This window comes from Paraburkholderia caledonica (genome assembly GCF_000383275.1).
Lineage (GTDB): Bacteria > Pseudomonadota > Gammaproteobacteria > Burkholderiales > Burkholderiaceae > Paraburkholderia > Paraburkholderia caledonica.
Genome location: NZ_KB911037.1, coordinates 1 through 230686, shown reverse-complemented (window position 1 = coordinate 230686; position 230686 = coordinate 1). Strand labels below are relative to the sequence as shown.

Below are 230686 nucleotides of genomic sequence, written 5' to 3'. Positions count from 1 at the left end.
CACGATGCAAGCGATGCAGCTGCGGGACGAAAACTCGCCTGTCCTGTCCTTGTACTGTGGAGCGAGAGCGAACAGAAGGCCCGAAGCATATTGCCTCTCGACACGTGGTCCCGATGGGCCGCGAATGTGACGGGCAAGGGGCTGCCCGGCGGCCATCTGCTTCCTGAGGATGCGCCAGGTGAGGTCTTGACGTCGCTTCAGGATTTTTTGGTCGGACAGGTCTAACGTTGGCTCCCGTGAAGACCTTGGCGGTCCTGAGATCGATGGACAGCCAGGCGACCCATACCGTGGTTCCGCGCCGGTTCCCGGCCGCCCGCGTAGCGCGTCAGGGCTTAATGACCGAAACGATGGGAACTTCGCTTTCGGAGACCGACTGCCGCTCGGCAATGTCCATAGCTTCGACCACCCGATTGCGACCGCGTGCCTTCGCCCGATACAGGGCCGTGTCTGCCAGCCCCAAAAGGGCGGGCGCCGATTCGGGCGGATCTGGGAAAGTGCTGGCCATGCCGACCGAGACGGTGACGGGGGCCCCGGCCGGTGACGCCGATCTGATCGCAAGTTTCTCGACAGCGGCTCTTAGCGATTGCGCGACGCGTAGTCCCGCCGCCGGTTCGCATGACGGGAGAACCACCACGAACTCTTCGCCACCGTAGCGCGCGACAAAATCGCCCTGCCGCCGCAAGGTGCCTGATAGCGCCCCTGCGACTTTCTTCAGGCAGTCATCGCCGGCCATATGTCCATACGTGTCGTTGTACTGCTTGAAATGGTCGACGTCGAGCAGCAGGACGCATAACGGCTGTTTGCTGACCGAAGCTAACGAAAATTCACGCGCGAACCGGTCGTCGAAATAAGCACGGTTGAAAACGCCGGTGAGGCCGTCGCGTGCCGAGGTCTCAACGAGTTTCCGGTGCGTCTCGGACAGTCGCCGATACAGACCCGTAGTCTCGTAGATCAGCATGCCGAGCACTGCGCTTGACGACACCATCGAAGCGACACGCGCTGCGTACCATCCGACGCTGTATCGCGCGCCCGCCGAAAGGGTGAGTGTCACGTCAATGAGCGCACCGACTAGCGCGACGGCGAGCCACAAGTCCATCAACGAGCGCACGCGGGTTGTCGACACATGAAGCCCCAGCGCCGCGAGGCAAAGCGCTTCGACAATGATCCCTGCGGGGCTGTCCGACAACTGGGTGTACGAACCGGATTTCGCGACCAAGGGCGGGAGGTGAGATTGTCCCGCGGTGGCGAGGATGCACAGTCCGACCGCCACAGCGACGGCGCCAACTGCGACGACTCTAGCAAGAGTGCGGTGCGTCAAGCTCGCGGGAACCGACCGGGCGAACAGGGATGCCGTCACCAACGCGGGAAAGCCGCCGTGCCAGAAAACCCAGATCCATACCGCCGTCTGCGGTCCTGCACCTAACAGGCCGGTAGGGGAGAACACGCCCGGAAAGACGAGCAGCTGGATAGCGGCGACGACACTGGTGAACGAATAGGCGCCGCTGAGCGCCGCGAACAGCAGCCGGCCTGAGACCGCGTATTGTGTCCACAGCAGCAGGGCCGTCAGGGCCTCGGTCAAGGTAACCCAGGTCGAGAACACCGGGAGAAATGGCGGAACTACCGGGCCCGGATCTTTGGCATGTGGCCAGACCAGAACGGCGGCGGCAATCGCCAGCACGGCGACAACCGCGGCCATGACTTTATGTCGGGGCGTGGACGGCAGGTGGACAAGCGTCGTTTGCATTGGAAGAAGAGTCACGAGTGCGGCGGGCGCCACTATAACCCGGCCGCGGCTGGGAACCCTTCGTTTTGACGGCAGCATGCGGGATTTCTTGAGCCCGGGACGCCTTCGAGGCGGTCGCCTTGCCCGGTTTATTCCGAGGCGGTGTTTGTCATTCTTGCCGCGAGGCAGGTCCAACCGGACCTGTCACGCACTCGAGAAAGAGGTCGCGCATACACATGGCGGAACCGTTTCGGTTCTGTCGAACCGCGCGGCGGGAACGACCTCCATGGTGTTTCTACACCTGCGCATAGAAAGTCGCCGAATAAGAGTCTGTCTATCGGCCACCCTCCATCGCAAGTTCTTCGGGCTTGATGCTGGCGATCGGTTGAAGGATCGAACTATCGAATGTCCGGGGTTCGCGCTGCTTTGCCAGCAGTTTCGGCAGATCGGGATTGGCGAGCGCGCCGCGTCCGACCGTCACCAGATCTGCCCCGGCGGCCAGTGCGTTTTCGATTCGCTCAGCCGTGTGCAAGCCACCGTTTGCAGTGATTGTGACCTTGGGCGCATAACGGCGTGCCAGCGTCACGAGGCTGTCGTGCGTGCCTTCGAAGGCTGGTTGCCATGCCTCGTGCTCGGTCACGTGAAGGAAGTCGATGCCCGCATCTGCAAGTGCGCCGAAGATCACTTCTGCATCCGCCTCGCCTCCCGACCACTTCGAACCAAAGTCATTGACCTTGCCTTGCGAAATCCGGATGCCCACGGGCACAGCATCCCCAATGCTGTGCCTGACAGCGTTCACGACATCGACGAGCAGTTGCGTCCGGGCCTTCGTGTCGCCGCCCCAACGGTCGGTCCGACGATTGGTACCCGCAGTCAGGAACTGATCGAGGAGGTATCCATTGGCGCCGTGAATTTCCACGCCGTTGAACCCGGCGATATTCACGGCACGTCGTGCCGCGTCGGCGAAGCCCTGGATAGCCTCATCGATCTCGGCGTCCGTCATCTGTTTCGGCTCGGGATAGAGCCCCTCGCCCCAGTAAAACGTCATCTGTTCACCCTTGGGGCGAACGGCCGATGGTCCGACTGTATGGTTTCGGTAAACGTTGCCTTGACTCAGCGCGCCGGCATGCATGAGTTGCGCGAACACAAGGGTTCCATGCTCGTGCATCTCCCGATTGAACGCCGACCACGCCTTCGCCTGTTCGTCGTCGGCCAGGCCCGGCTGAAACCGGTATCCTTGCGAGAACGCCTTGTCGGTATAAATGCCTTCAGTCGTTACCAGCCCGAAGCCACCTTTCGCGAATCGCTTGTAGTAGTCGAACATGGTTTGGGTCGGCTGCCCGTGTTCCGTGGCCGTGATACGCGTCATGGGCGCGACGGCGATGCGGTTGCGTACTGCGATGCCGTTGCGGTTATACGGGGAAAGGATAGGGGAGGTTGAGTCGTTCATCTGGCCGCTCGTCTCGTGAAGGAAGGTGATTGCATGGTAGGCGGCGAGAGCAGCGGGAAACAGAGCTTTGACCGTGAAGCCGCCCTAACATTTTTGGATATAACCGATGCTCCTTCCAGACGTTCAGACATTCCTCGCCGTAGCGTCAGCAGGAAGCCTGTCAGCGGCGGCGCGTCAACTGAACGTGGTGCCTATGCAGGTCTCGCGGCGCATTGCCGCGCTCGAAGAAGACCTCGGCGTGCGCCTCTTTCATCGGACCACTCGGTCGCTTACCCTGACAGCGGAAGGCGAGGCTTTTGTTCCGTACGCCAAGGCAATGGTCGATGCGGAAGCGGGCGCGCGAGCGGAACTGAGTCCGTCACCGGGCACCGCGTCGGGCGTGTTGCGCATGACCGCACCGAGTGGTTTCGGACAATCCGTCGTTTTGCCGATGCTGCCTGGCTTGCTGGAAAGCAACCCTGACCTTCGTATCGACCTCGATCTGTCGGATCGGCAAGTCGATATAGTGGGGCAGGGACTGGATCTCGCGTTGCGCATTGCGCCACTGGAAGATTCAGAACTGGTGGCCAGAAAGATTGCCCCGAACCCACGCCTTATTTGCGTGTCGCCCGGGTATGTCAAGCGGTATGGGCGGCCTGACACGGTCGCGGACCTCGACCAGCATCGTTGTATCAAACTCGATGCCGTCGGGCGATGGCCGCTCGTCGTCGACGGCAAGTTGATACGCAAGCGTATTGAAGGCTACGTCACCACCACGAGTGTTGAGGCGGCGCGTACGGCTGCTGTGCAGGGACTGGGCATTGCTATGCTGACCCACTGGGATGTATTCAGGCAGCTAGCTGACAATTCGCTTGTGGAAGTGCGTCTGCAGGACGCCTCCATGGAGGACCTGTCGGTGTGGGCCGTCATTCCGAGCCGGCGATATGTGCCCAACCGCGTGAATGTATTTCTCGCTGCGCTTCAGAAGGAACTCTCGGATCTGGCGGGAAGGCGCGGTTTACAGCCGCTCTGAACGTTAGGTGAACCTGGAGCGAGGCCCGCAGGCCTAAAGGCGTCGTCAAGTGTTGCCGATATAACATAGTGTGGCCGCGTCAGGGACGCTGGCTATCCTTTCAATCGATACCTCGCCAGGTATCAAGGTATGGTTATGTCCGCTTTGCCCAGTACATCGCACAAGTTCATTGACGGCATGACGATAGGTATCGCTGTCGTGACGCGCGATTCGCGCGGTGAACCGGTCGTCAGCGCGTGCAACGACGTCTTCCTGGCAATGATGGACGACGCTCGCACACATCCGCGATCTTTTCCTGTGCCACTCGAGACATCGATGCTGGACAAGGCAGGGTGTGGATTGCGCGAAAAGCTCGATGCGTGCTTCGACTCGGGCAAAGCCCAAGGACCGGAACCGGCCTGCGTGTCCCTCGATGGCGCACGGACATGGCGAGTCGCACTGGAGCCGATGGTCGGCGCGCACACGCCTACTGTCTGCATGACGGTCATTGGCCAGGCCCCGGCGCGGCAGGTGTCGCGTGAACTGGAAGCTAGCGCATCGCGGTTTCAGGCCGTGATCGACTCAGCTTACGACGCGATCGTCACCATTGACGAGGAGCACCGCATCCGACTGTTCAACCGCGCGGCCGAGAATCTGTTCGGTTATCGGGCGGACGAAGTGATCGGACAGCGGATCGAAATGCTGTTGCCGGAGAAGTTTCGCGGGAACCATGCGCGTAATGTGCGGCAGTTCGCAAACTCGGCGCAGAAAAGCCTGCGCGCGGTGACGCCGCCGCGCATGGACGAAAGCAACAGCGTGTACGGGCGGCATCGGGACGGCACGATTATTCCGGTCGAGATTGCAATTTCGAAGATTGAACTCGAGGGCGAAGTGGAGTTCACTGCTGTCGTTCGCGACATCTCCGATCGTGCCCGGCTTATCCAGCTACTCAAGAAACAGGCGGTCACCGATGCGCTGACTGGCTTGCCGAATCGCCGCGAGTTTATCGATTCCGTCGAAAAAATGCTCGCCGCCGATGGTGTGCTGTCCGTTTTCATTCTAGACATCGACTACTTCAAGAAGATCAACGACAGCTACGGCCACGATATTGGCGATGAAGTCTTGCGTGTGCTGGCAGATGTGGGCATGACGATCCCGTTTGAGTCGAAGCTATTCGCGCGCTGGGGTGGCGAGGAGTTTGTCGGAGCGCTGCCGGGCGCGGACGCGTCCGTCGCGTTCCGCATCGCCGATGCATTGCGCAAGCGCTGTGAGCAGCAGGAATCGGAACACGTGTGGCGGACGAAGCCGATCGCATTCACGGTGAGCATTGGCGTGGTGACGCGTGAGGCGGGCGAACGCGACGTCGACGCGCTGATGCGGCGCGCGGACCGCGCGCTTTATCGCGCGAAAGAGACTGGAAGGAATCGTGTAGCGGTAGGGTGAGTGAGCGCGAGTCGTACGTTCGGTCGACATTGGTCATGTCCGGCTGGAAGATACTGGACGCGGTTGCGTAGCCGAGAGCCGCGCGCACATGGCGGAAGGCGGTCGAATCTGCGATGATTGTTTTCCGTCATCGTGGCTCGTGGCTCGTGGCCGCGCTGGCCCATTGTGGCCCATTGGTGCGCAAAGCCGGCACAGGCGCGTCGGCAGGCGGATCCTGCAAGCGGTCCAGCAAGCGAAGAGAGCTCGATTATGGCCACACTTCGAAATCTTGCCGCAGCCGTTCTGATTGTCATGCTGGCCGCGTGCGCCAGTCTGCCCCCACAAGTCGGACGCACGCCGACCTATGCGGCGCAAGATACACAAGCGACGCCGCTTGCCGAGCACTTCGCGGCTGGCGAGCACGGACATCCTGGCGAGAGCGCGTTCCACCTGCTACCCGATTCCGTCGACGCGCTCCTCGCGCGGGTGATCCTTACCGAAAAGGCTGAGAAAACACTCGACCTCGAGTACTACATCTGGCACAGCGACCTGACGGGGCGCGCTCTTGCGTTGGCCGTGCTGAAGGCGGCGGACCGCGGCGTCAGGGTACGGGTACTGCTCGACGATCTCGGCACGAACGCCGACGACCAGGCGTTGCTCGCATTGAGCGCCCACCCCAGCATTTCTATTCGGCTCTTCAACCCCGTGGCGAGCCGCCGGTTCAAGAAGATCTCGGCTGCACTCGACTTCTCGCGCGTGAACCGCCGCATGCACAACAAGGCACTGATCGCCGATAACCGGGCCACGATTCTGGGCGGGCGAAATGTCGGCGACGAATATTTCGGTGCGTCGAGTGCAGTGTCATTCGGGGATCTCGACGTGTTGATGCATGGGCCGATCGTCCAGGATGTCTCGAACTCCTTCGACACGTTCTGGAATTCCGATGCGGCCTATCCGATCGACCGGCTGATGGGCACCCCGGCAGACCCCGAAAAACTCGCGGCGTATCGAGACGAGCTGGACCGCTACGTCGCTTCGGAACAGGCCTCGCCCTATGTCGTGCACGCGAGACAGCGGCTGGCTCAAGTCATCGAGAAGGGCGCCGCCGAGTATAGCTGGGGCAAAGCCACGCTGCTCTACGATGACCCGTCGAAAGTCACGCGCGCCCCTGAAGAGTCGCAAGGTCGCTTGCTCACCGCTCTCAGAGCGAGGGACCTTCATCCGAGTCGTGAACTGCTGATCATCTCCCCGTACTTTGTACCTGGAAAAAATGGCGTGGCCTGGCTGCGTGAGCTGACTGAAAATGGCGTGCGCGTGACGGTGCTGACCAACTCGCTGGCGGCGACCGATGTCGCCGCCGTTCATGCGGGATATCGGCGCTACCGCGAAGACCTGCTCGCCGCGGGCGTGCAGCTCTATGAATTCAAGCCCGTTGCAGCAGGCGTAGACGCGGCGAACAAGAAGCAGTTCTTCGGTTCGTCGAAAGCATCGCTGCATGCGAAGACGTTCGTATTCGACCGTGAACGGGTGTTCATCGGCTCGATGAATCTGGACCCGCGCTCGGTCCACCTCAACACTGAAATCGGCGTGTTGTGCGACAGCGCGGCGATCGCGAACCAGGTGATCGGCTACGTCGAACCGCGGCTGAATCAGATCGCGTGGCAGCTCGGACTGCGCACCGACGCAAACGGCAGTCGCAAAATCGTCTGGATCGATACCGCGGGGGACGGGACGGTGAGGGAACTGGACACAGAGCCGGACACCACCGTCCTGCGCCGCACCGGTGTGTGGTTCATGGGTCTGCTGCCCATCGAATCGCAGCTTTGAGCTGACGGAGGCATGCTCACGTCGCTGCTGGTCTGCAGCCGCATGCCGCTGACGTCGGAATGCTCGCGCCAGTCGCGCCAGTCGCGCTACTCGGGGTACTCGCCGGTCTCACGCCTGCGAAAACAAGTTCCGAACTGCCGTCTCTTTCATATACTGCTCATATCAGCATCGCATGTTGGCAGCTACGAAACGTCACGTTGACTATCTCCGGTCGAGGCCATATGAGTACTATCGTGCCGGACGGACATGCCGAACCCGAACGGCGTGAACCGATTCTTAATACCGTTGATCGTGTCTGTGAAATATGTTTTGGCCTGTTCATGGCCCTGACATTCGTCGGCGCCGTCAAGGCAGTGACTGCACGCGAAGATGAAGGGTACAGGATGTTCTTTGCCGCGCTCGGATGCAATCTGGCGTGGGGCCTCGCCGACGCTGTGATGTACCTCGTACGCACGCTCGCCGAACGAGGGCAGCGCCTGAAACTCGCGCAGACCGTACAGCGGGAGCAGGACCCGGCGGTAGCCTTGCGGTTGTTGCGCGAAGCATTGCCCGAGAAGCTGGGGCGGCTCGTCGAAGATGCCGACCTCGAGCCGATCCGCGCGCGCCTCGCGACCGCATCGACGCTGCCACCCCGGGCCAGTTTTGTGCGTGGTGACTTCGTCGGCGCGCTAGGCATTTTTCTGCTTGTGGTCCTGGGGACGTTTCCGGTCGCGGTGCCGTTTCTTGTCGTGAGGGATGTCACAACGGCACTGATCGCCTCGCGCGTGCTGACTCTCGGGATGCTTTTCATCGCCGGCTTTGCGCTGGGGCGCGATACGGGTGCAGGGCCAATGAAGGCAGGCATTGCCATGATCGCGGTTGGCATTCTCCTTACGATGGCAATCATTACGCTCGGCGGCTAACGGACTCCGAGCCGTTCTAAGCCTCTGGCTTGCATTGTTTATGACTCCGGCGGGCATGTCCCAATGAACAATAGAGAAAGCGAGGTTGGCGATTGAGCCAATTGCAGCAAGTTCAAAGACGTCGTAGCCGACTTCACCTTTGGTCTTGGCCCACACCCACAACCTGCTCCTTGACGACTTTCGCCATCAGGTACGCGCGTTCTGTTTCCAGCAAAGATTTCGCGTCGATTCGCCCGAATATGTCTAAAAGCGGCGCGATCAATCCTGTCCAGCCCGTCTGATGACTAGCCCCCAGACCAGCTCCGTTGTCGCCGTGGAAGTACTCGTAAAACAGAATCAGATCGCGCCAGTGCGGATCGCTCTGGAATTTTTCCGTTCCGCCGTAGACGGGCCGTCTGCCATCTTCGCCGCGCAGGAAGGTGCCCGACAATCGACGGACAATTTCCTCGGCCACTTCGAACAGCGACATCTGCTGGCCAGAACCGGTAGGACATTCGACCTTGAATTCGTCGCCGTAGAAACTGTACAGATTAATGAGCGCCCGCACGATAAGGAGATTGACCGGCATCCAGACCGGCCCGCGCCAATTGGAATTTCCGCCGAACATGCCGGTATTCGACTCGGCCGGCAGGTACTGAACCGTGTAATCGATGCCACCAGTACGAAATACGAACGGGTGGTCCTGGTGATAGCGCGAAAGCGACCGGATGCCGTGAGGTCCAAGGAATTCGTTTTCGTCGAGGAGATAGCCGAGCACGCGCTCGAGTTTCTTCCTGTTCAGAATGGCAAGCAGGCGTCTTTGCTTGTAACCGATAAAACCTGCTTCTGTTGGTGCGACCTGCGCAATCAACTCTGGATGGCGTTCGCGAAACTGGGCAATCAACTCCATCAACTTCGGATACCGGTGGACCGCATCTCCTTCGAATACCGTCGACGCGCACAACGGCAACAGCCCTACCATCGATCGCACCTTCAGCCGTGTTGCCTGGCCGTCCGGAAGGCGCAGCAGATCATAGAAGAAGCCGTCTTCCTCGTCCCACATTTCGTCGTGATGTACGCCACGGCGGTCCATCGCATACGAAATCCACATGAAGTGCTGGACGAACTTGAAGGCAACCTCTTCATAGAGCGGATCGTATTCCGTCAGCAGGGTGGCCATCTCCAACATGCACTGGCAATAGAACGCCATCCACGCGGTTCCGTCCGCCTGCTCCAGTGTGCCTCCCGTCGGGAGTTGTGCGCTCCGATCGAACACGCCGATGTTATCCAGCCCAAGGAAGCCGCCCGCAAAGACGTTCCGGCCGGAAGGATCTTTGCGATTGACCCACCAGTTGAAATTGAGCATCAATGCCTGGAACGACCGCTCGAGGAAGCGGGGGTCTGCACGGCCCAACTGTTTTTCATACTTGTAGAGCCAGAGCGTGGCAGCGGCATGCACCGGCGGATTTACGTCGCTGAAATTCCACTCGTAAGCAGGAATCTGTCCGCTAGGGTGGAAGTACAGATTCCGCAGCATCAACAGCAGCTGTTCTTTGGCGAAGTCGAAATCCACCAGCGCAAGCGAGACCGTGTGAAACGCCAGATCCCAAGCCGCGTACCACGGATACTCCCACTTGTCGGGCATGGAGATCACGTCCGCGTTGAGCATGTGGAACCAGTCAGTGTTGCGCACGTCGCGTCGAGCCGAGTCCAGCAACGGATGGCTCTTGTGCTCACGTAACCACTTTTCCAGGTCGAAGTAGTAATACTGCTTGCTCCATAACATCCCCGCCAGCGCCTGCCGATGAACACGGCGCTGATCCTCCGTCAGCGTCTTTGGCGCAATGCGCTCGTAGAACTCGTCGGCCTCGGCGATGCGGCTGTCGAACACCTTCTCGAAGCCGTCGAACGCATTCTCCATTTGCGCTGCTCTCAACCGCAGCCGGAACGTCTTGCTGCCTCCGGCCGGCACCTCCACAGCATAGTGAGCCGCTGCCTTCGTGCCGCTTTTCGCGGGATTGACCGCGTCCGCTCGGGAGACGACGTAGTCGTGAAACGCGTCCTTCACGTAAGGAGACGAATTCGCTACGCCCCACAGACGCTGAGCATTGCTTTCATTATCGGTGAATAGAGCCTCGCAATCTCCATCGCAATATAGCCAGTACTGCCCTAGCTCATGATGGGTGGCGCGGATAATGCCGGACCCCGCTTCGGTCAACGAGGGTTTGCGGTCGTCGCCGCCCCACGACCAGGTGTTGCGGAACCAGAGTGTCGGCAAGATCCGGATTTGTGCCGCATCCGGTCCGCGGTTGTGCACGGAAATCCGCACGAGTATGTCTTCCGGATCCGCCTTCGCGTACTCCACGAACACGTCGAAATAGCGGTCTTCGTCGAAGATGCCAGTGTCGAGCAGTTCGTATTCCATCTCCGCTCGCGATCTGTTGCGGTTGGTCTCGACAAGGTCGCGGTACGGATATTCCTTCTGCGGATATTTGTAGAGATACTTCATGTACGAGTGCGTGGGCGTACTGTCGATGTAGAAGTAATACTCCTTCACGTCCTCGCCATGATTGCCTTCGCTATTGGTGAGACCGAACAGACGCTCCTTCAGGATCGGGTCGTGCCCGTTCCAAAGCGCGAGCGCAAAGCAGAGCCGCTGCTGATCGTCACACAGTCCGCCGAGTCCGTCCTCGCCCCATCTGTACGTGCGTGAACGCGCCTGGTCGTGCGAAAAATAGTCCCATGCGTTGCCGTCGTCGCTGTAATCCTCCCTGACGGTCCCCCATTGCCGTTCGCTCAGGTAAGGTCCCCACTTTTTCCACGGGACCTGAGCTTCACGCTGTTCGTTCAAACGCTTCTGCTCCGTGACATCCACAATTGCGTCAGCCATGGTTTCAGCTCCGATACTGGGGTGAATCGATTCCGCTCGACCGTCGTGACATACCCGGCTTGACGTCGTCCTGATGGCACGCTTTTCGCCTGACTAAGATGGCCGTACCGACCAGTGGAAACTCAGGCACCGTTCCGAGACTACGTCTCGACTCAAATTCCTCCTGAACGATCAACCATACGGTGAATGCAGCCAATAGGACTTTGGTCTCACGGGCGATAGCACTACGCAAATTGAGAAATGCGGATTTGATCGAGCCAATCGACAATCGCGATCTGGCTCGTCCAGAGGAGGCTCCAGCGCGCTGGCAAGCAACATCGTCATGATCCTGGCGGGCTGCTTTGACTTCGGTCAATGGCGCTTAGACCTGCGGCGCGATGATGTCTAGTAGGCGTGGGGCAAGGCGGGGCGGTTCGGCGCACCGCACCCGGAGCGTCATGATCGTGTCGCCTATGCGGTCCCTGGCAGCGGACTGGAGACGAGAACGGCAGCCGAGACGAGCACAGCTGCGAGCACAATCGATTCGACGTGCAAGACAGCGGCAAACCGCTTCAACGGTCGTGCACTGAACTCCGTAGACGTTTCTCTCAGCGAAGTGAGCAGCTGGGGCATCTCGAAGAACCGGTTATGTCCGCCAAGCGCTGCGGCAATACCCACGAGAGCAAGCTTAACCATCAGGACGCGTCCATACGTCGATGTCGAGAGGTATTCGGCTGCATTGACTCCGCGCCAGCCACTGTAGGCGCCAGTGATGAAGATAGTGACGAGCGCCAACGTCGCGGCGTCGGAAAGCGATTGAATGAACGCCGCAGTGTCCGCCCGCTCAGCGGCGGGCGCACGACATATACGGGGCATCACGATGTAAGTTGCGACAAGCACGAGCCCCACCCACACGCTGACAGCAAGCAGGTGCACCCAGTCTACCCATATCGGAATACTGAATGCGCCTGCATCGATGGGGTGTCCTCCGTGGCTGCGCGCCAGCGCAACTCCTGCGAGAGCGAGCCAGATAGCGGGCTTGAAACGAATCGGACGTCGAGCCTGCACGAGCGACAGAATCACCACCAGTAGCATGAACCCCGCGCCTGCCAGCCAGGCATGGCCGAAGTCGGTTTCCACAAGCATTGCACGAGCGGCTGGACCCGCCTCTTCGAGGGTCGACTCACTCATTAGCGCACAATGAATCCAGAACGCGAACGCACTGGACACCAGCGCGGTAAAAGAAGCGATGCGCAAGGTGAGAAGCAGATGGACACTGACGCTCGTCTGCCATCGTGAAGTGCTGCGGGAAAGCCACCTGTCACTGAGCAGAACACCTAGAAGAATAGCGAAGCTGATGTTCTGCAGTGCCACAGATGCCAGCCGCAAAATGCCGAGGAAACCGTCATTCATTACTTCACCGCGAATGTATAAGAGCCTTTGGTTTTGTGAGCATCATGCGTCATGACTGCCCACTGCACCGTGTACGAGCCGGAGGCGAGCTTGGGGACCTCGACCATGAGTACGCGCGGGTTCGACGAATCTACCTTTGCTTTGTCCTTACTCGCCGTTGTGCCCGCCGCGTCAACGACCTTGATCGAGCTAAACGCGGATTCGAGGTCTTCATTGAAAGTCAGACGCAGCATGTCAGGCGACGAGTCGACCGCGCTGCCGGCCGCCGGGATGGCGCTCTCCAGCTTGCCGTGCGCGAACGTAATAACAGGTGAAAGCGCGGCAGCGGCGGTCGCCGCTGCTGTAACGAGTAATCTGGATATCTTGATGTTCACGAGTGTGTCCTCCCTTAACTCCATCGCGGCGCAGTGTGTACTGCACCGCTGGAGCGCTATTAAAAGCTCACTGCTTCTGCAGTTTCGTCACAGTGAGCGCGCCGTCAATTTCTTCGGCAACGAAGTCAATCTTGTCGCCCACTTTTACCTGTGAAAGCATGGCTGGGTCTTTGACCTTGAACACCATCGTCATGGCCTCCATATCCAGATTTTTGAGCGGCCCGTGCTTGATGGTCAGCTTCCCGGCGGCGTTATCCACCTTCTTCACTTCGCCGTGCGACATGTCGTTCTTCGCGTCTGCGTCCTGTTGTGCGCCGCCCGCCGTATTCATGTTGTCCGTGTCGCCCGCGGCATATGCGGTCGCGGATACGGCCACAGTGCAACCCAACACGATGGAAACAATTGCGTTCTTCATCAAGACCTCTCCCATAGTTGAATTAAAAAATATCGGCCGGAGCCATGTCCGGCGTGTCACGAAATCAGCTATCCGGCAGCTCACCGGTGTATTCGTACGCGACCGTTCCCTTCGGATGTTTGAACCAGCCCGGGTCACGGTAGTCGTTGCGGCCCAGTCCCTCGCGCACCTTCACGACGCTGAACATGCCGCCCATTTCCAGCGCACCGAACGGCCCGGTACCTGTCATCATCGGTAGCGTGTTGTCCGGTAGCGGCATTTCCATCTCGCCCATCGAACCGCCCGCGCTGCCCATTGCCATGTAGTCCGGGACGAGCTTGTTGATGCGTTTGGCGAGGTCCTTCTGCGGCACGCCAATCAGGTTCGGGACTTGATGCCCCATCGCGTTCATCGTGTGATGCGACTTGTGGCAGTGAAACGCCCAGTCGCCAGGCCGGTCCGCGGTGAACTCGATGGCACGCATCTGACCGACGGCAACGTCGGCGGTCACTTCAGGCCAGCGTGCGGCGGGAGGAATCCATCCACCGTCTGTTCCTGCGACCTCGAAGCTGTACCCATGCAGATGGATGGGATGATTGGTCATCGTCAGGTTGCCGAAGCGGATGCGGACGCGGTCTCCTGCCCGCACGGGCAGCGAGTCGATGCCCGGAAAGACCCGTGCATTCCATGTCCACATGTTGAAGTCCGTCATCTCGTTGACGCGCGGCGTGAAGCTGCCCGGGTCGATGTCGTAGGCGGACATCAGGAACACGAAGTCGCGGTCCACCCGCATGACGCCGCGGTCTTTCGGATGGACGATGAACGTGCCCATCATGCCCATCGCCATCTGCACCATCTCGTCGGCATGCGGGTGATACATGAACGTGCCGTGCTTCTCGAGCTGGAACTCATAGACGAACGTTTTGCCCGGCGGAATGTGGGGTTGCGTGAGACCGCCCACACCGTCCATGCCGGACGGCACTAGCATTCCGTGCCAGTGAACCGTCGTGTGTTCCGGCAGCTTGTTGGTCACGAAGATTCGAACCTTGTCGCCTTCCACCGCCTCGATGGTCGGACCTGGCGCCTGGCCGTTGTAGCCCCACAGGTTCGCCTTCATGCCGGGCGCCATCTCGCGCACCACCGGCTCGGCAATCAGATGGAATTCCTTCCAGCCGTTCTTCATGCGCCATGGCAGCGTCCAGCCATTCAGTGTGGCCACGGGCGTATAGGGTCGGCCGTTGGGCGGCACCAGCGGCGGTTGCGTGGCGGTCTTGTCCATAGTTGGCGCTTCTGGAAGTGACGCTGCGCCAGCCTTGCTGACCAATGCTGCGCCGAGTAGCGCCGCGCCGGAGCCGCCGAGAAATGTTCGACGTGAGACCATGATCATTTACCTTCTGAATTCGTCGGCGATGCCGGGTGGGTCCCGGAAGCAGGCAACGGCGAGTCCTGCACCGGGGCCGGTGGTGTCGGCGGCGCGTCGCTCTGCGGTGCGCCAGGCGTCGGTGCCATTGCGAGCGGCGGAAGGCGGCCGCCAAGCGACTGTTGCAGGTCTGTCTCTGCAAGCCAGTAGTCTTTCAGCGCGTCGATGTATCCGTTGACGGCAGCCACCTGGTCGCGCGAATCGGCAAGCAGTTCGAACACGCTTGCGAGCATGCCGTTGTAGCGCAACAGCATTTCGTCCGAGATAGTCTTGCGTACGGGCACGACCTCATCGCGGTAATGCTTCGCAACGTCGTAGCTCGTCACATAGCCGGAGTACGACTCGCGTACTTCGGAGCGGGCGTCGGTCGCCGTCTGGGCGAGCCGGTTCGCCGACTGCATATAGATGGCTTCGGCGCGTGCGACCTTCGCGCTGCCCCAATCGAAAATGGGAATCTCGACACTGATTTCGTATCCGTGCTCGTGTCCTTTATCGGTCTCGAAGTTGTCGAGATAGCCGACATCGAGCGCATTGATGAATCGGGTCGCCTTGCTGAGCCCCAGCGAGGTTGCAACGCCTTGTGTCCGCAGCTTCGCCGCCTGTATGTCGAGGCGGTTCTGCATCGCAAAGCTTTCGAGGTCGGTTAGTTGCGGCCTGTCCTTCGGCAGGTCAGGCAGACGGTCCGGCAGCTTGTATTGGGTTCCGGAGCCCCACAGGCCCATCGTGCGCGTGAGCTTTTCGCGGGCCATGACTGACTGCTGCCGTACCTTGGCCAGCTGCGCAACCGACTCGGCGTAAAAGGCCTGTTCGCGCGCATAGTCGAGCTTGCTGAAGTTGCCCGCCTGCCGCATGCGCAAGGCAAGTTCTGCCCCGGCCTCGGCGGAATCCTTGACCTGAGCGGCGTATTGGGCTGCCTGCTCCGCGGCCACGGCATTCACATAGGCCTTTCGGGCGTCGGCGGCGACGATGAGCATGGCATTGGCCGTCTCGAGCTTTGTCTGTTCGAACCGCCGGCTCTCGATGCGCGTCGCCACAGGCAGCGTGAGCACACCCAATACGCCCATGGAGAACGCTCGGCTGATACCGAAGCCATCGCTCCAGTGCGTCCGGCTGAACGTAAAACCGGGATTGGGCAGGCGGCCTGCCTGGACGAGGTCGGCTTCGGAAATACCGAGCTCGGCGTACGACGCCTGAAGTCCCCGGTTGTTCAGCAGCGCGACCTGAACGGCGTCATCCATGCCGAGTGGCTTCGACAGCAGTTCCTGCGTCCGCTTGAAAGCAGCGACGCGGTCTTCGTCGTTTTTCAGGTAGACGGCGTCCTTACCAAGTCGCTCGGACGCAGTCGTCGATACGGTGTTGAATCCGCCGTCCTTTGAGAACGTCGTGCAGCCGGCCAGAAGCATCGTCGCGAGGGCAATGCATCCCACGCGGTTCGGGGCGAAGTATCGAATCATTTCGACTCGCCTCCGTGCCCGTGGCCGCCTTTTTCACCCGCTGTCGCAACTGGTTGCTGACTGTGGTTGATCTTGGCCGTGCTTCGGGTTGGCGCAACGGCACGGTTTAGCTGCTGCCAGCTCGGCGCGTCGCCGTCTTGCCACGACTTGTAGCCGTCGAAGGCAGACTCAACGGTGACGACCGGAACCGATGCCGCTGCATCAGTTGGGTCGGGAACTGCAGTCGTAGCGTGCGCGAGCGACGACAACGCTGCGCCCGCGCCCAGGAGCGCCGCAGAAATTGTTCGCATGAATTTTTCTCGTCGTGAACCATCCAGCGTCCGTTACGGACACCGGAAAACTTGCAGGCGCAGCCAACGGATGCGCTTGCGCGGACTAGACGAGATTGAAGCGGGGAGGACGTTCGATGCCGTCAGTCAGAAACGACACGACAGCGGCAGCAGGGGGCAGTGGAACGGGGAAGTGGGCCCCGTCAGCCGAAGCGGAAACTGCAGGCACGGGCGGTAGCGCAGCACCGACGCAACAGGAGGCGCAGGTCAAACACGCATGAGTGTGATGGGCACCGCTGTGGTCGTGGCCACGATGGTCGTCATGGTCGGCTACGAGCACATGTCCATCAGATGATGCGTCCAGATGGAGATGGTCAGCGGTTGCTTCATCGACCGCTTCCGGGGCGGCACAAATCATCGAGACGGCCGCAAACGACTGAACCGGAAGGCTCAGTGCAAGCAGCATGACGAGGAAGAGTTTGCGCCAGTAGGACATGGATGCAGAGTCTAGCATGCGCTTAAGACTTCTGTAATCGTCCGAAGGTGTCAGTCTGTAACGTTAAAGCGGGTGCGTCGTGGCAGCGGCCTTCGGCACCCAGTTTCATTCGACGTCGCGCGAGGAAGGATTAGGAGCCAGAATCACTTCGTACTCGGGCTCCCACGTCACGCTGTCCAGTTCGGCGATCTGCTCGCCGCTGTCCGGACGCGGATCATGACGTGCAGAGAGATAGACAGGCGCATCGGCGCGCAGCGGCAGAATCGTTAGCATGAGCGGTGCGTCCGGATCGATCGCTACATTGCGCACGCCGATGCGCCACGGCAAGCCGTTATAGAAGTGATCGTCGATCAGTTCCGTGCCGCTGAAAAGGCGCGCCACGTCGCCCCGATAGCGGATCGTCAGGTAAGCGTTGCCGAGACCACGCGCGTCGAGCGCATCGAGCGCGTCGCGAGTCACATCGATGCGCCAGGCGCCCGTCTTGCCGAACGTTTCCGGCAACGGCGCGACAGCGGCATTGGCCGTGCCGCCGCGCATGACCGGCGGTACGGCTTGCGGCGCGCGAAGCGGCGTGACGCGCACGTCGAATGCCTGCTGCGGAACGTGCACACGCAAACGCTGGAACATGCCGTGGCTCGATGCGTCGATGTTTGCGTGATCCGCCTGCCATGCGGACGGCAACTGAAGCAGCGGCGGATAGACATCGACATCGAACGCCGAAGCACCGTTCGAGCGCAGCACGAGATGGCCGTCGCGTTCGAAGGCGAACGCGTCGCTCAATATGAGCCTGCGCCGGCCGTCGAACGGCAACACGCTCAGTCTCTCCGCGTCCTTCCGCAAAAGCGTGACGAAGACGAGGCGCGCGCCGCCGCGATCCGTGACGACGAACGCCGCGCCGTTGCGCGGCCGCACGACGAGCACGCCGTCGGCTTCATGCTGGCTCAACGCCGGCTCACCGCCAGGCGCGGGCGTCATACTGCTTTCCAGCGCGGCGATCGTCGCCACGCTGCGGGAGTCGAATGCGAACTCGGGCGCGACGCCGTCGGTGGCCGCGAACACCTGAACATCGCCATCGTCGCCCGATATCCTCGTCACCGGCTGCGCGGTTGCGTAACGCAACTGCACGCTGCCGAATCGCAAGCCGACCGGCCAGATGAACGATGTGCCCGGCGCAATGTCGACGGGCTCCGCTGGCAGCGCGACGCTGCCGCTCGCAAGCTTCACCGAGAAACGCATGCCTCGATGCGCTGGCATCGCATGTTCGCGGACGTGATTGTTGAAGAACAGGAACCCCTGGTCGCCGTTCGCGCGTACGGCAAAGCGCGGCGTCGCGAGGTCGGCGGGACCGTGCGATACGGTGTCGGGTGCATACACATCACATGGCGCAAGCACTGCGCCCCACTGCCTGAGGAAGTAGTGAATCGGCCGCAGCTTGCCGAGCACTTCGCGCGCCTCGCCATTCGCGCCGAACGGAGCCTGGAAGTCGTAATTGACGATCGGCACGTCGTTGTAGCCGCCGCTCGCGGTCGACTCCTGGCCGTCCATGTCGCCGGGCGGATTGCGTCCGCCGTGCAGCATGTAGTAGCCGTACAGGTTGACGCCCGAGCCGAGTTGCACGGGCAGCATCGCGGCGATGTCGTCGGCGTCGAGGACCGGCCGCCGCCGGTACATTGCGGGCACGCCGCCGCCGAACTCCGCGCCGAGAAAGGGCGTTTCGTGTGCGACGGCGTCGGCATCGCCCGGCGCGTCGCTGTGAGTCTGAGCGCCGAGATCGCCACCCACCCGGCTGGCGAAGCGGAATCCATAGACCTCGTTCGGCGGCGACATGTGCGGCGACACGCCCCACGGCAGATCGGGATAACCGCCGAACACAGGCGCGACTTCGCCGCGCGGAAAGACCGCGTTGTCCCAACCCGTCACCGTGTACAGCGGCACGTCGAGCCCCGCATCGCGCGCGAGGCGCTTGAGCGTCGCGATGTGCGCGGCACCTTGCTGCGGACCGCTCAGGTTGTATTCGTTCTCGAGCTGGATGCCGATAACAGGTCCGCCGTCCTTCCATAACAGGCCGTACAACTGCGCGGCGATCTGCGAGAAAAGTCTTGCCACGTAGTGCAGATAAAGCGGGTTGTCGCCGCGCGTGGGCATCTGATCGACGACCCAGCCAGGCAGCCCGCCATAGCGAACCTCCGCATGCACCCAAGGCCCGACGCGAATCAACGCGAGCAGTTCACGCTTCGCGCATGTTTCGACGAAGCGTCGCAAGTCGAGGCGTTCGCTCCAGTCGAATGTGCCTGCGCGCGGCTCGTGATGGCGCCACACGACATACGACGCGACGATATCGACGCCGGCTGCCTTCGCCTTAAGGAGCGTGTCGTCCCATTGACTGGCCGGCAGGCGCGCGTAGTGAATCTCGCCCATCACCGGCAGCCACGGCTCGCCGTCGCGCGTCAGATAGCGACTGTTGATGCCGATGGTGCTGCCGTCGGGCGAGGTCGACGTACCGACGCGCAGCGTGTCGTGCAACGGGGCGGTGGCGGGCGCGCTGGCGTCGATGCTCAGCGTGAGCGTTGCATGGCCGCCGGCCGTGCTGCCGGTGTTTGCGTCGGCGTCGGCGTCGGCGTGGCCGGTCAAGCTCGTCATGCCTGAGTCCACACGCACACGTCCGCGGTGCCGAGCGTACGGCTGCCCAGCACGAAGCGGGCGTTTGCCGGTGCAGGCGCTTCGACGGCTTGCGCGCCGAAGTTGAACGCGAAAGTCAGCGGGCCGCGCCTGCGAATGCGCACGCCTTCGGGCAGGTGAACGGGATTCAGCGACGCATCGCGTGCCGCCGCTTCGAGCAACGCGCGATGCAACGGCGGATCGAACCATGCGCTCGCGTAGCGGACGCGATCGCGCGCGACGACAGCAGGCCAGCCGTCGTCGAAGCGCGCCAGCACTTCGACACCGTCGCGCGTTTCCAGATGCTCGCGCCAATGCAGTGCGATCCCGGACACGCCGCCGAGCGTGGTGGACGGTTGCAGGCTCGGGCGCAACGAGTCGACCTCCAGCACCTTGAACGGCAGCAGCGTCTGCAACGGCCCCGGCGGCAGTTCGGAAGGAATCGCGAAGTCGAGTGTCTTCGAGCCGGTACGAGGCCCGATCACCCACTGCGCGCTAGAGCGGCGAATCGTGTCGACGAAGCCGGGCGGCAAGACTGCGAGCCCCGGCACGACGATCAGCGCGTAGCCGTCCAGGTCCGCGTGCGCCGATACGATATCGACGTCCAGCGACATCTCGCGCAAGGTCCGGTAGTACTCGAACGCGAGCGTCTGATAGTCAAAGTCTTTGGCGTGGCGCTGGATTTCGAACATCCATTGCGTCTCGTAATCGAACACGAGAGCGACGGGTGCGCGGCCCGCCGGCCCGCTTTGCGCGAGCGCCGACAGTTCTGCAGACTTCGCGATTTCCTGCGCCGCACGCGCCACCTCGCGACCGCCGGGCGACGGCGTGTTGTCGGGCAGGTGCAGGCCCGAATGCATCTGCTCCTGCGCGAACGGCGCCTGACGCCAGCGGAAATACGACACCAGTTCCGCGCCGTGCGCGAACGCTTCGTAGGCCCACAGCCGCACCATGCCGGGCGCGGGCACGGGATTCCACGGCGCCCAGTTCACCGGTCCGGCCTCCTGCTCCATCACCCAGAAACGGCCCTGGCCGATGCCGCGATAGCGGTCGTGATCGAACGCGGACACGTCGGGATGTCCGGTGCGCGCATAGCGGGCCTTGTCGGTTTCCGCGAGCGCAATGACTTCGGTGCGGGCAATCGGGTAACTGTCCCACGTCGCCACGTCGATGCTGCCGTTCGAGGCAAAGCGGTAGTGATCGAAGGTGGTGAAGAAGCCCATGAAGTTGTGCAGCACGTCTGCATGCGGCGCGTGCCGCCGCACTACCTCGGCCTGTTCCCGATGGAAGCTCGTCACCTCGTCGGACATGAAGCGGCGGAAGTCGAGCAGATGAATCGGGTTTGCGTCCGTCGGCGTGACGTTCGGCAATTCAATCGAGTCGAACGACGGATACTCCATGCTCCAGAACACGTTGCCCCAGCGCGTGTTCAGTTCGCCGACAGTCTCGTAGCGGCGCGCGAGCCATCCACGAAACCGCTGGCGAGCCGCGTTCGAATAGCTCGGCACGGTCTCGTGACAGCCGAGTTCGTTATCCGTCTGCCACGCGACGACGGCCGGATGCGCGCCGTAGCGCGCGGCCATTGCTTCGGTGATGCGCACGCATTCGCGCCGGTACGGCTCGCTGCAAATGTCGTAATGACGGCGCGAACCGTAGTTCCATGTCGTGCCGTCGGCGCGTACCGGCAGCATGTCGGGAATCGCCTCGACGAGCCACCTTGGCGGCGACGCCGTCGGCGTGCCGAGCACGATTTTCAGGCCCGCGCCGGCCAGCGTGTCGATCGCCCGGTCGAGCCATGCCCATTCATAGACACCCGCGCGCGGCTCCATGCGGCTCCATGCGAATTCGGCGATACGCACGTGCGTGATGCCCATGTCGACCATGCGTCGCGCGTCGTCGGCCCACATCGTGTCGGGCCATTGTTCGGGGTAGTAGCAGACACCCAGTTGCATTGTCGTGATCTCCAGAGATCGGTGTTGTGCCGCGCTGCGCTCGCACGCGCGGTCTACGTTGAGCGACCGCTCAGCCCTTGCTGGCGCCGAAAGTGAGTCCGGCAACGAAGTGCTTCTGCATCGCGAAGAACATCAGCACCGACGGCAGCGCGGCCAGCACCGAGCCCGCCGCGACCAGGTTCCAGGCGGTCGTCCATTGGCCTTTGAGCGCGGCGACGCCGACGGTGATCGGCGCGGCGTCGTCGCCTTGGGTGAGGCACAGCGCCCAGAAATAGTCGTTCCAGACGAAGGTGAAGACGAGGATGCCGAGTGCCGCGAGGGCAGGGCGGATCAGCGGCAAGACGATGCGCGCGTAGATGGTCCATTCGCTCGCGCCTTCGACGCGCGCGGCCTCGATCAGCTCGAAAGGCAACTGCTTGATGAAGTTGCGCAGAAACAGCGTGCAGAAGCCCGTCTGAAATGCGACATGAAAAATGATGAGCGCCCAGACGGTATTGAACAGGCCCACTTTGAGCGCCATGTCTCGCACGGGAATCATCAGGATCTGCACCGGCACGAAGTTGCCGGCGACGAACGTGAACAGCACCACGATGTTGCCGCGAAAGCGATACGTGGCGAGCGCGAAGCCAGCCATCGACGCAAGCAGGATCGCGCCGAGCACGGACGGCACCGTGATCAGCATGCTGTTGGCGAAGTAGTGCAGCATCGGCGTTTGCGTGAGCGCCGCGCCGTAGTTGTCGATGAGCGCGAAGTGCTTCGGCCAGGCCCAGTAGTCGCCTTGCGACAACTCGTCGGACGAACGGATCGACGTGATGAGCACGGCGAGCATCGGCAGCAGCCACACGAACAGCGCGACGGGCAGCGACGCTTTGTACAGCGTGCGGCTCCACGGTTTCCAGTGTTCGACGGGAAGCGGGTACATGTGAGTCTCCTTTTTCGCTCTATCGGGAAGCGCGCGGCTTAGCGTTCCTCGCGCAGCATGCGGCGCAGATGGAACACGATGTAGACGAGCATGATCGCGAACAGCACGACGGCAATCGACGCCGAATAGCCTTCGCGGTAGTACTTGATGGCCTGGTCGTACATGTAGTACGCGAGCACGGTGGAGCTGTCGAACGGACCGCCGCCGCTCATCACCGAAATCAGATCGAAGCTGCGCAATGCGCCGATTACCGTCAGCACGACCGCCATGAAGGTGGCCGGGCGCAGTTGCGGAAGAATCACATGCCAGAGCAGGCTCCAGCCTTTCGCGCCTTCCATGCGGGCGGCCTCGACGACTTCCGGATTGATGGAGGTCAGGCCTGTCAGATACAGCACCATGCAGTAGGGCGTTTGCGGCCACAGCGCGGCGAAGACGATGCCGAAGGTCACGGTGCGCGGGTCCCCGAGCACGGGAATGCCGTGTCCGACGATCAGCTTGAGCAGACCGAAAGCGGGATCGTAGAACCAGCTGAACACGAGTCCCACCACCACGCCGGACAGCACGAACGGCGCGAAGAACAGCGACTTCACCACGCGCATGCCCTTGATCTGCTGGTTCAGATACAACGCGAAAAGCAGGCCGAGCGGCGGAGCGAGCAGGAAGAACACGAGCCAGATCAGGTTGTTCTTCAGCGCGAGATAGAACGTGTCGGCATGGAACAGCTCGACGTAATTCGCAAGACCGATGAAGGTCCTGGGCGTCATGCCGTCCCAGTTGTAGAAGCTGAGCGCGATGCTGGAGAAGATCGGATAAATCACGCAGAGCGCGAACAGCGCACAGCCTGGCAGCAGGAAAAAGAACGCGGCGCGATGGCGGGCGCGGCCCGAGGCGGACGCGCGTCGGCCGCGCGCCGTCGGCAGACGGGCAATGGACGTGGACATGACGAATCCCTCTTTCGATGCAGAAGCGGATCAGTGTGGCGGGGCGGGGCGGGGCGAACGACTGCCTGCGAGCCGCCCCGGTGTGAAGTCCTGTGACGGCGTGGACGTCTGCACGACGACCACGCCCGACACGCCTGCCGCCAGTAGACTCAGTTGTGGTAAATGCGCTTGCGCGTCGCTTCGAGACGAGCAAGCAGCGAGTCGAGTTGCGATGGGTCGTTGTAGAACTGCTGCATCGCCTTCATGCCTTCGTCCGCCATTTCTTTCGTCATGTCGCGGTCGTAGAACTGCGCGATGCCGCCGGTCGTGCTGGCGAGCGTCTGGAACCCGACGCGGGAAATCGGATCGGCGGGTTCCGTTGCCTTGCTGTTCGACGGCAACTGGCCCCAGCCGCGCGCGAGGTCCGCGTTGATCTCGGGCGTCTCCATGAAGGCGAGCAGACGGCGCGCGTCAGTCTTGTTCTTCGCTTTCGCGGGGATCAGCAGCACGTTCACAGGACCGTCTTCCGCCACCGGCACTTTGGGATCGATCACGGGGAAGCGCATGAAGCCGATCTGTCCTTTCACACTCGACGGAAGGCCCGCCGAGAAGAACGTGCCCATCAGCATCATCGCGGCTTTGCCGTTCACGAGGAAAGGGCCGATCGAATCGAGGTCGTACGAGAGCGCGTTGTCGATGTAGTAATGGTCGTCCATCAGCGTCTTCCAGGTCGTGTAGACCTTCTTCACGCGCGGATCGGTGTAGGGCACTTCACCTGCCATGAGCTTCTGATGGAACGCGTTGCCGTTGATGCGCAAGTCCAGATAGTCGAACCACGCGGCGAGCGTCCAGCTATCGCGCGCGGCCACGGCAATCGGCGCGACGCCGCTCGCCTTCAGTTTTTTGCAGGCGTCGAGCAGTTCGTCCCAAGTCTTCGGTTCGCTCGAAATGCCCGCTTTCTCGAACAGATCCTTGCGGTAGAAAAAGCCATATGCGTCGTAGCCGAGCGGCGCGGAATACTGCTTGCCGGCGTATGTCGATGCCTGTTTGACCGACGCATACTGCTGGTCCCAGCCGTTCTTCTTCCAGTCGCCCGAGAGATCTTCCAGCAAGCCGCGCTTCGCGTAGTACGCCATGCGCTCGCCGTTATGCCAGGAGACGACATCGGGAGGATCGGTCGCGAGCCAGCCGCCCATTTGCACCTTGTACGCTTCCTCGGTGATGTACGTGACTTTCAGGTCGACGTCAGGATTCGCTTTCTTGAACTTGTCGAATGCGTCCTGCCACGTCGAGCGCTGATTGCCGCGCGCCGACACGTTGATGTTCAACTGACCGGCGTCGGCTTGCGTCGCGAAACCGCTCAGCACCGTTGCCGAGAGCGCGAGCGCGACCGTGACGGCGCGCGGACTGAATGAGGCAAGCCGTGCAAAGCGGCTCGTGTGCGTAAAGGCCATCGTGTTGTCTCCTGTGACTGCGTTGTCGGCCGCCCGCGTCCGCGAACGGCGGTTGCTGCGAGCCGCGACGGCTCTATGACCGGCTGCGGCGTTTCGCGCGCGACAAGGCCTGTTGCGAGCCTTGCGCGCCGCATTCTCATGCCGTCTGTAGCGCGACGGCTTGCGCGTTGCCGACGATGGTCCGGTGCAGTGCAATGCCGTCTTCGTCGAACAGGTGACACGCATCGGCCGGCAGATGCAGTGCGAGCCGCTCGCCGTTGCGCACATGCAGGTCGCCGGGCGCTTTCGCGATCAGCGTGCCGCCCGCATGGTCGGCGTGAAGATAGCTGTGCTCGCCGAGTTGTTCGGTCAGCAATGCGTTGACGGCGAGCGTCTGCGTGCCACCGTCGAACCGCACGTGTTCGGGACGAATGCCGAGGGTGACGCGCTGTCCTGGTTTGAGGCGTCTGCCGTCGACCAGCACGCGCAACGCGGTGCCGGGCATGCTGACTTCCACGCTGTCGTCGGCGATGCGCTCCACGACGCCGTCGATAAAATTCATGCGCGGCGAACCAATGAAGCCCGCAACGAACTTCGAGCGCGGCCGGTGATAAAGCTCCAGCGGCGCACCGATCTGCGCGATGCTGCCTAAGCGCTGTGTTTCCGCACCTGCGTGCAGCAGGACGATCTTGTCGGCGAGGGTCATCGCTTCAATCTGGTCGTGCGTCACATAGACGACGCTCGCCTGTGCGTAACGCTGATGCAGCCGCGCAATTTCGATACGCGTCTGACCGCGCAGCGCGGCGTCAAGATTCGACAGCGGTTCGTCAAACAGGAACACGCCCGGCTCGCGGACGATCGCGCGGCCGATCGCCACGCGCTGGCGTTGCCCGCCCGACAGTTCACGCGGCTTGCGCGCGAGGAGGGCATCAAGTTGCAGCACGTGCGCCGCTTCGCGCACCTTGCGGTCGATCTCCGCTTTCGGCGTTCTCGCCAGCTTCAGACCGAAGGCCATGTTCTCGTAGACCGTCATGTGCGGGAACAGCGCGTAACTCTGGAACACCATCGCGACGCCGCGCTCGGCAGCCGGCACGCTGTTCATCGTACGGCCGCCGATGCTCACGTCGCCGTCGGTCTGATCTTCGAGTCCGGCGACGATGCGCAGCAAGGTCGACTTGCCGCAACCCGAAGGGCCTAGGAACACGCAGAACTCGTGTTCGCCGATCTCGAGGTTCAGGTCGCGAAGGACCGGCGCGTTGCCGTCGAAAGTTTTCTGAATGCCGCGCAGGGAAATGGCCGCCATGGTTCGTCCTCCGTTTAAGCGCTTAAAAAGCGGTTGACGAAAAACGCCGAAACGCTTGCGGTGCGGGCATTTAAGCGGTTAAATTCGGGGATGCGCGGCAGGGTGCTCATGACTGTCTCCTGATCGTTTCGAGAAAAGGTAGCGCAAGCCGGATGCGTCGCGCAACATCTGATTGGCACTCCCTGAATATGGGAAAATTCTTAATCTTCTGCTTATGGCCACATTGAGTGATGTCGCGCGTCGCGCGAATGTGACGGCGGCGACCGTTTCGAACGTGCTGCGCAATCCCGACAAAGTGCGGCCCGAAACGTCCGAGCGGGTGATGCGCGCAATCCGCGAACTGGGATATCGGCCGAATCTCAATGCCCGAGCGCTCGCGGAGGGCCGTTCGCCAACCCTCGCGTTAATGCTCTCCAGCATCGCCAATCCGTTCTATCCAGAGTTCGTGCTGGCGGCTGAACGCGCCGCGCGTCGCGCCGGCTATTTCCTGATGGTGTGCAACACCGACGACGACGCCGAGACCGGGCGCGCGTACCTCACGCAGATCGCCGGCACGCTTGCCGAAGGTGTGCTCGTGCTGAACACGGACATCGCGATCAACGAGCTGTGCGCGTCCGCGGCGGTCGGCGCGCCAATCGTGTTGAGCCTATGGGAGCATCCCGAGGAGTTGCCCGCCTTGCCGTGTGTCGCCGTCGACTTCGCGCACGCGGGCGCGCTGGCGGCGCGTCATCTGCTGGAACTGGGACACCGTGACATCGGCATGCTGGTGGGAGACGGTTGCGGCGGCTTGCAGGACGCGCGCGCGAACGGTTTCAGATCGGTGATGCGCGATGCGGGCCTCGAACCCGACGACGCCGCCGTGCTGCAGATTCCCGACACGATCGACGCAGGCTTCACCGCCTGCATCGAATTGATGGAGCGCGAGCCGCATCTGAGCGCACTGTTTGCGACCAACGATCTGCTGGCCATTGGCGCGTTGCAGGCGCTTGCGACGCTCGGACGCAAGGTGCCCGACGACGTGTCGGTGATCGGCATCACCGATATCCAGCTGGCGCACCAGGTGCGGCCCTCGCTGACAACGGTGGCGATCAACACGCAAGCCATCGCGGAGGCGTCGATCGAGTTGCTGATCCGGCTGATTCATGCGCCGGATGCCGCTGCGCCGCCGGCTTCCGTCGTCGCGCCGTTGCCGACGCTGGTGCGCCGGCAGTCGACGTGAGCGGAAGGCGATGAATCCGACAGTTGAACGATGGGGCACGCCGTCTTCTTATTTGGCAATTTGGTGGGCGAGGTCGTCTTGCGGGAGAGCCTCGTTAGCTATTTGACATAAGATAAATTATCAACGGAATGGATGTGAGTCCCAAGTTCAGATGTCGCGTTCCGCTAAATAGAAATGTCCGGTTTCCTGCTTCGGGCTGCCTGCTGTGGCGCATGCTGCCGTGAGATAGCCAGCCCGGAGCCAGACCATGACGGACGTGGATTCATCACGATCAGCATGCACGAGCTTGAGCGCGTGAAGATCATTGAGGCGGTCCTCCAGCATCGCCTGACGGTCGTGCTGGCGGCGGAACGTCCGTGGCTTCCCCGTCACGCGCAGCCAGTGCTGACCGCGGGCATCCTTGTCGATGTGGCCAAGCATTGCCCCGACCAGTTCACTGGCCCGCAAGCCGGTTGCAAAACCGAAATCGAGCAGAAAACGGAGCCTTTGGGCGACGGGTGCTGACCAGCCACACGACCATTCGAGTCCGTCGGCGATCGACCAAACCAGCAGCCATTCGCCTTCCGTGAATGCGCGTGACGCATCGAGATCCCCTGTCCTGGCGCCGCCCCTGACCTCCACGCCAGCGAACGGGTCGGCGAGCACATAGCGCTGTTCGATCAGCCAGCGGAACAGCGCGCCGAGGATCGACAGCGCGTGCGCGGCTGAACGCGCCGACAGGTTGGCTGCCCTGCCCGCCCTGATGTCCGTCCCGCAGGTAGCGGGCGACGGCTTCGCGGGTCGACAGGCCGGCATACCAGGCGCGCAGCGCGGCCAGCGCGTCGGCGTGCGGAAAGTCGTCGGGTCCGTTGTGGTCGGCGGAACTGAGCCTATTCCACGCAGTTTGCATGCAGGAAGCACAGCGGACGCTCTCCTGCCCGTCTCAATCAAGCGGTTGAACTGGCGCGTGAGTGAACGGACGTCGCCGCCTTCCAGGTAACAACACTTCTTACACTCCCAACGAGGCCAAGCAGCGCCGCCAGCGTTTGATCGAAGTGACAACCCATGCCAGTCAGCGCGATCACGGAACCATGGGTAAATACATATGTAGCTGTATTTTGTTTTATGGCAACATATGTATCATACACATCAGACGGGTAATCTATGAAAACAAAGCCGCTGCTCACATCAGCTTTCGCGCTTGCCACGCTCTCGCTTGTCACAGGGACGAGCTACGGCCAAGGAAGCCAGCCGACGCTTGCCAAGATTGAAAGCACCAATCTGATCGCGGTCGGCCATCGGGAAACATCCGTGCCGTTTTCGTATGTCGATACCAACAACAACGTGGTTGGCTTTTCGCAGGACTTGTGCAACAAGGTGATCGACGCGGTGAAGTTGAAGACGAAGCACCCGGACCTGCGCGTACGCTTTATTCCGGTGACATCGCAGAACCGCATTCCACTTGTACAGAACGGCACGATCGATCTTGAATGCGGCGTGACGACGAATCTCACGGCTCGCCAGAATCAGGTCGCGTTTTCGGACACCTTCTTTGTCGCGACGACGCGTCTGCTCACGAGGAAGGACTCCGGCATCAAGGACTTTCCCGATCTTGCGGGCAAAACCGTAGTGACGAATCAGGGCACGACGTCCGAGCGCATTCTTCGCAAGATGAACGAAGAAAAGAAAATGAACATGAGTATTATCAGCGCGAAGGACTACGGCGAGGGACGCGCGACGCTTGAAACCGGCCGCGCAGTCGCTTACATGATGGATGATGTTCTGCTGGCCGGCACGCGCTCCCTGACGGCAAAGCCCTCGGATTGGGCGCTGGTCGGAACGCCGCAGTCATCGGAGGCTTACGGCTTCATGATGCGCAAGGACGACCCGGAGTTTAAAAAGCTCGTTGACGATGCAATGAGCCAGGTGATGAGAAGCCCCGAGATCAAGACGCTGTATGACAAGTGGTTCACGAAACCGGTGCCGCCGAAGAACATCAATTTCGAATTCCCGATGAGCGGGACGATGCAGAAGCTCTTTGCCGAGCCAAACGACAAGGCATTCGAGTAACACGTCGGCGAACCGGCTTCACTCCGCGAAGGGCAGCTCGGTCTGCCCCTCAGCGCGCATCCCGAATGTGTTGAGCGTCATTGCCACGAGCGCGTAGTAGCCCAGCAACCCGACAAGATTCACGACGACCGTTAGACCGAAGCGCGCGACAGCGGCGTCGTATGTAGCATCGCTTACGCGCTTCGTGTCGTAGAGCTCGGTGGCGAAATCGAAGATGATCTTGTCGTCGGCATCGGCGAAGCTCGGCGTTTTCCCTGTGCGCAGCCCTTCAGCCACATCGGTGGGCAGGCCGGCTTCGAGCGCGATTGGATGATGGATGTGCCACTCCGCCTGCGATCGCCAGCGCGCCGCAGTCACGAGAATCGCGAGTTCGGAAAGACGCAGCGGGAGGCCGGTATTGTAGCGGCAGAACGCGCCGAGCTTCTGCGCGTTCTGCGCAAGTTCCGGGCTGAAGATCCAGCCGAGGAACGGCCCGTTCAGGTTGCCGCGCGGGCCACTCAGGATGTCCTCCAGAACGGCCTTCTGTTCGTCGGACGCGGTGGCGATCTGGAAGTCGGGAAGTCGTTTATTCATGATTCGATTGATGTCCGTGAGGTGTGCGTGAGGCCTTGCTCGATGCGTCGTGCCGCCGCAAAGCACGCGGCCTCGTCAAACGGTGCGCCGATGATCTGTACGCCGAACGGCATATGACCGTCGCGCAAAACGGGAGCGGTAACGACAGGCAGTCCGGCGAAGGAAACCGGCTGGGTCAACATGCCAAGATGCTTCGCGAGTTCAAGTTCGTGATTGCGGACCGCGATAGTCGCGTCGGAGAATCGCGGCGCGGCTAAGGGCGTGCACGGCGCGAGGAGGACGTCGAAGTCGGCGAAGAGCCGCACCATGCTCGCGCGAAAGCGCCGCTGATAGTCTAGCGCACGGGCATACCACGCTGCCGGAGTCAACGCGCCGGCGAGAAGGCGCGTGCGCAGGCGGGGCGAGACAGTGTCTTCTGCCGCGTCGAGAAGACCCGCGTGCGCGGTCGCTACCTCCACGTTTGAGACGATCGTCGCCGCGCCGCACCCGAGCCGCATATCGTCCTCCGACATGTCGATCAATTCGTGCGGCCCGATGAGCGATGCTGTTTCCAGCACCGCGTCCCACGCCTGTTGCGATGCGTACGTTTCAAAGTACCCGCTCAATATGCCGACTCTCAGGCACGAATCCCGCTCGTCCGATGCCTTGCCATCGAGTACAGAATAAAGCGCCGCGAGATCCTGGACATCGTTCGCAAAGCCGCCGATGCAATCCAGCGAACTGGCGTAAGCGAGCACGCCTTGCCGTGGCAGCTTGCCGAAAGTCGGCTTGATGCTCCATACGCCGCACAGCGCGGCCGGGGCGCGAATCGAGCCATTGGTGTCGCTGCCGAGCGCGAGCGGTACGCATCGCGCAGCGACAGCGGCAGCGGATCCGCCCGACGAACCGCCCGTCATGCGATCGACATCGTGTGGATTACGCGCCGGACCGAAGTGCGGGTTCTCGCCGGTCGCACCGCACGCGAGCTCGTCCATGTGCGTCGTGCCGACGAGCACCGCGCCGGCCCGCTTCAGCCGTGCGATCGCATCGGCGTCGCGGATCGCCGCCGGTATGCCGAGCCGCGCGCGCGAGCCGGCGATCGTCGTGTGGCCTCCGATAGCGAAGTTACTTTTAGCCGCGAACGGCACGCCGGCAAGCGGCCCCGGATCGAGCCCCTGCGCGACGAGCGCGTCGATACGCGTTCCCTGTTTGAGCGCCTCGTCGACGAAAACGTGATGAAAAGCGTTGAGCGAGGCGTTCGCGCGTTCGATGCCAATGAGCGCTTCGCGCGTCACGTCGACGGCTGAACGCTTTCGTGCGCGCACATCCGCGGCGATTTCAAGCGCTCTCTGCGTCATCGCCGGGTTCCGCTTCGTCGAGAGCGACGGCAAGTGCACGCGCGCTAGCATGCATCGAGTCGAGCAGCGATGCAACGCCGGGCAGTAACGCGTCGGGCAACGCGATGTCGAGCGTCGCCGCCCATCCTTTCATGGCAGCGTCGTTCATGCCACCTTCACGCCGATGAGCCCGAGCGCGCCGTCGATCGCATCTGCAAGGCGCTCGACGATCGTGTCGATCTGCGCGCTGGTCGTGATGAACGGCGGCGCAATGAGCACGTGATCGCCGATGCGGCCGTCCACAGTGCCGCCCATCGGATACACCATAAGGCCGCGCTTCATCGCCTCGCTCTTGATGATCGCGTGCAGTTTGTGCTTCGGATCGAACGCGGTTTTGCTCGCGCGATCCTGCACCAGTTCAACACCGGTGAAGAGGCCGCGCCCACGCACGTCGCCGATGAACGGATGATTTGCCTGCCACTCGCGCAGCCGCGCGCGCAGTTGTTCGCCGCGCGCCTTCACGTTGTCGAGCAACTGTTCTTCGGCGATGACTTTCTGCACTTCGAGCGCCGCCGCGCACGCCGTCGCGTGGCCGATATACGTGTGACCGTGCTGAAAGAACCCGGATCCGCCGACGATGGTGTTGAAAATCTCGTTGCTGACGAGCGTCGCGCCGATTGGCTGATAACCCGCGCCGAGACCCTTCGCGATCGCGAGAATATCGGGCGAAACGCCGTCTTCCTCGCAAGCGAACAGGTGGCCCGTGCGGCCCATCCCGGACATCACTTCGTCGAGAATCAGCAGCACGCCGTATTTGTCGCAGACTGCGCGAATCTTACGGAAGTATTCGCGCACAGGCGGCACCGCGCCCGCCGTCGCGCCGACGACCGTCTCTGCGACAAATGCCGCCACCGATTGCGCGCCGAGTTCAAGAATCTTCGCTTCAAGTTCGTCGGCCAGACGTTGCGCGAAAGCTTCGTCGGTTTCGCCCGCTTGCTGCTCGCGATAGGCGAAGCAGGGTGTTACGTGATGCGCTTCGATCAGAATCGGTAGGAACGGCTCGCGGCGCCATGCGTTGCCGCCGATGGCGAGCGCTCCGAGCGTGTTGCCGTGATAGCTCTGCCGGCGCGCGATGAAGTGCCGCCGCTCGGGCTGACCCTTCTCGACGAAATATTGACGCGCGAGCTTTAGCGCGGCTTCCATCGCTTCTGAGCCGCCAGACACGAAGTAGACGTGGCCGAGATTTCGCGGCGCGGCTTCGATGAGCAGATCGGCGAGTGCTTCGGCAGGCTCGGTTGTGAAGAACGATGTGTGTGCGTAGGGCAACTGCTGCACTTGTCGCTGAATGGCTTCGATCACCCTCGGATGACTGTGCCCAAGACACGAAACGGCCGCGCCCCCGCACGCGTCGATGTAGCGCGTGCCGGTTGAATCGACGATTTCTATGCCGTCGCCGCGCACGGCGATGGGCAGACTAGCGCGCGGCGCGCGATGAAATACCGTGGTCATGTGATTTTGCCTTTGGTGCGAATCTGGATGCGAAGGACGTGCGCAACACGCGATTTACAATTCTAACCGCAATACAACATATGTTGTCAATAGCCGTACGTGGAGACTCAATGCGCCGCCTTGATGTAACGCCCCGGGATCGTAAGGATCAACAGCGCCGCGAGAAAGAGCGTGATTGCGAGGATCGCGACGCCGGAGGTCGTGCTCCCGGTCACCTGCTTGAGAAAACCCATGATCGTCGGTCCGACGAAGCCCGCGACAGCCGCGCCGACGTTCACGAGACCCGCGCCTCCCGCAGCCGCCGTGCCTGCGAGGATGCGCGACGGTAGGCTCCAGAACATCGCGAGGGTGCTCATGATGCCCGCAACGGCGACCGTGAGGCATGCGACGGCAGCGACCGGCGCGTTCGATACCGCCACGCTGCCGATCAGCGCGACGCCGCCGATGAACACGGGCACGGCCGTGTGCCAGCGCCGCTCCCGCGTCTTCACAGAGTGCTGGGCATTGACAACCATCGCGGCGGCGGCAACGAGATACGGGATCGCGCTCACCACGCCAATCTGGAAGTTGGTGAGATGCCCGAGCGCCTTGACCATCGTCGGCATCCAGAAAACGAGACCGTAGTTGCCGACGTTATAGAGAAACGAGATCGCGCAGAGCAGCCACAGCGTCGGCTCTCTGAGCGCGGGCAGAAGTGCCTGCTTCTTGTCCGACGATTCGCGTGCCAGTTCGCCCTTCACTGTCGCGAGTTCATCGGGCGAAAGCCACTTCGCATCGTCGATGCGATCGACGACCATCGCGAACAGCGTGAAGCCGAGGAGGACAGCGGGCAGCCCTTCAATCAGGAACATCCACTGCCAGCCGTTCATTCCCCATCCGCCGTGTGTCGCGTCCATGATCCACCCCGACAGCGGCCCGCCGATGATCACGCCGAGTGGCATCGCGAGAAACAGCAGGGACATCACCTTGCTTAAACGATATGACGGAAACCACAGACTGAAGTACGCAATGACCGCCGGAAAAAAGCTCGCTTCAGTCAGACCGAGCAGGAAGCGCAGCGCGTAGAACGCTGTCTGGTTGCCCGTCGTCAATGTGGCGATGGAGACGATTCCCCACGCAATCAGCGAGCCACCGAGACACGCACGCACGCCAATGCGCTTTACCAGGTAACCGGCGGGCACCTGAAGCAACAAATATCCGATGAAGAAGAGTCCCGCGCCGACGCCGTATGCCGCTTCAGTCAGACTCAGGTCGCTCATCATCTGCAGCTTGGCGAAGCCGACGTTCACACGATCCAGATAACCGAAGAAGTAGCACAGCAGAATGATTGGAATGACGCGTAGCGTCACCTTGCGGTAAACAGCGTCGGCCGGCGGCACGGCGTGCACGGCGGACTGCGGCGTTGTTTGATGAGAAGTGGACATGTCGGTCTCTGATCGGCTGGGGATTATGGGCGACTGCGGCGCAGCGGGCGCCCCGGTCGCGCGCCGGTCGGCTGGGCGTGCATAAGCACGGGCACGCCGTTCACGATCACGTGTTCGATACCCTTGGGCGCGAGCTTCGGTTCATCAAACGTCGCGCGGTCGATGACTTCGTCCGGATCGAACACGACGAGGTCCGCGTAGCTACCCTCGGCGACGTGTCCGCGCCCGGCAATCCCGAATTGCTCGGCGGTAAGCCCCGTCATCTTGCGCACAGCGGTTTCGAGCGGGAACAGCTTGAGGTCACGTGAGTAATGGCCGAGCACCCGCGGGAACGTGCCCCAGAGGCGCGGATGCGGCGCGGTGTCGTTGGGCAACCCGTCGGAACCGACCATCGTTCTCTCGTGACTGAAAATGCGGCGCACATCTCCTTCGTCCATCACGAAATAGATGGCACCGGCGGGCTTCAAATCCTCGATGGCGGCTTCGATCGAACCGTCGTAGAGCGGCAGGACGTCCGCGAAGTCCTTGCCCGCGAGCTCTGGACGCTTCGTCGACCACGCGAGGATGACGCGCGACGACTGGCGAATGCGGTCCGCGCGTAGCATCGTCGAAGTTGCGTGATACGGATGGCAATCGAGACAAAGCGGCTGGCGCTCGCTTTGGGCGTCGATGAGCGCGAGCGTTTCGGTCGAGCGACCGTGGTTTTCCTTGCCCGCGACCTTGTGATGCGAGAGCACGAGATTAGCGCCGACCGCTCCGCCGATAGCGAAAGCTTCTTGCATCGACGGGACGATGTCCGCGGTTTCGTCGCGCAAGTGCGTGGCGAAGACGCCGGGATGCCGCCTGAGCGGCTCGCAGACGTCGATCAGTTCCTGCGTGCTCGCCGATGCGGCCGGCGGATAAAACGTGCCTGACGACACGCCGAACGCGCCCGCCTGCATCGCCTCTTCGACGTCGGCGGCCATGCGCCTGCGTTCGTCTGCCGTCGCTTCGCGCGCGAGATCGCTCATGTGCCGCACGCGCAGCGTCGAGTGGCCGACCAGCGCCGCGATGTTCACGGCTGCGGGCGCCCGCTCGAGCGCGGCGAGATAGGCCCCGAAGCTGTCGTAGGCGAAGCACTCCGGCGCGCCGAGCAGATCGAGCGGCTGCGGAACGGCATCGGCGGAAAGCGGCGCGAGGCTGATACCGCAGTTGCCCGCGATCACCGTCGTCACGCCCTGCACGACTTTCGGCGTGACGTCGGGGTTAGTGAGCACGAAGGCGTCGTCGTGCGTATGGCTGTCGATGAACCCGGGCGCGACGATCTTGCCCGCCGCGTCGATGGTCGTGTCCGCGCTCGCCGCCGACAAATCGCCAATCGCCGCGATGCGATCGTCGTTCACGCCGACATCGGCCGCGAAGCGCGCGTCGCCCGTGCCGTCGATGACGTCGCCGTTGCGGATGATCAATTGAAAGTGCACGAGCTTCGCCCTCCTCGCTGATGATTTTTTGTTTCAGTCACAATGCTCGACGCACAAAATAGGCGTGTCCAATGCGGGTCTTTTAAGGATTCATGCGGAACAGTCATGAAAATAGAGAACTCCGAACTCGAAGCATTCGTCGCGGTAGCGGAGCTCGGCAGCTTTCAGAAAGCCGCTGACAAGCTGCATCTCACACAGCCTGGGCTATCGCGTCGCATCCAGAAACTCGAGCAGGCGCTGGGCGTCGAGCTATTCCACCGGACGACACGCAGCGTTGTGTTAACCGGCGTCGGCCGCCAGTTTCTGCCGATGGCGCGCCAGCAGATGTCGCAGCTGGGCACGATGTTGTCGTCGATTCGGGAGATCGCCGAGAAACGCTTTGGTAAGGTGCGGCTCGCGAGCATTCCGACGGTGGTCAATCGCGTGCTGCCAGCCGTGTTGCGGCGTTACGCGGACAAATACCCGCAAGTCGGCGTGCAAATCTTCGACGGCAATCATGACTTCGTGCTCGGGCAGGTACGCGCGGGACTTGCGGAATTCGGTATCAGCCTCGACCCTGGCGACGACGAGGATTTGATTTTCGAGCCCTTGCTGGCCGATCGATACGTGCTCGCGATGCATCGCGAGCACGAGTGGGCGTCGCGCGAGAGCGTGTCTTTGCGGGATTTGTGTAACGCGCGCCTCGTCATCGGCGGGCGCGACAGTGGCAATCGGCTGCTGCTCGAACTGCTGCTGGGTCAGGAGTCGATCAGTCTGCGATGGTTCTACGAAGTCGAACACATCTCATGCGTCGTCGCGCTAGTCGATGCGGGTCTCGGCTGCGCGATCGTGCCGTCGCTTGCCGTGTCGGCACACTTCGCGCCGAACATTCGGACAGTTCCTATCGCAGACCCAGAAGTGCAACGCTCGATCGGCATCGTGAAGCATCGGCAAGTGTCGATGTCCTCGATCGCCGCCGATCTCTGCGAACTACTGCGGGGCTCGATCGACTAGCTCGCCGCGTAGGCGCCCTGCGAGTGCAGCGCGGTTTCGGCCTGTTGCAGATTCGCGATCGCGTCCTTGCCTTCGAGCGCGAGTAGATGCGCGACCAGCATCTCCGCAAGCGCCGATGCCGCCACGAGCGATGGAAAGAAAGACGGCGATTCGTGCGAGAAGATGAGCGTGTGATCGGCGTTCAGCGCGATGGGAGATACGGCGCTATCGGTCAGCGCGATCAGTTTCGCACCGCGCTCAACCGCCGCCTGCGCGACGCGCAGCGCTTCGACGGAATACGGCGCGAAGCTGACGACGACCACTGCGTGCTTTCTCTCGATGCCGCGCAACTGCATTTCGAGCGTGCCGGCTTCGCCGCTGACGAGACTCACCGATGGACGGAACAGGCGATATCCATAAAGCAGGCTGAATGCGACCGGATAACACGAGCGAAAACCCGCGACGTGGATATGCGGCGCCTTCTTCAACGTCTTCGCCGTTTCGACGACGCTCCCGGCGTTCTGGGCCAGCGTGAGTTCGAGGTTGTGTGATTGCGCCTGCGCAAGCTCCCGGCTGAGCTGGTTGCCGGAGCCGCCTTTAACCAGCGAGCGTGCACGCGTCGTCAGTGGCTCCGGGCGCGTGCGCACGCGGCTCACGAAGATTTCGCGCAGCTCGTTCCAGCCCGGGAAACCGAGTAGCTGCGAGAGACGGACCATCGCAGCGGGCTGGACCTTCGCGCGTTCGGCGACCTTGCGCATCGACAGGACGGCGACTTCGTCGGGGTTGTCCAGGAGAAAGGCGGCGCCTGCCTGGAACTGCGGGCTCAGATCGGGAAAGCGGTCGCGGATGATGGCGACAAGTTCGTTGAAGGTGTGCACGGACAGGCTCGGGCTCGGCGGATTGAATTCGGTATTTAAACACGGCGCGTCGCGACAGGAGTGCCCTTATGAGCGCGCTAACCGACTTGTTCAGAGCCAGCGCCTTCACGACAGCTGAAGGTTGCGTATTACGCCAACCGATGAATATGAAGGATGCGGGCGTGTCATTCCCATGCCCTGCTCCGCGCATATGGCTGCGACCCTGGGAGGTCGCCACTCATGTTCCTTTCCCCGTCTACGCCGCGCTGGCGGTGCCGTCACAGGCGCACTAGGTGTAAACCCCTAGTTGCAACCGTATTTTGATCGATGAGACTTCGCAACTAAATTTGCGTATAACTTCAACACGCAAATATCATTGCGTCATAGCTAACCATTTCGACAAGGAGTCGATCATGAAACTCGCCGCAAAACTCGCCGTGGCCGCCGTCGCCGCGTTTTCTTTCGCCAGCGGTGCGGCTTACGCCGAAACGCTGCTTGTGGCGTGCGACACCGCGTTTGTGCCGTTCGAGTTCAAACAGGGCAACGAATACGTCGGCTTCGACATCGACTTGTGGAAGGAAATCGCCAAGGACCTGAGGATCGACTACAAGCTGCAGCCAATGGACTTCAGCGGCATCTTGCCCGCGCTGCAGACGCATAACGTCGATGTCGCGCTCGCGGGCATCACGATCAAGGACGAGCGCAAGAAAGTAATTGACTTCTCCGACGGCTACTACGCCAGCGGCTTCACGCTCATGGTGCCGGCGGACAGCACGATCAAGGGACCGGACGACCTGAAGGGCAAGACGCTTGCGGTCAAGACCGGCACGTCCTCTTTCGATTATGCGAAAGCGAACTTCAAGAACACCGATTTGCGCGCCTTCCCAAACATTGACAACGCCTATCTCGAACTCGCTACCGGCCGCGTGGATGCCGCGATGCACGACACTCCGAACGTGCTTTACTACATCCACACCGCTGGCAAATCGCGGGTGAAGGCGGTCGGCCCGCAGATGATGGCGCAGCAGTACGGCATCGCGTTCCCGAAAGGCAGCCCGCTCGTCGCGCAGGTCAACGCCGAACTCGTGAAGATCAAAGCCGACGGGCGCTATGCGGCGATCTACAAGAAGTGGTTTGGCGTCGAGCCGGCGAAGTCCTGACACCCCGCGCTACGGAGAATAATCATGCAGTTCGATCTTTCGGTCATCGTCGACGCCGTGCCCGCACTCATGCACGGCGCGCGTCTCACGGTGCTGATCACCATCGCGGGGCTCGCGGGCGGCATGTTCGTCGGCCTGGTGTTCGGCCTGATGCGCGCATACGGCAACACGCTATGCCAGAAGATCGCGTTCACGTATATCGAGTTCGTGCGCGGCACACCGATCGTCGTGCAGGTGATGTTCATCTATTTCGCGTTGCCTTTGCTGATGCACGTGCGCGTCGATGCAATGACCGCGGCCATCGTGTCGATCATTATCAACTCGGGCGCGTATATCGCGGAGATCGTGCGCGGCGCGTTTCTCTCAGTGCCGCGCGGTCTTAAAGAAGCCGGCCTCGCGCTTGGCATGCCGGGCTGGCGCGTACTCGCGTTCGTGGTCGGCCCGGTCGCGCTACGGCGCATGACGCCCGCGCTCGGCAATCAGTTCATCGTGAGCCTGAAGGACACGTCGCTCTTCATCGTGATAGGCGTGGGCGAACTGACGCGTCAGGGTCAGGAGATCATGGCGTCGAACTTTCGCGCGGTGGAAATCTGGACTGCCGTCGCGCTCATCTATCTCTGCATGATCGGCGCGCTCAGCTTTGGCCTGCGCACGATGGAACGGCGGATGCGCATCCTATGAATACGATGAACCACAACGGCCACATGGTGCAATTCAAGGGCGTGACAAAGCGCTTCGGCAAGACGGTCGTGCTCGATAGAGTCGATCTGAACATCGGCGCGGGCGAAGTAGTCGTGCTGATCGGGCCATCCGGCTCGGGCAAATCGACGCTTCTACGCTGCATCAACGCGCTGGAGCAGATCGATGGCGGCGACCTCGTCGTCGATGGCATCAGCGTGCTCGGCGGCGCGAAGAAAATGCGCGAGATTCGTCAGGAAGCGGGCATGGTGTTTCAGCAGTTCAATCTGTTCCCGCAGATGACGGCGCTCGAGAACGTCGCCTTCGGCCCGCGCCAGGTGCGCGGGATGAGCAAGTCCGAAGCCGAGTCGCTTGCGCGCGAACTGCTGACGAAGGTCGGGCTGGGCTCGCGCGTCGGGCACTATGCGTGTGAGTTGTCGGGCGGACAGCAGCAGCGCGTCGCGATTGCGCGGGCGCTCGCGGTGAAACCCAAGCTCATGCTCTTCGACGAACCCACCTCCGCGCTCGATCCCGAGTTGCGTCAGGAAGTGCTGCGCGTGATGCAGGCTCTCGCTGAAGAAGGCATGTCGATGGTCGTGGTCACGCACGAGATGGCGTTCGCGCGCAAGGTCGGCACGCGGCTCATCTTCATGGAGCACGGGCATATTACCGTCGATGGCCCGCCTGCGGAACTGCTCGATAATCCGCCTAATCAGCGCCTGCGCGATTTTCTGCAACATGTTGGATAACTTTCACGAAACACCTCGAATATGGCAGCACTCGGCTTTATAGAAATCTCCGGTTCCCCGCGCGAAGCGGGCGAAGCACTCGGCCGGTCCGGCGCGCACGCGACGCATGCGTACTTATTGAAGACCCGTGCATGGCAAACGGTCATGCAATGGCGCGGCAGCGACACGGCGAAGACTATGGCGGCGCTCGTGCACGAGCGCTTTCCGCGCGTATGGGACGAGCTCGAGGGTCTGGCCATTGGTCTCGGCCTGCCGTTCGAGGACGTCTTTCTCTGGAACTGCCGGGGCGATCTCTGGGCGATGTCGCCCGATGGCTGCACAACTGTGCAGCTTCCTGGCACGGATGCGCGGCGCATCAGCCATAACGAAGACGGTCTTCCCGGCTTTGCTGGACATTGCGCGATTGCCGAATGCAGGGTCCAAGGCAACGCGGGCTTCGCGGCCTTCGTTTATCCGGCCTCGCTGCCGGGACATACGTTCGCCGTCACGAACAGCGGTCTTGCGGTGACCGTGAACAATCTGCGCCAGCGCGAAGTCGTCGCGGGCGTGCCGCGCATGGTGCTCACACGCGCGATTCTCGACGCGGTCGATCTGGATGAAGCCGTGTCCATCGTGCGTGACAATCCGCGCGCGGGCGGCTTTCATCTGACGCTCGGCGCTTGCAGCAGTCCCGCGCTGCTCAGCGTCGAATTCAGCGCGCACGATTGCTCTGTCGTCGAAGTGAAAGCGCCGTCCCTGCATGCGAACCACGCGATTCATCCTTCGATGCACGGCTTCTCGCAGATCGTCACGGATTCGTCGCGCCATCGGCAGGCACGGGGCGAGGCGATGCTCGCATCGGACGAAGCAATCGATTGCCTCGTGATCCTCGCGGATCGTGAAGATCACGCACTGCCGATTCATCGTACGCATCCGGACGACCCTGACGATGAAAACACCCTCGCTACCGCCGACATTGCCATTCGTCCATCTCACATAGAATGGCAGGTTCACGAACATCCCGGGCAGCCCGCCCGGTACTGGATGATCAATGGACACAGGCAAACAGAAGGGGCGTCACGCGAGCAAAGCTGAAGCCGGCGCGCAAGTGCCGCCGCGCAGCGTCGACGGCCTGCGCGAACTCGCGATACGCATCGGCCGCGACGAAGCCCAGGTCTCGCTCGGCGGCAAGGCGCACACGGTGCTCGCGAAGCTGCTCGAACGCCCTGAAGAAGTGGCGGTGCGCACGATCACTGACCTCGCCGCATCGCTCGATGTCAATGCGTCTACGCTCACGCGCCTGTCCACGAAGCTCGGCTACGCGGGCTTCGCGGATTTTCAGAGCGTGTTTCGCGACAGCCTCGCCGAGCGTCATCGGCATTTTTATAGCCAGCAGGCGGAGCGGCTCGTGGCGAGCAGCAGGACGCACGCCCACGATGCCGCGCCCGAAGTCGACATGGTCGTGAAGCTCGCGCGTGAATCGATCGGCAATGTGGAAGGCTTCATCGCGCAACTATCGCCCGTCGACTTGCGCGACGCCGCGCGCCTCATCGCCGATGCAAAGCGCGTACGCGTTCATGGCCTGCGCCAGTTCAGCGCACTCGCGAGCTTCGTCTGCTATGGCCTTGGCATGATCCGCACGGACGTCGGCCTGCTCGATTCACAGGGGCTCGGCGTCGCAGAAGGACTCGCGCAGCTGGAGCCGGGCGACGTCGTTCTCGTCACGAGCGTCGCTCCCTATACGCGCAGCGTCGCCGATGCTGCGATCGCCGCCAAGGACGCCGGGCTTGATGTCATCGCGATCACCGATACCATCGCCTCGCCGCTCGTGCCGCCCGCGCGTCATGCGTTCCTGGTTCCGCACGATAGCAGCTTCTTCAGCAACAGCATGGGCGCATATCTGGTGTTTTGTGAGGGCCTGATGAATGTCGTCGCGGCCCATCTCGGAAAGCGCTCGCTGGAGGCGCTCGAACGGCGCGAGCGTCTAATCACGACGCTTGGCATCGAAATGTCCTGACAAGAACACCGGGAATGCCTGAGAGCGCGCGTCAGCAGATTACGTTCGTGGGTCTATAGGGGAGCTCGGCCGCGCGAAGACCGCCCCCCCGAGCCAGCGAATGACGCTTCATGGCCGAACCCGGAAATCCAATGGCTGACTACTTCCGACATTGGCCGTACCGCCGTGTCTACGCTTGATTGGTTGCGTTGCGGCGGCGTCAACCGACCGCTTACCCCAACGCGTGATTCGGAGCAAGCCGGAATACGCGGACAGTCGCCCTCAAACGCGCAGCCTGTTCGTCGAGCGACGCCGCCGCCGCGGTCGCCTGCTCGACCAGCGCCGCGTTCTGCTGCGTGACTTCGTCCATCTGCGAGACCGCGCGATTGACCTGCTCGATCCCGGTGCTCTGCTCGACCGACGCGGCGGCGATCTCGGCCATAATGTCGCTCACGCGCTTGATCGACTGCACGATGTCGCGCATCCGTTCGCCGGCCGTCGCGACCTGCGCGGTGCCGCCCTCGACGCGCGCCACCGACGAGCCGATCAGCGCCTTGATGTCCTTGGCCGCTGTCGCGCTGCGTTGCGCGAGCGAGCGCACCTCACCGGCGACCACCGCGAAGCCGCGCCCCTCTTCGCCGGCGCGCGCGGCTTCGACCGCCGCGTTCAACGCGAGGATGTTGGTCTGAAATGCGATCCCTTCAATCACGCTGATGATCTGCCCGATCTTGTGCGACTCGTCGGCGATCTCCTGCATCGTGCCGATCACCTGATCGACCGCCGCGCCGCCGCGCGCGGTCGCGTCCGACGCGAGCACCGCGAGCTCACTCGCCTGGCCAGCGTTGTCGGCGTTCTGCTTCACGGTTGCGGTCAGTTGCTCCATGCTCGCCGCGGTTTCCTGCAGCGATGCTGCCTGCTCTTCGGTGCGTTGCGACAGATCGGTATTGCCTTGCGCGATTTCGCCGCTGCCGCTAGCAATCGTTTCGCTCGCGTTCTGAATGTCGCGCACGAGATCGCGCAGCTTCACGCGCATTTCGTTCAGCGCATAGAGCATGCTTGATCGGTCGCCGGGCGCGAGCGCGATTTGCGCGGCGAGATTGCCCGAGGCGATCTGCGCGGCGAACTCGCTCGCGTCGGCCGGCTCGCCGCCAAGCGTGCGACGGATGCTGCGCGTCATGAACCACGCCATCGTGGCGACCACCGCGAAGATCACTATGCCGATCGCGATCAGCGTGCGCGCGAGCCGCCAGAACACCGCGTTGATGTCGTCGTAAAAGAAGCCGGTGCCGATCCACCATTGCCATTGCGGAATCGCTACCACCCCTTGCAGTTTGGGGACCAGCGGCGCGTCCTGCGCTCGCTTGATCAGCACGTCGACCAATGCGATGTGCCGCTCCTGAAGGCCCTTCGCGTACGCTTGCGTGTCGGTCAGATCGCCCTCGAGCGTGCGGTTGCCGCCGGTCTTCGTGCCGATCAATGCGGCATTCGGATGGACCAGGTTGATGCTGTCGGTGCTGGTAATCCAGTAATAACTGCTGGCGTTTGCATTCAGTTGCGCGATCGCTGTCTTCGCGGCAGCCTGTGCATCGGTGCGGCTCAGCTTGCCACTCGCCTCCAGCGATTGGTAGTGCAGCGCGAGATGTTCGGCCTTATTGAGCATCTCGGTGATCTGCGCCCTTCTGCCCTCAATCAGCGCGCGGTCGAGTTGGGTCAGCGCAATCGCGCCGATGCAGATGACACCGGCGAGGGCCGCACCTACCAAAGAAATGAGTTTTGTGGAGACTTTCATGTTTGTGCGCGTTGTGAGGCCATTGGCAACTGAATGGCTTGCCTTTTTATCGGCGCCACGCCGGCGAACTTGAGCGACAGTTGCGCGAAAGCTTCCGCGCCAGTCCCTTGAAAACCCGAACAGTCAGGCGGCCCGAGCCTGCGCGAATTCATTACCGAGTCCGCGCCCGGCGTGATTACTCCGTCGATGCCGATTAACTTCGTCAGGCGCCGCGCAGCCCTGTCAAAGCCACGCTAAGCCCCGGCCGGTGGTTGTTGTTCTTCAGGCAAAGCGTGGCGTTATGCCGATCGGCAATGCGCGCCGCAATTGCCAGTCCCAGACCGCTGCCTTGCTCCTTTGTCCCTGCGCTGCGATAGAAGCGGTCGCAAACCCGATCCAGTTCGTGCTCGCAAATTCCGGGACCGCTATCGACAACCGTTACGCTGACCTCAGTTCCCGCCCGGGCAAGTATCACGTCAACTTTTCCATGTTCCGGCGTGTAACGGATAGCGTTGTCAATTACGTTATTCAGCAGGACGTCGATACCGGCGGCTTCTGCGTGGATGTCATACGGATCGTCAGTCATTGAAGGGTCGGCGAAGTCCAGGCCCAGATCGATTTTCCTGGCTTCGGCAAGAAACGAAGCGTCCGCTACGGCACGCTCCGCGAGTCCACGCAAACTGACGACTTCAAACTGATCAGCGCGGGGCGCATCTTCGCGTGCAAGAATCAGCAACTGGTGCACGAGGTGAATCATCCGGTCGAGTCGTCCCTTGATGCGCTCGAACGTGCCTGGACTAGTCAGCGAGCCATCACGCTCGGCCGCCTGGATCTGAAGCTTCAGCGCAGCCAGCGGCGAGCGAAGTTCATGCGCGGCATCTGCAACGAAGGTGCGTTGTGCACGTGATGCAATGTCGAGCCGGTTCAGCAGATCATTCAACGCATTGACGAGCGGCTCCAGTTCGACCGGGCTACGCCTGTCCAGACGCAACGGAGCAAGTGAATTCAATGAGCGCGCCGCGAGCGCGTGAGAAATTCGTTCAAGCGGTGACAGAGCCCGGCCCACGACGACGAGCACGATCACAATAATCGCCGGAAAGAATACCCCCAATGGCCACAACGTACGCAGCGCGAGACGCAACGCGAGATCGTTGCGTACCGATACGGGTTGCGCAACCTGCACGAAACGATCGCCCTGCTGTGCACCGAACACACGCCAGTGAACCTCCTGGTGTTCGATTGTCCGAATGCCGGCGGGAAACCGGGGAAGATCGACACCGCCCAGCGACGCGTAAACCGGCGTCTCGGTGTTGCCCCAGATTTCGATGAAAAGCCGGTCTTCTGCGAGACCCTCGAAGTTGGGGCCGCGATGCTCTAACGACTTGCCGTCGGTAAGGGTGGACGGTAGAGAAAGGGCGACCGTGCGTAGTTCGTAGTCGAACAGTTCGCTCGCCTCTAATCGCGCGGTATGAAAAATGCCATAACCTGCAGTCAATACCGCGGCACCGAGCCCTGCGATCAACCACCCGAGCAGCCAGCGGCGGATCGACGTCATTCGCACCTCTTGAGCCGATAGCCGACGCCGCGCACGGTCACGATGTGCTCAGCCCCCAGCTTGCGCCGCAAATAAGACACGTGAACTTCGATCGTGTTGCTGCCGACCTCCTCGCCCCAGCCATACAGTTTCTCCTCGAGTTCGGAACGGGTGAAGACTCGCCTGGGCTCTTCGATAAGTGCCTGTAACAGGCTGAATTCCCGTGGAAGCAGTGACAGTGGCTCGCCGCGCAACGTCACCTCGTGGCTGACGGGGTCGAGCGTCAGGTCACCGTGCGTGTACAGCGGGCTGGTTTGTCCAGTGCGACGGCGCAGCAGCGCGCGCACCCGCGCCGCCAGTTCGTCGAGATCGAAGGGCTTGACGAGATAGTCATCGGCGCCGGCATCGAGACCCGCGATGCGGTCTTCGACTGCATCGCGCGCGGTCAGGATAAGCACCGGGGCACTTCCGCCACGCCGACGATAGCGGTTGAGAACGTCTACGCCGTCCGCCTTCGGCAGCCCAAGATCGAGCAACACGAGATCATAGACATCGTGATCGAGTGAGAGCTCGGCCTCACGACCATCGCGGGCCCAATCAATCGCATAGCCCGCGCGCCGCATGGTCTCCATGATCGGCTCGCCGATCATCTCATCGTCTTCCACTAACAACATTCGCATGGTGGTGCATCTCCTGACTCGTCCGTCACTGCCGATTGGCGAAGCTTAGCGCGGATGCGAGCGGCGCAACGGTATTCGAGAGTGCGGCACATCGCTCAATGATGTGCGAAAAGTCCGCTCGCCGCGCCGGACGAGACGGCATTCAGCGAGGGCACCGTCCGCGATTCCGACGATCCCCCGGGCTGCTTACCGTAGCCTGTATCGGCGGCCCCGGTCAGATTCGCCGACTGCTCTGTCGCCGGATAGTGCACCTTCGACTGCGTGCGATGGTCTTGCGCCGCCTGAGCCCTTTGCGCGCGCACGTCCGCGCGGGTCAGCGGACCGTTTTCGGGTTGCTGCGCAAAACTTGCAACCGGCATGGCGGCGGCGATAACGACGAGGCTGATCGACAGTAGGTTTTTCATGGTGGACTCCATTTGAGTAAGTCTGCGGTGGATTGCGCACGCCGGTGTCTTTACGTGTCCGTCGTGGACTGCAACGTTAGGACATGTTGCGACGCACTGCCTCAGATTACGCACGCAACCTTAGCGGACGCTTATGCGCCTTTCTCGTCCCTCGCGAACACTGAACTCAAAGCCGTCGGTACGGTTCCGCGTCGAATCAGCCGACAATCAAGCCGCGAACGGAGGCGCAGGTGCGCAGATATCAAGCAGAAGAAATGTGCCGGGAAGCCCCCGTGCTAAAGCACAACACGGCGAGTTAAGGGTTTCTTAAGCAGCAATATGGAGAATAGCCCGCTCTTTCAAAGCATCCAATTGCGGCTGGCGCACATATTGTTTTGGGAGCCGATTTTGAGCGTACGCAGAATGGTAGCGGCCAGTGCCTGGGCGGCGAAGGCAGCACGTCGGTCTGCAGCGACACCGCCGGAAAGATTGCCGGATGGGGCGACCGCCGCACACGCTCACGGCGTCTCACACTGATCTGCTGGATTTTTAGGGTTCTTAAGTATTTCTTAAGACTTCGTGAAAAACGCTTTAAAGAAGTCTGCGAAACGTCGAACGCGATCTCATCGGCAACTACGTGCGCGCCAAGAATATCGATGCGATCGCGCCGAGCGACGCCGCCTTCGCTCCCACTCGCCCTCACGCCGGCAAGTGACTTTCCGCCATTTGTCCTCCACAGTACGCCCTATCGAGGAGCGTCATCGATGCATGCACAGTCCACCCGTTAGCATGATTTCTGCAACCGCTAATAGGCGCCTGCCCATTCCATCAATTCGGGCACTCGCATCCGCGTTGCTGACGTTGATTCTCGAAGGAGGTAGCTTTGTTCGATTCCAACGGGATTGTAAGCACTGCGAGACGACTCAAAAAAATTATGGAATGGCCTATTCATAAGTTCATGCCGGTTGCAATCAATGCGTGGATTATGCAGCCGAACAACGCCTCGATCTCGAATACGACATGGAATGACGAGTACGATTCCGGAGCTTGGGATTATCTTTCCAGTACAAAGGAAGTCGGCCGGTACAGCGTGATCGTGGGATATTGCCTGCACTTCAAACCGGCGGCGCGCATTCTGGACGTTGGGTGCGGCACGGGCATCCTTGCGCGCTGGCTGTCGAATGCCGCAATATCCAGTTACCTGGGTATCGACCTGTCGGAAGCCGCCATCGAGAAGGCACGCCAGGCGAACATCCAAAGAGCAGAGTTCGCCGTAGCGGACGTCACCACGTTCCAGACTTCGCAACTGTTCGACGTCATCATCTTTAACGAAGTGCTCTATTACCTTAGGAATCCGGACGACTATCTCGGGCGATTCGCACGTTATCTTGCCCCCGGTGGAATACTTGTCGTCAGCATGTGGCATCACGCCGACGGCATAAACACATGGAAACGGTTGAGGGCCGGGTTTGAGGAACTTGATCGTGTCCGTATTGTGCACGTCCAGTCTGGACTGAGATGGAATGTGGCCGTGCTGATACCGCGATAAATGTATCAACCGGTCCACTTGTAAATGCATAGGGCTCGCCCAGCAGTCAAGCGGCCGACCGGATCCAAGCCACTGCGGGAGCCTTCGAAAATCCAACGATAACGGCCAGGGTTTCCACTGTTTCGATTGCGCGCGCGTGAAAACATGGGCTCCATTTTCCACTCTTTCGCCGCCGGTCAACGCGGCAGGCATTCGACCTCGTCGGCGTCGATCCAATCTTCTTCCGAAAGTCGCCGTAACCGGCCGTCCTCCTGCAATCACGGGTATGGCGGCGGGCGACACATGCCAGTTTGAACTACTAGCCAAGGAACGTATCTATGCCAGCCTTTTCGATCATCGTGCCGGCCTACAACGTGCAGGACTACATCGAGGAAGCGCTGCAAAGCATTGCCGGACAGTCGTTCACCGACTTGGAGGCGATTATCATAGACGACGGATCGACAGACGCCACAGGCGCGATTGCGAAAAAGCTGTGTGCCCGCGATCCCCGTTTCCGATATATCCGTCAGCAAAACCGCGGCCAGTCCGCTGCGCGCAACTTAGGCACATCAGTCGCAGTTGGCTCCTACCTGTATTACATGGATAGCGATGACATCATCGACAACGATACCTTGAGTGTCTGCCATAAGGAATTCGAGGACCGGGAAGTTGACGTCGTCGTCTTCGAGGCAGTCGTCTTCCCGCCTGGCTCACCGGAGTACAGGCTCGAAGAACACTACTACCAGCGGCCGCTGGGCGACTCACCGATATGGTCTGGAGATTTCGTCGTTCAATCGCTGCGACAAGGGCGGTATTGCGTGTCGCCATGCTGCCTTATCGCACGACGGACTGCTATAGGCGACCTGCGCTTCATGGATGGCACCGTATATGAAGACAATTGTTTTTTTGTGTCGTTGATGCTGAATCAGAGGCTTAAAGTCGCCGTGCTGAACCAAAGGCTATACAAAAGACGGTTGCGGGCGGATTCAACGATGGTCGCAGCAAAAACACTCCACCATTACAACAGCATGCATCGAATACTTCGAGAAATGTCAGGGCTCTCGTTTGATGCACTCGATCCACCGGAACGGGCCGTGATAAGAGAAAAAATAATCGGCAATGCGCTTGGGGATCTGCACTTTGTCAGCGCGCTCGTCGGTCCCGACATGAGGCTCCGCAAAATGAACGTTGCTGCCACGTGGCATGTCGCGACACACCTCTCGGCGCGGTTATTCACGCCCAAACGTATCCTGCTTGCGCTGGTGCCAGAACTGTATAAATTCAAGGCCGGAGGCCGGCGCTACCGCTAAAGACCATCTCCGCCGCATTGAAAATCTATGCGCATCACTTTCCTTGATCTGGCGCAGCGATGTGTGAGTCGACGCTGCGAGACAAGGGCCTGTCTGGGCGTGCCGCGCATGGGCAAAGACTCGGCTCCTGTCCCAGCCTCTTCTACCCGACGAGATTCGCACCGTCTCGGCGTCGAGTACAGCGTCGTCTCGAACTGGCTGATGCGCTTCCGGCAACTGATTGCGCTGCACGATCCAGACGGCCCTTGGGCGCCACTTGTCAGTGGTAGCCTGCAATACTGGCCGCACGCCAAGTGTCCTCAATGCGGCCTCAATGAGTAACTCGACAACGGGGATTCAGCGCCGACGACCGGTGACGGGCGACGGGCGACCGGCGACGTGTCCATCGTGCGCTTACGTGCGCTTACGTGCACTTACGTGCGTCTTGCAGGTCTTGTGCCTCGGCGTTCCGAAAAGCGTGGGATGCGACGCGCTGAGCGGGCCGTGAACGGACCTGGACCGCCGGCGCCATATCCGTTTCCGGACGATGTTGTGCATCGCACCTGATCTTCGCCGTGGGCGCCGGACGGCGCGGAGCAGCCAGCCCTAGCCTGCGCTCGAGCAAATGATGGTCGGCGCGGTGTAAGGCGACGGATAGCCGGATTCGGGGCCGCTGAGGACTCGCAAGCGTTGGGTCGCGAGGACGTCGGCTTGCGTTTGCTCGCGGCGGGTGAGAGCAGCGGGAACGTCGCCGTTCGGCAGAGGTTCATTGACGCCGCATGTCAGCGTCTTGCCGCCGGCGAGCTGTACCGTCGTTCGATAGGCGTAATCGGGATGCGCGGCCAGGCAGTCGGTCGACCAGATAGTGACGACGCCGAGCAGTGCACAGGTGAAGTGTCGAATCCTCATGATGTTTTCCTTTTACTCGTCCTCGTTATTTGACAGCGGCCGTCGGTTTTGAAACAGGGCATATCCTGGAACTCTCTTTTTCCGGAAAAGCGCTTTGTTGTATGGAGAGGCTGGCCAAGGTATCTCCCTTTCGTAACGTGACACCTATCGCCGTCAGCCGCGTCAAGCCGCATCTAGTGGACGGTGAAGCTGGTTCCTGTTCCGTCTGAGCGCCGCGCCATCAACCGGCCTATCCCGTTGGCGCGCAGCCTATCGATCGCACTGGTCAGATCACTCGCCGCAATCCGCTCGAAATGATGAATTGCCCGATCAATGGGCAGCACGATCAACGCCGTCAACGCGAAACGTGCCTTTTGCTGGTCTGCCCGATAATCCTCCAGCGCGAGCTTGGGCGCTCCGGTAGTCACTGAAAAACGTGTTGGGCGCCTGCTTCGTCAGTTGTTCGCGCGTCGCCTCCCCGGTCTATTTTTTTCGAGCGCCGTACCGGCCGCTTTCAGCCACGCTAGTCGACATGGTGATCACGAGCAACGGCGCTGCGGTGTAAACGGCGACGGTGTTGGTCAGCGCTCAGCGGACAGTAGTATTTCTGGACATGGTGGTCGTCCTCGACCCGCGGAACAGAAAAAAGCGGCGAACGGATTGAACCGTCGCCGCAGGCTGGAGCAGATTTCGTCGATGAATCGGCCAGAAACAGAGGCCCGGAAGGATCAGAAGCGGGTGCGCACGCCCGTCGTGAGTTCGAGCTGGTTGGTCGCACCGAACGTCGAGCCCACGGTGTAGCCGCCATGCAGCCTCATGTAATCGCCGGCCAAATACACTTCGGTGCGCTTGGACAGGTGATAGAACACCGAACCATACAGCGTTTCCTTGAAGCCGTTATGCAAGCCCGAGGTCGGATCGAACGCGCCAATGTTTGCGTTCGGGATATCGCCATCGCCGTTGTACGCGGCGTTCTTCACGCGCATCTGCTGATAGCCGAGCTGGTAGTCGAGCGGACCCTTCGGCGACAGCTTGAGCGACACGGTCCACGCATTATCCTGACGCTGACCGAGCGAACCCTGATTGCCGAGGTACCGGAAGTAGCCTGCATTGGCGCGCAGAATGCCGAAGTTATAGTTGCCCCCCACCGACCACGTCTGGTTTGTAAAGCCAACGCGATTTACGTGACTATAGAAGCCCGACACGTCGAAGACGCCACCGTTATACCCGAGTGCTGCCTGATAATTGGCGTTGGAGCCGAAACTCGTTGAGTTGCCGAACGCATAGCCCGCGCTGGCGAAGATGCCGTTGCTGAACAGCTTTTTCCACGCTACGCCATTGTTATAGCGCGTGCCGGTCGCGCTGGCCGCGTAAAAAATCATCTGCTTGAAGTTGTTCGAGTTCGTCCAGCCACCCTCTTCCGTCGTCAATCGAGCATTGCCATACGGGTCGCCATAGATAGCGGCTGCGTCGCGGGCAATAGTATTCTGAAAGCCAGCGGTGATCTTGCCGAACGTGTCGTTCTCGACGCCGACCCATGCGTCGCGGTCGAAAATCTGGCCTGGATCTTCCATCTCCCCGTTGGTGACGACGAATTCGCTCTCCAGTCGGAAAATGATTTTCGTGCCGCCACCGATGTCCTCGGCGCCTTTCAGACCCCAGCGACTGCCGCTAAACCACGGTTCGCCGTCATTACCCATGCCGATGACGTGGTTGCCGTTGGCGTCCGCGTGGGTCCGGTACGTCGGAAAGCTCAGGTCCATCAGTCCGTAAAGCTGGACACTCGACTGTGCGTGCGCACCGGTCGCCTGGCAAACACCGGCCGCGACTGCCAGCGTAAGGTATCTCTTCTTCAAGTTTGTCTCCTCGAGTTGTTGCGTTGAAAATCTGCTGGTTCTGCTTCTGCATTGGCGGCGTTGGTGATCGCGCTTTATCGCGTTTGGCCTTGCTCTGCCTGATCTTGCATAGACACCCGTCACGCCATCGTCGAATCGTAGATATCTGAATCCTTCACGCACCTTTCCTGTACCATCTGTACAACTAAGTAGATCTACCGATTCGCCCCACGTTGACGCTGTTTGGATTGAAGTTACTCGATAGCTTGTGGCCGCAGAATGTAGCCGAGGCCACGCAACGTTGTGATTTGCGCGCTGCAGTTGGCGAGATGCTTGCGCAAGCGGTGAATATAGATGTCTATCGCGTCCGCACTCGGTTCGTCATCGAGACAAAAAACGCTTTCCATCAGGGCGGATTTGGACACCGTTTTACCCTTTCGCAACATCAGTGTTTCAAGGACGGTATGTTCACGGCGCCGCAGCGCGAGCCGAGCGTCGTTGTGGAAGAACTCACGGGTGTCGCAGATGTAGCGCAGATCGCCACACGCGAGACATGACGTCATATCGCCCGATTGTCGGCGAATGAGCGCTTTTATGCGTGCGACCAGTTCGCGCGCATCGAAGGGCTTGACCACGTAATCGTCGGCACCGGTACTGAAACAGTCCACCTTGTCGTCTGTGGATCCATGCGCCGTCAGCATGATGACCGGCACTCTGTCGCCGCGGCGTCGCAGTCGCGCGAGCACCTCCTTGCCGTCCATCCGCGGCAGCCGAAGGTCGAGCACCACGACGTCGTAGCGTTGCGTTGTCAGCACCATGTCCGCGCACTCGCCGTCCGGCACGCTGTCCACCGCGAAGTTTTCGAGGCGCAGCAGATGCGCGATCCAATGTGCGAGCTCAGTGTTGTCTTCGACCAGTAAAAGCTTCATCGGCCTCCCCTCAATCACGCCACTTCGGCAGACGAACGATCACCCTGAGACCCGTGTGCCCGTCAACCGCTTTCAATTCGACACTGCCACCATGCGAGTGCGCGACTTCGCGCACGATCGGCAGTCCAAGGCCCGTTCCTTCCGCGTCAGTCGTCCCGCGATAGAAGCGCTCGAATACATGGACACGCGACTCCGGCGCAATGCCAGGTCCGTTGTCGACGACCTGCAGCAGGACGTCGTTCGCCTGTTCCTCGCAGGTTGCAGTTACTCGACCGCCCGGCTGGGTATACCGGATCGCGTTATCGACGAGATTGGTCACTAGAGCGATAAGCAGCATCGTGCTGCCGGCAACGAACGCTGTTCCGTTCAACTCCGCGCCAATATCGATTCCCCGCCGCTGCGCTGCGTCCACGAGCTCCTCCAATACGCATGAAACGACAGCGGCGAGGTCGACCTTGGCAGGCGTGCGCTCGCGCGACGAAGACTCGGCCTGTGCAAGCAACAGCAGCTGATTGGTCATTTCAGTCATCTTCACCGTGCTGCGACGTATGCCCGCGAGGGCATCACTCAGCATTGGTCCGCAGTTCTCGCATGGACGCGCGCATTGAACCTGCGCCCCGAGTAACGCGAGTGGCGTGCGTAACTGATGCGCGGCGTCGGCGATGAACTTGCGCTGCGTCGTAGCGTGCACCTTGAGCCGCGCAATGCATTGATTGATCGCGTCGGCGACCGGGCAGAGCTCCGATGGCAGGCGCTCGATATTCACAGGTTCGAGCTGCAGAGCATCGCGGTCAGCGACGTCATCCTTCAGCCTGACGAGCGGACGCAACTCGAAAGTCAGCCCGATCAGCACAAGCGCAATCACGAGCGCGAGCATGCATCCCTCGCGCAGCAACTGGGGACGCCAGAGGTTGGCCAGCATCGCCCGGTACGAGGCCTGAGTTTTGCCCACGACGATCGTGACCGGCTCGATTGCACCCGAGTCGTATAGCTCACGCTCATAAGCCACGGCACGAACACGGTTACCGTCCAGAACGGTGTCGTAGAACACGGGCCCCTGCGTTCCCGAAGCAGGCAGCGCAAGATCGGGGTTACCGCCCAACAATCGGTCCCGTCCCTTCACGACCCGGTAGAACACCTGGTCCTGATAGGGCGACTCGAATATCTCCAGCGCCGCCGGCGGAATCCTCGCGATCAGTGCTCCCTCCTCCCAATCGACGTCTTCGCCGATGATCCGCGCGGACGCAAATAATGCGTTGTCCTGTAGAAGTCCGGCGGTCTCGCAAGCCGCGTCATACGACATCATGCCGGTCACTAACATAAACGCCGCGACCGGAACCAGCAGCCAGGCAAGCAGCCGTGCGCGCAGGCTTCGCATCATGGTCGACTACCCTCCGCAAAAGCCGCGTGTGAAACAACTTCAATCAAGGTTTTTAATTCCCAGATGCAGTTCGTCAAACGCCCTCGGTACAGCGCGGTGCTTCTTTTGATGAGAACGCATTCGCGCGCGGCGAGAGCATTTTCGCAAGCACGATTCCTGTAGGCACGACTACTAGCTCCATCGCGCACACGCCGCCGGGCATTTTTTGCCCCACTGCCATGACAATAAAGATGAAAGTAAAAGAGAAGACAACGGAATGCAAAACGTTGGTTAATCGACAGCTTTACCTTTTCTTTTAACAAGGCCGCTTGCCAATCTTCAGTTGCACTGGCCGCGTGGACTAACGGCGCGATTATGGGACGACAAATCCTTCTCCCCGCTTTCACGGCAATTGATTTTCTTAGGGGAAATCCATGATCGTGGTCCCGCAACTCGGGCGAAGCTTGTGTGACGGGTCGAATATAGATGGCGGCGTTCGTGCGATTCGCGGGCTCCATTCGCGCTTCCACGAAAGAGCTATAGGCGTCGCGGCAAGAAGCTCTTGCCTTCCATTCGCGTTAGAAGAACCGTGCGTCACGTCGAGGCGCGCGCGCTCTCCAGATCAAAGCGAGCCCTTCGAGCAGACTTCGTCGGATCCGCCTGGTGCGCAGGCCTTGTCAATCTTGCGGCGTGGCGGCGGTGAACTGAAGATGGATCTTACGTGGCATCGCGTGTGTGCGCACAGGAGTGTGCGTCCGAACACGGCGCTCGATGCCGCTCATTAACTCACTTTGTCGTCGTCGCCTCGAAAAGAGTAGCGCAACCTGGCCTCGATGCCTGACATCGGAGCAGGAGACCGTACCAGTGGCGCCCTAAGCTTTTCATAAGGTTCGGCGGCTAAGATCAGCTAATTTTCACTGCGATCTAGACCGATGAATGCACTCGAAGCGCTGAACCGCGCGCTCTTTCTGTCGATCAACGCGACACCATCGGCGCCCGTGTGGCTCATCGACATAGCCCGCTTTATCGCTGATGACGTGATCTATCTCGTGCCGCTCTTACTCGTCGCATTGTGGCTCGCAGGCGGCGAGGATCGACGCGCCGCCGCAGTGCGAGTGTGCTGCGCGGTCCTGGCGGCGCTCGGTATCAATCAGCTGATCGGTCTTGGGTGGATGCATCCGCGGCCGTTCATGATCGGCTTGGGCCATACCTTTATCGAGCACGCGCCGGATTCATCGTTTCCGAGCGACCACGTTACCGTGTTGGCAAGCGGCGCCTTGACCTTGCTGCTCGCCGGCGAGCGCCGCTACGGGCTGTCGATGTTGCTGGCGGGTCTTGCCGTGGCATGGGCGCGCGTCTTTGTCGGAGTGCATTTTCCGCTGGACATGGCAGGCGCTGTCGCCGTTGCGTGCGTAGCCTATGCGTTGGTTGCTCCGCTATGGAGAATGTCTGGCGCTTCACTGACTCGCGGTCTCATAGCTGTGTATAGAAAGCTGCTGGCATGGCCTATCGGGCGTGGCTGGCTTTCATCGTGATGGCGAGGCGACGGGCTGTATTGCGGATTGGCGATCGAGATGAATTGCTCACCATTATGGGCAAGTGCGTCCGCAACTTGCGGCCAGCGGCAGTTCGCATCGCCGCTGACCCGGCGTATTGGCGCTGCTTCCCGAGACTGGGGTATCGCGATCATCTGCAGTAACCGGCCGATGCTGTTGTAAAAGTCGAGCTGCGCAGTGATTGCACCCCAAGCTTGAAACTTGGCCTCTCAGATTGACCCGCGAATCCGCTCCCGAGCACCCCGGATACTTGCAATGACGACGCGACACGCGGCGCGCATGAATGCCTGGGCAAGCGGCATCCTGGCCTCCGCCGACTCCTCGTTACTGCGCAGATCGGCTGTGCCGGGCGCGAGGCTTTATCAGCTTTGCCGCCACGCTTAGGCGCACTACCGTCCAACTAAGTTAGCCCCAGATTGTGGGTAACGTCAGAGACGTGTCTGGCACAATCACCGGCTTATCGGAATACGTCACGTCGCCATATAAAACGAATGAAAGTCAAAAACTCTCGACGGTGGGCATCGCGAGGCCGCAAACGCTGGATCATCGCGGCGGCTGCACTTTTTACCGCCGCCACCATCCGATCGATACTTCACCCGTTGCTCGGCCCGATCATGCCAGGCACCGCCTTTCTTATCGCCGCCGTGCTCGTAGAGTATTACTGCGGCCTCGCGCCCGCACTCTGCGTGATGCTGGCGGGACTCTGTCTCGCGGACTACCTGTTCGTCCCGCCCTACGGACGCATCGACATCATCGATGCGTCGGATATCCGCCTGCTGCTCTCGTACACGATCATTACGATTGTTGTCATCACGCTGGTCGAGCGCTTGAGACGCGCGCAGTATCGCGCGGAACTGCTCGCGTCGGTAGCGCACTCGCGCTATGAAATGCTGCTGCGTGGCGATAACGAACGCCTGCTCGCGCGTCGCGCCACGGATGAAATGCATCGCATGCTGCATCACATCGCGCAGCACAACCGATCGCTCATTCTCATCAAGGCGCTGGATCCGGCAACGAGCGCGCCGCCCGGCAGCTTCGTCGCGGCGGAGGGAACCTCAGCGGCTGCGGGCGTCATCGACGACGAATCGTTTATTACGGGTATCGCCTACGGCGCCAGGCATTCGCAAGTGCATCAGGATGATCTCGCGCGTCTGAACAACCGCCTGGTGCCCGGTCACCACCGCATGCGTTTTCTATCGAGCGGACACGGTTGGCACGCAGTCGAATGTGTGTGCGAACGCTTCATTACCCCGTCCGGCGAATTTCTGATCCTTCGGGCGGAAGACTGACCATGAACCCCTCTCAATTTCCGGCTGCTCCGGGCAACGATCATGTTGTTCTCATTTTGCACGGCCTTTCAAGTTCTCCAGCGGAATTGCGGTTCCTCTCTCGCGCACTCGTCGAGGAAGGCTTCGCAACTCACACGCCAGAACTTCGTGGCTACAGCGCCGGCACCGGACATGTACCGATGGAGCAGTGGATCAGCGCAGCCGTCGCCGAATTCGACGCGCTTGCCGCGCGACACCGGCATGTTTCGGTGTGCGGCCTCTCCATGGGCGCTACGCTGGCCGCCGCCGTCGCTCAAGAGCGCCCGAGCGCGCGCGCGTTGATACTGTTGTCGATCACACTCAGCTATGACGGCTGGGCGATCCCCTGGTACCGGTTTCTGCTCGACTACGCCTATTACACACCATTGCGCTCGCGCTACCGTTATCGCGAGCACGCACCATATGGCCTGCGCAACGAGGCGTTGCGTTCGAAGATTGCACGCGTGATGCAGAGGGACGGAATCAGTGAAGTGGGGCCCGCGTCCATTGCTATGCCAGCGCTTCACGAAGCGAGCCGGCTTGCAAAGTCGGTACGCAGGACACTGAAGAGCATAAGCACCGACTGCCTCATCATTCACGCGATCGACGATGAGACGTCCAGCCCGCATAACGCGCGCTACGTCGTGGCGAACGTCGGGGCGTCGTTTCTTCGCACTATCTGGCTCGACGACTCGTACCACATGATCACATCGGACAACGAACGCGAGGTCGTCGCGCGGGAATGCGCAGTTTTCCTGCGCGAAAGTGCTGCGGCTTCGGCGTCCTGCAACAATCCAGCGCCAGTCATATCAAGGGCGCTCGCGCGGCGCCTGAGACAGTTGGCCGCCGTGGCGAGGAAAGCATGAGGCTCGACATCACCTCTTCTGGACGTCGATGGTTAGCGCTCGCAGCGGTAAGCGCGTGTTGCACAACGGGCGTCGCATACGCCGATGAACCGCAGGCCGACAGCAACTGGAAAATCTCGGTCGGGCCGGGCATGTATGTATTCCCGAAGTACCCTGGCTCCTCGCAGCTTCAGGTGCTTCCGTTCCCCGTGCAGGACATTTCATGGAAGGACTGTGTTTTCTCACAAGGTCCAGATGTGCTCGGCGTCAACGTGTTGCATGGAGAGAACTATCACCTCGGAATGTCGGTCAGTTTCGACTTCCAGTCGCGATCGTCGTCCGACGATGCGCGACTAAAAGGCTTGCCCGATGTGCACTTCGGACCGAAGCTGCGACTCTTCGGCGATTACACGGTGTGGGCGTTCACCGGCGCGGTGGCGGCCTATCAGGACATCGCGGGAACAGGACAAGGTCTGACGGCGACGGCCGATATATTCATGTCGGCGCCAATCGGTAACTGGCTCATTTCGATGGGCCCAGGCCTCACCTGGGCCAACGCGACCTATACGAAGACCCTGTTCGGCATTACGCCGCAGGAAAGCGCGGCATCGGGATTGCCGCACTACGATACCGGTTCCGGCATGCGCGATATTCACTTCAACGTGAATGCAACCTACAAAATCAGTCCGCACTGGTCGGCGAGCGTCGAGGCCGTTGTGGGACGCCTCGAGCATTACGCCGCAGGCAGTCCAATTACCGAGCGGAGGCTCGACCTCAACGGCGTGGCGTCCGTGCTGTACCGCTTCTAGCAACGAAAATCGTTCGCGCGATCCTGGCGGCCCGAGTAAACCCAGCGCTCATACTTCACTGTGGTCAGAGAGGAAACAGTCGGCAAGCAGTCGAGCCATCATCAAGGCATCGTTCGCTGTGTCCCGCAGAGCCGACCCCTGAACGTCCGACCGACGGCGCACGTGAACGGCGGGTTGCGGCCGAACCCGGAAGTCCCCAGCCTTCCGCAGGTGCCGCACTCACATCAACGACGCCATGCAAGCGAGCCTCTGCTGGCTTCAGCGCCTTTATGTTCGAAAGCGACTCGCCGCCGACCGGAGTGTCTGCGCCTGGTCGGCAAGTGACAGTGCTGCCGCAGTAGTCTCTTCCACCAGCGCCGCGTTCTGCTGGGTCGTTTCATCCAGTTGTGAGACAGCGCGGTTGACCTGTTCGATGCCATCCCGTTGCTCTTTCGCCGCCGCCGCTACTTCCTGCATCACGTTGCTCACTTTTTCGATCGACTGCACGATCTCCATCATCGTGCGGCCTGCCTGATCGATGAGCCCCGATCCTTCAGTCACGCCCGTCACGGCTTCGTCGATCAATGCCTTGATTTCCTTTGCCGCGCTGGCGGAGCGCTGTGCGAGCGTACGCACTTCAGCGGCAACCACAGCAAAGCCACGACCCTGCTCGCCCGCCCGGGCCGCTTCGACGGCGGCATTCAATGCCAGGATGTTCGTCTGAAAAGCGATCCCTTCGATCGTGCCGATGATGGACGCGATCTTTGTCGACTGATCCGATATGCCGGCCATGGTTCGCACAGCGCGATCCATCACGACACCGCCCGTCTTCGCGATGCCCGATGCGTTGCTGGCATATTCGGTAGCGAATCCGACACGCTCGCTATTTTGCGCAACGGTTGCTGTCAGTTCTTCCATGCTTGCCGCCGTTTGTTCCAGCGCGGCCGCCTGCGCCTCGGTACGCCGGGACAGGTCCGAGTTACCCGATGCGATTTCGCTCGTGGCGCTCGCCATCGACTCGCTGCTCGATAGGACGGTTGTGACCGTCGATCTCAGGCCCTCCTGCATCGCTGAAAGGCCTTGCATCAGCGCACTCATCTCGTGACGGCCTTCCACTTGAACCTTGTTTGAGAGGTCTCCGTTTGACATCGCCGAACAGACCTCCAGCGCTCGGGTCAAAGGACGGCCAATCGCGCGATGCAGGCCGATCGCGCACACTAGTGACAGAAGGATGGCGACGCAGAGTGCTCCTACCGATGCGCCGCCCACCGTGCTGAGTGTCGACTGGAAATTCTCGTAGCTCGACTCGCCGCTCGTCATCAGGTAGTCGTTGAGCGCGTCGGTGCTCCTGGTGAATGCGAGCGCCAGCGGCGGCATCACGTCCATCGTGATCCGGTTAGCGGCAACCGCATCGCCCGTTTCGAGCGACTGCAGCGTGGGCTCGATCGCACCTTTGATCAACCGGTCGAATGTCAGCGAGACGGCCTCTGCCAGCTTTTGCTGCTCAGCGGATTTCGGCAGCGCGAGATAGCGTTCGTAGGCCTTCTTCGACGTCGTCAGATAGGCGCGTGCTTTTTGCAGAAGCACTTTTACGTCCGGCGATTCCGGGTGCAGGAGCGCCCGGTCCATCGAAACGCGCGCGATCGCCATGTTGTACCTGGTGTCGCCAAGCGCGACCGCTGACGATAATTGCACCGCATAGATTTCGTGGAGCGCCGACTTCCCCTCTTGCGTTCCCCACTGACCGAACGCGGCAACGACCAACATCAGGGCGACGAGCAGGCCGAAGGCGAGCGAGATCCGCGCCCTGATTGAGACTTTCGAAAACATGTGTAAATGTCCGCTGGATGACGTGAGCCCCGCAGGGGATTAAACCGGATATGTCCGTACATATTGGATATCGGTCGCATCACCCAAACATGGATCGGTGTAAACCCTCACGCTCCTGAGCGCTTCAGCCTCATCGATACGGCGAACCGGTCGGCGGGATGCACACTCACCGACACTTCGAAGGCCACGCCCGTCGAATCGATATAGCGGCGCACAATTTCCAGCGCCGCCGAACCGATTGGCATCTGAAGTCGCTCAGCCATCTCTTTCGTGACGTTCACAGCCTGCACGTTTTGCTGGATTTCAACGACACAGCGGCCGTAACGCGCCTCGATCAGCGAACTGATCAGCGTGTCGGGCGCTGCCTTCGCTTCCTCGGCGATCTCCGTGTAGGTCGGATCGATGTAGACATCCGTCCAGCCGAGAGGCGGACGCGAACGGTCGCGTTCGATACGCAGGCTCGACACACGCAGCCAGTGCGCACCTTCTTCGCATTGCAGAACCTCAGCGAGTCTGCCGGTCACGGTAACCTCTTTTACCGACTGGATGACCCGCAGATGTTCCGAGCCGAACTGCACCAGATCCTCGACTGAACCCAGCGAAGGACGGAAATCATTCTTCGGCTGCGCCGACTCGACGCGCGTACCGGCGTTCTTGCGCCGAGACACGAATCCAAGCTGCTGAAGCTCGTTTAGCGCCGCGCGAATCGTGTGCCGGCTGGTGTTGTACCGATCGCGCAACTCCAGTTCGGTCGGCAGATAGGAGCCGACAGGAAAGCGTCCGCTGGCGATGCCCTCGGTCAGATCGCGAGCGATGTCGGCGTAATGAGGTCTGTTCATGCTTTGCAAAGTGAGGAGAAACGTAGGGGATCGATGCGCATCCAGGGTTAATCATAACTTGAACGATATGTTCGAACATATTATCTTCCATATGTCCGGACATATTAGCAACCTGTCCGCGCTTCGCACACTCCCGCTTGCTCGACTCAAGGCATCGTCATGACTACCCGCACCACCCCGCTTTCCAGCACCGTCTTCGATTCGATCCTGTTTCGTGACGCCTTCGGCACCGCCAAAATGCGCGCCCTGTTTTCTGATTACGCGCTGGTGCAGCGCTATATCGACGTCGAGGTCGCGCTCGCGAAGGCGGAAGCGCGCGTCGGCGTGATCCCCACCGACGCTGCGGATGTGATCGCGCGCGAGTCGCAGATCGAGCGCATCGACTTCGACCACATGCGCGAGGAGACGGACATCGTCGGCTATCCGATTCTTCCGCTCGTGCATCAACTGGTCGGCATGTGCGGCGAGGCAGGCCGCTATGTGCACTGGGGCGCGACGACGCAGGACATCATGGATACGGCCGTCGCGCTCCAGGTCCGCGACGCGCTCGATTCGATCGATGCCGATATCCGCGAACTGCGCGGCATCCTCGTGGATCTATCGAAGAAGCACCGCGACACGCCGATGGCGGGCCGCACGCATCTGCAGCAGGCGTTGCCCGTCACCTTCGGTTACAAGACCGCGATCTGGCTGGCGATGTTCGACCGCCATCAACAGCGCATTGCGCAACTGCGACCGCGCGTGGCCGTGGTCGAGTTCGCGGGTGCGGCCGGCACGCTTGCATCGCTGGGCGACAAGGGCTTCGACGTGCAGAAGGCGCTCGCCGCCGAACTGCAACTCGGCGTGCCCGCGACGACCTGGCACGTCGCACGCGATGGCTTCGCCGAGGCCGTCAATCTGCTTGCGCTCGTCACCGGGTCGCTCGGCAAGATTGCAACCGACATCATGATCATGGCGTCCAACGAATTCGGCGAAGTGTACGAGCCATTCGTCAAGGGTCGTGGCGCGAGCAGCACGATGCCGCAAAAGCGCAACCCCATTTCAAGCGAGCTGATGCTCGCAGCCGCGAAAGCCGTGCGACAGCAGGCCGGCCTGATGGTCGACGCGATGATCCAGGACTTCGAGCGCGCAACGGGACCGTGGCACGCGGAATGGATTGCGATTCCCGAAAGCTTCATCCTCGCTTCGGGTGCGCTCCATCAGGCGAAGTTCGCGCTCGGCGGCCTCATCGTCGACACGGATCGCATGAAGCATAACCTCGGCATCAGCAAGGGGCTGATCGTCGCCGAAGCCGTGATGATGCAGATGGCACCCTACACCGGCCGCCAGCAGGCGCACGACATCGTCTACGATGCGTGCCGTACCGTGAACGAAAGCGGCGGCACACTCGCCGAAGCGCTGGCGGCACTGCCAGAGGTCACCCGGCATTTCGATCGCGACGCGATCAACGCGATGACCGATCCCGCCAACTATCTGGGCCTCGCGCCGCAAATGGTCGATCGCGCCATCGCGCTGTCGAGCGAGATCTGACGAACGCTGCGGAGGAGCTACACCATGACGAACGACAACACATCGGGTAACGGGTCAGTCACGCCACCGGCAAAGCGGCCGTGGTATCGCAAGCTTGGGATGCAAGTGCTGATCTCACTCGTGCTTGGTATTGCTGTTGGCCTGATCTTTCCGAAGTTCGGCGCGCAGCTGAAGATCCTCGGCGATATTTTTCTCGCGCTGATCAAGGCAGGCGTTGCACCGCTCGTGTTTCTCACTATCGTGCATGGCATCGCATCGGCGGGCGACGTAAAGAGCGCGGGGCGCGTCGGCTGGCGCTCGATTGTCTACTTCGAGATCGTGTCGACCATCGCACTGGCCGTCGGACTGCTGGCGGGCAACCTGCTGCAGACAGGCAAAGGCATGACGGCCGTCACACCTGGCACGGCGCCTGTCATCGCGGCAAAGGCAGCGCCGCAAGGCTTCACCGAGTTCGTGATGCATCTGGTGCCCGACAACTTCATCGGCGCGTTCGCGAAGGGTGAATTACTTCAGGTCGTGGTGCTGGCCGTGATGGTCGGGATCGGTATTCTGGCGATTCCCGAAAGCCGCCGCGTGCGCATCAACGAAGGGCTCGATCTTATTTCGCAGGTGCTGTTCTCGTTCATCAATCTGGTGATGAAGCTCGCGCCGCTCGGCACCTTCGGCGCAGTAGCGTTCGCGGTCGGCAGCAACGGCACGGCCGTGCTGGTCGCGCTCGCGCAACTCGTGCTGAGTTTTTATGCGGTCATCGTTCTGTTCATCGTCGTCGTGATGGGCGTCATCGCGAAGCTCGCGGGCTTCAGCATGTGGCGCTTCATGCGCTACATCAAAGATGAAATCCTGATCGTGCTCGGCACGGCATCGTCGGAAAGCGCGTTGCCTCGCCTGCTCATCAAGCTCGAACGCCTCGGCTGCACGAAACAGACGGTGGGCCTCGTCCTGCCGACGGGTTATGCATTCAACCTGGACGGCACGTCGATCTTCATGTCGATGGGCGTCATGTTCATTGCTCACGCGTACAACGTACCCATTACGATCGAACATCAGATCGGAATCCTGCTGCTCATGCTGCTGACGTCGAAAGGCGCGGCGACTGTTTCAGGCGGATCGTTCGTTGTGTTCGCGGCGACGGTCACGTCCACGGGCATTCTTCCCGTGGAAGGACTGGCTGTCATTTTCGGCGTGTACCGCTTCATGTCGATGGCAATCGCCACGTGCAACACGATCGGCAACAGCCTTGCTACCGTGGTGGTCGCGCGCTGGTCGGGCACATTAGACGCGAAAGTCGCGAAGCGTCATCTCTATCCCGAGCTTTTTCCTGAAGTCGCGGAAGCGGATGAGCGCGTGACCGACGGCGAACTTTCGCCCGAAAACCTCAATCAGGTGAACCCTCGTCCGGCCACGCTTCGATAACCTGCGTTAATCGAACACTGGCATCGACGCATGACGAAGGCGGCTGGCATCAGTGTGATCCAGCCGCTTTCCGCTTTCGAATGCGGAGCCGCTCGTTGACGCGTGATGAGCTCCGCCCGTTCATATTCGACCTGGAAACGCCCACCATGAATACGCGCACTGAATCGGATGCGTTCGGACCCGTGGATATTCCCGCGCATCGCTATTGGGGCGCGCAAACTCAGCGTGCGCTGGACGTGTTCGGCGCGGCAGAAGAGCGCTTTCCCGCCGCGCTGACTCACTCGTTCGGTTTGCAGAAACGTGCGGCTGCACGCGCTAACCGCGGGTGCGGCGTCATTGATCCGCATCTCGCCGATGCAATCGAGGCAGCCGCCACGGAACTGAGTGACGGGAAATGGGACGATCACTTTCCGCTGAGCATCTGGCAGACCGGCTCAGGGACACAAACCAACATGAACGCGAACGAGGTCATCGCCAACCGCGCCAATGAACTGCTCGGCCAGCCGTTGGGGACAAAGTCGCCGGTCCATCCGAACGATCACGTCAATGCGTCACAGTCATCCAACGACAGCTTTCCGACCGTCATGCATGTGAGCGCCGCGCTCGAACTGACCGGGCGTCTCCGACCTGCGCTCGTATCGATGCAGGCGTCGCTTGACGAACGCGCACGCGCATTCGCCGATGTGGTGAAGATCGCGCGCACCCATCTCATGGATGCCGTGCCGACGACGATGGGCCGCACTTTCGCAGCGTACGCTCATCAGATGGCAGCGGCGATTTCGCGCATCGACGCAGCGCTGCCACAGCTCATGGTGCTTGCCCAGGGCGGCACGGCCGCAGGCACAGGACTGAATGCACCGGCGCAGTTCCCGGAGCGCTTCTGCGCGGAACTGGCTGCCAGCACGAGCCTGCCCTTTCGAACGCATCCACACAAGCTGGAGGGCATGGCGTCGCACGATGCGTTGGTCGATGTCTCGGGCGTACTCAATACGATTGCGACATCGCTTTTGAAGCTTGCCAATGACATTCGACTGCTTGGTTCGGGACCGCGCTGCGGGCTCGGCGAACTGATTGTCCCCGATGACGGCCTCACTTCCTCGATCATGCCGGGAAAGCGCAATCCGACGATCGCCGAAGTGCTGGTGCAGGCGTGCTTCCAGGCGATGGGCAATCACCAGACGGTGACGCTTGCGGGGGGTTCCGGTCTGTTCGAGTTGAACGTCGCGAAGCCGGTGCTCATCTACAACGTCCTGCAGTCGATACGCGTCCTGACCGATGCATGTCGAAACTTCGACGAACGCGTCGTAAAGGGTCTTCAGGTCGACACGACGCAACTTGCAACGAACGTGGAGAACGCACTGTTGTCGGTGACAGCGCTCAATCCGGTGCTTGGCTATGATGCCGTCGCGCGGATCACTGCGCTCGCGTTGCGCGAAGGCATTACGCCGCGGGCTGCGGCGCTGTCGCTCGACCTAATCGACGCGAACCAGTACGACAGGATCGTCGATCCCGCGCGGCTGGCGAATGGTGAATAGCATCCTCGAACGCCTCAAATCGACCCACCGCGGACCTTGGACTTCGAGTGGCCTTGACGGCGGCTTGAGAATTACACGGCCACTCGCCATCAGTCCAGAAAGACGATCGATTTCCGCCTCAGCGCGAGGCGCGACGTGGCTGCATCAAAGGCGGGCCGTCGCCCCGCAAGCACTTACATGCGGTCGAGAAACACGAACGCAGCCCCGAGCGGGTTGATGATGCTGATCAATACGGTGAAGCCGACCGGCATGTTCGAAATGAGGCCGCCTGTCACGAGGCTCTTTGCTATATGCTGGTACAACGGTGCTTCCGATCAATAGGCCATGGGCGACGGTTTGGGCACGCGCCGTACATGCGCGAAAAGATCATAGGAGGTTCCCGTCGTTACCCGCAAACGGCATCAACAAGGAGGCAGGCATGGTCAAGACAGCGTTGTTCGTCCGGCTCGAAGCAAAGCCGGGCAAGGAACAGGAAGTCGAAAGCTTCTTGATGGGCGGACTGCCGCTCGTCGAGCAGGAACCCGCGACCATCGCGTGGTTCGGGCTGAAAATTGCGCCGTCGGTGTATGGCATCTTCGATGCGTTCCCCGACGACGCCGGCCGCCGCGCGCACCTCTCGGGCAAAGTAGCCGAGGCGCTGATGGCGAAGGCGCCGGATCTCTTTGCCAAACCGCCGGAAATCATGAACATCGATGTACTTGCGGCGAAGCTGCCGTCGTAGCCGCGTCGGGTTCGGGTGCTGACTTCCTCGTGTCGCAACGCATGAACACCCTGCCCGTCGAAAAACTGCATAAAGCCTGCGCGGCTTCGTGCGCGTACGATGCGCGCCGGAACACAACCTCAAAAACGTGAATGTCGATATCCCGCGCGGCGCGCTCGTCTGATTTGCCGGCGTGTCCGGCGCGGGGAAGCCGTCGCTCGCATCGGCACGCCCTACGCGGAGACGCAGCGGCGCTATTCGAGTCGTCGCGCCTTACGCTTGGCGGCTGATCGAACAGATCGGCGTGCCCGAGGTCGATTCGATCGAAGGCCTGCACCCGCAGTCGCACTTCGCGGCAGCGCGGCGCGCCGAGCACGCGCTCCTCGGTCGGCAGCGTAACGACGTTTTCGAGCCTCGCGCGCATGCTCTCTTCGCGCACCGGCCACTGTCTGCAGAGGCCGCCGATGCTCTGCGCGATGTGCAGTCGATGCTTTCGGAAGGGAGCCTCCCGCTGATCGATATCGCGGCACGCGTGGGCTTTCAGACGCAGCAGCATTTCACCGCGCCCCGCGCTTTCCGCCTTGCGCATCACCGCCTACGATCCGGCGGTGCGCTTTCGACTGGATCGGTGAGCGACCAACAAACGCAGGAATTCGACACTTTTGGGCAGGGACTCGAAAGAAGAGCGCGCCTCGCGGGCGTAGGCTTAACTGGAATTGGCGCAGCGCCGTCTTTCGCGACAAGCAAAACACACCCTTGCACTCATGGGCGCATCCAGGGTCCGGCGTCCACGTACCCCGTTGCGCATTTTGGAGAACGCCATGAAGACTAACCTCGCATCGGCCGCAAGGCTGTCGACATTCATCCTTGCGCTATCCGCTGGCGGCTTTGCGGCCAGCGGCGCGACCGCGCAGGACGCGCCCATCGCCGGCAAGGCGACGCTCGGCGTGACCGTCACCGAAGCACAGCTGGTCGCAAGAGGCTGGCGCGCATCGAAGATTATTCATACTGATGTCTACAACGAAAAGAACGAAAAGATCGGCCGCGTCGACGACCTGATTGTCGCGCCCGATGGCTCGCTCTCGGCCGCGATTATCGACGTCGGCGGCTTTCTGGGGATGGCGGCGCACCGCGTCGCCATCCCCATTCAGCAGTTCAAGCAGATAGCGCCAAAGGCAATCGTGGTCGGCGCAAACAAGGATGCGCTGAAAAAACTGCCGGAGTTCGAATATGCCAAGGGCTGACATCGGCCGCGAACGCGGTCGACGGCGGCGCGCTTCGCATCGTGTCAACACCCGTTTCTGCGTACTTTCACAGGACAGTTTCGGTGCGACGATCGGCGGAAGCCTCACCTGATCCTCGAACTGACCCATCAATAGCGACTGGCGTCGCATGGACACGGCACAGTGACGACATTACTTCGGTCTACGACATCGTAGCGCGGTCGCGTCTTCCATTCGATGCTTGCTGCCGTGGCACGCCGGTAGTCAAATCGCAATAGCGCACAGTTTTTGCTCCACAGAGTACTTATCGGGAGAGCGACGCGCGATAAGGCGCGATGGTGGCCGCAGCTCCGCGAGTCGTTAAGGAGACGTGGCGATGCGAGGAATAAATGACAAGGTACGTGCAGCAATTTTTGCCGTGGCGATCTCACTGCTATCGGCATGCGGCGGGAACGGAGACAGTTCGAGTAATGGCAGCGCGGCCACACCTGCAGGCGGCATCAATCTGCAGATTGTCTCGTTCGGCGACAGTCTTTCGGACGTTGGGACCTATGCACCGATCGCAAGCGCGGTTGGCGGGGGGCGTTTCACGACCAATCCCGGACAAGTGTGGACTCAGGATGTTGCGCAATACTACGGAGATACGCTAAGCGCTGCGTACACGATCGACTTCACGCATAAGCTCAGTGCGCAGAGCGGCCTCGGCTACGCGGAAGGTGGTGCCACGGTGGCAACGCCGGCAAACCAGTCCGACTTTCTAACCGAAGTGATCGGCAACGTCGAAATGCCCGTCACTCAGCAGGTGTCGCGCTATCTGGCCGCTCACCGGAGCTTTAACGCCAATCAACTGGTGCTCGTCTGGGCCGGCGCGAACGATGTGCTTCGCGCCGGGGCGCTGCCGGCCGCTGCGCAGACCGTGGAGACGGCGGCGACTACTTTGGCTGAGGTTGTAGCGCAGATTGCACAGAACGGCGCCACGCATATCGTGGTGGTCAATGTTCCAAACATCGGTCTGTCGCCCAAAGGGCTTGCCTCGGCCGACGGTGGAGCCAACCTTGCCCAGTTGTCGCAACTCTTCAACGGTAGCCTGAACGCGGCCTTGCAAAGCAATGGCCTGCAAGGCAAGGTCATCCAGATCGATTCTTACAGCTGGATGAACCAGATCGTCGCGAACTTCAAGGCCAATGGCTTCGCCGTGTCGAACACCAGCGTCGCCTGCGACCCTACGAAAACGCCCCATGCCACTGCATTGCTGTGCTCGCCGCCAACCTACGTGACCGCCAACGCGGACCAGACATACATGTTCGCCGACGACCTTCATCCGACGACGCATCTGCACACGCTGTTCGCCCAGTACGTGGAGCAGCAGATCGCCAGCCGCGGTCTGGGTCACTGAGCCGGGAGCATGATGACTCACCGACAGCATCGTCGAGTGCTCTCGCATTCTGTCCGATCGCGTCTAAGCTATTGCGTCGCGCAGCGAATGATCGCGTGGAGACGGTGTCCGGCGAGGCAAGCGCGCGCGCTACCGACGCTTCGCCGCAGCTGACATAATCCGCTCACCGGTGCCGAATGAACTGATGGCGTCGGCGATTTTCACTGCCGACGTCGCCGGCGGCACCAATGAACGGAGAACAGATGTCGAAACGCGTGTTGTTTGCGGTATTGCTACTGACGCTTGGCGTCATCGGGCATTGTGCAGCCGCGCAACCCATGATCGAACTTACGATAGGCGGCAGTACCCGGTCGTTTAGCGGTGCGGCATTGCTGGCGCGCCCCGATGCCGCGGAGATTCATGTTCCGCGAGATGTCGCCTACGGTACGTCGACGACATACCGCGCAGTGCCGCTGGCCGACCTGCTCGACAGTACCAGGTTACCTGCGGACAGCGTGCTCGAGGCACGTGCAACCGACGGCTTCGCCGCACAATTACCGATGGACCTTGTGAGTAACCGCGATCCAGCGACAGCCGTCGCATGGCTCGCGGTCGAGGACCCGGTGAAGCCATGGCCAAACCTGCCGGGCAAGGCGGTCAGTGCGGGACCGTTCTACCTGGTCTGGGTCGGCAGGGAAGCGGCGTCCGTGCGCAGCGAGCAGTGGCCTTATCAGATCGCGAAACTTGCTACGCAACCGTCTCCATCCACGCGTTGGCCGGTGCTCGCCGTCGATTCAGCGCTACCGGCAACCGATCCGGTTCGCGCGGGCCAAGGCCTGTTCATCACTCAGTGTCTCGCCTGTCATCGGCTCAATCACGCGGGGAGCGCGGACACCGGCCCCGACCTCAACGTGCCGATGAATCCAGTCGAGTACTTCCAGCCCGCTGCATTGCGCCGCTACATTCGCAATCCGGCATCGGTTCGAGACTGGCCCGGCCGGGCCATGCCCGCTTTCCCGCGGGACCAGCTGAGCGATCGCGAGATCGATCTGATCGTCGCTTACCTTGCGTATATGGCGCAGCGGAAGGTTGGCGAGTAAGGCATACGAGTTTAGGTTTGGGCGCGGTGCGAAGTAGTACTTCACCTGCATGGACATGATGTTGCCGGGCATTTCGCTGCATCACGAGGATTGTTGCGAGGGTCTAGTCGAAAGAGCTCGCGCATCATTAGAAGATCTTTCCGGGATTGAGGATCGAGCGCGGATCCAGCGCCGTCTTAATGAGCCGCATTGCAGTAATCTCCGCGTCGCTGCGCGTATGGCCGAGGTAAGCCTTCTTCTTGACGCCGATGCCGTGCTCGGCGGACACCGAGCCGTGAAATTCGCGCGTTACGTCGTAGATCACACGGTCGATCTCGTCGTGCAATCGCCCTTCCGAACCGGGGATATCGACAACAATATGGAGGTTGCCGTCGCCAAGGTGGCCATAGATCATGACTAGCGCGTCAGGCCACCGTTCCTGCAGACGTTGCTCGCAATGCGCGGCCACCTGGCCGACGTCACTGATTGAGAAGCTCACGTCATACGCGCTGTGGTGCGGAATAAACTTCGGATACTCGCCGGGCGCATCGCGAATCGTCCAGAAAGCCTGCGCATCCGCTTCGGACTGTGCAAGCGCCGCATCGCTGACCACGCCCGCTTCGAGCATGTCGCCGAGAAACGCCTCGAAAGCCTCGGCATGCCGGTCGGGATCGCTGCCCACACTTTCGAGCAGCACGTAGTAAGGATAGTGTTTGTCCAGCGGCGCGCGTAACGGGAGATTCGCCAGCACCGCGTCGTAATAGCCCGCCCACATCACCTCGAAAGCGGACACGCCAGCGGACAGCTGCGCCTGAGAGCAGGCCAGCAGTTTCGTTACTGCGTCGTAGTCGGGCAATGCGCACCATGCGGTGGCGACGGCCGTCGGCCGTGGGCGCAGGCGCAGCACTGCCCGCGTGATCACCGCGAGCGTGCCCTCGCTGCCGATCAGCAGATGCCGCAGATCGTAGCCGCTATTGTTCTTGATCATCTTGTGCATGCCGCTCGTCACTTCGCCGTTGGCGAGCACGGCTTCGATACCGAGCACCTGGTCGCGCATCATGCCGTACTTGATCACACGATTGCCGCCCGCATTGGTCGCGAGGTTGCCGCCGATGGTGCAGCTGCCACGCGCGCCGAGGTCGAGCGGAAAATAGAAGCCCGCATCGAGCGCCGCCTCCTGAACGACCTGCAGAGGCACGCCCGCCTCGACCGTCATCGTCGCCGAGGTGCGATCCACTTCGACAATCCGGTTCATCCGCTCGAGGCTCAGCGCCACCTCGCCGCCGAGTGCGTTCGCTCCGCCGACAAGACCGGTCAGGCCGCCCTGCGTCACGACGGGCTGAGAGAACGCATGGCACACGCGCAATGCCCTGGCGACGTCTTCCGTACTGCGCGGCCGGATCAGGGCAGTCGGCACCGCGCCGGGCAACCCACTCCAGTCCTGTAGTTTCCGGCTGCCGAACTCGGCCGGCAACTGCACGACATCAGCGCCGAGCTCGGCGAGCAGCGCATCGATTACTGTCGATTTCGACATGTCAGGTTTCCATTCCAGATGTATGTTTCCGATAGCATGCGCTCACGACCGTTCACCAGATGGTGTAGCCCGCCGTCTATCATCAGGTCCGAGCCCGTCATGAACGCGCTCGCTTGATCTGGATCGCCGCGCCGGTGGCGGGATTGCGTCCAGTCCTGGCGGCACGTTGGCCCGTTGAAAACGAGCCGAACCCGTTCATTGCAGTACCGTCCTCCGTCACTGCCGTCGTGACGATGCCGATCAGCGCATCCAGTGTTCCAGCAGTCTGTGCCTTCTTGGAGCCCGTCTTCGCGGCGACCGCATCGATCAGTTCCTGCCTGTTCATTGTTTGGCCTGCAAGGGCATGAAGTTAAGTTGACACCCTACCCGATCCGCGGGCGTGCGCGCAATTGGTGGCCCCCGCAAGCCGCGCTGGTTGCGCTCCGTTGATCCACGTCCCGTTCATCGGGGTGACCGCTTCCGTCAGTTGGTTCTTGGGGAGCTACGCAACGCCGCAATCACAGGATCGGAGCGTTAGCATGCGCATTTGTGACGGCTTTCTCCCCCCCACGACCATGCTTTCATAACAATACTGATTTTGATAGGCACGAGGAAACGGCGGTGCGCTCGTCTATTTTTGCGTCTCCGAGTTCAACGATGAGCCCGTGTCCAAAAACATTGACTGAAATCGGACCCGAAGCTGTCATTGCGCGTAGCGACCGGGCAAGACAGCTTCCGAAGCAAGAAGCGCCATTCGCTAATTTTGAGCGAGTGGACCGAACCAGTAGGACGCCGTAGCGGACGTGGCCGACTTCGCCGACCTTAACCGCCTGTCCTCAAATCAAAGCCGCCCGTCGGCTGACGCGAACCGCGGCACACGGAGAGCGCCGTCAAACAGGAACATTGGACGCGGTTTTCTTCCTGCGAGTGTCCGTACGCAGGCTGTCGTATTCCTCCTGACTGATCGGCGATGCATCTCGTTGCCCGAGCGCGTTGACGGGCAGTCGATATGTTTCGCGCGCCGTCCATGCGCCTAGCGCGCCGATGCCGCAGACGGTCAGCGTGATCGTCCCCACGATTAACGGAATGTGCTGGGTGCCGGGCGGCACGGCGGCTGCGATGAACGCCGGCAGGATGGCGGTTATGGCCGTGCCGATGTTCTGGCCGATCGCCATGGCGGTAACCCGGATACGCGTCGGGAACAGTTCGGGCATGAAGCTCGGATAGACCGCGTTGAAGCATTGATACACCACGCCCCACATCACGATCGCGATGACGATCGCCAGCATGGCATTGTGCAGACTGATCGCATAGAGATACGCATAAGACAGCAAGCCCGAGGCAAGCGCACCGAATATGATGAGTGGCCGGCGTCCCCATCGATCGGACAGACTACCTGCGAAGGGAATGAAGAACATTGCAGTCAGATTGGCGAGCAGCGGAATCCAGAGAAAGAAGCCTTTTGAAAGACCGATACCGTAAGCGGGCTGCACCGCATACGCCGCGCCAAAGATCGAAGTCACCGCCAGGATGATCGCAATCAATGCGATTGCCGCGATGCGGACGATGTCCCGCCAGCCATCGCGTAACGCTTCCTTGACGGGCGACGCGGGAATCTGCCGATGTTGCGCTTCATCGACGAAAGCCGGCGTCTCAGACACTTTCCGCCGGATCACATAACCGGCCACCAGCACGAGCACGCTCAGCAGGAACGGTACGCGCCAACCCCACGCCAGGAACTGCTTCTCGGGCAGATAGTAAGCGAGCGGCATGAAGATGGCCGCAGCAAACACCTGGCCGGCGGTCACGCCCTGCATCGCATAACTTGCAAAATAGCCGCGACGGCCGAGCGGCGCATGCTCGAGCACGAGCGAACTCGAACCCGATATCTCCCCGGCGACTGCGAAGCCCTGGATGAGGCGCAAGATCACAAGCAGGATCGGCGCTGCGAAGCCCACTTGTGCAAATGTCGGCAGAAGACCAACGGCGAGCGTCGACAACCCCATCATGAACATGCAGGTGAGAAGCAGATTCTTGCGGCCATGCGTATCACCGCGACGGCCGAGCACAAATGCGCCGACTGGTCGTGCGAGATAGCCGACGCCATAGGTCGCAAGCGACGCAGCGATCGCAACGCGACCGTCCTGGGAAGGAAAGAAAAGTTGCGGAAAAACCAGTGCGGCGGCTTGCGCGTAGATGAAGTAGTCGTAGTACTCCAGCGCAGAGCCGATCCACGCGCTCGCGGTGGCGGTTCGTGCCTGATTGTTGCTCTGCAGATGCGTAGATGCCATTTCGTCTCCTGCGTGTGTCTTGTCGATGATCGCGAACAGAACTCGCGTAGCGTTGCGCGCTCAATATGTCGCGCGGCCGCCTGACAGGTCGAAGATGAAGCCGGTCGTGAAACTGCATTCGTCGCTTGCGATCCACGCCACCATCGCGGCGATTTCCGGAACGGTCAAAAACCGCCCCATCGGAATACGCGCTTTGCTGGCCTCGATGTGCTCCTCCGTCATCTCGCGGAAAAGATCAGTTTCGGTGATCGCAGGCGCGATGCCATTGACCGTGACGCCCGTCCCGGCCAGCTCGCGCGCGATCGATTTCGTCAGACCGATGACACCCGCCTTCGCTGCGGAATAAGCGCAAATGTTCGGATGCCCTTCCTTGCCTACGATCGACGCCACGTTGACGATGCGTCCCGCGCCGCGTGCGCGCATGTGCGGCACGGCGAGGCGGCAGGTGTGGAACACGCTATTCAGATCTACGGCGAGGAGGCGGTTCCATGCGTCGACCGGATAGTCTTCGATCGGAACGACCGGCCCGTTAATGCCGGCGTTGTTCACGACTATGTCGACATGACCGAACGACTCGAGCGTGGCGGCGAACGCCGCCTCGACGGCACGCGCGTCTGCAAGATCGACATCCTGGACAAGCGCCGCGAACGAGCCGTCGCCTGATTCGAGCGATGAAACATCGTTATCCCAGCAGGCGATCCGGCAGCCTTCCTCTGCGAGACGCTGTGCGATGCCGCGCCCGATGCCGCGCGCGGCGCCCGTCACGATCGCCGTGCGTGCCTCGAATCTTCGTTGCTTTAGCGGTTGCATTTCCATGTTCGTCTGTTCCTCCATATAACCTGGTTCCCATACTAGAAACGAGATTTCGACTCGTCAACGGTGATGCCGCCGTTCATTCACATACGGGAACAAACCAGGGAATGTCCCGGTTCGCGACAAAAACCGCTTGACCACGCAGTGTTATGAGTACCACCATAGAAACTAATTTCTATACATGAACATTGAGGACCGACAGATGGAACAGGCGATGATTGAACGATTGACGATTCGTGAGACGATCGAAAACTGGGCGGTATGGCGAGATGCGGGTGACTGGGAGCGTTTCGCGACGCTCTGGCATCCGGACGGCCGCATGATGGCGACGTGGTTTCAGGGAAGCGGCCGCGAGTTTATTGAAGTGACGAAGGCCGGTTGGGCGAACGGCGTGAGCATTCTGCATTTTCTGGGCGGCACGTCGATCGAAGTGAACGGCTCGCGTGCCGTCGCGCAGACCAAGATGACCATTTCGCAGCGTGGAGAAGTCGAAGGCACGTTATGCGACGTCGTGTGTACCGGCCGCTTCTACGACTTCTTCGAGAAGGTCGACGACCGATGGCTGCTGCTGCTTCGTCAGCCCATCTACGAGAAGGATCGTCTGGATCCGGTCAGGCCGGACGCCCGTCCCGTTCTCGATGCGGCGCTGCTGGACGAGTTTCCCGCTGGTTACCGCCATCTCGCGTATATGCAGACCCGAATCGGCTACAAGGTCAAACGCGATATGCCGACGCTGACGGGCACGGAAGTCGAAGCGCTCTATGCGCGCGGCCGCCATTATCTGCAAAGCGGAGCACTGTGATGGAGGACGTCCTACCGGTGCGCTTCGATTACCACGCGTTGCCTTCGCGCGTGCTGTTCGGCGCGGGCAGGCGTCGGGAAACGCCTGAAGTGGCGCGGCAACTGGGCTGCGCACGTCCGTTGATCGTCTCCACGCCGGAGCAGAAGGATTTGGCTGGCGCCATCGCGTCGTTGTTCTCCGGTTCGTCGGCTCATATCTTTCCCGAGGCCGCGATGCACACGCCATGGGATGTGACATCGCGCGCACTTGCGGTCGTGCAGGAGAGCGGCATCGACTCCTTGATAGCCGTGGGCGGCGGCTCGGCGATAGGCCTCGCGAAAGCGCTTGCACTGCGCACCGGCCTGCCGCAAATCGCCCTGCCCACCACCTACGCCGGCTCTGAAGTCACACCGATCATCGGCGAGACGCAGGACGGCCAGAAACGTACACGTCGCACGCTCGACGTGCTGCCGGAAGTCGTGATCTACGATGTCGACCTCACCCTGACGCTGCCCGCGCGCTTGTCGGCGACCAGCGGTCTCAACGCGATAGCGCACGCGGTGGAAGCGCTCTATTCCGTCGACGCCAATCCGGTCACGTCGATCCAGGCTGAACAGGGTATCGCGGCCCTCGCCGCCGCGTTGCCCGAGATTCTCGCCAATCCCGCGGGTCGTGATGCGCGCAGCCGCGCGCAATACGGCGCGTGGTTGTGCGGGACCTGCCTCGGCTCTGTCGGCATGGCACTGCATCATAAGGTCTGTCATGTGCTCGGTGGCACCTTTGATCTGCCGCATGCCGACACGCATGCGGTCATGCTTGCGCACGTCGTCGCTTATCAGGCTGGCGCGGTACCGCATGCAATGCGCCGCATTGCACGCGCGCTTGACGCCGATAATGCATGGACTGGACTGCACGCGCTCGCGGCCACGCTGCATGTTCCCCGGTCTCTTGCTGAAATCGGCATGCCGCACGAAGACCTCGGTCGTGCGGCCAAACTGGTGCTGCAGGAGACTTATGCAAACCCGCGCACGCCGGACTATGAGTCGATCAGGGCGATGCTCGAAAGGGCATGGCGCGGCGCAGCACCACAACCCGATTCGCTGTGAGGAGTACGCGATGCGCAATTTCAGCGAAGACAACATCACGGCAGCGGTCATCGAGCGTCTTGCGGGAAGCACGAGCAAACGTGTGCACCAGATCAGCGATGCGCTCGTTCGTCATCTGCATGCGTTCGTGAAGGAGATAGAACCCACCGAGGACGAATGGGCCGCTGCGATCCGCTTTCTCACGCAGACGGGGCAGATGTGCACCGACACCCGGCAGGAGTTCATTCTGCTATCCGACACGCTCGGTGTATCGATGCTGGTCGACGCGATCAATCATCGCTATCCGGGCGACGCGACGCAAACCACTGTGCTCGGTCCGTTCTATGTCGAGGAAGCCGCTGAGCTTCCGCTCGGCGCTTCGATCGCAGATGGCGAGCCGGGCGAGCCTCTGCTGGTGGAAGGCACCGTACGCGATCTGAACGGAAAGCCGATCGCGGGCGCACTGGTCGAGACGTGGCACGCGGACAGCCATGGCTTCTATGACGTGCAAAAGGCGGCGGGCAAAACGGAGCTGCACATGCGCGCGCGCTTCCTGACCGATGCAGACGGGGCGTTCTGGTATCGCTCGATTGTGCCCGCGGCCTATCCGATTCCGAACGACGGCCCGGTTGGCCGCATGCTCGATGCACAGGGACGCCATCCTTACCGCCCGGCTCACGTGCACTTTCGCGTCAGTGCACCCGGCTTCGAGACGCTCGTTACGCACGTGTTCGTGAGCGGCGACGTCTACCTGGATTCGGACGTCGTGTTCGGCGTGAAGGACGCACTGATCGAGCCGCTGGTGCCGCTCGCACCGGGGCTGAGTCCGGCAGGACATCGCGTCGATGTTCCGGGTGCCCTGCTTGCCTATGATTTCGTGCTACCGCCGCAAAACTGATTTCTATGCGCCACGAGCCATCTTTTACGTTATGGACGCGTTCCCATGCATGAACTGTCGTTGCATCATCTGACTATCCTTGATGCGCATCCGCTGCAACTCGTCGATGCAGCCGCCGCTGCGGGATTTGAATATTGCGGCTTGCGGCTGGTCGCGCCTACCGCTGCGGATACGATCGTGGACGTCGCGAACAATCCCGCTCTAATCCGCGAGCTACGCGCGCGCCTCGACGCAACCGGCGTCAGGCTTCTGGATATCGAAGCCATCTGGCTGAGTCCGCAGACGGATGTCGAGTCACTATTGCCTGCACTCGAAGCGGGTCATATGCTCGGCGCGCAGCACGTACTCTGCGTCGGAAACGACACCGAACGCGGTCGCCTGCGGGAGAACTTCGGCCGTCTTTGCGAAGCGGCAGACGGTTTCGGCCTTTCGGTCGGACTCGAGGCCATCACGTACTGCGCGGTGGGCACGCCCGCCGAGGCACTAGAGGTCGTGCAAGCAAGCGGACAGGCAAACGCGCGGATACTCATCGACGCGTTGCAATTCTTCCGCTCGGGCGCGACATGCGAGCGGATCGGTGCAATCGACCCGGCGCTGATCGAATACATCCAGATTTGCGATGGACCGAGCGCCGCACCGCAGTCTCTCGAAGCACGGAGACAGGAAGCGAGGACGTCCCGGCTGCTGCCTGGCGATGGCGAATTACCGCTGCGCGAGTTGCTGTCGAAACTGCGGTCCGATCTTCCGCTCGCCGTCGAGGCGCCGACGCTCGCGCTGCGTGGCCTGCCGTTCAACGAGCAGGCGAGACGCATCCACGCGCGTATGCAAACGTTCCTCGCTGGTCCAGTATCCTGGTGCTAGTATGTTTCCATACGTAAACTGGAGCCGGATATGTTGTTGGAAGACGAAACGAATGGAGTGGTGAAGTCGGCAGATCGCGTGCTCGACGTGATCGAGTTGCTCGCGAGATGGGGACGCGAGATGTCCCACACGGAAATCGCAGAAGCGCTGGACATACCGAAGAGTTCGCTGACCAAACTACTCAAGAATCTTACGGCTCGTGGCTTTGTCGAATTCGTCCCTGTGAGCAAGGGTTATCGCCTCGGCGAAGCGCTGATCCGGCTTTCTCAACAGTCCACACATAGCCGCTCGCTCGTCAGTTGCGCGCAGCCGGTGCTGGCAGAGATCACGCAGCAGACTCTGGAGTCGTGCGCGCTCAATCAACTCAAGGGCGATCAGGTGGAAGTCGTTGCGACGGTGACCAGCCCGCAACGGTTGGTATCGCATCTGCGACTCGGCGATCTTGCGCCGCTTTATGCAGTGTCGGGTGGAAAGGTGATTCTCGCGTTTCTTCCGGATCAGATGCGCACCGAGTACATCAAGACCGTGAAAATGCAAGCCATCACACCCAAGACGATCACGGCGAAGAAGGCGCTGCTCGCACAGATTGAAACGATTCGACAGACCGGAGCCGCCTATTCGATGGACGAATACACGCCGGGCATCGTCGGCGTGGGCGTGCCGGTGTTGTCGTCGTCCGGATTTCCGCTCGGATCGCTGAACGTCGCGATTCCGTCGGTGCGTTATTCGGAACGTGTCGGTGCACGAGCCGTCGCTGTTCTCCAGGCCGCCGCGGAACGCGTGCGGCGCGATTACATCGCCGCAAACGAACATACCAGCTAAGTCCGCTGACACATTTTCGGCGGTCGAAGTCCTCGTGGCCGCCACAAAATTGCTTGCGATTCTTTGAACTATTTATCAAGGATAACGAATTTAATGAACGCACGAATTGCAAAGCTGAACGGAGCCGTTCTGCTTCCTCGGGTGGGAGTCGGAGCTGGCAGCCTCGCGAACGCCGCGGGTGAGCAGGCGTTCTTCAATATGATTCATGCAGCGTGGGCGAGCGGTGTTCGATATTTCGATACCTCAGCGGCTTATCTTGGCGGTGAAAGCGAGCAACGCCTTGGTGCGGCGCTGGCAGCGTGTCCGCGAGAAGAGCTTTATGTATCGACGAAGCTCGGCAGGTATTTGAGCCAGCCTGGCGCAAGTTCGCTGCCAGGCGGTAGCAACTTCTATCTGGATTACACGTACGATACGACGCTCCGATCGGTCGAGCGCAGTCTGTCGCGACTTAAGGTCGATCGTCTTGATGCGGTTTTTATTCACGACCTCGATCCCGGCTTTGCCCAGGCGGCGTATCGCGAAGAACTCAAGACGGCCGTCGAAGGTGCGTTTCCCGCGTTGCAGCGCCTGAAGGACGAAAAAGTGGTCGGCGCGATAGGTGTCGCGAGCATGGACTGGCAAGCCTGTCTGGACTTCGCCGAGATGGCCGACGTCGATGTCGTCATGCCCGCCGGAGAATACTCGTTGCTTCGCACGCGCAGCACCGCATTGCTGGAGCACTGCGTCGAGAAAGGCATTGCGTGGATCGCCGCGTCGCCATTCAACTCGGGCATTCTCGCGACCGGTTCGCGTCCAGACGCCTTCTACAACATGCGCCCCGCGACACGGCAAGTCCTATCGCAAACGGAAGGACTCGAATGTATTTGCCGGCGCCACGACGTGCCGTTGGCTACCGCTGCCCTGCTTTTTCCGCTGCGGCATCCGGCTGTAAGCACAATCGTTTTCGGTGCAAAGACTTCGGATGAATTCAACGAGTCATTCGCACGACTCTCTGGGAACCTTCCCGATCAGTTCTGGCATGAAATGGACGCATTCCTGACTAAGACGAAGGACTGGGAAAAGCACGATTAAGCGGGTGCTGGCGCAAGCAATCACAAAGGACTTCGCCAGAGAGACATTTGAAGGAGGCTGAAATGACCCGTAGTAGTCAATTAAACATCCAGGATGTGTCTGGACTCCGGGCCTTTCAGTTCGTTTCACTGGATCCTGCTGCTGGGACCGCACCATAGGTGACAACATGCCACTGAAGGTATGTGTGATTCAGCGGCTGGTCTTATGCAATAGCGTCCATCAGCCGATACCACGCCACACCCGCCGTGATGTAAAAACGCTGCAGGCCATGAAACGGAATCGATCTGACGGGCGTCACTGCAAACGGGAACGCTGCAGCCGATCCGCTGCACATGCGCTCGGCCAGATGCTTGCCGACCGTCGTGGCCATCGCGATACCGCGTCCGTTGTAGCCAAGCGCAATGCTCAGCCCGGGCGCCGGCTCATGCACGTGCGGCAGAAAATCCGCGGTGATCGCTACACGCCCGGCCCATCGATATTCATAGCCGATCCCCTTCAGTTGCGGATACATCAGCTCGACCGCGCGTTCCAGATGCGCCCAGTCGCCGTTGGCGCTCGGCTCGGAGAACGGTCCCCGTCCGCCCATCAGCAAACGCCCCGCCGCATCGCGCCGGAAGTACAGCAGTAGACGCCGCGAATCCGACGCGACTTCGCCGCCGCGCAGAATGTCATCGCCGATACCGGTCGGCAGCGGCCGCGTCGCAACGATAAAGCTGTTCGCCGCGATCACCGATTGCCGCAAACCCGGCCACAACGCGCCCGTATAACCGTTGGTGGCGACCACGACCCGCTGCGCTTCGACGCTGGCTCCGCCCTGCGTCTCGACGCGCCAGCCGCGCTCATTACGCATCAGGCGGGACACAGCCGTTCGCCCGTGTACAGCGACGCCGAGCGATTGCGCGGCGCGCGCAAGGCCGCGCACATAGCTTAGCGGCTGAATACTTCCCGCGCGATGATCGATCCATCCGCCGATATAGCTCTTCGTGCCGAGCCGCCGCGACACTTCCGCGCCATCGAGCAGACTGACCTTCGCGCCGCGCGCTTCCCATTGACGCGCGCGCCGCGTCACGGCTTCGAGCATCGCGCGCGACGGCGCCGGTTGAATCCAGCCGCTCCGCACCGCCGAGCATTCGATGCCGTACCTGTCGATCAAATCGAAAACGTTATCCGCGGCGCCGCCGACCACCTCGACGAGACGATTGCCCGCGGTTTCGCCAAAGCGCTGCACGAGTTCGTCAGGATCGTATTTGAGCCCGGGAATCACCTGCCCGCCGTTGCGGCCCGACGCGCCCCAACCCGGCTCGGCGGCGTCGAGCACGCACACTTTCACACCGCGCTCGGCCAGATGCAAAGCCGTCGACAAACCAGTAAAACCCGCGCCGACAATCGCCACATCGAACGACGCCGATTCGCGCAGCGGCGGCGTGTCCGGCGCAGGCTGCGCCGTCGCGGCCCATAACGAGTCGGGCAGCGCGGCTCCTTCTTTCACTTCGATCATGTTCAGTTCGGGTTGGCAGTGGCGTGAGCGTCGCTGGACGAAAGCAGGCGCCGAAGGAATTCCTGTGTGCGCGGATGCTGTGGCTCGGTCAGCACACCGCGCGCAGGCCCGGTCTCGCAGATCGTGCCGCCATGCAGGAAACACACGCGGTCGGCGACCTCGCGCGCAAAGGCCATCTCGTGCGTGACGACGACCATCGTCATGCCGTCGCGCGCGAGCGAACGCATCACGTTGAGCACTTCGCCGACGAGTTCGGGATCGAGCGCCGACGTCGGTTCGTCGAACAGCAAGGCCTCGGGCTCCATCGCAAGCGCACGCGCAATCGCGACGCGCTGCTGCTGACCGCCCGACAGCTCCGACGGATACGCATTCATCCGATGCGAGAGCCCGACCTTGTCGAGCAGTTGGCGCGCTTGCTCGCGCGCCTGCGCAACCGGCGTGCGTCGCACGTACACGGGTCCTTCCATCACGTTTTCGAGTGCGGTCCGATGCGCAAACAGATTGAAGCGCTGAAACACCATGCCCACGCGCATGCGCAACTCGTGGATGTTCTTCGCGTTCGCATCGACACGCACGCCGTCGATCGTGATCGAGCCCGCGTCATACGTCTCGAAGCCGTTGATACAGCGCAGCACCGTCGACTTGCCCGAGCCCGACGGGCCGATCAGGCACACCACTTCGCCCGCCTTCACGCTCAGGCTCACGCCCTTGAGCACTTCCTGGTTGTAAAAGCGCTTATGTATCGCATTGATCTCGATCATCGGCTTTTCCTCAGCGCGAGGTGCTTGCCCAACTGGTTGACGCCGAACATCAGCGGCAGGCTGAGCGCGAGGTAAAGCAGCGCGACGAGCGTGTAGACCGTCATGTTCTGGAACGTCGACGATGCAATCAGTTGACCGGCACGCGTGATTTCCGCGACAGTGATCGTCGACGCCACCGACGAATCCTTCAGCAGCATCACGAGCGTATTGCCATACGGCGGCAGCGCGATCCTGAACGCCTGCGGCAACACCACGCGTCGCATGATCAACGGGCCACGCATGCCGATTGCGTGGGCTGCTTCGATCTGTCCGTGATCGATCGCTTCGATGCCCGCGCGGAAGTTCTCCGCCTGATACGCCGAGTACGCGATGCCAAGGCCGATCACACCCGCCTGAAACGCGGACAGTTGTATGCCCATGTCGGGCAACACGAAATAGATATAAAACAGCTGGACGATGATGGGCAGTCCGCGGATCAGATTGATCACGGTGCTGCCGAACGTCGAAAGCGCACGATTGCGCGACACCTTCATCAGCGCGAGCACGAGGCCGAGAACGGAACTGAGCACGAACGCACAAGCCGTGATCTCGATGGTGATGACCGCGCCTTTCAGCAGGATTGGCAGAAAGTCGATCGCGTTCTGCAAAAACATCGCGCCTCCTGATACGCCTGGCAGATCGCCCGCGCCTTCATGTAGCGCGGACAGGTTATAACGCTGCGATACGGCGTGCCGTTCAGCTCATGTGCCACTTCTGCAGAATCTGCTGCAGCGTGCCGTCGGCCTTCATCTTTCTGATCGCGCTGTTGAGCTGTTCGAGCGTCGCGGTGTCGCCCTTACGCACGATGAAGCACACCTGCCCCTTCACGGCCGACTGATACTCGGGCACGAGCCGAACCTGAGTGTTGGCGCCCTGCTGCAGCTGATACGCCACGATCGGCTGATCCGCGAAGCCCGCCTTGATGCGGCCGAGCGCGACGTCGCGCATGATGTCCGCGACGGAATCGTAGGTGCGCACTTCCTTGAAGATGCCTTTCTTGTTGAGCGCATCGACGAACGCGGTGCCGACCTGCGCGCCGACCACTTCGCCCTTGAAGTCGTCCATCGATGTGTAATGGCCCTTGTCGTCCGCCTTCACGACGAGGCCCTCGCCGTACGAATAGACGGTGTCGGAGAAATCGACGATCTGCTGGCGGGCCGGCGTCTTCAGCATCGCGGCCGAAATGATGTCGATCTTCTGCGTGGTCAGCGACGGAATCAGCGCCGAGAACACGCTCTGCTGCACATCGACCTTGAAGCCGGACTCGCGGCCGGCGGCGGAGATGGCGTCGACCATCATTCCCTGGATCGAGTTCGTCTTGACGTCGAGGAACGTGAACGGCACGCCCGTGGCCGTTGCGCCGATCCGGTAGGTCGGTTCGGCGGCATGCGCGGCACCCGACGCAATCGCGAAAGAAGCGGCAAGACCAGCTGAAAACAGGGTGAAGCGTTTGGCGAACGTAACCATGCATATCTCCAGACAGGGCCAGCGTGTCAGCGACGAGCACTGGCCATTTCGTTATGTGACCGCCAAACGATGATAATCGAATCAAAAAAATCGCAAACAGATTTTTGCGTATCGATATTCGATACGCTATGATGAGATATCTCGTTCAACGTTGAGACGGCAATGGACATTTCGCCTGCAGACGACGGTGCCAGGAACGGCCCCGACCTGCTCTTCAACCAGTCGCTGGAAAAGGGTTTGAGCGTGCTGCGCGCGTTCAGCGCGAAGCGTCGCACGATGACGCTGGCTGAAGTCGCGGACGCGGCGTCGATGTCGAAGAGTTCGGCGCAGCGAATGGTCTACACACTCGAAAAGCTCGGCTATATCCGCAAGCATCCGTTGACGCGCCGCTATCAGCTCACGCCGCGCGTGATGCAGATCGGCTTCAACTATCTCGCCGCCGATACGCTGATCGATGTCGCGAATCCTTTCCTGTCGGAACTGACGAACAACACGGGCGAGACGACGAACCTGACCGAGCCGGACGACGACGAGATGGTCTACGTGTCGCGTTTCGTGTCGACGAAGTTCGTGCCGATCCATATGCCCATTGGCAGCCGCATTCCCATGTATTGCACAGGCAGCGGACGCGCGTTTCTGAGCGCATTGCCCGCCGACGAGGCGCTCGCGCGCCTCGAGCAGATGAAGCGGGTGGCGTTCACGCCGAACACCGTGACGGAACTCGCCGCGCTCGGCGAAAGACTCGCCGAGGCTCGTCAGCAAGGCTATGCGACCAACCGCGAGGAGCTGTTCATCGGCGACATGTCGATCGCGGCGCCCGTAGTGGGCAGTCAGGGGCGGCCCGTGGCTGCCGTGCATGTCGTTGCACCCACAAGCAGATGGACGTTTGAAGACGCCCGACAGAAACTCGCACCTGCCGTTATCGACTGCGCAAGAGGGATCAGCAATTCGATACGGACCCTGGAGTAACGGTCATCGGGACTCGCGATCGCAACAGTCCAGAGAGCGGCTACACAAACTCCTTCGAATAGGTCTCCCGTTCGTTATCGAGTATCTGCACGCCTAGCTGGGTTTGCACGCCCGCCAGCGGCTCGAAGCAGTCTCGCAGCGCGGTCAGCATCCGCGCGGACAGGCCAGCTTTTGTCGCTATATCGCGGCCCGACAATATGATGATCTGCAAGTGGACGAACGCGTGGTCTTCGGCGGATCGTCCGATCAGAAAGCGCTCGCAACGAATAATGCGGCTTTTGATGTCGACCTCGTTGAACAGACCTGAATCGATCAGTGCTTCGTTCAGCCGCAGCAGCGTTCGTTCAGGATTGAACTGACTATCGAGGTTCGAAGAATATTCGAGTCTGACTTGTGGCATGGCAGTTTAAAAAAGATCGCCCGTCTGGCCGATAGACAGATTGTTTTGCTTTCAAGGTACGAGCTTGACCGCACGCAGAACAATCACCCCACTTCCTTCGCGGCCGCGCGCACTCGAATCGCCGCGAACGCCAGCGCGATGGAGGTGAGGCAATCGAACACGAACAGGCCCGCGGGCGTCAGGACCGTCATTGCAAACGAGGCGATCGGCGGTCCGCTTACGCCGCCGATCGAAAATAGTATCGTTACCGACGATCAATACCGCATAGCTCGTGAGCAAGCCGACGAGCGCCGTATAGTCGTACGTCGACGGCACGGAACTGGCCTCGCCTGACGTCATGCCGTTCGCCGCCCCGCTTCGGCGCCTGAAGTCCGACACCAGTCCTGATCAGAAGAGTCGCGGCTTTAGGGGTTTCCGTCAGCAGTAGCTTGTAGCCCAAACGAGCGTCCGGACATGTCAACCCACCCTCAAAGCCGTCGTTGTGCTCGCCTCCCTGGCAGGATCACCGGCGCGCCCGATCGACACACCATCCTTAAACGGCGGATGGTGTGGGCGACTCCCTTCACCGCCCCGCGCGCTTGCGCACGATCACGCCGTACCACCCCATCCCTTCGTATGTTTCGTAGCCCGGCGTGAGGGCGTAGGCCACCAATGTGTCCGCGTCCGGTCTATACGCGCCCGCCTTCGGATCGCTCACTTTGAGCGGCAGCACTTCCTGCAGCACGCCTTTGTCGTCTGAACTGGCAATCACGCGCTTGCGTGCATCGACGAGCAGGCAGCGCGTACGCGTCCACTCCTCCACCGACAAACGCACGCCCTTGACTACCGTCGAAGCTTGCGGGGTCCAATTGAAGAATACCGCCAGTACGCCGAGCGGACGCCCCCGGTTAGCGCCGCCTTCGCGAATCGCCGCCGCGTACGTCGCCACGGCGGCGCCATTGAGCGCCGCCATCGACGCGAGTTCGGCCGCCGCATACTCGGCGCCCGACGCCGACTTCGCCGCCGCTTTGAACCACGGCTCGTCCGCCACGTTCGCTTGCCCTGCCGTGGCGAACTGGCCAGGCCGGCCGGTGGCCACGACGTTGCCCTCCATGTCGATCACCCACAGATCGAGGTACACGGTGTAGCTGTCGAGAATCACGCCTAGCCGCTCTGACGCGAACGCGCGCTGTTCGGGGGTGCCGTGCGCAACGCAATCGACGATCGCGGAGTCGGTCGCCCACCAGCGCACATCGCAGGAGCGTTCGTAGAGGTTGCGATCGACGATCTCGATCATGTTGAGCGCGAGATCCGTGAGGCGCTGCGCTTCCTGCTGCTCGAGCTGCGTGATCATCCGGTCGCCTAGGGCCGTGAGTTCGCGGCCCAGTTCGGTGGTCAACTGTCCGATGCGTTGCGACACTACCTTGACCTGATTTGCGACCACGGCAAAACCGCGCCCCGCGTCGCCGGCACGGGCCGATTCGATCAGCGCGTTGATGGCGAGAAAGGTGGTTTCACGATTGATGTCGTTGATATCCGATACGTTGCCCTTGGCTATACGGTGAACTTCTCGCGTCAAATCGACAATCTCATTGGCGTCCGCCATGACTTTTCCCCGGGCTACGGTTTAGATTCATCTGCCTTGTGCGACCGACCGCACCAAAGTGATGCTGGCGAGCGCCGTTGTGGTGCTGTCGCATTCCTATTCCTTCTTGTTGGGCGGTTCTTGTTGCCAACTGAATACTTCGACGTGCAAACAACTCATGAACGGCATCACAAGGGAAATACTTTAGAACTCAATTTACGGTCGGTCGCAAGAAGCTTGTGTTCGGTCAACGAGCATGGACTCAGATATGCGCGCCCCGCCTCAACGCCGCCATCTGCTCACCTACGAGTTCGAGAAACTCGCCGACCAACGGATTGCCTCGCGGCGTCTGCGGATACAGCGTGAAGCCGCGAAACCAGATCGCCGGAGCGAACGGCCGGAACACGATGCGCGTCGGATCGGCATCCACGGTCGCGAGCGGATTGACGATGCCCACGCCCGCGCCGCGCGTCACGAGCGCGCAGATGGTCGCGCCATACGGCGTCTCGATCGCAGGTACCTGATCCGCGCCCGCCGGACGCAGCGCGCGATCGAGCGCGGCACGCGTATCGTCCGCATAGGAAGGCAGGATGAGCCGTTCGCCACGCAAGTCGGCCGCGCGAATCCGCGTGCGCGCCGCTAGCGCATGACGCGCTGGCAACGCGCATAGGCCCGCCAGTTCATAGAGTTCCTCGCTCATCACGCCGAACGCATCCGGCGTGGTGGTCGCGAAGCCTACGTCGCAGTGTCCCGACGACACCCAGCGCTGGATCGTGCTCTCGCTGCGCATTTCGAGCGACACCGCGACGCGCGGATGGGCGTCAGCGAAGCGCGCGATCACGGCAGGCAGAAACGACAGCGCGAGGACCGGCGCTGCCACGATCCGCAGCCGTCCGCTGCCGAGTTCAAGAATCTCTCGCGCCGAATGCTGCAGCTTCTCCAGACCGACGAAGCTGCGATCCACCTCGCGATAGAACGCGCTGCCAGCATCGGTGGCATGAATGCGTCCGCCATTGCGCACGAACAGCGTCAGTCCCGTGGCGGCTTCCAGTTCCGCGATTAACCGGCTGATGCTCGGTTGCGATGTGCCGAGTTCTTCGGCGGCGGCCGTCATCGAACCGCGCAGCATCACCAGCCGAAACGCCTCGACCTGCCTGAGATTCATCGTTTTCTCCGGACGTGGGCCGCGCAAAACATCGGCCGAAGTCTCAGCTTGCCATATCAGAAATGAATGGAAGCCGTTTTTGGCGCTATTTGACCGGATGATTTGCGAGCGCGACACTGGACTCGATCAAACGAACAGGGCCAAGTCCATGCGTCCCGATGCGTTGCTGTTTCACGAAACCTTCCGCTGCACCCCGTACTGGTGGGATGCCGCACCGCCCGAGGTCGCGCCGGAACCTTTGCCGGCGAACGTGGACCTGGCTATCGTCGGCAGCGGGTATTGCGGGCTGTCGGCCGCGGCGGAGGCCGCGAAGCATGGCGCACGCGTCGCGGTGCTGGATGGCGCCGAGATCGGCGCTGGCGGCAGCACGCGCAGCGGGGGCATGGTGTCGAGCGGTCAGAAGCTTGCGCTGACCAACGCCATTCGCGGCGTGTCCGCTGAACGTCTCACGCGCCTGATGCAGGAGTCGATGGCAAGCTTCGACTATCTCAAGGGAATCATCGCAGACGAATCACTCGACGCAGACCTGCGTATCACCGGCCGCTTCTTCGGCGCCTATACGCCCACGCATTTCAACGTGCTGCGTCGCCAAGGCCAGTTGTTGCGCGACAAGACCGGCGTCACGGTGCACGTGATCGAGCGCGATGCGCAGCGCGGCATCATCGGCTCCGACTATTACTACGGCGGCATTCTCGTCGACGAATACGGCGGACTGCATACCGCGAAATATCATCGTGCGCTGCGCGACCTCGCGCGCCGGCGCGGCGCGACGCTGCATTCGCACGCAGCAGTGCAGCGGATCGAACGAATGGGAAATACGCGGTTTCGCGTGCACACCGCGCGCGGCGTGTTCGATGCGCGGCAGGTGCTGCTGGCTACCAACGGCTATACAGGTCCACTGCTGCCGTTCTTTTCGCGCCGCGTGTTGCCGGTTGCGAGTTATCAGATTGCTACCGAGCCGCTGCCCGAAGGCCTCATGGACGTCCTCAATCCGGGCCGCCGCATGATCAGCGATTCGAAGCGCAATCTCTTCTACACGCGGCCCTCGCCGGACGGCACGCGAATGATCTTCGGGTCGCGGCCCGCCATCCGCGAGATCGATGAACGCGAGGCCGCGCGGCGGTTGTACGCGAAGCTCGTGCAATTGTGGCCCGCCCTTCGGGACGTGCGCGTCACGCATTCCTGGAAAGGCTTCGTCGCAATGACCGGGGACAGGCTCGCGCACATCGGCCAGCACGACGGCGTGCACTATGCGCTCGGCTGCAACGGCAACGGCGTTGCGCTGATGAGCTATCTCGGGCATCGCATCGGCAAACATATGGCGGGTGTCGAGCAGGATGTCGGTGCATTCGGCGAAGGCGCGTTTCCCCTCTCAGGTGCGGGAATGGCCAGCACGCTTGCGGTACCCGTCGGCAGTGCACTGTACCGCATCGGCGATATGTGGCACGGCCGCGTGCGAGCAGCGCTCTCTTGAAGCGATGACGAGCTGATTCAATATGGAAGCCGAAGCATCTAAAGGAGCCACAATGATCGATCTGAACAACGTTTCGAAGTGGTACGGCGGCATTCGCGTATTGAACCACTGCACGGCGAGCATCGCGCGCGGTGAAGTGGCCGTGATCTGCGGGCCGTCCGGGTCCGGCAAGTCCACGCTCATCAAATCCGTCAACGGGCTGGAAGCGGTACAGAGCGGGCAGATCGTCGTGGACGGCATCGACGTGACGGCGAAGCGCGCGAATCTTTCGCGGCTGCGGACGCGGGTCGGCATGGTGTTTCAGCATTTCGAACTCTTTCCTCATCTCTCGGTGCAGCGCAACCTGATGCTCGCGCAGATGAACGTGCTCGGCCGCGCGCGCGACGAAGCCGGCGAGCGCGCACGCTCGCTATTGCGCCGCGTGGGCTTGAGCGGTCACGAGGACAAGTATCCGGCGCAACTGTCGGGCGGTCAGCAGCAACGCGTGGCGATTGCGCGGGCGCTTTCGATGGACCCGGTCGCCATGCTGTTCGATGAGCCGACGTCCGCGCTCGATCCCGAGATGGTCAACGAAGTGCTCGACGTGATGACCACGCTCGCGCAGGACGGGATGACCATGCTGTGCGTCACGCACGAGATGGGCTTTGCAAAGCGCGTCGCCGACCGCGTGTTGTTCATGGACCGCGGCGTGATCGTGGAAGACGAAACGCGCGAAGCCTTTTTCGAGCGGCCGCGCTCCGAACGCGCGCGAGACTTTCTTTCGCGCATCCTGCATTGATCCAACCGCTGTCCATTTCAAGGGAGCCTCACCATGCGATTATTTCGTCTCGCACGCCATCTCGCCATGGCCGCATCGTTCCTGGTCGGCGCGACGACCGCCGCCCACGCCGCCGATGACGTCGGCACATTGACGCCGGGCAAGATCGTCGCCGGCGTCGATGCGAACAACAAGCCGTACTCGTACATCGACAACGGCAAGATGACGGGCTTCGACGTCGAGCTGGTGCGCGCTATCGCCGCGAAACTCGGGCTCACGGCCGACTTCCGCGCGCAGGACTTCGCGGGTCTGCTGCCGAGCGTGGCGAATCAGCAGGTCGATCTTGCCGCAGGCTCGATCTCGATCACCAGGGAACGCCTCAAGATGGTCGATTTCTCGGAAGGCTATCTGACGGGTCTCCTGAGCGTCGGTACGCTGCCGGACAGCACGATCGGCGCGGACGTGGCATCGGTGAAGGACAGGCGCATCGGAGTCGTGCAGGGAACCATCGAGGACACGTATTCGCAGAGTTATCTGCCGGGTGCGCAGATCGTCCGCTTTCCGAATATCAACGCGGGCTTTCTCGCGCTGCGCAACAAGTACATCGACGGCTACTTCATCGACAAGACCTTGCTCGAAGCGCTGCAAGGTAAGTATCCGGACCTGAAGCTCGCCGACAGGCTCGACATCTCAGCTTCGAATCTTCCCGCCGGTTTCGCGATACGCAAGGGCAATGCGAAGCTCGAAGTGGCGGTCAACAAGGCGATCGGCGAACTGGTGGCGGACGGGACGTGGCTCAAGCTCTATCAGCACTTCAATCCCGGCTATCCGAAGCCTGATCCAATGCCGCCGTACGCGATGAAGTAACCGCCCGCCATTGTTGCTTTGTCACGCCTCGTCAAGCGCAAGGAGAGAGTCTCCATGAATGCATTCCTGCAGAACTTCCTGGATTGGCCGCTGCTCGTCGAGTCGCTGCCGACGCTGATCGGCACGGGTCTCGTGAACACGCTGATCCTGTCGGTGGTCTCGACTGCGCTCGGCATCGTGGCAGGAATGGCGCTGGCGCTCTGCGCCGTATCGCACACGCGCTGGCTGACCTGGCCCGTGCGCGTTTTCGTGGATGTCTTCCGCGGCCTGCCCGCCGCGCTCGTCATCCTTGTGGTCGGCCAGGGGCTGGCGCCGGTGGGACTCTCGCTGTTCGGGCCGAATCCGTATCCGCTTGCGATCGTCGCGCTGGCGCTGGTGTCGTCGGCGTATATTGCCGAGATATTCCGGTCGGGAATCCAGAGCGTCGGACGCGGGCAGATGTCCGCGTGCCAGGCGCTCGGCATGACGTACTGGAGCGGCATGCGTCATGTGATCGTGCCGCAGGGCGTGCGGCGCATTCTGCCCGCGCTTGCCAATCAGTTCATCTCGATCGTCAAGGATTCGAGCCTCGTGTACTTCCTCGGGCTGCTCACTTCGCAACGCGATCTCTTTACCATCGGGCAGAACGCGGCGGTCAATACGGCCAACCTGTCGCCGCTCGTCGCGGCAGGCGCCGTGTATCTGCTCATCACCGTGCCCCTCACGCACACGATCAATCATCTGGACCGCTGGACCAATCGCTTCATCAACCCAGCCGCGCGCCAGCAGAAGACATCGCGCGCCGGGCGCAACGTGCGCGCTGAAGAAGCGCTGCAGTCGCAGACAGCGGCCGTGGCCGAGCGTCGTCCGTAACTCTCACTTCGTTGAAATAAACCATGGGTCCTAAAGTCGACACCGTCGCCGACGATATCAAGCTGCCCGAACGCGCCGATGTGGTCGTGATCGGCGGCGGCATCATCGGCGTATCAACGGCGCTTGCGCTACACGAAAAAGGGCTGTCCGTCGCGCTGTGCGAGAAGGGGCACATCGCGGGCGAGCAGTCGAGCCGCAACTGGGGCTGGGTCCGCGTGACAAGGCGCGATCCCCGCGAATTTCTGCTGAGCATCGAAAGCCTCAAAATCTGGCGCACGCTCGACAGAACGCTCGACATCGACTCCGGCTTCAACCAGTGCGGCATCCTGTACGTATCGAACGATGACGCCGTGCTCGAACGTCACCGTGACTGGCTGAAGCGCGCTCGTCAGATAGCAGGCGACGATGCCTTCGACACGCGCGAAGTGGACACGCATGAAGTCTCACGCCTGCTGCCCGGCGCGACGCAGACGTTCAAGGGCGGCATCTTCACGCCGGGCGATGCCCGCGCGGAACCGCAAAAGGCCGCGCCCGCCATCGCCAACGCGCTGCGACGCAAGGGCGTCAGTATTCTGACGCCGTGCGCGGTGCGCGGCATCGAGACGAGCGGCGGGCGTGCGAGCGCGGTCGTCACCGAACATGGGACGATTCGCTGCGATGCGGTCGTCGTAGCAGGCGGCGCATGGACGCGCTATTTCTGCGGCAATCTCGGCGTGGAGCTGCCGCAACTGCTCACGCGTGCGTCCGTGCTGCGTACCGAACCCCTCGAAGGCGGTCCCACGTGCAGCGCCAATAACGAGGAATTCGCGTTTCGCAAGCGTGCGGACGGCGGCTACACGGTCGCGTACGGCCTGCGTACGCACGCCGATCTGACGCCCGATTCGTTCCGCCTCTTCTTCAAATACATTGAAGCATTGAAGAGTCAGATGGGCGCACTACAGATCCAGATCGGCAAGCGCTTTTTCGACGAACTCAAGCGGCCGCGCCGCTGGGCGCTCAACGAATCGACGGTTTTCGAACATGTTCGTACGCTCGATCCTGACCCCGTGGTGCCATACGTCGACAAGGGTCTCAAGGCGTTCACCGAAGCGTTTCCGCAGTTGTCGGGCGCGCGCATCGCGCAGCGGTGGGCCGGCTACATCGACGTGACGCCGGACGCGATCCCCGTCATCTCCGAAGTCGCACGCGTGCCGGGCATGTTCATCGGCACCGGTTTCTCGGGACACGGTTTCGGAATCGGGCCGGGCGCGGGCCGGCTGATGGCCGACCTCGTCAACGGCGACGCACCGCTCGTCGACCCGCACGCGTTCCGTCTTGGGCGCTTCAGCGACGGCTCGAAGATCACGATCGACGCGGGATTCTGATAAGCGAGGACCAATAGCACATGGAATTGCACCTGGACAAAGTGGCGATGGTGTCGGGCGCGAGCCGCGGCATCGGACGCGAGATTGCGCTGGAACTGGCGCGGCGCGGTTATAGGCTGTCGCTCGGTCTGCGCGATATGCACGCTTACGATGGCGTGCCCGATGCGTTCCTGCATCCCTACGAGGCGCGCGATCCCGAAGCCGCCCGCACCTGGGTGGATGCGACGATCGCGCGCTTCGGGCGCATTGACGTGCTGGTGAGCAACGCGGGCATCTGCCGCATGATCGACTTCGATACCGGCACCGATGCGCTCCTGACCGAAACCTTCGAGATCAACGTGAACGCGCCTTTCCGGCTCGTGCAGGCGGCGCTGCCGCATTTGCGCCGTGCGGGAGCCGGACGCTTCGTGCAGCTTGCGTCGCTTTCCGGTAAACGCGTGAAGAACCTGAACGTCGGCTATCAGATGTCGAAGCACGCGATGGTGGCGCTCACCCATGCGGTGCGCCGTGCAGGTTGGGACGACGGCGTGCGGGCGACCGCGGTATGCCCCGGCTTCGTCAACACGGACATGGCCGCAGGCATCGCCGATATTGAACCGATGGCGATGACGCAGCCGCAAGACCTGGCGCTTCTGGTGGTGAATACTATCGAGTTGCCAAATACGACGAGCCTGGCGGAACTGCTCGTTAATTGCCGCTATGAGGAGACGCTTTAGCGGGCGCCTAAGCTTTATCGAGCTAAAGCAAGCGAGAGTGGCCCAGCTGCCTGCCTGCGTGCAATCTCTGACGCCTATGAGTGTCCGGCGCCCTGCGTGATTGATTCGACGTACTGCTCGACAGACTGAGCACGATAATCGATCGGCGTAGCGCCCAGATACATAACGAGATCATGGTCGCGCGAACTTGCCGTCGCATAGACCTGTGCGCCGAGTGCGCGTGCCCGTTGTACCGAGACGTGTCCTGCCCTCTACTGATAATCGCTGAACCGCGAGGTGGGCTCTTCTACCGTCGAAGTTGGCGTAAAACCCGGCACGTTCGCGCGAAACTGATTGAGCAAACCATTGTCGACCTGCGAAAAGCCCTTTAACTGAAGCTGCATGAGCGCCCGCGTGCCGGTACTCGGCGACGTCGCGGAGCTCGTGGCATTGGTGTACTTCTCAAACGCAACCCCGAATGACCAGCAATCGGCGTCGTACTGAACCCCGAGCAGGCCGGCAATCAGACGATGCGTGCTCATGTCGTAATTGACGCGCGCAACACTCACCACGTTACGCGCAAGCGGCCATTGCCCCGAAACAATGAACTGATTGACCGGCTGGTAATCGAGCGTGCTGTTGGCGCGCGTGTAGCGGTACGCCACATTCAGCACCTGATGTGCGCCGGGAGCCCAACCAAAGCCGGCTTCCGCATGCGTGAGGTAATGATTGGCCTGACTGTACTCAACCGCCTGCTCCGCGCTGAGATTCGGCCCAACCTTGTACGACGCACCCAGAATGATTCCGGTACGCGCAACGGTACTGATCGCGTCGTCCGACTGCAGCGTCACACGCGGCGTGCGAAAGTCATATTGTTCAGCGAGCACGAATCGCGCGCGCTCTTCGCCGCTCACGGGGTCGATGAAACGCGTGGTCAATGCAGCCGTCGCCCGATTTGCATCGGACACTCTGTCGTTGCCGACAAAGCTGTTTGCCATGAAGAGTTCTGCGAGCCCGAAGTCCGCTGTGGCGGTGTCAAATAGCGGAACATAGGATTGGTTGCGATAAGGTGTGTACACATAAAACAGACGCGGCTCTAGCGTCTGAATGTACGACTGCCCGAAAAGTCGAACGCTTCGCTCGAAGCGCATGCCCGAATCGAGGCTGAACGTCGGCACGTTGACACTGAACGATTTCGGCTCGCCTGCAGGCACGTCCGATCCGATGGACGTCAGATCGTATGCGGCGAAATGCCATGCGAGCTTCGGCGTGATGAACCAGCCCGGCCGCTCGATCGGATAGCTCACGTAAGGGTTGAACACGAAACGATTGCCCTGCGTCATATCCGACGACGAGATCGTGAAGCGCGTCGCATCCGCTTCCGCGCCGATGTCGAATCCGGCCACGTTATAGCGTGCGTACCGCACATTGACCTGCGGCTCGCGGTTATACGTCGAGTCACTGGAGAACGACTGCCAGCGCTGCTCCCGAGCCAGTACGGTCCACGGCCCGTCGGAATAGGTCAGTCCGGCTTCCTGCTGGTACAGGGTGGTTGAACCCGTCGGAAAGGCGACGCCGGACGCGAGATCGGTCACTACCGTGGAATCGGAGACGCGGTTGTAATTGACGTATGCGCCAAAGCCCGAGCCGAAGCTCCAGTTGTCCTTGAGCGCAATCGAATAGCGCTGCGTCCTGGTAATCGCATCGTGCGGCAAGAACGCCACGGACAGGGAGCCCGAATCGTTGGGACGCAAGTAACGGTAATCCGCTGTGAGCATCGCGCCCCGGCGCGTCATGACGCGCGGCGTCAGCGTGAGATCGTAATTGGGCGCGAGGTTGAAGTAGTACGGGAGCGCCACGTCTACGCCATTGGTCGAGCTCATCGAGAAAGTTGGCGGCAGCAGGCCGCTGCGTCGCGCGCCCGACAGCGGAAACGAAAGCCACGGACTCGCGAGCAGTGGTATGCCCTGAAAGAACAGCACGCCGTTATGAGCGATACCCTCGTCAGTGCCTGTGTCGATGTCGAACTCGGACGCGTTCACGTACCACGCCGGCTGCGATTCGCATTGACAGGTGCTGTACGTGCCGTGATGCACGACCGAGCGCTCCTTATCCACGAGATCGATACGCCGGGCGCTGCCCCAACCTCCGGTCAGATGGAACCGGTACTTTGGCACGCTGATATAGCCTTCATTCGCGTCCACGTAGAAATGCGCGTCGGGTCCAGCGAACACGTTGCCATCTCGAACAAGCTGAACGTTGCCATAGGCATCGGCCTTGTCCACATCGACGTCGTAATGCAACGCGTCGCCCTTCACGATCGACACGTCGCGCCGCAATTGCGCGTGTCCCTTGAGCGATACGTCGGTGTCCGTCGTGGCCGTGACAGAGTCGGCGAACGCCGAGATTGCCGGCCGATCTTCCGCGCGCATGGGCTGCTCGGTCAGTTGCGGCGCGAGCCGCAGTCCCCATGGGCCATCCACCGATTCCGGCTGTGCCGAGGCGCCGCTCAATTGCGCGTGACCGGCAAGCGGTATGTAGCCGGCGGTGAAGAGCATCAGGGAAACGAGCGGCCTTAAGCGAAAGCGCTGAAATACACTGCGTAGTTTCAAATGAGGTAACGATAGGAAAGAATGAAGGACGCAGCGATGCGAGAGAAATCGCGCCGATGCCCGGCAATGTGCCCGCAACGTGGCGCCCATGTGCCAACAAACGGCGCGGCGTTATTGCAGCGTCGTGCCGCCGGCGCGAGGCTCCTCCGCAGCCACCACGCCGCCAAGCGCTTGCAGCAGATAGGGAATCTGGTCGGCGGGCAATGAGAAGGACAGTCCCGCATTCGCCGATAGATGAAAGCGGATCACCACCATTCCCATGCCGTTCAGCCTGCCGACTTCCCAGCCCTGGCACTGCAGTGCGAAGCCCATCTGCTGATCGTTATGGGCTACGCGGTCGGCGTGTTCTATTGCATTGGGCAGCGCCACGAGCAGATCGTTAAGTACCGAGCGATGCAACGCGGCCGTGGGCTGATTGCCATGAATCAGAAGGTACTGGCCATCGGCAGTTAACTGCATGTCGGTAATCGAATTGAGCAAGAAAGCCGAAATGTCAGACACGGGTTGCGTCCTCTGCCATAGCGCGGGCTCGCTCCACGGTGCCGACCTCATGACGCGATGCATCGCGGCGAACCAACAGCGACACCATAGCGAGGCGCGCGGAAAAGATCGGCGACGAACTGACGCGCAAGATTGCCGCAAAAACTGCCGGTGAAAAATATTCCATCATGACCAACCCTCCAGATCGCGTTATGCGGGTGGCGCAATCGCCGATCTGACAATAGCAGCGTGAATGCGCCGCCGGGTTACACGCGCCCTACGCTTCCTTCATCTGTGTAACGCACAATTTCTACGCCTGTCGTACAAGTCCTCGCGCGGCCGCCTGCCGCCGCATCGTATGGCGCATCAGCCATAAGGGGCGGAAAGTTTTCAGTAACGTCAGGCGCGGCACACGTCCCTATACTTCGCGCTTTCCAGAGCCAAAGACCGCCGTTTCGAAAGCGTTGCTTGCCTTCGAGCGTTCTCATCTGCGCTTTGTGCGCTGTATCAGGACCAGAAACCCAAGATGAATTTTCGAGCCTTAACCAGCCGGCTAGCAGGCGCGCTTTCGTTCGCCGGCATTACGCTGGCAACGAGCCCGGCTCACGCCGTGGAGCCGTTCGTCGTGCAGGACATCAAGATTGAAGGCTTGCAACGCATCGAACCCGGTACCCTCTTCGCCTACCTTCCGATCAAACAGGGAGAGATGTTCACAGAAGATAAGGCCTCCGAAGCAATTCGCGCCTTGTACGCCACCGGCTTCTTCAACGACGTACGTATCTCCACGGAAGGCAACGTCGTCACAGTGCATGTGCAGGAACGCCCAGCAGTGGGAACGATCGACTTCGCGGGTATTCACGAGTTCGACAAGGAAAATCTGACGAAGGCGCTGCGCGCTGTCGGCTTGTCGCAAGGCCGCTCCTACGACAAGGCACTGGTGGACAAGGCGGAACAGGAATTGAAGCGCCAGTATCTGACGCGCGGCTATTACGCCGCCGAAGTCACCACGACGATTACTCCAATTGACCGTCACCGCGTCACGATCCTCTTCTCCGTGGCCGAGGGCCCGAGCGCAAAGATCAGGCAGATCAATTTCATCGGTAATAGCACATTCGATACGGACACGTTGCGCGACGAAATGCAGCTGTCCACGCCGAACTGGTTCTCGTGGTACACGAAGAACGATCTATATGCGAAGGACAAGCTTACCGGCGACCTCGAGCACGTTCGCTCGTACTACCTGAATCGCGGCTACCTGGAGTTCAACATTGAGTCGACACAGGTGTCACTGACGCCGGACAAGAAGGAGATGTACCTGACGGTCACGTTGCACGAGGGCGAGCCATACACCATTTCGTCCATCAAACTGGCGGGTAATCTGCTCGACCGTGAAAGTGAACTGACCAGGCTCGTCAATATCAAACCCGGAGAGCGCTTTTCCGCTGAAAAGCTGCAGGCCGCGACCAAGGCGGTAGTAGATAAGCTTGGCGAATATGGGTATGCGTTCGCCACGGTGAACGCACTGCCGAAGATCGATCAGCAGCACCATACGGTCGATCTCACGTTGCAGGTGGACCCAAGCCGCCGCGTGTACGTGCGCCATATCAACGTCACCGGCAACACCCGCACGCGCGACGAAGTGGTACGCCGCGAAATGCGTCAACTGGAGAGCTCGTGGTTCGACTCGAACCGGTTGATGTTGTCGAAAGACCGCGTGAATCGTTTGGGCTATTTTACCGATGTCGATGTGACCACCGTGCCGGTAGAAGGATCGGCGGACCAGGTGGATGTGGACGTCAAGGTCAACGAGAAGCCGACCGGCGCTATTACGCTCGGCGCGGGCTTCTCATCCACCGACAAAGTCGTGCTTTCGGCCGGCATTTCACAGGACAACGTATTCGGCTCAGGCACGAGTCTCGCTCTGAATGTGAACACGGCAAAGACTTACCGTACGCTTTCCCTCACGCAAACCGACCCCTACTTCACCGTGGACGGCATCAAGCGGATTACGGATGTGTATTACCGCACCAGCTATCCGCTCTACTACTACACCGACACGAGTTTTCGCATTGTTACCGTGGGCGCTGATCTGAAGTTCGGTATTCCGTTCTCCGAAGCGGACACTGTCTATTTCGGTTTGGGACTAGAGCAGAACCGGTTGCGCACGGATTCCTCGACGCCACAGAGCTACAAAGACTACGTTGCCGAATTCGGCAACGTAGTCAACAACGTGCCGATTACAGCAGGCTGGGCACGTGACAACCGCGACAGCGCACTCGTGCCGAGCCGTGGCTACTTCGTGCAGGCCAATAGCGAAATTGGCACGCCGGCCGGAGGCACCGAGTACTACAAGACCGACGTTCAGGCGCAGTACTATTACTCGTTCTCGCGCGGCTTCATTCTGGGTATGAATCTTCAGGGCGGTTACGGCAATGGATTTGCCGGCAAGGCGTATCCGATCTTCAAGAACTACTACGCGGGTGGGATCGGCTCGGTGCGCGGCTATGAATCGGGATCGCTGGGTCCGACCGACAAAACAACGGGCGATCCGATCGGCGGCTCGCGGATGGTGGTGGCCAACGTCGAAATGACTTTCCCATTGCCCGGCACCGGATGGGACCGGACGTTGCGCGTGTTCACCTTCCTCGACGCCGGCAATGTATGGGGCAACGAGGGTAACAGTACGGGCGCCAATGGCTTGCGCTACAGCTATGGCGCGGGGCTCGAATGGATATCGCCGATTGGCCCACTCAAACTTTCGCTCGGCTTCCCGGTCGTCAAACACGCTAGCGACAAGTATCAGAAGTTTCAGTTTCAGATCGGCACATCGTTCTAATGTTAAGGGCGAGAGAAGCCGGGCTGACAAAGCAGCCCGGCTTTTCACGCAACAACACACTCAGCTAAAAACGGTCAGAAGCGGTGAATAACGCCCACGCCGAAAGCGAACTGATTGCCTGTGGACGAAGGCGCGGAATTGTAGCCGTCACCAAGCGTCGCGGTCGCGTCGATGATTTGCCCAGCGCCGTTGGTGCCAAGCGTCTTGCCCTTCGCGTGCTGATAGGCCTCCAGTGCATACAGGCCAGTACGCTTAGACAACGAATAGTACTGGGACAGGTTGAACTGGTGATACTGCGCGCTGTCCTCAATGCCGTTCGCGCGGGTAGTACGCGTGTAGCTGTAGCCCGCGCCGAAGTCCCATGCAACTAGCGGCTTCCAGTGCAACACGAGACCACCCGTATTGAAGATCGCCGTGTCGTGGAACTTCGAACCCGTGCCCGGAATGTATTGAACATTCGAGTACGTGGCCGTGACGTCCCACGCGCTATTGAACGTATAGCCGCCACCCACCGCGAAACGCTGTTGCGCCTGCGCGGTCTGATAGCCATTCGTCAGCGCCGATACCCCGATCTGCGAGCCGCCGTTCGTGGTCGTCGAATCGGCGCCCCAGGTGCCGCCGCCCAACGTCGAGTTATTGATGCGCGAGAAGCCGACCGCAAGGCCGATCGGACCCAACGCATATTGCGCCGCCGTCGACCACGTCGAACCGCGGTTCGTGCTGCCCGCCACGCCGCCGAGCGAATAGGAACCGCTGACAGTCAATCCGTACAGCTTGGGCGAGGTGTACTCCAGCGTGTTATTTGCACGGTAAATCGTATCCAGCCCGTCGATGTCGCCAGGATGCGCACCGTAGTAGCCGGTGAGCCACGTTGTCGGGCTGTAGGGTGAGAGCATCTGGTAGTACGACGCATATTGGCGTCCCGCCGTGAACGTGCCGTACGCCGGGTTGGTCACACCGACCCACGCCTGGCGACCGAACATCGCGTTGGTGTACTGCTGTGCCCCCGTGCCCGAGTTAAAACCCGATTCCAGCTGGAAAATGGCCTTGGTGTTGCCGCCAAGATCTTCCCCGCCTTTCAGACCGAAGCGGCTTCCAGCCCACACCCCCGGCGCGAGCTTGACAGCGGATTTGCCCCCGCTCGTCGAGCCGAGCGTAGAAGTCTGATTGCTGGTGTAGGAAAGGCCGTTATCGACGATACCGTACAACGTCACGCTGCTTTGCGAGAAGGCCGGTACGGAGGCCGTCACTGCTGCACCGAACAGCACGGCGTCGATTCGCCTAAGACTTATTTTCATTCTCCAGATCTCCAGTTGCTACGTCTTTGTTGAAATGCTTTTTTGCGTCACTGCTCGCGGCGGTTGGACAAAACCGCCGCGTTACTGCGCTTGTCTTTCGAACCGGCGTTTCACTGTCAAAGCGAGCGGCACAGTAAAGAAGATGTGCGACATGAATCCGCCGATGATCACCGCGGGGTCGTAGTAATTTGGGTGGTTGTCCGAAGCGATCATGATGGCCACGTGCATGACGATCCACGCGAGCACCGCATAGCCGAGGGCTACCAGCGTCGCTTCAACGCCGCGTCGGCGGAAGTACGGCCAGATCGCGGCGAACAGCACGCCCCAGGCAATCGCGAATACGAAGTGAATGCCTGTTCCCACCACATAAGCCCACACGCCAATCGACTCCTGCACCGCCTTGCCGAACACAAGGCCCGTTGCGTTGCGCGGAATGCCGGCGAGCGGCATCAGATGCTGTGCGCCGACCCATATCAACGCCTCGTAGATCCAGATAATGACTGCGCCGAGCAATCCGCCCGCAACACCGGCGCGAAGCATTGCCTGCCGGCTTGGCCATATCCACGCGGATGGCAGATCTGTCCGGTTCAGCTCGCTTCCGCTTACATTCAAATTGCCCACGTCTACCCCCTTTGTGAGCGCGCCGAAAAGCGCGCTCTGCCATCACACCGGATGCGAGAGCGGGCGCACAAGCGAAGGCCACCAGCTCTCGCAGGACTCAGGAATGCCGACTTATGCGTCGGCAACCGGACTACTGATGAAGCGCAGCGCAAGCCGGTTCATCATGATTGCAACGGCCGGATGAGCGCGGGCCAATCGGATAGGTGGGAGGAAGTCTCAAAAGCGTCCTCGTCACGCTCTTGGGATACGAAGATAGAAATTACGCAGGGTTTTGAAAAGTACGGGTAAACGTGTGACGGGTGGCGAATCGTCGGCGTGAAAGCCATCTATATGCCCTTCCACTATCTTTCGCCCGCGTTGAAAACCGCATCGAGCCGGGCTGAGTTGGTATCCCAATTGCCGTCCGCGATTGCGCAGAAGCAAAAGCGAAACACCCATAGCGATAAACAGATTGGATGCCATCGAAACTAACTAGCAAGTTGCTATTTCGCGCGTAGTGCCGTGAATTTTGCGTGGCTACACTCGACAGCGTCCAATGATGCCGATGACGATGAACGAAACGACACAGCAGGCTATCGTTCAGACCTTACGCGAGAAGATCGTGGCAGGAGAATTGTGGGTGGGCCAATGCGTGCGAGGCTTTTGCATTTGATCGCGGGCGCCGCATGACGCACCGCACATCGCCGATTCGGTTCAGGAGGGCGGCAACTGCGCGGGCATCTGAGCCATATCCGACGAGGCATGCACAAATGCTCGCGCGAAGGAAACGGCGCGCGTAGTTGCGCAAGACCTGTTCAATCTTGCGCGACTACGCGCGTCCTGGCTTGTCGTCGATACTGGCAGCGCAACGCGTGCCGAGCTGGCCGAATCAGAACTTGTGACGGATACCGACGATCGCAAGCGCTTGCGAATCGGTGCCGTTGTAGCCATACGAACCGATCGAAGCCTGGGCGTCCTGCGTCGTGCCATCCGCGAGCCGCTGCGTGCCGCTCGCGTGCTGGTAAGCCGCAACTGCGTAGAAGTCGGTGCGCTTCGAGATGTTGTAGTCCGCGCCGATGCTGACCTGGTGGTAATGCGCGGAAGTATCGCCGGATGCCGCCGTGTACGCATAGCCGACGCCCGCGACCAGTGCCGGCGTAGCCTGGTACGCAACGAACGCCTTACCGCTGTTGTACTTCTCGGCACTGGTAAAGGTCGACGAAGCGTCGCCCTTCAATTGCGTGTTGCTATACGAAGCGCCGAGCGTCACGGGACCGATCACGTATTGGCCGCCAACCTGCGCGATGCTGACCGACTTCGCCGTCACGTAACCGTCGTTGATATGGCTGTCGAAGATCGAATCCGTCGTGCTGCTCGCCCAGCTCGTGCGCGCACCGGTCGCCGACGCATTGGTCGCACGCAGGTAGCCGCCGGCGAGCGAGAACGGACCGTTGGAATACGACACCGCGCCGCTGTAGGTGTAGCCCTGACCCGCCTGGCCCGCGACGCCGCTGAATGCATACAGGCCTTCGAACTGCAGGCCGCCGTAGGTCGGCGACACATATTTGACCGCGTTCGACACACGAGCGCTGTTGTCGTTGTTGTCGACGTCGCCCGGCGTCGCGAAGGCGGACCCGAAGAAATTATCTGCCGTGACGCCCTGCACCATGTCGACGATCGGATCGTACTGGCGGCCTGCCGTGACCGTGCCCCACGTAGCGCCGGTCAGCCCGACGAATGCCTGCCGGCCGAACTCGCGCGAACCCTGACCGAGCTTACCGGTACCGACGTCGAAGCCGTTTTCCAACGTGAAGATTGCCTTCAGCCCGCCGCCGAGCTCTTCCTGCCCCTTCAGGCCCCATCGGTCGCCGCTCAGGTTGCCGTTGAGCATGCCGGTGAGGTTGCTGCCGGAATCGGCGTTATGTACGTAGCCGATACCGGCGTCGATCACGCCATACAAGGTCACGCTGTTCTGTGCATGCGCGGATCCTGCCGCGACCAGCAGTGCGAGAGACGCCGAAGTCAATGCTGTCTTTTTCATACTTGTTCCTTCTATTGAAGTTCCGATAAAGGCATTACGGGTTCGCAGCATACATTGATCAATTGAAATTTCAATAAAAGTGTTTGCTAATAAATACACAGTTAGCATGCCCAAATAAAACAAATAATTAAGGGCTATGTGCGAACACATAGCCCCGAGTCCGGCGCAACACCTTCTCTGCGTGGAGTCGTGGAGAAAGAACCGAACGTGGCGAATTTAGTGATCGGCAAGCGCGGCGTCAAGCCACCATGGAATAACTTTCCTTGCTTAATCTTTCAGATGCCAATTAAGCGGGTTTTATTATTTTGAATTATTAAATCATCTTTCCATTTCTACTTCCGGGTGCCGATCGTTGGGAAGGTCAATGACATCCTATCGCGCAGCCCAGCAAGCCGAAAACACTGACAATGCCAACGCCTGCGCCCAGACCGAAGGTCTCGAGTGAGGTCGCGCATCCCTGCATACTGAACAGTATCGTCACGGCTGGAATCAGCATGATCCGGCGGATGCTGTGCCGCATTGCACTGTTTGCGTGAGTGGTATCGATCATCTTTCTCCTCGTCTCGTGGCTCACAAACAACGCGAGTGTAGCGAGTTCGTGGTGGCGCAAAGCGTCGAATACTCAGTGGGAAAGCGGCGGCAGTTACAAAATCTTGCGTCGGCGAGGCGCCGCCGCTCACTCGACTCGGCACCATCAAGCGGTAATGGTTTTGCCGTAGCCGTCCATCAGCGCGCATGGCGATGAAATCACCTAGACTTTTCTATATGCGCGACGAAGACGGAGGCGGCTATGCGCGACGAAACCGCAGCTTGGCAAATGGTCGAGTACGAGGGCTTCGAGATTCACGTGGAGCCGCTCCTTAAAAATGCGCCGGGCGAAGTTAATGCGTCCAACGCGGTGGAAAACCGCTACACGTATGTGGGCTACGTTTGTCATCCGGGCATCGATCCGACGATTCCGGGACATGCGGTGCGGTTTCACGCGGACGGCGAAGAAAGTTTCGGCAGCAAAGAGGAGGCTCTCGGCGAGGCCGTGCACGTTGGGCGCAGCATCGTCGACGGCACGCATCCTGATCTTACCGTGCTGCCCCTCGTCACCGGCGGTGTCTGACGCGTGCAGTGCGGTCAGCCGATAGAGCCACCACATGCAGGTCCAGCTGCGCACGGCGCGGGAAACCGATCCTCGGTGCGTCAGTTCAAAACGCTGGACGCCGCCGCCCGGGCAGCTAATGAACTCGGCTTGAAGTGCGCACGATCGGCATAGCGCCGCACGAGTCGTTGCACTTGCCTTCGTAAACCGCTTACTTCGGCGACGTGTGCGGCGACGTTTTTGCATCCGCCGGGCCAATGCCTGCGTAAGTCCTTATGGATCCCAGCAGATCCGTCCCCGCACAGTTCTCACCGGAGTCCTAGCATGCGTACCGCGCTTATTTTCATGGGTTATGCCATCGCCCTCACCGCCCTTCCCGTTTCGCAAGCTCACGCGGATATGTCCGCACGCGACGACGTTAACTCGCCGCTTAATACGCTCGCGCTGACTCCCGACGCGCCGCTCGGCAGTGAGTATCCGACGCACGGTAACCGTCAGGCTGGCGAACTGCCGCTCAAGGTCACCGATCCCCGCGCCCAGTTGTCCAACGGGCTGCCGAACAACCCGCAATCGGGCGGATACGGCAGCCCGCTCGCCGGGGTTCACCCGCTCGATAACCGGTAATACGCGATCACCCGTTGGCGGCTTGTCACGCAGTCGCGCAGCACAAGCGTCTGACGATCCGCGCGCGAGGCGATCGACCGCCTCGCCGCCAGCCGTTGCCCGCGATCAGTCGTGCGGCAACCTGGCGACGGTGAGCGGATCCGGCTTATCGTCGCAGTACTTGCGAAGCGCCGATTCGAATACCGCGTTGTCTTGCGCGGCGCGCGCAAACAGCGTCATCGACGAACAGAATTTCCGATTGTCGGGGTAGCCGAAGATCTCATCCAACGTCTTGCCTTCGATACCGTTCACGATTGCCGTGCACTCTCGCAGTCGCGGACCGAGCAGCGGATGCGCGAGATAGGAGCGCGCCTCGTCGAGCCCGGAGATCGCATAGCGCTGCGCGGTCGGGCTGCTGCCGATTCCCTCTATTTGCGGAAAGATGAACCACATCCAATGGCTGCGCTTGTCGCCAGCGCGCAGTTCGTCGATCACTCGGGCATACACCGGCTGCTGCGCGTCCACGAAACGTTGCAAATCATATCGGTCGACCATAGAAATGCCTCCTTTCGTGCGTGTCACGAGAAACGCCCGTCACAGGGTTTGATTGGAGGGCGGGCACAGTTTTTCGGCTTGCGCTTTCGCCCATGCACCCTAAGCATTACAAGTGCCCGCCTTCTGCACGCCGAAATGCTTTCTCATCGACAGATTCCAATGCGATGGGCTTGGCGGCGGCATGGTGACGTCCCGCCGGCGGCACCATAAAGCAAAATTAAGAACTGTTAATGCTCGCATAAGGACTTTCGGAGGCCGCGTTCTGTAGTCTGTCGGTTTGAGACACTACAGCCGCCTACGGCGCTGAACGATCAAGGAATCGACATGAACCTGCCCCGCCGGTCCGCTCGTCTGCGACGTGCCACCTCGACCATATCGGGCGCTCGCCCGTGACGCGCTTTTCGCCGACCGATGCCGCGCTGCTGTTCCTGCGCGTGAGCGCGAGCGTCCTCGTGTTGCTGGTGCATGGCTTGCCGAAAGCCTTGCACTACTCGCAGGAGTTAAGCGCGATCGACGATCCGCTGCACATGGGTAAGACGCTGACCTTCTGGTTCGCGCTTTTCGCCGAAGTGGCGTGCCCGCTTCTGATGATCGCCGGCATCGCGACGCGGCTCGCCGCATTGCCGATTCTGGTTGTCACGGCGATCGCACTCGGCTTCGTGCATCGCGAATGGACGCTCTTCGAAGCGCAGTTCGCGTGGATGCTTCTGATTCTGTTCGGAACCGTCGCCATCGGCGGCGCGGGACGTTACCGGATCGCCATGCGACCGCGAGCACCCTCGCGCGGACAAGCCTGACGCGCGCCGCATCATTTCTCAGCCCCGACCACGCCATGCCCCAGACGACACTCACGCGCGACGCATCCGCCCCAGCACTCGACCATCTGCCGGGTGAGGACACCTGGCTCGCGTCGATCGCGGGATACGTCGACACACTCGGCTTTATCGCTCTATTCGGGCTTTTCACCGCACACGTCACGGGCAACTTCATCCTCATTGGCTCGGGGCTGGCAGGTGCCGGCCAAGGCCTGCTGATCAAATGGCTGGCGTTTCCCGCGTTTGTCTGCGGAATCATCGCGGCGCGCGTGCTCTACAACCTGTTGTCGCCGCGCAGTCACGGCACACGCGCGTTTGCGCTGTATGTGATGCAAGCCGCGCTGCTCGCCGGGTTCATGGTGGCAGGCGTCGTCGCTGCGCCCGTCACCAGTCCCGACACGCCGATTGCAATTGCCTGCGGCCTGCTCGGCGCTGCCGCGATGGGCGTGCAGAACGCGCACGGACGCCTGACTGCGCGCTCGGTCGTCGCAAACACGGTGATGACGGGCAACGTGACTCAAGCCGTGATCGACGCCTTCGACTTGCTGACTTCCCGGCGCGACATCAAGAGCCGTCAGACTGCGCGCACACGGCTCATGCGAACCCTGCCGCCCGTGGCCGGGTTCGCGATCGGCGCCAGTGCGGGTGCTGCGGGCTTTCTGATCGCCTCTTTCTGGGCGCTGCTTTTGCCGCTCGTGGCGCTATGCATACTCGCTTCGTGCGCGTGGCACGCGCGCGACCGCTGACTCGCGCTTTCGGAGCTGCACGCCTTCGCTCGACGGTTTGACTGGCGTGCGTAGCGCAAACCAAAGTCCTGATCATTGCCCCGGATAGTGTCCCGCCGCGATGTCCTCGAGCAACGTCGGATGAACTGGCTCCCAACCGAGCAGCGAGCGTGTGTGGGCGCTCGACGCGGGGATGTCGGCACCGAAGAACATGCTGAGCCAGTCGAATCGCGACTGCGCCTGATCGGCGGGAATCGACTCGACCGGCACGTTCAAAAACCGGCCGAGCGCGCCGGCGATCTCGCGGGTGGCGACGCCTTCTTCGGCGACCGCGTGCAGGGCTGAGCCGGCCGGCGCCTTGTCGACCGCGAGGCGCACCAGTTTGCCGGCGTCCAGCCGGTTCACTGCGGGCCAGCGATTCTGCCCGTCGCCGATGTAAGCCGACGCGCCGCTTTGGCGCGCGATTCTCGCGAGTACCGCGACGAATCCGTGATCGCCGCCGGCGCCATGCACCGTGGGGGCGAAGCGCACGACCATCGAACGGATGCCACGCTCCCGCAGGCCGAGCACATACGCGGCATTGGCGAGACGCGGATGACCGTCCGGGGCCGGCGTGTCGCTTTCGATGCCGACGCGCCCCGTTGCGAGGCCGAGCGTACCGGACGCGATCAACAGCGGTCCGCCCGTACCTGTCAGCACATCCGCGAATGTTTCGATGGCCGCGCGATCGGTCTGGGCCGCCGCTGCCATTTGCGAAAAGTCGTGGTTGTAGCCGAGATGCACGACGCCTTCGGCCATCGTGGCCGCGACACGCAGGCTGTCGAGATTGTCGAGGCTGCCGCGCACCACTTCCGCGCCGAGCGCGGCGATCTTCGCGGCAGCCTCATCGTTGCGAGCGAGGCCGAGCACATGATGACCGGCGTCGATGAGTTCCGTGACGCTCGCGGATCCGATCCAACCCGACGCGCCAGTGACAAGTATTCGCATGGCATGCTCCGCTGATGTCATTGAGTGACATCAGTATAGCGCTATGATGTCACACAGTGTCAACACCTTTCTGGAAGGGATCATGGGTCGCTGGGAACCCAACGCAGAGCAGCGCTTTCTTGTCGCCGCGATCGAGCTGTTCAAGGAAGTCGGTTTCGAGGGCACGACGGTGGCCGCCATCGCGCAGCGTGCCGGCCTGACGGCGCGTACGTTTTTTCGCTACTTCACCGACAAACGCGAGGTCCTTTTCAAAGGCTCCGAGCAGTTGCAGCAGACGATGGTCGATGCGCTCGCGCAAGCGCCGGCCGACGCATCGGCTATCGACGCGGTCGCCGCGGCTCTCGCAACCGCCGGCGAATTTTTCACCGCTGAGCGCCGACCTTACGCACGCGTGCGCCATGCGGTGATCGCCGCCAATCCGGAGTTGCACGAGCGGGAGTTGATCAAACTGGCAACGCTGTCAGGCGCACTCGCCGACGCCCTGCGTTTGCGCGGTGTGCAGGAGCCTGACGCGAGCCTCGTCGCCGAAGCGGGCATTGCGGTTTTCCGGGTCGCGTTTGGCCAATGGATTGCCGACGCTGAAGAGCGCGCATATGGCGAGATCGTGAGCGAAGCGCTTGTGCGATTGCGGACGCTGGCTTCACTCTGAGGCCACCTCGAAGTTCGCGGTCTTGCTCTATCCTTGCCGGCGCGTCAAAGTTACGCCGACGTGAACGCCATTTCCGCCGCTCGTCTCCGGAAACGAGCGCGGGCCGGCCTCGTCAGGCACCACCCTCAGGAGCATGGTGAGCCCGTAGCGAATAGTGATGACATAAACGCCCGTCATATCGAGACGATCAGGGCGCGCGCAACAACTCAAATTCCTTCAGATGACCCGATGGCAACTTGTCCCGTCCCGGGTCCGCGGGCAGCTCAATACCATACTCACGCCTGACTACGTCGGAGATGAGTTCGTAGCAGCTACCAATCCGAACCACTTCAACTTCAGGAAACCGGAGGATGGTTGCCGACCGTTGATAGTGGTGATACTTGCGCAAGCCGTAATTCAGGATGATATCGGCGGCCGCTTTGATCTCCGACTCGATATCGTCGACACGAAACTTGGGGCCGCTTCCACTGAGGTTCGCGGACGAACCAAAAAGAGGTTGCACCGCTTCGCGACTCAGGCGACAGAGTTCGTTGTAAATGGGACCCGCGTTCAGCAACATGGCGATGGTGCCATTTGCTGTACTTGCCTCGAGCAACTCGTCGTCGATCTTCTGAAGAAGCGGGTGGTCGAGACGGCACGGTGCGATTGCCCCAAGCGGCAAGTTGTAGTCGAGGGTGATCGACTCGATGATGTCCTGCGAACGTTTGTCTAGCGCATGAATCTCTCGTTGCGTGATTGCGTCGCCGAGGATGGCATTGCGCTTGTGGCTGCCTCGCTTCTTCGTGTCGAAGATTTTCTGCATGGCGGCCTTACTGCTGCCGACCATGCCGTATCCGACATCGTTTGGCCAGATTGCAATGCCTCCTCCAGCAACGACTTCAAAGACCCTGCGTACATCGCTTGCGATATCGATTCTCGGCATGCTCGTCTCCAATGTAAGAGATTCGTGAATGTTGTTCCAATGGTTGTACAAACCATTACGACATGGCGGACGCGCGTAGCACCGGCGGGACGCTGCACCGGCCCTGCGAGTCCATCAGCCTCAATCGTACTTCATGTCATAACATCTTTGTACATGGTAGTATACCTAGTACGCCATGCCAATACCCGCACATTTCTTTGCGCATGCGCTGCTACCAATGGAGGATTACCGCAATGAGTGTGACGACGCTCGATTCGAACACAGCACTAGTAGTCATCGATCTTCAGAAAGGCATTGCTGCCCTTCCCGTCATTCATCCGGTCGACCAGATTGCTGAGCGCGCCAATGCGCTTGCCGCGGCGTTTCGCAGCCGCGGGCTGCCGGTGGTACTGGTGAATGTCGCCGGTGGCGCGCCCGGTCGGGCAGAGTACGCCCACAATACGGCCGACTTCCCCACCGACTGGACCGATCTGATTCCGGAACTTACCCGTGACGCGGAAGACCATCTCGTTACCAAGCAGACCTGGGGCGCTTTCCCGGGCACGGCGCTCGAGTCCTGGCTTCGTTCTCAGGGCGTGACGCAAATTGTCCTCGCCGGCATCGCCACGAGCATCGGTGTCGAGTCAACGGCACGCGAGGCGCACGCTCTTGGCTTCAACGTAACGTTGGCAGTCGATGCGATGACCGATCTGAGCGCAGAGGCGCATGACAACAGCGTTTCCCGCATCTTCCCCTGGCTCGGAGAAACCGGTACGAGCGAGGAGATCCTGGCGCTCGTGCAGAAAGCAGGACCCTGAGGGGTAGCTCCTACCTTTGTGCGTAGCTGGCCTGAGGGAAAGAAGGCCGCGTTGCACTAAAAGACATCGCGGCCTTGGCTCAGCTACAACTTGTCGGGCCGTCCGTCAACTGAACAACCCTGCCGCCTCCATTCTCATCGGCTGACCAGCCTCGGATTCAGAGGCCGATACGATCCGATACGTGAAGCTGTCCGCCCGGAAAGTGGCCGTCATGCTTTGTATGGGTCGTCCAGTCGTGTCGGACACGAGGCGCTCCATGACAAACACGGGATCGCCCTTTTTCAGTTCGAGATGCTCGGCGACTTTTGCGTCGCACGCTTGAGCACGCATCTCCATTTCGGTCCGGGCGGCGCGCAGACCGCGAGTCGCCAGCTGGTCGAGCATGTTGGTCGCTTCCAGTGCCTCTTTTGTCAGAAGCGCCCCGATCGGCGCCGGCACCCGCGCAACAGTATGCAGAACCGGACGCTCGTACCGGCGCCGCAAGCGCGCCACCTCGAGAACGGGTTCGCTGGCGTCGACCTGCAAGCGTTGCGCTTCGTCCGCACTTGGCATCTTCCAGACGTACGAAAGCACGTGGGCCACAGTGCCACGTCCGATCTCCAGGATCGACGGAAGGTCCTGGTCGATAGCCATGGTCGTAGATGCGACCAGCGGAGCAGCGACTCTGGCAGGCCGTCCCCGGCCGCGCTCGATCAACCCGGCTCGTTCGAGGTCATCCAGTGCCCGTCGCACGGTAATGCGACTGACTCCGTACTGCTTCTCCAGCTCCTTCTCGGTAGGAAGCACGGTTCCGGGCGCGAGTTTGCCGCGCTGGATCGCCTCCACCAGGGCCTGATGCACGCGCGCGTAGAGAGGGCCTTCTTTAGGTTCTGTCATATCGCTAGCCACGCTTAAAGAAGTCATATTACCTCTCCGCCACATAGACTGCCAATGCCGGTTGTCCTGCCTACCGAGAAAGAATATTTCTCATGGTAAACACTTCCAACTAGATATAACAACAACTTGCATCTAGTCATAACACGTTATACAGTAAAAGCACGCTGGCACCACCGGAGAAGAAATTGGAAGCAGTCAACAAGCTGCGAAAGCAGCTGGAATCGAAGGAACTCATCGTTGCGCCGGGCGCGTGGGACGGCATAAGCGCGCGGCTCATCGAACAGGCGGGTTTTCCCGTCGCCTATATGACGGGCGCCGGTGTTGCCGCGGCGAACGGCTATCCGGATTTCGGGCTGGTCACCCTGACCGAAATGACGGCGGCCGCGCGGACCTTGACGCGTTCGGTGTCCATTCCTGTTATCGCCGACGCGGACACGGGGTTCGGGAACGCCCTGAATGTGCGACGCACGGTTCAGGAATATGAAATATCCGGCGTCGCTGCCATCCAGATCGAAGACCAGTTGTTTCCGAAGCGCTGTGGTCATCTGGAAGGAAAGGAACTGGTCCAAACGACAGAATTCGTCGAAAAAATTGCGGCCGCTGCCGCCGCACGTGGCGAAGGCGGGATGTTGATCGTTGCGCGCACCGATGCTCGCGCTGTGACGGGGCTGGACGATGCGATCGAGCGTGTGAACCGGGCACTTGATGCGGGCGCCGACATCGCTTTCGTCGAGGCTCCACAATCGGCCGAAGAGGCTGCGGCCATTGCTCGCCGAGTGAATGGCCCGTGCCTGCTCAACCTGGTCCCGGGTGGCAAAACACCCAATATTCCTTTGAAAGACGTTGCAGAACTCGGCTTCCGTATTGCGATCCTCCCCGGGCTGCTGCTCACCAGCATGATGGGCGCCGCAGATCTCGCACTCGCGACCGTACGCAACACGGGTCGCGTCGAGGTGCGTCCCGACGCGCTTCCTATTCGCGATTTGTTCAACCGGCTCGGTGCGCTCGAATGGCAGTATCCGGCTGCGTCTGCCACCGGTCGTGACGGAGCAAGATAATGGCGCAGACACTGTTCGACCGGATCTGGGATGCTCACGTCGTAACTGACCTGGGCGGCGGCTGGGCGCTTCTGGCAATTGACCGCCATCTCCTCCACGACCTTTCCGGCCCCGGAGGTTTTGAAACGCTCGCTGCGCGTGAACTCCCCGTGAGCCGGCCCGACCTCTCGTTCGCGACGGCGGACCACGCGGTCAGTAGCGCCCCGCACCGTACCGGCGAGACGAACCCGGCGGGCGCAAAGCTGTACGCGAGCCTGCGCCGCTTTTGCGACAGCGCGTCCGTTCCCTTCTACGACCTGGGCAAAGCGGGTCAGGGCATTGTTCACGTGATGGCACCGGAAATGGGCCTCACGCTGCCCGGTACGACTATCGTGTGCGGCGACAGCCATACCTGCACGCATGGCGGCCTGGGCGCACTCGCATTCGGTATCGGATCATCGGAGCTGGCACACGTACTGGCGACCCAAACCGTTCGCCAGAAGAAGCCCCGTCAGATGCGTATCACTTACACGGGTGTGCTGGCCAAGGGCGTGTTCGCCAAAGACCTCGCTCTCCATGTGATTGCAAAACTCGGTTGCTCAGCCGGCGTGGGCTACGCCATCGAGCACTGTGGGCCAGCCCTGAAAAGGCTGAGCGTCGAGGAGCGACTGACGTTGTGCAACATGTCGGTGGAGCTCGGCAGCAAGATTGCCTTCTGCCCACCCGATGACGTGACCTTCGACTTTCTCCGTGGCCTGCCCTACGCACCTGCAGGTGACGAATTCGAGCATGCCGTCAGCGAGTGGCGCAAGCTCCGCTCCGACGACAATGCCCACTTCGACGTCGAAGTCAGCATTGACCTGAGCGACGTGGAGCCGATGGTGACCTGGGGCACGACTCCGGAGCACGCGTTAGCCGTTACGTCGGCAGTTCCCGATCCGACGGACAGCACCGACGCTGAGCGCCGCAAGGGTGTTGAAGCCGCACTCGAATACATGGGTCTTTGCGGCGGGCAATCGCTGGCAGGCACCAGCGTGGACTGGGTGTTTATCGGTTCGTGCGCAAACTCCCGCATTTCCGACCTGCGCGAAGCGGCGTCGATCGTGCGAGGCAAGCACGTTGCGCCGAATGTGCAGGCGTGGGTCGTTCCCGGCTCCCAGCTTGTCAAGGAGATCGCAGAGGCCGAGGGGCTCGCGGACGTATTCCGCAGCGCCGGCTTCGAATGGCGCGAGCCTGGATGTTCGATGTGCGTCGCCGCCAATGGCGACGTCGTGCCGCCCGGCCAGCGCATTGTCAGCACATCTAACCGAAACTTTATCGGCCGTCAGGGACCGGGCGCGCGCACGCACCTGGCGAGCCCCGCAACGGCTGCGGCTGCCGCGATTGCAGGGGCCATCGTCGATCCAAGAAGGGGTTAAGCCATGGAACGCTTCCAGACTGTCAGCGGGCCCGCAGCGCCCCTGCTGCGGCGCGACGTCGATACAGACATCATCATCCGCATTGAAAGGCTCACCGGGCTGCCCAAGGATCAACTCGGCCAATACGCTTTTGAAGTCTGGCGTGGACCCGATTTCGTCCTTGATCGGGAGCCCTTCGTCGGAGCGCCGATTCTGATTGCAGGCGCGAACTTCGGTTGCGGTTCATCGCGTGAAGCCGCCGTGTGGGCATTGCAGGGTTTGGGACTTCGGGTCGTCATTGCCCCGTCGTTCGGCGAAATCTTCATGTCCAACTGCTTCCAGAACGGCGTGTTGCCGGTCGTGCTCCCCGAACAGCAGGTCGCAAATCTTGCAGAGCAGGCACAGAGCGGCGCAGCAGTCACTGCGGACCTCGACACCTGCGTCATCACGGCTCCCGATGGAACATCGTTTCCATTTCAGGTAGACCCCGTACGGCGCGAGATGTTGATCGAAGGAGCCGATGAAATGTCGCTCACTCTTCGCAGACAAGACCTCATCCGCCAATGGCAGGCAGACGACGCACGTCGTCGTCCATGGGTCTACGTCGGGTCGCGCTCAGCTGACTAGCTGTTGAACTCGATGCTCAGAACTACTACGGAGACAGAAATGAAAGGCAAGAAGGGAATTCTGGTTGCGATATGGCTGCTGCAGGTCGTCAACTATATCGATCGCGTCGTCCTCGGTTTTGCAGGACCCGCGATGATGCAGACACTTCATCTCAACCCGCAGACATTCGGCGTCATCCTGTCGGCTTTCGCCGTGGGTTACCTCGTATCGCAGATGCCGGGAGGTTGGCTCGCTGACCGCTTCGGCACACGAGTCGTTCTGGTCGTCGCACCGCTCTTCTGGGCATTGCTGACTGGGCTGACGGGGCTATTCACCGGAGTCGCGATTCTTGTCTTCGTGCGCTTTGCATTTGGTGTGTCCGAAGGATTGTCAAACCCTGCGATCTACAAGCTGGTCGGCGACACGTTCGACGAGCGTGAGCGTGCCCAGGCGGTTGCCTGGTGGGCCACGGCCATCGCGGCAGCGCCCGCCCTGTCCGGCCCGCTCGTCGGGACACTGCTCACCTCGTTCGGCTGGAAGGCGGTGTTCGTCATGCTCGCCGCTCCGGCGATCGCAATCGCTGTGCTGAACAGTGCGCTGCTTCCCAAAAAAGCAGAAGTGGAGCGCGCTGTCGGCACGACCGACGAAGTCAGAATCCCGTTCCGGATTCTGGCGCAACAACCGGCGCTCTGGCTGATCAGCGGAGTCTTCTGCTTCTGGAACGCCGCGTACTGGGGCCTGCTCGGCTGGATGCCAAGCTATCTCGCGCTCGAACGGCACATCGACCTGAAATCCGCTGGGATGCTCGGTGGCATTCCGTATGTCTTCGGCGTGATCGGGCTGATTGTGACCGGCTGGCTTGGCCGTGGCCCCATGCTCAAGCAACGACCTCAGCTTCTTAGCGGTATCAACCTGCTCGGCGCCCTTTGCCTGTTCGCCGCCTATTACAGCAACACGCTTCAGTTGTGTATTGCTGGCTTGTGCGGTGCTGCGTTCTGCATCTACGGCGGTCTTGGCACATACGGCACCCTCGTGCTGGATTTCGCGCCGAAAGAAGCCCGCGCCGCCTACGCGGGGATCGTGGCAACCGTGGGCATGATCGGCAGCGTACTCGCCCCGCTAGTGATCGGAACACTCGTGAAGGACACGGGCACGTTTGCGAGCGGGTTCGGCGCAATGATGGCTTCGCTGTTCGTTGCTGGCTGCTGTGGCTTCGCGTTGGTCAAGCATGCGCCTGCGCGCTTGCAACCAGTAACCGGCGCCTGAGCGCTATCGACGGAGTTACAGCAAATGCGCTCTACGATGATGGACCAACCGCTCCTTATCTCTTCGATCATTCGTCATGCGGCAGCCTGTCATGGATCTACGGAAATTGTCTCGCGGGTAAGCGACGGGTCGCTGCATCGAACAAGCTATGCCGAGGTCTACGAACGCAGTAGCAAGCTCGCCGATGCACTTGCCTCCTGGAGTTTGCAACGCGGAGACCGCGTTGGAACGCTCGGTTGGAATGACCATAGGCATCTGGAGATTTATTACGGAGTCTCGGGTGCGGGTTTCGTCTGCCACACCATCAATCCGCGCCTGTTCCCGGATCAGATCGTCTATATCGTCAACCACGCCGGTGACCGTTTGTTGTTCGTGGACCCCAGCTTCGTTGGACTGGTAGCGGGTGTGCGGCAGCGCCTTCAGTCCGTAGAGCGAGTCATCGTTATGTGTTCGGCGAGCGCCATGCCGCCGGAGGCCATCGCCGAGGGTTTCGAGTGTTACGAGGAAGTCATTGCGGCGCATAAGAGCGGGTTCGACTGGCCGCGGCTGGATGAGAACGACGCGGCCGGCCTCTGCTACACGTCAGGCACCACTGGCGATCCTAAGGGCGTGCTCTATAGCCACCGCTCGACTGTGCTTCATGCGTTGGCGGTCTGTGCGCCAGACGTCTTCAACCTGGGCGAGCGCACGACTGTCATGCCGGTTGTGCCTATGTTTCACGTCAATGGCTGGGGGTTGCCGCATGCCGCTCCAATGGTCGGTGCGCGGCTCGTTCTCCCTGGGCAAAAACTCGATGCAGCTAACCTCTATTGGCTTATTACAACCGAGAAGGTCACGTTCACTGCGGGCGTGCCGACCGTCTGGGGCTCGTTGCTGGACTGGATTGACGACAACAAAGGTGAAATCGCCCCGTTGGAACGCGTCGCGATTGGAGGCGCTGCATGTCCTCAGATCATGGCCGAGCGTTTCCACGAACAGGGGGTTGACGTCGTCCATGCATGGGGGATGACGGAAACCAGCCCTGTAGGCCTGGCCAATCGGTGCACCGTGCCCGCATCGCCGGCGCGGGAGGGAATCATGTCTTCCAATCGACGGCTGAAGCAGGGCAAGCCACTGTTTGGAGTCGAGACGCGGCTCCTCAACAATGACGACAGCGTATTACCGCACGATGGCACCACGTCCGGGCGCCTGCAGGTCCGAGGCCCATGGGTTGCATCTTCCTATTTCAACCTCCCGCTGGACAGCGCAGATAGAGCCAATGACGGATGGTTTGAAACCGGCGATATTGCGACGATCGAAGCGGCCGGAACGGTTGAAATCGTCGATCGTGCCAAGGACGTCATCAAGTCGGGCGGTGAATGGATCAGTTCCGTTACGCTCGAAAATGCCGCGATGTCCCATCCCGACGTCTACGAAGCGGCCGCTGTCGCCCGCGATGACGAGCGATGGGGCGAACGTCCGGTGCTTTTCGTGGTACTTCGCCCCGGAACAGCACCTTCGAAAGAAGGTCTGCTGTCTCATCTCGGCACGCGTGTCGCTCGTTGGTGGGTCCCGGATGACATCCACTTTGTCGACGATTTGCCCCATACCGCCACAGGCAAGGTCGTCAAGGCCACGCTTCGAATGCGCCTCAGACAGTGACGGGCTTCGACACGGTCCAACGATCCATGCAGACCGCGCAGCGGTCAGTCGGAAATGTCGGCGAAGCGATCTGGGACGGCCACACTTGCTAGGCGCCTGACTTCACAGATCCGCCATCGGGCGCGTCGTGCGGAAGGGACCAGCCGAAATAGACCTCTGCCTCGACGATCTTGCCACCGCGGACGGTTAGCCTCTCCGTATTGCGGAATCGTCGATTGCGAACACTCGTTCCTTCGTACACGACGAAGACCTGTTCGCCATGAACAACGACATCGACGAACTGAAAGTCGGTGATCGTCTCGCTGTTGGGCCAACAACGCGTGAAGTAGGTGTTGCGATCCAGGCGGTTATCCAGAGGGCTGGTGAAATGGAAGTCTTCGCCGATCAGAGCCTCGATCGCGGCGCGGTCCTTACGTACATAGGCGAGATAACTCGCACGGGCGATGTCGGCAGGATCTTGCTGCATACGTCGTCTCCATTGAATATCTCAAGAAGCGCCTCAACGGCTTGTTCCTGCAGGTGGACCTGCAGGAAATTCAGGTGCATCGCAAGCTCCTGGCCATTGTCGACCGGCGCCACCTTCTTTGGCTCCTCATGCGTCCACGATCACTTCGAACCCGCCGTAGATTAGCCGCTTGCCGTCGAAAGGCATCGGATTGGTGTCAGGCTGCAGCCGTGGGTCGGCCATCACCGCTTTCATTCCGTCGTCTCGTGCCTGTCGCGAGGGCCAGACAACCCAGGAGAACACCACCGCCTCGTCATGCTGCCGTTTGACCGCCATCGGAAAAGACGTCACCTTCCCTTCCGGGACATCGTCTCCCCAGCACTCGACCACCTTCAATGCGCCGTGCTCCTTGAAGACGGCCGCTGCCGATTCGGCATGCTTCCTGTACGTTTCGCGATTGGCCGTGGGCACCGCGGCGACAAATCCATCTACGTAGGTCATGAACGATCTCCGTTCGCGTTGATAACAAATAGGGGCGCAAAACCGGCGTGGGGACAGCATTGCCGCAATCTTGCCGCCTTATATGCACGACGAACGACGCTTGAGGAAATCGACAAAGCTCACGAGATATTTCGATGTCGTCTGAAACCTACGCTTGCGGGGAGTGGCGTGCGGACTTCCCAACCTCTCAAAAGTGCGCAACGCAGCCAAAACAAGGCTATGTAGATCAACGTCAGCGAATGGTCAGGCTACAGAGTGCCCCCGCGCTGCTTCAAGAACGTAGAACCATTCCTCGCGCGTGAGCGCGATGCCGGCGCCACGCGTCGCGTCGCGGATCCCGTCGACGCGGCTCGTTCCAGTCAGCACAACGGGATGGCTCGGCAACCGGAAGACCCACGCGTAGGCGAGCGGTATCCAGTCCGGCAGCCCGCGGTCCCGCTGTATCTGTTGCAACGCTTCACGCACACGCGAGCCGGTCTCATTGGACTCGTCGAAAAGCCGCCCGCCACCGAGCGGTGACCAGATCATCGGCACGACATCCGTCGCATTCATCGCCGTCAACGTGCCGTCGTCGAGCGGCGCCGTGTGGAATGGCGAAAACTCGATCTGATTGCTCGCTAGCGGCACACGCGCTCCGAGCCAGTCGAACTCACACGCGGAAAAATTCGACACCCCGAATGCGCCGATCTTGCCTTGCGCGACCAGCTGATGGGCCAGCTCCGCCAGTTCGTCCCGGTTGAGAAGCGGATCGGGGCGATGCAGTAGAAACAGGTCGATCCGCTCACGGCCCAGCACCGACAACGCATCGTCCACGCTTCGTCGCAGGTGCGCCGCGCTGCTGTCGTAGTGCTTGACGCGCGCGCCGCCGCCGTTGGACGAAGGCAGCCGAATGCCGGCTTTGGTGATGATCTGGATGTCATCGTTGTTGCCGCCGCGCGCAGCCAGCGCTTCGCCAAAAAACGCTTGCGCGGCGCCCCCGCCATAAATATCGGCAAGGTCGAAACTCGTCACGCCCAGCGTCACGCATTCGTCGATAAAGCGCGCCAGCCCCTCGCGCGACAAGTCCCAGCGCATCACGCGCCACATGCCCGCGACGACCTTCGAGACCGCGACGTCTCGCGCAAGCGCGACAGCGGGCACGCGTTCGATCACGCGTGTGCGCCCCGCCCGGCATACCACTGCGCCACACGTTTCGAGCGATAGCGCCGCCCGCGCGCGGCGATTTCATCGCGAATACGAAGCGGTTGCGGATCGAAGAGACGCGCATCCATCGTTTTCAGATCCCCGGCGACGCGGGGGCGAAACGCCATCTGCCCGATCACGTCGCGCTCAAGATCGACGCCCGGCGCAATTTCGATCAATTCGAGGCCTTCGTCGCCGAGCCGGAACACGGCGCGCTCGGTCAGATACAACGCGGTCTGCCCACGCTCGCGCGCGAACGCTGCGCTATAGCAGACCTGCTCGATCGATTCGACAAATTTACGATGCCGCCCTTCGCTGCGGATCACGGTCTGGCCGCCTTCCCAGCCGACATCCAACCCGCCCGCCGTCAGCGTGCCGCTGAATATCACGCACTTCGCGTTCTGGCTGATGTTGATGAAACCGCCAACCCCGATGATCTTGTCGCCGAAACGGCTGATGTTGACGTTGCCTTGCGGATCGACTTCCGCGAACGACAGAAACGCGAGATCGAGGCCGCCGCCGTCGTAGAAATCGAATTGCGACGGCTGCTCGATCATCGCGGCGAAGTTCTGGCCGCCACCCGAATCGCGTCCGGTGAGCGGAGCGCCGCCGATGATGCCTTGCTCATTCGTGAGTACGACCGCGTCGAGCAGACCTTCTTCAGCAGCGATCGTCGACAGACCCGTCGAAACGCCCGCGCCAAGATTGCACACCGCGCCGGGATAGAGTTCGAGCGCCGCGCGCCGCACGATCACCTTGCGCGGTCCGAACGGCAACGGCTTGATCTCCGACAACGGTACGCGCAGTTCGCCCGCGTAGCTCGGATCGTATGATGTCGCGTACGTCTGCGGCTGATCCGGCACGACCACGACGAAGTCGACCAGAATGCCGGGCACCTTCACCTGTTTGGGCGGCAAGGTCTCGCGCCGCGCCACCCGTTTAACCTGCACTATCACGACACCGCCCGCGCGGCGCGTTGCCTGCGCCATCGCCAGCATCTCGCCAAGCACGGCTTCTTCTTCCATCGTCACGTTGCCGTCTTCGTCGGCGGTCGTGCCGCGAATGAAGGTCACGTTCAGCGGCAACGGCTTGAACCGCAAGTATTCCTCGCCGTCGAGTTCGATTACTTCAACGAAATCTGCGGGCGTGCGCAGACTTTGCCGCGCGCCCTGCTGCCGCGGATCGACAAAGGTATGCAGCCCTGTTCTGGTAATCAGGCCAGGGCGCCCCGCGGCCATCTCGCGCATCAGTTGCGACATCACGCCCTGCGGCAGCGTGTATGCCTCGATCTTGTCCTCCGCCGCGAGCGTGACGAGACCGGGCGAATCGACCAGTGCACTTGTGATTGCGCGACGTAGCAAGCCTTCTTGTGCGAGATGGCTCGCGCCCAGGGCCGCGCGATCGCCAACGCCGACGATGCTCATCGAGGTGATACCGCGCGGCGCACCTTCGCGTTTGAACCGTTCGCCGACCGCCGCCACCAGCGCGTCGGGCACCGCGTGCCCGCCGCCCGATCCGCTGATGAGCACCGTGTCGCCGTCTCTTACGAGCGAGGCCGCTTCTTCTGCTGTAATGATCTGCATGATGTTGTCCGATGATCCGCTGCAATACGCCGTTATGCGCCTTCTGCCTGCTCACTCGCCCTTCAGTTTCTTCGCCCAGCGCATGACGTGTTCGCCGACCGCGACAAGCTCGCCGCGCTGGTTGAACACTTCGTTCTTCGCAATGCTGCGGCCTTTTTCCTTGTCGATCCTGATCACCTCATACACCACGGTGATCGTATCGCCGAGCGCAACCGGTTTCAGGAAACGCAGCTTGTCGTAGCCCGACGAGACGGGGAAATCGCTGAGATTCTCTTTGTGAATCACGTGTTCGATCGACAGCGTCGAAGCGGTCGACATATAGCCCACCATCAGTGCGCCATGCGCGATGCGTCCGCCGAGATTCGACTTTTCGCGCGCGTACTGTTCGTTGACGTGCGTCGGGCTGAAATCGCCCGTTATGCCGGCGAACAGCATCACATCGGTTTCCGACACGGTCTTGCCGAAGGTATAGCGTTGACCGACTTCCACGAAATCGAGACCTGACTGCTCCATGCTTTAACTCCTTTACACCACAGTTCGGTAACGTGCGACACAGGTGTCCAGCACGTCGTCGCCGTCGCGCTTCCACCAGTTGTCGCTCGAGAAAATTTCCACTTCGATGAAACCGTCGAAGCCCGCCCGCTCGACCTGGCTGCGCAGCCGCGCGATGTCGATGACGCCGTCGCCCATCATGCCCCGATCGTTGAGCATGTCGCGGGTCGGCACGAGCCAGTCGCAAACATGAAAGCCAAGCAGCCGTTGCTTGCCGGCACGTGCGATCTGGGCATCGACTTTCGGGTCCCACCACACGTGATAACAATCCACCGCGACGCCGAGATCGCCTTGCATCGACGGGTCGAGTGCGTCGCACAGATCGAGCGCATGTTCGAGCGTATTCACACATGCGCGATCGGCGGCGTACATGGGATGCAGCGGCTCGATCGCGAGCGGCATGCGAAGCGACTTCGCGTAGTCGAGTATGCGTGCAATACCGTCCTTCACCTGCTCGCGCGCGCCGGCCAGATCGCGGCTTTGCGGTTCGCCCTCCATCGCCCCCGGCAAGCCGCCTACGACGAGCACCACGCAAGGCGCATCGAGTTCGCGCGCGGCGTCGAGTACACGCCGGTTACGCTCGAAAACCGCATCGCGTTCGCTGGCCTGCGCGACCGGGAACAGACCGCCGCGGCAATAACCGGCCAACTCGATCTGCGCCTCGCGCAGCAGGCGTTTTGTCTGCGCCACACCAACGCGCTCGACGTCGGCATGCCACGGTGCTATCGCGCGAATACCGCGACGCGCGCAGCCCTCGATGATGCGCTCCAGCGGCCATTGCCTGAGCGTCGCGGTGTTGAGGGCAAAGTGCTCGAGATGCTGTGAAAGATCGCGCATGACGAGTGCTTCCCTCACGCGAGCGTAGTCGGCATCATCATCAGCGTTTCGCCTTCCTGCACGACTTCGCCGCGCTGATTCAGCACTTTCAGGCGCAACGTCGCGATCCCGCGATCGGGCCGCTTGGTCGGACGTTTGCCGATGACTTCGATATCGACATGAATGCGATCGCCGATCATCAATGGCGCGCGAAACGACCAGTTCCAGCCGAGTGTCGCGAGCCCTTTGAGCAGCACCGGGCAACGCGTCTTCAGTCCGTCGGCGAGCGACAAACCGAGCAGGCCGTGCGCGATGCGCCCAGGAAAGCCGGCCTCCTGCGCGGCGACGTCGTCAACGTGAATGTCGTAGTAGTCGCCCGAGACGCCCGCGAAATTGACGACGTGCGTTTCGGTCACGGTAACGCCAGCGGTGAGGTAGTAGTCGCCGGCCTCGATGTCGTTCAATCCGTAAAGGCCTGGCTTCAGCAGACGCCGCGTGTCATTGGCGACAGAGTCGCTCATTGCTGGATCTCCTTCCCGTTAGAGGGCATTGGGGGCATTGGGGGCATTGAGTGCGTTCACCCGTGCAGATGCGCCGGCGGCATGGCAAACGTGGGGGCATTGACTTCCGACAATGCCGCCGTTGCGCGCATCAGCAGCGGCGCGAGCTCCTGCATGCGCTTCGCGGTCAAGCGGAACATCGGCCCCGCAATCGTCAGCACGCCAATCGGCTCGTCGTCCTTGCCGCGAATCAACGCGGCCATTGCCGAAGTGGCCGCCTCTACACTATTGGTCACCGTTGCGTAGCCGTTCGCGCGTGCACGGCGCAGTTGCTTGAGAAATTCCTCCGGGGTACGCGGTGCGTTCGGGCCGTAATCCTCGTCCCGGCCAAAACCGGTCTTCATCACCCGCGCGAGCGCTTCCTCGTCGCTCATCGTGGCGAGCCAGACCAGCCCGGACGCCGAGCAGAACAACGGGGCCTCCGCGCCGCTGTCCGGGTCGTAGCGCAGACCTACCCGCGTGCCTAGCGACTTGGACACCCACACCAGCCGCTCGCCGTCGATCAGGCCGAGCCGCGACAGCTCACCCGAAACGCTCGCGAGTTCGTCCATCAACGGCCGCGCGAGGTCGATCAGATTGTTCTTCGATACGAAACGGATGCCGAGCGACACGGACTTCAGCGACAGGCAGTACTGCCCCATCTCCCGTGTCTGATGCACGTAACCCATTTCGATCAGACTGGTCAGCAAGCGATGCATTGCGCTTACCGGAATATCGAGAGCCTCCGAAAGCCGGCTCAACTGCATGCCGTTGCGATCGGTCGACAGCAACTCGAGGATGGCCATGCCACGTTCCAAAGCGACGCTCATACGTTACCTACTCATTGCATGTGAATTGAATGGTTCGCACCGGACCGCGTTTATACACGATGCCCAAAAAATCCGGCCAGCGCGCGAGCCTGCCCTTCAATCATGCGCTTGCCGCCAATCGTCGTCACGCCTTGCGATTGCGCGGCGCGCATCAGCGCGGTCACGTCGGGTTTCGGCACGATGTCGAAAAGTACATGCTGCGCGTTCATACCCGCGATGTCGACGGGTAATGCGTCGTCAGGCTTCATTCCGAGCGGCGTCGCGTTGACAACGAGGTCGTGGTCGTCGAAGGTCGGTTCGGACACTCGACATACGCACGACGGTGCGGCGTTTACAACCGCCTCAACGACCTGCCGGACGCGTTCGCCGTCGATATCGCTCAACTCAATCTCGCGCACGCCGCTTTGCGCGAGTGCGATTGCGATCGCGCGTCCGGCGCCGCCCGCACCGACCAGCAGCACGCGCTTGCCGGCCGGCGGATGACCGGCATCATCTAGCGCGCGCACAAGCCCGGCGCCGTCGAACATGTCGCCTTCCCAACGATTATCGGGCAGGCGGCGCATCGCGTTCAATGCGCCCGCCGCTTGCGCGCCAGGCAACACATGGCTGACGAGCGACATCGCATCGACCTTGAACGGCACAGTGATGACGATACCGCGCAGATTACCGATCGCCATCAGCGAGCGCATCGTCTCACCAAAGCGGTCGCGCGAAACGTGCATCGGTATTAGCAGCGCGTCGATCTGCGCCTGCGCGAACAGCGCATTGACTACCTGCGGCGAACGCACCTGCGAAACCGGATCGCCGACGATCGCGTACAGCGCCGTCGCGCCGGTCACCGGGATGAAGGAGGCCGTGTTCATACGACGCGCTGGGTCTGCGTGCCCAGCCCTTCGACGCTCAGGCGAACCGTGTCGCCACGCTTCAGATAGCGCTCCGGTTTCATGCCGAGGCCAACGCCGGGCGGCGTGCCCGTCGTAATGAGATCGCCCGGCATCAACACGACGAACTGGCTCACGTACGACACGATGGTACGGATCGAAAAGATCATGTCGCTCGTGTCGCTGTTCTGCACGCGCTCACCGTTCACCTCGAGCCAGAGCGGCAGTTTCTGCGGATCGGGGATTTCTTCGGCAGTGACGAGATACGGACCGATCGGACCGAACGACGGTGCGCATTTTCCCTTCACCCACTGGCCGCCGCGTTCAAGCTGGAATGCGCGCTCTGAAACGTCGTTGCACACGCAATAACCGAACACGTACGATAGCGCGTCGGCCTCGCTGACGTAATGCGCGCGTTTGCCGATCACAAAGGCGAGTTCGACTTCCCAATCGGTTTTTTCAGAGCCACGCGGCAAGACGATGTCGTCGTCCGGACCGACGATACAGCTTGGCGCCTTATTGAACAGAATCGGTTCCTCCGGCAGCGGCGCATTGGTCTCTTTCGCATGCTCGACGTAGTTAAGACCGATCGCGAGAAAGTTGCCTGGCTGCGCAATGCACGGACCGAAACGTGTGCCCTTCGGTACTTCGGGCAGCGTGGTCAGATCGAGGTTGGCGAGCCTGCTTTCGAGGCCGGCCGCGATCGTTGCGGGATCGATGTCGGCGATCACGGCAGACAGATCACGATGCGTTCCGTTCCTGTCGACGACACCGGGTTTTTCCGCACCTACGGGACCAAAACGAAACAGTTTCATGCGATTTCCTTGTGTTGAACATCAGCGCGAGGCGCTGAGGCTGTATTGCAGTTGATAGTTGCCGCGCGCGATCGCGCCGACGCCGGCTTGACGCAATGAATCGTCGGCCAGTTCACGTTCGGCGAGTGAATCGAGTGTCGCTTCGTCAGCGGCTTCGATCAGCAGTACACCGTCGATCTGTGCATCGGGCGTGCCGCGCAATTCGAGCTCGCGCGTCGGCTTCGTTTCGCGCTGCACGCCGTCGAGCAGATGCGCGCCGACCAGGGCGGTACGTGCCGGCAAATCGTCGAGTATCCGAATCAGCGTGCTGATCGCCTTATCACGCGCGACAGACGGAAACGCAAAGCGGATTGTCTGCATCCACGCGCCCTCGCCGATACCTCGTGTGTGCGCGACGCGGCACATTGTTCGCGACGTGTCGACGAAGGTGGCGACTACCCTGGCGGTCCACGGCGTCGGATGATCGAGCCGGTCCCGATAGACCGGCGATTCGAGCACCCCGAGCGACTCGGTTTCGTAGAAGTTGAAATAACGAGGCGAGCCGCGACTCGCGACGTAGCGGCGGCCGCGCAGAAAACCCGGCAGACCGACACGCTCGGGGATATGTTCCGACACATGCCATGCGAGAAATTCCGCGTCGCCGCCCGGTGCGATGCCGTTCCAGAATGCGAGCGCTGCGTTACCAAGCATCACGACGAATGCCCTCCTGTTGTGATTGCGCGGACTCGTCGTCTTGCGCGCCCGCATGTTCGATCGGGATGCCGCGTGTTTCGCGGGTTGCCAGATAGATAATCAGTACGCCCAGCACATCGCCGAGCAGCGTGTAGAAGAACATCCCTTTCGGCAACGCAACCTTGAAATAGTCGAGCGAGGCCAGCACGATGAACGGCGCAATGCCCCCGCCGATCACGCCGATGTTGTACATCAGCCCGACGCCGGTTGCGCGCACGTTCGACGGCAGATTCTCGGCGAGGATCGTCGGATAAATGCCGGATGCGCCGACGATCCAGAAGCCCGACAGGAACGCGAACGTGCAGCCGAGCGCGATCGAGACCGGTGCGAGATTCACGAGCGCGAACACGCAACAGCAGCCGATCGCGAGCATCATCGCAATTGCATTCTTGCGGCCGACGCGTTCGGCGATAAAGCCCGAACAGAAGAACCCGCAGATCTGTCCGATCGCACCCGCGCTGGTGATCATGCTCACCGACGCCGGCGGCATATGCAGTTCGCGCAGATACGTCGCGAGCAGACCCTGCAGCGGCCACGAGCCGAATTGCAGCAGGAATTGCACGAGGCTCAGCACGAGCACGAGCTTGAGATGCTCGCGAAACAGCGTAGCGGCGGGCGATTTGCGCTTCGACACGAGACCTTTCTCGCGCGCCTTCAGCCACACCGGCGATTCCGGCACGAAACGCCAGATATACAATCCCACGAGCAGGCCCGGAATGATTCCCGCAAAAAACAGCGGACGCCAGCCGAAGTGCGGATAGATCAAACCGTAAAGCGTCGCCGCGAGCACGCTGCCAAAACCCCAGCCGGTATCGAGAATGCCGATACCGATCGCGCGATATTTCTCCGGCCAGACCTCGGCGATCATCGTCGAACCGAGCGTAAGGATCGGTGCCATGCCGAAACCGAGTAACAGCCGGAACGCGAACACCGCCGTGAAACTCCAGGCGAGGCCAGTGAACGCTGCGCCCGCCGTGAACCACACGAGCGCGATCAGCATGGGAATCTTGCGGCCGATACGATCGCTCAGATTTCCGAACAGCATACCGCCGAGCCAGCGCACGCCAAAGGTCGCGAGAATCAGCAGCGACGCAGTGTGCAACGTGACATCGAAGGTCTTCGCGATGTCGATCAGCACGAAAGTGATCAGCAGAAAGTCGACGGCGTCGAGCGCCCAAAGGCACCACGCGCCCGCGAGCGTCAGCCATTGCGCGCGGTTGATTTCCTGATACCAGCGCCGCTTTGCGGGCGCCGTTGCCGGTTGGTTCACGTTTGTCTCCTTGATTTGTCTATTAGTGGTTCAGCAACGCTTTGACTTTCGGGTGCATCGGCAACGGCTCGTTTCGGAGCCGCGCCTGCAAACCGAGCGAGCGATCGGAAAAGACTTCAGCGGGCATCGTTTTCAGATCGGGCGACACGTCGATCTCGAACGGAATGCGGTCGAGCACATCTTTTTGCAGGTCGATACCCGGTGCGATTTCCATCAACGTCAAGCCATCGCTCGAGAGCGAAAAGACGGCCCGTTCGGTGACGTAGAGCACGGTCTGCCCACCCTCGCGCGCGTTTTTCGAGCTGAACGATATCTGCGCGAGCGACTCGACGAACTTCGAATGACGCCCTTCCGCGACGATTCTCAATTCGCCGCTCTCGACTGCAACCTTCAGACCGCCCGCGGTAAACGAGCCGCCGAACACCATCTTCTTCGCGTTCTGGCTAATGTTGATGAAGCCGCCGACACCGACCAGGCGATCGGCGAAACGCGTGATATTGACGTTACCGGTATGGTCGATTTCGACGCAGGACAGGAATGCGATGTCGATGCCACCGCCGTCATAGAAGTCGAATTGATACGGTTGATCGACGATTGCCGCATAGTTGCGTGCCGCGCCCGCGTCGAGTCCGTTAGCAGGCGCACCACCCGTCAGGCCTTGTTCGTTGGTCAGGGTGACGAGATCCAGAACGTCTTCGCGCGCGGCAACCAGACCGATACCCGTACACACGCCCGAGCCGATATTGCAGACGGCGCCGCGCCGCAATTCCAGTGCGGCGCGCCGCGCGATTACGCCGCGTTCGTCGAGTGGTAGCTCAGGGAACGTTGTGAGCGGCGTCTTCAGTTCGCCAGCAAAGGAAGGATCGTAAAAGGTCTGGTATGTCTGCATCTGGTTCGGTTCAACGACGACGAAATCCACCAGATTGCCGGGAATCTTCACGCTTTTCGCGGGCAGCATGCCGCGCTTCGCAAGCCGCTTGACCTGCACGATCACCACGCCGCCGCAGCGCCGCACCGCTTGCGCCATCGACAGCATTTCGCCAAAGATTGCCTCGTGTTCGTGCGAAATGTTGCCGTCCTCGTCGGCAGTCGTGCCGCGCAGCAACGCCACATCCGGTCTGAACGACTTGTAGAACAGCCACTCGCGCCCATCGCGTTCGACCAGCTCAACCAGGTCTTCAGTTGCAATCGAACTTTGCTTGCCGCCCTGATGACGCGGATCGACGAATGTATTCAACCCGACATGGGTTGTCAGACCCGGCCGCCCACCCGCGATTTCGCGGATCAGTTGCGAGAGCACGCCCTGCGGCAACGTGTACGCCTCGATGCGATTGGCCATGGCGAGTTTCGCGATCGGCGGTGCGTCAACGATAGTCCCGCACACCACGCGCTTGAGCAGCCCCTCATGCGCGAAGTGACTCGCACCCAGCTCATCGCCGCGATTACCGAGACCCACCGGGTGAATCGCCGTGATCTTGCGCGGTGCCCCCTCTTCCTTGAAGCGTCGCTCGATTGCTGCGAGCAGTGCCTCGGGAACCGCCATGCCCGAGCCGGAGCCCGTGATCAGTACCGTGTCGCCATCGCCAATCAATCGTGCGGCCTGATCCGCCGTACCCAGTTGCATGCTCGTCTCCGCTCTAATGTTGGAAATGTTTTCCAGAAAGTTTTTTCAGGTTACGACAGGGAATGGGATTCGTCAACGTTTCGGCGCGTTTAGACCGGGGCAACATGGTCCGGACAAACCCTGGCAAAAATCCGCTTGCTTTCCGGTCCGTAGACCGCCCTATAATTCTTGGAAATTTTTTCTGGAAGAGTTTTCCAGTTTTCGCTGACGCTGAACTACATCTGCGTTTTCAGCCGGACACCTCACCTCGCGACAACCATAGTCAGGAGTTGGAGAGACATGAAAAAGCACGCGATGACCGCTGCCTTGACGTTGCTGTGCGCGTCTTACGCACATGCGCAAAGCTCGGTGACGCTGTATGGGGTGATCGACGAAGGACTGCAGTTCGTCAACAACAACAAGAACGTGGTGAATGGCCACAACGTCGGTGGACGGCAATGGACGCTCGACTCGACGAATGGCATCAACGGCAGCCGCTGGGGCTTAAGAGGAGCGGAAGATCTGGGTGGGGGACTGGCCGCTATCTTTACGTTGGAGTCGGGTGTGAACCTGAACAATGGCGCGCTCGGACAAGGCGGTGCCGAGTTTGGCCGGCAAGCCTTCGTCGGAATTTCTAGTGCTACGCTCGGCGCTATAACGCTCGGCCGTCAATACGACTCGATCTTCTGGTACGTGCAGCCCGTGACAACGCTTGGCTACCTCGGCAGTGCCGCCTTCGCTCATCCCGGCGACCTCGACAACACGAACAACTCCCTGCGTCTGAACAATACGATCCGCTATGCCAGCGCCAACTATCGCGGCCTGACCTTCGGTGGCGAATTGAGCCTTGGGGGACAGGCGGGCAACATCACTGCGGGCAGCGGATACAACGCGGGTGTCGCATACACGAACGGCCCGCTCGCGCTCGGCGCAGCCTACGAGTACTTCAAGAATCCGACCGGCGCAACAGGCAGTACCGGCTTCTTCACCGGAAATCCGAATGGCGCGACTCAGTTGAGCGGTGTGCTGAACAGCGGTTATGTGAGCGCGACGTCGTACCAGGTCATCGCCGCAGGCGCGACATACAGGATCGGCAACGCGATCATGAATATCGGCTACTCGAATGTCGAGTACGGGAACATTACGGCACTCCGGGGCAACAGCGCGAAGTTCAACACTGCTGAAGCTGGCATCAAATATCAGTGCACCCCCGCTTTCTCCGCTGGACTTGGCTACACGTACACAAAGGGCAACGCGGTCGACAACGGTGCGGGCGGCACCGTCGGCAACCAGCACTTCAATCAGTTGGCGGCGCTTGCGGACTATTTCGTGTCGAGACGAACCGACTTCTACGCGGAAGCGTCTGTCCAGAAGGCGTCCGGCGTATCGTCGACCGGGGGCGCTGCGGTCGCGAACATCGGCAATCTGGGCGACTCATCGACGCCGCACCAGGTCGCGGTCAGGCTTGCGATGCGACATCGATTCTGATCATCGTCGCATCAGTACACCGTCGCGCCGTCGCTGGTCGCCGCCGCGGAAAACCGCGACGATGATTCGGCTCACATCAAAGCAAACGATGCAGTAGCTCAGCGACTTTCGATTCCAGAATGTTTATCTCCCATTGAATGATGATGCAAACAATCGACCATGCTGGACAACGCAATCAAAGAGTTGGTCTTCGGTGGGGCATACTCGGTGCAGCCACGATTGCGGATTCGGTGATCATGCCCTCGATCCAGCGGATTGGCAGTCGCATCACCATTGTCGCTAGCAGAGACATTGAAAAAGCCACGCTTCTTGCTCGTAAGCATGCGGTCAATCACGTGACCGCGAAGTATGAAGACGTCCTTTCGCATCCTGAGGTGGACGCAGTGTATGTCCCGGTTCCAAACGCGTTGCATTTCCCGTGGACCGTTGCAGCACTTCAGGCTGGAAAACATGTTCTTTGCGAAAAGCCGATCTGCATGAATGCCTCAGAGGTACGACGGCTGATTGAAGAACGTGATCGCAGCGGCCTGGTCTGCGCGGAGGCGATCATGATGGTCCATCACCCGCAGTGGGAGAGCGTTCGTCAGGCAATCTGCTCTGGTGAGATCGGTGATCTTCGGCAAGTGGGAGGCGCCTTCACATACTTTCGCGCGGACCCTGCATCGATTCGCAATAACCTGTCTCTTGGCGGTGGAAGCCTCCGCGATGTCGGCATGTACCCAATCGTGGGGACGGCATTCGCAACCGGTCGGGATCCAGTCGGAGCACAAGGCGATTTGAGCTTCAGTGCGACGTCAGGAACCGATATCGCTTCGGACTGTGTTATTGATTTCGGCGACTTCAAGCTTCGGTCGTTCTGTAGCACGCTAGTGGGCCGGAGGCAGTCGATGCTCTTCCATGGAGAGAAAGGCTGGATCGAAATGACAGCACCATTCACCACAAATAACTACCACGACGCGAGCGTGATAAAGCATATCGATGGAGACGATCAGCTACACGTCGAACATTACGGTAGAACGCTAGAACAGTATGAACGGATGTTGCTTGATTTTGAAAAGTCCGTTGAGACTGGCACACCGGTGGCGTATCCGCTGGAACGCTCGCTTATTGTTCAAGGTCAGCTTGACGCTTTATTACAGTAAAAAATCACACAAGCGCGAGCAGATCATGTTGGAGGCGAGGCACGCTGTCGAGGCATTGGAAGTGCCTTTCGCAAAGTACTGGCAACCTGCGGTCGTCACGCGGACGGTAGGATAATCGTTGGAGAACCGGAGGGGATTTTCAGTTCCTGCGACATCGGTCACTTTGGATTTTGTTAAATTAACAACGGAATTTTCAACAATCTTGGGTCTTGTGTCGAATGCCCTGAACTAGCCGACTATCGCCGGATGGGACGGCAATCGTCGGACGTAGCAACCGACGCTCTGACGGTCAGATGCTTTGTCATTGGCACGCAAGCCAGTTCCAGTCCACGCGAGCTACGGTAGGTCGATATGGAATCTCCCGCCCAACCACAACGGCGATAGAACGCCGCTGCGTTTAGCGTTGCATCGAGACGCATTGCGGCAACGCCATGAACGCCGGCCAACGCCTCGAGAAATTGCAGCATCTTGCGCCCAATGCCGAGTCCCATATGAGATGGCCTCACAAAGATTGCGTCGACTTGCCCGTTTCCGACCGTAAGCATTCCTGTGCCAACGACTAGTTCTTCATCGATGGCAACGTAAAAGTCGTTTTCGACAACGCTAGCCCATTTATCGGTGGGCGTGCCATCGACCCACTCAGAAAGGGTCGCCTCGGGGTAATACTCGGCGCACGCGGCATGCACCGAGGTTTTGCGGATATCCCAAGCGTCGCAGACGTCATGGCGATTCGCTTTTCGTATCGTCAGCATGCCACGCCCCTCGGCTCGAACAAACGAGTCGACATGCGGGCATAGCCCTGATAGACGGCACCACGTATTGTGTAATGCATGCAATCACTCCTATCTGCGCCAATGGCATTCGGAGCGAGGAAAAAGACTCGGCCCCGTCATGACTGGCGGGGCCGTTGAGGAAGTCTATATGTGATGTAAGAACGTCACGATTCCCACGACTCGCCGTCGGGCGTCATGGTGCACATCATCGTTTCGAGCGTGTCGGAGTTCATGCAGACATATTGCATCTGTAAAAGATCACAGTCAACGGGGATCGCCGATTCTCACCAATGTGAACGGCCGACGCCAATGCCTCAGAAACGGCCGCACCTACCCCACAGTCGTGCGCGGCGATCGCACCAGGTGTGCATCGTGGCTTTTTCTGTAGCGGACGCCGGTCGAATTGTTGACGAAAAATTTCTGATTAACCATACTTCTCCGCCCTTTCAATGGGAGGACAACGTGACGAGCGTTCACATCGATGCACTACCAAGTGCAATGTCAACGGCACGCCTGAAACTTGTGCCGGCATGTGAGCAGTTCACCCATGAGTTGCGGGCATACACCGTTGAAAATCGCGCTCACCTGCAGCCTTGGGAACCGCTCCGAGCCGAAAGCTTTTTCGAAACTGAATCAGTTCGGCGACGGCTGTCGATGATGGCGCACAACAACGACTCAGGGGTCGCGGTGCATCTACTTCTAATTGCGCCAGGAACCGGCGAAATGGTGGGCGATTGCAATTTCACCAACATTGTGCGCGGTCCCTTTCAGGCATGTCATCTTGGATTTTCGCTTGCAAAGCGGTTTGAAGGACAAGGGCTGATGCGCGAAGCATTGACCTCAGCGATTACCTATATCTTCGACGAAATCAGATTGCACAGAATAATGGCCAACTTCAGGCCTGAAAATGCTCGCAGCGAACGGCTATTGAAACGTCTAGGCTTTGAGCGCGAAGGCCTGGCGCGGTCCTATCTACGGATCAATGGGGTATGGGCCGACCACGTGCTCACGTCGCTAATCAATCAGACTCCAGAACGTTGAACTATCCTTGCAGCCTTCATTCCGAATTTTCTATCTCCGCAGTCCGAACCCGCTTTCCCATTTCAAAGGCGCGAACCTCATAGCCAAGTTCCCGGTACAGGCTGACCGCCTGTTGGTTGAACTCCCAAACGGCTAGTCTGATGTCAGTGGCACCCTGCTTCCGCGCCCACTCTTCGGCGAGCTTGATAAGAGAACTGCCGACCCCGCGTCCTCTAATTTGTTCTGAAACTGCGACGGACCCGATACGCCCAACGACCATCGGCTGCAACAGCGGGCTCATCGGCTTCACCACCTGAATCGTAATGAAGCCGACAGTTTTGCTACCAAGCTCTGCAAGGAACGTCGCTCGATCTTCTCCCTGGAGGCTGGAAAGCCAATGCGGCTCGTCGCGGCTGAATTCTGCGGTGGCATCTGCGTAGATGTCGGGGCGTGCTGAGTGATGGCTCGCATTCAGAATTTGACCCAATTCGCAGATTGTCAAAACGTCTTCGATGGTTGCACGTCGATAGCTTATCGGGTTGGTCACCGTCAACTCTTGGGGGAGAAATACGATAAGGACGTCAGACACTCCACGCCGCGTTTTGCAAGACGAGCCGATAGCCGTCGGGATCCTCGAATGTCCGTCCCGACACGTCCCAATATGGATTGAACGACTTTACGCGAACAAATCCATTTTCGACAAGACGATTGCCCATTGCACTCCACTCTTGTCGATCCGGTACGTAAAACACGAGCAAGTCCTCAATCGTTGGTCGAGGCAGCACGGGGTGTTCGCCGCAATGGGTGAACTCAAAATGATAGTCCATGCCTGGACTTCCAAGCATCACTCCGTCGAAGCCCTGATGGTCCTGAAACCTCGCGAGCACGGCCAGGTCAAGCCCTACGCAATACATGCGTTCGGTACGGACAAGATCGCAAACGGGCCGAGCGACTCTAAGATGCATCTTCATCGAACAGGTCTTATGGATATGGTTGCAGAGGCATCAAAAATCGGCTTGCGATACCAGGCGAGCGAGCGGCCGGAGTTAGCCCGAAGCCAGTCGGTTACCCTAGCTCTTAATTCGCAGGGTCATGGTAATGTCGTCGATTGAGCGTCCGGAAATACGAAATCTGTCATCGCGTCGTCCAATTTCAACAAACCCAAAGTATCGATAAAGGCTGATCGCAGCGTGGTTATCGCTGAACACAGACAGGTCGATCCATTCAATGTGGTTACGTGTCGCGAATTCTATGGCTTCCAGCATCAACTTTCGCCCAAGGCCTCTGCGATAAAAGCCCTCCTCGACGCCGATACCAAGAGTGGCGCGATGTTTCTCCGACGGTATGCTGGATCCGTTCAAGTCAAGATGTGCGATGAAGCGTGCATCGGGGCCTTTAACCGCCCACACCCTCATCCATGTTGGCTGAGGCAAAGGTATTGAGAGGCGATCTTCGAAGCGAGCGCGACGCTCGGGTGATTCGAAATCAGCGGCTTCCAAAGGCGAAAAAAATGGCCGGCCGTCGCGTCCCGATTCGGCGATCTGCCGGGTTAGATGCTCTGCCCAACGCTTGAAGTCAACAGGCGTTAGGGCAACGGTCGTCAGCATTTTCACCACCTCGAATGATTAAGACAGGAGGATTGTCGCCGATGTTGGCAGTCACGCGGAATGACTGTTCATGGTCAAACTTTACCAGGTACCGTCGGGCCTAAAATTAATCTGGATGGACTCAACGCGCTGTTGCATTGCCCGGCTCCTGACACAAGCTGGCTAATCGCCCTTGTTGCCGAAAACCCATCGCCTTGTATATTGCTCCGGCATGGCTGCTTTCGTCTGCGACCATGACGAGCCGGTCAGACCGTCCGGCGACCCGCCTGATAACCTCGGTCACCAAGGTTCTGCAAACATTCCGGTTTCGATGCTGTGCCCCTGTAATAACGGACTGGAAACGCCCAATGCCGTCAAGAAAGAACAGGCCAAGGCTTCCTACCTGCTCATTATCGATAAAGGCTCCCCACCAGTTTCCGCGACCACGTTCAATCAGGCTCCTGTAAGCCCTCTGTTGATGCGCCATGTAACGTTGTGAGCTAATGCTCGTTGGGTTTGGCGTGTGGGCGAGTTGCATTCGGGACCAATCGTCCCAGTCGCGCTGCATGGTAAAAGGGCGCACGTTGACCAATGGGTTGGTCGCAACCGGAATGATCTCATCCGGATGGGCCACCAGCACCCGGCAGACAGTCGCGTCGTAGCCTTGTTCCACGAATGCGTCGAAGGTCACTTCGCTGTCGGCGCTTTCCGGCCACATAAACGTGCGGTGTGCAATCAGCGGTGGTGTCCCGACGAGGTCGCCGAAGTCATGCTCCAGCAATTCCAGGTCCCTTGCTGAGGGTCGCTGCCGCAGAACAAGCATGTTGCCGAAAAAGTATTCGGGCGCGTCCGGTGTGCGGACGACGATATAGTCATCCCGTGACTCGACCACCCCGATATCGGTGTGCAGCAATAGGTCAGTAGCGAGACCAAGGTTACCGGCAAAGTGTCGCATTTCTAGCATCGTTGACAACGAACGGGAATCGTTCCTTCGATTTTATGCGGATTGATCGTTTAGCCAATTGGATCACAACGTGCTGGCGGCCTCGTCGAAATCCAGCCGCATAAGATGAGATTGTCAGCGATCCAGCCGGTCGTGTCGATCGGCCGAAATTAGTCGATCTTTGCCGACTCACAAGACATCCCAGCGAGGCGCAGCATCACAATGCCGGGACTCATGCCATGGCTGACTCAGCGCACCGGTAACTGGCCCGCGTTCGCACGGCTCGCACACTGGACTTCGTGACTGCGCTGCCGGATCAGCCGATCCTGCCGCAGTCCCCAGAAGTACGTGACAGCGAGACAGGGCAACAGCGACACAATCGAATACCCGACGCCCGCAAGCGGGTTGCCCGTCAGATTGACGAGTGAGAGACTGATCAGCGGAAGAAAGCCGCCGAACAGCACATTGCCGAGCTGTTGCGACAATCCGAAGCCCGTGGTTCTGCTTTGCGGCGGAAAGCATTCGGCGATGAACGCCGGCAGCGGCGCCATGATCATCGCCGTCAGGACGGCCAGCAACGCGACGAGCAGCGTCACCATGGCCCAGCCGCCCGCAAGCGCATTCGTCCTGATGCCCGCGAAAGCCGGATACGCCGCAAGTATCCACAGCACGATGCCGATCAGCATCACACGCGAGCGGCCGATCGCATCGGATAGACGGCCGAACACCGGATAAAGCGGCGCGGCCACGACGATAGCAATCCCGAGGCACAGGTTCGCGCGCGAAGGTTCGACCTTCAACACGTTCTGCAGGAAGTAGAGCATATACACGATCGACGTATAGAGCGACACCGACGTTCCGCCTTGCGCGCCGAACATCGCGACAAGGATCGCTTTCCACGACGTCGCGCTCGACAAGGTGTCCTGCAGCGGCGATTTCGACAGACGGCCCGCCTGCTTCATCTCGGCGAACACAGGCGTCTCCGTCATGCCGAGCCGAATCCATGTCGCCACCGCGACGATCGGCGCCGAGATCAGGAACGGGACGCGCCAGCCCCAGGATTCGAATGCCGATGCATCGAGCGCGAACTTCAGCGCCGACACGATCGCCAGCGCCAGCAGCAGTCCGAGGCTCGCGGTACTTTGAAGCACGCTCGTCGCCATGCCTTTTCGGCCCGCGGGCGCATGCTCCATCACGTAGACGACGGCAGAGCCGTATTCGCCGCCGAGCGCGATGCCCTGCACCACGCGTAGCGTGACCAGTCCTATCGGCGCGAGCAAGCCGGCCATCGCGTAGGTCGGCAGGCAGCCGATGCCCACTGTCGCGATGCCCATGATCGCGAGCGTGATGACGAACGTCTTCTTGCGTCCGATGCGGTCGGCCATCGGGCTGAAGATGATCGTGCCCAACGGTCGCGCTACATACGCGATGCCGAAGGTGGCAACGCCCGCCATTGTGGCGATCATCCGGTCCGTCGATGGGAGAAACAAGTGCGTCAAAGTCGATGTCAGCGCGACATACACGAAGAAATCGTAGTACTCGAGCATGGTGCCGATGCTCGACGTCGCGATGATTCGCAGCATGCCGGGCTGCGGATCCCGGGCTCCGGAAGTGGTGGACATGGTCGTCTCCTGTGATTCAGTTTGTAAGGCCCCGCGCGATCTACGCGGTGGCCGTATCGCGCATCACATGTGTGTGCGCTTCTTCTCCGCCTGCCGCTCCAGAAACCGGCCGACAGCCTCTTTGTGCTCGCGGCCGCACAATAGAATGGCTTGCATGCTTGCCGCCATTTCGAGCGTCGTCGAAAGCGATGCATCGGCCGCTTCGCGCACGAGCCGCTTGGCCATGCGCAGCGCCGTCGGCGGGTTCTGCGCGATGCGCTTCGCCAGCGACCGTGCGTCGATGTCGAGCTCGTCCTCCGGCACCACCTTCGAAACGATGCCGAGACCCAGCGCCGCTTCAGCATCGATGAACTCGCTGGTCAGCGTCAATTCCAGCGCCTTCGAATAGCCCACGCTCCGCACGAGGAACCACGATCCGCCGATGCCCGACACCAGTCCGAGCCGCAAGAAACTCTCGGCGAACACGGCTTTTGTGCTCGCCACGCGGATATCGCACATCAGCGCAAGATCGCATCCTGCTCCGACTGCGGCGCCATTCACAGCGCAAACGGAAGGCACATCGAGACCGCTCAATGCGCGCGTGATTCTGTGGAGGCTGCGATGCAGGCGCTCGCGTACAGCCTCGACACTGCCGCTCATGAGATCGCTGCCGCTTTGCATGTCCTTCACATTGCCGCCCGTGCAGAAGTGCGGCGACGACGAACGCAGCAGCAAACAGTGCACGTCGGGCCGGTCATTGATCTGCTCGAGCACGTCCGACAGCGCCTCCGTCATCGCGACGTTCAGCGCGTTGCCATCGCTCGGACTGTTGAGCGTGAGCGTGAGCACACCGTCATCGACGGACGATTCGACCAGTGAACCGGCATGATTTGGATGAGTTGCCACGAAGAAGTCTCCTGTTTGTTTTCCCGGCCACTACCGGTTCTGAAACGCGGCCTGACGGCGTTCCAGAAACGCCGCCATGCCTTCTTTCTGATCGGCGAGCGAAAAGCCCGCGTGAAATAGCCGTCGCTCGAACAACAGTCCTTCCGACAGCGACGACTCGAACGCACGATCGACGGCCTCCTTGATCGCGACGATCACCGGCAGCGAATGACGCGCGATCTGTTCGCCGACGCGCATCGCTTCGTCGATCAACCGCTCGCGCGCGACGATCTTCGACACGAGTCCGTAAGCCAGTGCCTCCTGGGCGCCAAGCGGCTCACCGGTCAGACACGCGAGCATCGCGGTCGATTTTCCGACCGCCCGCGGCAGACGCTGCGTGCCGCCCGCCCCCGGCACGATGCCGAGTTTGATCTCGGGCTGGCCGAAGAGCGCGTCGTCCGCGGCGATGACGATGTCGCACATCATCGCCAGTTCGCAACCGCCGCCGAGCGCATAGCCGCCTACCGCCGCGATGATGGGTTTGCGGACGGTGCGGATGCGATCCCAGCTACGGCCAATGTAGTCATCCGAGAATGCGTTTGCGTAATCGAGCTTCGACATCGCGACGATGTCCGCGCCGGCGGCGAAAGCTTTGCCGGACCCAGTCAAAACAGTCGCGTGAACCTGCGGGTCGGCTTCATTGCGCAGCAGGACGTCGATCAGCTGATCCATCAACGCGTCGGTCAGAGGATTCAGTGGGTTGTCCGACGCGAGACGCACGAGCGCGACCCGCCCGCGTCGTTCGCTGCGGATCATCGCGGCGCTCATGCGCTCACCTTGCGGTCTTCATCGCAGGTGTCGCGCGTTGCGCGGCCCACTCGGATAACCCCGGCGTTCAGCAGGCCCGCGATCTCGCTTTCAGCGAAGCCGTATCGCTTCAGCATCTGCAGCGTGTGCTGGCCCGTCAGCGGCGCGGGCAAGTCGGGCGCGCTCGGGCGATCCGATGGACCGAGCGCGAAACCGTGCGTGCGCATGGTGCCCGCGACCGGATGATCGATCGTCTGCGCCAGTCCGCATTCAGCGTACTCCGCTGTGTCGATGACATCGCCGTAGGTTGCAACGGGCGCGCATAGAATGTCGCGCGCCGCGAGCCGTTCCATCCAGTCCGCAGTCGTGCGTTCGACGAAACGCGCGGCGAGTATGTGATGGAGGATCGCGCGATGGCGCACGCGATCATCGTTGGTGGCAAATCGCGGATCCGCTTCGAGCGACGACGAAGCGAGCACCTCACATAGCGCGTGCCATCGCTCCGGATGGTAGGCGACCACCATCATCCAGCCGTCCTGCGTTGGGAACGCTTCGTTCGGGCACGCATAAGGCGCGGCACTGCCGGTCTTTTCCGGCTCTCTCCCGGACGCGAAGAACGCGGCGAAGCCGATTTGCTGCAGCATCAGCGTCGCGTTGTAGAGACTCACGTCGAGGTGCTGTCCGCCACCGCCCGCGCGAACCTGATGCAGCGCGCCGAGAATCGCGATCGACGCGAGATAGCCGCCCATCATGTCGGCGACGGGGATCGGGACTTTAAGCGGTTCGGCGCTCGTCGTGCCGAGCGTGCTCATCAGACCGCTGACGGCCTGGATCACGCCATCGACGCCAGGCCGCTTGCGATTCGCGCCCGTCTGGCCGAACGCAGAGATCGAGCAGTAGACGAGCCGGGGGTTCAGTTGCCGCAATGCGTCGAAGTCGAGTGCCATCGACGCCATTACGCCCGGCCGGAAGTTTTCGACCAGCACATCTGCCTCGATCACCATGCGGCGAACGGCATCGCGCCCTGCATCGGTTTTCAGATCGATTGCGACGCTGTACTTGTTGCGGTTGACGCTGATGAAGGCCGGGCTTTCACCGCTTATCCACGGCGGTCCGATACGCCGCCCGATCTCGCCGCCGGGCGGCTCAATCTTGACGACGTGCGCGCCAAGATCGGCGAGCGTCATTGAGCAGACCGGTCCGGCGAGGACGTGCGAGAAATCGATCACCCGCACGCCGTTGAGGCTGTCTCTTGGCATTTGTGATTGTCCTGTCTCGTGACTCGCCACTGCGACGAATCATGCTGATGAGAATAGGTACTCACCGGCCTGCCGGACAATCTACAATTTGGAAACAAGCCGTTGACTTTTTGTTAAAAGGTCGGCGACTCGTCAAAGTTATTCGCTGAGCAACGTAAGCAGCCATCCGCGAAAAATCTTCAATGCATCCGATTGCGGACGCCCCGTTGGCCACGCGAAGTAGTAAGTGTGATGGCCGCGATCGAGCTCGAACGAAAACGGTGTGACGAGCACACCGCTTTCCAGTTCACCACGCACCAGCGCCTTCTGCGCGATCGCGACACCGTGCCCTTCTATCGCCGCCTGGTACGCGAGCAGCGACGTTTCGTAGCGCATCTCGCGGCGGCGCGCGTTCAAAGGAAGACCCGCCGCCTTCAGCCACAAGGTCCAGTCTTCCGGGCGCGCGAGCGTGTGCAGAAGCGTTTCCCCCTGCAACTGCGCGCGGGCCTTGACCTGTCTGGAAGGAGCTGCGACAGGCACCAGCTCGTTCGCGATCAGACGTTGCACACGCAGGCCGGGCCACTTGCCGTCGCCTAGCTGAATGCCGCCGTCAATGTCCTCACGCGCAAAATTCAGCGGAGCCGGGGATGTCGTGAGTTGCACGTCGATGTTTTCGTGCAACCGATGAAAGCTCGCGAGGCGCGGAATCAGCCAGCGCACCGCGAACGTCGCAGGCGAGCGGATCTTGAGCACACGCGCACGCCGCTCGGACGATCGCAGGCTGCCGGTGGCTTCGCGCAGCGATGCGAACAGCGGCATGAGTTCCGCCAGATACCGCGCGCCTGCCGACGTCAGTTCCAGCCGTCCTTTCACCCGTTCGAATAGATCGACGCCCAAGTAAGCTTCGAGCGTACGCACCTGCCGGCTGACGGCGGCGGGCGTTACGGCCAGCTCGTCAGCGGCTTTGGAAATGCTCAGCAGGCGCCCGGTCGCCTCGAACGCCCGGGCGGGATTTAACGGGGGAAGCAGTGCTCGACGTTCCATGGTCTATCCGTCTAGAAGCATATGGGGATTGCGGCTCGAAATGCCCGAAGGACGGTTCGGCACGTGGCAGCTCGCCGAATAGTGAAGCACCGACGAGCGACGACGGAGCAAGAGGCTATTCCGGCAACGTGCAAATCGCGCAGGTCTTGACCAACAGAATGCCAGGGCAGAGTCGCGAGGGCCTTTTTGGTGGCTGAACGGCAAACGGCAGCATACGCCACGGTGCTCGGCTTGACCATTGGGCCGCTTTGGCACTGAATGAGCCGTTCGAATGGCGGCTAGCGGCTGCCATTTCAATATGTTCGAGTGTGATTTGGCGTTTGCTTCGGGCGCGTCGCTGATCAGACCGGAGACCGCTCCCCCTCTCGCAACATAGCGATCAAAGCGCGCAAGCCCGCCGGAATGTGTCGACTGCCAGGAAAGTAAAGGAACAGGCCGGGTATAGCCGGGCACCATTCGCCCAGCACTACCGATAACCGCCTGCGCGCCAGCGCCGCGCACGCATATGGCTCGGGAACATACGCAATGCCAAGTCCATCGATGGCTGCCTCGACCATCAGCGTGCTGTTATCGAGCGTGAGCGCGCCGGGTGGATCGATGACGCACTCCTGCCCATGCTGCGCAAATTCCCAGCGATAGCGTTTTCCGCTAGGAAGACGCTGCCGGATGCAGCGATGCGCGTGCAAATCCTCCGGTGATCCCGGCCGCCCGAATTTGCGCAGATAACGCGGCGACGCCACCGCAACGAAGCGCATGTCCTCGCTCACGCGTACGGCGATCATGTCCTTGGGCAAGGCCTCGCCCAGTCGTACGCCCGCATCGAACCCTTCCGCGACGATATCGGAAAGCCGCCCGTCCGCCACCAGATCCAGTTCCATAAGCGGATATTTCGCGAGAAACGGCGGCACTACCGTGCGCAGCAGATGACGGATCGCACCTTCACTGCCGTTGATGCGCAGCGAGCCGCGCACTTCACCCTCAGAGCGCGAGACGTCGTCGAGCGCATCATCGAGCTCGCTCAACGCGGGACGCAGACGCGCGAGCAGGCGTTCGCCGGCATCGGTGAGCGACACGCTTCGCGTTGTCCGGTGCAGCAAACGCACGCCTAGATCGGCTTCGAGACCGCGCATGGCATGACTCAGCGCCGAGCGCGATACGCCGACTTCGCCCGCTGCCTGAGCGAAACTGCGCCGCGCGGCAACAGCCATGAAGGATTGCAGATCCGCTAATGTGGGTTTGGCCATTGTTGAATATATTTCACCTCATCATGCCGATTGATAGTGATTCTCACACATATGTTAACGGCCTAGCATAGGGTTTTGATCGTCGAACGGAGATTCGCAATGAGCAAAAACTGGCTGATTACAGGCGCGTCGAGCGGACTGGGGCGCGGACTCGCGGAACGCGCTCTCGCCAGGGGCGACAGCGTGGTCGCGACACTGCGCAAACCCGGCGCACTCGATGATCTGCTCGCATCGCATCCCGGGAAGCTCCGTATCGTCGAATGCGACGTGACGGATCTGGACGCCATGCGCCGTGCCGTCGCCCAAGCCTTCGACGCATGCGGGCGAATCGATATCGTCGTGAGCAATGCGGGTTACGGCCTCTTCGGCGCGGCGGAAGAACTCAGTGATGCGCAGATCGACCGGCAGATCGCGACCAACCTGACCGGCTCGATGCAACTGATCCGCGCTGTCGTTCCGCGTCTGCGCGAGCAAGGCGGCGGGCGCATCGTGCAGGTCTCGTCAGAAGGCGGGCAGATCGCGTATCCAGGCTTCGGCGCGTATCACGCAAGCAAGTGGGGCATCGAAGGTTTCGTGGAGGCCGTGGCGCAGGAGGTCGCGCCCTTCGGCATCGACTTCGTGATCGTAGAGCCGGGTCCGACGCGCACGAATTTCGGCACGGGACTGGATGTCGCGGCGGCGCTGCCGTGTTATGCCGATACGCCTGTTGGTGAAATACGCCGCGCGCTCGACGGAGGCTACTTCGAATTTGCTGATGCTGCGAAGACCGTCGAGGCGATGCTTGCCACCATCGACGAGCCGAATCCGCCTCAGCGTCTCGTGCTCGGCAAGCTCGCCTACGAGCACATTCGTGACGCGTTGACCAGGCGCCTCGCAAGCGTCGAAGCGCAGAAGGCGATCGCGTTGTCTGTGATGGAAGACGCGTAACTGAGCAGCCCTGCAATACTGCGGCTCTTTTACGGAGGATGGCGAACCATTAAATTCATAAGGCGGTGCGGGCATTCGATCCACCTTTTCTATCGGACTGCTCCGCGTCCGGTGCTTACGCGCGGCGGACCACCGAAGATTTTTTGCCTTTACGCGAGACAGCGCGCTGGCCGGCCTCCTTCGAGGCGCGATGACAGCTGCCAAGGAGTTCCACCAGCCGTGTCTCGCATTCGGAAATCGAGTATCCGCGCCGTTGCGAGATCATGAAAGTAAGCGGGCGCATGTGCCATGCGCGCCGTTTAAGTTCGACAAGTGTTCCATTCGCGAGGTCGTCGTCAACCAGATGATGCGGCATGTGTCCCCAGCACAAGCTTCCCCTCAGCAGATCGTGTTTCGCGCCCAGGTCGTTCACCAGCCACTGGCGTTCACTGGCGACACCCTGTTGGGTCTTTTCCGCATCCGGCTGATTGTCGGTTACGACGAGCTGGATGTGCCGGCCAAATTCCTCTCGCGGGATGGACCCCGTGATTGCGGCCAGCGGATGCGATGGCGCACAAACAGTGACCATTTGCGCTTCGCACAAATGCTGCCTTTCGATGGTCCCGGGGCTTAGCTCCGGCACGTCTGTGATCGTCACCGCCAATGCGCACGTACCATCGAAAACCAGCCGCTCGCCGCCCTGCATGGTCGTCATGCGCAGATTGATTGCAACCGTCGGGAAGTCTGCCTGCAAAGTGCGCAGGCATTCGCTCAGGTGCGCACGCGGGAAATAGACATCGACGGCAAGCGACACTTGCGGCACCCCGGCTTCGGCAATCGAAACCGCACGCATCTTCATCTCTTCGGTGCGCGAGATCACCCCGCGAGCATCCGGCAGAAGGCTGCGGCCCGCGGCTGTCAGCGTCGCTCGGCGAGTGTTGCGCTCGAACAGCACCACATCAAACGCACCTTCGAGCGCGCTGATCGCGTGACTGATCGCCGACTGTGCACGTCTTAATTCCCGTGCGGCCCCTGAAAAACTCCCCTGATCGCAGACCGCGACGAAGGCCCGGAGCTGGTTGATGGTGACGTTGTCGAGCATGGTTATCTAAAAAGTAGATGGTTTTAATGCATCTTTAGTCAATTGTCTTCATGGGTCAAGAGCTAGAGAATGGTCTTCTCCATTTTTGAAGGACGCACGACGTGAACAGACTGAATGGCAAGACTGCTGTGATTACCGGCGGCGCGACCGGCATTGGCCTCGCCGCAGCCCGGCGCTTTATTGACGAAGGCGCATTCGTCTTCATCTTCGGCCGCCGGCAGGAAGCGCTCGACGCTGCCGTGGCAGACCTCGGGCCTCGTGCCCGCGCGGTGAAGGGTTCGGTCTCCGACCCGGCCGACCTCGACAAGCTCTACGCAGCGGTGAAGGCCGAGCGCGGCGGCCTCGACATCGTATTAGCCAATGCCGGGGCAGGAAGCGCGCTTCCACTCGGCCAGATTACCGCCGAGCACATCGACGAAACCTTCGATACCAATGTGAAGGGTGTGATCTTCACGGTTCAGAAAGCGCTGCCGTTGATGGGCGAAGGCGGGTCGATCATCCTGACTGGTTCGAGTGCGGGCACCACGGGCGCTCCGGCAATGAGCGCTTATAGCGCGAGCAAAGCGGCCGTGCGCAACCTTGCGCGGACCTGGGCGGTGGATCTGAAGGGCACCGGCATCCGCATCAACGTGCTCTCACCCGGGGCGACGGCGACCGAACTCGCGAAGGAGGCGCTCGGCGAAGAAGGCCAGAAGGTCTTCGCCTCGATGACTCCGCTGCAGCGCATGGCTCATCCCGCCGAGATCGGAGCGGCCGCGGCCTTTCTAGCGTCGTCGGACAGCAGCTTCATGACTGCCAGCGAGCTCGCCGTCGACGGTGGCCTCGCGCAAATCTGACGCGCGATCCAATCATCAACACATCCACGGAAGAAAATCAGATGGGACAAGCTCTTAAAGGAAAAACTGCCCTCGTTACCGGAGCATCGCGAGGCATCGGCCGCGCCATTGCTGAGCGTCTTGCAAAGGATGGCGCGACAGTCGCGCTGACCTACAACGCCAGCAAATCGGGCGCCGACGAGGTGGTCGCGGCGATCGAGAAAGCTGGGGGCACTGCGTTCGCGATCCACGCGGACCTCGTTGACGCGGCGGCCGTCCCGGCGCTGTTCGAGAAACTCGACGACGAGTTCACCAAGCGGAACGGAAGCAGAACCCTCGACATTCTGGTCAACAACGCGGGAAATTCCGGCTGGTTAGGCTTCAAAGACGCGACGCCAGAAAGTTGGGATACCTTAATGGCGGTCTATGCCCGCGCACCCTTCTTCATTGTTCAAGCCGCTCTGGACCGTCTCGCCGATGGCGGACGCATCATCAACATTTCTTCCGCTGCCTCGACCAAGCCCGTGACCGTTGCGCCGGTCTACTCGATGGCGAAGGCGGCCATCAACAACCTGACGCATGCGCTCGCGTCCGAACTTGGGTCGCGCGGAATTTGTGTGAACGCCGTCGCGCCGGGCTACACGCGAACGGACGCGAACGCCGCCTTGCGGGAGGACCCCGAAGTCGTCAAGGCGGCCGAGGCCAACATCGCGCTGGGACGCTTTGGCGAGCCTTCGGAAATCGCCGCCGTCGTGGCGTTCCTCGCTTCCGATGATGGCCACTGGGTGACCGGCCAGACAATCGAGGCGAGCGGCGGCTACAAGCTCTGACCGCGCCGAAAAATCGAAGGAGGAAAGATGAGTTACGCAATTATCGGCTTCGGCAAGATCGGTCGTGCTCTTGCCAGGGCATTTGCCCGAAGCGGCATCGAAGTATCCGTTGCAACCACGCGCGACCCGGAGAGCTTCGCCTCCGATGCGGCGTCGATCGGACTCACGATCGTCCCCCGGACACTGGCGGACGCCGTCATGGCGGACACGATATTCCTGGCGGTCCGTTTCGAGTCGTACCCGGAGGTTGCCAGGGCGCTTCCCACCTGGGAGGGAAAGACCATCGTCGATGTGACCAATGCTTATGGCGTGCCTCCTGAGGCTCTGGGGGGAATGCCTTCTTCCAAAGCCGTCGCACAAGCCTTCCCGGGCGGTCGGCTGGTCAAGGGCTTCAATCATTTGCCTGCTGCCGTCCTCGAAAAAGATCCCGCCGTAAATGGTGGAAAGAGAGTCGTGTTCCTCGCGAGCGACGATAACGGCGCCGCAGCGGAGGTCGGCGCGCTTGCAGAAAAACTTGGCTTCTCGCCGATTACCCTCGGCGGGCTTTCGGAAGGAGGACTGCTAGTTCAGGCGCGCGGAAATAGCTGGGGTCAACTGATCTTTAAGGACCTCGTCACGTTCGGCTGATGAATCAGACCGTCGCCGGATTCGTGGCCCGCGTGCACATGTGATGAATTGGAACCGGAGAACTTCGATGAGCATTGAAGAGAATGTCCAGGTCGTCAAAGACTTCTTTGCAGCAATCAGCGGCGGCGATAAGCAACGTCTGCTGGAGTTGTGTGCCGAAGATATCGAGTGGATCATTCCGGGCGACAGCTGGCCGCTGGCCGGTACGCGCCGGGGGCACGCAGGATTAACGGATCTGCTTCAAACGCAATCCGAAACGGTGGAGACTTCGTTGACGCAGCCCAGTGAATTCGTCGCGCAGGGAGACCGGGTTGTGGTCATCGGCTTCGCCAAGGGAAGAATCATAGCCACCAATAAAACGTTCGAGGACGATTGGGTGTTCGCCATTACCGTTCACAACGGCAAAGTGTCGAAGATCCGCGAGTACATCGACACGCAAGCATTGGCACGGGCTTCGGCACCGGCATGAACGGCGCCGGTCATTGCTCGCGCAGATAGTCGTACCGGTGCGCGAGCCATCGCGTACCGGTTCATTCGCCAGGATGAAGTACTGGTCCTTGGTTTCGTGGTCGCGACCGCACAGCCACCGCTTTATGCCTGCCAGGAATGACTGTTATCGACGGCGCCTGCCTTCTTCGATCAGGCGCTGACCTCCATCATTTGCTCACCGTCAACCAACAGGACAAAAACGATGAGCAACTTCCAAACCTATACGATCGATAACGCACCGGCCGCTTCGAAGGCCGGCCTCGAAGACACGAAGCGCGCCTTTGGCTTCGTGCCCAACCTTCAGGCGCACATGGCGGAGTCGCCCGCACTGCTGGCCGGTTACTCGGCGCTGTGGGACCTGTTCTCCAAAAGCACGCTGACGCCGCATGAACAGCAGGTCGTCTACCTGACCTCGAACTTCGAGAACAACTGCCACTACTGCATGGCCGGTCACAGCACGCTGGCAAAGATGATCAAGATGGACGCAGGCGTGATCGCCGCGCTGCGCGCCGGCACACCGCTGCCCGATGCAAAGCTCGAAGCGCTGCATCGCTTCACGACGCTCGTAGTGCGCGAACGTGGCTTCGTTCCGGACGCCGATGTCGACGCGTTTCTCGCCGCCGGTTACACCCGTCAGAATGTGCTCGAAGTGATTCTAGGCGTAGCGACCAAAGTGATGAGCAACTACACCAACCACATCGTCCATACCGAACTCGACAGCTTCATGGCCGGTAACGAGTGGACCAGGCCGGTCGCCGCCTAAGCCGTCTCGGGGAGCCGTTCGCGGCTCGCGTCCAACCCGATACCGAAGCTCAAATACACGCGCATCGCAGCCGCGCTGAACGCAGCCTGAATCTGCGGCCACCCGGTTCCTCAATTTCACTATTCCCCTCACGGAGAACACTCATGTCGCTGCAAGAGAAACTCGATGCATTCCGGGCCGACTTCAAGGCAGGCAAACCGCCGTTCAATGCACCGCCGGAGATTCATCCGGTGATGGAGCGCGCTACCGCAGAACTGATAGCAAGCGGACAGGCGAGCCGTGCGATCAAGGCGGGCGACCGCGCGCCGCATTTCAACCTGAAAGATCAGGACGGCAACGACGTGTCTTCCGCTGCGTTGCTGGTGAAGGGCCCGCTGGTGGTGACGTTCTATCGCGGCGTCTGGTGCCCGTACTGCAATATCGAATTGCAGGCGATCAACGAAGTGCTGCCGCAGATTCAGGCCTATGGCGCGAACGTCGTGGCGATCTCGCCGCAAACTGCGGTCAATAGCCGAAAATCGGTGCGCACCAACGAACTGGGCTTCCCCGTGCTGAGCGATGTGAATGGGCAGACAGGCGCCGACTTCGGCTTGCGCTTCGCGTTGCCCGACTATCTGGTCGAGTTGTACAAGAATCTGAGGAACGATCTGCCTGCGTTCAATGACGACCCGGGCTGGACCTTGCCGATGCCGGCGCGCTACGTCATCGGGCAGGATGGGATCGTGCTGTATTCGGAGGTCAACCCGGACTACACGCGTCGTCCGGACCCGTCGGACATGTTCCCGGTTCTGGAAAAAGCCGCCTTCATGACGGGTCAAACGCTTTACGTCGACGGCGGAGCGTCAATCGGCAAGCTCGCTTTCTGAGGGTGCGCCGCCGGTGCCGCTGCCAACGGCACCGAGTGTTTCTTCGACGAAGGCGACGAACGCTCGCGCCTTCGCACTCACCAGCCGTCCAGCCGGGAACACCGCCCACAGGTCGATCGAGGGCAATTCCCAGTCGGTTAGTACCGCTTGAACCGAGCCATCGGCGAGTTCCGGCGAGAACATCCATTCCGAGGCAATTGCAAGGCCTAGTCCGCCCAGCACCGTGGTGCGCATGCCTTCGGCGGCGCTGACGCTGACGCGCCCGGACACGACTACCGCCACTTCCTTGCCGCTCTGGCTGAACGCCCACGACTCCCCGCCGCCTCGCAACGAGTAGACGATGACCTGGTGCTGACTTAGATCCGCGGGCGTCTTCGGCACGCCTGCTTCGGCGAGATAGGCAGGCGTTCCGACAACCAGTCGACGGCTTTGCGCAATGCGGCGTGCCGTCATCGTCGAATCATCGAGCGATCCCATGCGCAGTGCAACGTCCACGCCTTTTTCGAGCAGGTCGATGGTGCGATCGTCCAGCACGATATCGATCTGCAGGTTCGGATGCCGGTCGAGAAACGTCTTGAGCGCAGGCAGGATGTGCAGGCGCGCGAAGGTGACGGCGGCACTGATGCGCAGCACACCGGATAGTCCGGTCGACGCGTCGCGCGCGACGTGTTCGGCGAGATCCACCTCTTCGATTGCGCGCCTTGCGTGCTCATAGAAGCGCTGTCCCGCATCGGTTGGCGTAAGACCGCGCGTCGAGCGCAACAGGAGCCGCACGCCGAGTCGCTCCTCGAGTTGCGCGATCGACTTCGAGACGGCCGGTTGCCCCAGTTTGAGCCGCTTTGCGGCTGCCGAGAACGAGCCCGCCTCCACGACGCTGACGTACGTTTCCATTGCTGCCATCCGGTCCATTCGGCTGCTTCCCCTTGAAGGACGATGAAGTCCGTGTCGTGACTAAGATGTGTTCAGCTGGAAGTCTAGCGCGTCAGGGCATGGGGTCGATGAAATTGCTGGGGACCGGTCTTTGTGATCTGTGGCCGATCACGGAGACAGTCCGCAAAACAGTCGGCCCCGCCGCAGGCAATGCTGCGGCGGGGCCGGTTGGCGATGCGTGCAGTCCGGTTCAGATACCCGGCGCTGCTTTATGCCTCACTGCTTACACATTCGGCGTCGCGCTTTGCGGGTCCGCCGGCGTGGCGGGATCGGGACTCTGAAGCGCCGGTGCATAGAGAATCACGTTGGGCAGCCGCGGGTTGGCCGTGTCGGTGCTATCTCGCACGCGCGACTGGATGGTCGTGTTATCCGTCACGCCCCAGAAGTTGTTGGTGAAGTCCAGAGAACGAAGCGTGGACGCGTTATAAGTGCCGTGAGACTCGATCGCGAGGCGGTTTCCATTCGGTGAATCCTTCTTGAAGAGGAACGAGTTCCGTTGCGCAACGCCGGTGGGCGCCTGTCCATTGGCAGGGAACGCGTCGATCAACACGAGTGGATCCACCATGTTGATGAACAGGTTGTTTTGCACGAAGACCGACGGATCGAAAGCGAAGGCCGCGGAGTCCACGAACGTATTGCCTTTCACGGTCGCCGACCTGCTCAAGCGCGGGTAGCCGTTCGTGCCGGCTTCATAAGTCGTCACTCCGTTGCGAACAATTGGCGTCACGTTCATGTGCGTGGCCTGGCTGTACGTCATCGAGAACGGCGCGGCGTCGTTGATCTGCACGAACGCGTCCTGCAACACTGTATGCGTGATGCTCACCGTGCCGTTACCCGCGTCCTGCGCCAACGACGTGTTAGCAGCCGTCACGCCCAGCAGTTGAACCGGACCCTGGCTTCCCACGTTGAGCGTGCCCGCCACGTTGATGATGCCTTTGGTCGGAATCGTACCCACACAATCGGCCGTGCATGGCACTGAGCGGTAAGTCTCCACGATCGTGTTATCGGGGATCGTCAACGTGACGCCCGGCGCCACTCGTACCGTACCGGCGAGGAAATATGGAGAGCCGCTCGCCGGCCACGTGGTATCCGCGGTGATCACGGTTCCGTCGGGAATGACCGTCTTCGGCTGCACGTAGACATACGCAGTAACGAGATTGCCGCTCGCATCGGTGCAGACTTTCGTGGGGTCGGTCGTGTACGGACCGTCGGTACATGCCTTGGGACTCGTGGACGAAGGTGCCGAAGATGCCGTGGTGGCGCTGTTGCCGCCTCCCCCACCGCCGCCACAGGCCGCGAGCAGAAGGGCAAAGAGTAAGCCTGGATATTTTTTCATTTGAAGGTCCCCGTATCGCGCTTATCGTTTTCGAATCTCACTGGTGTGTACACATCAGCGATTCGTGCGACGGATCTTCACATGCCCCACCTGCGCCAACTGCGGTCTAGGACACAAAACATCGCGATTGGCGATGTCGCTGCCCGAATCGCCTCACGCGACTGTCAGGCACTGCATATGCTCTGTTACGCCTGCGGCGCGGTGACGGTCGCTTCGCCCCAGCGACGGGGATCAACTATCCAAGGAGCAAAACATGCGAGGCATTCAATCGATGCTTGTACTTCTGGCCGCATTGGCCGTTTCCGGCACGGCGAGCGCCCAAGCTGGCGGCAATGGCAACGGCGGATCGGGCGGCGGCAACGCCCACGGCGCAGCGACGGCGGGCCCGACTGCCGGCGGAGACAACACGTCCGCCCCGACGAGTACCCACTCGACCCATCATCGTTCGCACAAGCACGCCAAGCATCAGAAGCAGCCAGACACGCAGTAATGCGAGGCACAGCGGGCGTGACCACGAAGGCACGGCGACGCCCGCACAGCCGATTCCGACGATGCATCCTTTCGCCACGGCCGCCGGGGAGGATTGTTTTCAATCCCCGGCGGCTCGTTTCCGCTAGTTTCGCCGCTTGGCTTAGTTAAGCCGCTTCAGTTCGCCATCGTCCGCGTACCAGTCCACCGTCTTGCCGGATGTGTTGATCGTCACCGCGCGAGGCTCGCTGAACTGGTCAAACGACTCGATGCCCGTTTCTCGGCCCACGCCGCTGTTCTTGAATCCGCCCCACGGCGACGCCGGGTCGAGCCGATGGTGGTCGTTCACCCACACCATGCCGAACTCCAGCCTGCCGGCGACGCGATGCGCCCGCGCCACGTCCTGCGTCCAGATCGAAGCGGCAAGGCCGAACGACGTATCGTTGGCGATACGGATCGCATCGGCTTCATCTTCGAACGGCATGACGACCGTTACGGGCCCGAACACCTCGTCCTGGCCGATCTCCGAATGCGGGTCCGCATCGTAGACGACGGTCGGCTCAAGAAAGTACCCCGAGGTCAATTCTTGAGGCACGCGTCCGCCCGTGAGTAACTTTGCGCCCGCCTGCTGCGCGCGTTCGAGCATCGCGAGAATGCGTTGACGCGAACGCTCGGAAATGACGGGACCAAGCTGTGTCTTCGCATCCGTCGGATCTCCCACACGGATACGTTCCACCTTCGCGCGGAAACGTTCGAGGAAGGCCGCATACATCGATTTCTGCACGAGGATGCGCGCCCCGCAGACACAGGTCTGCCCAGCGCCGATGAACGCGGCGAACGACGCTCCGTTCACTGCGCGCTCGATATCGAAGTCATCGAACAGGATCACCGCGCCCTTGCCGCCCAGTTCCAGCGTCGTGAGCGCGAAATTACGCGCGGCAGCCTCGCCGATCGAGCGACCCACTTCCGTGCCTCCTGTGAATACCACCTTCCGGATCAGCGGATGTTGCGCGAGCGCCGCGCCCGCTACGCGCCCTTCGCCGTTCACAACGTTGACGACGCCTTTGGGAACGCCCGCGTCCTGCAACAGCTTCACGAGCCGCACGGTCGTCAGCGGCGTCTGTTCCGACGCCTTGATGACGACGCTGTTGCCTGTAGCGAGTGCGGGAGCGAGACTCTTCGAGAGAATCATCAACGGATGGTTGAACGATGTCATCAGCGCGACGACCCCCAGCGGTACACGCTGCGTGTAACACAGGTACGGTCCTTCGATCGGAATCACGTCGCTGCGGCGCGTGAGCGCGAGCGCCGCGAAGTAGCGATAGAACTGCGGCAAGCGTGAAATCTGCGCGCGCGTTTCCGCAATGGGACGGCCGTTATTCAACGTTTCGAGCTTGTAGAACTGTTCCAGATCCGCTTCGAACAGATCGGCAAAACGGTTCAGAATGCGCGCGCGTTGCTGGATCGACATGTCGCGCCACGCACCGCCTTCGAATGCGCGATGACCGGCTTGCACGGCCCGATCCACATCGCGAGCGGAAGCCGACGCGAGCGCCCCGATCACTTCGCCCGTCGCGGGATTCACAATGTCTAGCGTGCGGCCGTCTTCAGCATCCGTCCATTCACCGCCAATCAACAATTGCGCGTCATAGCGCTGTGAGTTGCCTGTATTCATTACATGGTTCCTGTCGATTCATTTGTTAGGCGAAGCGTGCGCGTCGGCATGAAGCGCGTCGCGCGCGAGGGTGTCTTCCGGTTGAAGGTCTTCGAGGCGCTGTCCGGTCGGCTCGACGCCAAGCCATGCAACGACGACGATCTGCACGGCGAGCAGACCGATCATCATTGCAAGCACGCCGACGATGCCGTACTGCCCGAAAAGCGATACCACGATGAAAGGCGTGACGATGGTGGCGCCGCGGCCTAGCGTATTGCAGACGCCCGACGCGCGCAGCCGCACTTCAGTCGGGAAGAGTTCCGGCACATAGACTGCAAATAGCAGCGCGACCAGCACGTAGATGGGAATGGTCAATAACAGCCCGACGATGGGCAATATCACGGGGCTCGTGATGAACGGATACATCGCGCCAAAGACGATCGCGGCGAGCGACGAGCCGATGATCGTCGGCTTGCGGCCCCACGCGTCTGCGGTGAGCGCGCCGATTGCGGAGCCGATAGGCGCGCCGAGCGACATCACGAGCGCGAACCCGAACGACTTCGCGATGCTGAAGCCCTGATGCACGAAGAATGTCGGAAGCCAGGTGACGAAGCCATACAGCAGCGTGTTGATGACAATGAGCGTCACGCAGCCGACGATCATCCGTTGCAGCATTGCGCCGCTGAACAACGAAGCGAACGACAGCGCCGGTTGCGCTGTCGCGCCGGGTCTCGTCGACGCTGGCGCAGGCAGCGGCTTGCCGCCTCGTTCAGCCGTCACTTCTGCTTCGACGCGACGCAGGATCACGTCTGCCTCGTCGTGGCGTCCAACGGAATCGAGCCAGCGGGGCGACTCCGGCAAGGACTTGCGTGCATACCAGACGCCGAGTGCGCCAACACCGCCGAGCACGAACATCGCGCGCCAGCCGAACGACGGAATCAGCAGCAACCCGATCAGCCCCGCGACGGGCAGTCCGGACACGACGAAAACCGCCATCAAACCCTGCAGCCTGCCGCGTTTCTGCGGCGGCACGAATTCGGCCAGCGTCGAGTAACCGACCACGTTTTCCGCGCCCAGTCCAAGTCCCATCACGAAGCGGCACGCGATGAGCACGCTCATGTTCGGCGCGAGTGCCGCGCCGAGCGACGCCAGCCCGAACACGGCGAGATTTGCCTGATACGTGAACCGCCGCCCGAACCGGTCGCCGAGAAAACCGGTGGCGAGCGAGCCGAGCATCATGCCGAGAAAAGTGAGCGACACGAACAGCGCGTTCTGCCCGAGCGTGGAGAATCCGGACTTCAGCGTTGCGCCGAGCACCGTCGACGCAACGTAAATATCGAAACCATCGAAGAACATGCCAATGCCAATCAACCACATGATGCGCCGGTGAAATCCCGACATCGGCAGACGATCGAGCCTGGGCCCTGCGTTGACGTTCATGTCTGTCTCCAGTCGACGTTACGGTGTCAGCGGATTAGCGCTTTCATCGACATCCGCACGTCGTGTTGTATCGAGCGGGTGAAGCACGGCCACGCTCAGCGGGTCTGCATCAACCGCAATGCGTTGACGGTCAGCATGTCGGTCGCGGCGCGGAAGTTCTGTTCGACGCTGCCTTCCTGCGCGGCGAGGAAGAACGCCTTGCACTGTTTCGCGCCGGCTTCGTCGAGCGAGAGAATGCGAGCGGCAAGCGCGTCAGCTTCGGCGTGCAGGTTCGCGCGGTCGCATACTCGCGTGACGAGCCCTGCCTGCAAGGCCGCTTCAGGTGTAATGGGATCGCCGAACAGGACCATTGGAAACAAGGCCTTGGGCAGCGCATAGCCGCCGAGGTAAGCCATGATCGCGGCGGGCGGCAGACCGCTGCGCATCTCAGGAAACCCGAGCCGCGCCGACGATGCGACGAGCGTGAAGTCGCACAGGATCGCAAGCCCGAAGCCGAAGCCCAACGCGTCGCCCTGCACCTGCGCAATCGAGATCAACGACGTGTTGCGTACGAGCCGCTTGAGTTCGATCAGTCGCGCGACTTCGGTGCGGATCGACACGGCGTCCCGCCCCGCTCGCTCACGCCCCGTGCAGAACACATCGCCGTTCGCGCGGATGCGCAGTACACGCGCCTTCGGTTGCACGGCCTCACTGCGCAACGCGTCCGACATCGCGTCGAACATTGCAACCGACACTTCGTTGCCGACGTCCCGGCGGTTCAGCGTGAAGGTGAGCACGTCGCCGGTATGCTCTATGACAACGGGGGCTTCCAATGCACTGCGATCCATGTCGTCTCCTGCTGTATAATCTGTATACAGAGTATTCACAGAAATCCGAGGTGTCAATGCCCGCTGCTAAAACCGCTTCTTCAAAATCCACGACAGCGCACACGCGCCACGCGCCGAGTCTCGAATCCATTGCCACGCGGTATCACGCGCGGCTTCGCACGCTGGACTCAACCGGCGATTCATTGAGCGATGGCGTGGTCGTCCCCGCGTTGCGCGAGGCGATCGTGGAAGGCGTGCTCGCTCCGGGTAGCCGTCTGTCCGAAGTGCAGGTCGCAAAACAGCTGAACGTTAGTCGCACCCCGATGCGCGAAGCGTTCGCGCAGCTCGAGCGCGAAGGGCTCGTGACGGTTCTTCCGCGAGTGGGCGCATATGTGCGGTCGGTGACGCTTCGCGATGTGGAAGAGATTTATACGGTGCGGGCCGCGCTCGAATGTCTCGCGGTGCAGCTTGCATCCGAGCGCATTACATCGCTCGGTGCCGCTCAGCTAGATGATGTGATCGACATGATGCGAACGAGCGTCGATGCCGGCGACGCTGCCGCCTATGTCGATGCATTGGACCGCTTTTACGCGATCGTCATGACGATCGCCGACAACCGCACGTTGCAGCAGAGTCATGCATCGCTGATCGGGCCAGTGCGCCGGCTGCGCCGCATCGCAATGGCGCAAGGCGGGCGGATGCGCGCATCGTTCGAACAGGCAGTGCGAATTCGCGATGCTGTCGTCAACGGCACCGGGGATGCGCAGGATCTGATGAGGGAACAACTGCAACGGGCGTGCGAGGCCGCGCTGGATGTGCTCAAGAATGCGGGGAAATAGACAAGCGTCGCCACGCCACGCCGCGCAACGGCCCACGAAAAAGTGCTCCGTTGCTCTTGCCGGCCGTTCAGCACCCGGCCGGCCCGAAGATTTTCTCCGGATGCAACGATCGTTCGCCCCGTGGGATTTTCGCCCGGGCAACGACCGTTGCGCCCGCTTTAAACGCGGACCGTCGGCTTATCCTGGTCGAACGCAGGCTCAAGGAACCGCTCGATCCAGACTGCAAGGCGGTCGGCCGCAAAACTGGCCCGCGCACCGGCACGGCAGACGATAGCGTCACCTTCCCGGAAGAACTGCAGCGCGCCGCCCGCTTCTTCCAGCCACAACAGGCAGGCCAGCCATGCAGCGTGCTCGGCGGATACCGCGTGACCCACCGGGCGCGTGAGGAACTCGCTCAGCGTTGAGGGCGAAGTCCAGAACAGCGCCTCACCATTGCCGCGCACCGTGGCGCCGAGGACATCCATCAAGACCGGCAACGCGTCAGCAACGCCACGCCCCGCAGTCTGCGCACGCAGTTGCGCGAGACGCGTACCGACCGCGTGGCCGAAGCTGCCGCTGCATTCGCTCTCGGCATGCACCAGATCGGCGTAGTCCATACGCCGCCAGTCCGGCTCGGCATTGCGCGTACCGGCCAGTTCGGTGCCGGTCAGGTAAGTTTCCACCGGCTGGAACCGGCCAGGGCCAATCAGGCTCGCGCACAACGTGTGCACTACGCCAATGCGGGTGGCCACCGTCTGCGTCTGCAATACGCCAAGCTTCTCGCGCACGAGTTCGTCGCGTTCCTTGCGCAGCCCCGACAGCTCCAGCGCCTGCTTCATCTCCATGCGCAGCGCTGAGATATCCCACGGCTTCTTGATGTAGCGATGTATCTGGCCCTGGTTGACGGCCTCGACGGTCTGATCCAGCTCGGAATAGGCCGTTGTCAGTATCCGGACGATGTGGGGATAGCGCTCTCGCGCATAGCGCAAAAGTTCGTTGCCATGTTCGCCCGGCATGCGCTGGTCGGACACGAGCACCGCCAGACTGGAGGCGTGGGCGTCCAGCATCGCCTTGCCGTCGTCCACCGAGGCGCCCGTCACCACCGGCGCAATGGAGCCGATGGCGCGTTCGAAGTATTTGACCGCGGTGGCTTCGTCGTCGACGAACAGAATCGCCGGAGGCGGCGTCTGGTTGGCAATCGTATGGCTCATTGGTAACTCCTGTGCATTCGATCCTTCAAATTTGGAGATTCCAGCGTCGCGGCCGTACCGCCGCCGACTGCGGATCTGATCCCGATGTTCCCGACAAGCTGCGCGACGCGGTTGCTGAAGATCGTGCCGAAGCGGCTTGCGCCGGTCTTCGCGATAACCGGGTCGACCGGCAAGCGCTGCGTCACGTCAGTCGCGACACTTGGGCTGTCGTCGCCGATGTCAACACCTCGCGGACCGTGCTCACGCCCAGGGGCTTCTCCAGGATTCGGAACACCCCATCGGAACTGACTGCGGCCGGCAACGCGTTGTTGTCCGCGTAGGCCGTCACCAGGATCCGGACGATATGCGGATACTCCTGAGCGACCTGGCGCAGCAGATCGTCGCCGTGCCGGCCCGGCATGCGGAAGTCGGTCACAAGCACGGCCACGCGCGCTCCTTCGCGGCGAAGGATCGACATAGCCTCCTCTGCGCCGCTCGCGAGAAGCACTTCGTAGTCACTGCCCGCCGCGCGCGCAAAGTACTTGCGGGCTAAATCCTCATCATCGACATAGACGACAGTGTGCGGGCTCTGCTGCGTATTGCTCATTTCGATATCACTCGGCACGCGGCAGGTCGAAGTTGAACGCGGTCCACTCGCCCAACTTGCTTTCCGCGAATAGTGTGCCGCCGTGCCGCTCCACCACCGCATAACTAATGGACAGGCCAAGGCCGAGGCCCTGGCCGACTTCGCGCGTAGTGAAAAACGGTTCAAACACTCGCGCGAGATTTTCTGCGGCGATTCCCGGTCCGTTGTCGCGCACATTCACATGCAGCCGGTCGTCGCGCCACTCCGCCGCGACGTGGATGCGCGGCGACGCGGTGCCGGCCTTCTGCATGGCGAGAGCAGCATTTGAAAACAGGTTGATGAGCACGCCGATAATGGCGGCTTCGTCGCCCAGCACAAGGGTGTCGTCGGACAGCTCACGCGTGACGCTCACGCCGCGCAGTTCATGCGCGCTCAAGCGGATCGACGAGTCAAGCGCCTTCTCGAACAGGAACGGCACGTCGTCTGCCGCCGCGCCGGGTCGACGGTAGGCAAAGGTCTTCAGGTCCGACACGATATGCTGGATGCGTTGCATCCCCTGCTTGACATCCGTCAGGCACTCCATCAGCGAAGGGCTGCTTTTGGCCTGCGGTTCCTCCATGCCGATTTCGATCGCCATCAGGCAGAAGTTCACCGGGTTGTTGACCTCGTGAAGCAACCCCGCCGACAACGTACCGATTGCAGCCATCTTCTCCTGCTGCAATAACTGACCTTTGATCTGCGCGAGGCTTTCGTTGGTACGGGCGAGCTGGTCGTTCTTGTGCGCCAGCTCCTCCTTTAACCGGAAAAGCTGGAAACGGCCCTTCTCGTTGAAGTAGGTGTACACCGAACTGGCCAACGCACAGAAGAAGATCAGGATGAGCTGAAATAGAAACTTGCTCGGGTCGTGTATGCCGCCCGCATGAGCCACGCAGGCTATGTAGTAGAGCGCGACCGTGGCCAGCCCGAAAGCCAGCGTCTGCCAATAGCCGGAAGGGAACAGGATGCCGACCGCAAAGATCGTCAGCATGAGCCCGGCATAGAACAATGACTGCTCGCCCTGCGTGACATAAATCATCCAGGAGATCATTGCCTGCGGCAACAGCAGCCAGAGGAAGGTGATGATCTGCACGTGGCGTTTGCCCGTTGTCGTGTAAAACGACAGCAATGCCAGGCCAATGGCTGCGCTGGTCAGCACCCGAATGATCGCAAAGCGCTTTTGCTCATCCGGATACACGACGTAGTCGAGCGCAACGCCCATCAGCACCAGCACGATCACCGTCAGGCCTCCGGCCTTGCTGCACAGCAACCGGTAGTCGCGCAGTTCTTCACGATAGTTCGACTGTAGCCCACCAAGGGAGGTTGTCATCTCAGGCTACTTGTTGCTGGCCGATCACCACCTCGGCGAACACATTAACCCCGGTCGAGTCCGTGTACAGGCGCGGCTCTCCGCAGTTCTCCGGCATGATGTCGGCCATCTGTGCCTCGTTGCGATAGATCAGGTACCACTCGAGCACGTGCTCCATGCTCAGGCGCTCCGGGTTGTCGGCGTGGACATTGGTTACCAGCAGGCGGCCGCCCTGTCGGGTCCGGCTGGCGAAATGCTGGTTCAGCCGCGCACACACCTTGTCCGACAGGTAGTCGAAGAGGCCGGCGCAATACACCGCGTCGAATTCACGGACGTCCGATGCGTGCGCATCGATCCGGCGCTTGAGCAGGTGGTGGACAGAATCGTGCGTGTAGCTAATGGTCATGCGCCTGCCCATTTTCTGTGAAATGGACGCAAGGCGTTCACGTGTCCAGTCCAGTGTCTCCTGGCTGAAGTCGAGCAGTTCGAACGTCAGCCACTGCGGTTCGTCGTATTCGTGGATAAAACGCTGGATCTCCTGAGCGGGGCCGCAACCTACGTTCAGCACACGGAACGGCCGCTGCGCGGCGCGCGCTTCGTTGGCGAGCCGGGTCAGGTAGTCCACCAGCAGGTCGACGCGATTGCGGTGCGCACGCGCGACGGCCGTCTGCAGGAAAGCCGCGTTGACGATCTGGAAGTACGTGCTCGGCCCCTGGCGCGGATCGTCGAGCATCTGATTGACCATCTGGTAGTCGCCGGCATAGCCCAGCGGCTTCGTGAACGTGCGAAACACAAACGGCGAGCGCAGCAGCAGCGGATGTAGTGCAGCCTGGGCAAAGGCACGGTGTGCCGGCGCCAGTTCTTCGTCGACCAGCCGTGCCTCGCCTTCGAATTCGTCGAAGTAGAGCTTGGTCTTCTCCATTAATGGCGATGCCAGTTCGAAGAAGAAGTCTTCACGCAGGCTATTGCCTTCCTTCGGCATGGTCTCGCCGAGGTCTGCCTGCTCGACCCACCGCGACATGTCCGAGAGAAAAGCGCGGATCTGGTTGACTGCGATCTGGTAATCACGACGGATCTGGAAACGGCCGGTCCAGTCCTGCACGAACCGGCGCGCTTCTTCGCCCACCGTACGCGCTTCCAGCGCGCCGCCACTCAGTTCGCGCCACTCGGCGATCAGCGTTACCGAAACGATTGCTGTGAGGCCGGTATTGACCATGCTGATGACGACTGCCTTGCCAGAATAGGCGTGTTCCACGCCCATCTTGACGGACAGGTCGCTCAGCACCTCGCTGACCTGCACAATCGAGTACGGGTTATAGATCTCCATCACCAGCGAGTTTCGCTGGAGATTGATGATCGTGCCTCGTACCTGCTCGCCCTGCGAGTTCCGGAAGCTGACTACCGGATCGATTTGCGTTTTGGAATACACAATATTGCGGCCAGGTAAGTATCACGACTAGTTGGTTTGGGATCCGACGCCCTATCCGGCCAGCAGGTCGGCCAGGTGAGCGCCGATGGCGTCGTTGGTCCATGTGACACGTGTCGCCAACGGTTTCAGTTGTGGCGACGGCGATCCATTGTTCGTGGCGGCGTGCGATTCACTCCCGTTCGCAGCGGCCACACAAGTTTTGCATTCGACATGACTGCGTCGCCTCGCGACGACACGCGTGCTGATAGCCTCACGGTCTTGACGAGACCGTGAAACTGATGAGCCCGAGCGTCGGTTGCGGCAACACTGAATCGTTGCGGTTGCAGCATTCTACTGATAAAAAAGAATGCTGTCGTCCACTGTCATCTGGTCAGTGAAGCGGGATGGAGGCATGCGGCGAACGGCGCAGAAAGCGCGTAGGTCCACGGCCGTGCGGCATGCATGATAAGGCTCTTGATGCACACCTGACATTGAACAAATGCGTTACGCATGACCTGGTTGCCAGGCGCGAACGGCGTGCGGTGCGTTCGTCGATCGAAGTTATTCGAATAGCCGCGCCGCCGAATCAGGCCGCCAGCTGTTGCCTGATATACGCAGCGGTGCGGCTCTCCTTTTTGCGCGCGACTTCCGCGGGTCTTCCGCTCACCACGATCGTTCCGCCAGCGTCTCCCGCCCCTGGGCCCACGTCGATGACCCAGTCGCTTTGTGCGGCCACTCGCATATCGTGCTCGACCGCGACGACCGTGTTGCCCGCATCGACAAGTCCTTGCAATTGCACCATTAGCCGATCGACGTCGGCGGGATGAAGACCCGTCGTAGGCTCGTCCAGGATGTATAGCGTGTCGCCGCGTTGAGCCCGCTGCAGCTCGGTCGCGAGCTTGATGCGCTGTGCTTCGCCGCCGGATAACTCCGTGGCCGGCTGGCCGAGCCGCAGATAGCCGAGGCCGATGTCGCGCAGCGCGGTCAGTGAACGCATCACGCCGGGCTGGTCGGCGAAGAAACTGCAAGCGGCGTCGACCGTCAGGCCCAGCACCTGCGCAATGTTCTTGTCCCGCCACGTGATTTCCAGCGTCGATTCGTTATAACGGGTGCCGTGGCACGTCGTGCAAGGCGCATAGACGCTCGGCAGAAAAAGCAGTTCGACGCTGACGAAGCCTTCGCCTTCGCAGGTCGGGCAGCGGCCCTGCGCAACATTGAACGAAAAGCGACCCGCGCTATAGCGCCGCTTGCGGGCGGCGGGCGTGTCCGCGAAAAGCTTGCGCACCTGGTCGAAAAGGCCTGTGTAGGTGGCCAGATTGGAACGCGGCGTACGTCCAATCGGCTTTTGGTCGACTCGTACGAGCCGTCTGATCGATTCCATCCCGTCGACAATGTGGCCGCTCGCCGGCATGCCGCCATCGGCGAGCAGCGGGTCCTGTTCGTCATCGTCCGGGTTTTCGATTGCTTTCCCTAGCCGGCTCGCAACCAGTTCCGGCAGCGCCAGGCTCACAAGGCTCGATTTGCCCGAGCCGGATATGCCGGTCACCGTCGTCAGGCAGCCGAGTGCAAACGCGACGTTCAGCCCATGCAGGTTATTACGCGTGATACCGGCAAGCCGCAGCCAGCCCTTCGCGTCGCGCTGCGTGCGCTCGACGCTTGCCGGCGGCGCGAACAGATGCCGGCGCGTCTGTGACGCTTCGACCGCCGCGAGTCCGTCGGGCGGTCCGCTATACACAATGTGACCGCCCTCCTCGCCTGCAGCGGGACCCACGTCGACCAGCCAGTCGGCGCGCCGCATCATCTGCAGATCGTGCTCGACGACGAACAGCGAATTGCCCGCTGCTTTCAGCGCCTGAAGCGCGCTGAAAAGCGCTTCGCCATCCGCCGGATGCAAGCCTGCCGATGGCTCATCGAGCACATACACGACCCCGAAGAGCTGCGACGACAATTGCGTGGCGAGCCGCAAGCGCTGCAGTTCACCCGAAGACAGCGTCGGCGTACTGCGATCAAGCGAAAGATAACCGAGGCCCAGGTCGATGAGCGTGGTCAACCGCTCCTGAAGTTCGGCCGCAATGCGTTGCGCGGCGAGGCGCTTCTCGCCGGACAGGTTCGGCGTACGTCGCACGTCAGGCGAGGCCTTGTGCGCCGATCCGCCAGCCGCCACGCGCCGCTCGACGGCGTCGCGCATAGCGCTCCTGCTGAGCACGTCGCCCTTGCCCCGTGGTACCTCGACCGGCTCCTGCCATTCTCCGCGCGCGACCGGTTCAAGAAGCGCGGCGAGTCCTGAGAGAGGCAACTGCGAAAGCTCGGCGATATCGAGGCCGGCGAATTTCACCGATAGCGCTTCTTTCGTGAGCCGTTTGCCGCCGCACTCCGGACAGTCGCTCGACACCATGTACTTCGACACGCGCTTTTTCATCAGCGCGCTTTGCGTGTTGGCGAAAGTATGCAGGACGTATCTGCGGGCGCCGGTAAACGTCCCCTGGTAGCTCGGCTCGTCTTTCCGTTTGAGCGCTGCGCGCGTTTCTTTGGGTGTGAGACCGGCGTAGACGGGCACGGTCGGCTGCTCATCGGTGAAGAGAATCCAGTCGCGATCTTTCTTCGGCAGATCGCGCCATGGCGTATCCACGTCATAACCAAGCGTCACGAGGATGTCGCGCAGATTCTGTCCATGCCATGCGGGCGGCCACGCAGCGATCGCGCGCTCGCGGATGGTCAGCGAGTCGTCGGGCACCATCGAACTTTCGGTGACTTCATACACGCGCCCTAGCCCATGGCATGTCGGGCAGGCGCCTTGCACCGTGTTCGGCGAAAAGTGCTCGGCAAACAACATGGGCTGTTTGGGCGGGTATGTTCCGGTCCGCGAATACAGCATGCGCACGAGGGTGGACAGCGTAGTCACGCTTCCCACCGACGAACGCGCCGACGGCGTGCCGCGTTGCTGTTGCAATGCGACAGCGGGCGGCAATCCTTCGATTGCGTCCACTTCGGGCACGCCGACCTGCTCGATCAGACGCCGCGCGTAAGGCGCGACCGATTCGAAGTAGCGCCGCTGGGCCTCCGCGTACAGCGTGCCGAATGCGAGCGACGACTTGCCCGAACCGGACACGCCGGTAAATACGACCAGCGCATCGCGTGGAATCTGCACGTCGACGTTTTTCAAATTATGTTCCCGCGCGCCGCGCACGCTGACAAACCCCGTGTCTGTGCGGGAAGATGCCGTGGACGAGCGGGGTTTGCGGCTGCTTGCATCCATATCGGTCGGTAGCTATGGGCCAGGAACCCTACAAAGACGCACAACCCATGCCACACCGGGCAGCCGGCCCGGCGTCCGCGATCACATCTTCCGCTGCGCCACCGCCGCGGGCCACCCTGTCCGCGCTTCGACCCACTCGGCGAGCTTCAGCAAATCGGCGTCACCGTGAGCAGCGCCTACCAGCTGCGCGCCGAGAGGCAAGCCCTGCGGCCCGAATCCCACGGGCACGGTCACGGCCGGCACGCCGAGGAACGTCCACGGCGCACAGAATGACGCGTCGCCCGTATAGTCGAGCCCGCGCGGCGGTTCGCCCGTGGCCGGTGCGACCAGCAGTGCATCGAGCGCCAGCGCGCCGGTCAGCCAGTCGTGAAAGCGGTGCGCCATCGGCATCTGCGCCGCCTTGATGCTCGCGTAGACGGTCGCGGGCAGCTTGCGGCCCTCTTCGACGAGGCCGCGCATTGCCTCGCTCACCAGCTCGGGTGTGCGATCGACCAGTTCGCCGTGCGTGATGGCGGCTTCAACCGACATCAGTTTCAACGCATGCGCAGGCGTTTCGAAGATCTCGGCTGGCAGATCGACTGTGACGATCTCGGCGCCGTCTCGTGCCAGTTGAGCCGCGAGCCTGTCGAGCGCGGCCTGCTGCGCCGGCTCGATTGCCCCGCCGGCCTGTTTCGACAGCACGCCGATGCGCCGCGCCCCCGTGCCGCGCGCCGCAAGCTGGGCAGCGGACCGAACGTGCGAGACGTGCGGATCGGCGGCGTCCTCGCCAGTGACAAGCGCCAGTGCATAAGCCACGTCCGCGACGCGTGTTGCAAACATGCCGACGTGGTCCAGCGACCACGCCAGCGGCAACACGCCCGTGCGCGCAATCGCACCGTAAGTCGGCTTGAAGCCGACGATGCCGCAGTACGCCGCCGGCCGTATCACCGATCCCTGCGTCTGGGTGCCGAGCGCGAGCGGCACGATCCCCGCCGCGACGGCCGCCGCCGAGCCACTCGACGAACCGCCCGGCGTGAACGCGTCATTCCACGGGTTGACGGTCGCGCCCGGCTTACGCCACGCGAATTCGGTCGTCACCGTCTTGCCGATAATCGACGCGCCCGCCGCACGCAAACGCGCGACCACCCACGCATCCCGCTCGGGCCGCCGTCCTTTGTAGGCGAGCGAGTTGAATTCGGTCGGCATGTCGGCGGTATCGATCACGTCCTTTACCGCGACTGGTACGCCCGCCAGCGGCGAGGCGACATCCACGGCATTGACAGGCGCGGCGTCCGGCAAATAACAGAACGCATGCAACGACGCCTGCGATTTGCACGCCGCCTCGTAAGCCTGCGTGACGTACTGCTCGAGTCTCGCCTCGCCCGAGGCAACTTCAGCGCGAATCTGCGAGATGGACGGAATCGGCGCAGCTTTTGAAGAAGAAGAGAACATGGTCATGTAAGCGTCGCGAACGGTGTCAACGGTGTGAGCGGTGTTATTTCGCGGCAAGCGCCGGCTGGATGTAATTCTGCACGATGAACCTGTCGTAGTTCGGCTGCTGCTTCAGATTGCCGAGGGCGATCTGCGTATCCATCGCGACAGTCAGCGCTTTCGGCGTGATGCTGACGTTCTTCGGATACACGCCTTCGTCGAGCATACGCTTCACCGCTGCATCGACCACTGCGGCGTCGAGAGTCGGGAATTCCTTGCGCGCGATGGCCGCCGTTTCCGCAGGATGGCTTTGCATGTAGAGCAGCGCGTTTTGCAGCCCCTTCACGAACCGCGCGGCTGCATCCGGATCGACGCTGCGCTTGGCGGAGATTGACGAAAACGCGTATTCGCCATAGAGCTTCGGAAAGCCGAGCACGACTTTCATGCCCTTAGCGACAGCCTGATCGAGTCCAGGTTCATACATCACCGCGATCTTCGCCTGGCCGGCAACGAGCGGTCCGATCTCCGAGCCGAGCGGCACCTGAACCAGCTTCACGTCGCTTTGCGACATGCCGTTCTCCTTCAGCAGCTTGAAGAACAGCGACGTGCTGGTGGTTGGCATCTGTCCCGACACGACCACCTGATCTTTCACGTCCTTGATGCCGCTGAACTTTACATCCGGCGCAACGGCGATCCACACTGCCGCACCGTTCACGACATTCGCGATCACATCGACATCGGCGCCCTTCTCCGCGGCCACGGCCGTCCACTCCGGACCGTGTAGCGAGAAGTCCGCGCTGCCGGACAGCACAGCCGAAAGCGCCGCGCTCGGACTGCCCGCCGTCTGCTTGTTGACGTCGAGTCCCGCCTTTTCGAAAAATCCGCCGTCTATTGCCACATAGAGCGGCAAATAGAGCATCGACTGGAACGCCTGCGAAATAGTCACTTTCTTTCCGTCGGCCAGTGCCGGTGTTGAAACGACTGCAACGCTCAGTGCCAAAGCGGTCGTGAGCGCGACGAGCGCCTTTCTTGCGGTGAATGCCATCGTCTGTCCTGTCATGAAGTGGTTGGACTGCCGGAATGCGTTAAACCTTGAGCGTGGTGGTATTCGACGCCTGCCGCCAGGGCAGCAGTTTGCGTTCGAGCATGTCGATCAGAAAGTACAGGACGAAGCCGATCGCCATGAGCACGAACAGCCCCTCCCACACGGTGTTCAGGTCGTACAGGCTGGACGCGGTGAAGATCATGTGTCCGAGGCCCTTCTCCGATGAGATGAATTCGCCGACCACTGCGCCCACCAGACCGAAGCCGACGTTGATGCGAAACGTGGAGATCACGTAAGGCAGCGTGAACGGCACCACGACTTTCATGAACACGTCGTTCTTGTTCGCGCCGAGCGTGACGAGCAACGCCTGCAGGTCGGGATCGGCGTCCTTGGCCGCTTCATATGCAGCAATCAGCGCAACGATCGCGGTCAGCGAAATGGCCAGCGCAACCTTCGAGATGAGTCCGGTGCCGAACCACAGAATCACGATGGGTGCAAAAGCGATCTTCGGCACACTGTTGATCGCGACGATAAACGGCTCGATGAGCCGCGCGACGAACGGCGAATACCACAGCGCGAGTCCGCACACCGACCCGACTGCGGTGCCGAACACGAAGCCGAGAATTGCTTCGAAGAGCGTATAACCGGTGTCGATGAAAAGCTGATGCGACTGCACGTCGCGCAAGAGCGCTGCGAGTATTTTCGAAGGCGAGCCCACAAGGAAATTCGATACCCAGCCGACGCGCGCCGCGCCTTCCCATATTGCAAAGAACGCCACTACCGCCGCGAGTTGCAACAGCGAACGCCCCCAGCCGCTGTCGAGCACGAAGCGCGCGCGGGGCTTTGCTGTGCGTTGTGCAGGCGCCGGTTTATTGATGGAAGCGGATTGCGTCATGCTGCTTTCACCTCCGTCTGAATGTCGAGCTCGCCGCATAACGCGTGAAAGTACCCGGCGAAGTTCGGATCGCTGCGTGCGCCGATTGGCGAGCGAGCGGCTATGTCGATGTCATAGATCTTCTTCACCTGCGAAGGCCGGCCGCCCAGTACAACGACGCGCTTCGACAAGGCCACCGCCTCGTCGATGTCGTGCGTGACGAGTACGACTGTCTTGTGAAACGTCTCGACGGCCTCCATCAGCACGCCTTCCAGATACAGGCGCGTCTGGTAGTCGAGCGCCGAGAAAGGCTCGTCCAGCAGAATGATGTCGGGATCGTTAATCAGCGTGCGGATCAGCGCCACGCGCTGACGCATGCCGCCTGACAGCATGCGCGGATACGCATTCTCGAAGCCGGCGAGCCCATAGGTATTGAGGTATTCCATCGCCATGTCGCGTGCTTGCGCAGCCGGCATCTTCGAGAGCTCCGGCCCGATCAGCACGTTTTGCAGCACGGTGCGCCACGGCAGCAGCAGATCGCGCTGCATCATGTAGCCGACCTTGCCGCGCAAGCCATCGACGCTTTGCCCGCGATAGACGATGTCGCCGCTATCCGCTTCGAGCAGGCCGGCGATCACGTTGAACACCGTGGTTTTGCCGCAGCCCGAAGGCCCGATGATGCTGACGAAATCGCGCTCGTGAATATCGAAGGTCAGACCGCCGAGCACGTCGACGGAACCGAGTTTGTTCGGAAACGATTTACGGATATTGCGTAACGCAAGCTGAACGGACATGTCTGTTCCTCGACGACGTTTCTGAGTGCATTTCGACAAAGGCGATTGAAATCACGCGCTCTGCTGTGCCGCCAGAAAGCGCCGGCGCATCGGCTTGAGCACGGCAATGGCGAGCAGCGCGGTCGCGATGTCGAGCGTGATCGCGGTCGAAAACACCGGCACCCAGCTTCCCGCGTGCTGATGCATCAACGCCGCGAGCGGGCCGCCGAAAATAGAACCGATCCCTTGCGAGATATAGAGCCAGCCGTAATTCTCGGTGGCGTGCCGCGTGCCGAACGTGTCGGTGAGCGTCGACGGAAACAGCGAGAAGATCTCGCCCCAGCCGAAGAACACCACGCCCGACAGCAGCACGAACAGCACGGCGTTGTCGCGCGTGAGCAGCCATAGCGCCATGGCCACACCTTCGAGCGCGAAGGCAAAAAACATCGTGTTCTCGCGCCCCATTCTGTCCGATACCCAGCCGAACAGCGGTCGCGTGAGCCCGTTCGTGAAGCGGTCGATCGTTAACGCCAGCGGCAACGCCGCCATGCCGAACACGAGAACCTTGGTCACGCCGAAGTCGGCGGCGAAGGTGGCCATTTGCGACGTGACCATGAGACCCGACGTTGACATCATGGTCATCATCGCGAACATCAGCCAGAAGATCGGCGTTTTCAACGTCTGCGAAGGGCGGAAATTGTTAACGGCAGGTGCGGAAGCGGAACCCGGGGAAGCAGCGGCATCGTGCGCAGGCGGCACTCGCAAACCCTGCGAAGCAAGCAGGCCTACCACTGCGAACGCAATGCCGAAAATCCAGAGCGTTGCATCGATGCCGCGCACTTGCAGCGACGTGGCGATCGGGAACGTCGTGACGATCGCGCCCATCCCATAGCCCGCCGCGACGGCGCCCGCAGCAAAGCCGCGATTGGTCGGGAACCAGCGCACCATCAGCCCCACCACGCCGACGTACACAATGCCGGTGCCGAGACCGCCCACCAGTCCATAAGTGAGGTAGAGCATCGGCGCGCTATGCACCTGTGAGGCCAGCACCCAGCTCAGGCCCGACATGACGGTGCCGATTGAAATCAGCATGCGTGGTCCGAAGCGGTCGATCAGCTTGCCCTGAAACGGCGAGAAGAACGTCTGCAATATGATCAGCAGCGAAAACGTGACCTGTAGCTCAGGCAATGCAACGCCGAGTTTCGCGGCGAGCGGCTTGGTCATCAGCGTCCATACATACTGCGGACTCGAAATCGCCATCATGCAGACGAGACCGAGCCCGAGTTGAAGCCAACGATTGTGGGTCGCGCCCGACGAAACGGCGCCGGCTTCCGTCGACGCGATGGGTGGCAACGAAGATTGCAAACGTGTGGTCATGGTGACTCCATTACTAGGCGAATGTCTGCCGGCGCCCGGCAGACGTGCAGCGTCCTCCGGGCCTCGAAGGCCGGACCTGCAATCCGATTGAAAAATAGCGCGCGTGTGCGTCTACCAGCCCGCGGCTGCCCCGTCACTGCGCGGGTCGTAGCCCGCTTCGATCAATCCATCGGGATACCGAACGATTGCGCCGGCATGTCCCATTGCTTCGTCATACGCCTGCATCGTCTCGACTTCGTGGCCGAGCGCTGCGAGTCGCGCGATCGTGTCCGCAGAGAAACGCGCTTCGAGTTTGAGCGTGTCGGTCGATTGGCCCCATGTGCGGCCGAGCAGCCAACGCGGCGCGTCGATCGCGGCCTGCGGATTCCAGCCGAACATCGCAATGCGCGAGAACACCGCACTTTGCGACTGCGGCTGCCCGTCGCCGCCCATGTTGCCGTAGACCATCGTGCGGCCATCCGCAAAACGTGCGAGCGCCGGGTTCAGCGTGTGAAAAGGCCGGCGCAGCGGCATTAGCGGATTGCGGGAGCGCTCGTCGAGCGAGAAGCTGCATCCGCGGTTCTGCCAGTTGATGCCCGTCCCGGCCAGCACCACGCCGCTGCCGAACTCGTGATAAATGCTCTGGATGAAGCTCACCGCCACGCCGTTGCTATCGGTCACGCCGAGCCACACCGTATCGCCCGGCCCGCGACCGGCGCCCCACGGCGCGGCTCGAGTCGACGACACCTGCGCAGCCATTGCGTCGAGCGCGGCAGGCTTTAGCAGTTCGCGTGGATCGACGCGCATGTGATCCGGATCGGTGATCTCTGCATCGCGCACCGCGAACGCGAGCTTGGTTGCTTCGACGCAGGCGTGCACGAACTCGGGACCCACCGGGTCCATCTCTTTCGTCAACACGCGATCGAGAATGCCCAGAATCAGCAACGACACGAGCCCTTGTGTCGGCGGCGGCATGTTGTAGATCGTGCCCAGCGAATGATCGAGAGCGAGCGGCGTTCGCATGCGCGCCTCGTGTCGTTGCAGATCTGCGAGAGTCAGTAGCGAGCCAGCCGACTGAAGATCACTCGCGATGCTGCGTGCAAGGTCGCCGCGATAGAAGTCGTCGAAGCCTGCATGGGCCAGACGTTCGAGAGTGGCGGCAAGACGAGGTGCGACGAAGCGCTCGCCCGTGGCAGGCACGCGACCGTCGCAGAGGAATGTCTCTGTGAAACCCGGAATCGAGCGCAGCTCGGCGAGACGGCTTTCGACACATTGCGACTGACTGCGCGTGACCGGCACGCCGTGCTTCGCGTAATGGATTGCGTCTTCGAGCAGGCGTTCGACCGGCAGCCTGCCGCCCAAGGTTTCAGCCGACCAGCGATGCGCGCGCTGCCAGCCGGACACCGTGCCGGCCACCGTGTTGGCTGCGAGCGGGCCGCGCGTCGGTATGACCGAGAGTCCACGCGAGCGGTACTCGTCGACACTCGCCGCCAATGCCGCCGCACCGCAGGCTTCGATGCCGACAGGCTCGGCGCCGGGACGCGAGATAAGCCAGAACCCGTCGCCGCCAATGCTGTTCATATGCGGATAGACGACGGCGATCGTCGCCGCGGCCGAGATCATCGCTTCGACGGCGTTGCCGCCTTCGCGCAAGATGGCGAGCGCGCTCTGCGCGGCAAGCGCATGAGGCGCGACCGCCATGCCGCGGGTCCCGCGGGCCGGGTTCAGGAATTCGGAAGGCATCGGGTGCACGGGGCTTTTGCTTGTATACATACCCGGTGCATATGCGAATACCATGCCAACGTCCGCATTCCGCGCAAAGGCCGATTGCAGAAGGCGCTTAACAAATTGCCGCGCCGGAAAGCGTGTTGCTAGATGGTGCCTCGCAACCTCGGTGGTGCATAAGGCGCACTGTGAGGCTCCGAGGCGGTGCGGGCGCGCTGCAGGCGCTCGGTGGTCAGTGTGCGCACTTCCGCCCTGCTTCCTTCTATGTGCCGCCCCAATAACTCGACTGCCCGGTCAGCCGCAAGATCGCGGATGGCGGCGAGAATCGCAATGTGTTCGTTGTAAGTGTCGTCGATGCAATCGCCGTATACGAGGTCGAGCCGCCGCACCACGCGGATGCGGTCAGTCACGCGCTGCATGGCGGCGCTCAGCTCTTCATTGCCTGCGGCGAGCACGAGCGCCTCGTGGAACGCCTCGTCGAGCGCCACCATCTCCCGGCCGTCGCGAACGCGTTGTGCGCGAGGGACGTTCCAGATGCAGTCGAGCCGCTCAAGCATCTGCAAAGCGGTGGCGGATAGAGTTCCGTCAGCGCCAAAGAGCCTGGTGACAGAAAACGTCTCGATCAGCTTGCGCATTTCATACAGATCTTCGAAGCGCTTGAAGTCGATCGGCACGACTTCCCAGCCGCCGCGTACATAGCCGCGCATCAGACCGTCGCTTTGAAGACGTTGCAGCGCCTCTCGCGCTGGTGTGCGCGAAACGCCGAAGCGGTCGGCGATGCTGCCTTCAGTCATACGGTCGCCTGGAAGCAGGCGCATGTCGAAGATATCGTCTCGCACGCTGAAATACACGTGATCAGCGCGGGACGAGGGAGAGCGGGTTGTGTCTTTCACGCACGAGCCTGGGATTAACAGATCTTCCGGCAGTGACTATCGGTCACCGTCAAAAGATCCGTCAACAAGAATTTAATCTGCGGGCGGCGTTGTTGAACTGACGTTCGCGACTATATGCATGCACCGAAGAGTCTGTCGACCAGATCTTCCTTATCCAGTTGGTCGATCCACCAATCCAGCGCATGCCCGCCTTTATCTTCGCGCCACGCGAGATAGCACTGCGTGTGCTCACGCACGCCGGCAATCCGTCTCGCGACGAGTTTCCCTTCGCGTATGAGGCCTTCGGCCACGCGTTCAGGCAGCATGCCCACGGCGATTCCTTCGCACAGCGCGCCGACCTTGGCCGCCAGCGTGGGCACTACGATGACGGGTTGGCCGTCGTACGTCGCCACCGATTGAGGCTGTAACTCGCGCGATGTGTCGCTTATGACAGCGCCGCGATATGCGGCAATCGTGCTGCGGTCCAACGGCTCGGTTATCGCGGCAAGCGGATGATCCGGCGCCATCACGAATAGATGCCGCAACGCTCCAATTGGCCGCGCCGCGATATTCGCCGCGTGAGGCGGCTCACCGACTGCGCCCACGGCGAGATCCGCACGCCCTGTAATCAGCGCATCCCAGACGCCGCCAAGCACTTCGGTGGACAGGCGCAACCGCGTGATCGTTTCCATTTCGTAGAAGCTGCGAACATACGGCCACAACGATTCGAACGGCAGGATTTCATCCAGACAGATGCAAAGTTCCGACTCCCAACCTCGCTGGATGCCTTGCGCTTTCATTTCGAGCTGTCGCGCCGCTTTGAGCAACTGACGCCCTTCTTCCACGAGTACCCGGCCGGCTTGCGTGAGTCTCGCGCGTCTTCCGCTGCGATCGAACAGTTCGACGCCCAGATCGCTTTCGATCTTCTGCACGAGATACGTTAGTGCCGACGGTACTCTGTGCAGCAACTCGGCTGCCTCGGCAAACGTCTCCGTTCGGTCTATTACATCCAGTACTTCAAGCGCTTCAAAGGAAAGCTTTATCGGCATTCGGCATCCTCGGTCCCGCCCAGGTGTTGATACAGTGCATCACGATGCGCAGATCACGGCGGCACCGCTCATTGCAATTCGGAAAAGAAGACATGGAGCGCAACGTCCGTACATGCCGTAACGGCAGGCCAGACTGAACTGCGACTCATGCGAGGGACGGGATTGTAGAGCGGATATAAAGAAGAAGCGACAAATACCGATAAAGCAGACAATTACTGAAATAGCAGACAAATAGCCACGGCGGATTCCCGCTGCCGGAAATCCGCCGCCGGTGCTTCAGAACGAATGGCGCATGCCGATACGCACATCGGCCTGCGTGCTCGTGCTCGACGGCGTGAAGCTATAGCCGATCACCGCGTTCACGCCATCGGAAGCGCGCAGATAATCACCGGAGATATAAACGTCCGTGCGTTTGGACAGCAGATAGTGAAGCCCGAGCGAGCCTTGATTCCAGTGGTTTCCTTCAAATCGCGTGTGTTGATAACCGCCGTATAGCATCAACGCCGGTGTGAACGTGTACGAAGCGCCGCCCTCGTACACCTGCATATGCGACGTTTGTCCGAGCCCCTTGATCGTGGTGTAGGTGAAGTTGCCGCTCAACATCACGTTGCCGATCGTGTATGCGGCACCAACTGCGAAGGCGCCTTGCTTGTCGACGGGGAATGCGGAGGCACTGTACAGATCTGTTACCGCGCCGGTTGCAGGATCGACCGAGACGGTAGGCTGGCCGAGGAAGGTATGCGTGCCGATCATCGCATACGGATCGAACGCGTAGATACCGAACGGATTGTTCAACTGCGTATAGGCGGCGCCCATATTGAACGCGCCGTGTTCATAGCGCGCGCCCACGCTCCATGCGCTTTTCTGGTGGAAGTCGCCCGCCGTATTGCCGAACGAGTACATGCCGCCAAAAGAAAAACCGGAAATGTCGTTGGAGAGATACTTGATCGAATTCGGCAGCCGGTCGCCGTTCATCCGGTCGAAGTCGCCCTGGTGAATCGCGTAACCGCTCGCCCACGCCGATATGTTGTACAGGTAAGCGAATTCTTCCGTCATGTCGAGCTGGTTACCGAACGACAGCGTGCCCCAACTGTTCTTCAGGCCGACATATGCCTGGCGGCCGAACTCGGCACCGCCGAATCCAAGCTGTCCATTGCCCAGGTGGAATCCCGACTCGAGCACGAAGATGGCCTGCAAGCCGCCGCCGAGATCTTCGACGCCTTTGAAGCCGATACGGTTACCGTACGAAATGCCGTCGTCGAACTTGACCTGGTGGGAGCCACCAGCGTTGCTCACGTACGTGATGCCGGCGTCCAGAACGCCATACAGCGTGACACTGCTTTGCGCGTGGACAACCGTTGGCGCGCACACGGCGCTTGCTGCAATAGCGAGTCCCGAAAGACTGACGGCATTTCTCTTCTTCATTGAATTCTCCCCTGCTCTTTGCCTGCGCAATTCGTTGGATAAAGCGATCCCTGCCGCGGCCAATAGCAGGCGCGCGGCGCTTCTCGCATGACGGGCAGTTCGAAACCGGTTGAGACCGATCGATATGGCCTGGCTGTTATTTGTTCAGCATGAAAATTCCGCCAAGCCCGCATCGACGCGTCAAGAATACGGTTCCAGATTTACGGCGAGTCGATTGGATGCGACATGAATCTGTCGCCTTGCGACCTTACGAGCGAACAACTGGCATTGCCTTTTCTACTTCACGCCAAGAGCCGTCTGAACGGCCTGCAGGCCATTCGCACCGCTTGCGGTATTGACGCCATCGAGCCACGACTTGAGCAGTTCGGGGTGGCGCTTGAGCGCTTCGGTCGCGGCTACGTCGACACTAGTCTTCTTTTCGAGTACTTCGGTGATTACTCCGTTCTCAATGTCGACGTTGAATGTCAGCTGCTTGAAAAGACGATCCACGTTAGGGCATTGTTGCGCATAGCCGCTGCGCGCAACGGTGTTGACCGTGGCGCCGCCGTAGTTCGGACCGAAGTACTTATCGCCACCGTCGAGATAAGTCAGCTTGAACTTCGTGTTCATCACATGCGGCTCCCACGCCAGGAACACGATCCACTTTTTCTCGCGCACTGCACGCTCGACTTGTGTGAGCATGCCGGTCTCGCTCGATTCGACGAGCTTCCAGTTGTCGAGACCAAACGCTCTATCATCGACCATCTTCTTGATGTTCTGATTGGCCGGCGCGCCCGGTTCGATGCCGTAGATCCTGCTATCGAACTTGTCGGCATTTTTGGCAAGGCCCGCAAACGAGTGAACGCCCGCCGCCGCCACGTAGTCGGGCACTGCGAGCGTGAACTTCGCATTGCTCAGATTCGGATGAACGACCACGATCGATTTTTCTTCTTCAAAGGGTTTGACGACCGTTGCTTGCGCGGGCATCCAGTTGCCGAGAAACACGTCGATTTGCCCTTTTTTCAGGCCCTGATACGTGATCGGCACAGAAAGGTTAGCCACCTTCTGTTTATACCCGAGCGCTTTCAGCACGACGCCCGTCATCGCATTGGTGGCGTCGATATCGGTCCATCCCGGCCCCGCCATGTTCACCTGCATGCACGATTGCGGCTCCGCGGCCGACGCGAAACTGGCTGCCGCGCATAGCAGCACAACGCTAGACATCGCCTGTTTGAATAGCTTGTTCATCATCGCGACTTTCCTGTGAGTGAGTGAGAAGTAAGCATGTAGCGACCGGTCAGTGCGCGACCGCCGGGAAGCGCGCCATTGCTTCGAGCGTGTCCAGATCGATGTGATTGCGCATGTAACGCTGACTGGCATCGACCCGAGGTTGCCAGTCCCATGAAGCAACTGTGCCTTGCGTGGTGGCGGCGAAATGAAAGCGGCGACGGCGCTGACTTTGCAGCACTTGATCGTGCAGCGCGGCAAGATCCCAGCGCGCGGCAATCTCGTTGCGCAATTCCTCTATCTGGGCGGAGTACTCGGCTTTCGACGCGAGGTTCACTCGTTCAAGCGAATCGGCTTCGACGTCGTACAGCTGGTCCGGGTCGGCAGGCGAGTGTATGAACTTGAAGCGCCCGCGCCGCAGCATCACAATCGGCGCAATAGCGCCTTCCGCAAGGTACTCGCCTACTGCTTCATCATGACCGCCATGCTCTCCTCGAAGATGCGGCACAAGACTGTGCCCGTCGAGCGAATCGGGCCATGCGGCCGGTTGTTTGCCGCGCGCCAGTTCGACCAATGTGGGCAGCAGATCAAGATGCGACACGGAAGCCTTCACGCGATGCGCGTCGAATTGCTGCGGTGCGTGCACGATCAGCGGCACGCGGCAGCCGCCTTCAAAAAAGGTCATCTTGTACCAGAGGCCACGCTCGCCGAGCATCTCACCATGATCGGAAGTGACGACAATAATCGTGTCCTCCGCAAGCCCGGCCTGGTCGAGCGCTTCGAGAATCGCACCGAACTGGTCGTCGACATAGGAAATCGCGCCGTAATAGGCGCGGCGTGCGTTGCGGATCTGCTGGTCAGTCGGCGGCGTGCGGTCGGTTTCGCAAACGTGACGCAAGCGCCTGGAGTGAGGATCGGCTTCGTCGAACGAGTCGCGATGCGCGGGCATGTCGATATCGTCGTCCCGATACATGTTCCAGTACTTTTCCGGAATCGCGTAAGGATCATGAGGATGTGTCAGCGAGGCAACCATGCAGAAAGGCCTCGCGTCTTTTCCCGCGTGCCGCTCACGGGCAATGTCGAAGAGCTTCTGGCGCGTTGTGAACGTGACCTCATCGTCGAAATCTAGCTGGTTCGTGCGCACGCACGGCCCGGCGTCGATAACGGAACTCATGTTGTGATACCACGTTGGGCGCGCCTCGAAATCGTCCCAATTCGGCGTCCAGCCGAAGTCGGCCGGATAAATGTCCGTGGTGAGGCGCTCTTCGAAACCGTGCAACTGATCCGCGCCGCAGAAATGCATTTTTCCCGAGAGAATCGTGCGATATCCTTCAGCGCGAAGGTAATGCGCGAATGTCAGTGTTTGCGACGGAAATTCCGCGGCATTGTCGTACGCGCCGATTGCAGACGGCAATTTGCCGGACAGAAAAGAAAAGCGCGACGGCGCACACAGCGGGCTTGCGCAATATGCAGAATCGAATACCACACCTTGCTTTGCAAGGCGGTCGAGGTTGGGTGTTCTGGTTAGCGGGTGTCCATAAGCGGCGAGCGCAAATGGAGTCATCTGGTCGGCCATCAGAATGAGAATATTCTTTTTGCTGTCAAGCATGGAGCGCGCCTTGAATAGAATCATGGATGTCAGTGCAACTACCTATGCCGGTGCGATCGCAGACACAACTCGAAGCGCTGGTGGCGGTCCGCGTGCGGCATCTGCACCACTATTGCCGGTCAATTCGGCGCTGTGAAGACGGCAATTCGTTATGTGCCTATAAGGGGGCGTTATGTCGAGGCAGGACCGCTTGCCGCCAATGCAGGCATTGACAATGTTCGAATCCGCCGCGCGTCTCGCGAGTTTCACCGCGGCCGCGCGAGAGTTGGGTTCTACGCAGCCAGCAGTAAGCCAGCGCATCGTGCAACTCGAAGAGACGCTGGGCGCCCCCCTTTTCGAACGCGGCCATCGCGGTGTCCGGCTTACCGAAGACGGCGAGCGGCTTTTCGATGCGGTGCGTCTTGCGCTCGACACCATCCGTCATGCCACTGCCGAAATCCGCGCGCGCCGTACGCCGCAAACGCTCACCCTGTCCACCGACTTTGGTTTCGCTACTTACTGGCTGATGCCGCGGCTTTCGCAATTCAAGGCGCTGATGCCTGATGTCGACGTGAAGATCATCACGTCGCAGAGTGTGTTCGATCCGTCGCACGATCACGCGGACGTGGCGATTGCGTTTGGCGACGAACATGCGGACTGGAACGCGCGCAGCGTCATCAAGCTCTTTCCGGAGCGTGTCACGCCAGTGTGCAGCCCGGCGTTTCTCGCAGCACATCCACCGCTGAGGTCGCCGTCCGAGTTGCTCGCGCTGCCGCTTCTACACCTTGAACCGACGCAGCCCGCGCGCTGGGTGTCGTGGGCCGACTGGTTCGCGGCGCACGGTCTCGTTGCGCCCGCGGCGCATCGCGGCATCACGTTCAACAGCTTCACCCTCGTCGCCCATGCGGCGATCATGGGCCAAGGCGTGGCACTCGGCTGGGCGCCGCTCATCCACGAACTGCTCGCCACCGGCCAACTCGTCGAGCTGTTCGACACTCCGGTGGTTACCGAGCGCGGCTACATGCTGGTCACGCAGCGCGCGGCGACACCCGCAGTAGAAGCTTTCCGCCAATGGCTGCTCGGCGAATGCGGGCTCGACGCGGAATAGCTATCTGGCGTTCCGGTTCCATTGCCACGGCGATTCGCTTCTATCCGCGCCGCGTGTGAATTTGCTCTACTGCGACGATGCATGCCGCGCCCCGCGGCATCCCCCTTCGTTTATGTGGAGAGCGCATGTCCGCCGATTCCCGTCCTGATCAACTGGTTCTCACCGTCGCGTGTCCGAGCGCCGCGGGCCAGGTTGCCGCCGTTGTCGGCTTTCTCGACCGGCATCATTGTTATATCGACGAACTCACCGTTTTCGACGACGACCTCAGTGAGCGGTTTTTCGTGCGCTGCGTTTTTCACGGCGTGGATGCGAACGAGACGCGAAATATCGCGGCGCTCAAACGCGAGTTCGAGCCGATTGCCGAGCGCTTTCGTATGACCTGGGCAATGCACGACGTCAGCACCCGTCCCAAAGTACTCATCATGGTGTCGAAGCTCGAGCACTGTCTCGCGGACCTGCTATTTCGGTGGCGAATGGGTGAGCTCAAGATGGACATTGTCGGCATTGGCTCGAATCATCGCGATCTCGAACCGCTCGCGCAACAACACGGGTTGCCGTTTCACCATCTGCCCATCACCGCCGATACAAAACCGCAGCAGGAAGCGCGCTTGCTCGATCTATTCGAGACCTCCGGCGCCGAATTGATGATTCTCGCGCGTTACATGCAGATTCTTTCGGGCGAGACGAGCCGTGCACTCGCTGCACGCGCGATCAACATTCACCATTCGTTTCTGCCCGGTTTCAAGGGTGCGAAACCCTATCACCAGGCCCATGCGCGTGGCGTCAAACTGATCGGCGCGACCGCGCACTTCGTGACCGACGACCTCGATGAAGGTCCGATCATCGAGCAGGTCGTCGAGCGTGTCGATCATTCGTACAGTCCGGAGCGCCTGCTCGCCACCGGACGCGACGTCGAGTGCATTACGCTCGCTCGCGCGGTCAAGGCGTTTATCGAGCGGCGGGTGTTTATCAACGGAGATAGAACTGTCGTGCTGCAATAGTGCTGCAAGCACAAAAGAAAAACGCCGCTTTGATAAGCGGCGTTTTTTGTCTTCGATGCGAGGACAGCTAAAGTTCTGCCTACTTAACCCAGCTATCCACTCGATCGCCGTGTGCGCTAATCCACGCGTCGGCAGCGGCGGTCGGCTTCTCGCCGTTCTGCGTGGCGAGCATCACGCTGTCGATCTCACCCGGCTTCCACTGGAACTTCTTCAGGAACGCGACGACGGGCGGCGCCTTCTTTTCCAGTTCAGGATTGACGACGCTGTCCACGTGCTCCGCCTCACCGAACACTTTCTTCGGATCTTCAAGGAACTTGAGCTTGTACTTTGCGAACATCCAGTGCGGCTTCCAGCCGGTTACGATGATCGGCTTGCTCGCCGCTTCCGATCGCGCGAGTTCCGCAGTCATCGCGCTGCCCGAACTCGGCATCAGCTTGTAGTCGAGTCCGTAAGCCTTGATTGCCTCGCTCGTTTTCTGCATCACGCCCGCACCTGCGTCGATACCGACAATGCGCGAGCCGAACTCCGCCTTTTTCGCTTCCAGGTCGCCGACCGTTTTCACGTCGAGATTGTCGGGCACGATAAGACCGATCTTCGCGTCGTTGAAATTCGGACCGAGATCGACCACTTTGTCCTTGAAATTGTTCCAGTACGCGCCGTGCGTGACCGGCAGCCATGCGGACAGCGTCGCGTCGAGGTCGCCCCGCGCCACACCCTGCCACATCACACCCGCCGCAACCGGTACGAGTTGCACCTGATAGCCCAGGCGTTTTTCGATCACGCGGGCGGCGACGTTCGATGTCGCGACGCTATCGTCCCAGCCTTCCACGTAGCCGATCTTGATGGTCGGCTTCGTATCCGCCGGGGCGCTTACGCTGGTTGCCGCCAGCGCCGCACTCAGAGTGCTCAACACCAGTATCTTTTTGATCAGTCTCATCGCCGTTCTCCCGTTTGCCGTCTAAAAACAACCCATTGAGCATTTAGAATCGCCAGCCAGAATTGCCCGGTAACGTTGTTTTGCGACACATAGTTGTCCGCACGCGACCTGGCTCTTCTGCTTGCTGCCGCGACTCACGGCAGTTTGTTCCTGACCGTTGGCGCCAGTCACTTCTCTACGACGAGATCGGTGAGCGGCTTGCTGCAGCAGAGCAGCACCATGCCTTGATCGATTTCCCGCTGACGAATGCCGCCCGCGTGTTTCATCGCCACCTCGCCCGATACCAGCTTCACCTTGCAGGTGCCGCACATGCCCTGCGTGCACGATGCCGGCAGGCGCACACCCGCTTTCTTTGCAGCATCCAGCACATGCTGGCCGCTGTCGCACTCGATCTCACGATTGCTTTTCGTGAAGCTGACTTTGTAGCGTGTCTGCACTTCGGCCACGCCGGGTGCGGCAGCCGGCTCGAAAGCCGGTGCCTGTTCCCGGGCTTCTACAAAACTCTCGGCTGTTGCCGGCTCAGCCGCGTTCTGCAACACCTCGGCGACATGCACGGTAGCCAATTGTGCGGCGACCTCGCTGACCGTATCGAACGAAAAGCTTTCCTCATGATAATGGCCACGGTCGAAACCGCCCTCGTCCAGCAGGTTGCGTACTGCCTGCATGTACGGCGCGGGCCCGCAAGTGAAAATCTCGCGCTCGAGAAAGTCCGGTGCGATCAGCTTGAGTAAGGGCAACGTCAGAAAACCCGTCACACCTGGCCAGTTCGTGCGCGCGCCAACCCGCTCGCAAACAAATGCGGTACGAAAACGCGCGTGATTTGACGCGATCAGATCGAGTTCACGCGCGAAGATAATGTCGTCGGGCGTGCGGGCGCTGTGCACGAAGACAATGTCACTGTCCTCGCCCAGTTCGTGATGCGCACGACTCATCGACATCAGCGGCGTAATGCCTGAACCGGCCGACAGAAACAGCAGCTTGCGCGCAGGGTGACGGGCGCACGTGAATTCTCCCGCCGGCCCCAGCACGCGAACTTCGCCGCCCACCTGCAGATTGTCGTGCAACCAGTTCGAGACTTTGCCGCCCGGCACACGCTTCACCGTAATGGAGATGGTGTGCGGACGCGTAGGCGGCGAGGAAATCGTATAGCAACGGTTGATTGACTCACCGTCGATATCCAGTTCGAGCGTGATGAACTGTCCCGGCTCGAACACGAAGGTCCGTTCGCCCGGCGCGCGGAAGAAAAAGCTCTTCACGTCATGCGTTTCCTGGCGCACATGGCAGCACACCAGTGTTTCGTCCACATCGCTGTTCCACCGCGCGGGCAGCGTGTCCCAGAAGCGCGGCTGCGTAACACGGCTTGTTGCGTATTGCGATGCCGGCTCGGTGCCGAGCTGAAACGTCGCCTGATCGCGCATCATTGTTTTCTCCCGCTCCTGGTTGCGATCGTGCGCTCAGCGCTTGAAGGACACGACTTTCTCGCCGAATGCGGACGGCTCCGCATCGTGCGTCTGCGGCGCGTTGCTGTAGTCTGCGATGCGGCCGATGTACCACTCGCAGAACTTCTCCACGAGACCCTCTGTGAACGGCGAATACGGACCCGGCTCATAGGCGCTGCTCGTTGCGCCGCGTTGCGAATATTCAACGAGTGCGCGGTCCTGATCATTGGTCGCGCGCCATACGGCCGTCAGGTTGTTGACGTCGTAGTCGATGCCTTCGCGCGCATCCTTGTGCACGAGCCATTTCGTGCGCACGAGCGTTTTGCCGGCCGAAAGCGGAATCACCGAGAAGCTCACAATATGATCGCTCATGAAGTGATGCCACGAATTGGGCTGCGTCCAGAACGACAAACCGCCAAGATCGGCCTGCTCGAAGCCGCCGAGCAATTTCTTCGACGCCACTTTCGCGTCCAGCGTCTGCGATTCGCCGTCGCGATCGAGCGGCAGACGTTGCGTGCGAAAACCGGTAACGAGATCCGCGAGCCGGTCGATTTCCGCCGAGGGCAGCTTCATTGCTTCCCATTGAGCGGTACGGCGCGCAACTGTCTCTTCGAAAGCGGCCATGCCTTCTTCGTTAGCCGGTGTACGTTGATAGCCGAAACCGTATTCGTAAAGCGAAATGGTCAGCTCAGGATGGTTCGCGACGCAGTGATAGCACTCGCGATTGTTCTCCATCGTCAGCTTCCAGTTGCCTTCCTCGATGATGTCGATCGACGCCGCGATCTTGCAGCCGGCCAGTTGATGCGGCGCCAGGTACGGCTCCATTGCCGCGCGCATGACGGAAAAGTCAGCGGGCGGATTGTCGGCCAGACAGATAAAGATGAGTCCGGCGAGGTTCTCGACGTGGACTTTCTTCAAGCTGTGTTTGCAGCGGTCGAACTGGTCGCCCATATGCTCGGCGAACATCAGATCGCCGTTCAGGTTATACGTCCAGCTGTGATACGGGCACACGATATTGCCGAGCGAACCCTTGTCGGTATTGCACAAGCGTGCGCCGCGATGGCGGCAGACGTTATGAAACGCCCGTACCTGCATATCGTCGTCGCGTACGATCAGAATGGAATCGTGTCCGATTTCCACTGTGATGTAATCGCCCGGCTCGGGCACGTCCGGCTCAACCGCGACCTGAATCCAGTGCTTGCGGAAGATCACGTCCATGTCGAGCGCGAAGATTTCCTCGCTCGTATAGAACGGCGCTTCCAGCGTGTAATTCTTCTTGCGGCGTTCGATCATTGCGCGAACGTCTGCGGAAACTTTCATTGTGTGCTCCGTTGCGTGTCACGTCTGGCGCCGCGCCAGGCCCTCCTGGCCGCATGCTCGCCTGAACCGGAAATCAGTAATCCACGAGTTGATGCTCGCGCAAATACGCCAGAATCACTTGTGCTTTTTCGACGGAACTCCCTTCAATTACGACGCTGCCGCCGCGGCTCTCCGTCGTGGTTGCGGAGAGCATCCGGGCGTGGCCCGAGCGCTTCTCGGCAGCGGCGAGACGCACCGGCTTGCTGCTCGCGGGGCGAATAGTCCAGCCAAGCTCCGTCGCACGAGCAGGTGCCGCACAAGCGACCGCGTGAATGGCCCCTTCGCGCTGCCGTGCATAGGCATAGGTCGGCGTTGCGTTTGCCATCGGATGCACGGCGATCAGTGCGGGCAATTGCACCTCGACACGGCGGCGCAAACCCTTGGGCATGAATTGCCGAACTTGTGCGCACCCGTCCTTCACGACGACATCGACAGCCGCGCCGACGAGCGGAATGCCCAACGCATTCGCCACCCGATACGGCAGCATGCCGCTGTCGAAAGCGCCTTCGGCTCGCGTGCCGGTCAGCACGAGATCGTAGCCGGGCAGGCGCGCGGCAAGCAGCGCTGCGCCATCGGCTTGCGACCCGTCTGCGTTGGGAACGGCAAGCACTTCGACCGAGCGCGCGCCTAGAGCAAGATATTCCTGTAGCGCGGGATTCGCAGGGTCGCCGGCGTGCAGCACGTCGAGTGTCGCAGCATGCTGCTTTGCGAGCGTCAAGGCGAGCGTCAGTGCGGCCGCGTCGTTACGGCTGTAGCGCGCAACGCCGCTCACCGGATGTCGGCCCACGGAAACGAGAACGGCGATTTTCATGCGAGCGCTCCTTCCGCGACAGCCTTCGAGTTCAGTAATGCAGCACCTGTGCCGCGTGCAGTGCGCGCTGCGGCAGCCGCGTCATTGAGTGCCGCGATGGTTTCCTGCGCATCGGCAATGACGGTCAGGTTCGCACGCTTGGCGATGGGCGCGCTCGCATCCAGGTTCACCGCGATCACATGCCGGCAATCTTTGATGCCCTGCAAATGCTGCACGGCGCCGGATATGCCAAATGCGATATACACGCTCGCTTCAACGGTCTTGCCGGTCGCGCCGATCTGCTTGTCGCGCGTGAATTTTCCGTCGTCCACTGCGACACGGCTTGCACCGATCGCCGCGCCGAGCGTGGCCGCGAGACGCTCGAACGCAGGCACATCGCTGACACCGTTGCCTGCGGAGACGATGAAGTCCGCTTCTTCGAGCGCGAGCTGCGCGGCGTCCATCTCCTCGATACCGAGGTCGCGCACGATGCCTTTGGTGGCAGTCGGTTCGCCATCGAAACGCCATGCGACTCGCTCTCCTGCGCCGACGAACGGCAGCTTGGGATCGACCGCATTGGGCGCAAGCAATACCACTTCTGGCAGCGCACACGAAGCGAACGCGGTGTTCGCATGCGCATACGCGGCCACGTGAGACGCGTCGATTTCAACGACGTGTGTCGCGACGCTCGCATTTGCCGCCGCCGCATACCGGCGGCCAAGATCGCCGTCGCCGGTCGCGTTGTCCGGTAGGAACAGATGCACTGGCGCATAAGCCGCGACGCACGCGGCGAGCGCGTTCAACTCGTCGTCCGGTGCGAAATGGCGACGATCGAACGAAGACAACTCGATAAGCTTGTCAGCGCCCAATGCGCCGGCGTCGCCCGTAAATTGGCCGAATACCAGCAGCACGACCTCGGTGGTGGCATCGGCGATCAATGCGGCGGCGGCCAGCGTCTGGCGCGCGTGATCGTCGAGCGCGCCGCGGTCCGCGTGCGCCGCCACCAGCATCGCATGCTGCGGCGTGGCGCTCGTGCGGCGCGGCTTCGGTTGTGCACGATGCGCGGCACCCGATGCGGCGAAATCCATTGCGCCCGCCACACCGGTCACGCCCAGCGTGATGCGTCTGAGTCCGTCAACGGTAATCGTGAACGGGCGGCGCGGATCGATTCGTTTGATTGTGTTCATCGCGTTACTCCAGCGCTGCTGCAACCAGTTCGGCGACGTCTAGTACTTCAGGACGGGGCCCAACCACGCCTTCGAGCATCGCGGTGCAATTCGGGCAGCCCACCGCGACGATCTCGGCGCCGATGCCGCGCGCGTCGTCGATACGAATGTCCGGAATGCGCCGCTTGCCCGGAATGTCGGTCAACGGGGCACCGCCGCCGCCACCGCAGCAACGTCCACGCATGCCGTGGCGCTCCATTTCGACAACCTTGATGCCAATGCTCTTCAGCACGCGGCGCGGCGCTTCGGTCTCGCCGTTGTAGCGGCCCAGGTAGCACGGATCGTGATACGTGATCTTGCTGTCCGCGTAGGCGGCGAGCGCGCGCGGAGACAGTTTGCCGCTCGCGACCAGTTCATCGATCAGCGCCGTATGATGCTGTACTTCATAGAAGCCGCCCAACGCGCGATACTCGTTGCGCAAGCTGTGCAACACGTGGGGATCGGAAGTGACGATCTTGCCGAACGAGTACTGCGAGAGCGTGTCGATCAACTTCTTTGCGAGGTGCTGGAACGTCGCTTCGTCGCCGAGACGCCGGGCCGTGTCGCCTGTATCGGTTTCGACGCCGCCGAGCACCGCATAATCGACACCCGCGCGGTTCAGCACCTTGACGAGCGCGCGCAGCGTGCGCTGATAGCGCATGTCGAACGCACCTTCGCCCGCAATCAGCAGCACATCCACGCGGCGCCCAGGCTGCGCGACCTGCACTTGCAGATCGACCGCCCAGTCATAACGTGCGCCGATGTCGTAACCGTTCGAACTGCCTGTTTCGCGCAGATTCGAGAGCGTGATCGGCCCCTTGCCCGGCACCGTGCCTTCCACGAGCGTCTGATTGCGGCGCATATCGACAATGGCGTCGACGTGCTCGATCAGCATCGGGCACTCCTGCACGCAAGCGCGGCAGGTCGTGCATGACCACAGCGTTTCTGCCTCGATCAGGCTGGAAATCAGCGGCTTGCCAGGCGCACCGCCATGCTTGCCGACAGGAATGCCGGGCGTTGGGGAGCCTGCGTATTCGGCGTCCGTGCCGCCCACCATGCCCGTCACCAGATCCTGAATGAGCTTCTTCGGATTGAGCGGCTGACCCGCGGCGAACGCGGGACAGGCTGCCTCGCATTTGCCGCACTGCACGCAGGCATCGAAACTGAGCAACTGGTTCCAGCGAAACTCCACGGGCTTGCCCACGCCGTATTCTTTCGCGTCGAGCAACGGCGCCTTCAATGCAGTCGGCGGCACGATGTCGCGATCGTTACGCTCGGCAAAGCGCTCCTGACGCGGATGAAACGCGAGATGCAGCAGACCCGCGAGCGCATGTTTCATCGGACCGCCACGCGCGGCGCCGAATGTCATCGTGAACGCGCCCACTGCGATCAGCAGCGCGACGATGATCGCGAGCGCGCCCGACATCGCCGCGGCCGGCAATGCGATGAACAACACGAGACCCAGCGCGAACGACCCGAGCAACAGCGGCAGATGATCCCACGGGCCGCGCGAAAGCCGCGCGGGTACCGCTTTCGCACCATGCCGGCGACGCCACACGAAAACCGCGCCGACCAGCATCACGAGCGCGGCAAGAAAGATCAGCTTGTCGAGCCACGGCGAATAGATCGCGAGACCGTAGTTGACGAACACGAGCGCCATCGCGAGGATCGCCCCGCCGGCAGTCGCCACGTGCGTTTTCGCAATGTACGGGTCGCGCGCGACCACATGATGCAGATCGACGAAGTAGCGTTTCGGAATCGACAGCAGATTCGCCCAGCCGTACGCGCCCGCCGCCGTGGCGCGACCCACGCGCCAATACGCGGCGCGCTTCGCGAGCGCGAAAGCCAGACCCGCCATCGACAACCACAACAGCACGGTGATGACAGACACGGGGCTCATTGTCAGAAGTCCTTGCAAAGGCGCAGCGCGTCGTAAATCGCGCCGTGAATGTTGTGCATGGAGATGCAGTCGCCGACGCGAAACAGCAGGAAGCGGCCATTACCGAGCTCTTCGGACAGCGACGGCTGCGGCTCGGATGCAAAGAGCTTATGCACGTCGACCTGCCCGCGATTGACGGACTCCGGCTTGAGCTTCCAGTACAACTCGTCGTTCGGCGTGCTGCCGTTCTCGATCACGACCTGATCGACCGCGCGCTCTTCCTGCTCCTCCGTGTACTCGTTGCGGATCACGGCGATCTTCTTGCCGTCTTCCTCGTACACTTTGTCGAGCCAGTAATTCGGTGTATGGACCACGCCCTGCGCATAGAGGCGGCGATAGAAAATCGGGAACGTGGTGCCGCCTACGTCATCGGCCACTTTCACGTCGGGCGTGACGATCTCCACGTTCGAGCCGCGGCTCGAAATGAAATCGGCGACGCCGGCGCCGGCATGCGTGCTCACGCCGTCGTACACGAGGACATTCTTGCCCGGCTCGACCTTGCCCGAGAGCACGTCCCACGAACTCACCGCGAGGCCTTCGTCGACGCCCCACGCCGCGACTTGCGACGTGAACGCCGAGCCGCCCGTGGCAAGCACCACGATGTCCGGTTTTTCGGCCATGATGGTTTTATCGTCGGCGGCAACACCGAGACGGCGGTCCACGCCCAGGCGCTTTGTTTCCATATCGAACCAGCGGACGATGCCTGCCATCTGCTCACGCTGCGGCGCTTTCGCCGCGAGCATGATCTGGCCGCCCACATAGTCGTTCTTCTCGAACAGCACCACGTCATGGCCGCGCGACTTCGCGACCCGCGCCGCTTCGAGCCCCGCAGGACCCGCGCCGACCACGACGACCTTGCGCTTCGGCCCGTTCGTACGCGCAATGACATGCGGCATGGTAGCTTCACGCGAGGTCGCCGCGTTCTGCACGCACAGCACGTCGAGTCCGTTGTACTGGCGGTCGATGCAATAGTTCGCGCCGACGCATTGCTTGATTTCGTCCTCGCGGCCATCGCGGATCTTGATGACCATATGCGGATCGGCAATCTGCGCGCGTGTCATGCCGACCAGATCGACCATGCCGCTTGCCAGCAGACGTTCGGCCTGGCCAGCGTCGCGAATACTTTGCGCATGCATGACCGGGACTTTGACGACCGACTTGATGCCGGCTGCGAGATGCACGAAAGGCTCGGGCGGCAGCGCCATCGGCGGCATGCAGTTGGCGAGCGTGTTGTGCGTATCCGCGCCGGAGCCGATCACGCCGAGATAATCGATCAGGCCGCTTTCGCTCATTGCCTGCGCGATCTCTTTCAGTTGCTCGTGATCGAGACCGTCTTCGTGGAACTCGTCGCCGCACATGCGCAAACCCACGCAGAAATCGGGGCCCACTGCTTCACGCACTGCTTGCAATACTTCGACGCCGAAACGCAGGCGGTTTTCAAGCGAACCGCCCCATTCGTCGGTACGAAAATTGGTGCGCGGGCTCCAGAACTGGTCGATCAGATGCTGGTGCGCCGCCGAGATCTCGACGCCGTCCATCCCCGCATCTTTCACGCGTTTCGCGGCAGCCGCGAAGTCGGTGATAATGCGGCGAATTTCTTCCACTTCAATAATCTTTGCGTTGCCGCGATGCACCGGCTCACGCACGCCCGAAGGCGACATCAGATGCGGCCAGTGTTCGCCATGAAACGCCGAGCGGCGGCCCATGTGCGTGGCCTGAATCATGATCTTGGCGCCGTGCGCGTGCATGGCTTCCGCGAGCCGCGAGAGCGGATCGATGATCTTGTCGGTAGACAGGTTCACCGACTTCCACCAGCCTTGCGGACTGTCGATCGAGACCGGGCTCGAACCGCCGCATACGGCGAGGCCCACACCACCCTTGGCCTTTTCTTCGTAGTAACGGATATAACGGTCACCGGGCAGTCCACCGGGTTCCGCATACACCTCCGCATGCGCAGTGCTGACAATGCGGTTGCGCAAAGTCAGCTTGTTCAGCGTAAGAGGCTTGAAAAGGTTCGGGTAACGCATCGCGATCGACCTCGGAATAAATGACTTCTAGTGCTATGCCGCGAGCGGCGACACTTCGAACACGCAATGGTCGTGGCCTTCCGCCGCGCATCGCGCTTCTTTCGACTGCGAAGGCGGACCCTTGCGTTGTGAATCGGGCGCCGTGTCGTTGACCCAGTCCATTGCTCCCGCGAACCAGCCGGCGAACATGTAGCAGAGCTTGCCGACTTTGCCCGGTTGCGCGAGCACGAACGACGAGTGGTGCAGTTCGATACGCGCATGCGACGTGGACGGATCGCTTTCCGTGATCGTGAAGATGCCCCAGCCGCGTTGCGAAAGCCGCTTCAGGTAGTGCTCGAATACGGCCATGCCGGCGATGCCGTGCTGCTTGGCCTCCTTGTCGCACCAGAAGTACGCGGACTTATAGCCCGCCTTGTAGAGAATCTCGGCATACGTGTCGATGCCCAGCGCTTCTTCAACGGCGGTATGGTTGTTCGTGAAGAAATGGCGCGGCACGTACAGCATCGGCAGCGCGTCGGTGGTCCAGACGCCGGTGTTCGCATCGACGTCGATAGGCAGTTGAGGTTGCATGTGGAAGACTCCTTGTTTTGTGGGGCGAATCTGCGGGCTATGCGCGCGTGAAGCTCAAACCTTCCACACCTCACCGAATACGCGGACCCAGTTCTCACCCATGATCTTTTTGATGCGCGTCTCGCTCCAACCCGCGCGCTCCATCGCGGCGGTCAGGTTCGGAAACTCGCCGATCGTGCGGATGCCTTCCGGATTCACGACCTTGCCGAAGTTCGTCAACTGGCGATAACGGCCCTTGTCGTGCGTGATCCAGTCGAAGAACTCGGTGCTATAGCCTTGCGTGAAGTCCGTGCCGATGCCGACCTGGTCTTCGCCGATCAGATTGACGACGTAGTCGATTGCCTCGATATAGTCTTCGACGGTCGCGTCCGGACCGCGCTTCAGGAAAGGCGCGAACATGGTCACGCCGACAAAGCCGCCGGCGTCGGCGATTTCTTTCAGTTGTTCGTCGCTCTTGTTGCGCGGGTGCTCTTTGAGTCCCGACGGGCAGCAATGCGAGTAGCACACCGGCTTTTTCGACGCAGCAATCGCTTCCGACGAAGTTTTTCCGCCGACATGCGAAAGATCGACCATGATGCCGACGCGATTCATTTCCTGGATCACTTCACGGCCATAACCGGACAGACCGCCATCGCGCTCATAGCAACCGGTGCCGACCAGATTCTGCGTGTTGTAGCAAAGCTGAACCACGTTCACGCCGAGGTCTTTGAATGCCTCGATATAGCCGAGGTTGTCCTCGAATGCATGCGCGTTCTGGAAGCCGAAAATGATGCCCGTCTTGTTCTCTTTCTTCGCGCGGAAGATGTCGTCGGTCGTGCGCACGAGCGTGAGAATCTCGCTGTACTCGCGGATCTGCTGCTTCATTTCGGCGATGTTATCGACGGTCTTCTGGAAGCTTTCCCACACGGACACCGTGCAGTTCACCGCGGTCACACCACCCTTGCGCATATCTTCGAACACCGAGCGCTCGAACTTGGAAATGTTCAGGCCGTCGATGATGATGCTGTTTTCGTGCAAATTGCTCATCGTGTGCTCCAGGTGTTCTCAGTAGATGGGGAAGCGTTCGCACAGCGCGAAAATCTCGCGGCGCACGCGTTGTTCGGTGGCCGCATGGCCTTCGGGGTGATCGCGCAGCGAATCGAGCACTTCCACGATCAAGCGGCCCACGTCGCGGAACTCGTTCACGCCGAATCCGCGCGTCGTGCCCGCCGGTGTGCCGAGGCGCACGCCCGAGGTGATCGTCGGCTTTTCCGTGTCGAAGGGAATGCCGTTCTTGTTGCACGTAATGCCTGCGCGCTCCAACGCCTGCTCGACCTGATTGCCCTTGAGGCCCTTCGGCCGCAAATCGACCAGCAGAAGATGGTTGTCGGTGCCGCCCGTCACGAGATCCACGCCGCCCGCCTTCAGCACTTCGCCGAGCGCCTGTGCGTTGGCGAGCACGTTGTCGATGTAGGTCTTGAAGCCGGGTTGCAACGCCTCGCCGAACGCGACGGCCTTGCCCGCGATCACGTGCATCAGCGGGCCGCCTTGCAAGCCGGGGAACACAGCAGAATTGATCTTCTTTGCGATGTCTTCGTCATTCGTCAGCACAAAGCCGCCGCGCGGACCGCGCAAGGTCTTATGCGTCGTGGAGGTCACTACATGCGCATGCTCGACCGGATTGGCGTGACGTCCGGCCGCGATCACGCCGGCGATGTGCGCCATATCCACCATCAGCTTCGCACCGACGCTGTCGGCAATCGCACGCAGCCGCTTGAAATCCAGCGCGCGCGGATACGCCGAGAAGCCGGCGATCAGCAGCGCGGGTTTATGCTGCTGCGCAAGTTCCTCGATCTGGTCGTAGTCGATCAGCAGCGTGTCGCGGTTCACACCGTACTGCACCGCGTTGAACCACTTGCCCGACATGGCCGGCTTCGCGCCGTGCGTGAGGTGCCCGCCCGCGTCGAGCGACATGCCGAGCACCGTGTCGCCCGGCTTCACCAGCGCGAGCATGACCGCACCGTTCGCCTGCGCGCCGGAATGCGGCTGCACATTAGCGAACTTCGCGTTGAACAGTTGCTTGATGCGTTCGAGCGCAAGGGTCTCGATCTCGTCGACGTATTCACAACCGCCGTAGTAACGCTTGCCCGGATAACCTTCCGCATATTTGTTGGTCAGCACCGAGCCTTGTGCTTCGAGCACCGCGCGTGACACGATGTTTTCCGACGCGATCAGTTCGACTTGCGACTGCTGGCGCTCGAGCTCTTTCAAAATAGCGCCGCGCACCGCCTGATCGCGCGTGGCGAGCGATTCTTCGAAGAAAGGATTCGGGTTCGACATGGAAGGTCCGTGGAATCGTTGACGGGAAGGCCCGGAAGCCGCGCTGACGCTTGGCTTGTGCGGCGCTTGCGCCCTGCTGCTACCGGCTTGCATTGCGTCTATTCTTGACGCTTGCATCGCGCGTCAATTTATGAATTCAGACGCGTTCTTTGCCTTTTCCGCCATGAGCGACCTTTTTCGACAAGTCGCCCGCGCGAGCCCGCCGATGTCGTGACCGGCGCCTCGGTAAGTACCCTGAGAGATGTCGCTCGCGCGGCCATGCCGAGGTCGAACGACCGTTCGATGCTGAAGGAATTCTGAACAGCAGCTAAACGCGATGCGCGGTTAAGGTGCGGGTTTTCAGCGTCGGTGGTGCTGCTGTGGTGCTGCTGTGTGCACTCCTGGTGCCGTTTCGCGAGCGTTCCGCGCATCGGCATCGACAACCAAGGGTTTAGCCTGATGGCATGGTAGTTGCGCTAGTACGCAAAATTGAAGAAGTCGCCGCTCCCCACGGCGACGCGACACTATAGATTCCAAGGAATCACTCCTCACATGTCCACCGATCGCACGGCGTCACTGTCGCATTTCGCCTTCATGCCCGTTCCGAACTTCACGATGATCGCGTTCACGAATGCGATCGAAGTACTGCGCATGGCGAACTACCTGACGGGGCAGACGCTATATCGCTGGTCGATCGTGAGTCCCGACGGCGGGCCGGTGGCGGCAAGCAATGGTTTGTCGGTCGATACGGGTCCCGTCGAATGCGTCGGCCAGCCAGATATCGTGTTCGTAATCGGCGGCATCGACGTGCAGCACGCGACCACGCCGGCTCATTTGTCCGCATTGCGCCGTTTCGCCCGCATGGGTTGTGTGCTCGGCAGCCTGTGCACGGGCACCTACGCGCTTGCGCGTGCCGGGTTGCTCGCGGGCTACGCCTGTGCGATTCATTGGGAGAACATGTCGGCGCTCAAAGAAGAATTCCCCGACACGCGTTTTCTGAAAGAACTGTTCGTGATCGATCGCGACCGTGTGACATGCACAGGCGGTGTCGCGCCGCTCGACATGATGCTGAACCTGATCGCTCCGCGCGTCGGCACCGCGCGTGTAACGCAGATCGCCGAGCAATTCATCGTCGAACATGTGCGCGATACGAGCGCGCAACAGAAAATGCCGCTGGTCGCGCGACTCGGTTCGGCCAACAAGTCGCTGTTCGAAGTGATCTCGCTGATGGAGAACAATATCGAGGAGCCGCTGTCACGCGAGGAACTGGCAAGACTCGCCGGCATGTCGCAAAGGCAGTTGCAGCGCCTTTTCCGCGAGCATCTGGGGATGACGCCCACGCATTACTATCTGACGCTGCGTTTGCGGCGCGCGCGCGAACTGCTGCTGCAAACCGATATGTCGATCATGAACATCACGATGGCTTGCGGTTTTCAGTCCGCCTGCCACTTTTCGAAAAGTTATCGCGACGCATTCGGCACTGCGCCCACGCGCGAGCGTCGCAAGCAATCGCCTTCGCTGTCTTCGGCGCCGGTCATGGCGGCCTGAAAAGCGCCCCTACTCGCCAGCGTCAAAGAAAAACGCGTTGAACGGAGATCCGTTCAACGCGTTTCTTTATGGACAGCCTCCAGTTTCTTGCGATGCTCACGCCGCCTTCAGCAAGCCGTGCGGATCGATAACGAATTTGCGCGGCGCGCCGCCGTCGAATTGACGGTAACCATCGGGCGCCTGATCGAGCGACACCACGGTCACATTAACGATGTCGGCAATCGGCAAGCGGTCCCACAAGATCGCCTGCATGAGGTTGTGGTTGTACTTCATCACCGGCGTCTGGCCCGTATGGAACGAGTGCGACTTGGCCCAGCCGAGCCCGAAGCGGATGCTCAAACTACCCTTGCGAGCGGCCGCGTCGACGGCACCCGGATCGTCAGTCACGTAAAGGCCCGGAATGCCGATCGCGCCTGCTGCGCGCGTGATCTCCATCAGGGAGTTCAGTACCGTGGCCGGCGCTTCCTCATGCGAGCCGCTGCTTCCATGCCCGTGCGCTTCGAAGCCTACGCAATCCACCGCGCAATCCACTTCTGGCTTGCCGAGAATCTGTTCGATCTGTTCGCCAAGCGTCGCGTCTTTCGACAGGTCAACGGTCTCGAAGCCCATCTTGCGCGCATGCGCAAGACGCTCCTCGTTCATGTCGCCGACAATCGTGCAGGCCGCGCCCAGGAGGCGCGCCGACGCGGCCGCGGCCATGCCGACCGGCCCCGCGCCTGCAATGTAGACGGTCGAACCCGGCTTCACGCCCGCCATCACTGCGCCGTGATAACCGGTCGGCAGAATGTCGGACAGACAGGTGAGGTCGCGGATCTTCGACATGGCCTGCGCGCGATCGGGGAATTTCAGCAGGTTGAAGTCGGCGTACGGCACCAGCACGTACTCGGCCTGTCCGCCAATCCAGCCACCCATGTCGACATATCCGTAAGCGCCGCCCGCGCGCGACGGATTGACGTTCAGGCATACGCCCGTGTGCTGCGACTTGCAGGTCGGGCAGCGTCCGCAAGCCACGTTGAACGGCACCGACACCAGATCGCCGATGCTCAGCGTCTCGACGTCGCGACCCACTTCGATCACCTCGCCGGTAATCTCGTGGCCGAGCACGAGGCCCACCTCGGCGGTCGTGCGGCCGCGCACCATATGCTGATCAGAGCCGCAAATATTCGTGCTCACGACCTTCAGAATTACGCCATGGCCGATCGCGCGGCCACGTGGATCGACCATCTTCGGATAGTCGATCGATTGCACTTCCACCTTGCCCTGCCCGAGATATACGACGCCGCGATTGCTGCTCATTGAATGTCTCCGTGTCTTGTGAGAGACGCGTGGATTGTGTGCCACGCGCCGTTCAACGAGCGTAGCGCCCGCGGCAAGCAATCACCTGCATGGAACGCGACACGGGTTTGGCCGTAACCGACATGGCCGCAGACGTCTGTTTTTATTGATTGACCGTTCAATATAAAAAAACTACCATGCGCCGATTGAATATGCGGCCTGCGCCAGTTGCGAGTCGTCCAATCTTCACACCATCACCATGCCCAAGCTCGGAATGCGCGAAATTCGCCGCGCCCAGTTGATCGACGCCACGTTGCTCACCATCGACCAGACCGGCCTGGCGGGCGCGACGCTGGCGTCTGTCGCCCAACGCGCAAGCATTTCCACGGGCATCGTCAGCCACTATTTCGGCGACAAGGACGGCTTGCTGGAAGCCACCATGCGGCACGTGCTGCGCGATCTGTGGCAGGCCACTTCGCGTCGGCGCCGCGCGGCGAAGGCCGACCCGCGTTCCAGGCTGCGAGCGGTAGTCGCCGCCAACTTCGATGCGGAGCAAACCAGCGCGCCCGTCATGAAGACGTGGCTCGCCTTCTGGTCGGAGAGCATGCACAAGCCGCATTTGCGTCGGCTTCAATACGTGAATACGCGGCGTCTGAACTCGAACCTGTGCGCCGATTTTGCGAAAGCGATGCCACGCGCAGCCGCGCGGCGGGCGGCGAGCGGGCTCGCTGCGCTGATTGACGGACTGTGGTTGCGCGGCGCGCTGTCGGGCGAACCGTTCGACACCAAAGCGGCGCTACGTGTGGCAAACGAATACATCGACCTGGTGCTGGCGGCGCGCGAATCGGCGTAGATCTGCCAGACAGGAACCAGCGATATCTTCACAAAGGAGCAAGTCATGGCGGTATTCGCAACGCAACGTCTCTATATCGGCGGCACCTATGTGGACGCGACCGGCGGAGAAACTTTCGACACCGTCGATCCCGCCAACGGCGAAACGCTCGCTACCGTCCAGCAGGCAAGTTCCGCGGACGTGGACCGCGCGGTGCAATCCGCTCGTGAAGGTCAGCGCGAGTGGGCCGCGCTCACGGGCATGCAACGTTCACGCATTCTGCGTCGCGCGGTCGACATTCTGCGCGAGCGCAACGACGAACTGGCCGCACTCGAAACGCGCGACACAGGTAAGCCGATTGCGGAAACGCAAGCCGTGGACATCGTCACGGGCGCGGACGTGATCGAGTATTACGCGGGCCTTGCCACCGCGATCGAGGGGCAGCAGATTCCGTTGCGGCCGACGTCGTTCGTGTACACGCGGCGCGAACCGCTCGGCGTATGCGCGGGCATCGGCGCATGGAACTATCCGATTCAGATCGCATGCTGGAAGTCGGCGCCCGCGCTGGCCGCGGGCAATGCGATGATCTTCAAGCCGAGCGAAGTCACGCCGTTGTCGGCTTTGAAACTCGCCGAGATTTACACCGAGGCTGGCGTGCCTCCCGGCGTGTTCAACGTCGTGCAAGGCGACGGCCGCGTGGGCGCGATGCTCGCCGCGCATCCGGACATCGAGAAAATCTCGTTCACGGGCGGCGTGGAAACCGGCAAGAAGGTGATGTCGATGGCGGGCGCATCGTCGTTGAAAGAAGTGACGATGGAACTCGGCGGAAAATCTCCCCTGCTCGTTTTCGACGACGCGAATCTCGAACGCGCCGCCGACATCGCGATGAGCGCCAACTTCTTCAGCTCGGGCCAGGTCTGCACGAACGGCACACGCGTGTTCGTGCAACGTAGTGTGCTCGAACGGTTTGAAGCGTTGGTGCTGGAGCGTGTGAAGCGCATCCGCGTGGGTGCGCCAGGCGACGCCTCCACCAATTTCGGCCCGCTTGTTAGCGCGGCGCAATTGCAGAAGGTGCTCGGGTACATCGATAGCGGCGTTCAGGAAGGCGCCCGGTTGATCGCGGGCGGCAAGCGCCTGAGCGAAGGTCATTTCGGCCAGGGCCAATATGTCGAGCCAACTGTGTTCACCGGCTGCCATGACGACATGCGCATCGTACGCGAGGAAATCTTCGGCCCGGTCATGAGCATTCTGATTTTCGACAACGAAGACGAAGCCATCGAGCGTGCGAACCGCACCGCTTACGGCCTCGCTGCCGGTGTCGTCACCGAGAATCTGGCGCGCGCACATCGCGTGATTCATCGGCTCGAAGCCGGCATTTGCTGGATCAATACATGGGGCGAGTCGCCGGCCGAGATGCCAGTGGGCGGCTACAAGCAATCGGGCGTGGGCCGCGAGAACGGCATTACCACGCTCGAGCATTACACGCGCATCAAGTCCGTGCAGGTCGAGCTCGGTCCGTATCAACCGGTGTTTTGAGGAGCCAGCCATGACTTCGAACGAATACGACTATATCGTCGTCGGGGCGGGTTCGGCGGGCAACGTGCTGGCGTCGCGTCTCACCGAAGACGCCGACGTCACGGTGTTGCTGCTCGAAGCCGGCGGCCCCGACTACCGCTTCGATTTCCGCACGCAGATGCCCGCCGCGCTCGCCTATCCGTTGCAAGGGCGCCGCTACAACTGGGCGTATGAGACGGACCCCGAGCCGCATATGAACAACCGTCGCATGGAGTGCGGCCGCGGCAAGGGACTAGGCGGGTCATCGCTGATCAACGGCATGTGCTATATCCGCGGCAATGCGCTCGACTACGATGGATGGGCCACGCGGCGCGGTCTGGAAAACTGGACCTATCTGGACTGCCTGCCTTATTTTCGCAAAGCCGAAACACGCGACGCAGGCCCGAACGCCTATCACGGCGGCGACGGTCCCGTGCACGTGACCACGAGCAAGCCCGGCAATAACCCGCTCTTCGCAGCGATGGTCGAGGCCGGCGTCCAGGCGGGCTTTCCGCGCACCGACGACCTGAACGGCTATCAGCAGGAAGGCTTTGGTCCAATGGACCGCACTGTCACGCCCAACGGCCGTCGCGCCAGCACCGCGCGCGGCTATCTGGATCGAGCGAGGGCACGCGCGAACCTGACCATCGTCACGCATGCGTTGAGCGATCGTGTGCTGTTCTCCGGCAAACGTGCGGTTGGCGTCGCGTATCAGCACGAGGGCGCGACAGTGAATGCCCATGCGCGCCGGGAAGTACTGGTCTGCAGCGGCGCGATCGCATCGCCGCAATTGTTGCAACGCTCCGGCGTGGGTCGCTCCACGTGGCTGCGTGAACTCGACATTCCCGTCGTTCACGATCTGCCGGGCGTCGGCGAAAACTTGCAGGACCATCTGGAGATGTACATTCAGTACGAGTGCAAGGAACCCGTGTCGCTCTACCCTGCGTTGCAGTGGTGGAACCAGCCGGCCATCGGACTCGAATGGATGCTCAACGGCACGGGCATTGGCGCGAGCAATCAGTTTGAAGCGGGCGGCTTCATCCGTACACGCGACGACGACTTGTGGCCCAACATCCAGTATCACTTTCTGCCGGTGGCGATCAATTACAACGGCTCGAACGCGATCAAAATGCATGGCTTTCAGGCGCACGTCGGCTCGATGCGTTCGCCGAGCCGCGGGCGCGTGAAGCTCACATCGCGCGACCCGGCCGCACATCCGAGCATTCTCTTCAACTACATGGCCGATCCGCTCGACTGGCGCGAGTTCCGCGACGGCATCCGCATTACACGCGAGATCATGCGGCAGCCGGCGCTGGATCGTTATCGCGGACGTGAGCTGAATCCGGGCGCCGAACTGACCACAGACGCCGAGCTCGACAGTTTCGTGCGGGCGCGGGCCGAAACGGCGTTTCATCCTTCGTGCTCATGCAAGATGGGTTATGACGACATGGCCGTGGTGGACAACGAGGGCCGCGTGCACGGCTTGCAAGCGCTGCGCGTGGTGGATGCGTCGATCATGCCGATCATCACCACGGGCAATCTCAATGCGCCGACCATCATGCTGGCGGAGAAGATCGCGGACCGCATTCGTGGGCGCGAACCGTTGGCGCGCGTGGACACACCTTACTTCGTCGCGAATGGCGCGCCTGCCAGGAAGCGTGAACGAGCGACCGTCTGACTTCCGCGTTCCGGATTCCGGTTTCCGAATTCAGGGTTTCCGCCCGGGCGGCGAGCTCTTGCCGCCCATAACTTTTTCTTGACCCTCTCGCAAGTTATCCTCGATTGTCAGCGCTCCGCGAAAGCCGGATAGTGCTGCGTCAGCACACCTGTCGATACCAATTCAAGGAAAACGCCGCATATGAAGCTAAGAGCCGTGAGCGTAATAGCGTCCGCCGTCTTCGCGCTGAGCGCAATCGCACCGGCAAGCCATGCAGCCGGCGACACCGGCGACACCGACGACGCGATCAAAACCGTAGTGGACTCGGCAATCGAACCGCTGATGGCGAAATACCATGTGCCGGGCATGGCGATCGGCGTGATCGCGAACGGCAAGACCTATGTATTCGACTATGGCGTGGCGTCGCTACAGACAGGCAAGCCTGTCGCGCAGCGCACGCTATTCGAAATCGGTTCTGTCAGCAAGACATTTACCGCGACGCTCGCCGCCTACGCGCAACTCAACGGTCAACTGAAGCTGTCCGACGAGACCCAGAAATATTTGCCGTCATTGCGAGGCAGCGCGTTCGGCAAGGTGAGCCTTCTGAACCTGGGCACGCACACGCCCGGCGGTCTGCCGCTTCAGGTACCCGACGACATTCATGACAACGCCCAGCTGTTGCAGTACTTCAACGCATGGAAGCCCGCGTACGCGCCCGGCACTTACCGCACGTATGCGAATCCCGGTATCGGCACGCTTGGTCTGATCACCGCCAGAAGCATGGGCCAGGACTTTGCGCCGCTAATCGAGCAGCACATGTTTCCCGCGCTCGGCATGAGAAGCAGCTATATCCACGTTCCCACGGCGAAAATGTCCGACTACGCGCAGGGCTATACGAAAGATGGCGCACCGGTCCGCATGAAAGGCGGCGTTCTCGCCGACGAAGCGTACGGCGTGAAAACCACCGCCGCGGACATGGTCCGGTTCGTTCAGGCGAACATGAACCTGATCGACGTGGACAGCAAGCTTCAGCGCGCGATTACGGCCACGCACACTGGCTACTTCAAGGCCGGCGTGCTCACGCAAGACCTGATCTGGGAGCAATACGCGTATCCGGTCGCGCTCTCCACCTTGCATGAAGGCAACGCGCCCGCCATGGCGGTCACTCCGACACCGGCCGCTGCGATCGATCCGCCGCTGCCGCCGCAGCAGAATGTGTGGATCAACAAGACCGGTTCGACGAACGGTTTCGGCACCTACGTCGCCTTCGTTCCTCAGAAACGCGTGGGCATCGTGTTGCTTGCCAACAAGAACTTCCCCATCGAGGACCGCGTCAGCGCGGCGTATCGGATCATGTCGGCACTCGTTGAGAGCGCACAGTAGCGACGAAAAGCGCGATGAAAAGTGCGATGAAAAGCGCGATCGCGCCACGGTGCAGCGGACAGGCAACCGCTGCACCGTGGCGGGCGAACGCTTCTACTCGCGCGCCGGACTGAGCACGCCATGCGCGTCGCTCTCCACGGCTTCCGACACAAGCGTCTCGAGCGCGAGTCCACGCGTTTCGATACCGAGTATCCACACGGCCGCTGCCGCGATGACGAAGCACATCGCGCCAAGCGAGAACACGCCGCCCTGGCCGAACACCGGCAACACGACGCCCACCACATACGGCCCGATCAGCGAGCCGACACGGCCAATTGCCGAGGCGAAGCCCGAACCCGTGGCGCGCGCGCCGGTGCCGTAGAGTTCCGGCGTATAGGTGTAAAGCACCGCCCACATTGCGAACAGAAAGAACTGCATTGCAAGTCCCGCGCAGATCAGCAACGTGGGCGTCTGGGCGTGGAGCGCGGTTTGCCCGTACACGTAGGCCATTACTGCACTGCCCGCAAGCGACGCGATACAGGTCGGCTTGCGTCCCCAGCGTTCAACGAGCCATGCTGCGCAGATAAAACCCGGAATACCGCCGAGAGAGATCAGCACCGTGTACAACACCGACTTCGTCACCGCGAAGCCGGCCTGCTGCATCAGCGCGCCGAGCCATGACGTCAGACCGTAAAAGCCGAGCAACGCAAAGAACCAAAGCGTCCACACCATGACCGTGCGACGTCGATAAGCCGCGCTCCATATCTCGCGAAACGCGCCAGCGCCTTTCGTGGCCACTGGTTCGGCGAGCATGACCGGCGGGCGCAGGTGGCTCAGCCCCGCGGACTTCATGACTTTGACTTCGATGTCGGCAAGAATTTTGTCGGCGTCGCCGAGACGTCCGCGATGTTCGAGCCAACGCGGCGATTCCGGCACGATGCGTCGCACGACGAGCACGAACACGGCGGGAATCGCGAGCAACGCGAACTCCGTTCGCCAGCCGAAGGTCGGCAGCACGAAGTACGACACCACGCCTGCCGTGATGAAACCGAGCGGCCAGAAGCCGTCCATTAACGCGATCAGACGCCCGCGCGAAGAAGCCGGAACGAATTCCGACAGGAGCGTTTGCGCAATCGGGAACTCCATGCCCATGCCGAAGCCCAGCAGCACCCGATAGAAGATCAGCGCTTCGACACTCTGCGCAGTCGAACACAGATAGGAAGCGAGACCCCACAGCACCATGCTCCATTGAAACACCGGCCGGCGCCCGAAGCGATCCGCGAGCAAGCCGGCTACCGCCGCACCGCCCACCATGCCGAAGAAACTCGCACTTGCGACGAGGCCGGCGGTCGCGGTCGACAAACCGAACTCGGTCTTGATCGAACCGAGTACGAAGGTCATCGTGCCGAGGTCGACGGAATCGAAGAAGAACGCAATCGCGATAATGATGAAGATGGTCCGGTGATAGCCGGAGAACGGCAGCCGTTCGAGTCGCGCGGCGGCGCTCGCGCGAGACTGAGAAGCGGTAGGCATGGCATCCCCTGAATATTGCGGCGCGGCCGCGAGTGATGTTCCGATGAGCACATTCAGTAGACGCCGACATAAATCGGCGACATAGAAGAAATACGTCATCGGGATGGAACGGGGGCGTCGTTCAACAGTCCTCGCGCTGATAGGCCGTACCGGCCGCCGGCCGGGCGCGAGGCAACCGCTACACGCTACACGCTATGCGCGCAGCCGCGCACGAGCCGCGCCTGCAACACGCGCGAGCGCGTCCGCGCTCAGCCGCGCGGCGATTTTCTGAACGTATTCGTGGTGGCGCGCCTGCAACGGCGCGCCCAGTTGCTGTGCGAGTAGATAGCGAATCAGCGCGATGCGCCGGTGCCGCAGCAGCATGCTCTGATCGAGCAGCGCGAGCGCGGCATCGGCATCGCCTTGCTGGCATGCGCGCTCAGTGAGGCGCGCAGTGACGACACGGGTCGACGTCATGTGAGCCGGGCAGCGCGAAAGCCGCGAGCGGTCCACGGGAACAGCGCTCGCGGCATTAACGCAGTCACGACATCAACGGCTCGGCTGCGTCGAGCATGATCTTCACGAAGTAGTCGGCAAAGCTGCGACGCACGATGATGTCGAAGCTGTCGGCGCCGGTGGGCACCAGCGTCATCGACGCCTTGAAGTAATGGCTTTGCGCACACTGCCCGTCGCCGAACGACTTGGGATGCAGATCGAGCGGACAGCCGCGCGATAGCACTTCACGCGTGCGAGCACCGGTGATTTCGAGCACCGTATAGCCGCTGCCGATATCCACCGCGGACGCGAACACGCCTGCAAACGCTGCACCGAGCTTCGCCTGCAACGGCGCAGTGCGCGTTGCGTCATGCGCGACCGCGGAGCGCACGAGCCATTCGTCCGGTCCGAGCCAGAGCATCTCGTAACCGTTGCCGCGCGCAATCGTATTGGCTTTTTCGGGCGGCGGGCAACCGAGCACATTTTTTACCGCCTGCACGAATGCGGCGTCGCGCGTATCGCCTCGCACGTTCACGAGTTCGAGAAACGGCCGCTCGCTCAATCTGAATGCCGTGCCTGCCGTTGCCTGATGCTTCTTCAGCAGCGCATCCACGCCCACCAGCGGCGACTCCTGCCAGACGCCGGTTTGCCTGCCGACAGCACGGTCCACGACCGACGCCGCCGTTTTAGTTTCATTCCACATGTTGACGCGCTCCTTCGCTGTCGTAGAACACCGAGCTGGTGATCTTCGCCGCAATCTGTTTGCCGCTCGAAAGCGGGACCGTGACCGTTTCGCCGATCTTCTCGAGACCGCCCTTCACGACGGCCATCGCAATCGAGCGCTTGAGAATCGGACTGTAGTAACTCGACGTGACGTGGCCGAGCATCGGCGCGGTATCGCCCTGGAACGGACCGGCGACAATTTGCGAGCCTTCCGGTATCACGAACGACGGATCATCGGAGAGCAGCCCGACCAGTTGCTTGCGCCCCGGCTTCGCCGTGTCGGAGCGGGTCAGCGAACGCTTGCCCAGAAAGTCTTTCGACTTCGCGACGAGCCCGCCCATGCCGAGGTCGTAAGGCGTCATCGAGCCGTCCGTATCCTGACCCACGATGATGTAGCCCTTCTCCGCACGCAACACGTGCATCGTTTCGGTGCCATACGGCGTGATGTCGAACTCGGCGCCAGCGGCCATCAAAGCTTCCCACACCGCGCGTCCCACGTTCGCCGGCACGTTCACTTCATACGCGAGTTCACCGGAAAAGCTGATGCGCATCACACGCGACGCCGCGCCCGCGACCGTGCCTTCGCGATAGCTCATGAACGGAAATGCGGCGTTCGCGAAGTCGATGTCATGACAGACCTTCTGCAAGACCTTGCGGCTGTTGGGGCCGACCACGGCGAAAGTCGCCCAGTGATCGGTGACCGACGCAAGACGCACGCGCATGTCCGGCCATTCCGTTTGCAGCCAGCGTTCGAGCCACGTCAGCACGCGCGCCGCACCGCCCGTGGTCGTCGTCATCATGTAGTGCTGATCGGCGAGGCGCACAGTCACGCCGTCGTCGAAAATCATGCCGTTTTCGTCGAGCATCAGTCCATAGCGGCACTTGCCGACTTCGAGCTTGCTCCACGGATTCGTGTAGACCCAGTTCAGGAGCTTTGCAGAATCGGGACCCTGAATGTCGATCTTGCCGAGTGTCGATGCATCCAGAATGCCGACGCTGGTACGCACCGCGAGCGATTCGCGTGCGACGGCCGCGTGCATGTCCTCACCCGCTTTCGGGTAATACCACGGACGCTTCCAGTTGCCGACGTCCTCGAAAGCAGCGCCGTTCTCCACGTGCCATTCATGCACAGCCGTCTTGCGCACCGGATCGAGAAACTCGCCGAGTTCGCGGCCCGCGAATGTGCCGAACGTGACCGGCGTGTAGTTCGGGCGGAACGTGGTGGTGCCCGTCTCCGGAATCGTCTTGCCGAGCGCCTGCGCGAGAATCGCCATACCGTTGATGTTCCCGAGCTTGCCCTGGTCGGTGCCGAAGCCCATCGCCGTATAACGCTTTACGTGTTCAACCGACTCGAAGCCTTCGCGGGCGGCCAGGAAAATATCCGCAGCTGACACGTCATTCTGGAAGTCCACGAACTGCTTCGGCCCGCGCGTTGCAAGCTCGCGTCCGCCGACGAGCCACAGCGGCTCCAGCTTTGCTTCGCTGATTTCGGCGACCTGAACCGGGTTCGGCCGGGCGACGATATGGCCTGCGGCGCGCGCGGCCTCGATGCCAGCATCGACGGCGAAACGGATGCCTTGACCCAGCGTGAAATCGCCGTTGCAGGCGCCGACGCTCGTCTCCGCCTGCATCGCCTTGCCGGGCACGAAGCAGGCTTTCTCGTTATGCCAGTGCGCCTTGCCGCCCGACTGCGCGAACAGGTGCAGCACGGGGCTCCAGCCGCCGGACATCGCGAGCAGATCGCACGGCAATTCGCTTTGCTTCGCGCCGGTCTTGCCGTTCGCATATGAGGCGATATCCACCGACGCCACGCGCAGTTTGCCGTGCGCCGCGGTGATGACGGCGCCGCCGATCACCTTCACGCCGTAGCGGCGGGCAAGCGCGGGCAGCGTGCCCTTCGATTCACCCGCGCGCGGATCGATCACCGTCACCTGCGCGCCGGCCGCTTTCAGGTCGAGCGCGCATTGATAGCCGTCGTCGTTGTTCGTGAAGACTACTGCGTTGCGGCCCGGCAATACTGCATAGCGATGCAGATAGGTCGAAACGGCCGAAGCCAGCATCACGCCCGGCAGATCGTTGTTGCCGAACACGATCGGCCGCTCATGCGCGCCGGTCGCGAGAATCACGCGTTTTGCGCGGATCTTCCACATCAGTTCGCGCGTGCCCTTGCGTTGCGACACGGGCAGATGATCGGTTAAACGCTGGGTCACCGTGACGAGATTGTGGTCCTGGTAACCGAACGCGGTGCTGCGCGTGAGAATCTTCACGTCGGGCATCTGCCGCAGTTCGTCTTCAATCTTGTGCACCCACTGCAACGCAGGCTTGCCGTCGATCTCCGCGCGGCACGACAGCAGCGAGCCGCCGAGTTCCGGCTGATCGTCGACCAGTGTCACACGCGCGCCCGACAAAGCGGCTGCGTGCGCGGCCGCGAGACCGGTCGGCCCGCCGCCCACGACCAGCACGTCGCAATGTGCAAAGCACTTGTCGTAGCGGTCGGCGTCGAGTTGCTCGGGCGCCTTGCCGAGACCCGCGGCGTCGCGAATCACTTCTTCGTACTTCGGCCAGAACTTGCGCGGCCACATGAAGGTCTTGTAGTAGAAGCCCGCCGGAATGAAGCGCGCCAACTTCTGATTGACCGCCATGCGATCTTTCTCGATGCTCGGCTTCGCATTCACGCTGTTCGCGACGAGCCCCTGATACAACTCGACTTCGGTCGCACGCGCATTCGGCACCGTGTAGGCGCCTGTTTCCAGTTGCACGACGGCGTTCGGCTCTTCCACTCCGGCCGTAACGATGCCGCGCGGCCGGTGATATTTCCAGCTACGCGCAACGAAATGCAGGCCGTTGGCGAGCAATGCCGAAGCCAGCGTATCACCCTGATAACCCTGATACTGGCGGCCGTTGAACGTGAACGTAAGCGGCAATGCGCGGTTGATGCGCCCGCCATTCGGGAGTCGGTCTTTCTGGCTCATTGCGTCTTGCCCTCTTGTGCCTTGCCGTCGTTGCTATCCATCTTGAGCAGCGGACGGTCGAACGTCTCGTAGCCCTGGATCTCGTAGCTCACCGTATCGCGCTGCGCCTTGAACCAGCGGCGGCAGCCTTGCGTATGCATCCATTGCTCACGATGCACGCCGCGCGGATTCTTGCGCATGAACAGGTAGTCGCCCCACTCCTTGTCGGTGAGCTTCTCGGTATCGAGCGGACGCGCAATGTCCGCTTCGCCGCCGCAGGAAAATTCGGTTTCGGCGCGTGGCCCGCACCAGGGGCATTCGATCATCAGCATGTTTGTCTCTCTATCCAGCGCTAGTGCGTTAGTGGGCGACGGCGGCGGCGCCGTGTTCGTCGATGAGATGGCCGGTATAGAAGCGATCCAGCGAGAACGGCGCGTTCAATTCGTGCGGCTCGTCTTTCGCGATCGTGTACGCATAGGCCCAACCGGAACCGGGGGTCGCCTTGAAGCCGCCCGTGCCCCAGCCGCAATTGAAATAGAGGCCCTTCACGTCGGTCTTGCTGATGATCGGGCATGCGTCCGGCGAGACGTCCACGATGCCGCCCCACTGCCGGTTCATGCGCACGCGCGAGAACACCGGGAACATTTCGACGATGGCTTCGAGCGTGCCTTCGATAATCTGGAAGCTGCCGCGCTGTCCGAAACCCGTGTACTGGTCCACGCCCGCGCCGATCACCAGATCGCCTTTGTCGGACTGGCTGATATACGCGTGCACGGCGTTCGACATCACCACCGTGTTCACGACCGGCTTGATCGGCTCGGACACCAGCGCCTGCAACGGATGGCTTTCCAGCGGCAGGCGCACGCCGGCCATGTCGGCGAGCGTGGAGGTATTGCCCGCCGCCACCACCGCGACTTTCTTCGCCTTGATGAAACCCTTCGTCGTATCCACGCCCGTTACCTGGCTGCCGTTACGGCGGATACCGGTGACCTGGCAGTTTTGCACGATGTCGACGCCCGCCTGGTCCGCACCCCGCGCGAAGCCCCAAGCCACCGCATCGTGACGCGCGACGCCCCCGCGCCGCTGAATCGACGCGCCCAGCACCGGGTAGCGGCTATTCAGATTGATGGTCGGCTCGAGTTCCTTGATCTGCGCGGGCGTGAGGAATTCGGCGTCGACACCGTTCAGGCGGTTCGCATTCACGCGCCGCTCGGTGTCGCGCACGTCCTGCAACGTATGCGCGAGGTTCATCACGCCGCGCTGGCTGAACATCACGTTGTAGTTCAGATCCTGCGAGAGACCCTCCCACAGTTTCATTGCCTTTTCGTAGAGCGCGGCCGACTCGTCCCACAGATAATTCGAGCGGACGATGGTCGTATTGCGCGCCGTATTGCCGCCGCCGATCCAGCCTTTTTCGAGCACGGCGATATTACGCACGCCATGTTCTTTAGCAAGGTAGTAGGCGGTGGCGAGACCGTGTCCGCCGCCGCCGACGATCACCACGTCGTACTCGCGTTTGGGCTCGGGGCTCTTCCACTGGCGCTCCCAGTTTTCGTGATACGACATCCCGTTGCGCAAGAGGCTGAATATCGAATAGCGGCTCATCGTTGGTCCTTGTGGGTACTGTCGGTGCTTATGGTGCTTGTAGTGCTCGTGTGCTTGATGCCTGGTGCTTCATCACGACTCTAATAGAGCGCTGTTCAGCACTCGATAACGTTCACGGCCAACCCGCCGCGCGACGTCTCCTTGTATTTCGTCTTCATATCCGCGCCCGTCTCGCGCATCGTCTTGATCACGTTATCGAGCGATACGTAGTGCTGGCCGTCGCCCTTCATCGCCATGCGCGCGGCGTTCAGCGCCTTGATCGCGCCCATCGCGTTGCGCTCGATGCACGGAATCTGCACGAGTCCGCCGACCGGATCGCAGGTCATGCCGAGGTTATGTTCCATGCCGATTTCCGCGGCGTTTTCGACTTGCGTCGGCGTGCCGCCCATTACTGCGGCAAGCGCCGCTGCGGCCATCGAACAGGCCACGCCCACTTCGCCCTGGCAGCCCACTTCGGCGCCGGAGATGGACGCGGTCTCCTTGTAGATGATCCCGATAGCCGCGGCCGTCAGCAGGAAGTTGACGATGCCTTCGTCATTCGACGCATGCATGAACTTCACGTAGTAGTGCAGCACGGCAGGGATCACGCCTGCCGCGCCGTTGGTCGGCGCGGTCACGACGCGCCCGCCTGCCGCGTTCTCTTCGTTCACGGCCATCGCGTACAGGTTGACCCAGTCGAGCATCGAAAGCGGATCGCGCAGCGACTCCTCGGAGCGCGAGCGCAATTGCCCGCACAGGTCGGCTGCGCGGCGCTTCACATGCATGGGTCCGGGCAATTCGCCGCGCACCTTGCAACCGCGTTCGACGCAAGCCGACATCGCGCGCCAGATCGCGAGCAGACCTTCGCGCACTTCCTGTTCGGAGCGGGACGCGCATTCGTTGCGCAGCGTCACCTGGGCGATAGAGAGGCCCGTTTCGCGGCACACGCGCATCAGATCGTCGCCGGTGCGAAACGGGTACGGCACCTCGGCGCCCGCACGTACACCGTTCACGCGATCGCCCTCGCGGTTCACGACGAAGCCGCCGCCAATCGAGTAATACTCTTTTTCGACCAGCAGCTGCCCATACTCGTCGAATGCCTGAAAACGCATGCCGTTCGGATGCACGATGCCCGAGCCGGGCGCACCCGGCATCAGCTTGCGAAAAAATCCAAGATGCTCGCGCTCGTCGAATTTCACCGGATGCTTGCCGAGCAGCGCGAGCTGCTTCGTCTCGCGAATCGCGAGCAAACGCGGCTCGATCGTGTCCGGGTCGATCAGTTCGGGCAGGTTGCCTTCCAGGCCGAGCAGCACCGCTTTGTCGGTGCCATGGCCCTTGCCGGTTGCGCCGAGCGAGCCGAACAGTTCGACCTTCACGCGGCGCACGAAGCCGAGCAGGTTGGCGTCTTCGATATGCGACGCGAAGCGGCAAGCAGCGATCATCGGCCCGACGGTGTGCGAGCTGGAGGGACCGATACCGATCTTGAACAGATCGAATACGCTGACGTTCATGGCTAGCCTTGTGCGTTGCAATGCCTGGGTGGAGGGACTTACCTCGAAACAGGCCCTATTGCACCGCACGTCAAATTGGACCGATAGAATAAAAACGGCATGACAGTGGGATAGTGGCGTCAAGCGCACTGCGCGCCAAGCGTCGCGACGTATTTACGAAGGCTTCTGACGCATTTGCGACAGGCGCAACCCCTGCGCCTCGCGATGCTGACGACACGTATGATCAGTGCCCCGGTGCATCCCGGTGCTATGCTTGACTCAACCTTTTTTGCTCTGGCTGCATGCATGAACTCCGCTGAACCGCTTCCCCTTCAATCTATCGACGGCACGCCGAAGCAGCGCATCCGCTTTGGCATCATCCTGCTGCCGAACTTCACGCTGACGGCGTTTTCGGGTTTCGTCGACCTGCTGCGCCTGTCCGCGGACGAAGGCGACTTCAGCAAGCCCGTGCGCTGTTCATGGAGCGTGATAGGGGAAACCCTTGCTCCGGTACGCGCGAGTTGCGGAATCCAGATCACTCCGTGGGAAACCTTCGACAACGCCGAGCCGTTCGATTACGTCGTCGTGGTAGGCGGCCTGCTGCATTCGGGACCGGCCGCGAACGACGCAACGCTTGCGTTCATACGCCGCGCCGCGGCGGCCGATGCAACGCTTGTCGGCATGTGTACGGGCGTGTTCTCGCTGATGCGCGCGGGCGTGCTCGACGGTCATCGCATTTGCGTAAGCTGGTTTCACTACTGGGATTTCATCGAGCGTTTTCCGTCGGTGAATGAAGAGGCGCTCGTGGCAGACCGGCTGTTCGTGATCGATCGCCGGCGCATTACGTGTTCAGGCGGGCGCGCTTCTATCGACGTGGCCGCGGCCATTCTTCTGCGCCACTTCGAAACCGCAACGGTACAAAAAGCGCTGCGCATTCTTCTCGTCGACGACATGCAGAAAGGCAATGCGCCGCAGCCGCATCCGCCGGGACTTGCACCCGCGGCGCACCCGAAAGTGAAGCGCGCAATTCTGCTGATGGAACAGCACGTGGGGCGTTCGCTTTCGCTCGATGAACTCGCGCGCAAGCTGGATCTGTCGCCGCGTCAATTGGAGCGGCTTTTCAAGGCGCAAACCGGCAAGGCGCCGCAGGCCTATGCGAAGCAGGTGCGGTTGCGCACCGCTGCCTGGCTGTTGACCAGCTCGGACAAGACCGTGGCGGACATTGCATCGAGTTGCGGCTTTTCCGATGCGTCCCATCTGGGCCGCGAATTCCGCAAACAATTCGGCTTGCCGCCGATGATGTACCGCGAGCAACGCGGCACGGCGGCGGAAGCGGAATATGGTGCGGATTTCGACGAGACGTTTCCGGGGCGGGCGCAGGCGATTTGAGGCCTTGTTTCAAGGCGTTTTGTCGATGCCGTTCGATTTCGGCCCTTGTTTAATAGCCTGAAACCCTGCAACAGGCGGTTTAGCGCCGCTTCAAGCGGCGCCAAAGCCGATATCACTTCCCCGCCACATACGCCTTCACTGCCGGCAAACCATCCTTGCCGTCGAACGTCTTCACGCCCGCGAGCCACTGGTCGAGCACTGCCGGATTCGCCTTCAACCACTCGCGCGCGGCCTTGTTGGGGTCCGTTTTGTTCATGATCGGCAGCATCACGTGATTCTCGATGTCGGTCGTGAAATGCAGGTTCGACACGAGTTTCGCGACGTTCGGGCAGCGTGTCGAGTAATCGGTCGGCGTGACCGTCATGACCTTGGCCTCGCCGTAGTTCGGACCGAACACGTCGTCGCCGCCGGACAGATAATCGATTTTCATCTGCACGTTCATCGGATGCGGTTCCCAGCCGAGGAACACAATCGGCTTCTTGTCGCGGATCGCGCGGTTCACCTCCACCAGCATGCCCGCCTCGCTCGACTCCACGAGCTTGAACTTGCCGAGCCCATACTGGTTGCTGTCAATCATCTTCTTGATCAACGCATTGCCGTCGTTACCCGGCTCGATGCCATAGATCTTGCCGCCGAGCTTGTCGTAGTTCTTCGCGATGTCGGTGAACGTCTTGATACCCGCCTGATACGCGTAGTCCGGCACGGCAAGCGTGTACTTTGCGCCCGTCAGGTTCGGCGTCGGCAGCACGCTCAGCTGACCGGCCTTTTTGAACGGATCGATCATCGGGTCCATGGTCGGCGACCAGTAGCCGAGGAATACGTCGATCTGCTTGCTCTTCACACCGGCAAAGGTAATCGGCACAGAGGCGATCGTCTTGGTCGGCTTGTAGCCGAGTCCTTCGAGCACCGTCGATGCAAGCCCTGTCGTAGCGGCGATATCGGTCCAGCCAACGTCGGCAAAGCGGACGTCGCGGCATGTTGCGGGTTCGGCGGCGAAAGCCGAAGGAACGGACGACACAGACAGCGCGCACAACGACGCAGCCCACAAACGTTTCATGGCGTTTCCTCAGGGTGATTGAATGCTTGACTGGCTTATTACACTGACTTTTTCGACGCCGCCTGCTGCGCATCGAGGCACGCGCGAACGCACGTCACCGAACTTGAAGCACGAACATCCTACGCCGACAGTCGCCGCTCGACGCTCGGCGCATGACCGAATTGCGCGCGGTACGCCTTGCTGAAATGGCACGGCGAATGGAAGCCGCAAACGGCCGTGACGCGCGCGATCGAAGCGTCGGTATTGCGCAGCAGTTCACGCGCTCGCCGCAGGCGCAACGTGAGGTAATAGTGCGTCGGCGATACGCTCAGGAACATCTTGAACATGCGCTGCAAATGGCGCTGCGACAGATGCACGAGCCGCGCGAGTTCGTCGAGCGATAAAGGCTCTTCGATATTCGCCTCCATCAATCGAACGACCTCGATGAGTTCGGCACGCGAGAAACCGACGCGGGCGTCGACGGGTATGTGCTGATAGTCGGTCGAACCGCGTATTCTTTCCACGATGAACTGCTCCGACACCTGCGCCGCGACCGGATGACCGAGCCGCATGGCAACCAGTTTCAGCATCAGATCGAGCGGCGCGGTGCCGCCCGTGCAGGTCATGCGGTCGCGGTCGATCACGAAGAGCTCGTCGGCGAAACGCACATGCGGGTAGCTCTTGTGCAGCGGCGACATATCTTCCCAATGCACGGTACAGCGATAGCCGTCGAGCAGCCCGGCTGCGAGTAGCGCATACGGTCCCGTGCAAATGCCGCCGAGCGGTATGTTCTGGGCCGCCACGTCGCGCAGCAAACCGATCACCGTTTCGTTGACGTAGTCGCGCACGTGCCAGCCCGCGCAGACGATCAGCACGTCAGGCATGCCGGCTTGCGCGAGCGTCGTGGTGGGCTTCACCGTAATACCGTTGCTCGCCCGCGCCGGCTCGCCGTCCGGCGTGATCACGGACCACCTGTAATGCTCCGCGCGGCCCACGTAGTTGGCCATGCGGAGCACCTCGACCGCGCTCGTGAACGCGATCATCGAAAAGTTCGGCAGCGTCAGAAAGCCGACGTGCGCGAGCCGGGAAAGCGGCGAATCTGAAGGGGCCTCGACCTGGGTGATCGCGTCGCGCTTCATGTGCGGCTCAGCTGTGCTGCGCCGCCGGCGCGCGGCGCACCTTCATCACACTGCGCAAGCCCGAGAGAAGCGGCGCGCGCGCCATGCCGGGCGAGCGGCCAAAGCTCTCCGTGATACGGTCCAGAATGATCGCGAGCATCACGACAGAAAGTCCGCTTTCGAAGCCGAGCCCGATGTCGAGCCGCTGAATACTGGCGAGCACGTCGTTGCCAAGCCCGCCCGCGCCGACCATCGACGCAATGATCACCATCGAGAGCGCCATCATGATGGTCTGATTCACGCCGGTCATGATCGAAGGCAGCGCATTGGGAAACTGCACCTTGTAGAGCAATTGCCACGGCGTGCAGCCGAATGCCTGCCCCGCTTCGACGATCTCGCGGTTCACGTGCTTGATGCCGAGCGACGTGAGACGCACCGCGGGCGGCATGGCGAAGATCACCGTGGAAAGAATGCCGGGCACGCGGCCGAGGCCGAACAGCATAGCCGCGGGAATCAGGTAGACGAACGCGGGCATGGTCTGCATCAGGTCGAGCACGGGACGCACGATCATTTCGACGGTCCGGCTTTTCGCGGTCCAGATGCCGAGCGGCACGCCGAGCAGGAGGCTGATTAACGTGGACGACAGCGTGAGGCCGAGCGTGATCACCATCTGATCCCAGAACCCGGTGCCGTAGATCAGCAGCATCGCCAGCAAGGTGAAGAGCGCGAAACGCCAGCCCACCCGCCACAATCCTATGCCGACGAAGAACGCCATCAGCGCCCACATGGGAACGGCTTGCAGACCTTGTTCGATCAGCGCCGCAAAACCCTCGATGACTTTGCCGATGGAATCGAAAGTCTTGGCGTCGTGGTCGAGCAGGTAGTGGACGCCGTGGTCGACCCAGGTGCCAAGTGGAATGACTTCAGACATGGGAACCTCGATGGCGCGTAAGAACGTGCAACACGTTCGTCTTGTTGACCGAACCACAGTAGGAGCCGTCTGCTTCGACGACCGGCAAAGGCGCGCGGCTCGCGACCACGCGTTCGACCACATCGTCTAGCGGTGTGGTGCGTCGAATGCATTCGACGTAGTTCAGTTTCGCCGACGCGCTGCCTGTTTCGTCGCGGCAAACGAAGCCGCGAATCTTGCGTTCGCTGTCGAGCACGAACGCATAGTCGGCGCTGCCGTTCAAGGTGGCGGCCACGCTCGACGCGTCGATCTGCGGCGAATGCGAATGCATCAGCGGCACGGCGTCGGTCTGCATCAGGTCGCCGGCCGTCAGATAACGGCTGGTGTCGATGCCTTCGAAGAAGGCGCGCACGTAATCGTCGGCGGGATTCGTGATGATCTCCTGCGGCGTGCCGATCTGCACCACCTTGCCGCCTTCCATGATCGCGATGCGTGTGCCGATTCGCATGGCTTCTTCAAGATCGTGCGACACGAACAGGATCGTGCGCTGCTGCTCGCGTTGCAGATCGAGCAGCACGTTCTGCATTTCCTTGCGCTTCAACGGGTCGAGAGCGGAGAACGCTTCGTCCATGATCATCAACGACGGGTTGACCGCGAGTGCCCGCGCAAGGCCCACGCGTTGCTGCATGCCGCCCGACAGTTGTGCGGGCAGCTTCGCCGCGAACGGAGCGAGGCCGACCTGCTCGAGCACGGTCATCGCGCGCGCTTCGCGTTCTTTGCGGCTGACGCCTGCCACTTCGAGCCCAAACGCTGCGTTCGACAGCACAGTGCGTTGCGGCATCAGCGCAAACGACTGGAACACCATGCTCATGTCCTTGCGGCGCAGCGCGGTCAATTCGGCGCGCGGCACGCTGGCCACGTCGCGCCCATCGATCAGCACCTTGCCCGCCGACGGTTCCACGAGCCGGTTGATCAGGCGGATCAGCGTCGACTTGCCGGAGCCCGAGAGCCCCATCAGCACGAAGATCTCGCCTTCCTTGACTTCGAAGGATACGTTGTGAACGCCGACGATCTGACCGGTCCGCGCGAAGACTTCTTCTTTCGTCGCGCCGCCCGCCAGCATGGCGAGCGCCTGTTTCGGGTTAGTGCCGAACACCTTGCACAGCCCTTCGACCACGACCTTGGGGGAATTCATTGAATGCTCTCCTATGTCGGCCAGAGTTTGTGCAAAACACTTACCCTGGTCCCATGCAAAGCTGCGAGCGGACGTCGTCCGCGCTGTGCATACATAGTTGCCAGAAAAAAGTACGCCTAGCCGACTATTTGCGACAACCACATGAGGAAATACGACACTCATGTCGCACGGACGAAGTTTAGCCGCCGCGAAAGCCTTGATGGGTAAGGGTTTCGCCGATATGGGAAGCGTCAGGCGAAGATGTCGCTACAAGCCAAATGTAGGGTTTCGAGAGCAGAAAAAACGTCGTGCGACGATCAGATGCGCTGGTGTCGCCGCGTAACACCGAGTTTTCTCTGGCGGCAAGTTGCGTGTTATTCGTCAGTCGAAACGATAGTTCGCGCCACGCGCGCCGTTCGAAAGAGCATTGCGCCGGACAGCATCGGATAATCGCGCTGCCCGGTGGCACGAATTACGGGTTAATGCTTACTGGCTCGCGCCTGTGCCTATGCCCGCCTTCTTCTGCGCATTTTGCAGATCGGTCGGATAGTTCGGGTCGTTCCGCGACGGCTGATAGCCCGCGTCCTCCAGCTTCTTAAGCTCTGCATTCTTTTTCGCGCGGGCCTGTTTGCGGGCCGCTTTACGCTCGGCCTTGGTCGGCTTGGCGGCGCTGGCGCCGCCGGGTTGCGCGGTCTGTGCGTCTGTATCGGTCGTGGTTTGCGCGGCGGCGAGTGGCATACCGGCTGCGACCATCGCGGTAACCGCAAAGCCCAGCATGATCTGTTTGATGGCAACGCGCTTCATGGCTGACTCCCTCTTAAGTTGGCAAGTGCATTCAAGGTTATGTGCGACTCATCGTTCTTCGGCGGATCGTGCGCGATGCAACGCACGGTTCGCCGTTGAGAGCTTAATGCCAAACTGCATATGGCGCACTGATGCCCGCCAGTACAGACGCCACCGCCAGTTTTTCCAGCATGAGCGCGCGTGCTGAACTATTGTTTAAGCGCGCCGGGAGCGCCACGGCATTGCGTTTGTACAAGACAGGATGCTCCCAGTGAGCGGACACCGTTCACCGGCGCGTATTATTTTGCATGCAACGAAGCGACATCAACTTTTCGAGGATGGAGAAAACGTGAAAACAGTCAATCTTTTGAAGACGCTCGGCATCGCATTGTGTCTGGCAACTGCATCGAGCGCCTATGCGCAATCGAGCGATGCGGCGCCGTCCGACATGACGGACTCCTCCACTGCGCGCACAAAAGCGGTGAAAAAGACGGACCGCAAGCTCGGTCTCGACGTGCGCAAGGCGTTGGCAAAAGCGCAGGGCTTCGATGTGTCGAACGTGTTCGTGCGGGCTCGCGGCGGCGCAGTGACGCTAACAGGATCGGTGCCTGACGGCGCGCAGATTCCGCAAGCCGAGGACGTGGCGAAAAGCGTCGCCGGTGTGAAGTCCGTATCGAACAAGCTCACAATCGGCAACCCGAACGGCGGCGGAGGCTGATCGCCCGAGTCGTTCAGTGGCATTACGCCTGATTGCATCGGACGACGAAGGGTTGCGCCTTGCACTGCTCCCGCGCTGCTGTCGCCTATGAGGCGCTACCCTTTGTCTTGCTACCCTTTGTCTTGCCCGCCATCTTCCTGGCCGCCCATTATCCTGGTAAGTGAATCACACGCGCGGCTCTTCGCCTATACGCGTCGCCCATGCGACGACCGCGCATAACGCGCGAGCAACCACACGGCCGCTGCGGCCGCGGCAAGCAATGCCGTCTGCTGCGGATACATCGACGCCTGCGTGTACAGACTCGACTCAAACACCCGGCGCTTCTGTTCGGAACGCTCGCGCAATGCACCATCGCCGCCGTTATTGCCGGCCGCCGTATGCGGCGGCTCCTGAGTCCGTTGCGACAATATGCCAAGACGGCCCATCACGCGGTCATACAGATTGGGCGCTCGACGCGCGAACGTGACCATTGCCGCCGATGCACCGCCGACATACAGATCGCGCACCGGCGTGGCCGCCGCATGCAGAATCGCCCTCGCGACAATATCCGGTGCATAGACCGGCGCCGGCAGCTTTGGCTGCACGTCGAGATGATTGCGGGCATGCTCGACAAACTGCGTATGAATGCCCGACGGCTTGATCAGCGTAACTGAAACCGGCACGCGCTCTTCCAGCAGTTCCATGCGCAATGCGTCGGTATAGCCCTTTACTGCGTGCTTCGACGCGACATATGCGGCCTGCAGCGGCAGCGCGACGTCCGACAGCTCGCTGCCCAGATTGATCAGCGCACCGCCGCTCTGCCTCAGGTGCGCGAGCGCAATCATCGAACCTTGCACGACGCCCCAGAAGTTCGTCTCGAACAACTCTTTCTGCTCGTCGATGGGGACGTCGGCGCAACGGCCGTAGATCGACGCGCCGGCGTTGTTGACCCACGTGTCGAAGCCGCCGAAGCGCGCAATGGCCTTGTCGGCGGCGGCCTGCAATTGCCCGGCGTTGCTCACGTCGGCAACCGCATAGTCGACGAGCGCGCCCTGGTCGCCGAGTTGCCTCGCGAGCGCGGTCAGCGCTTCCTCGTCGCGAGCGACCAGCATCAACCGCGCTCCTTTGCTCGCGGCAAGACGGGCGGTAGCGAGTCCGATACCGCTCGTCGCCCCGGTGATGACGATGACCTGCTGACCGACCGGTTTGAGCTTCACTGTCATGGCGAATCCTCGGAAAGAGATGACGGGATCACGGCAGCGCACGTTTTTGGCGGCCTGTCCGGCGAGCTACGTCTGGATGCCGGAGCATCCGTCGTGCCGGGCCGCAGTGGGTCAACTACCGCTTGCTGCCGCCGCGCGCCAGTGTCACCGTCAGCACAGCGACAGCACAACGACAGCAACGGTTATCGAAATGAATGGCGATCGAGAGCCAACGTAATATGCGCGCCCTTAAATCTTAATCATCGAATGCTTCAATGCGCGCAGCTTGTGGTTGCCGCAGCGTGGGGCAGCGACAAGCACCGCATTATTTCCAATAAACAATATCCCCAGCGAACTCCACACGTACATCATGGAAGCGCTGAACGGCGAAGTCGAATCTGGAGCCAGTCACATGTTCCGTAGAACCCTGTTACCCATTCCCTTTGCCGCACTGCTGACGCTCGCCGCTTGCGGCAACCACAGCATCAGTCCGAGCGCATCGTCGCCGACACCGTCGGTGACGGCACAGGATGCCCTGGCCACTGCCACGCCGATCAAGCACGTCGTCGTGATCTTCGGCGAGAACGTCTCGTTCGATCACTACTTCGCGACTTATCCGCAAGCGTCGAATCCGGTGGGCGAGCCGCAATTCACGGCGGCTGCAGGCACGCCGGCGGTCAATAACCTCGCGAGCAACAACCTGATCGCGACCAACCCGAATGCGCTACCTACGTCGCCGAATACCGCAGGCCGCACGGTCGGTCTGGTGACTATCGCCGGGCTCGGTCTGCCCGCAGCGGATCTGTTGCCGTTCCGCCTCGACCGCTCGCAAGCGAACACGTCCAGTCAGAACCACGCATACGCCGCCGAACAGCTCGCCTATAACAACGGCGCAATGGACTCGTTCCCGCTCTTCACCGCAGCCGGTTCGACGATCGCGGGCAGCACCGGCGCATTCGCGACGAAGGGCCAGGTGCTCGGCTACTTCGACGGCAACACCGTCACCGCGCTGTGGAACTACGCGCAGCACTTTGCGATGAACCAGAACGCGTACACCGACACGTATGGTCCGTCGACGCCGGGCGCGCTTGCAGTCGTCTCCGGCCAGAACAACGGCGTAATCGTTTCGGGCGGCACGTCGGGCAACGCGATTCCGGATTCGGCCGGCGGCTTCACGATGGTCGGCGACCTCGACCCGACCGGTGACGTCTGCACGACCGCGGCGGGCAGCACGGTGACGGGCACGATGTCGTCGAACAACAAGAACATCGGCGACCTGCTCAACGCGAAGAACATCACGTGGGGCGGCTTCATGGGCGGCTTCAATCTGCAGACGGTCAACGCGAACGGCACAACGGGCTGCGCCCGCTCGACCTTCTCGCAGGTGCTCAACGCGACGAAGACCGACTACGTGCAGCACCACGCGTGGTTCCAGTACTACGCGAGTACGGCGAACCTTGCGCATACGCGTCCGTCCTCGACGGCCGTGATCGGTGCGGCCGATCCGCTCGACAACACCGCAACGCCGGTTCATCACCAGTACGACACCGACGACTTTTTTGCCGCGGTGAAGTCGGGCAACTATCCGTCGGTCAACTTCCTGAAGGCGCCGGCAGTCGAGGACGGCCATCCGGGCAACTCGGACCCGATCGACGAACAGGCTTTCGTCACGAAGGTCATCAACTTCCTGCAGCAGCAGCCTGACTGGAAGAACACCGCCGTGATCATCGCCTACGACGATTCGGACGGCTGGTACGACCATCGCTATAAGGCGCCTACGAGCTCGTCGTTCGACTCGACGACGCCGCAATCGGCAGGCGGCAAGACGGTGGCGGGCAGCGACAACCTGAGCGCGGCAGGCCAGTGTACGGCCGCGGGCGCAGTGCAGCCGCAGGGCGTGAACGGCGGCGCGGTGAACGGCCGTTGCGGTCCGGGTACGCGCACGCCGTTTATCGTGGTCTCGCCGTGGGCGAAGGCGAACTTCGTCGACGACACGCCGATCACTCAGGCATCGGTCGTGAAGTTCATCGAGGATAACTGGCTCAGCGGTCAACGCATTGGCGGCGGTTCGTTCGACGCCACTGCGGGCAGCATCATGAACATGTTCGACTTCGCGGGCTCGGGCAACAATGCGCCGCTCTATCTGGACCAGAACCTCGGTACGACGCTGGCTCAAGCGCCGGCAATCTGACCAGAGCTGGTCACGAGCCGTGCAGAAGCTTGCGATCAGGCAACCCGCGTTCATGCGATGCGCGAGTATCTCGCGCGCATCGCTGACGAACGCGGTGTCATGACGCAGAGCACGGCTTGCAGCAAAGCGTAGTCGGCGTCGAGCCAGTGCATACGTGCTGGCTCGATTTGCCCTTTTGATCGCATCAGAAGAACTATTGTCACGACCGCCATGAACCAAGCTCCAGACGCTGCCCTGCCGCCGACTCTTCCAGCGAGCGGCGAACCCGGTCCCGCCCTTACGCGCCGCTCAGCGCTCCGGCTGCTTGCACGAAGTGCCGCCTGCATCGCTATTGCGGCCGTCGCGCTCAGCGCATATGCGCTTGTTTATCCGGAGCGGATGCCGGCCGCAGTCGGCGCGATCGTTGAAGACCTCACAGGCGCGAACCCTCGACCGGTGCATCTTTTGCGTCCGGCAAGCGCGCCACTGAGCGCGGTGGCGCTGCTCGGCAAGGAGATTTTTTTCGACCAGTCGCTGTCGGCTTCCGGCACGCAGTCTTGCGCGTCGTGCCACTCGCCGAAGAATTCGTACGCGCCGGATAACGCGTTTCCTGTTCAGCTCGGCGGCGCGCATATGACCGACGCGGGTTTTCGTCCGCCGCCATCGCTCACGTATCTGTATCGTCAGGCGCCGTTCAGCATTGGTCCCGACCAGGGCGACACGGATGTGCCGGTGGATCTGACGCAACTCGCTTCGCAGGCAAGCGGCGTCACGCGCGCGCAAAAGACCGCTCTCGCCGCGCCTGCCGCTCCGGCAATGGTGCCGCAAGGCGGGCTCTTCTGGGACGGCCGCGCCGATACTTTGCAGGACCAGGCAATCGGCCCGCTGACGAATCCCGTCGAGATGGCCAACAAAACGCCCGAAGACGTCGCGCACAAGCTGCTGCAGACGAAGTACATCGACCAGTTCAAGCAGATGTTCGGGCCGGCCATTGTCGGCAATCCGAGTCTGCTGATTTCAGAGGCCATGTTCGCGGTGGGGCGTTATCAGATCGAAGATCCGTCATTCCACGCGTTCACGAGTAAGTATGATTACTGGCTGGAAGGCAAAGCTCGCCTCACGCATGCAGAACTGCACGGCCTGCAATTGTTCAACGACAAGGACAAAGCGAATTGCGCGGGCTGCCACCTGAGTCAGCCGAGCAAGGACGGCCTGCCGCCGGTCTTTACCGATACGCAATACGAAGCGCTGGGTGTGCCGCGCAATCCGTCCATTCCTGCGAATAAAGATCCAAAGTTCTTCGATATGGGGGTATGTGGGCCGTTTCGTGGAGATCTCGCGAAGCAGACGCAGTATTGCGGCATGTTCCTTACACCCACGCTACGCAATGTCGCGAACCGCAAGGTGTTCTTTCACAACGGCGTGTATCACGACCTGAAGCAGGTGATGGACTTCTACAATCTGCGTAATACATCGCCGGAAAAGATCTATCCGCGCGATGCATCGGGCAAGGTGCAAAAGTACAACGATCTGCCGCCGCAGTTTCACGCGAATGTAGATGTGTCCGACGCACCGTTCGATCGCAAATTCGGAGATCAGCCTGCAATGACGGATCAGGATATTCAGGACATTATTGCGTTCATGAAGACCTTGAGTGACGGGTTCGACGCTAAGGGATCGTGACTCTTCGCGCTGCGCGCGGTCATGCAAGCGCGCAGCGCCACGCGGCGCGTTGTTGTATGCTCTCCCGTTCCGCGATCTCTTCCCACTCTTCCCGATGGCCGATTTTCCGTTTCACGCCGTACTTTTCGATTGCGACGGCGTGCTCGTCGACTCAGAGCCGATCACTAACCGCGTACTCACCGAGATGCTGGGCGAGTTGGGCTGGCACCTGAGCATTGAAGAGACGATGCGTATTTTCGTCGGCAAGGCGGTGAAGGACGAAGCGCCACTGATCGAAGCGCGCACAGGTATTGCGATCACGACCGACTGGCTGATGCAATTTCGCGCGCGCCGCAATGCAGCGCTCGAACAGGAACTGACCGCGATACCGGGCGCAGCGACAGCGGTACGTTCGCTTCACGCATCATTGAAGGGACGAATCGCCGTTGCTTCCGGTGCGGACCGGATCAAAGTCGAATTGCAATTGGCCAAGGCGGAGATCCTGGACTGCTTCGAGGGGCGCATCTTCAGCGGTCACGAAACACCGCGTAGCAAGCCGTTCCCTGATGTGTATCTCGCCGCGGCGGCGGCGCTGGATGTGGACCCGGCGCACTGCGCTATTGTCGAAGACACGGTGACGGGCGCGACTGCCGGCGTTGCAGCCGGCGCGACGGTATTCGGTTACTGCCCGAACGAGTACGGACATAGTAGCGCTGCCGCATTGCAGGCAGTCGGCGTGGCTCAGGTATTTCGGGACATGAACGACTTACCCGGTTTGCTTGCCGCGTGGCGCGGCAAGGTGTGAATCGGCCTACTCGAACGCTGCGTCGATCGGCACGCGATATCCCACCGCGAGGCGGTTCGTTTCGTTAGCCATGCCAACTACTGCGAGCAGTTCGCCAAACATCTCGTCAGTCATACCCGCACGGCGAGCCGCGGCCGTGTGACTCGCAACGCAATAACCGCAGTTGTTCGTCACGCTTACGGCCACGTAGAGCAGCTCTTTCATTAACGGATCGAGCGCGCCGGGCTTCATCACGTCTTTCAGACTGTCCCACGTGCGCGCGAGCGTCGGCGGATGCTGCGCGATGTACTTCCAGAAGTTGTTGACGTCGTCGACCTGACGCGTCTGCTTGATATCGTCGTACACAGCTTTGACTTCGGGCGATGCTGCGGAATACTCCACGGCTTTCTGCTGACTCATGGGCTCTCCTGTTGTGACTGCATGAAAGTGCGATTCGGGCTCAGTTCGGCATATGCGGCATCTATTGTGCGCGCATTTTGCCGAACCGGAATCGACTATTCCGGCATTCACACTGCCCTGTCACCCAGGCGTACGCGTCGCCGCAACGACCGCTGCGGGGGCGGCTGCTTGCAGGTGTTCGCCGCCATCGCGAGGCGTCGGCTCCGGACGCGTGGAGCGCTCCGATTGCGCCAGCAACGTACCGACCGACGGGTCGATGGCGTCGGTGAAAGGCTTCGGATCCAGTCCGATTGCGAGCACCAGCAGCGCCATTGCGCCGAGCAACACGAATTCGCGCTTGCCGACATCTTTCAGGTTGCCAACGCGCGCATTCGCAATCGCGCCAAAAATCACGCGCTTATACATCCACAACGTGTAGGCCGCGCTCAGAATCAGCGTAGACGCCGCCATTGCGCCGATCCAGAAGTTAAAGCGAATCGCGCCCATCAGCACCATGAATTCGCCGACGAAACCCGACGTGCCCGGAAGGCCGACATTCGCCATCGAAAACAACATCACGAACGCGGCGAAACGCGGCATGGTGTTGGCAACGCCGCCGTACTCGGCGATCGCAGCCGTTTTCGTGCGATCGTAGAGCATGCCCGTGCACAACAGCATCGCGCCGGACACCACGCCGTACGACAGCATCTGCACGATCGCGCCGGCCTGACCGATACGGTTGAAGACGAACAGACCGAGCGTGACGAGGCCCATATGAGCCACCGTCGAATACGCAAGCAGGCGGCGCATGTCGGTCTGCACGAGTGCGAGAAGACTCGAATAGATCACCGCGACGAGCGACAGCGTAATTATCATCGGCGCGAAAAAGTGGCTTGCCTGTGGTGCAATCGGCAATGCGAAACGCAACAGGCCGTAGCCGCCGAGTTTGAGCATGCCGATCATCACGGCAGCGCCCGTGGGGCCGTCGAGGTGAACGTCGGGCAACCAGGTATGAAGCGGCCACATGGGCACCTTCACGCCGAATGCCGCGAGGAAGCCGAGAAAGATCAGTACTTGCGGCATGGTGCCAAGGCGCGTTTCCCGCCACAGCGCGAGGTCGAAGCTATGCGTCTGGCTGTACAGATACAGCATCGACATCAGCATCATCAGCGAGCCAAGGAACGACACGAAGAAGAACTTCACCGCGGCATACGACCGATTGGAGTGCCCCCACGTGCCGATCAGCAAATAAAGCGGAATCAACGTTGCTTCGAACGAGACGAAGAACATCATGCCGTCGAGCGACGTAAACACGCCCTGCATGAAACCGGACAACATCAGGAATGCGCCGAAGTACTGCGCAGTGCGCTCGGTGATCGACTCCCACGAGGCGACCACGATGATGATCGTCGTCAGCGCGGTCAATGCGACGAGCCACAGCGAAATGCCGTCGACGCCGACGTGCCACGCGATATCGAAAGTCGGCGACCATCTGACGTTTTCGACGAATTGCATCGACGTCGCTTCGTTGCGGAAATTCGCGACCAGCGGAATCACTGGCACGAAGCCCGCAAACGCGCCGATCAATGCGAGCCACCGCGTACGGTTGCGAGCCGTGTCCGACCCGGCTCGCAAAACGACGAGGCCGGCAACGATAGGGATCCAGATAAGCAGACTAAGGAGAGGCAATGGCATGTGCGCTGTCGAAAACTTGAAGTACAAAACGCCGCACCAACACTTTCCATTTCGAAAGCATTGAAGCGAATATGTAGGGTTCGGGGCCAGCAGGGGCGACGTGTGCAGACTTCGCTCGACTACACGTTTACCCGCAGTCGAACGACGAGGTGGGAGATTACCAAGATAAGAATAGTTTTGCAGCGCAACATTGCGCTAATGCCCTAGACAATGACTTATTGCGGTCGCTTCGCTTGCACAAGCCGGAAAAATGTGCACCTGCACAAACGGGCTGGGGATTCTTCGCGGCTCCGCGAATTTCCCGGAGAAGCAGGCTCTTGACGACCATTTGCCGCCAGTTCACGACGTGAGCAATGGCGATTTCGTCAACGAGGCACACGGAATGCGTTCGACAGCGCCGCGTATGGGTCTTTTCGCGCACCGATCTGCATCCCGCGCTGTATTGGACAGAAATATTTTTTATGCGTGTGCAGTCGCTAGACGAGGTGCCGTGTCGGGAAAACCGTCGCCGATCGCATGCTTCACACGAGGAGCGGATGCGCCGACGCGCCTTACAGAAGCCGAATATACTTTGGCGGCCAACACATCGAAGGCCGCGCATTCAGCGAGCGAATGCTGTTGCGTCGACCTCATTCTCCGGACTTGCATGGTGTTTTCTCACGAAGGTGTCGTTCCCGCGCTCGAGTGCCGCGGGCTTAGCAAGACCTACGGCGCGGGCCGCGTCGTGCTCGCAAATCTCGACTTCACGCTGGCGCCCGGCGAATTCGTCGCGATCATGGGCGACTCAGGCGTCGGCAAATCGACGCTGCTGAATCTGATCGCCGGTCTCGATCAGGCGGACAGCGGCGATGTGATGATCGGCGGCCATGCCGTGTCGCGTCTCGACGACAATGCCGCGACGCGTCTGCGCAGGCAAAAACTCGGCTTTGTGTTTCAGGCGTTTCACGTGCTGCCGCATTTGACGCTCGCGCAGAATGTCGCGCTGCCTCTGCTGCTAAACGAGTTGCCCTCTTCCGCGGCGCTCGACATGCTCGCGGCAGTCGGACTCGAAGGCCGCGGTGATGACTTTCCGCGGCAACTGTCGGGTGGCGAAATGCAACGCGTTGCTATCGCGCGCGCCCTGGTCCATCGCCCTACTCTGATCCTCGCCGACGAACCAACGGGCAACCTCGATCCCGATACCGCCCACGGCGTGCTCGCGTTGTTTCGTGCGCAAAGCAAGGCGACCGGCGCGGCCACGATGATGGTGACGCACTCGGAGGCCGCTGCCGCCGTCGCCGACCGCATCATGATTCTCAGCGATGGCGGCTTGCATGCCGCGTCGGAAGTGCCGGCGTCTTCACAGGCGCAATACGGCGCGCGAACCACTGCCCGTTCAACCGATGACGCCCGCTGATTCGCAGCGCTCCGCGCCCGGACGCGGACACCGCATTCTCGCGCGCTGGCTGCTCGCCGCCGAATGGCGCAGTCATCGGGCACGCGCGCTCGTTGCGATCGCAACCATCGCGTTGGGTGTGGCGCTGGGTTACGCTGTGCAACTGATCAACAGCGCGGCCTTCGACGAGTTCTCCGCTGCGGCGCGCAGCCTCTCCGGCCAGGCCGATCTGCAGGTGCGCGGCGCTCAGCCGCTACTCGACGAGTCGATCTATCCGCGCCTCGCCACGCAAAGAGGTGTCGCGCTTGCGAGTCCCGTTCTTGCGCTAGACGTCACGGTGCCGGGACAGAACGCGGCTTTGCCCGTGCTCGGCATCGACGTGTTCAAGGCAAGCCGCATTGCGCCGGACCTGATGGGCGTGCCGTCGAGCGGACAGCCTTTCGACACGCTCGCGTCCGACGCCGTGTTTCTCTCGACCGCCGCGCAAGAATGGTTGCACGTGAAGACCGGTGATCAGGTGGCGCTTCAGAGCGGCACGTCGATCGTGCACTTGCGGGTGGCCGGCGGCATCGTGAGAACAAGGCCGGGTCAACGGCTCGCGATCATGGATATTGCCGCGGTTCAATGGAAGTTCGGCAAGGTCGGCAAGCTTTCGCGCGTCGACGTGCAGCTTGAGCGTGGTGTCGACCGCGAGCGCTTCAAACGCGATCTGCAAAATGATCTGGGAAGCCAATGGGTCGTCGCCGAAGCGCGTGACGTCGAGAGCCGCACGGACCGGCTGTCGCGCGCCTATCGAATCAACATGAACGTGCTCGCGCTGGTTGCGCTTTTCACCGGGGCGTTCCTCGTGTTTTCGACGCAGGCGCTGAGCGTGGTGCGTCGTCGCGCGCAGTTTGCGATGCTGCGCGTGCTCGGACTGACGCGTGGCCAACTGTTGCGTCAGATCCTGCTGGAAGGCGCGCTGCTCGGCTTGCTCGGTTCGCTATGCGGCCTCGCGCTCGGTTATGCACTCGCTGCCGGCGCGTTGCGTTTTTTCGGCAGCGATCTCGGCGGCGGCTACTTTCCCGGCGTGCAGCCGCAGGTCGGCTTCGAACCAGTCGCAACTGCGATTTTCCTGACGCTCGGCATCGCCGTGGCAGTTCTCGGGAGCCTCGCGCCGGCACTGGAAGCGGCGCGCGCACGGCCCGCTTCCGCACTCAAGGCCGGTGCCGAAGAAGGCGCGCTCGCGCGGCTCGCCACGCCGTGGCCCGCCCTCTTGTGCCTGGTTATCGCCGCGCTTCTTACGCAAGCACCACCATGGTTCGACGCGCCGATTGGCGGTTATGTGGCCGTCGCGCTGCTGCTGATCGGCGGAATTGCATTGATGCCGCGGGTCACCGCCCTCATATTCGGCGTAGCTAGCCGGGGGTTCGCATCGCGCTCACGGGCCGGTGCGGCCAGTACGCTTGCGCTCGCGCGTCTCGCGAATGCGCCAGGTCATGCGTCGATTGCAATGGGCGGCGTGTTGTCGAGCTTCGCGCTGATCGTGGCGATGGCGATCATGGTGGCCAGCTTTCGCGTGTCCGTCGAAGACTGGCTGGTCCATCTACTGTCGGCTGATCTTTACGCGCGCGTCGCGGAAAACGGCGACACAGGCGGCTTGAGTCCCGCTGACCAGACGCGGCTTGCGGCCGTGCCGGGCATTGCAAGGGCGGCGTTCGCACGCACTTCACATATCACGCTCGACCCGGCGCGCCCGGACGTCGCGATACTCGCACGCGAGATCGACGCAACCGATCCGGGTGCAAACCTGCAAATGACGGGACCTGTGCTTACACCGCGCGATCTGCAAAGCGCTGAAGCACCTGTTTGGGTCTCCGAAGCAATGGTGGATCTATATGGTTATAGGCTCGGACAGCGTATCCGCTTGCCCATCGGCGAGCGCGCAAATGTGTTCGTGGTGGCGGGCGTATGGCGCGATTACGCGCGGCAGACGGGCGCGATCCAGATACGGCTTGCCGACTACCGTCGCCTCACCGCCGACACGAGCGCTACCGATGTCGCGGTTACCGTCGAGCGAGGTTCGAGCATTGAGCGCACGATAGCCGGGTTGCGTGCACTGCCTTTCGGCGCGAGGCTGGACATCTCGCAACCTGGTGCCATTCGCGCGCGTACGCTCGTGATATTCGACCGGAGCTTTGCAGTCACATATCTGCTGGAGGCGGTCGCTATCGTCATCGGCTTGTTCGGCGTGGCCGCAACATTTTCGGCGCAGACGCTCGCACGCGCTCGCGAGTTCGGCATGCTGCGGCATGTCGGCGTGACGCGCTCGCAAATTCTCGCGATCCTCGCGCTCGAAGGCGGCATGCTCACCGCGTGCGGTATCGCAATGGGTTTTGCTCTCGGCTTCGCGATCAGTCTGATTCTTGTATTCGTCGTCAATCCGCAGTCGTTTCACTGGAGCATGTCGCTGCATGTTCCGTGGACGATGCTGGCCACAGTTGCGGTCGTGATGCTCGCGTCGTCGTGTTCGACAGCGGTGATTGCGGGACGTGGCGCCGTTTCCGTGGATGCAGTGCGCGCGGTCAAGGAGGACTGGTGATGCGAGCTTTGCGCCGGTTATCGGCGCTTCAATCGATGGCGCTTCGATCCATGCATTTGGCGAACGCGGGGAACGAGGTTTCGGTCGCGCGTTTTCGTCGGACTCGGCCACGGGTTCCACACTTGTTCGTTGTCGGCGCGTTCGCCTTGTCGGCCAACATGGTCTTTGCCGCAACGCCGGAATTCGCCGCTGTCACGAAAGACCATCAGATCGTGCTGCCGATGGACACCGGCGCTCACGCCGATTTTCGCACCGAGTGGTGGTACGCCACCGGCTGGCTGACTACGCCCGATAACCGGCCGCTCGGTTTTCAGATCACGTTCTTCCGCTCGGCAACGGGACACGATGCCGCCGATCCCAGTGCTTTTGCTCCTTCCCAATTGATCATCGCGCACGCCGCGTTGAGCGACCCTGCACTCGGCCACCTCGTGCACGATCAGCGAATTGGCCGCGTGGGATTCGGCCTCGTCTATGCGAAGCCCGCGAATACCGACGTCAAGCTCAACACGTGGAAAATCGTTCGTACCGCCAATGGCCGCTACGATGTCACCGCCGATGCCGGCGAGTTCGCGTTGCATCTCGAGCTAACGCCAACGCAAGCGCCTTTGATTCAGGGCGAACATGGCTACTCACGCAAAGGCCCGCGGCCGGAACAGGCCAGTTATTACTACAGCGAGCCGCAATTGCGCGTGTCGGGCAGCGTGAGGCGACCAGGCGCCAATGGCGATTCATCGCATGGAGACACTGCCGTGACGGGCGTTGCATGGCTCGATCATGAGTGGTCGAGCACATTGCTCGACGCGAATGCGGTTGGATGGGACTGGCTGGGCGCGAATCTCTCAGACGGTTCGGCACTGATGGCCTTCAAGGTGAGAAGCCGCGACGGACATGCGATGTGGGCGCATGCGGCATTGCGCGAGCGCGACGGACGAGTCACGACGTTCGCTCCGAACGAGGTCGACTTCACGCCCCGTCGCACATGGCGCTCGCCGCGCACGAACACGTCGTACCCGGTGTCGATGTCGGTGCGAACCGGTGCGCTGACATGGCAACTCGATCCGCTGATGGACGACCAGGAACTGGACTCGCGACAGTCTACCGGCGGGGTGTACTGGGAGGGCGCGGTGCGCGTGAGCCGCGATGGCGCGGATCTCGGGCGGGCTTATCTGGAGCTGACGGGTTACGCGAACGCACTGCGGATCGGCAGGCAGTGAGGGACGGGACGAGCTGAATCCAGCCTGATTACGGCGTACTGCTGTCGTCGGTCTCGCTGTTTTACCGCCGCGTTTTTCGCCGCGTAAACGCAGAAACCCCACCTTTTCCGGGGTGGGGTTTCTGTTGCTGCTGGGGAGCCTGACGATTACCTACTTTCACACGGGCAATCCGCACTATCATCGGCGTGGAGTCGTTT

Annotated in this window: 205 protein-coding genes and 4 pseudogenes (1 of these 209 cut by a window edge); 80 read left to right on the top strand and 129 right to left on the bottom strand. The window is 61.3% G+C overall.

The annotated features are described in order from the left end of the window. Positions 1-225 carry the final stretch of an alpha/beta fold hydrolase gene (locus H281_RS0113690; protein WP_020067681.1) on the top strand. The gene continues 675 nt to the left of window position 1, outside the view, so 225 of the gene's 900 nt are visible here — the last part of the coding sequence; the start codon falls outside the window, past its left edge; its stop codon occupies positions 223-225. Between the two features lie 100 nt (positions 226-325). Here H281_RS0113690 and H281_RS34630 read toward each other — a convergent pair whose 3' ends face one another. Together H281_RS34630 and H281_RS0113680 are read right to left on the bottom strand one after the other, a co-directional pair. After that, positions 326-1696, bottom strand: coding sequence for a sensor domain-containing diguanylate cyclase (locus tag H281_RS34630; RefSeq protein WP_020067680.1), 1371 nt, complete (start codon positions 1694-1696; stop codon positions 326-328). 361 nt (positions 1697-2057) lie between these two features. Then, the gene (locus H281_RS0113680; protein WP_020067679.1) at positions 2058-3173 is read right to left on the bottom strand and encodes an NADH:flavin oxidoreductase; all 1116 of its coding nucleotides are present in this window, start codon (positions 3171-3173) and stop codon (positions 2058-2060) included. 106 nt (positions 3174-3279) lie between these two features. Between H281_RS0113680 and H281_RS0113675 the strand changes: the two genes are divergently transcribed. The 4 genes from H281_RS0113675 (at position 3280) to H281_RS0113655 (ending at position 8315) form a co-directional block, all read left to right on the top strand. Beyond that, the gene (locus H281_RS0113675) at positions 3280-4185 is read left to right on the top strand and encodes a LysR family transcriptional regulator (RefSeq protein ID WP_020067678.1); all 906 of its coding nucleotides are present in this window, start codon (positions 3280-3282) and stop codon (positions 4183-4185) included. A gap of 135 nt (positions 4186-4320) precedes the next feature. Then, positions 4321-5607, top strand: coding sequence for a sensor domain-containing diguanylate cyclase (locus H281_RS0113670; RefSeq protein WP_020067677.1), 1287 nt, complete (start codon positions 4321-4323; stop codon positions 5605-5607). Positions 5608-5856: 249 nt separating this feature from the next. Further along, a complete protein-coding gene (locus H281_RS0113665; protein WP_020067676.1) occupies positions 5857-7413 on the top strand; it encodes a phospholipase D family protein in 1557 nt (518 codons plus the stop codon). A gap of 221 nt (positions 7414-7634) precedes the next feature. Next, entirely contained in the window at positions 7635-8315 is a 681-nt protein-coding gene (locus H281_RS0113655; protein WP_020067674.1) for a VIT1/CCC1 transporter family protein, read from the top strand. Between the two features lie 133 nt (positions 8316-8448). Here H281_RS0113655 and H281_RS0113650 read toward each other — a convergent pair whose 3' ends face one another. The 13 genes from H281_RS0113650 to H281_RS0113590 form a co-directional block, all read right to left on the bottom strand. Then, complete coding sequence (locus H281_RS0113650) at positions 8449-11184, bottom strand: MGH1-like glycoside hydrolase domain-containing protein (RefSeq protein WP_020067673.1); 2736 nt, start codon at positions 11182-11184, stop codon at positions 8449-8451. A gap of 450 nt (positions 11185-11634) precedes the next feature. Continuing rightward, entirely contained in the window at positions 11635-12576 is a 942-nt protein-coding gene (locus H281_RS0113645) for a copper resistance D family protein (RefSeq protein WP_020067672.1), read from the bottom strand. After that, the gene (gene copC, locus H281_RS0113640) at positions 12576-12974 is read right to left on the bottom strand and encodes a copper homeostasis periplasmic binding protein CopC (protein WP_051120959.1); all 399 of its coding nucleotides are present in this window, start codon (positions 12972-12974) and stop codon (positions 12576-12578) included. The genes H281_RS0113645 and copC overlap by 1 nt, the downstream gene beginning before the upstream one ends. Positions 12975-13017: 43 nt before the next feature. After that, positions 13018-13365 (bottom strand): copper-binding protein, encoded by a 348-nt coding sequence (locus H281_RS0113635; protein WP_020067670.1) that lies wholly within the window; start codon positions 13363-13365, stop codon positions 13018-13020. A 64-nt stretch (positions 13366-13429) separates the two neighbouring features. Further along, positions 13430-14725, bottom strand: coding sequence for a copper oxidase (locus H281_RS0113630; RefSeq protein ID WP_027804569.1), 1296 nt, complete (start codon positions 14723-14725; stop codon positions 13430-13432). 2 nt (positions 14726-14727) lie between these two features. Further along, on the bottom strand, positions 14728-16218 hold the full coding sequence (locus H281_RS0113625; protein ID WP_020067668.1) for a TolC family protein: 1491 nt from the start codon (positions 16216-16218) through the stop codon (positions 14728-14730). Next, on the bottom strand, positions 16215-16508 hold the full coding sequence (locus tag H281_RS0113620) for a hypothetical protein (RefSeq protein ID WP_020067667.1): 294 nt from the start codon (positions 16506-16508) through the stop codon (positions 16215-16217). The genes H281_RS0113625 and H281_RS0113620 overlap by 4 nt, the downstream gene beginning before the upstream one ends. Before the next feature lie 580 nt (positions 16509-17088). Continuing rightward, positions 17089-19623: a beta-galactosidase gene (locus tag H281_RS0113615; RefSeq protein WP_020067666.1), complete on the bottom strand. Its 2535-nt coding sequence runs from the start codon at positions 19621-19623 to the stop codon at positions 17089-17091. After that, a complete protein-coding gene (locus tag H281_RS0113610) occupies positions 19620-21593 on the bottom strand; it encodes a beta-galactosidase (protein WP_020067665.1) in 1974 nt (657 codons plus the stop codon). Before H281_RS0113610 ends, H281_RS0113615 begins: the two co-directional genes overlap by 4 nt. Before the next feature lie 70 nt (positions 21594-21663). Beyond that, positions 21664-22515 (bottom strand): carbohydrate ABC transporter permease, encoded by an 852-nt coding sequence (locus H281_RS0113605; RefSeq protein ID WP_020067664.1) that lies wholly within the window; start codon positions 22513-22515, stop codon positions 21664-21666. A 38-nt stretch (positions 22516-22553) separates the two neighbouring features. Continuing rightward, the gene (locus tag H281_RS0113600; protein ID WP_020067663.1) at positions 22554-23456 is read right to left on the bottom strand and encodes a carbohydrate ABC transporter permease; all 903 of its coding nucleotides are present in this window, start codon (positions 23454-23456) and stop codon (positions 22554-22556) included. Positions 23457-23605: 149 nt separating this feature from the next. Beyond that, positions 23606-24889 (bottom strand): ABC transporter substrate-binding protein, encoded by a 1284-nt coding sequence (locus tag H281_RS0113595; protein WP_020067662.1) that lies wholly within the window; start codon positions 24887-24889, stop codon positions 23606-23608. Positions 24890-25025: 136 nt separating this feature from the next. Continuing rightward, on the bottom strand, positions 25026-26171 hold the full coding sequence (locus H281_RS0113590) for an ABC transporter ATP-binding protein (protein WP_020067661.1): 1146 nt from the start codon (positions 26169-26171) through the stop codon (positions 25026-25028). Positions 26172-26385: 214 nt separating this feature from the next. Between H281_RS0113590 and H281_RS0113585 the strand changes: the two genes are divergently transcribed. Beyond that, the gene (locus H281_RS0113585) at positions 26386-27390 is read left to right on the top strand and encodes a LacI family DNA-binding transcriptional regulator (protein WP_020067660.1); all 1005 of its coding nucleotides are present in this window, start codon (positions 26386-26388) and stop codon (positions 27388-27390) included. 360 nt (positions 27391-27750) lie between these two features. On the opposite strand, the pseudogene H281_RS35985 reads toward H281_RS0113585, so the two are convergent. After that, positions 27751-28110, bottom strand: a pseudogene (locus tag H281_RS35985) (integrase); the annotation flags it as partial. A 423-nt stretch (positions 28111-28533) separates the two neighbouring features. Here H281_RS35985 and H281_RS0113570 point away from each other — a divergent pair. Further along, positions 28534-29439 carry a glutamate/aspartate ABC transporter substrate-binding protein gene (locus H281_RS0113570; RefSeq protein WP_020067658.1) on the top strand — a complete coding sequence of 302 codons (906 nt, stop codon included), beginning with the start codon at positions 28534-28536 and terminating at the stop codon, positions 29437-29439. Between the two features lie 18 nt (positions 29440-29457). On the opposite strand, the gene H281_RS0113565 is transcribed toward H281_RS0113570, so the two are convergent. The 6 genes from H281_RS0113565 to H281_RS0113540 all read right to left on the bottom strand — a co-directional run bounded on the left by H281_RS0113565 (position 29458) and on the right by H281_RS0113540 (position 35721). Continuing rightward, entirely contained in the window at positions 29458-30012 is a 555-nt protein-coding gene (locus H281_RS0113565) for a carboxymuconolactone decarboxylase family protein (RefSeq protein WP_020067657.1), read from the bottom strand. Beyond that, entirely contained in the window at positions 30009-31349 is a 1341-nt protein-coding gene (locus H281_RS34625) for an AtzE family amidohydrolase (RefSeq protein WP_020067656.1), read from the bottom strand. Before H281_RS34625 ends, H281_RS0113565 begins: the two co-directional genes overlap by 4 nt. Further along, positions 31330-31497 (bottom strand): hypothetical protein, encoded by a 168-nt coding sequence (locus H281_RS36825; RefSeq protein WP_020067655.1) that lies wholly within the window; start codon positions 31495-31497, stop codon positions 31330-31332. Before H281_RS36825 ends, H281_RS34625 begins: the two co-directional genes overlap by 20 nt. Further along, positions 31494-32837 carry an aspartate aminotransferase family protein gene (locus H281_RS0113550; protein ID WP_020067654.1) on the bottom strand — a complete coding sequence of 448 codons (1344 nt, stop codon included), beginning with the start codon at positions 32835-32837 and terminating at the stop codon, positions 31494-31496. Before H281_RS0113550 ends, H281_RS36825 begins: the two co-directional genes overlap by 4 nt. 107 nt (positions 32838-32944) lie before the next feature. Then, complete coding sequence (locus H281_RS0113545) at positions 32945-34261, bottom strand: MFS transporter (protein WP_020067653.1); 1317 nt, start codon at positions 34259-34261, stop codon at positions 32945-32947. Between the two features lie 23 nt (positions 34262-34284). Further along, entirely contained in the window at positions 34285-35721 is a 1437-nt protein-coding gene (locus H281_RS0113540) for an N-acyl-D-amino-acid deacylase family protein (RefSeq protein WP_020067652.1), read from the bottom strand. Positions 35722-35826: 105 nt separating this feature from the next. On the opposite strand from H281_RS0113540, the gene H281_RS0113535 reads away from it, so the two are divergent. Further along, positions 35827-36714 (top strand): LysR family transcriptional regulator, encoded by an 888-nt coding sequence (locus tag H281_RS0113535; RefSeq protein WP_020067651.1) that lies wholly within the window; start codon positions 35827-35829, stop codon positions 36712-36714. Here the strand turns inward: H281_RS0113535 and H281_RS0113530 are convergent. Then, complete coding sequence (locus tag H281_RS0113530; RefSeq protein WP_020067650.1) at positions 36711-37571, bottom strand: MurR/RpiR family transcriptional regulator; 861 nt, start codon at positions 37569-37571, stop codon at positions 36711-36713. The genes H281_RS0113535 and H281_RS0113530 overlap by 4 nt on opposite strands. A 392-nt stretch (positions 37572-37963) precedes the next feature. On the opposite strand from H281_RS0113530, the gene glnH reads away from it, so the two are divergent. From glnH to H281_RS0113505, 5 genes are read left to right on the top strand one after another with little or no spacing between them, the layout of a single operon-like run. After that, positions 37964-38710, top strand: coding sequence for a glutamine ABC transporter substrate-binding protein GlnH (gene glnH, locus H281_RS0113525; RefSeq protein WP_020067649.1), 747 nt, complete (start codon positions 37964-37966; stop codon positions 38708-38710). Positions 38711-38734: 24 nt separating this feature from the next. Then, positions 38735-39391 (top strand): glutamine ABC transporter permease GlnP, encoded by a 657-nt coding sequence (gene glnP, locus H281_RS0113520; RefSeq protein WP_020067648.1) that lies wholly within the window; start codon positions 38735-38737, stop codon positions 39389-39391. Next, the gene (glnQ, locus tag H281_RS0113515; protein WP_020067647.1) at positions 39388-40137 is read left to right on the top strand and encodes a glutamine ABC transporter ATP-binding protein GlnQ; all 750 of its coding nucleotides are present in this window, start codon (positions 39388-39390) and stop codon (positions 40135-40137) included. Before glnP ends, glnQ begins: the two co-directional genes overlap by 4 nt. Positions 40138-40158: 21 nt before the next feature. After that, positions 40159-41211 carry a C45 family autoproteolytic acyltransferase/hydolase gene (locus tag H281_RS0113510; protein WP_020067646.1) on the top strand — a complete coding sequence of 351 codons (1053 nt, stop codon included), beginning with the start codon at positions 40159-40161 and terminating at the stop codon, positions 41209-41211. Beyond that, positions 41168-42133: a MurR/RpiR family transcriptional regulator gene (locus H281_RS0113505; RefSeq protein WP_020067645.1), complete on the top strand. Its 966-nt coding sequence runs from the start codon at positions 41168-41170 to the stop codon at positions 42131-42133. The genes H281_RS0113510 and H281_RS0113505 overlap by 44 nt, the downstream gene beginning before the upstream one ends. 211 nt (positions 42134-42344) lie before the next feature. Here H281_RS0113505 and H281_RS0113500 read toward each other — a convergent pair whose 3' ends face one another. The 4 genes from H281_RS0113500 to H281_RS0113485 all read right to left on the bottom strand — a co-directional run bounded on the left by H281_RS0113500 (position 42345) and on the right by H281_RS0113485 (position 46498). Continuing rightward, the gene (locus H281_RS0113500) at positions 42345-43901 is read right to left on the bottom strand and encodes a methyl-accepting chemotaxis protein (protein WP_020067644.1); all 1557 of its coding nucleotides are present in this window, start codon (positions 43899-43901) and stop codon (positions 42345-42347) included. A 202-nt stretch (positions 43902-44103) separates the two neighbouring features. Then, the gene (locus H281_RS0113495; RefSeq protein ID WP_020067643.1) at positions 44104-45435 is read right to left on the bottom strand and encodes a sensor histidine kinase; all 1332 of its coding nucleotides are present in this window, start codon (positions 45433-45435) and stop codon (positions 44104-44106) included. Then, a complete protein-coding gene (locus tag H281_RS0113490; protein WP_027804568.1) occupies positions 45432-46094 on the bottom strand; it encodes a response regulator in 663 nt (220 codons plus the stop codon). Before H281_RS0113490 ends, H281_RS0113495 begins: the two co-directional genes overlap by 4 nt. A gap of 95 nt (positions 46095-46189) precedes the next feature. Next, positions 46190-46498, bottom strand: coding sequence for a DUF4148 domain-containing protein (locus H281_RS0113485; protein ID WP_020067641.1), 309 nt, complete (start codon positions 46496-46498; stop codon positions 46190-46192). A gap of 862 nt (positions 46499-47360) precedes the next feature. Here H281_RS0113485 and H281_RS0113480 point away from each other — a divergent pair. Together H281_RS0113480 and H281_RS0113475 are read left to right on the top strand one after the other, a co-directional pair. Then, a complete protein-coding gene (locus H281_RS0113480) occupies positions 47361-48026 on the top strand; it encodes a class I SAM-dependent methyltransferase (RefSeq protein ID WP_020067640.1) in 666 nt (221 codons plus the stop codon). A gap of 317 nt (positions 48027-48343) precedes the next feature. Next, on the top strand, positions 48344-49315 hold the full coding sequence (locus tag H281_RS0113475) for a glycosyltransferase family 2 protein (RefSeq protein ID WP_020067639.1): 972 nt from the start codon (positions 48344-48346) through the stop codon (positions 49313-49315). 585 nt (positions 49316-49900) lie between these two features. On the opposite strand, the gene H281_RS34620 is transcribed toward H281_RS0113475, so the two are convergent. The 6 genes from H281_RS34620 to H281_RS36820 form a co-directional block, all read right to left on the bottom strand. Continuing rightward, entirely contained in the window at positions 49901-50203 is a 303-nt protein-coding gene (locus H281_RS34620; RefSeq protein WP_020067638.1) for a hypothetical protein, read from the bottom strand. 173 nt (positions 50204-50376) lie between these two features. Continuing rightward, positions 50377-50610, bottom strand: a complete 234-nt coding sequence (locus H281_RS0113465) for a hypothetical protein (RefSeq protein WP_020067637.1) — start codon at positions 50608-50610, stop codon at positions 50377-50379. A gap of 300 nt (positions 50611-50910) precedes the next feature. Next, a complete protein-coding gene (locus tag H281_RS0113460) occupies positions 50911-52038 on the bottom strand; it encodes a porin (RefSeq protein ID WP_020067636.1) in 1128 nt (375 codons plus the stop codon). 233 nt (positions 52039-52271) lie between these two features. Then, a complete protein-coding gene (locus H281_RS0113455; RefSeq protein ID WP_020067635.1) occupies positions 52272-52946 on the bottom strand; it encodes a response regulator in 675 nt (224 codons plus the stop codon). Positions 52947-52956: 10 nt separating this feature from the next. Then, on the bottom strand, positions 52957-54327 hold the full coding sequence (locus H281_RS0113450) for a sensor histidine kinase (RefSeq protein WP_020067634.1): 1371 nt from the start codon (positions 54325-54327) through the stop codon (positions 52957-52959). Continuing rightward, positions 54324-54824 carry a hypothetical protein gene (locus H281_RS36820; protein ID WP_164701879.1) on the bottom strand — a complete coding sequence of 167 codons (501 nt, stop codon included), beginning with the start codon at positions 54822-54824 and terminating at the stop codon, positions 54324-54326. Before H281_RS36820 ends, H281_RS0113450 begins: the two co-directional genes overlap by 4 nt. Positions 54825-55238: 414 nt before the next feature. Between H281_RS36820 and H281_RS0113445 the strand changes: the two genes are divergently transcribed. The 4 genes from H281_RS0113445 (at position 55239) to H281_RS0113430 (ending at position 58823) form a co-directional block, all read left to right on the top strand. After that, positions 55239-55841 carry a phosphatase PAP2 family protein gene (locus H281_RS0113445; RefSeq protein WP_020067633.1) on the top strand — a complete coding sequence of 201 codons (603 nt, stop codon included), beginning with the start codon at positions 55239-55241 and terminating at the stop codon, positions 55839-55841. 512 nt (positions 55842-56353) lie between these two features. Then, complete coding sequence (locus H281_RS0113440) at positions 56354-57151, top strand: DUF4118 domain-containing protein (RefSeq protein WP_020067632.1); 798 nt, start codon at positions 56354-56356, stop codon at positions 57149-57151. 2 nt (positions 57152-57153) lie between these two features. Beyond that, positions 57154-58035, top strand: coding sequence for an alpha/beta hydrolase (locus H281_RS0113435; RefSeq protein ID WP_027804567.1), 882 nt, complete (start codon positions 57154-57156; stop codon positions 58033-58035). Continuing rightward, the gene (locus H281_RS0113430) at positions 58032-58823 is read left to right on the top strand and encodes a MipA/OmpV family protein (RefSeq protein ID WP_020067630.1); all 792 of its coding nucleotides are present in this window, start codon (positions 58032-58034) and stop codon (positions 58821-58823) included. Before H281_RS0113435 ends, H281_RS0113430 begins: the two co-directional genes overlap by 4 nt. Before the next feature lie 267 nt (positions 58824-59090). On the opposite strand, the gene H281_RS37480 is transcribed toward H281_RS0113430, so the two are convergent. After that, positions 59091-60632, bottom strand: coding sequence for a methyl-accepting chemotaxis protein (locus tag H281_RS37480; protein WP_020067629.1), 1542 nt, complete (start codon positions 60630-60632; stop codon positions 59091-59093). 107 nt (positions 60633-60739) lie between these two features. After that, complete coding sequence (locus H281_RS0113420; RefSeq protein ID WP_020067628.1) at positions 60740-61471, bottom strand: GntR family transcriptional regulator; 732 nt, start codon at positions 61469-61471, stop codon at positions 60740-60742. Positions 61472-61630: 159 nt separating this feature from the next. On the opposite strand from H281_RS0113420, the gene H281_RS0113415 reads away from it, so the two are divergent. The 3 genes from H281_RS0113415 to H281_RS0113405 all read left to right on the top strand — a co-directional run bounded on the left by H281_RS0113415 (position 61631) and on the right by H281_RS0113405 (position 65949). Next, complete coding sequence (locus tag H281_RS0113415; protein WP_020067627.1) at positions 61631-63001, top strand: class-II fumarase/aspartase family protein; 1371 nt, start codon at positions 61631-61633, stop codon at positions 62999-63001. 24 nt (positions 63002-63025) lie between these two features. Further along, positions 63026-64414: a cation:dicarboxylate symporter family transporter gene (locus tag H281_RS0113410; protein WP_020067626.1), complete on the top strand. Its 1389-nt coding sequence runs from the start codon at positions 63026-63028 to the stop codon at positions 64412-64414. 146 nt (positions 64415-64560) lie between these two features. Continuing rightward, complete coding sequence (locus H281_RS0113405) at positions 64561-65949, top strand: class II fumarate hydratase (RefSeq protein ID WP_020067625.1); 1389 nt, start codon at positions 64561-64563, stop codon at positions 65947-65949. A 173-nt stretch (positions 65950-66122) separates the two neighbouring features. On the opposite strand, the gene H281_RS36470 is transcribed toward H281_RS0113405, so the two are convergent. Beyond that, entirely contained in the window at positions 66123-66251 is a 129-nt protein-coding gene (locus H281_RS36470; protein ID WP_020067624.1) for a hypothetical protein, read from the bottom strand. Positions 66252-66367: 116 nt separating this feature from the next. Between H281_RS36470 and H281_RS0113395 the strand changes: the two genes are divergently transcribed. The 5 genes and pseudogenes from H281_RS0113395 (at position 66368) to H281_RS0113375 (ending at position 70347) form a co-directional block, all read left to right on the top strand. Further along, positions 66368-66670, top strand: a complete 303-nt coding sequence (locus H281_RS0113395; protein ID WP_020067623.1) for a putative quinol monooxygenase — start codon at positions 66368-66370, stop codon at positions 66668-66670. Between the two features lie 76 nt (positions 66671-66746). Next, positions 66747-67125: pseudogene (locus H281_RS37285) on the top strand (excinuclease ABC subunit A); the annotation flags it as partial. 324 nt (positions 67126-67449) lie between these two features. Beyond that, complete coding sequence (locus H281_RS0113385) at positions 67450-67893, top strand: PRC-barrel domain-containing protein (protein WP_408735240.1); 444 nt, start codon at positions 67450-67452, stop codon at positions 67891-67893. A 355-nt stretch (positions 67894-68248) separates the two neighbouring features. Then, a complete protein-coding gene (locus tag H281_RS0113380) occupies positions 68249-69268 on the top strand; it encodes an SGNH/GDSL hydrolase family protein (RefSeq protein WP_020067621.1) in 1020 nt (339 codons plus the stop codon). A gap of 242 nt (positions 69269-69510) precedes the next feature. Further along, positions 69511-70347: a c-type cytochrome gene (locus tag H281_RS0113375; protein WP_020067620.1), complete on the top strand. Its 837-nt coding sequence runs from the start codon at positions 69511-69513 to the stop codon at positions 70345-70347. A 127-nt stretch (positions 70348-70474) separates the two neighbouring features. Here the strand turns inward: H281_RS0113375 and H281_RS0113370 are convergent, their stop codons facing one another. The 4 genes from H281_RS0113370 to H281_RS0113355 form a co-directional block, all read right to left on the bottom strand. Beyond that, positions 70475-71860 (bottom strand): FAD-binding oxidoreductase, encoded by a 1386-nt coding sequence (locus tag H281_RS0113370; protein WP_020067619.1) that lies wholly within the window; start codon positions 71858-71860, stop codon positions 70475-70477. A gap of 97 nt (positions 71861-71957) precedes the next feature. Next, positions 71958-72185 carry an HU family DNA-binding protein gene (locus H281_RS0113365; RefSeq protein ID WP_020067618.1) on the bottom strand — a complete coding sequence of 76 codons (228 nt, stop codon included), beginning with the start codon at positions 72183-72185 and terminating at the stop codon, positions 71958-71960. Positions 72186-72729: 544 nt separating this feature from the next. Next, on the bottom strand, positions 72730-74130 hold the full coding sequence (locus tag H281_RS0113360) for an MFS transporter (RefSeq protein ID WP_020067617.1): 1401 nt from the start codon (positions 74128-74130) through the stop codon (positions 72730-72732). Between the two features lie 60 nt (positions 74131-74190). Continuing rightward, positions 74191-74946, bottom strand: coding sequence for an SDR family NAD(P)-dependent oxidoreductase (locus H281_RS0113355; RefSeq protein ID WP_241077875.1), 756 nt, complete (start codon positions 74944-74946; stop codon positions 74191-74193). Between the two features lie 211 nt (positions 74947-75157). On the opposite strand from H281_RS0113355, the gene H281_RS0113350 reads away from it, so the two are divergent. From H281_RS0113350 to H281_RS34615, 6 genes are all read left to right on the top strand, one after another. Beyond that, positions 75158-75745 carry a nuclear transport factor 2 family protein gene (locus H281_RS0113350; protein ID WP_241077874.1) on the top strand — a complete coding sequence of 196 codons (588 nt, stop codon included), beginning with the start codon at positions 75158-75160 and terminating at the stop codon, positions 75743-75745. Beyond that, positions 75745-76830 (top strand): maleylacetate reductase, encoded by a 1086-nt coding sequence (locus H281_RS0113345; RefSeq protein WP_020067614.1) that lies wholly within the window; start codon positions 75745-75747, stop codon positions 76828-76830. The genes H281_RS0113350 and H281_RS0113345 overlap by 1 nt, the downstream gene beginning before the upstream one ends. A 10-nt stretch (positions 76831-76840) precedes the next feature. After that, positions 76841-77707 carry an intradiol ring-cleavage dioxygenase gene (locus H281_RS0113340; RefSeq protein ID WP_020067613.1) on the top strand — a complete coding sequence of 289 codons (867 nt, stop codon included), beginning with the start codon at positions 76841-76843 and terminating at the stop codon, positions 77705-77707. A gap of 45 nt (positions 77708-77752) precedes the next feature. Beyond that, positions 77753-78568 (top strand): sugar phosphate isomerase/epimerase family protein, encoded by an 816-nt coding sequence (locus tag H281_RS0113335; protein ID WP_020067612.1) that lies wholly within the window; start codon positions 77753-77755, stop codon positions 78566-78568. A gap of 30 nt (positions 78569-78598) precedes the next feature. Continuing rightward, a complete protein-coding gene (locus H281_RS0113330; protein WP_020067611.1) occupies positions 78599-79390 on the top strand; it encodes an IclR family transcriptional regulator in 792 nt (263 codons plus the stop codon). 93 nt (positions 79391-79483) lie between these two features. Next, positions 79484-80461 (top strand): aldo/keto reductase, encoded by a 978-nt coding sequence (locus H281_RS34615; RefSeq protein WP_020067610.1) that lies wholly within the window; start codon positions 79484-79486, stop codon positions 80459-80461. Positions 80462-80663: 202 nt separating this feature from the next. On the opposite strand, the gene H281_RS0113320 is transcribed toward H281_RS34615, so the two are convergent. From H281_RS0113320 to H281_RS0113305, 4 genes are all read right to left on the bottom strand, one after another. After that, positions 80664-81959: an NAD(P)/FAD-dependent oxidoreductase gene (locus H281_RS0113320; RefSeq protein WP_020067609.1), complete on the bottom strand. Its 1296-nt coding sequence runs from the start codon at positions 81957-81959 to the stop codon at positions 80664-80666. Positions 81960-81961: 2 nt separating this feature from the next. Further along, a complete protein-coding gene (locus tag H281_RS0113315) occupies positions 81962-82720 on the bottom strand; it encodes an amino acid ABC transporter ATP-binding protein (protein ID WP_020067608.1) in 759 nt (252 codons plus the stop codon). Further along, the gene (locus H281_RS0113310) at positions 82717-83373 is read right to left on the bottom strand and encodes an amino acid ABC transporter permease (RefSeq protein WP_020067607.1); all 657 of its coding nucleotides are present in this window, start codon (positions 83371-83373) and stop codon (positions 82717-82719) included. The genes H281_RS0113315 and H281_RS0113310 overlap by 4 nt, the downstream gene beginning before the upstream one ends. Before the next feature lie 82 nt (positions 83374-83455). Continuing rightward, the gene (locus tag H281_RS0113305) at positions 83456-84226 is read right to left on the bottom strand and encodes an ABC transporter substrate-binding protein (protein WP_020067606.1); all 771 of its coding nucleotides are present in this window, start codon (positions 84224-84226) and stop codon (positions 83456-83458) included. Positions 84227-84388: 162 nt separating this feature from the next. On the opposite strand from H281_RS0113305, the gene H281_RS0113300 reads away from it, so the two are divergent. Beyond that, a complete protein-coding gene (locus H281_RS0113300; protein ID WP_020067605.1) occupies positions 84389-85195 on the top strand; it encodes an IclR family transcriptional regulator in 807 nt (268 codons plus the stop codon). 40 nt (positions 85196-85235) lie between these two features. On the opposite strand, the gene H281_RS0113295 is transcribed toward H281_RS0113300, so the two are convergent. The 3 genes from H281_RS0113295 to H281_RS0113280 all read right to left on the bottom strand — a co-directional run bounded on the left by H281_RS0113295 (position 85236) and on the right by H281_RS0113280 (position 88324). Further along, positions 85236-85595 carry a 5-carboxymethyl-2-hydroxymuconate Delta-isomerase gene (locus tag H281_RS0113295; protein ID WP_020067604.1) on the bottom strand — a complete coding sequence of 120 codons (360 nt, stop codon included), beginning with the start codon at positions 85593-85595 and terminating at the stop codon, positions 85236-85238. Between the two features lie 562 nt (positions 85596-86157). Then, positions 86158-87180: a methyl-accepting chemotaxis protein gene (locus H281_RS0113285; RefSeq protein WP_020067602.1), complete on the bottom strand. Its 1023-nt coding sequence runs from the start codon at positions 87178-87180 to the stop codon at positions 86158-86160. Between the two features lie 241 nt (positions 87181-87421). Further along, positions 87422-88324: a LysR substrate-binding domain-containing protein gene (locus H281_RS0113280; protein ID WP_020067601.1), complete on the bottom strand. Its 903-nt coding sequence runs from the start codon at positions 88322-88324 to the stop codon at positions 87422-87424. A 148-nt stretch (positions 88325-88472) separates the two neighbouring features. Here H281_RS0113280 and H281_RS0113275 point away from each other — a divergent pair, with 148 nt between their 5' ends. Genes H281_RS0113275 through H281_RS0113250 form a run of 6 tightly spaced genes read left to right on the top strand, consistent with a single transcriptional unit; the run spans position 88473 to position 94354 of the window. Further along, complete coding sequence (locus H281_RS0113275) at positions 88473-89798, top strand: NAD(P)/FAD-dependent oxidoreductase (protein ID WP_027804561.1); 1326 nt, start codon at positions 88473-88475, stop codon at positions 89796-89798. A gap of 52 nt (positions 89799-89850) precedes the next feature. Continuing rightward, a complete protein-coding gene (locus H281_RS0113270; RefSeq protein WP_020067599.1) occupies positions 89851-90576 on the top strand; it encodes an amino acid ABC transporter ATP-binding protein in 726 nt (241 codons plus the stop codon). Positions 90577-90609: 33 nt separating this feature from the next. Beyond that, positions 90610-91422 carry an ABC transporter substrate-binding protein gene (locus H281_RS0113265; protein ID WP_020067598.1) on the top strand — a complete coding sequence of 271 codons (813 nt, stop codon included), beginning with the start codon at positions 90610-90612 and terminating at the stop codon, positions 91420-91422. A gap of 54 nt (positions 91423-91476) precedes the next feature. Beyond that, on the top strand, positions 91477-92274 hold the full coding sequence (locus H281_RS0113260; RefSeq protein ID WP_020067597.1) for an amino acid ABC transporter permease: 798 nt from the start codon (positions 91477-91479) through the stop codon (positions 92272-92274). A 23-nt stretch (positions 92275-92297) separates the two neighbouring features. Further along, positions 92298-93638, top strand: coding sequence for an NAD(P)/FAD-dependent oxidoreductase (locus H281_RS0113255; RefSeq protein WP_020067596.1), 1341 nt, complete (start codon positions 92298-92300; stop codon positions 93636-93638). 20 nt (positions 93639-93658) lie between these two features. Further along, positions 93659-94354, top strand: a complete 696-nt coding sequence (locus tag H281_RS0113250; RefSeq protein ID WP_020067595.1) for an SDR family NAD(P)-dependent oxidoreductase — start codon at positions 93659-93661, stop codon at positions 94352-94354. An 83-nt stretch (positions 94355-94437) separates the two neighbouring features. Here H281_RS0113250 and H281_RS37280 read toward each other — a convergent pair. The 3 genes and pseudogenes from H281_RS37280 to H281_RS0113235 form a co-directional block, all read right to left on the bottom strand. Next, positions 94438-94599 (bottom strand): annotated as a pseudogene (locus H281_RS37280) (quinone oxidoreductase); the annotation flags it as partial. A 6-nt stretch (positions 94600-94605) separates the two neighbouring features. Continuing rightward, the gene (locus H281_RS0113240) at positions 94606-96891 is read right to left on the bottom strand and encodes an LPS-assembly protein LptD (protein WP_020067593.1); all 2286 of its coding nucleotides are present in this window, start codon (positions 96889-96891) and stop codon (positions 94606-94608) included. 165 nt (positions 96892-97056) lie between these two features. After that, on the bottom strand, positions 97057-97446 hold the full coding sequence (locus H281_RS0113235) for a hypothetical protein (protein ID WP_020067592.1): 390 nt from the start codon (positions 97444-97446) through the stop codon (positions 97057-97059). Positions 97447-97951: 505 nt separating this feature from the next. Here H281_RS0113235 and bamA point away from each other — a divergent pair. Next, positions 97952-100261 (top strand): outer membrane protein assembly factor BamA, encoded by a 2310-nt coding sequence (gene bamA / locus H281_RS0113225; protein ID WP_020067590.1) that lies wholly within the window; start codon positions 97952-97954, stop codon positions 100259-100261. A gap of 74 nt (positions 100262-100335) precedes the next feature. Here bamA and H281_RS0113220 read toward each other — a convergent pair whose 3' ends face one another. After that, entirely contained in the window at positions 100336-101559 is a 1224-nt protein-coding gene (locus H281_RS0113220) for a porin (RefSeq protein ID WP_020067589.1), read from the bottom strand. An 81-nt stretch (positions 101560-101640) separates the two neighbouring features. Next, the gene (locus H281_RS0113215) at positions 101641-102099 is read right to left on the bottom strand and encodes a hypothetical protein (protein WP_020067588.1); all 459 of its coding nucleotides are present in this window, start codon (positions 102097-102099) and stop codon (positions 101641-101643) included. Positions 102100-102730: 631 nt separating this feature from the next. Here H281_RS0113215 and H281_RS37655 point away from each other — a divergent pair. Beyond that, positions 102731-102808 (top strand): annotated as a pseudogene (locus H281_RS37655) (GntR family transcriptional regulator); the annotation flags it as partial. 240 nt (positions 102809-103048) lie between these two features. On the opposite strand, the gene H281_RS0113210 reads toward H281_RS37655, so the two are convergent. After that, a complete protein-coding gene (locus H281_RS0113210) occupies positions 103049-104200 on the bottom strand; it encodes a porin (RefSeq protein ID WP_020067587.1) in 1152 nt (383 codons plus the stop codon). A gap of 790 nt (positions 104201-104990) precedes the next feature. Between H281_RS0113210 and H281_RS0113200 the strand changes: the two genes are divergently transcribed. Beyond that, positions 104991-105311, top strand: a complete 321-nt coding sequence (locus H281_RS0113200; protein ID WP_020067585.1) for a hypothetical protein — start codon at positions 104991-104993, stop codon at positions 105309-105311. A 303-nt stretch (positions 105312-105614) separates the two neighbouring features. After that, positions 105615-105914, top strand: coding sequence for a hypothetical protein (locus H281_RS0113195; protein WP_020067584.1), 300 nt, complete (start codon positions 105615-105617; stop codon positions 105912-105914). Between the two features lie 105 nt (positions 105915-106019). Here H281_RS0113195 and H281_RS0113190 read toward each other — a convergent pair whose 3' ends face one another. Next, positions 106020-106448: a DUF1810 domain-containing protein gene (locus H281_RS0113190; protein ID WP_020067583.1), complete on the bottom strand. Its 429-nt coding sequence runs from the start codon at positions 106446-106448 to the stop codon at positions 106020-106022. Between the two features lie 389 nt (positions 106449-106837). Here H281_RS0113190 and H281_RS0113185 point away from each other — a divergent pair, with 389 nt between their 5' ends. After that, a complete protein-coding gene (locus H281_RS0113185) occupies positions 106838-107245 on the top strand; it encodes a DoxX family protein (protein ID WP_020067582.1) in 408 nt (135 codons plus the stop codon). 35 nt (positions 107246-107280) lie between these two features. Continuing rightward, positions 107281-108009: a YoaK family protein gene (locus H281_RS0113180; RefSeq protein WP_020067581.1), complete on the top strand. Its 729-nt coding sequence runs from the start codon at positions 107281-107283 to the stop codon at positions 108007-108009. Between the two features lie 72 nt (positions 108010-108081). Here the strand turns inward: H281_RS0113180 and H281_RS0113175 are convergent, their stop codons facing one another. Continuing rightward, positions 108082-108975, bottom strand: a complete 894-nt coding sequence (locus H281_RS0113175; protein ID WP_020067580.1) for an SDR family oxidoreductase — start codon at positions 108973-108975, stop codon at positions 108082-108084. 82 nt (positions 108976-109057) lie between these two features. On the opposite strand from H281_RS0113175, the gene H281_RS0113170 reads away from it, so the two are divergent. Next, positions 109058-109624 carry a TetR family transcriptional regulator gene (locus tag H281_RS0113170; RefSeq protein WP_020067579.1) on the top strand — a complete coding sequence of 189 codons (567 nt, stop codon included), beginning with the start codon at positions 109058-109060 and terminating at the stop codon, positions 109622-109624. 187 nt (positions 109625-109811) lie between these two features. Here the strand turns inward: H281_RS0113170 and H281_RS0113160 are convergent, their stop codons facing one another. After that, positions 109812-110546, bottom strand: coding sequence for a Sua5/YciO/YrdC/YwlC family protein (locus tag H281_RS0113160; protein WP_020067577.1), 735 nt, complete (start codon positions 110544-110546; stop codon positions 109812-109814). A gap of 233 nt (positions 110547-110779) precedes the next feature. Between H281_RS0113160 and H281_RS0113155 the strand changes: the two genes are divergently transcribed. Next, positions 110780-111343 (top strand): isochorismatase family protein, encoded by a 564-nt coding sequence (locus H281_RS0113155; RefSeq protein WP_020067576.1) that lies wholly within the window; start codon positions 110780-110782, stop codon positions 111341-111343. 105 nt (positions 111344-111448) lie between these two features. Here H281_RS0113155 and H281_RS0113150 read toward each other — a convergent pair whose 3' ends face one another. After that, positions 111449-112246: a GntR family transcriptional regulator gene (locus H281_RS0113150; protein WP_020067575.1), complete on the bottom strand. Its 798-nt coding sequence runs from the start codon at positions 112244-112246 to the stop codon at positions 111449-111451. 158 nt (positions 112247-112404) lie between these two features. On the opposite strand from H281_RS0113150, the gene H281_RS0113145 reads away from it, so the two are divergent. Genes H281_RS0113145 through H281_RS0113125 form a run of 5 tightly spaced genes read left to right on the top strand, consistent with a single transcriptional unit; the run spans position 112405 to position 118166 of the window. After that, a complete protein-coding gene (locus H281_RS0113145) occupies positions 112405-113277 on the top strand; it encodes an isocitrate lyase/PEP mutase family protein (RefSeq protein WP_020067574.1) in 873 nt (290 codons plus the stop codon). Continuing rightward, positions 113277-114674 (top strand): 3-isopropylmalate dehydratase large subunit, encoded by a 1398-nt coding sequence (gene leuC, locus H281_RS0113140; RefSeq protein ID WP_020067573.1) that lies wholly within the window; start codon positions 113277-113279, stop codon positions 114672-114674. Before H281_RS0113145 ends, leuC begins: the two co-directional genes overlap by 1 nt. Before the next feature lie 3 nt (positions 114675-114677). Next, positions 114678-115280 carry a 3-isopropylmalate dehydratase small subunit gene (leuD, locus tag H281_RS0113135; RefSeq protein WP_020067572.1) on the top strand — a complete coding sequence of 201 codons (603 nt, stop codon included), beginning with the start codon at positions 114678-114680 and terminating at the stop codon, positions 115278-115280. A gap of 39 nt (positions 115281-115319) precedes the next feature. Beyond that, positions 115320-116525 (top strand): MFS transporter, encoded by a 1206-nt coding sequence (locus tag H281_RS0113130; RefSeq protein ID WP_020067571.1) that lies wholly within the window; start codon positions 115320-115322, stop codon positions 116523-116525. Between the two features lie 36 nt (positions 116526-116561). Beyond that, the gene (locus tag H281_RS0113125; RefSeq protein WP_020067570.1) at positions 116562-118166 is read left to right on the top strand and encodes a long-chain fatty acid--CoA ligase; all 1605 of its coding nucleotides are present in this window, start codon (positions 116562-116564) and stop codon (positions 118164-118166) included. Between the two features lie 88 nt (positions 118167-118254). Here H281_RS0113125 and H281_RS0113120 read toward each other — a convergent pair whose 3' ends face one another. The 13 genes from H281_RS0113120 to H281_RS0113060 all read right to left on the bottom strand — a co-directional run bounded on the left by H281_RS0113120 (position 118255) and on the right by H281_RS0113060 (position 129936). After that, positions 118255-118632, bottom strand: a complete 378-nt coding sequence (locus H281_RS0113120; RefSeq protein WP_020067569.1) for a nuclear transport factor 2 family protein — start codon at positions 118630-118632, stop codon at positions 118255-118257. 126 nt (positions 118633-118758) lie between these two features. Further along, a complete protein-coding gene (locus tag H281_RS0113115; RefSeq protein ID WP_020067568.1) occupies positions 118759-119112 on the bottom strand; it encodes a DUF1428 domain-containing protein in 354 nt (117 codons plus the stop codon). A gap of 243 nt (positions 119113-119355) precedes the next feature. Beyond that, complete coding sequence (locus H281_RS0113110; RefSeq protein WP_020067567.1) at positions 119356-120264, bottom strand: aldo/keto reductase; 909 nt, start codon at positions 120262-120264, stop codon at positions 119356-119358. Beyond that, a complete protein-coding gene (locus H281_RS0113105) occupies positions 120261-121877 on the bottom strand; it encodes an acyl CoA:acetate/3-ketoacid CoA transferase (RefSeq protein WP_020067566.1) in 1617 nt (538 codons plus the stop codon). The genes H281_RS0113110 and H281_RS0113105 overlap by 4 nt, the downstream gene beginning before the upstream one ends. A gap of 51 nt (positions 121878-121928) precedes the next feature. Further along, a complete protein-coding gene (locus H281_RS0113100) occupies positions 121929-122390 on the bottom strand; it encodes a MaoC family dehydratase (RefSeq protein WP_020067565.1) in 462 nt (153 codons plus the stop codon). A 12-nt stretch (positions 122391-122402) separates the two neighbouring features. After that, entirely contained in the window at positions 122403-123266 is an 864-nt protein-coding gene (locus tag H281_RS0113095; protein WP_027804556.1) for a sugar phosphate isomerase/epimerase family protein, read from the bottom strand. Positions 123267-123280: 14 nt separating this feature from the next. Then, on the bottom strand, positions 123281-123766 hold the full coding sequence (locus tag H281_RS0113090) for a MaoC/PaaZ C-terminal domain-containing protein (RefSeq protein ID WP_020067563.1): 486 nt from the start codon (positions 123764-123766) through the stop codon (positions 123281-123283). Between the two features lie 56 nt (positions 123767-123822). Next, on the bottom strand, positions 123823-124614 hold the full coding sequence (locus H281_RS0113085) for an IclR family transcriptional regulator (protein ID WP_027776233.1): 792 nt from the start codon (positions 124612-124614) through the stop codon (positions 123823-123825). Positions 124615-124664: 50 nt separating this feature from the next. Further along, positions 124665-125477, bottom strand: a complete 813-nt coding sequence (locus H281_RS34610) for a shikimate dehydrogenase family protein (RefSeq protein ID WP_020067561.1) — start codon at positions 125475-125477, stop codon at positions 124665-124667. After that, positions 125474-126310 carry a fumarylacetoacetate hydrolase family protein gene (locus H281_RS0113075; RefSeq protein ID WP_020067560.1) on the bottom strand — a complete coding sequence of 279 codons (837 nt, stop codon included), beginning with the start codon at positions 126308-126310 and terminating at the stop codon, positions 125474-125476. Before H281_RS0113075 ends, H281_RS34610 begins: the two co-directional genes overlap by 4 nt. A 21-nt stretch (positions 126311-126331) precedes the next feature. Beyond that, positions 126332-127003 (bottom strand): DUF4286 family protein, encoded by a 672-nt coding sequence (locus H281_RS0113070; protein ID WP_027804555.1) that lies wholly within the window; start codon positions 127001-127003, stop codon positions 126332-126334. Beyond that, complete coding sequence (locus H281_RS0113065; RefSeq protein ID WP_020067558.1) at positions 126990-128312, bottom strand: MFS transporter; 1323 nt, start codon at positions 128310-128312, stop codon at positions 126990-126992. Before H281_RS0113065 ends, H281_RS0113070 begins: the two co-directional genes overlap by 14 nt. 22 nt (positions 128313-128334) lie before the next feature. Continuing rightward, complete coding sequence (locus H281_RS0113060; protein WP_020067557.1) at positions 128335-129936, bottom strand: acyl CoA:acetate/3-ketoacid CoA transferase; 1602 nt, start codon at positions 129934-129936, stop codon at positions 128335-128337. A gap of 279 nt (positions 129937-130215) precedes the next feature. On the opposite strand from H281_RS0113060, the gene H281_RS0113055 reads away from it, so the two are divergent. Together H281_RS0113055 and H281_RS0113050 are read left to right on the top strand one after the other, a co-directional pair. Then, on the top strand, positions 130216-131403 hold the full coding sequence (locus H281_RS0113055; protein ID WP_020067556.1) for a porin: 1188 nt from the start codon (positions 130216-130218) through the stop codon (positions 131401-131403). 143 nt (positions 131404-131546) lie between these two features. Then, positions 131547-132545, top strand: coding sequence for a Gfo/Idh/MocA family protein (locus H281_RS0113050; protein ID WP_020067555.1), 999 nt, complete (start codon positions 131547-131549; stop codon positions 132543-132545). A gap of 236 nt (positions 132546-132781) precedes the next feature. Here the strand turns inward: H281_RS0113050 and H281_RS34605 are convergent, their stop codons facing one another. Next, on the bottom strand, positions 132782-133297 hold the full coding sequence (locus H281_RS34605; RefSeq protein ID WP_020067554.1) for a GNAT family N-acetyltransferase: 516 nt from the start codon (positions 133295-133297) through the stop codon (positions 132782-132784). 483 nt (positions 133298-133780) lie between these two features. On the opposite strand from H281_RS34605, the gene H281_RS0113035 reads away from it, so the two are divergent. Next, complete coding sequence (locus tag H281_RS0113035; protein ID WP_027804553.1) at positions 133781-134359, top strand: GNAT family N-acetyltransferase; 579 nt, start codon at positions 133781-133783, stop codon at positions 134357-134359. Between the two features lie 16 nt (positions 134360-134375). Here H281_RS0113035 and H281_RS0113030 read toward each other — a convergent pair whose 3' ends face one another. The 10 genes from H281_RS0113030 to H281_RS0112985 form a co-directional block, all read right to left on the bottom strand. Continuing rightward, on the bottom strand, positions 134376-134885 hold the full coding sequence (locus H281_RS0113030; protein WP_027804552.1) for a GNAT family N-acetyltransferase: 510 nt from the start codon (positions 134883-134885) through the stop codon (positions 134376-134378). Between the two features lie 34 nt (positions 134886-134919). Continuing rightward, positions 134920-135303 carry a VOC family protein gene (locus H281_RS37275; RefSeq protein ID WP_408423065.1) on the bottom strand — a complete coding sequence of 128 codons (384 nt, stop codon included), beginning with the start codon at positions 135301-135303 and terminating at the stop codon, positions 134920-134922. Between the two features lie 105 nt (positions 135304-135408). Then, positions 135409-135945, bottom strand: a complete 537-nt coding sequence (locus H281_RS0113020) for a GNAT family N-acetyltransferase (protein ID WP_020067550.1) — start codon at positions 135943-135945, stop codon at positions 135409-135411. A 121-nt stretch (positions 135946-136066) separates the two neighbouring features. Next, positions 136067-136879, bottom strand: coding sequence for a GNAT family N-acetyltransferase (locus H281_RS0113015; protein ID WP_027804549.1), 813 nt, complete (start codon positions 136877-136879; stop codon positions 136067-136069). A 236-nt stretch (positions 136880-137115) separates the two neighbouring features. Next, positions 137116-138489 (bottom strand): MFS transporter, encoded by a 1374-nt coding sequence (locus H281_RS0113010; RefSeq protein WP_020067548.1) that lies wholly within the window; start codon positions 138487-138489, stop codon positions 137116-137118. 63 nt (positions 138490-138552) lie between these two features. Then, positions 138553-139374: an enoyl-CoA hydratase-related protein gene (locus H281_RS0113005; RefSeq protein ID WP_020067547.1), complete on the bottom strand. Its 822-nt coding sequence runs from the start codon at positions 139372-139374 to the stop codon at positions 138553-138555. A 30-nt stretch (positions 139375-139404) separates the two neighbouring features. Continuing rightward, on the bottom strand, positions 139405-140181 hold the full coding sequence (locus H281_RS0113000) for an enoyl-CoA hydratase-related protein (RefSeq protein WP_020067546.1): 777 nt from the start codon (positions 140179-140181) through the stop codon (positions 139405-139407). After that, the gene (locus H281_RS0112995; protein ID WP_020067545.1) at positions 140178-141419 is read right to left on the bottom strand and encodes a CaiB/BaiF CoA transferase family protein; all 1242 of its coding nucleotides are present in this window, start codon (positions 141417-141419) and stop codon (positions 140178-140180) included. The genes H281_RS0113000 and H281_RS0112995 overlap by 4 nt, the downstream gene beginning before the upstream one ends. Positions 141420-141557: 138 nt before the next feature. Next, positions 141558-142442 (bottom strand): LysR substrate-binding domain-containing protein, encoded by an 885-nt coding sequence (locus tag H281_RS0112990; protein ID WP_020067544.1) that lies wholly within the window; start codon positions 142440-142442, stop codon positions 141558-141560. Between the two features lie 341 nt (positions 142443-142783). Continuing rightward, on the bottom strand, positions 142784-143686 hold the full coding sequence (locus H281_RS0112985) for a LysR family transcriptional regulator (protein WP_051120955.1): 903 nt from the start codon (positions 143684-143686) through the stop codon (positions 142784-142786). A 99-nt stretch (positions 143687-143785) separates the two neighbouring features. On the opposite strand from H281_RS0112985, the gene H281_RS0112980 reads away from it, so the two are divergent. After that, positions 143786-144613 (top strand): SDR family oxidoreductase, encoded by an 828-nt coding sequence (locus tag H281_RS0112980; RefSeq protein WP_020067542.1) that lies wholly within the window; start codon positions 143786-143788, stop codon positions 144611-144613. A gap of 115 nt (positions 144614-144728) precedes the next feature. On the opposite strand, the gene H281_RS0112975 is transcribed toward H281_RS0112980, so the two are convergent. Continuing rightward, a complete protein-coding gene (locus tag H281_RS0112975; protein ID WP_020067541.1) occupies positions 144729-145694 on the bottom strand; it encodes a LysR family transcriptional regulator in 966 nt (321 codons plus the stop codon). A 101-nt stretch (positions 145695-145795) separates the two neighbouring features. Between H281_RS0112975 and H281_RS0112970 the strand changes: the two genes are divergently transcribed. The 6 genes from H281_RS0112970 to H281_RS0112945 all read left to right on the top strand — a co-directional run bounded on the left by H281_RS0112970 (position 145796) and on the right by H281_RS0112945 (position 150084). After that, positions 145796-146530 (top strand): SDR family NAD(P)-dependent oxidoreductase, encoded by a 735-nt coding sequence (locus H281_RS0112970; protein WP_027804547.1) that lies wholly within the window; start codon positions 145796-145798, stop codon positions 146528-146530. A gap of 41 nt (positions 146531-146571) precedes the next feature. Next, entirely contained in the window at positions 146572-147339 is a 768-nt protein-coding gene (locus H281_RS0112965; RefSeq protein ID WP_020067539.1) for an SDR family NAD(P)-dependent oxidoreductase, read from the top strand. 27 nt (positions 147340-147366) lie between these two features. Next, positions 147367-147966: an NADPH-dependent F420 reductase gene (locus H281_RS0112960; RefSeq protein WP_020067538.1), complete on the top strand. Its 600-nt coding sequence runs from the start codon at positions 147367-147369 to the stop codon at positions 147964-147966. 67 nt (positions 147967-148033) lie between these two features. Next, entirely contained in the window at positions 148034-148435 is a 402-nt protein-coding gene (locus H281_RS0112955; RefSeq protein ID WP_020067537.1) for a nuclear transport factor 2 family protein, read from the top strand. Between the two features lie 222 nt (positions 148436-148657). Further along, positions 148658-149218, top strand: coding sequence for a carboxymuconolactone decarboxylase family protein (locus H281_RS0112950; RefSeq protein ID WP_020067536.1), 561 nt, complete (start codon positions 148658-148660; stop codon positions 149216-149218). A 143-nt stretch (positions 149219-149361) separates the two neighbouring features. Further along, positions 149362-150084, top strand: a complete 723-nt coding sequence (locus H281_RS0112945) for a peroxiredoxin-like family protein (protein WP_020067535.1) — start codon at positions 149362-149364, stop codon at positions 150082-150084. On the opposite strand, the gene H281_RS0112940 is transcribed toward H281_RS0112945, so the two are convergent. Together H281_RS0112940 and H281_RS35625 are read right to left on the bottom strand one after the other, a co-directional pair. Further along, a complete protein-coding gene (locus H281_RS0112940) occupies positions 150061-150993 on the bottom strand; it encodes a LysR family transcriptional regulator (RefSeq protein WP_027804546.1) in 933 nt (310 codons plus the stop codon). The two genes, H281_RS0112945 and H281_RS0112940, sit on opposite strands and share 24 nt — an antisense overlap. Positions 150994-151237: 244 nt before the next feature. Next, positions 151238-152350 (bottom strand): hypothetical protein, encoded by a 1113-nt coding sequence (locus H281_RS35625; RefSeq protein WP_020067533.1) that lies wholly within the window; start codon positions 152348-152350, stop codon positions 151238-151240. Positions 152351-152603: 253 nt separating this feature from the next. Here H281_RS35625 and H281_RS0112930 point away from each other — a divergent pair, with 253 nt between their 5' ends. Further along, positions 152604-152840, top strand: a complete 237-nt coding sequence (locus H281_RS0112930) for a hypothetical protein (RefSeq protein ID WP_020067532.1) — start codon at positions 152604-152606, stop codon at positions 152838-152840. Positions 152841-152981: 141 nt separating this feature from the next. On the opposite strand, the gene H281_RS0112925 is transcribed toward H281_RS0112930, so the two are convergent. The 3 genes from H281_RS0112925 to H281_RS0112915 form a co-directional block, all read right to left on the bottom strand. Next, complete coding sequence (locus H281_RS0112925; protein ID WP_020067531.1) at positions 152982-154493, bottom strand: aldehyde dehydrogenase; 1512 nt, start codon at positions 154491-154493, stop codon at positions 152982-152984. A gap of 18 nt (positions 154494-154511) precedes the next feature. Beyond that, the gene (locus tag H281_RS0112920) at positions 154512-155912 is read right to left on the bottom strand and encodes an MFS transporter (RefSeq protein WP_020067530.1); all 1401 of its coding nucleotides are present in this window, start codon (positions 155910-155912) and stop codon (positions 154512-154514) included. Between the two features lie 95 nt (positions 155913-156007). Continuing rightward, on the bottom strand, positions 156008-156739 hold the full coding sequence (locus H281_RS0112915) for an enoyl-CoA hydratase/isomerase family protein (RefSeq protein WP_020067529.1): 732 nt from the start codon (positions 156737-156739) through the stop codon (positions 156008-156010). A 56-nt stretch (positions 156740-156795) separates the two neighbouring features. On the opposite strand from H281_RS0112915, the gene H281_RS0112910 reads away from it, so the two are divergent. Next, the gene (locus H281_RS0112910; RefSeq protein ID WP_020067528.1) at positions 156796-157557 is read left to right on the top strand and encodes a GntR family transcriptional regulator; all 762 of its coding nucleotides are present in this window, start codon (positions 156796-156798) and stop codon (positions 157555-157557) included. 158 nt (positions 157558-157715) lie between these two features. Here the strand turns inward: H281_RS0112910 and H281_RS0112905 are convergent, their stop codons facing one another. The 16 genes from H281_RS0112905 to betC form a co-directional block, all read right to left on the bottom strand. Further along, on the bottom strand, positions 157716-158747 hold the full coding sequence (locus H281_RS0112905; protein ID WP_020067527.1) for a response regulator: 1032 nt from the start codon (positions 158745-158747) through the stop codon (positions 157716-157718). 181 nt (positions 158748-158928) lie between these two features. After that, positions 158929-159333 (bottom strand): response regulator, encoded by a 405-nt coding sequence (locus tag H281_RS0112895; protein WP_020067525.1) that lies wholly within the window; start codon positions 159331-159333, stop codon positions 158929-158931. 7 nt (positions 159334-159340) lie between these two features. After that, complete coding sequence (locus tag H281_RS0112890; protein WP_027804545.1) at positions 159341-160678, bottom strand: sensor histidine kinase; 1338 nt, start codon at positions 160676-160678, stop codon at positions 159341-159343. A 1-nt stretch (position 160679) separates the two neighbouring features. Beyond that, positions 160680-162086, bottom strand: a complete 1407-nt coding sequence (locus tag H281_RS0112885) for a class I SAM-dependent methyltransferase (RefSeq protein ID WP_020067523.1) — start codon at positions 162084-162086, stop codon at positions 160680-160682. Between the two features lie 565 nt (positions 162087-162651). Continuing rightward, positions 162652-165321, bottom strand: a complete 2670-nt coding sequence (locus tag H281_RS0112880; protein ID WP_027804544.1) for an excinuclease ABC subunit UvrA — start codon at positions 165319-165321, stop codon at positions 162652-162654. An 81-nt stretch (positions 165322-165402) separates the two neighbouring features. Next, on the bottom strand, positions 165403-166758 hold the full coding sequence (locus H281_RS0112875; protein ID WP_020067521.1) for an amidase: 1356 nt from the start codon (positions 166756-166758) through the stop codon (positions 165403-165405). 37 nt (positions 166759-166795) lie between these two features. After that, complete coding sequence (locus H281_RS0112870; RefSeq protein ID WP_020067520.1) at positions 166796-167776, bottom strand: ABC transporter substrate-binding protein; 981 nt, start codon at positions 167774-167776, stop codon at positions 166796-166798. Between the two features lie 40 nt (positions 167777-167816). Further along, on the bottom strand, positions 167817-168671 hold the full coding sequence (locus tag H281_RS0112865) for an ABC transporter permease (protein WP_020067519.1): 855 nt from the start codon (positions 168669-168671) through the stop codon (positions 167817-167819). Continuing rightward, positions 168668-169444, bottom strand: coding sequence for an ABC transporter ATP-binding protein (locus tag H281_RS0112860; RefSeq protein WP_020067518.1), 777 nt, complete (start codon positions 169442-169444; stop codon positions 168668-168670). Before H281_RS0112860 ends, H281_RS0112865 begins: the two co-directional genes overlap by 4 nt. Before the next feature lie 51 nt (positions 169445-169495). Continuing rightward, positions 169496-170800 (bottom strand): oxalate/formate MFS antiporter, encoded by a 1305-nt coding sequence (gene oxlT / locus H281_RS0112855; protein WP_020067517.1) that lies wholly within the window; start codon positions 170798-170800, stop codon positions 169496-169498. A 111-nt stretch (positions 170801-170911) separates the two neighbouring features. Next, positions 170912-172522, bottom strand: coding sequence for a gamma-glutamyltransferase family protein (locus tag H281_RS0112850; protein WP_027804543.1), 1611 nt, complete (start codon positions 172520-172522; stop codon positions 170912-170914). Positions 172523-172650: 128 nt separating this feature from the next. After that, positions 172651-173322, bottom strand: a complete 672-nt coding sequence (locus tag H281_RS0112845) for a GntR family transcriptional regulator (protein WP_241077882.1) — start codon at positions 173320-173322, stop codon at positions 172651-172653. 185 nt (positions 173323-173507) lie between these two features. After that, positions 173508-174425: a LysR substrate-binding domain-containing protein gene (locus H281_RS0112840; RefSeq protein WP_020067514.1), complete on the bottom strand. Its 918-nt coding sequence runs from the start codon at positions 174423-174425 to the stop codon at positions 173508-173510. Between the two features lie 276 nt (positions 174426-174701). Next, a complete protein-coding gene (locus tag H281_RS0112835) occupies positions 174702-175850 on the bottom strand; it encodes a porin (RefSeq protein WP_020067513.1) in 1149 nt (382 codons plus the stop codon). Between the two features lie 276 nt (positions 175851-176126). Next, the gene (locus H281_RS0112830) at positions 176127-177080 is read right to left on the bottom strand and encodes a choline ABC transporter substrate-binding protein (RefSeq protein ID WP_020067512.1); all 954 of its coding nucleotides are present in this window, start codon (positions 177078-177080) and stop codon (positions 176127-176129) included. 46 nt (positions 177081-177126) lie between these two features. After that, positions 177127-178665, bottom strand: coding sequence for a choline-sulfatase (gene betC, locus H281_RS0112825; RefSeq protein WP_027804539.1), 1539 nt, complete (start codon positions 178663-178665; stop codon positions 177127-177129). A gap of 172 nt (positions 178666-178837) precedes the next feature. Between betC and H281_RS0112820 the strand changes: the two genes are divergently transcribed. After that, a complete protein-coding gene (locus tag H281_RS0112820; protein ID WP_027804538.1) occupies positions 178838-179752 on the top strand; it encodes a choline sulfate utilization transcriptional regulator in 915 nt (304 codons plus the stop codon). Positions 179753-179877: 125 nt separating this feature from the next. Then, positions 179878-180753 (top strand): formyltetrahydrofolate deformylase, encoded by an 876-nt coding sequence (gene purU / locus H281_RS0112815; protein WP_020067509.1) that lies wholly within the window; start codon positions 179878-179880, stop codon positions 180751-180753. Positions 180754-180832: 79 nt separating this feature from the next. Here purU and H281_RS0112810 read toward each other — a convergent pair whose 3' ends face one another. The 10 genes from H281_RS0112810 to H281_RS0112765 all read right to left on the bottom strand — a co-directional run bounded on the left by H281_RS0112810 (position 180833) and on the right by H281_RS0112765 (position 193338). Further along, on the bottom strand, positions 180833-181690 hold the full coding sequence (locus H281_RS0112810) for a glycine betaine ABC transporter substrate-binding protein (protein WP_020067508.1): 858 nt from the start codon (positions 181688-181690) through the stop codon (positions 180833-180835). 167 nt (positions 181691-181857) lie between these two features. Further along, positions 181858-183111, bottom strand: coding sequence for a 2Fe-2S iron-sulfur cluster-binding protein (locus H281_RS0112805; protein ID WP_020067507.1), 1254 nt, complete (start codon positions 183109-183111; stop codon positions 181858-181860). A 33-nt stretch (positions 183112-183144) separates the two neighbouring features. Beyond that, positions 183145-184449 (bottom strand): aromatic ring-hydroxylating oxygenase subunit alpha, encoded by a 1305-nt coding sequence (locus H281_RS0112800; RefSeq protein WP_020067506.1) that lies wholly within the window; start codon positions 184447-184449, stop codon positions 183145-183147. Between the two features lie 73 nt (positions 184450-184522). Beyond that, positions 184523-185299: a drug:proton antiporter gene (locus H281_RS0112795; protein ID WP_020067505.1), complete on the bottom strand. Its 777-nt coding sequence runs from the start codon at positions 185297-185299 to the stop codon at positions 184523-184525. Then, positions 185296-186465: an electron transfer flavoprotein subunit alpha/FixB family protein gene (locus H281_RS0112790; protein ID WP_020067504.1), complete on the bottom strand. Its 1170-nt coding sequence runs from the start codon at positions 186463-186465 to the stop codon at positions 185296-185298. The genes H281_RS0112795 and H281_RS0112790 overlap by 4 nt, the downstream gene beginning before the upstream one ends. Before the next feature lie 4 nt (positions 186466-186469). Then, the gene (locus tag H281_RS0112785; RefSeq protein ID WP_020067503.1) at positions 186470-188383 is read right to left on the bottom strand and encodes a (Fe-S)-binding protein; all 1914 of its coding nucleotides are present in this window, start codon (positions 188381-188383) and stop codon (positions 186470-186472) included. Between the two features lie 2 nt (positions 188384-188385). Continuing rightward, the gene (locus tag H281_RS0112780; RefSeq protein WP_020067502.1) at positions 188386-190449 is read right to left on the bottom strand and encodes an NADH:flavin oxidoreductase; all 2064 of its coding nucleotides are present in this window, start codon (positions 190447-190449) and stop codon (positions 188386-188388) included. A gap of 33 nt (positions 190450-190482) precedes the next feature. Then, positions 190483-191019 (bottom strand): DUF5943 domain-containing protein, encoded by a 537-nt coding sequence (locus tag H281_RS0112775; RefSeq protein ID WP_020067501.1) that lies wholly within the window; start codon positions 191017-191019, stop codon positions 190483-190485. A 54-nt stretch (positions 191020-191073) separates the two neighbouring features. After that, positions 191074-192045, bottom strand: a complete 972-nt coding sequence (locus H281_RS0112770) for a dipeptidase (RefSeq protein ID WP_020067500.1) — start codon at positions 192043-192045, stop codon at positions 191074-191076. Between the two features lie 18 nt (positions 192046-192063). Continuing rightward, positions 192064-193338, bottom strand: coding sequence for a serine hydroxymethyltransferase (locus tag H281_RS0112765; RefSeq protein ID WP_020067499.1), 1275 nt, complete (start codon positions 193336-193338; stop codon positions 192064-192066). 531 nt (positions 193339-193869) lie between these two features. Between H281_RS0112765 and H281_RS0112760 the strand changes: the two genes are divergently transcribed. Next, positions 193870-194865 carry a GlxA family transcriptional regulator gene (locus H281_RS0112760; RefSeq protein ID WP_020067498.1) on the top strand — a complete coding sequence of 332 codons (996 nt, stop codon included), beginning with the start codon at positions 193870-193872 and terminating at the stop codon, positions 194863-194865. Positions 194866-194961: 96 nt separating this feature from the next. On the opposite strand, the gene fdhA is transcribed toward H281_RS0112760, so the two are convergent. Next, a complete protein-coding gene (gene fdhA, locus H281_RS0112755; RefSeq protein ID WP_020067497.1) occupies positions 194962-196161 on the bottom strand; it encodes a formaldehyde dehydrogenase, glutathione-independent in 1200 nt (399 codons plus the stop codon). Positions 196162-196399: 238 nt separating this feature from the next. On the opposite strand from fdhA, the gene betI reads away from it, so the two are divergent. From betI to ampC, 4 genes are all read left to right on the top strand, one after another. Next, positions 196400-196993, top strand: a complete 594-nt coding sequence (betI, locus tag H281_RS0112750) for a transcriptional regulator BetI (protein ID WP_020067496.1) — start codon at positions 196400-196402, stop codon at positions 196991-196993. 45 nt (positions 196994-197038) lie between these two features. Beyond that, entirely contained in the window at positions 197039-198508 is a 1470-nt protein-coding gene (gene betB, locus H281_RS0112745) for a betaine-aldehyde dehydrogenase (RefSeq protein ID WP_020067495.1), read from the top strand. 10 nt (positions 198509-198518) lie between these two features. Next, a complete protein-coding gene (betA, locus tag H281_RS0112740) occupies positions 198519-200204 on the top strand; it encodes a choline dehydrogenase (RefSeq protein ID WP_020067494.1) in 1686 nt (561 codons plus the stop codon). 180 nt (positions 200205-200384) lie between these two features. Then, a complete protein-coding gene (gene ampC, locus H281_RS0112735; protein WP_020067493.1) occupies positions 200385-201566 on the top strand; it encodes a class C beta-lactamase in 1182 nt (393 codons plus the stop codon). A gap of 93 nt (positions 201567-201659) precedes the next feature. Here the strand turns inward: ampC and H281_RS0112730 are convergent, their stop codons facing one another. The 7 genes from H281_RS0112730 to H281_RS0112700 all read right to left on the bottom strand — a co-directional run bounded on the left by H281_RS0112730 (position 201660) and on the right by H281_RS0112700 (position 210321). Continuing rightward, positions 201660-203078, bottom strand: coding sequence for an MFS transporter (locus H281_RS0112730; RefSeq protein WP_027804536.1), 1419 nt, complete (start codon positions 203076-203078; stop codon positions 201660-201662). A 192-nt stretch (positions 203079-203270) separates the two neighbouring features. Then, entirely contained in the window at positions 203271-203534 is a 264-nt protein-coding gene (locus H281_RS0112725) for a hypothetical protein (protein WP_020067491.1), read from the bottom strand. 64 nt (positions 203535-203598) lie between these two features. Further along, positions 203599-204255: a sarcosine oxidase subunit gamma gene (locus H281_RS0112720; RefSeq protein ID WP_020067490.1), complete on the bottom strand. Its 657-nt coding sequence runs from the start codon at positions 204253-204255 to the stop codon at positions 203599-203601. Continuing rightward, entirely contained in the window at positions 204245-207247 is a 3003-nt protein-coding gene (locus tag H281_RS0112715; RefSeq protein WP_020067489.1) for a sarcosine oxidase subunit alpha family protein, read from the bottom strand. Before H281_RS0112715 ends, H281_RS0112720 begins: the two co-directional genes overlap by 11 nt. Then, positions 207244-207558 (bottom strand): sarcosine oxidase subunit delta, encoded by a 315-nt coding sequence (locus H281_RS0112710; protein ID WP_020067488.1) that lies wholly within the window; start codon positions 207556-207558, stop codon positions 207244-207246. Before H281_RS0112710 ends, H281_RS0112715 begins: the two co-directional genes overlap by 4 nt. Before the next feature lie 28 nt (positions 207559-207586). Continuing rightward, the gene (locus tag H281_RS0112705; RefSeq protein WP_020067487.1) at positions 207587-208831 is read right to left on the bottom strand and encodes a sarcosine oxidase subunit beta family protein; all 1245 of its coding nucleotides are present in this window, start codon (positions 208829-208831) and stop codon (positions 207587-207589) included. A 95-nt stretch (positions 208832-208926) separates the two neighbouring features. Continuing rightward, on the bottom strand, positions 208927-210321 hold the full coding sequence (locus H281_RS0112700; RefSeq protein ID WP_020067486.1) for an L-serine ammonia-lyase: 1395 nt from the start codon (positions 210319-210321) through the stop codon (positions 208927-208929). Between the two features lie 285 nt (positions 210322-210606). On the opposite strand from H281_RS0112700, the gene H281_RS0112695 reads away from it, so the two are divergent. After that, positions 210607-211689 carry a GlxA family transcriptional regulator gene (locus H281_RS0112695; protein ID WP_027804535.1) on the top strand — a complete coding sequence of 361 codons (1083 nt, stop codon included), beginning with the start codon at positions 210607-210609 and terminating at the stop codon, positions 211687-211689. A gap of 112 nt (positions 211690-211801) precedes the next feature. Here H281_RS0112695 and H281_RS0112690 read toward each other — a convergent pair whose 3' ends face one another. The 5 genes from H281_RS0112690 to H281_RS0112670 form a co-directional block, all read right to left on the bottom strand. Continuing rightward, positions 211802-212746 carry a choline ABC transporter substrate-binding protein gene (locus H281_RS0112690; RefSeq protein ID WP_020067484.1) on the bottom strand — a complete coding sequence of 315 codons (945 nt, stop codon included), beginning with the start codon at positions 212744-212746 and terminating at the stop codon, positions 211802-211804. Between the two features lie 119 nt (positions 212747-212865). Then, entirely contained in the window at positions 212866-213864 is a 999-nt protein-coding gene (locus H281_RS0112685; protein ID WP_020067483.1) for a GlxA family transcriptional regulator, read from the bottom strand. A 7-nt stretch (positions 213865-213871) separates the two neighbouring features. Continuing rightward, positions 213872-214774: a choline ABC transporter permease subunit gene (gene choW, locus H281_RS0112680; RefSeq protein ID WP_020067482.1), complete on the bottom strand. Its 903-nt coding sequence runs from the start codon at positions 214772-214774 to the stop codon at positions 213872-213874. After that, the gene (locus tag H281_RS0112675; protein ID WP_020067481.1) at positions 214767-215948 is read right to left on the bottom strand and encodes a quaternary amine ABC transporter ATP-binding protein; all 1182 of its coding nucleotides are present in this window, start codon (positions 215946-215948) and stop codon (positions 214767-214769) included. Before H281_RS0112675 ends, choW begins: the two co-directional genes overlap by 8 nt. Before the next feature lie 465 nt (positions 215949-216413). Further along, the gene (locus H281_RS0112670; protein WP_020067480.1) at positions 216414-216731 is read right to left on the bottom strand and encodes a hypothetical protein; all 318 of its coding nucleotides are present in this window, start codon (positions 216729-216731) and stop codon (positions 216414-216416) included. A 328-nt stretch (positions 216732-217059) separates the two neighbouring features. Between H281_RS0112670 and H281_RS0112665 the strand changes: the two genes are divergently transcribed. Further along, entirely contained in the window at positions 217060-217428 is a 369-nt protein-coding gene (locus tag H281_RS0112665) for a BON domain-containing protein (protein WP_020067479.1), read from the top strand. Positions 217429-217613: 185 nt separating this feature from the next. On the opposite strand, the gene H281_RS0112660 is transcribed toward H281_RS0112665, so the two are convergent. Beyond that, the gene (locus H281_RS0112660) at positions 217614-218630 is read right to left on the bottom strand and encodes an SDR family oxidoreductase (RefSeq protein ID WP_020067478.1); all 1017 of its coding nucleotides are present in this window, start codon (positions 218628-218630) and stop codon (positions 217614-217616) included. Between the two features lie 391 nt (positions 218631-219021). Here H281_RS0112660 and H281_RS0112650 point away from each other — a divergent pair, with 391 nt between their 5' ends. The 3 genes from H281_RS0112650 to H281_RS0112635 all read left to right on the top strand — a co-directional run bounded on the left by H281_RS0112650 (position 219022) and on the right by H281_RS0112635 (position 223246). After that, positions 219022-220800: a phospholipase C gene (locus H281_RS0112650; RefSeq protein WP_027804533.1), complete on the top strand. Its 1779-nt coding sequence runs from the start codon at positions 219022-219024 to the stop codon at positions 220798-220800. A 210-nt stretch (positions 220801-221010) separates the two neighbouring features. Then, positions 221011-222462, top strand: coding sequence for a cytochrome-c peroxidase (locus H281_RS0112640; protein WP_027804532.1), 1452 nt, complete (start codon positions 221011-221013; stop codon positions 222460-222462). A 94-nt stretch (positions 222463-222556) separates the two neighbouring features. Next, entirely contained in the window at positions 222557-223246 is a 690-nt protein-coding gene (locus tag H281_RS0112635) for an HAD family hydrolase (protein WP_020067474.1), read from the top strand. A 6-nt stretch (positions 223247-223252) separates the two neighbouring features. On the opposite strand, the gene H281_RS0112630 is transcribed toward H281_RS0112635, so the two are convergent. Next, complete coding sequence (locus tag H281_RS0112630) at positions 223253-223645, bottom strand: carboxymuconolactone decarboxylase family protein (protein WP_020067473.1); 393 nt, start codon at positions 223643-223645, stop codon at positions 223253-223255. 120 nt (positions 223646-223765) lie between these two features. Next, positions 223766-225319, bottom strand: coding sequence for an NADH-quinone oxidoreductase subunit M (locus tag H281_RS0112625; RefSeq protein WP_027804531.1), 1554 nt, complete (start codon positions 225317-225319; stop codon positions 223766-223768). A 646-nt stretch (positions 225320-225965) separates the two neighbouring features. Here H281_RS0112625 and H281_RS0112620 point away from each other — a divergent pair. From H281_RS0112620 to H281_RS0112610, 3 genes are all read left to right on the top strand, one after another. Then, complete coding sequence (locus tag H281_RS0112620) at positions 225966-226715, top strand: ABC transporter ATP-binding protein (RefSeq protein ID WP_020067471.1); 750 nt, start codon at positions 225966-225968, stop codon at positions 226713-226715. Beyond that, the gene (locus tag H281_RS0112615; RefSeq protein ID WP_020067470.1) at positions 226702-229275 is read left to right on the top strand and encodes an FtsX-like permease family protein; all 2574 of its coding nucleotides are present in this window, start codon (positions 226702-226704) and stop codon (positions 229273-229275) included. Before H281_RS0112620 ends, H281_RS0112615 begins: the two co-directional genes overlap by 14 nt. A 158-nt stretch (positions 229276-229433) precedes the next feature. Further along, positions 229434-230489: a lipocalin-like domain-containing protein gene (locus H281_RS0112610; protein ID WP_241077881.1), complete on the top strand. Its 1056-nt coding sequence runs from the start codon at positions 229434-229436 to the stop codon at positions 230487-230489. The last annotated feature ends 197 nt before the right edge of the window (positions 230490-230686 follow it).

Coding starts and splice junctions, on each gene's coding strand:
- H281_RS0113010 (WP_020067548.1), bottom strand. CDS start 138,489: ATGTCCACCACTTCCGGAGCCCGGGATCCGCAGCCCGGCATGCTGCGA.
- H281_RS0113115 (WP_020067568.1), bottom strand. CDS start 119,112: ATGACCTACGTAGATGGATTTGTCGCCGCGGTGCCCACGGCCAATCGC.
- H281_RS0112990 (WP_020067544.1), bottom strand. CDS start 142,442: ATGGAACGTCGAGCACTGCTTCCCCCGTTAAATCCCGCCCGGGCGTTC.
- H281_RS0113545 (WP_020067653.1), bottom strand. CDS start 34,261: ATGTCCACTTCTCATCAAACAACGCCGCAGTCCGCCGTGCACGCCGTG.
- H281_RS0113060 (WP_020067557.1), bottom strand. CDS start 129,936: ATGCAACTGGGTACGGCGGATCAGGCCGCACGATTGATTGGCGATGGC.
- H281_RS0113350 (WP_241077874.1), top strand. CDS start 75,158: ATGATTGAACGATTGACGATTCGTGAGACGATCGAAAACTGGGCGGTA.
- H281_RS0113630 (WP_027804569.1), bottom strand. CDS start 14,725: ATGGTCTCACGTCGAACATTTCTCGGCGGCTCCGGCGCGGCGCTACTC.
- H281_RS0112795 (WP_020067505.1), bottom strand. CDS start 185,299: ATGAAAATCGCCGTTCTCGTTTCCGTGGGCCGACATCCGGTGAGCGGC.
- bamA (WP_020067590.1), top strand. CDS start 97,952: ATGAATTTTCGAGCCTTAACCAGCCGGCTAGCAGGCGCGCTTTCGTTC.
- H281_RS0113210 (WP_020067587.1), bottom strand. CDS start 104,200: ATGAAAAAGACAGCATTGACTTCGGCGTCTCTCGCACTGCTGGTCGCG.
- H281_RS0113250 (WP_020067595.1), top strand. CDS start 93,659: ATGGAATTGCACCTGGACAAAGTGGCGATGGTGTCGGGCGCGAGCCGC.
- H281_RS0112920 (WP_020067530.1), bottom strand. CDS start 155,912: ATGAACGTCAACGCAGGGCCCAGGCTCGATCGTCTGCCGATGTCGGGA.
- H281_RS0113435 (WP_027804567.1), top strand. CDS start 57,154: ATGAACCCCTCTCAATTTCCGGCTGCTCCGGGCAACGATCATGTTGTT.
- H281_RS0113215 (WP_020067588.1), bottom strand. CDS start 102,099: ATGCTTCGCGCCGGTGTTGCGGGCGGATTGCTCGGCGCAGTCATTATC.
- H281_RS0113485 (WP_020067641.1), bottom strand. CDS start 46,498: ATGAAAAACCTACTGTCGATCAGCCTCGTCGTTATCGCCGCCGCCATG.
- H281_RS0112945 (WP_020067535.1), top strand. CDS start 149,362: ATGTCGCTGCAAGAGAAACTCGATGCATTCCGGGCCGACTTCAAGGCA.
- H281_RS0113015 (WP_027804549.1), bottom strand. CDS start 136,879: ATGCGACACTTTGCCGGTAACCTTGGTCTCGCTACTGACCTATTGCTG.
- H281_RS0112770 (WP_020067500.1), bottom strand. CDS start 192,045: ATGAGCAATTTGCACGAAAACAGCATCATCATCGACGGCCTGAACATT.
- H281_RS0112895 (WP_020067525.1), bottom strand. CDS start 159,333: ATGAGCAATACGCAGCAGAGCCCGCACACTGTCGTCTATGTCGATGAT.
- H281_RS0112715 (WP_020067489.1), bottom strand. CDS start 207,247: ATGAGCCAGAAAGACCGACTCCCGAATGGCGGGCGCATCAACCGCGCA.
- H281_RS0113130 (WP_020067571.1), top strand. CDS start 115,320: ATGAAAGGCAAGAAGGGAATTCTGGTTGCGATATGGCTGCTGCAGGTC.
- leuC (WP_020067573.1), top strand. CDS start 113,277: ATGGCGCAGACACTGTTCGACCGGATCTGGGATGCTCACGTCGTAACT.
- H281_RS0112685 (WP_020067483.1), bottom strand. CDS start 213,864: ATGAAGCGCGACGCGATCACCCAGGTCGAGGCCCCTTCAGATTCGCCG.
- H281_RS0113405 (WP_020067625.1), top strand. CDS start 64,561: ATGAATACGCGCACTGAATCGGATGCGTTCGGACCCGTGGATATTCCC.
- H281_RS34625 (WP_020067656.1), bottom strand. CDS start 31,349: ATGACGCAGAGAGCGCTTGAAATCGCCGCGGATGTGCGCGCACGAAAG.
- H281_RS0113535 (WP_020067651.1), top strand. CDS start 35,827: ATGAAAATAGAGAACTCCGAACTCGAAGCATTCGTCGCGGTAGCGGAG.
- H281_RS0113420 (WP_020067628.1), bottom strand. CDS start 61,471: ATGAACAGACCTCATTACGCCGACATCGCTCGCGATCTGACCGAGGGC.
- H281_RS0113220 (WP_020067589.1), bottom strand. CDS start 101,559: ATGAAAATAAGTCTTAGGCGAATCGACGCCGTGCTGTTCGGTGCAGCA.
- H281_RS0113510 (WP_020067646.1), top strand. CDS start 40,159: ATGGCAGCACTCGGCTTTATAGAAATCTCCGGTTCCCCGCGCGAAGCG.
- H281_RS0113280 (WP_020067601.1), bottom strand. CDS start 88,324: ATGAATCTCAGGCAGGTCGAGGCGTTTCGGCTGGTGATGCTGCGCGGT.
- H281_RS0113500 (WP_020067644.1), bottom strand. CDS start 43,901: ATGAAAGTCTCCACAAAACTCATTTCTTTGGTAGGTGCGGCCCTCGCC.
- H281_RS0113495 (WP_020067643.1), bottom strand. CDS start 45,435: ATGACGTCGATCCGCCGCTGGCTGCTCGGGTGGTTGATCGCAGGGCTC.
- H281_RS0113300 (WP_020067605.1), top strand. CDS start 84,389: ATGGACATTTCGCCTGCAGACGACGGTGCCAGGAACGGCCCCGACCTG.
- H281_RS0112960 (WP_020067538.1), top strand. CDS start 147,367: ATGAGTTACGCAATTATCGGCTTCGGCAAGATCGGTCGTGCTCTTGCC.
- H281_RS0112830 (WP_020067512.1), bottom strand. CDS start 177,080: ATGATGAACAAGCTATTCAAACAGGCGATGTCTAGCGTTGTGCTGCTA.
- H281_RS0113670 (WP_020067677.1), top strand. CDS start 4,321: ATGTCCGCTTTGCCCAGTACATCGCACAAGTTCATTGACGGCATGACG.
- H281_RS0113605 (WP_020067664.1), bottom strand. CDS start 22,515: ATGTACCCGCTTCCCGTCGAACACTGGAAACCGTGGAGCCGCACGCTG.
- H281_RS0113680 (WP_020067679.1), bottom strand. CDS start 3,173: ATGAACGACTCAACCTCCCCTATCCTTTCCCCGTATAACCGCAACGGC.
- H281_RS0113270 (WP_020067599.1), top strand. CDS start 89,851: ATGATCGATCTGAACAACGTTTCGAAGTGGTACGGCGGCATTCGCGTA.
- leuD (WP_020067572.1), top strand. CDS start 114,678: ATGGAACGCTTCCAGACTGTCAGCGGGCCCGCAGCGCCCCTGCTGCGG.
- H281_RS0113610 (WP_020067665.1), bottom strand. CDS start 21,593: ATGCAACTGGGTGTCTGCTACTACCCCGAACAATGGCCCGACACGATG.
- H281_RS0113585 (WP_020067660.1), top strand. CDS start 26,386: ATGGCCACATTGAGTGATGTCGCGCGTCGCGCGAATGTGACGGCGGCG.
- H281_RS0113180 (WP_020067581.1), top strand. CDS start 107,281: ATGCCCCAGACGACACTCACGCGCGACGCATCCGCCCCAGCACTCGAC.
- H281_RS0113190 (WP_020067583.1), bottom strand. CDS start 106,448: ATGGTCGACCGATATGATTTGCAACGTTTCGTGGACGCGCAGCAGCCG.
- H281_RS0113150 (WP_020067575.1), bottom strand. CDS start 112,246: ATGACTTCTTTAAGCGTGGCTAGCGATATGACAGAACCTAAAGAAGGC.
- H281_RS0113490 (WP_027804568.1), bottom strand. CDS start 46,094: ATGCGAATGTTGTTAGTGGAAGACGATGAGATGATCGGCGAGCCGATC.
- H281_RS0113160 (WP_020067577.1), bottom strand. CDS start 110,546: ATGCCGAGAATCGATATCGCAAGCGATGTACGCAGGGTCTTTGAAGTC.
- H281_RS0113285 (WP_020067602.1), bottom strand. CDS start 87,180: ATGGCGGACGCCAATGAGATTGTCGATTTGACGCGAGAAGTTCACCGT.
- H281_RS0112800 (WP_020067506.1), bottom strand. CDS start 184,449: ATGAAAGTTTCCGCAGACGTTCGCGCAATGATCGAACGCCGCAAGAAG.
- H281_RS0113675 (WP_020067678.1), top strand. CDS start 3,280: ATGCTCCTTCCAGACGTTCAGACATTCCTCGCCGTAGCGTCAGCAGGA.
- H281_RS0113430 (WP_020067630.1), top strand. CDS start 58,032: ATGAGGCTCGACATCACCTCTTCTGGACGTCGATGGTTAGCGCTCGCA.
- H281_RS0112845 (WP_241077882.1), bottom strand. CDS start 173,322: ATGCGCCTGCTTCCAGGCGACCGTATGACTGAAGGCAGCATCGCCGAC.
- H281_RS37480 (WP_020067629.1), bottom strand. CDS start 60,632: ATGTTTTCGAAAGTCTCAATCAGGGCGCGGATCTCGCTCGCCTTCGGC.
- glnH (WP_020067649.1), top strand. CDS start 37,964: ATGAAACTCGCCGCAAAACTCGCCGTGGCCGCCGTCGCCGCGTTTTCT.
- H281_RS0112730 (WP_027804536.1), bottom strand. CDS start 203,078: ATGCCTACCGCTTCTCAGTCTCGCGCGAGCGCCGCCGCGCGACTCGAA.
- H281_RS0113255 (WP_020067596.1), top strand. CDS start 92,298: ATGGGTCCTAAAGTCGACACCGTCGCCGACGATATCAAGCTGCCCGAA.
- H281_RS0113305 (WP_020067606.1), bottom strand. CDS start 84,226: ATGGTTACGTTCGCCAAACGCTTCACCCTGTTTTCAGCTGGTCTTGCC.
- H281_RS0112640 (WP_027804532.1), top strand. CDS start 221,011: ATGAACCAAGCTCCAGACGCTGCCCTGCCGCCGACTCTTCCAGCGAGC.
- ampC (WP_020067493.1), top strand. CDS start 200,385: ATGAAGCTAAGAGCCGTGAGCGTAATAGCGTCCGCCGTCTTCGCGCTG.
- H281_RS0113320 (WP_020067609.1), bottom strand. CDS start 81,959: ATGATCGAAGTGAAAGAAGGAGCCGCGCTGCCCGACTCGTTATGGGCC.
- H281_RS0113635 (WP_020067670.1), bottom strand. CDS start 13,365: ATGAAGAACGCAATTGTTTCCATCGTGTTGGGTTGCACTGTGGCCGTA.
- H281_RS0113455 (WP_020067635.1), bottom strand. CDS start 52,946: ATGAAGCTTTTACTGGTCGAAGACAACACTGAGCTCGCACATTGGATC.
- betC (WP_027804539.1), bottom strand. CDS start 178,665: ATGCTTGACAGCAAAAAGAATATTCTCATTCTGATGGCCGACCAGATG.
- H281_RS0113105 (WP_020067566.1), bottom strand. CDS start 121,877: ATGCAGATCATTACAGCAGAAGAAGCGGCCTCGCTCGTAAGAGACGGC.
- H281_RS0112930 (WP_020067532.1), top strand. CDS start 152,604: ATGCGAGGCATTCAATCGATGCTTGTACTTCTGGCCGCATTGGCCGTT.
- H281_RS0113415 (WP_020067627.1), top strand. CDS start 61,631: ATGACTACCCGCACCACCCCGCTTTCCAGCACCGTCTTCGATTCGATC.
- H281_RS0112975 (WP_020067541.1), bottom strand. CDS start 145,694: ATGCTCGACAACGTCACCATCAACCAGCTCCGGGCCTTCGTCGCGGTC.
- H281_RS0112705 (WP_020067487.1), bottom strand. CDS start 208,831: ATGAGCCGCTATTCGATATTCAGCCTCTTGCGCAACGGGATGTCGTAT.
- H281_RS0112775 (WP_020067501.1), bottom strand. CDS start 191,019: ATGCAACCTCAACTGCCTATCGACGTCGATGCGAACACCGGCGTCTGG.
- H281_RS0113440 (WP_020067632.1), top strand. CDS start 56,354: ATGAAAGTCAAAAACTCTCGACGGTGGGCATCGCGAGGCCGCAAACGC.
- choW (WP_020067482.1), bottom strand. CDS start 214,774: ATGTCTGAAGTCATTCCACTTGGCACCTGGGTCGACCACGGCGTCCAC.
- H281_RS0112790 (WP_020067504.1), bottom strand. CDS start 186,465: ATGAACACAATCAAACGAATCGATCCGCGCCGCCCGTTCACGATTACC.
- H281_RS0112810 (WP_020067508.1), bottom strand. CDS start 181,690: ATGAGACTGATCAAAAAGATACTGGTGTTGAGCACTCTGAGTGCGGCG.
- H281_RS0112695 (WP_027804535.1), top strand. CDS start 210,607: ATGAACTCCGCTGAACCGCTTCCCCTTCAATCTATCGACGGCACGCCG.
- H281_RS0113050 (WP_020067555.1), top strand. CDS start 131,547: ATGCAAACAATCGACCATGCTGGACAACGCAATCAAAGAGTTGGTCTT.
- H281_RS0113330 (WP_020067611.1), top strand. CDS start 78,599: ATGTTGTTGGAAGACGAAACGAATGGAGTGGTGAAGTCGGCAGATCGC.
- H281_RS0112785 (WP_020067503.1), bottom strand. CDS start 188,383: ATGAGCCCCGTGTCTGTCATCACCGTGCTGTTGTGGTTGTCGATGGCG.
- H281_RS0112635 (WP_020067474.1), top strand. CDS start 222,557: ATGGCCGATTTTCCGTTTCACGCCGTACTTTTCGATTGCGACGGCGTG.
- H281_RS0113620 (WP_020067667.1), bottom strand. CDS start 16,508: ATGCGAACAATTTCTGCGGCGCTCCTGGGCGCGGGCGCAGCGTTGTCG.
- purU (WP_020067509.1), top strand. CDS start 179,878: ATGTCCGCCGATTCCCGTCCTGATCAACTGGTTCTCACCGTCGCGTGT.
- H281_RS0113170 (WP_020067579.1), top strand. CDS start 109,058: ATGGGTCGCTGGGAACCCAACGCAGAGCAGCGCTTTCTTGTCGCCGCG.
- H281_RS0112995 (WP_020067545.1), bottom strand. CDS start 141,419: ATGCCAAGAGACAGCCTCAACGGCGTGCGGGTGATCGATTTCTCGCAC.
- H281_RS0113645 (WP_020067672.1), bottom strand. CDS start 12,576: ATGAATGACGGTTTCCTCGGCATTTTGCGGCTGGCATCTGTGGCACTG.
- H281_RS0112675 (WP_020067481.1), bottom strand. CDS start 215,948: ATGAATTCCCCCAAGGTCGTGGTCGAAGGGCTGTGCAAGGTGTTCGGC.
- H281_RS0113260 (WP_020067597.1), top strand. CDS start 91,477: ATGAATGCATTCCTGCAGAACTTCCTGGATTGGCCGCTGCTCGTCGAG.
- H281_RS34630 (WP_020067680.1), bottom strand. CDS start 1,696: ATGGCCGCGGTTGTCGCCGTGCTGGCGATTGCCGCCGCCGTTCTGGTC.
- H281_RS0113125 (WP_020067570.1), top strand. CDS start 116,562: ATGATGGACCAACCGCTCCTTATCTCTTCGATCATTCGTCATGCGGCA.
- H281_RS0113020 (WP_020067550.1), bottom strand. CDS start 135,945: ATGCTGACGACCGTTGCCCTAACGCCTGTTGACTTCAAGCGTTGGGCA.
- H281_RS0113365 (WP_020067618.1), bottom strand. CDS start 72,185: ATGAACAGGCAGGAACTGATCGATGCGGTCGCCGCGAAGACGGGCTCC.
- H281_RS0113175 (WP_020067580.1), bottom strand. CDS start 108,975: ATGCGAATACTTGTCACTGGCGCGTCGGGTTGGATCGGATCCGCGAGC.
- H281_RS0112940 (WP_027804546.1), bottom strand. CDS start 150,993: ATGGACCGGATGGCAGCAATGGAAACGTACGTCAGCGTCGTGGAGGCG.
- H281_RS0112865 (WP_020067519.1), bottom strand. CDS start 168,671: ATGACGCAATCCGCTTCCATCAATAAACCGGCGCCTGCACAACGCACA.
- H281_RS0112725 (WP_020067491.1), bottom strand. CDS start 203,534: ATGACGTCGACCCGTGTCGTCACTGCGCGCCTCACTGAGCGCGCATGC.
- H281_RS0112925 (WP_020067531.1), bottom strand. CDS start 154,493: ATGAATACAGGCAACTCACAGCGCTATGACGCGCAATTGTTGATTGGC.
- H281_RS0112625 (WP_027804531.1), bottom strand. CDS start 225,319: ATGCCATTGCCTCTCCTTAGTCTGCTTATCTGGATCCCTATCGTTGCC.
- H281_RS0113100 (WP_020067565.1), bottom strand. CDS start 122,390: ATGGAGCAGTCAGGTCTCGATTTCGTGGAAGTCGGTCAACGCTATACC.
- H281_RS0113565 (WP_020067657.1), bottom strand. CDS start 30,012: ATGAATAAACGACTTCCCGACTTCCAGATCGCCACCGCGTCCGACGAA.
- H281_RS0112700 (WP_020067486.1), bottom strand. CDS start 210,321: ATGAACGTCAGCGTATTCGATCTGTTCAAGATCGGTATCGGTCCCTCC.
- H281_RS0113450 (WP_020067634.1), bottom strand. CDS start 54,327: ATGATGCGAAGCCTGCGCGCACGGCTGCTTGCCTGGCTGCTGGTTCCG.
- H281_RS0113445 (WP_020067633.1), top strand. CDS start 55,239: ATGAATGCACTCGAAGCGCTGAACCGCGCGCTCTTTCTGTCGATCAAC.
- H281_RS0112650 (WP_027804533.1), top strand. CDS start 219,022: ATGTTCCGTAGAACCCTGTTACCCATTCCCTTTGCCGCACTGCTGACG.
- glnQ (WP_020067647.1), top strand. CDS start 39,388: ATGAATACGATGAACCACAACGGCCACATGGTGCAATTCAAGGGCGTG.
- H281_RS0112615 (WP_020067470.1), top strand. CDS start 226,702: ATGACGCCCGCTGATTCGCAGCGCTCCGCGCCCGGACGCGGACACCGC.
- H281_RS0113335 (WP_020067612.1), top strand. CDS start 77,753: ATGCATGAACTGTCGTTGCATCATCTGACTATCCTTGATGCGCATCCG.
- H281_RS0112630 (WP_020067473.1), bottom strand. CDS start 223,645: ATGAGTCAGCAGAAAGCCGTGGAGTATTCCGCAGCATCGCCCGAAGTC.
- H281_RS0113200 (WP_020067585.1), top strand. CDS start 104,991: ATGCGCGACGAAACCGCAGCTTGGCAAATGGTCGAGTACGAGGGCTTC.
- H281_RS0113085 (WP_027776233.1), bottom strand. CDS start 124,614: ATGAGCGTCGCTTTGGAACGTGGCATGGCCATCCTCGAGTTGCTGTCG.
- H281_RS0112690 (WP_020067484.1), bottom strand. CDS start 212,746: ATGAAACGTTTGTGGGCTGCGTCGTTGTGCGCGCTGTCTGTGTCGTCC.
- H281_RS0112905 (WP_020067527.1), bottom strand. CDS start 158,747: ATGAGCCATACGATTGCCAACCAGACGCCGCCTCCGGCGATTCTGTTC.
- H281_RS34605 (WP_020067554.1), bottom strand. CDS start 133,297: ATGCTGACGATACGAAAAGCGAATCGCCATGACGTCTGCGACGCTTGG.
- H281_RS0113120 (WP_020067569.1), bottom strand. CDS start 118,632: ATGCAGCAAGATCCTGCCGACATCGCCCGTGCGAGTTATCTCGCCTAT.
- betB (WP_020067495.1), top strand. CDS start 197,039: ATGGCGGTATTCGCAACGCAACGTCTCTATATCGGCGGCACCTATGTG.
- H281_RS0112950 (WP_020067536.1), top strand. CDS start 148,658: ATGAGCAACTTCCAAACCTATACGATCGATAACGCACCGGCCGCTTCG.
- H281_RS0113650 (WP_020067673.1), bottom strand. CDS start 11,184: ATGGCTGACGCAATTGTGGATGTCACGGAGCAGAAGCGTTTGAACGAA.
- H281_RS0112955 (WP_020067537.1), top strand. CDS start 148,034: ATGAGCATTGAAGAGAATGTCCAGGTCGTCAAAGACTTCTTTGCAGCA.
- H281_RS0113505 (WP_020067645.1), top strand. CDS start 41,168: ATGGACACAGGCAAACAGAAGGGGCGTCACGCGAGCAAAGCTGAAGCC.
- H281_RS0112870 (WP_020067520.1), bottom strand. CDS start 167,776: ATGGCATTCACCGCAAGAAAGGCGCTCGTCGCGCTCACGACCGCTTTG.
- H281_RS0112805 (WP_020067507.1), bottom strand. CDS start 183,111: ATGATGCGCGATCAGGCGACGTTTCAGCTCGGCACCGAGCCGGCATCG.
- H281_RS36825 (WP_020067655.1), bottom strand. CDS start 31,497: ATGAACGACGCTGCCATGAAAGGATGGGCGGCGACGCTCGACATCGCG.
- copC (WP_051120959.1), bottom strand. CDS start 12,974: ATGGAGTTAAGGGAGGACACACTCGTGAACATCAAGATATCCAGATTA.
- H281_RS0113090 (WP_020067563.1), bottom strand. CDS start 123,766: ATGAGCGACTCTGTCGCCAATGACACGCGGCGTCTGCTGAAGCCAGGC.
- H281_RS0112850 (WP_027804543.1), bottom strand. CDS start 172,522: ATGCCTTCCGAATTCCTGAACCCGGCCCGCGGGACCCGCGGCATGGCG.
- H281_RS0113665 (WP_020067676.1), top strand. CDS start 5,857: ATGGCCACACTTCGAAATCTTGCCGCAGCCGTTCTGATTGTCATGCTG.
- H281_RS0113625 (WP_020067668.1), bottom strand. CDS start 16,218: ATGATTCGATACTTCGCCCCGAACCGCGTGGGATGCATTGCCCTCGCG.
- H281_RS36820 (WP_164701879.1), bottom strand. CDS start 54,824: ATGGAGCCCGCGAATCGCACGAACGCCGCCATCTATATTCGACCCGTC.
- H281_RS34610 (WP_020067561.1), bottom strand. CDS start 125,477: ATGAACACGGCCTCCTTCATCCCGGTGACCGGCGCGACGGCGCTGTAC.
- H281_RS0112610 (WP_241077881.1), top strand. CDS start 229,434: ATGGTCTTTGCCGCAACGCCGGAATTCGCCGCTGTCACGAAAGACCAT.
- H281_RS0113195 (WP_020067584.1), top strand. CDS start 105,615: ATGCGTACCGCGCTTATTTTCATGGGTTATGCCATCGCCCTCACCGCC.
- H281_RS0113295 (WP_020067604.1), bottom strand. CDS start 85,595: ATGCCACAAGTCAGACTCGAATATTCTTCGAACCTCGATAGTCAGTTC.
- H281_RS0112660 (WP_020067478.1), bottom strand. CDS start 218,630: ATGACAGTGAAGCTCAAACCGGTCGGTCAGCAGGTCATCGTCATCACC.
- H281_RS0112720 (WP_020067490.1), bottom strand. CDS start 204,255: ATGTGGAATGAAACTAAAACGGCGGCGTCGGTCGTGGACCGTGCTGTC.
- H281_RS0112910 (WP_020067528.1), top strand. CDS start 156,796: ATGCCCGCTGCTAAAACCGCTTCTTCAAAATCCACGACAGCGCACACG.
- H281_RS34615 (WP_020067610.1), top strand. CDS start 79,484: ATGAACGCACGAATTGCAAAGCTGAACGGAGCCGTTCTGCTTCCTCGG.
- H281_RS0113155 (WP_020067576.1), top strand. CDS start 110,780: ATGAGTGTGACGACGCTCGATTCGAACACAGCACTAGTAGTCATCGAT.
- H281_RS0112780 (WP_020067502.1), bottom strand. CDS start 190,449: ATGCGTTACCCGAACCTTTTCAAGCCTCTTACGCTGAACAAGCTGACT.
- H281_RS0113275 (WP_027804561.1), top strand. CDS start 88,473: ATGCGTCCCGATGCGTTGCTGTTTCACGAAACCTTCCGCTGCACCCCG.
- H281_RS0113095 (WP_027804556.1), bottom strand. CDS start 123,266: ATGCGCGATCTTTCACAGCATCTCGAGCACTTTGCCCTCAACACCGCG.
- H281_RS0113550 (WP_020067654.1), bottom strand. CDS start 32,837: ATGACCACGGTATTTCATCGCGCGCCGCGCGCTAGTCTGCCCATCGCC.
- H281_RS0113395 (WP_020067623.1), top strand. CDS start 66,368: ATGGTCAAGACAGCGTTGTTCGTCCGGCTCGAAGCAAAGCCGGGCAAG.
- H281_RS0113240 (WP_020067593.1), bottom strand. CDS start 96,891: ATGCTCTTCACCGCCGGCTACATACCGCTTGCCGGTCACGCGCAATTG.
- H281_RS0113265 (WP_020067598.1), top strand. CDS start 90,610: ATGCGATTATTTCGTCTCGCACGCCATCTCGCCATGGCCGCATCGTTC.
- H281_RS0112980 (WP_020067542.1), top strand. CDS start 143,786: ATGAGCAAAAACTGGCTGATTACAGGCGCGTCGAGCGGACTGGGGCGC.
- H281_RS0112670 (WP_020067480.1), bottom strand. CDS start 216,731: ATGAAGCGCGTTGCCATCAAACAGATCATGCTGGGCTTTGCGGTTACC.
- oxlT (WP_020067517.1), bottom strand. CDS start 170,800: ATGACCACACGTTTGCAATCTTCGTTGCCACCCATCGCGTCGACGGAA.
- glnP (WP_020067648.1), top strand. CDS start 38,735: ATGCAGTTCGATCTTTCGGTCATCGTCGACGCCGTGCCCGCACTCATG.
- H281_RS0112880 (WP_027804544.1), bottom strand. CDS start 165,321: ATGGATGCAAGCAGCCGCAAACCCCGCTCGTCCACGGCATCTTCCCGC.
- H281_RS0112875 (WP_020067521.1), bottom strand. CDS start 166,758: ATGACCATGTTCTCTTCTTCTTCAAAAGCTGCGCCGATTCCGTCCATC.
- H281_RS0112835 (WP_020067513.1), bottom strand. CDS start 175,850: ATGAAGAAGAGAAATGCCGTCAGTCTTTCGGGACTCGCTATTGCAGCA.
- H281_RS0113355 (WP_241077875.1), bottom strand. CDS start 74,946: ATGGAAATGCAACCGCTAAAGCAACGAAGATTCGAGGCACGCACGGCG.
- H281_RS0113315 (WP_020067608.1), bottom strand. CDS start 82,720: ATGATCGAGATCAATGCGATACATAAGCGCTTTTACAACCAGGAAGTG.
- H281_RS0113360 (WP_020067617.1), bottom strand. CDS start 74,130: ATGGCATCTACGCATCTGCAGAGCAACAATCAGGCACGAACCGCCACC.
- H281_RS0112840 (WP_020067514.1), bottom strand. CDS start 174,425: ATGCCGATAAAGCTTTCCTTTGAAGCGCTTGAAGTACTGGATGTAATA.
- H281_RS37275 (WP_408423065.1), bottom strand. CDS start 135,303: ATGCATCTTAGAGTCGCTCGGCCCGTTTGCGATCTTGTCCGTACCGAA.
- H281_RS0112860 (WP_020067518.1), bottom strand. CDS start 169,444: ATGTCCGTTCAGCTTGCGTTACGCAATATCCGTAAATCGTTTCCGAAC.
- H281_RS0112820 (WP_027804538.1), top strand. CDS start 178,838: ATGTCGAGGCAGGACCGCTTGCCGCCAATGCAGGCATTGACAATGTTC.
- H281_RS0113000 (WP_020067546.1), bottom strand. CDS start 140,181: ATGAGCGCCGCGATGATCCGCAGCGAACGACGCGGGCGGGTCGCGCTC.
- H281_RS0113340 (WP_020067613.1), top strand. CDS start 76,841: ATGCGCAATTTCAGCGAAGACAACATCACGGCAGCGGTCATCGAGCGT.
- H281_RS34620 (WP_020067638.1), bottom strand. CDS start 50,203: ATGAGGATTCGACACTTCACCTGTGCACTGCTCGGCGTCGTCACTATC.
- H281_RS0112765 (WP_020067499.1), bottom strand. CDS start 193,338: ATGTCGAACCCGAATCCTTTCTTCGAAGAATCGCTCGCCACGCGCGAT.
- betI (WP_020067496.1), top strand. CDS start 196,400: ATGCCCAAGCTCGGAATGCGCGAAATTCGCCGCGCCCAGTTGATCGAC.
- fdhA (WP_020067497.1), bottom strand. CDS start 196,161: ATGAGCAGCAATCGCGGCGTCGTATATCTCGGGCAGGGCAAGGTGGAA.
- H281_RS0113475 (WP_020067639.1), top strand. CDS start 48,344: ATGCCAGCCTTTTCGATCATCGTGCCGGCCTACAACGTGCAGGACTAC.
- H281_RS0112985 (WP_051120955.1), bottom strand. CDS start 143,686: ATGGCCAAACCCACATTAGCGGATCTGCAATCCTTCATGGCTGTTGCC.
- H281_RS0113590 (WP_020067661.1), bottom strand. CDS start 26,171: ATGGCGGCCATTTCCCTGCGCGGCATTCAGAAAACTTTCGACGGCAAC.
- H281_RS0113655 (WP_020067674.1), top strand. CDS start 7,635: ATGAGTACTATCGTGCCGGACGGACATGCCGAACCCGAACGGCGTGAA.
- H281_RS0113055 (WP_020067556.1), top strand. CDS start 130,216: ATGAAAAAGCACGCGATGACCGCTGCCTTGACGTTGCTGTGCGCGTCT.
- H281_RS0113310 (WP_020067607.1), bottom strand. CDS start 83,373: ATGTTTTTGCAGAACGCGATCGACTTTCTGCCAATCCTGCTGAAAGGC.
- H281_RS0112620 (WP_020067471.1), top strand. CDS start 225,966: ATGGTGTTTTCTCACGAAGGTGTCGTTCCCGCGCTCGAGTGCCGCGGG.
- H281_RS0112965 (WP_020067539.1), top strand. CDS start 146,572: ATGGGACAAGCTCTTAAAGGAAAAACTGCCCTCGTTACCGGAGCATCG.
- H281_RS0113600 (WP_020067663.1), bottom strand. CDS start 23,456: ATGTCCACGTCCATTGCCCGTCTGCCGACGGCGCGCGGCCGACGCGCG.
- H281_RS35625 (WP_020067533.1), bottom strand. CDS start 152,350: ATGAAAAAATATCCAGGCTTACTCTTTGCCCTTCTGCTCGCGGCCTGT.
- H281_RS0112710 (WP_020067488.1), bottom strand. CDS start 207,558: ATGCTGATGATCGAATGCCCCTGGTGCGGGCCACGCGCCGAAACCGAA.
- H281_RS0113075 (WP_020067560.1), bottom strand. CDS start 126,310: ATGAAACTGTTTCGTTTTGGTCCCGTAGGTGCGGAAAAACCCGGTGTC.
- H281_RS0112760 (WP_020067498.1), top strand. CDS start 193,870: ATGTCCACCGATCGCACGGCGTCACTGTCGCATTTCGCCTTCATGCCC.
- H281_RS0112890 (WP_027804545.1), bottom strand. CDS start 160,678: ATGACAACCTCCCTTGGTGGGCTACAGTCGAACTATCGTGAAGAACTG.
- H281_RS0113615 (WP_020067666.1), bottom strand. CDS start 19,623: ATGACGAGCTTGACCGGCCACGCCGACGCCGACGCCGACGCAAACACC.
- H281_RS0113410 (WP_020067626.1), top strand. CDS start 63,026: ATGACGAACGACAACACATCGGGTAACGGGTCAGTCACGCCACCGGCA.
- H281_RS0113375 (WP_020067620.1), top strand. CDS start 69,511: ATGTCGAAACGCGTGTTGTTTGCGGTATTGCTACTGACGCTTGGCGTC.
- H281_RS0112915 (WP_020067529.1), bottom strand. CDS start 156,739: ATGGATCGCAGTGCATTGGAAGCCCCCGTTGTCATAGAGCATACCGGC.
- H281_RS0113570 (WP_020067658.1), top strand. CDS start 28,534: ATGAAAACAAAGCCGCTGCTCACATCAGCTTTCGCGCTTGCCACGCTC.
- H281_RS0113370 (WP_020067619.1), bottom strand. CDS start 71,860: ATGTCGAAATCGACAGTAATCGATGCGCTGCTCGCCGAGCTCGGCGCT.
- H281_RS0113345 (WP_020067614.1), top strand. CDS start 75,745: ATGGAGGACGTCCTACCGGTGCGCTTCGATTACCACGCGTTGCCTTCG.
- betA (WP_020067494.1), top strand. CDS start 198,519: ATGACTTCGAACGAATACGACTATATCGTCGTCGGGGCGGGTTCGGCG.
- H281_RS0113380 (WP_020067621.1), top strand. CDS start 68,249: ATGCGAGGAATAAATGACAAGGTACGTGCAGCAATTTTTGCCGTGGCG.
- H281_RS0113595 (WP_020067662.1), bottom strand. CDS start 24,889: ATGGCCTTTACGCACACGAGCCGCTTTGCACGGCTTGCCTCATTCAGT.